Here is a 224697-nt window from a genome sequence, read left to right as displayed (position 1 = left end):
CGCATCTGGTTCGCATCGGCATCGCCGGAAAAGATGAAAGGCTCGGTGGAGCGCCACGTGAAGGTCATGCACGCGATCGAAGCGGCGGATGCTGCCGGTGCTTCCGCGTCCATGTCGCAGCTGATGGATTATTTGGCTGAGGGTTAGGCAGCATCAACTTTGCCGAGCCGTCAAAGAAAAGGAGGTGCACCGCTGGATGCACCTCCTTTTCAGATCAGATCGATTGCTCGGCGTGTCAGCCGACGAAGGCGCGCTCGATGACGAATTCGGCCGGCTTGTTGTTGGCGCCTTCCGTCAGACCGGCCGCTTCGAGGATTTCCTTGGTATCCTTCAGCATGGCGGTCGAGCCGCAGATCATGCCGCGGTCGATCGCCGGGTCGAGCGGCGGCAGGCCGAGATCGGCGAAGAACTTGCCGTTCGTCATCAGGTCGGTGATCCGGCCCCTGAAGGGATAATCCTCGCGCGTCACGGTCGCATAGTGGCGCAGCTTGTCACCGACGATCTCGTTCAAGAACTCGTGGTTGCGGATTTCCTCGACGAGATCGAAGCCGTATTTCAGCTCGGCCACGTCGCGGCAGGTATGGGTGAGGATGACTTCCTCGAATTTCTCGTAGGTTTCCGGGTCGCGGATCAGGCTCGCGAAGGGCGCAATGCCCGTACCGGTCGAGAACATGTAGAGCCTCCGGCCGGGCACGAGCGCGTCGAGCACCAGCGTGCCCGTAGGCTTCTTGCGCATCAGCACCTGGTCACCCGGCTTGATCGTCTGCAGATGCGACGTCAGCGGACCGTCCGGCACCTTGATCGAGAAGAACTCCAGTTCCTCGTCCCAGGCGGGGCTCGCGATCGAATAGGCACGATAGACGGGCTTGTCGCCGACCATCAGGCCGATCATCGCGAACTCGCCGGAGCGGAAGCGAAACTCCTGCGGACGCGTCATGCGGAAGCGGAAGAGCCGGTCCGTGTAATGCTCGACGCTGGTCACCGTCTCGGCGAATACACCCGCCGGTACCTGTACAGCGAAATCTTCCTTTTTTGCCGGCGCATTCATTGTTGCTTCAGTCCTGTAATGGTGAGGCTTTTTATCAACTACGAGCGGATATTCCAAGCCTTGGCAAATTGAAAGGAATTCCCTTCCAAATATAGGCTCTTTCTGGGATTTCGGCTTGCTTCACACTGTCGCGGGCCGCGTTTTTTAAGAGACGCGACGCCAGCTGTAGGATTTGGCGTCTGCCGACGGTTTTGCCGTCGGCTGGTAATGATTGGCGATACCCGGCAGGCGCCCTTCCGAGAGCCTCTTGATCGCCGTTGCATTGGTGACCGCGAAACTGTCGATGCCACAACGCAGCATTAGCGGGATCTGGTCGATCAGCACGTCGCCGACGGCGCGGACTTCGCCTTCGAAGCCCAGCCGGCTGCGCAGCAGCGAAGCGTGGCTGAAAGCGCGGCCGTCATTGAAGGCCGGGAAGGCCAGCGCCACCAGGGCGATCTGGCTGAGGTGGGGCGCCAGACGCGTCACGTCGTCCGCAGGAGCGACCAGGACACCCAGGCCCGACGCGCCGGCCGCCGCCTGTTCCAGGAAGGCGTCGAGGCCGAGGACTGCCTTCTCGTTCGAGCCGGCCTTCGTCTCTTCGGTTTCGACGACCCAGGGATCATCGTTCAAGAAGCCGCTCTCATTCCAGATTTTCGTCATCTTCTCAAATCCTTGTGCGGCTTCGCTCACGCGGCTTCCTGGGCGCCGCCGCCGTAAAGGGCATCCTTGAAAGGCTGCGGCCCGACGCGGCGATAGGCTTCAAGGAAGGTTTCCGACTTGTCGCGGCGGAGGCCGAGATAGGTGTCGACGATCGTCTCCACCGCATCCGTCACCTTCTCCGGCTCGAAGCCGCGGCCGATGATCTCGCCGATCGAGGTGTTCTCGTCGCCGGAGCCGCCAAGCGTGATCTGATAGAGTTCCGCGCCCTTCTTCTCTACGCCGAGCAGGCCGATATGGCCGACATGATGGTGGCCGCAGGCATTGATGCAGCCGGAAATCTTGATCTTCAGCTCGCCGATTTCGGCCTGCCGCTCGGTCGAACCGAAGCGGCTGGAAATCTCCTGCGCGACCGGGATCGAGCGCGCATTGGCGAGCGCGCAGTAGTCGAGGCCGGGACAGGCAATGATATCGGTGATCAGCCCCGCATTGGCGGTGGCGAGACCGGCGGCGACCAGCGCCCGATAGACCGGCTCCAGATCGGCGAGCGCCACATGCGGTAGGATCAGGTTCTGCTCATGGCTGACGCGGATTTCATCGAAGGCGTATTCCTCGGCGATGTCGGCCACCACTTCCATCTGGCTGTCGGTCGCATCGCCCGGAATGCCACCGATCGGCTTCAGCGAAATCGTCACCATGCCGTAGTCCGGATGCTTGTGCGGCTGGACGTTCTGATGGACCCACTGAGCGAAAGCCCCATCGGCCTTCTTCCAGCGAGCGAGGTTTTCCCAGCCTTCGGCCCGGTTCGGCAGTGCAGGCGGCGCAAAATAGGAGGCGATCGCCTGGATGTCGGCGTCGGGCAGCTTCAGTTCGGTGTCCTTGAGGCTGGCGAACTCGACCTCGACCTGACGCGCCAGTTCCTCCGCGCCGGTCTCGTGCACGAGGATCTTGATGCGCGCCTTGTACTTGTTGTCGCGGCGGCCATAGAGGTTGTAAACGCGCATGATCGCCGTCGTATAGGAAAGCAGATCCTCTTCCGGCAGGAAGTCGCGGATCTTCTTGGCGATCATCGGGGTGCGGCCCTGGCCGCCGCCGACATAGACGGCAAAGCCGAGCTTGCCGTTCTCATCCTTCTTCAGATGCAGGCCGATGTCATGAACCTGGATCGCGGCGCGATCGCGCTCGGCGCCGGTAACGGCGATCTTGAACTTGCGCGGCAGGAACGAGAATTCCGGATGGACGCTCGACCATTGGCGAAGAATCTCCGCATAGGGGCGCGGGTCGGCAACTTCGTCGGCCGCGGCACCGGCGAAATGATCCGCCGTGACGTTGCGAATGCAGTTGCCGGAAGTCTGCAGCGCGTGCATTTCGACGCTCGCCAAGTCCTTGAGGATGTCCGGCGTGTCGGAAAGGCGCGGCCAGTTGTACTGGATGTTCTGGCGCGTGGTGAAATGCCCGTAGCCGCGGTCGTATTTGCGCGCGATATGGGCGAGCATGCGCATCTGACGGCTCGACAGCGTCCCATAGGGGATGGCGACGCGAAGCATATAGGCGTGAAGCTGCAGATAGACGCCGTTCATCAGGCGCAGCGGCTTGAAGGCATCCTCGGCCAATTCACCGGACAGCCGCCGCTGGACCTGATCGCGGAACTGCTCGACGCGTGCGGAAACGAAGGCGTGGTCGAATTCGTCGTAACGGTACATGAAAGCTCAGGTCCTCAGGCAGCAAAATTCTTGGGGCCGGAAAGCCCGTGATAACCGGCGGCATAGGAAATTGACGGGCCCTCGGCCCGGATCCGCTCGCGCATGCGCAGCGGCCGGAGTATGCCGTCGACCTCTTCCACGTCAACGACATTGACGTCGACGACCTTGTTGTCGGCGAAGGCGGTCTTGCCGGTCGCCTCGAGGGCGGCGACAGCCTCGGCGTGGCGGGCGACAAAAGCATCCTGCAGCGACTCCCCCCAGTTGCCGGAGGCGTCGAGCCAGACGGAGATCCCGTCCGCCAAGCGATTTGCCGTCAAAACCTTGCTCACCATCACGTCGTCCTCAATTCAAAATGTGTTCGGCGCGATGCGCGCCAGAAGCGCTCGGCCCGGCGCCCTTGCGCCGGCCGGCAGCGAGCGGCTCCGACCGGTCGAAACGCGCGCCGGCGACCGCGTCGCCGATGATCACCATGACCGGGCCGTCGAGTTCCGTGCGGTTCTCGAGATCCGGCAGCTCCCGGAGGATGCCGTGCAGCAGGCGCCGCTCGGGGCGGCTAGCATTCTCGATGACGGCGACGGTCGTTTCCGCCGGCAGCCCCGCCTGCATCAGCCGGCCCGCCACCGAAGCGGCGACCGAGCGGCCCATATAGACCGCAATCGTCGCGCCGGAAACGGCAAGCCGCGCCCAGTCGGGAAGCACGTCACCAGCTAGATCATGGCCGGTGGTGAAGACCAGCGACGATGCAACGCCGCGAAGTGTCAGCGGCAGCTCGAAATCCGCTGCGGCGGCAAAGGCCGACGTGATGCCGGGGACGATCTCATAGCTGACGCCAGCCTCGCGCATTGCGGCCATCTCTTCGCCGGCCCGGCCGAAGATTAGCGGATCGCCGGATTTCAGCCGCACGACGCGCTTGCCCTCCTTGGCGAGCTTCACGAGCAGATGATTGATCTCGTCCTGCGACTTGGTGTGGCAGCCCTTGCGCTTGCCGACCGAAAGCCGCTCGGCATCGCGGCGGCCCATGTCGACGATCGCCTGCGGCACCAGGGCATCATAGACGATGGCGTCCGCTTCCATCATCACCCGCTGCGCCCTCAGCGTCAGCAGATCCTCGGCACCCGGACCGGCGCCGACCAGCCAGACATGGCCGGAAACACGCTCGGTCGCGTCGAGCAGCCGGGAGGCCTCGCGGCGGGCGGAAGCGAGATCGCCGAGCGCGACATGATCCGCCACCGGACCTGAGAAGAACCGCCGCCAGAAGACGCGCCGCGCCACGCCGCGCGGGATGAGGCGATCGACCGCCTCGCGGTAGCTCGCGGCTAGCGTCGCCACGATCCCAAGCGAGGGCGACAGCAACTGGTCGATCTGGGCGCGAATCATCTGCGCCAGAACGGGCCCTGCCCCTTCCGTGCCGATGGCGATGGCGACGGGGGCACGGTTGACCAGCGCCGGCGTCAGGAAATCGCAATAGTCGGGCTGGTCGACGGCATTGGCCGGGACCTTGCGCTCGCGTGCCGCGGTCACGATCACCCGGTCGGCAGCCGCATCGCCGGTCGCCGCAAAGACCAGTGCGGCGCCTTCGACCTGATGATCGGCAAAGGCTTCGCGAACCGTCTCGATCCCCTTGTCCTCCAGGAAAGCCGCAAAAGCCGGCTCCGGATGATCCGCATAGGCGAGGATACGCGCCTCGGTGTTCAAAAGCAGCCGAACCTTGGCGAAGGCCTCGTCCCCATTGCCGAATACCGCCACGCTCTTCTGAGCGACGCGGAAAAATGCCGGGAAAACGGATAATTGCTGCGACATATCGAGGGGACGGCTCCTTCTACAGGCTGCGGCGAATATCCCTCATAGCCGCAGACAATTGAAGAAACAGAAATTTCTATGGCTTTCCGGCCACGTATTGTTTTGCTCGGTAGCCAATCTTTTTGAGCAAATATCTCCGGAGGATGATTGCGAACCACAGCGGCGCCGCCATTGCGCCGACCGCCGAACCTCCGTTAAATGCCCGCAGACATTTCCCGGGGAGTGCCAGGATGAAGACATCCGAACTGGCCGAGCGGCTGCTGGCGGTCATCGAAAACGACATACTCCCGCTGACGGAGAAGGGGGTGGCGGCCGGCAACAAGGTGTTCGGTGCGGCGATCCTGCGCAAGGCCGATTTCTCGCTCGTGCTGGCCGAGACCAACAACGAGACCGAAAATCCGCTGTGGCATGGCGAGGTCCATACGCTGAAGCGCTTCTACGAGATGGCGGAGAAGCCCGACACGCGCGAGCTCATCTTCTTGTCAACGCACGAGCCCTGCTCCATGTGCCTCTCGGCAATCACCTGGGCCGGCTTCGACAATTTCTACTACTTCTTCAGCCACGAGGATTCGCGCGACAGCTTCTCGATTCCGCACGACCTGAAGATCCTCAAGGAAGTCTTCCGGCTTGAACCGGGCGGCTACGCCCGGGAAAATGCCTTCTGGAAGTCGGCCTCGATCGCGGCCCTCATGCGGGATGTCGATCCAGAGACGACAAAGAGGCTCGCGGCACAGGATGCTCGGATCCGCGAGCGCTACAATCGCCTGTCGGCCGCCTATCAGGCGGACAAAGACAACAACGCCATACCGCTGAACTGAGTCCAATGGAACCTTCTCGCGATATTCAACGCCTCATCGACATCATGGCAGCACTTCGCGACCCGAAGACCGGCTGCCCGTGGGACATCGTCCAGACCTTCGAGACGATCAAGCCCTACACGATCGAGGAAGCCTACGAGGTCGCCGACGCGATCGAGCGCCGCGACATGGACGATCTTTGCGACGAGCTCGGAGACCTGCTGCTGCAGGTGGTCTATCACGCGCAAATGGCGGAAGAGGTCGGCGACTTCTCCTTCGGCGACGTAGTGGAAGCCGTCACCCGCAAGATGATCCGCCGCCATCCGCATGTCTTTGCACGGTCGGATGCCGATACGCCAAAGGCGGTCAAGCTGCAATGGGACGAGATCAAACAGGCCGAGAAGGCGGATCGGCGCGCGCGCCGGATGCGGCGCGGCCTGCCGCTGGAAGAGAAGTCCGGCCATCTCGGTTCAGTGCAGCGCAGCTTTCCGGCACTCGTTGAGGCGCTCAAGCTTCAGGAGCGCGCAGCCAAGGTGGGTTTCGACTGGTCGGAGCCGGCACCGATTCTCGACAAGGTCGAGGAGGAAATCGGCGAGCTGCGCCAGGCGCTGAAGGATGGCGACCGACGAAAGATTGCGGACGAACTCGGCGACCTGATCTTCGCACTGGTCAACATCGGCCGCCATATTGGTACCGATCCTGAAATGGCGCTGCGCGGCACGAACACGAAATTCCGGCGCCGGTTCAGCCATATCGAGCAGGAACTGCATGCCTGCGGCGAGACGCTGGATGCCGCATCGCTGGAGCGGATGGAAGAACTCTGGCAGGCGGCAAAGGCGATTGAGAGGCAATTGACGTAGCGGCATGCCGTGAGGTCAAGCTTCCCAATCTTCCGCAACTGGCTTGGGCCCGTTTCCTAGCCGTCTTTCAAGCTCGGCCGCCTCGGACTCTGTCAAGCGCAGGTCAAGGCTGATCCTTCCGTCTTCGAGATCGTCGCGGCCATCGACGATCGCGTGCTCATAGATCCAGGGCAAGAGCTGCAACTGGTCCAATCCCAAGGCGACAGTGCACTCGGTCAGCACGCCTGAAAGACGACGGCCGATTTCAGCGAGCAGATCGTCGACACCTTCGCCGGTGATCGCCGAAACGGCGACGGTGTTGTCGGTGCCCGCCGCTTTGTTCACCAGTGCCTCGCGCACCTCCGGCTCGAGCCTGTCGATCTTGTTCCAGACCTCGACGATGCGCTCGGAGCCTTCCTTCTCGTCGATGCCGAGATCGGCCAGGATACGCAGCACATCGCCTGCCTGCGCTTGATTGTCCGGGTCCGAGAGATCGCGGACATGCAGAATGAGGTCTGCCTCGAGTACTTCTTCCAACGTCGCGCGGAAGGCGGCGACGAGGTGCGTCGGCAGGTCCGAGATGAAACCGACGGTATCGGACAGAATGACCATTCGGCCATGCGGCAGCTTCAGCCGCCGCAGCGTCGGATCTAGCGTCGCAAAGAGCATGTCTTCGGCCAGCACGCCCGCGCCGGTCATCCGGTTGAAGAGCGTCGACTTGCCTGCATTGGTGTAGCCGACCAGCGCCACGATCGGGTGCGGTACCTTCTTGCGCTTCGAACGATGCAACTGACGCGTCCGGCGCACCTGCTCCAGCTCGCGCTCCAGCCGCACGATCCTTTCCTGCAGCAGCCGACGGTCGGCTTCGATCTGCGTTTCGCCCGGACCGCCCATGAAGCCCGCGCCCCCGCGCTGGCGCTCAAGGTGGGTCCAGCTTCGAACCAGCCTGCCCTTCTGGTAGTTCAGATGGGCGAGATCGACCTGAAGCGTGCCCTCCTTGGTGGAGGCGCGCCGGCCAAAAATTTCGAGAATGAGCCCGGTCCGGTCGATGACCTTGGCGTTCCATTCCTTCTCGAGATTGCGCTGCTGCACCGGCGTCAGCGGGTGATCGACGATAACGAGGCCCGCATCCTTCTCGTTGAGGATATGGCCGATCTCCTCGATCTTGCCGCTGCCGAGCAGGGTGCCGGGCTTCGGTTGCGCCACGGGAACGATCGTGCCGTGCACGACATCGAGATCGATGGCGAGCGCAAGCCCCGTGGCCTCTTCAAGCCGGCTCTCGTCCGAGCGCGTGCTGACCGCTGCCACATCAGCGGCCGGCTTGCCCGTCTTCTTCAAGACCGGCACGACGACGACGGCGCGCATGTCGTCGCGGCGCTTCTCAAGCTCCGGTATGATCGACGACGGCGATTTCGAATTGCGTTTGGTAATGGTCCTCAGGTCCCGTCAGGATGCCACTTCCTCATTCTCGAACATCTGCAGAGGCTGGCCCGGCATGATGGTCGAGATGGCGTGCTTGTAGACGAGTTGAGAATGGCCGTCACGGCGCAACAGGACGCAGAAATTGTCAAAAGATGTCACAACACCCGTCAGTTTCACGCCATTGATAAGGAAAATGGTCAAGGAAATTTTTTGCTTGCGAACCGTATTAAGAAAAAGATCCTGCAAGTTTTGAGAACGTTCCGCCATCGCGCCGCTTCTTTCTTATTTGCCGGCTTTGGCGCCGGTGCATTTTGTCAAATTTGCGATCAGACGTGTCACAGAAGCCTTCCCCCGACACCTCTTGAAGTTTGGTATCAAATCGCCGTCTTTTCCGCAACGTCGAAAAAGGCTTCACGAATATTCTGTGCTATGCTTCCCGGATGGCCGTTGCCGATCGGCTTTCCATCGATCGATACGACCGGAAAGCAGATGCTCGTGGCAGCGGTGACGAACACTTCCCGTGCGGCAAGCATTTCCTCGACAGAGAAGGCCTTCTCCTCGATCTTCAGGCCGAGCGGCTTTGCCACGTCCATCAGTGTCGTACGCGTGATGCCGCGCAGGATGCCGTGCTCGGCCGGGCGCGTGCGCAGCGTCCCCTTGCCGTCGACGATCCAGACATTCGTCGCCGCCCCTTCCTTGACCGTGCCGTCCGCGTCGACGAAAATCGCCTCTTGCGCGCCGACTTCCTTCGCCCTTTGGCGAGCGAGGACGTTCGGAAGCAGGCCGACCGTCTTGATGTCCACCCGGTCCCAGCGGTTTTCCGGCACCGTAATCGCGGCAATGCCTTCGGCATTCTTCCTGGCGATCGCGGCGGCATCGGTGCGCTTAGCCGTGACGACGACAGAGGGTGGCGTGCCCTTGGCCGGGAACACATGATCGCGCCGGGCGACGCCCCGCGTCACCTGAAGATAGAAGAGCCCGTTGAGGACGCGGTTGCGCCGCAGCACCTCGCGAATGACCTGGATCAGCGCAGCCCGGCTCATCGGCCAGTCCATCCTGAGTTCACTCAGCGACCGGTCGAGGCGGTCGAGGTGACGGCTGAGATCGACAATGAAGCCGTGCCGCACCTCACAGACCTCGTAGACGCCATCGGCAAACTGGAAGCCGCGGTCCTCCACATGGATCGCGGCTTCGGAATGCGGGATATAGGCGCCGTTCACATAGGCGGTTCTTGGCATGGAGCTTCGCGGCCTCAGACGCCCAGCGACTTCAGCTTGCGATGCAGCGCCGAGCGCTCCATGCCGACGAATTCCGCCGTGCGGGAGATGTTTCCGCCGAAGCGGTTGATCTGGGCGATCAGATAATCCCGTTCGAACATTTCGCGCGCCTCGCGCAGCGGCAGGGTCATGATGTGCTGGTCGCCCTTGGCGGAAATCTTCGGCAGCGTGTCGCCCACCTCGTTCGGCAGCATGTCGGCACTGATCGGCGTATCCGGGCCGTCGCTGCGGGCGAGGATCATCAGGCGTTCGATGTTGTTGCGCAACTGGCGGATATTGCCCGGCCAGTCATGCGCCTGGAGCACGGCAAGCGCATCCTCGCCGATCTTGCGCGGCCGGATGCCGGCATGTTCGCTCACCTGGCGCATGAACATGTCGACAAGGAAAGGAATATCCTCGCGCCGCTCGGCGAGCGCCGGAACGCGGACGGGAATAACGGCAAGCCGGTGATAAAGGTCCTCCCGGAAGAGGCCCTCGGCGATCATGTTCTCAAGATTGTAGGCGGTCGAGGAAATGATACGCACGTCCACCTTGACGCGTTTCGAGCCGCCGACGCGCTCGAACTGCTGATCGACGAGCACGCGCAGGATCTTGTTCTGCGTCTCGCGCGGCATTTCGCCGACCTCGTCGAGATAGAGGATGCCGCCATGGGCCTCCTCGAGCGCGCCGGTGCGACGCGGCTGACCCGCGGTGCCCTCGGTGCCGAAAAGCGCGATTTCCATGCGGTCCGGCGTGATCGCGGCCGCATTCAAGGCGACGAAAGGACCGGTGGAACGCGTCGACTTGCGATGGATCATGCGCGCCACCAGTTCCTTGCCGGAACCGGAGGGTCCTTGGATCATGATGCGGCTGTTGGTCGGGGCGACCTTCTCGATCGTCTGGCGCAGCTGCGACACCGCGACCGAAGTGCCGATGAGCTCCACCGGATCGCCCGACCGCTTCTTGAGTTCCGACACTTCGCGCTTGAGCTTGGAATTCTCGAGCGCCCGCTCGGCAATCAGGATCAGCCGATCGGCCTTGAACGGCTTCTCGATGAAGTCGTAAGCGCCGCGCTTGATCGCGGAAACAGCCGTCTCGATGTTGCCGTGGCCGGAAATCATCACCACCGGCAGGTCCGGATGACGGCTCTTGATCTCGTCCAGCAGCGCCAGCCCGTCCAGCCGGCTGCCTTGCATCCAGATGTCCAGGAAGATGAGCCGCGGCACGCGGTCGTTGATCGCCGCAAGCGCGCTGTCGCTGTCGAAGGCCGTCCGCGTCTCGTGGCCTTCGTCCGACAGGATGCCCGAGACGATCTCGCGGATATCTTCCTCATCATCCACAACCAGAATATCAGCCGCCATTGGTATTACCCTTATCCTTCACAGTCTCATCGCCCCCGGTTTCGCCGGCGGGCGGCAGGATCACGCGGATCATCGCCCCGACACCGCCGTCGAAATCCGCCGGTGCATCGTGCAATTCCAATTGTCCGCCGTGGTCCTCGATGATTTTCTTGACGATAGCGAGACCCAGCCCCGTGCCTTTCTCTCGCATCGTCATGTATGGCTCCAAAATCCGGTGCCGGTTTTCGGTGGGGAGCCCCTTGCCGTTGTCGACAACGTCGACGACGAAGCGCCCGGTCGCGTCGTCGCGACGGGAGCGAACCAAGATCGTCGGCGCACCGCGCGCCGCCTCGGCCGGGACCGCCTCGATCGCCTCAACCGCATTCTTGACGACATTGCCAAAGGCCTGGCCGAGCATGCGCCCGTCGAACTGGCCCTCGAGCGCCTCGTCGCCGAAGTCGCGGATGAAGGTGATGTGGTTGTTGCCCATTTCGCGCAGGAAGACGGCGTCCTTGAGGATCGAGCGCAGGTCCGACTTTTCCTTCGTCGGTTTCGGCATGCGCGCGAAGGCTGAGAACTCGTCGACCATCCGGCCGATGTCTTCCACCTGGCGCACGATCGTATCGGTGCACTGGTCGAATACGGCCTTGTCCTGCTGGTCGATCTGCCTGCCGTAGCGCCGTTTGAGGCGTTCGGCGGAAAGCTGGATGGGCGTCAGCGGATTCTTGATCTCATGGGCGATACGCCGTGCCACGTCCGCCCAGGCGGTCGAGCGCTGGGCAATGACCAGATCGGTGATGTCGTCGATCGTGATGACGTAGGAGCCTTGCGAGCCCTCGCCCTCTTCCCGGGTCACCTGAACGTTCAGCGTGCGCTCGGTTCCGCCGCGCATGATGTTGATCTGTTTACGGTAGTCGTTGCGATAGCGGCTTTCCGCCTCGACCAGCACCTCCTCGATCTCCGGCGCCACCTCGCGAAGGCTGGCGCCGAGCAGTCCCGGAGCCGATTTCCGCAGGAATTCCTCCGACGAGGGATTGGCGATCGTGATGCGCCGGTCCCGGCCGACGCCGATCACGGCCGCGGTGACGCCGGAAAGCACGGCCTCGATGAAGCGGCGGCGCTGATCGACCTCGTCCTTGGCGACCAGGATCTGGTCCTGCTGCGTCCGGATCTCGCTGACCATCTTGTTGAAGGTGCGCGAGAGATTGCCGACGTCGCCGTCGACGGCACGCACCGGCACGACCACGTCGAGATTGCCGGAGGCGACGCTGTCGGCCGCGCCGATCAGTTGCCGAATCGGCCGGACGATGCGGTCGGCAACGGCTATTGCCGTCCAGATCGCCGCCAGAAGCACGATCAGCGCGAAGCCGATGTAAAGGACACCGAAGGCGATCTGCAACGAGGTGCGTCCCGCCTCAAGCGCCTTGTACTCGGCGGTGTTCTCCTCCATCAGCCGCATGGAGCGCATGACTTCGGGATCGACGTTGCGAAGCGTATAGAGGTAGATGCCGGGGAAATTCTCCAGCGGAACGACCGCTCCGACGAGATTGGTGACGCCGGGGGGGATAAGCGTCGGCTGGCCCGCGACGGTGCTCTTCAACGCGTCCTGCGGGATGGCAGGCAAGGGCCGTTCGGTCGAGATATTGGCCTGGAGGATGGCGCTGCCGTCGGCGCGAACGAGGAAGGCGCCGAGCATGCCGCGCCCCCTCGCCTGACGCGTCATCAGTTCGGTGAAGCCGGTGCGGTCGAGGGCGTAAAGCTGCCGGTTGCGCTCGAGGTCGTTGGCCATCGAGACCGTCTGGCCTTGAAGGTAGCTGGCATTCTCCAGGACATAGGCCTGGGCGACGTTCAGCGAGGAGCGCACGATCGCCTGGGTGCGCAGCGAGAACCAGCGGTCGAGGCCGACATCGAGGGTGATGCTGGCGAAAATCGCGACGAGGATGGCCGGCGTGATCGCGACGATCGAAAACAGAGCAACGATGCGCACATGCAGCCGCGCCGCCGCCCTCCCCTTGCTGCGGGCGCGAAGCAGCCTGATGATCTCGCGGGCGATCAGATAGATCAGGCCGACGACGAAGACGCCGTTGACGCCGGCGCAGGCAATGACGATGTTCCGTTCCGGCCTGACGGGGGTGAGGCCGAGAAGGACGAGCAGGGACAGGGTGGCGCAGACCAGAGCCCCGGTGGCCAGCATCAGGCCCGGGAACGCGAAGGAGGCCCGCGGATCCTGGGCAGCCGCAACACCCTCCTCCGTGCCCAATGGCAAGGCCATGCCATCCACCATAAAAAACTTCCCCCAAAACCGGCGCCCCGAAGACACCGGCACCCGCCTGCAATCCGGACCAGGATATTGAATGCCCTAGCCCGGACGGACGACGGCACATGCCGCGTCACGCGAGCCGCCATTGCCCGAGTCAGATCGAATCGGCCGCCCCGTGAGCCTTCAAGCAACGCATTGTGGCGAAAATGCAACGGTGTTGCAAAGCAGTCAAGCGGTGCGTGAGCTCCGATAGACGGAGACGCCCAGTTCGCGGATCTTCTTGCGCAGCGTGTTTCGGTTGAGTCCGAGGAGATCGGCTGCCTTGATCTGGTTGCCGCGTGTCGCCGTCAGGGCCGCGAGGATCAAGGGATACTCCATTTCCGCAAGCACCCGGTCGTAAAGGCCCGTCGGCGGCAACGCCTCGCCGAAGCTTGCGAAATACTGCCGCATGTTCTCCTCGACCGCCTGCGAGATCGACATCGAGCCGGGACGCGCGACGGCCTTGTCGATCGGGCTGTCCGGCACCTCCGATCGCAGCTCGTTTTCGATGATCTCGCGGGTGATCACATCCTGTGGATAAAGTGCGGTGAGGCGCCGCACGAGGTTCTCGAGCTCGCGAACGTTGCCGGGCCAGGGATGCGCCTTCATCAGTTCCAGCGCTTCCTGGTCGAAGCGCTTGACGTCGAGCCCCTCCTTTTCGGCCTGCTGGACGAAATGCCGAACGAGATCGGGAATATCCTCGGCACGATCGCGAAGCGGCGGCAGACGCAGCGGCACGACGTTCAGGCGATAGTAGAGGTCCTCGCGGAAAAGACCCTGGTTGATCGACTGCTTCAGGTCCTTGTTCGTCGCCGCGACGATGCGCACGTCGGAGCGGATCGGAGTGCGCCCGCCGACGGTCGTGTATTCGCCCTGCTGCAGCACGCGCAGCAGCCGCGTCTGCGCATCCATCGGCATGTCGCCGATTTCGTCGAGGAAAAGCGTACCGCCCTCGGCCTGTTCGAAGCGGCCGGTGGAGCGCGTCTGGGCGCCGGTGAACGCCCCTTTTTCATGACCGAACAGTTCCGATTCGATGAGGTCGCGGGGGATCGCGGCCATATTGATGGCGACGAAGGGCCCGTTCCTGCGCTTGCCGTAATCGTGCAGGGCGCGCGCGACCAGCTCCTTTCCGGTTCCCGATTCGCCAGTAATCATCAGCGTCAGATCGGTCTGCATCAGCCGGGCAAGGACGCGGTAGATTTCCTGCATGGCGGCGGAGCGGCCGACGAGCGGCATGCCGTCCTGCGAATCGTCATCCAGCTTGGAGGGGCGGCGTTTCGGCTCGGCCAGCGCCCGGCCGATGATGCCGATCAGCTCGGTCAGGTCGAAGGGTTTCGGCAGATAATCATAGGCGCCCTTCTCCGACGCCTTGATGGCGGTCATGAACGTGTTCTGCGCACTCATCACCAGAACCGGCAGGTCGGGTCGCGCCTTCTTGATCCGCGGCAGGAGATCGAAGGCATTCTCGTCCGGCATCACCACGTCGGTAACCACCAGGTCGCCGTCGCCGGCGGCGATCCAGCGCCAGAGCGTCGCGGCGTTGGAGGTGATGCGCACGTCGTATCCGGCACGGCTGAGCGCCTGGTTGAGCACGGTGCGAATGGCTGCGTCGTCATCCGCGACGAGGATCGTGGCGCCGGTCATGCAATGCTTCCTTTTGTAGTCGGAGTTACGTCATCCGCCGCCCGTCCCTTGGAGGCCGGCATCAGGACGCGAAAGGTCGTGCGGCTGTGCTGGCTGTCGCATTCGACGATGCCGCCATGGCCGCCGATGATCTTGGCCACCAGCGCCAGCCCGAGACCGGAGCCGTTCGTCTTCGTCGTGATGAACGGATCGAAGAGATGCGGCAGCAGGTCCGAGGGCACGCCCGGTCCGTTGTCGTGGACACAGAACTCCAGCGGCAGCGAGATCTTTTCCCGCGTTCCCGCCACCGAGAGCCGGATGCCGGGCCGATAGGCCGTCGTGAGCATGATTTCGCCTTCCGGCCGGTCGCCGATCGCCTCCGCGGCGTTCTTGACCAGGTTGAGGAACACCTGGACGAGCTGGTCGCGGTTGGCATAGACGGGCGGGAGCGATGGGTCGTAGTTTTCGGAGATCTTGATGGCGCGGGCAAAGCCCGCCTTGGCGATCGCCTTCACGTGGTCGAGCACCGAGTGGATGTTGAGCGGCACGCGATCGACCGGGCGCTCGTCAGAAAACACCTCCATGCGGTCGACAAGCGAGACGATGCGGTCGGTCTCGTCGCAGATCAGCCGCGTCAGCGCCCGGTCTTCGTCGTTCACAGAGGTTTCAAGGAGCTGCGCCGCGCCCCTGATGCCGGACAGCGGGTTCTTGATCTCATGGGCGAGCATCGAGGCAAGCCCCGTGACGGAGCGCGCGGCTGCCCGATGGGTCAGCTGCCGATCGATCTTGTCGGCCATCGAGCGCTCCTGGAAGACGATGACCACGGATCCCGGCTGCGACAGCACCGGCGCCACGTAAAGATCGACGAGCTTGTCGGCGCCAAGCCGCGGCGAGCTCAGGTCCACCCGGTACTCGTTGACCGGAGCGCGCCTTTCGCGCACCTGGTCGATCAGCGTCAGAAGCGGGCTGCCGAAGGGAATGAAGGCGCTGATATCGTGGCGGGCGAGATGGTTGGCGCTCGCCCCGAAGAAGGACTCCGCCTCCCAATTGGCGAAGGCGACATGGCCGTTTTCGTCGACGAGAATGACCGGGTTCTGTATGGCGTTCAGCACCGCCATCGAGAGGTCGTTCGCGGCCTCTGCTGGTTCCGGGACCATTGCCTTTTCGGTCATGCCGCAATCTCTCCCCTCGCCGGCTCCAAGCCGGAGCAAGCAATCGCGGCCGCGACCCGATCGCTCACAAGTTTCACATCCTTCGCCGTCAGGATTTCGGCCTTTTGCGCTGCCGGAAGCTCCGGCGCGAAACGCTCGAGATACCAGCCAACATGCTTGCGAGCATGACGAAGACCGATCTCCGCCCCGTAGAAGTCGAGCATCATCGCGTAGTGCTCGACAAACGTTTCCGCTATTCGCGTGGCATGCGGTTCATCTGCGGCACCGGCCAGCACGCCCGCATGCCACGGCCGGCCCTGGCAGGAGCGGCCGACCATGACGGCGTCGGCACCGGAGCGGCGCAGGATCTCCGTGGCATCGGCGATCGTATCGACATCGCCATTGGCGATTAGCGGCACGGAAATCGCCTCGCGAACCGCGCGGATCGCATTCCAATCCGCCCTGCCGGTATAGAATTGCATGCGGGTGCGGCCATGAATGGTGATCGCCTGGACGCCCGCCGCCTCGGCCCGGCGGGCGATCAGCGGCGCGTTAATCGAATTCTCGTCCCAGCCGAGCCGCATCTTCAGCGTTACCGGCACGCGGACGGCCTTGACGGTCGCCTCGATCAGCGACAAGGCATGGTCCGGATCGCGCATCAGCGCCGAACCGGAATAGCCGCCTGTCACCTTCTTTGCCGGACACCCCATATTGATGTCGACGATGTCGGCACCGTTGGCCTCGACAATCTTGGCGGCCTCCGCCATCCAGTGGGCTTCGCGCCCGGCCAACTGGACGATGTGGGGCTCAATGCCGGAATTCTTCAGTCGCGCCCAGGACTCGGCCGCATTGGCGACCAGTTCACGGCTTGCCACCATTTCGGTCACGACGAAACCGGCACCGAAGCGCCAGGCGAGCATACGAAAGGGCAAATCCGTCACCCCTGACATCGGAGCGAGCGCCACCCGATTGCGGATTTCAATTTTCCCGATCCGGAGTGACGATGACAGGGCCGGCAGTGGCAAATGCATATCTTTCGGGCACATGAATATCTTGCACTATTTTTAGACAGTATTGTTCGACTTGCCAAGCGATTTCCACACGCCCGACAAAATTCCTCGAAGCGCGTCGGCGCACTTCAAATCCGCATTTTCAGGCATGCCGATCACCTGAAAACCGCCGCACAGTCGGACTGCAGGGGACAGATGGCTGGCAATCACAGGACCTTCGCGGTACATGACGGCGTAGATTGGCGAATTGCGGGACCCCATACAGAAGATGCAGCCGGAAGAACAGTTCTCCTGTGGTGTTGTTGTCGTCGCGGCCGGCCGCGGCGAGCGCGCCGGTCAATCGGCGGACGGACCGAAGCAGTATCGCAGGATCGGCAATCGCCCCGTTATCGCCCATACACTTGACGTTTTCGCGACATGGCCGAGCACCGGGCCGATGGTCGTCGTTATCCACCCCGACGATGAGGCGCTTCTCGCCGCGGCGCTCGGGCGCATGGGCGACTCGCTGGCCGTGTCGGTGGTTCACGGCGGCGCGACGCGTCAGCTCTCGGTTCTCGCCGGCCTCGAGGCGCTCGCCAAGGCCGGAGTCAAGCACGCAATGATCCACGACGCCGTGCGCCCATTCATCGACCATGCCCTGCTCGACCGCTGCCGGGCGGCGCTCGAAGGCGGCGCCGCGGCGGTCGTTCCGGCAGTTGCCGTCGCCGATACGCTGAAACGGGCGACCGGCGGCCGCGTCGAGGAGACGGTGCCGCGGACCGGCCTCTACGCGGCGCAAACGCCGCAATGTTTCCGTCTCGAGGCGATCCTCGCCGCCCATCGCGCCGCAAGCGCCAGCGGCCGCAGCGATTTTACCGACGACGCATCTATTGCGGAATGGGCCGGCATCCCGGTGGTCCTCGTCGAGGGAGCGCCGGATAATGTCAAGCTCACGCTTCAAAGGGATATATCGATGGCCGATGAACGGCTGAACCGGCATGCAATTCCCGACGTCCGCACCGGCAACGGCTACGACGTGCACCAGCTCGTCGAGGGCGACGGCGTCACGCTTTGCGGCGTGTTCATTCCGCATGACCGCAAGCTCTCCGGTCATTCCGACGCGGATGTCGCCTTGCACGCCTTGACCGACGCGCTGCTCGCCACCTGCGGCGCCGGCGACATCGGCGACCACTTCCCGCCTTCGGATCCGCAGTGGAAGGGTGCCCCCTCGCGTATCTTCCTGGAGCACGCCGCCCGGATCGTGCGCGAGCACGGCGGAGTGATCACAAACGCGGACGTTTCGCTGATCGCGGAAGCCCCGAAGGTCGGCCCCCACCGCCAGCAGATGCGCGAAAACCTTGCCGCCATGCTCGGCATCGCGCTCGACCGCTGCTCGGTGAAGGCGACGACCAACGAGAAGCTCGGCTTCGTCGGACGCCAGGAGGGTATCGCCGCAATCGCCACCGTAACGGTCGTCTATGTGCCGGAGAACAAAGCCTGATGTGGCCGGCCGACATCGAACAGGCGGCGCGCGACATTATTGCCGATTTCACCGCGCGCGGGCTGAAGATCGCCACCGCCGAATCCTGCACAGGCGGATTAATCGCCGCGGCGCTGACCGAGATTGCCGGCTCGTCCGCCGTCGTCGACCGCGGCTTCGTCACCTATTCTAACGAGGCGAAAATCGACATGCTCGGCGTCGATGCTGCGACGCTCGCGGCCAACGGGGCGGTCTCTCACGAAACGGCTGCGGAAATGGTCCGCGGCGCCATCGCCCACTCCCGCGCCGATCTCGCGGTGGCGGTGACGGGCATTGCAGGCCCAAGGGGCGGCTCGGCGGAGAAGCCTGTCGGGCTCGTTCACCTCGCGGCTGCAACGCGGTCGTGCAATATCCTCCACCGAGAGATGCGCTACGGCGCGATCGGCCGCAATGCGGTGCGGCTCGCGACGGTGAAGACGGCGCTCGATCTTCTCAGGGAGATCGCTCAGGTGCCGTAGACCGCGTCGGCGCGTTTCTCGAAGGCTTCCGAGAACATGCGGAAGGCGCGATCGAACATCGAGCCCATCAGGGCGCCGAGGATGCGGCTCTTGAACTCGTAGTCGATATAGAAGTGGACGATCGACTCTCTCTCGTTCACCGGTTCGAAGCGCCAGACATTGTCGAGATACTTGAACGGCCCCTCGATGTAGTTGACGTCGATCAGCCGCTCGGCCGGCTTCAGCAGAACCTGAGTCGTAAAGGTCTCGCGGATGGCCTTGTAGCCAACCGTCATGTCGGCCAGCAGCAACGCCTTGCCGTCGCGCTCCTTACGCGATCGCACGCTCAGCGCCTCGCAGAGCGGCAGGAATTCCGGATAGCGCTCGACATCGGCGACGAGGTTGAACATCTGTTCCGCCGAGTGCTTTACGACATGGTTGGTTTCGAAATGCGGCATAGTTTGGAGTTAAGGCCGAGCCGAGAGAAGATCAAGGAGTTGGCGCATTTGTGCCCGGCTTCTTATCTGGAGAACGGGCACTGCGTGCTCATGGAGCCCGGCTTCGACGATGGGGGCGAATTTGCGTTCGAAGGTCCAGATGTAGCGAACGAATTCCAAACTCAATCGCTCGGGGCAGCCGTCGGCCATTTCCGGCCGCGCCTGGCCTCGCCATTTCAACCAGCGGCGCACCGCCCCCCACAGACAAAGCAGGCGCGGCATACGCACCCAAAGAACGACCTCCGTGCGCGGCATCCTTAGATCGAAGCTCGAAGGGTTTGTTCCGTCCATAATCCATCGCGGCTGATCGACCTTGGCGGCGATCATTGCCCGCTGTTCCGCGCGTGGGCGCGAGTTCCAGCCGGGCAGCCAGAAGAATTCGCGGTCCATGGAGATGAAGGGTAGATCGAAGCGGGTGGAAAGCCACCGCGCGAGAGTGGTTTTGCCGCCACCGGAGCAGCCGATCACGAGAATCCGCCTCGCCTGCGCGAGATGGCCCGCTGCCTCGGCAATATCTGTCAGATCCTGTGCCATGCCGTCTCCACAAAAGGAAAGCCGCGACATCGGAACGCCGCGGCTATTGATCCCGTATCGGCGGCCGGCGAAGAGCTACTCCGCCCCGAGCTTCTTCTCGCGCGCCGCCTTCAGCCGTGCGAAATCGTCGCCGGCATGGTGCGAGGAGCGGGTCAGCGGGCTCGACGCCACCATCAGGAAGCCCTTGGTATAGGCGACCGTCTCGTAGGACTTGAACTCCTCGGGGGTGACGAACTTCTCGACCTTGTGATGCTTGCGGGTCGGCTGCAGGTACTGGCCGATCGTCAGGAAATCGACGTCGGCGGTGCGCAGGTCGTCCATCAGTTGCAGCACCTCGTTCCGCTCCTCGCCGAGACCGACCATGATGCCGGACTTGGTGAACATCGTCGGATCGAGTTCCTTCACCCGCTGCAGGAGACGGATCGAATGGAAGTAGCGGGCGCCCGGGCGCACCGTGAGGTAGTTGCCCGGCACGGTCTCGAGATTGTGGTTGAAGACGTCGGGCTTGGCGGCGACCACCCGCTCCAGCGCACCTGGCTTCTTGAGGAAGTCGGGCGTCAGGATTTCGATCGTCGTCGTGGGCGAGGCCTCGCGGATCGCAAAGATCACCTTCTCGAAATGCTCGGCGCCGCCGTCCTCCAGGTCGTCACGGTCGACCGAGGTGATGACGACATGGCTCAAGCCCATCTGCTTGACGGCCTTGGCGACGTTGGCGGGCTCTTCGAGGTCGAGGGCGTTCGGCTTGCCGGTCGCCACGTTGCAGAAGGCGCAGGCGCGCGTGCAGATCTCGCCCATGATCATGAAGGTGGCGTGCTTCTTGTCCCAACATTCGCCGATGTTCGGGCAGCCGGCCTCCTCGCAGACGGTGACGAGCTTGTTGCTCTTCACGATCGAGCGGGTCTCCTGGTAACCCTTCGAGGTCGGCGCCTTCACGCGAATCCAGTCCGGCTTGCGCAGCACTTCCGTATCCGGGCGGTGCGCCTTTTCCGGATGGCGAATGCGCTGAGCCCGATCCGAGACCGCGTCGAAAACCGTTACCATGTTTCTTCCTTCGTCTTATCGAGCATGCGGCCAGAAGCCGTCGGCGATTTCGATCTATATAAACAGCCGGACATGAAAAGTCAGGCCACCATTTGCATGGCAGCCCGACCGCGATTGAATGGCGAATGGACTTCTATCCTCGAACGGCGCGGCCCGCGGCGATCAGCAGGCAGGCGCCGATGAAGCCGACGACCAGATAGGCGATCCAGCCCGTATAGGCCATGCCGAATGCCGCCAGGATGAAGTTCAAGACGACCGCGCCGATGATGCCGAGGATGATGTTCATGAACAGGCCCATCTGGCTGTTCATGAATTTCTCCGCCAGCCAGCCGGCCAGCCCACCGATGATGATCGCTGCCAAAATGCCCACGCCATTGACGCTCATGACGACCTCCGCGCACTGAAGATGCTACGCAATCAATGCGTGAGCATACCGCAAGTTCCGAACGGTCGCACGTCATCAGGCGTTCAGGACTTTTCCGTAGGCGTCGAGCACGCTTTCCTTCATCATTTCGGAGAGCGTCGGATGCGGGAAGATCGTGTGCATCAGCTCTTCCTCGGTCGTCTCCAGATTCATGGCAACGACGAAGCCCTGGATGAGCTCGGTGACTTCCGCGCCCACCATGTGCGCGCCGAGGAGCTCGCCGGTCTTCTTGTCGAAGATCGTCTTGATCAGGCCCTGGTCTTCGCCAAGCGCTATCGCCTTGCCGTTGGCGCCGAAGCTGTAGCGGCCGACGCGAATGTCGCGGCCGAGCTCCTTCGCCCTCGCCTCGGTGAGGCCGACGGAAGCGACCTGCGGGTCGCAATAGGTGCAGCCCGGGACCTTGCCCTTGTCGAGCGCATGGACGCCCGGGACGCCGGCGATCTTCTCGACGCAGATGACGCCCTCATGCTCGGCCTTGTGCGCCAGCATCGGCGGACCGGCAACATCGCCGATCGCATAAATGCCGGGGACATTCGTCTTGCCATAACCGTCGGTGACGATGCAGCCGCGGCTGGTCTCGATGCGCAGCGCCTCGAGGCCGAGGTTCTCGATGTTGCCCTGAACGCCGACGGCCGAGATCAGACGGTCCGCCTTGATCGGCGTGACCTTGCCGTCCTTCGTCTCGACATGGGCCGTGACATCGTTGGCGCCCTTTTCGACCTTCGTCACCTTGGCGTCGGTGAAGATCTTCATGCCGCGCTTTTCGAGCTGCTTGCGGGCAAAGGCGGAAATCTCGGCATCCTCGACCGGCATGACCTGCGGCAGGAGTTCGACGACCGTGACGTCGACGCCCATGGAAAGGTAGAAGCTGGCAAATTCGATGCCAATCGCGCCGGAGCCCATGACCACCATGGTTTTCGGCAGCTCCTCGGGCTTCATCGCCTCGAAATAGGTCCAGATCAGCTTGCCGTCCGGCTCGATGCCGGGCAGCGCCCGCGGCCGGGCGCCGGTCGCGATGATGATGTGCTTCGCCGTATAGGTGCCCTCGCCCTTGACACCCTTCGGCACCGGGTTCTGCGGCTGGACGGCCGGCTTCGACGGCGCGCCGACGACGATCTCGCCAGGCTTCGTCAGCTTCGCCTCGCCCCAGATCACGTCGATCTTGTTCTTCTTCATGAGGAAGGCGACGCCGCCGTTCAGCCGCGCCGAGACGCCGCGCGATCGGGCCACGACATCCTTGACGTTGGCGGTGATCTTGCCTTCGAGCGTCAGGCCGTAGTTCTTGGCGTGGTTGGCATGGTCGAGGATCTCGGCGGAGCGCAGCAGCGCCTTGGTGGGGATGCAGCCCCAGTTGAGGCAGATGCCGCCCAGGTGCTCGCGTTCGACGATCGCCGTCTTCAAGCCCAGCTGCGCCGAGCGGATGGCGGTGACATAGCCGCCCGGGCCCGAACCGATAACGATGACGTCGTAATTCTCAGCCATGTGTTTCCTACCTTTGTTTCAAGCGACCTTGCGGGTGAAGAGCACCCAATCATGTTTCCTGCTGTCTTCGAAAGGCGGCACGGCTTCGCCGCGCGCCCTCTCTTCGAAGCCGTTCACCCTGTAGAGCGACTGCGCCTTGTCGTTGTGGCCCTCGGTGATCAGGCTTACAGGCGCTTTGCCAGCTCGGCGAAATTCGTTCTCGAGCAGCGCCCGGCCGATCCCCTTTCCGCGATGCGCCCTGTAGACGCCAAGGCTGTCGACAAACCAGTGACCGACCACCTCTCTCTGCAGCGCCAGCAAGGGCGCAAGGACAGGATGCCTCGGCTCGATCTCTGCAATCGACGCGTCGATAGCGTAGGAGACCGAAGCGCCGACGATCTCGTCTCCGAGGACCGCAACGACCGCATCGCTCCACGTTCCCAAACCCTCGTCCTGCCGGAGCCGGTTTCGGCCGTGTTCGAAGGCCGTCTCCGCCGACCGGGCCAGGACACCGCCGTACCACAGCCACGAAGCAAAGCCATGCGAGGCGATATCGACGAGGATCGCCAGTTCCGCCGCCTCGCTTCGCATAGCGGGCCTGAGGGTTGCGCCAGCCGCCATCGTCAAAGCCCGAGCAACATCCGGACGACCGGCTCCACGCCGCGGCCGATCGCACGGGTATTCTCGGCGTCGAGATGAACCCCATCGAGCGGCGTCGTCCGAGCGACCGAGCCGGCGTCGAAGAAGCCGCAATCGAGTTCGTCGGCGAGATCGCGATAGAGCGAGGCCAGCATCGCCGACTGCTCGACGCCGCCGGCAAACATCGCCGCGAAGTCGCTGTCGGCGGTTTCGCAAAGCGGTGGCGGCGAGACGATCAGGATATCCGGGCCCTCCTCCGTCTCCGTCGGCCAGTCATGCTTGCGAACCAGATTGACCAGGCGCTCGACACCCTTGACGGCGCCGAAGGCGGTGCCGTGAATGATTGGCTTCATGTCGTTCGAACCGAGCATGAAGACGACAAGATCGAGCGGTGCGTGGCTGTGCAGCACGGTCGGAAGGACACGCGCGCCGTTACGGTCGCAATCGGCGAGATGATCGTCATAGGCTGTGGTGCGGCCGTTCAGCCCCTCGGCGATGACGTTGACGCCGGAACCCAGCGCCTTCTGCAGCACGCTCGGCCAACGATCCTCCAGCGCATGCCGACCCGGACCCTCCGCATCATAGCCCCAGGTCAGACTGTCACCATAGCAAAGGACTGTCTTCATCTGCCTACTCGCATGTGATGCATGTCGCCCAAAAGTGTGCAGCGGTTGAGGCAATGACACGCACAAGACGTCAGGAAAGGAAGGACCGGCGGAAGCGCCGGTCCGGATCGCATCAGACGAGCATGCCCATCGGGTTTTCGATGTAGCGCTTGAAGGCGCCGAGCAGTTCGGCACCAAGAGCGCCATCGACGCAGCGATGGTCGGTCGAGAGCGTGACGGTCATCATGTTGGCGACGACCATCTCCTTGTTCTTGACGATCACCCGCTCCTCGCCGGCGCCGACCGCGAGGATCGTCGCGTGCGGCGGGTTGACGACGGCTGCGAAGTCCTTGACGCCCATCATGCCCATGTTGGAGACGGCGGTCGTACCGCCCTGATATTCTTCCGGCTTCAGCTTGCGCTCTTTCGCGCGCTTGCCGAGATCCTTCATCTCGTTGGAGATGGCCGAAAGGCTCTTCAACTCTGCCTGGCGGACGATCGGCGTAATCAGGCCGCCCGGAATGGACACGGCAACGCCCACATCGGCGTGCTTGTGCTTGACCATGTTCGTATCGGTCCAGGAAACGTTCGCATCCGGAACGTCGCGCAGCGCCAGCGCCAGCGCCTTGATCACCATGTCGTTGACCGAGAGCTTGTAGACTGGCTTGCCATCCTTCTCCGGTGCTGCCGCGTTAAGCTGGGCACGCAGTGCCAAGAGAGCATCGAGCTGGCAATCGAGGGAAACGTAGAAGTGCGGGATCGTCTGCTTCGATTCCTGCAGGCGCTTGGCAATCGTCTTGCGCATGCCGTCATGCGGGACGAGCTCGTAGGAGCCCGGCTCGAAGAGCTTGAGGACGGCGTCTTCCGACATGCCCTTGGCAAGCGGTGCCGCGGCCGGCGCTTGCCCGGCTGCCGGCGCCGCGGCCGGCTTGGCGGTGCCGCCGGAAACTGCGGTTTCGACATCCTTCTTGACGACGCGGCCATAGGGACCGGAACCGGCAATGGCCGAGAGATCGATGCCCGCTTCCTTGGCGAGGCGGCGGGCGAGCGGCGACGAGAAGACGCGCTTTGCATCACCGGCCGCCGGTGCCGGCGCAGTCGATGCGGCCGGAGCCGCAGGCGCTGCGGCCGGTGCCGGTGCAGCGGCAGGTGCTGCCGGAGCCGGTGCTTCCGCCTTGGCGGCGGAGGCCGGCGCGGCCGCGCCATTACCGCCCTTGGCCGCCGTTGCGACATCCTCGCCGTCCGCGGCCAGAACCGCGATCAACGCATTGACCTTGACGCCTTCGGTGCCGGCCGGAACGACGATCTTGGCGACGGTGCCTTCATCGACGGCTTCGACTTCCATGGTCGCCTTGTCGGTCTCGATCTCGGCGATGACGTCGCCGGACTTGACCTTGTCGCCTTCCTTGACGAGCCACTTGGCGAGATTGCCTTCTTCCATCGTCGGAGAGAGGGCAGGCATTGTGATGTTGATTGGCATCGAACGTCCCTCTCTTATTTGTAGCAGACGGCTTTCACCGCATCGACGACCTCGGCGACGTTTGGCAGAGCAAGCTTCTCCAGGTTGGCCGCGTAAGGCATCGGCACGTCCTTGCCGGCGATCGTCAGGATTGGCGCATCGAGATAGTCGAACGCCTGCTGCATGACGCGGGTGGCGATCTCGGTGCCGACGGAGGACTGCGGGTAGCCTTCCTCGACGGTGACGAGGCGACCGGTCTTCTTGACCGATTCGATGACCGTCGGCAGGTCCATCGGGCGGATGGTCCGAAGGTCGATGACTTCGACATCGATGCCCAGCGCCTCGAGCTCGGCGGCGGCCTTGACCGCATAGGTCATGCCGATGCCGAAGGAGACGATCGTCGCATCCCTGCCGACGCGGTGAATGCGAGCCTTGCCGATCGGCAGAACGAAATCTTCGAGCTTCGGTACTTCGAAGGACTGGCCGTAGAGGATTTCGTTTTCGAGGAAGATCACCGGGTTCGGGTCGCGGATCGCGGCCTTGAGCAGGCCCTTCGCATCCGCCGCCGTATAGGGCATGACGACCTTCAGGCCCGGAATATGGCTGTACCAGGCGGCATAGCACTGCGAGTGCTGCGCGGCCACGCGGGCTGCCGCACCGCTCGGGCCGCGGAAGACGATCGGCGCGCCCATCTGGCCGCCGGACATGTAGAGCGTCTTGGCGGCCGAGTTGATGATGTGGTCAATCGCCTGCATGGCGAAGTTGAAGGTCATAAACTCGACGATCGGACGCAGGCCGGTCATCGCCGCACCGACGCCGATGCCGGCAAAACCATGTTCGGTGATCGGCGTATCGACGACCCGGCGGGGGCCGAATTCCTGCAGCAACCCTTGCGTGATCTTGTAGGCGCCCTGGTATTCGGCAACCTCCTCGCCCATGACGAAGACGTCGTCATTGGCGCGCATTTCCTCCGCCATTGCATCGCGCAGCGCTTCGCGGACGGTGATCGTCACCATCTCGGTGCCGGCCGGAATGGCGGGATCGGACGGGACTTCCGCCTTCGGCTGGGCCGCTACGGGCGCCGCGGCCGGCGCCGGAGCTTCTGCCGCTGCCGGCTTCGGCGCTTCCGTCTTGCCGCTGGCAATATCGCCGGCGCCCTCGCCGTCCTGAAGCAGCACGGCGATCGGCGTATTGACCTTTACGCCTTCGGTGCCGGCGGCGATCAAGAGCTTGCCGATCGTGCCTTCGTCGACGGCTTCGACTTCCATCGTCGCCTTGTCGGTTTCGATCTCGGCGATGACGTCACCGGAGGCAACCTTGTCGCCCTCGTTCTTCAGCCACTTGGAGAGCGTGCCTTCCTCCATCGTCGGGGAAAGGGCAGGCATAAGAATTTCTACTGGCATATTCGTCCCTCCCCGGATCAAAGCAGGATGTCGGTATAGAGCTCGGACACATCCGGCTCCGGATCAGACTGGGCAAAATCCGCGCTGTCCGCAACGATGTCGCGAACCTCCTTGTCGATCTGCTTCAGTTCGTCCTCGCTCGCCCAGCCCTTTTCGACAAGGCGGGCCTTCACCTGCTCGATCGGATCATGCTCCGAGCGCATCTTCTGCACTTCGTCCTTCGAGCGGTATTTCGCCGGGTCGGACATGGAGTGGCCGCGGTAGCGGTAGGTCAGCATTTCGAGGATGATCGGCCCCTTGCCGGAGCGGCAATGTTCGACAGCGTCGTCGGCTGCCGCCTTGACCGCGCGCACGTCCATGCCGTCGACCTGATAGCCCGGGATGCCGAAGGAAGCGCCGCGCTGCGAGAAATCGGTCTGTGCCGAGGCGCGCGACACGGAGGTGCCCATCGCATAGCGATTGTTCTCGACGATGTAGATCACCGGCAGCTTCCAGAGCGCTGCCATGTTGAAGCTTTCGTAGACCTGGCCCTGGTTGGCGGCGCCGTCACCGAAATAGGCGAGGCTGACATTGTCGTTGCCGCGATACCGATTGGCGAAGGCAAGGCCGGTGCCGAGCGATACCTGCGCGCCGACGATGCCGTGGCCGCCGTAGAAGTGCTTCTCCTTGGAGAACATGTGCATCGAGCCGCCCTTCCCCTTGGAAAGACCGCCGCGGCGACCGGTAAGCTCGGCCATCACGCCGCGGGCGCTCATGCCGCAGGCGAGCATATGGCCGTGATCGCGGTAACCGGTGATGACCTGGTCGCCCTCTTTCAGCGCCAGCTGCATGCCGACGACGACGGCTTCCTGGCCGATATAAAGGTGACAGAAGCCGCCGATGAAGCCCATGCCGTAAAGCTGGCCGGCCTTCTCCTCGAAACGCCGGATCAGCAGCATTTCGCGATAGGCCTTCAGTTCATCTTCCTTGGAGAATTCGGCGATCGTGCCGCTGGTGAAGTCCTTCTTGGCCGGCTTGGCGGCGGCCTTGCGGCTGGAGACGGACGCGGTTTTTCGCGGAGCCATTCATTCCTCCCAATGGTTAGCCTTTGGTGGGCTACCATAGGCAAAGAAGCGCGCCGCAGCAATGCCATATTTGCATGGCTATCATTCAAGGCAAATAGCTGAATTTAAACGTTTATTTGTGATTAACCGAATTTCAGTTAATTCGCTGGGCGATGAAAAATGACGATCTCGTCGCTACGCGACATATTGAGCGCGAGGCGAGCCTTCTCATCCAGCATGTCTCTTTCCAACGAACCGTCACTCATCAGCTCGACCTCCTTTTCCAGGATTTGCCGCCTTTGAGTGAGCTCGTCGAGCCGTGCCTGCCGCTCGGCGATCTGGCGGTCGAACTCCTCCGTCGCCCTTAAGCCGTAACCGCCATGGATCGAATGATAGCCGAAGTAGGAAAGAAAGGCGACTGCGATCACCGGCACTACCAGCCGCCCCAGTCTCCGCTTCTTGTGATGCCGTGTCCACATCGTCGATGCCCTGCTACGCAATACCAAGGCAGACTAGCGCCGATTGATTAACCGACCGTTGACCATGAATGGCAGGGAAAAGGAAACCCGCCGGCCGTGAGGCAGGCGGGTTTGGAATATTGCGGGTTGTCGGCAGGCATTTTGGCTTAATTTGCCCTCACCTCAGTCCCCTCTCCCCGCACGCGGGGAGAGGGGACTGACGTGGCACCCGCGAGTCCCTTCTCCCCGCGAGCGGGGAGAAGGTGCCGCTAGGCGGATGAGGGGCAGCCGCTGCGCCGCTTAGCCAATAATCACCCCCGCAGGATCGACCGACCCGCGTAGGCCGCCTGCAGGCCGAGCTGTTCCTCGATGCGGATCAGCTGATTGTACTTGGCAAGCCGGTCGGAACGGGCGAGCGAACCGGTCTTGATCTGACCGCAATTGGTGGCAACCGCCAGATCGGCGATCGTCGAATCCTCGGTTTCGCCGGAACGGTGCGACATGACGGCGGTGTAGCGGGCCTTGTGGGCCGTCTCGACGGCATCGAGCGTCTCGGAAAGCGAGCCGATCTGGTTGACCTTGACGAGGATCGAGTTGGCGACGCCCATCTTGATGCCGTCGCGCAGCCGCGCGGAGTTGGTGACGAAGAGGTCGTCGCCGACGAGCTGGCACTTGTTGCCGATGAGGTCGGTCAGCGCCTTCCAGCCGTCCCAGTCGTCTTCGGCCATGCCGTCCTCGATCGAGATGATCGGATACTTGGCGGCAAGCTCTGCGAGGTATTCGGCCATGGCACCCGGCTCCAGCGTCCGGCCCTCGCCTTCGAGCACGTATTTGCCGTCCTTGAAGAACTCCGTCGAGGCGCAGTCGAGCGCGACATACATGTCCTCACCCGGCTTGTAGCCGGCTTTCTCGATCGACTTCATGATGAAGTCGAGGGCCGCAGGCGCGGAAGCCAAGCCCGGCGCGAAGCCGCCTTCGTCGCCGACATTGGTGTTATGGCCTTCGGCGGCGAGCTGCTTCTTCAGCGTGTGGAAGACTTCCGAACCCATGCGGACGGCATCCTTCAGCGTTTCGGCGCCCACCGGCATGATCATGAATTCCTGGAAGTCGATCGGGTTGTCGGCATGCGCGCCGCCGTTGATGATGTTCATCATCGGCACCGGCAGGAGATGTGCGTTCGGGCCGCCGACGTAACGGTAGAGCGGCAGGCCCGCCGCTTCCGCCGCAGCCTTGGCGACGGCGAGCGACACGCCGAGAATGGCGTTGGCGCCGAGGCGCGACTTGTTCGACGTGCCGTCGAGCTCGATCATCGTCTTGTCGATCTGGATCTGGTTCTCGGCATCGAGACCGCCGATCGCCTCGAAGATCTCGCCGTTGACGGCGTCGACGGCTCGCTCTACGCCCTTGCCGAGATAGCGGGTGCCGCCGTCGCGCAGCTCGACCGCTTCATGCGCGCCGGTCGAAGCGCCCGAGGGAACGGCGGCGCGGCCGAAGCTGCCGTCCTCGAGATGAACATCGACCTCGACGGTCGGGTTGCCGCGGCTGTCGAGGATCTCTCGGCCGATGATGTCGATGATCGCAGTCATGATCTCTTCCCTGCTTGTGGACGTTGGTGATGGTCGGCCTGTCTTAATGGATGGCCCTGAAATTACAATGGCGCTGGGCGCCGGGAGCACGGGGTGCCGTCGTGCGTCATGAGAATTTCACGCGCGGCGCGGCACCTGCTCTTTCAAGTCTTGGCGATGGCATCGAAGGCGAGCAGTTTCTCGAGGAGCCGCGGCATGTCCTTGAGCGGCACCATGTTCGGGCCATCGGAGGGAGCGTTATCCGGATCCTCATGCGTCTCGATGAAGACGCCGGCAACGCCGACGGCAACGGCGGCGCGTGCCAGGGTCTCGACGAACTCCCGCTGGCCGCCTGAGGAGCCGCCCTGCCCACCGGGCTGCTGCACCGAATGGGTGGCGTCGAACACGACCGGGGCCCCGAGCGCCGCCATGATCGGCAGCGAGCGCATGTCGGAAACGAGCGTGTTGTAGCCGAAGGATGCGCCACGCTCGCAGAGAAGGACGTTCGGGTTGCCGCTCATCGTGAATTTGGCGAGCACGTTCTTCATGTCCCAGGGCGCCAGGAACTGGCCCTTCTTGACGTTGATGGCGCGCCCGGTCTTGGCGGCCGCTACGAGAAGATCGGTCTGACGCGACAAGAAGGCCGGGATCTGCAGAATGTCGACGGTCTCGGCGACCGCGGCGCACTGCTCTTCCGTGTGGATGTCGGTCAGCACCGGGAAGCCGAATTCACGCTTGAGGTCGGCAAAGATTTCCATCGCCTTTTCAATGCCGATGCCGCGCTTGCCGGAGAGCGAGGTGCGGTTCGCCTTGTCGAAGGACGACTTGTAGACGAGGCCGAGACCGAGCGACTTGCAGAGTTCGACCAGCCTGCCGGCGATCATGAAGGCATGCTCGCGGCTTTCCATCTGACAGGGGCCGGCGATCAGCGTCAGCCGCTCCTGTTGGGAGAACACCACCTGGCCGGCACCCTCGCCGACGACGACCCTTGCATTCGTTTCCATCATCATACTCCAAATGCGAAAATCACCCCCTGCCCCGGCGCTTCCGGGACAACGAGGCGTCCGCCCATTTCTGAAAATTCAATGTCGTTCTGCGCAAACAGCGCGCGCGTCGCTTCGAGATCGGCGACGCGGAACACCACGGCACGGCCGCGCAAGCCGCGGTCGGTCGCACTGACGGAGCGGCCATAGAAGGCCTCCATCCCTGCAGGGTTCAAGACCGACAGTTTGACGCTGCCGGCCTGGATGTCCATGCCGAAGGAATGGGCCGAGACCTCGCGCTCGTCGACCGCTTCCTGCAGCAGATATTGGAAATCCGTCGGATTGGGTTCGGAAAGAACAACCTCGCCGATGCCGGTCACGCCGTTCTCGTGATTGGTGAGCGCGCCGTCGACAGGCAGGGCGCGGATCCGCTGGCAACTGAACAGGAAGAAGTCGGGCGCGCGCAGGTCGGCGGCAAATGCCAGGCGGAAGGAGCCGAGCGCCTCGCGTCCGTCCGGCAGGCGCATGGGCCGCGAGAATTCCAGCATCTCGCCGCCGGAGATGCCGCAGGACCTATAGCGGATGTGGTCGGTGGCGGCATCGGGCGTCCCGAGCACGACCGCCGAGAGACCCTCGGGCCCTTGCCGGAAACGGAACGCCTGATCGCGCGCCACAAAGGCGTTGCCTCCAAGCGCGGCGGCCTCGCACTCTTCACGCGAGGCGATGGCGAGCGGCTCGATGTATGTATCGCCGGGGAAGAAGACACAGGCGTTCTCGGTGCCGAAGGGATGGCGCGCATCTCCTGCCACGGTGAAGCCGAGATCGCCGAGGCGCCGCCTCGCCTGCCCGAGTTCCGCCACCGGCAGCACGAGATGATCGAGCGGGCGGGCGGTGCGGGTAGGCAGGTTCATGGCGATTTCCCTGGTGACCGGTTTGCCGCTGTTTGCAACTTTTGACCGATGATTGCAAGCGGCAGCGGGACAGGCGTCGAATGCAGCCACCTCACGCAAGCATGCGAGGCGCCAATAGGCGCACGGCCGGCCTTGGGGACCGGCCGCGAAATCGGGACATGCGGGGTGAAGGCTACACTAGCCGCGACTGTTCGAGCGCTGCCTCGATGAAGCTCGCAAACAGAGGATGCGGATCAAGTGGCCGGGACTTCAGCTCCGGATGGTACTGAACGCCGATGAACCAGGGATGATCCGGATATTCTACCGTCTCCGGCAGCACGCCGTCCGGTGACATGCCGGAGAACACGAGGCCGCAGGATTCCAGTCGCTCCTTGTAGTCGACATTGACCTCGTAGCGATGGCGATGGCGCTCGGAGATATCCGGAGATCCATAGATCCCGGCGATCTTCGTATCGGGCTTGAGGGCTGCACGGTAGGCACCGAGGCGCATGGTGCCGCCGAGATCGCCGGAGGCCGAGCGCTTCTCGAGCGCGTTGCCCTTCACCCATTCGGTCATCAGACCGACGACTGGCTCCTTGGTGGGGCCGAATTCGGTCGAGGATGCCTTGTCGATGCCGGCGAGATTGCGGGCGGCCTCGACCACGGCCATCTGCATGCCGAAGCAGATGCCGAAATAGGGCACCTTACGTTCGCGGGCAAAGCGCGCCGCGTTGATCTTGCCCTCCGAACCGCGTTCGCCGAAGCCGCCGGGAACCAGAATGCCGTGGACCTTCTCGAGATAGGGCGCCGGATCCTCCTTCTCGAAGACCTCGGACTCGATCCATTCGAGCTTGACCTTGACGCGATTGGCGATGCCGCCGTGATAGAGCGCCTCGATCAGCGACTTATAGGCATCCTTAAGGCCGGTATATTTGCCGACGATCGCGATCGTCACTTCGCCTTCCGGCGTGCGGATCCGGTGCGCCACATTCTCCCAGGCTTCCATGCGCGGCTTCGGCGCCGGCTCGATGCCGAAGGCGGCGAGCACTTCGTTGTCGAGGCCTTCCTTATGATAGGCGATCGGCACGTCGTAGATCGACGCCACGTCGAGCGCCTGGATGACTGCCGATTGCCGCACATTGCAGAAGAGCGACAGCTTGCGGCGCTCCGCTTCCGGGATCTCCCGATCGGCGCGAACGAGCAGAATGTCGGGGTGGATACCGAGCGCCTGCAACTCCTTGACCGAGTGCTGGGTCGGCTTGGTCTTGAGCTCGCCCGCCGCCGGAATATAGGGCATCAGCGTCAGGTGGACATAGACGGCGGTGCCGCGCGGCAGGTCGTTGCCGAGCTGGCGGATCGCCTCCATGAAGGGCATTGCCTCGATGTCGCCGACGGTGCCGCCGATTTCGCAGATGACAAAGTCGTAGTCTTCGTTGCCTTCGGTGACGAAGTTCTTGATCTCGTTGGTGACGTGCGGGATCACCTGAACCGTCGCCCCGAGATAGTCGCCGCGCCGTTCCTTGTCGATGATGTTCTTATAGATCCGGCCCGTGGTAATGTTGTCGGTCTTCGTCGCCGAGCGGCCGGTGAAACGCTCGTAGTGGCCGAGATCGAGGTCGGTTTCGGCCCCATCGTCGGTGACGAACACCTCGCCATGCTGCGTCGGGCTCATCGTGCCGGGATCGACATTGAGATACGGGTCGAGCTTGCGCAGCCTCACGCGGTAGCCACGCGCCTGCAGCAGCGCTCCGAGAGCGGCCGCAGCGATGCCTTTTCCGAGGGAGGAGACCACGCCGCCAGTGATGAATACATATCGCGCCATGGGAGTCACCGGATACCTTTTCACAAACGATTCCGCCACCGAAAAAATTCGTCTTCCCGAATTTTTCCGTTTCTCGGTGCGGCAGATTTCACACAAAACAAAACCGGCGGATGAAACATCCGCCGGCGGGTTCTTCTGAACTTCGGCCTTACTGGCCGCTCGGAACTTGCGATCCGGTATTGCCGTTGGCGCCGGGGGCCGGAGCCGGGGCGGCCGGCTGAGCAGCCGGAGTGGCGGGCCGGGCCGCGCCTTCTGCCGGAACCGCGTTGTTGGCGCCATTGCCGTTCGCCGGAGCCCCAGTGTTGCCGCCGGCTGGCGCCGTCTGGCCGCCGCCGAGCGAATCCAGCACGCCGCCGCTCGAGCTCGTGCCCGGAATACGCTCGAGAATATCGGTCGCCTGCGGCTCGTAGCGCGCCAGGATGCCCATCGCCAGCGCCAGAGCGAAGAACAGGAAGGCGAGGACCGCAGTCGTGCGGGTCAGCGCATTGGCCGTGCCGCGGGCGGACATGAAGCCCGAACCGCCGCCTATGCCGAGACCGCCACCTTCGGAGCGCTGAATGAGGACGACGCCGATCAGGGCGACGACGACCATGAGATAAACGACGAGGAGTACGGTCTGCATCAGCTTCCAGTCCTGCCCTCTTCGGGGCATTCGAATCGAACGATCGCGGCCACATCAGGGGCCGCGCCAAATTTCGCGCCTCTTTATACCAAGCCGCCGGCTATTCCAAGCCCCTGCCCGCCGTACGCGGCGGTCAGGCAGTCAATTCTTCATAGGCCCCGTAGATGGCGAGGAAGTCTTCCGCTTTCAAGCTGGCGCCGCCGATCAGCGCACCGTCGACATTGGCGACGCCCATCAATTCCTTGGCATTGGAAGGCTTGACGGAGCCGCCATAGAGGATGCGCATTTTGCCGCCCTCGGAACCGAAGCGGGAGACAAGCTCGGCACGCATGAAGGCATGCGCCTCTTCCACGTCTCCGACGGTCGGCGTCAAACCGGTGCCGATCGCCCAGACCGGCTCATAGGCGATCACCGTGCTCTCCGCCGTCGCGCCATTCGGCAGGCTGCCGGCGAGCTGGCGCTTCAGGACGTCGAGCGTCTTGCCGCCTTTGCGTTCCTCTCCCGTCTCGCCAATGCAGACGATGGCGACGAGGCCCGCCGCATGCGCGGCTTCGGTCTTCGCCCTTACCACTGCGTCGGTTTCGGCGTGATCGGTGCGGCGTTCGGAATGACCGACGATCACATGGGTGCCGAAGCAGTCGGCGATCATCTCGGCAGAAACATCGCCGGTGTGGGCGCCCGATTGCTTCTGGTGGCAGTTCTGCGCGCCGATCATCAGCGGGCTGTCGTCGCAAAGCGCAGTCGCAACGTAAAGCAGCGTCGCCGGCGGGCAGATCAACGTCTCGACCCTGGCGGAAAGCTCGCCCTTGACGCCCTCGGCCATAGCCTTGATCTGGTCCAGCGATGCACGCGTACCATTCATCTTCCAGTTGCCGGCAACGAGCGGGCGAATGTCAGGCGTCATCAGTTCTTCCTCCGGGATCAAAGCCTCTCGGGCAAGCGGCCTAGCAAATCGGTTAGGCAAATGAAAGCACCTCGCCGCAGATTCCGGCGCCATCCGGCCAATAGGTGCTGCGCGTATGAACGATCCCGGAGCGAACTTTGGACTGGAGCATTTCGAATAAAACGAAGCCTTGGGGCGTCTCACGTCAACGGCAGACAGCTGGTCAAGTCACCCAATGCTGCGCAACCGCGAGAACGGCTTCGGAACGGTAACGATCGTGCTGCACTGGACGATCGCGCTGCTCATCCTCGGCCTGATGTTCGTCGGCTTCGCCATGCGGCGAATCGAGCTCGATCCGGCGCTGCAGTTCTCGCTTTACCAATGGCACAAGTCGCTCGGCTTCACTGCCTTGGGGCTCGCGCTCTTGAGAGCCCTCTGGTGGCTGGCAGAGCGGACCCCGCAGCCCGTTCCGGGCCTCCATCCGTTTGAATATGCCGCGGCGCGCCAAACGCACAGGATACTGATCCTCCTTGGGGTCATCGTGCCGCTGGCCGGCTGGGCCGTCGCCTCCGCCTCGACACTGAACATGCCGAGCTTCTACTTCAACATCATCGTCATACCGCATCTACCGCTGCCGCACTCGGAAAGCGCCGAGGCGTTCTGGGCCCGCACTCACGCATTGCTCGCCTATGTCATGCTCGTTTTGGTGGCCATCCACGCTGTGGCGGCGCTCTATCATCAGTTCGTCCGAGGCGACGACGTGTTGATCCGCATGCTGCGCTCCGCCTCCAGCAGGAGCGATGCGGGGCCAGTCCAGGGTGGAGAAACCAACAGGCCCCTTGCGGGGAGGAATGATCCATGAGCGCTCATCGCCATCTCGCCCTGACTGCAGCCTTCGCGTTGATCGCTGCTGCTCTACCGGCCAACGCACAGGCGCCGTCGCTCGCGGATGCGGCCGGAAGCTACAGCATCTCCAACTCCTCGCGCATCCATTTCAGCATCGGGCAGACGGGCGGCGGCGGAATCGCCGGCAACTTCGCAAAGTTCTCCGGCAAGTTTCGGATAGATGGCGGCAACGTCTCGCGTTCGTCGGTCGAGTTCACGCTCTTTCCGGAGAGCGTCAGGGCCAGGGAGCGCCGCATCGAGAATTTCCTGCGGTCGAGCGCGGTCTTCGACACGGCCAATTTTCAGACCGTGACCTTCCGCTCCACAAACGTCACCCAGACCGGCCCCGGTAGCGCGACGGTAGAGGGTGCACTGACGGCGCGTGGCAAGACGCGCAAGGAACGCTTCGCCGTCACCCTGATCGACTGGGACAAGCGCTCGATTTCCTTCACCATCCGCGGCAGCATCCGCCGCTCACCCTACGGCATGGACGTCGGCACCCCCATTTATTCCAACGTGGTCGAGTTCGACATGAACATTAAGGGAGTGAGGCGTTGACCGTCGTCAGCCCTTGAAAGCAAGCGCCGTGCGCCTCCAGAAATCCGAAACGATAGCCGGATCTCGCAGCGCTTCGAGTTTTTGCCAGGACGGGAAGGAGGCCTCGAAAACCGCGGGGCTCATGCGGAAATCCGCGCTCGGATTCACCGCCCCGCCGACTTCGACGGCAATGCGGTCCAAAGCGTCGAACAGTTTTACGGTCGCTTCGCCTTGATAGGCGAAGTCCAAGGTCAGTGCGAAACCCGGCCGAGGAAAGGAAAGCAAGCCTCGCCCTTCGGCGTCCCCGAAACGGTGCACCGCAGTCAGGAAGGAGGCGTGGCCGTGTTCGCGCGCGGTCTTCAAGAGGCGAAGCGTCGTCTCCTCGGCATTCTCGGCCGGATAGACGCTTTGGTGCCGACAAGGACCCAGCGGCCCGTAGAGCCGGTGCCAGGCACCGAGCCGGTCAAGCGGATGGAAATAGGACGTCCATTTTACCGTCGAGACCATTTCACCGGGCGCTTCGCTGCGAAAGCGATATTCGTTAAGGGCCTTCACCGTCAGGGAATTCAGCGGATTGAACGGCGGGGACAGGGGCAGCGAAGGCTTTGGTCCCTTGGGGATGTCCGGATATTCGCAGGATGCGTCGGCGTGATCGGCAGCCCAGAGCACGCCCCTGCCCGTCCGCCGGCCGCCGGCCATTTGATCAATCCAGGCGACGGAATATTCATGCTCTTCGCCGACACGGTCCACCAGTGCGAAATAGTCCTCGAGACATTCGAAGCGAATGGTGTGCTGTTGGACATGCGGCGAAGGCACTTTCATCAGCCGCAGTTCGGCATCGAGGATCAGTCCAGTCAGGCCCATGCCGCCGATCGTGGCGGCAAAGAGCTCGGCGTTCTCCTCGGCGGAACAGACCAGACGTTCGCCGTCCGAGCGCAGCAGCGTCAGGCGCCGGACATGATTGCCGAAGGCGCCGCGGGCATGATGGTTTTTGCCATGAACGTCATTGGCGATGGCGCCGCCGACCGTGACGAGACCCGACCCCGGTGTCACCGGCAGGAAGAAGCGATGCGGTATGACCTTGACGAGAATGTCGCGCAGCGTGGCGCCGGCCTCGCAGGTCATCACCCCGGTCCCCGGATCGAAGGCGAGGATGCGGCCGTGCCTGGCGCCGTCGATCAACGTTCCTCGATCATTACGGCAGACATCGCCATAGCTCAGGCCGTTGCCGAAGGGCAGATAGGCCAGGGGCGCGCCCGTACCGAGCCGATCCTCGTAGTCGTCCGGCGAGATGGCGCCTTGGGGATGCTCCTGCAGCCAACGCCAGCTTTCAACCTTGTTCATGCGGAATTTCCATTAACGACCGCGAGCATTCGGCTAACGCTCAAGAATCCAGTTCAGCGCATCCCGCCAGTCGGTCATGCGCACCGGTGTCCCATGCGAACCGGTCTCAAACAGCACGAAGCGAGCGGGATAGTCCTTGCTCTTCAGCGAGCGATATAGCGCAACCTGCGCCTCGGCGGCATAGACGCTGTCATTGCTGCCATGGCTGAAGAACATCGGCAGCCTTGCCTTGTAGGCGGCACTCTCCTGAAACGCTGGGTCCGCGACCCCGCCCATCACCATCATGCCGCTCAATACCGCGGTCGCCTGCTGATCGCGCGATATGCCCCAGCAGATGAAACTGCCCATGGAAGCGCAGGCCAAGACGACCGGCCGGTTGCCGGATCGCTCGGCGGCAAAGTGGATCAGCGCCGCAATATCAGCCACGCCTGCCGCATCGAAGGAGCGCACGCTTGGCGCATAATAAGTACCGCCATTGTTGACCGCCAGATTTTTCAGCCGGTTGAAATTACCGCCGAAGGAGAAGTCGTTGGCGCCGAGGCGGCGGTCGCCGCCGCGCCCGTGAATGAAGATTACCGTGAAGGCTGCCCCACGATTCCCGCCGACGCGCGTGACGTCGAGAGAACGGCTGTCGAGGTCGAGCGTCTCGTTGGCCTGGGAACTCTTGACGCCGAGCGATAAATAGGCCCGCTTGACGCGCCGCTCCGGAATCTGATCGCGACCGTTGATATCCCTGATCTCCTGGTAGTCGATAACGCGGAAATCGCCGCCATCCTCCTCCCGCAGGATTCCGGGATAGCCGAACAATGCATCCTTGTAGGGCTGCAACGGTTTCGCCTCGGCGGCGAGGACAACGCTTGAAAGGAGCAGCGCGGCAATCAGGCACCGGACGGAGAAAACAATTGTGGACATAGACACCCGACGGGCTCCCTGGTTCGGCTCATGCCTTGCCATCGGCACCTTCGCGACGCAACACTCAAGCCGCAATTCACCGCATTGTCGGGCCTTCACATCCGCAAATTCGCCTTTTGTTCGCGCTTTCAGCAAGACTCTGGCAGAATTCCGGTGATTCGGACGCCAGGGGATGGCGACGGCGACGCGGTCTTGCTATTGCCTTGCCGATAGAGACGACAGGAACGATCTAACCACTCCATGGACGACAGCAGCGACCTCTTTTCCGCCATGCCCTTGCAGCCGAAGCCGGCCGATGCCGGCGCGCCGCGCAAGCCGACGGCGCCTGCCGCCGGCAACGATGTAGCGCGGCCCGCACCGAAGAGCAGCGATGGCAGCGATTACGACGCTTCGGCAATCGAGGTCCTCGAGGGGCTGGAACCGGTACGCCGGCGGCCGGGCATGTATATCGGCGGAACGGACGAAAAGGCACTGCACCACCTCTTTGCCGAGGTGATCGACAACTCGATGGACGAGGCGGTCGCCGGCCACGCCAACTTCATCGAAGTCAACCTCGATGCAGAAGGCTTCCTGACGGTGACCGACAACGGCCGCGGCATTCCGGTCGAAAACCACCCGAAATTCCCTAACAAGTCGACCCTCGAAGTGGTCATGACGGTGCTGCATGCCGGCGGCAAGTTCGACGGCAAGGCTTACGAGACTTCGGGCGGCCTGCATGGCGTCGGTGTTTCGGTGGTCAATGCGCTGTCGGACTCGCTCGAGGTCGAGGTGGCGCGCAACCGCAAACTCTACCGGCAGCGCTTCTCCCGCGGCATTCCGCAGGGCGGACTCGAAGAGCTCGGCGAAGTGCACAATCGCCGGGGCACCAAGGTCCGCTTCCATCCGGACCCGCAGATTTTCGGCCCGCATGCCCGCTTCGAGCCGGCGCGGCTCTTCCGCATGGCCCGCTCCAAGGCCTATCTCTTCGGCGGCGTCGAGATCCGCTGGTCCTGCGACCCATCGCTGTTGCCGGAAGGCTCGGAGACCCCGGACAGGGCAGTGTTCCACTTCCCCGGCGGTCTCAAGGACTATCTCGCGGCGACGCTCGGCAAGGAATTCACCGTCACCCGCGAGATCTTTGCCGGCAAGTCTGAAAAGGCGGGCGGCCACGGCTCGCTCGAATGGGCGGTTACCTGGTATGGCGGCGACCAGCAAATCCACTCCTACTGCAACACGATCCCGACGCCCGAAGGCGGCACGCACGAGGCGGGGCTGCGCATCGCGCTGACCAAGGGCCTGAAGAACTACGCCGAACTCACCCAGAACAAGCGGGCCGCGATCGTCACGACCGACGACGTGATGATCTCGGCAGCAGGGATGCTCTCGGTCTTCATCCGGGAGCCGGAATTCGTTGGGCAGACGAAGGACAAGCTGGCGACCGTCGAAGCCCAGCGCATCGTCGAAAATGCGCTCCGCGACCCCTTCGACCACTACCTTGCCGACAATCCGGCGGAAGCCGCAAAGCTTCTCGACTGGGTCATCGAGCGGGCCGAAGAACGCGTCCGCCGGCGCAAGGAAAAGGAAGTCAACCGCAAGACCGCGGTGCGCAAGCTGCGCCTTCCCGGCAAGCTCGCCGACTGCGCGCAGAACACGGCGGAAGGCGCAGAGCTCTTCATCGTCGAGGGTGACTCGGCCGGCGGCTCGGCCAAGCAGGCGCGCAATCGCGCCAACCAGGCGATCCTGCCCTTGCGCGGCAAGATCCTCAACGTCGCCAGCGCCGGCCGCGAGAAGCTCGGCGCCAACCAGCAGATCACCGATCTCGTCCAGGCGCTCGGCTGCGGCACGCGGTCGAAGTACCGCGAAGAGGACCTCCGCTACGAGCGCGTCATCATCATGACCGACGCGGACGTCGACGGCGCCCACATCGCCTCGCTGCTGATCACCTTCTTCTATCAGGAGATGCCGGAGCTTATCCGCAGCGGCCACCTCTATCTCGCGGTGCCGCCGCTCTACCGCTTGAGCCAGGGTTCGAAGACGCTCTATGCCCGCGACGACGCGCATCGCGAAGAACTGATGCGCACCGAATTCAACGGCCGCGGCAAGGTCGAGATCGGCCGGTTCAAGGGTTTGGGCGAGATGCTGCCGGCGCAGCTCAAGGAAACGACCATGGATCCGGCCAACCGGACCCTGCTCAAGGTCGAGATCGACGACGTCGATTTCGAGGGCACGCGCGAGGCCGTCGACAACCTGATGGGCACAAAGGCCGACGCCCGCTTCCGCTTCATCCAGGAGCGCGCCGTGTTCGCGGAGAATCTGGATATTTGAGGCGCTTGCCGGTCATTGGCGCAATGCATAGATGCCCCTCACCCTCGCCCTCTCCCCGCGCGAGGAGACTGCGCGGCATCGCCCCTTCTCCCCGCCTGCGGGGAGGGGTCGCGGCAGCGGGATGAGGCGCAACAGCCGCTCCCGCTCAAGTCGTCGTCTGCCCCACGCTTTTCTCCATGAACAGGCTAAGCGGATCGGGCAGATAGCTGCCGAAGGGCGGCCGCTCGACGTAACCGAATGATCTGTAGAGGCCGATCGCCTCCGGCTGGTAGATGCCGGTCTCCAGTCGAATCGTTGAGAGGCCCAGTTTTTCCGCCTTCGCTTCCAGCGCAGCGAGAAGCCGTTTGCCGACTTTCAGCCCCCTCGCCTCCGGATCGACGAACATCCGCTTGATCTCGGCCGTCCCGTCGCCGGCGTCCACGAGCGCGCAGCAGCCAACGATCGTGCCGTTGGATCGTGCGACAAGGAAGGACACCGACGGCTTTTCCAGGATCGAGACGTCGACCAGATGGTTGCTTTCAGCCGGATAAAGCGATGCCGCGTAGGCATCGGAGAGTTCGAGCAGGCGGACAATGGCCGGCTGGCGCGGTGGTTCCTCGGCGATGGTGATGGGGGTCATTTCAAGCCTCAACGCGGATCCTATCGATCCGTTTGATCGATGCGACGAAACTAACGGCAATGACGAACGGCGCCAATACGTCAAACGGCGCAGGAAGAGCTGCAATCAATCCGGGTGACGGGACGAAACAATTTGTTTTGTGGGGCGGCGATTTTGCCCTACTTCGGAAACAATCGAAGCTCCATAAGATAGGGGGCAACAGGCATCTGAACGGACCCAAGACATGAAAGCCGCCCTGATCGTCATGACCATTCTCGGTTGCGATGACAATGTCACGCAGTGCCACTACATCTCGACGGTGAACGGCAGCTGGCCGTCGATCGCTCAATGCGACACGGAATCGCAAAAGGAACTGCCGAAGTTTTCTAACAGGAGCTATCCGGTCGTCGTTGCCGTTTGCGAAACCTCGGGATCGGACATGACGGCGTCCACCGAACCTGCTCCCAAGATCGCCCCGCAGACCGATGCAGCGACACAGCAGGCGGCAATGCCCCCGGCGACGCCAGAGGAAAAGCCGGGCCTGCCGAAGCGCGCCCTGACATGGCTGAGCGGCGCAGTGCCGGATCGCCAAAAGCTGCAGGCGATCGTCAGCGCCCCGGTGCATTACATGGAAGACGGCTATTCCTGGGTGGCGCGCCGGTTCGGCAACTGAGACGCCGATCAGGCCGCCTGCCGCGCGGCAAGCAAGGCATAGTCCCGGGCGACTTGCCGTTGCTTGGCAAAGCCCAGTCGCTCCACGAGTTCGGCGACGGAGGCCGATGTGGAGCACGGGTTCCGGCGAAGACGTTCAAGGAGAGCGGCAAGCGATGCCGGCGCGCCCTCGCTTGTCTGGGCCTGCCAGTGGAGGACGGCTTGCGCGAAGGCTTCGCTGACGTCGCGCCCCAGCCCCGCGCTCTCGAAGAGAGCGCGGATCGAATGGACGCGCCCCCCAGAAAGGATCGAGCGCACGCGCTTTTCGGCAAGGCCGGAAAGATCCGCCATGGCCAGGACGAAGAAGTCCGTGGCGCCGCTGCAGAGGGCGCTCATCAGAAAGGCTGGGGTCAAGCGCCCAGTCTCGCGCAAATGGGCAACCATTTGCGACAGGTCGTCCGGCGACGCGATTGCCGTCATCGCGAGCGCCGTAGCGTCGCATGCCTCTCTCGTGACCCGCGCCACGCGCGCCGGGCCGATGACCGCCTGGACGAACCCGGACGCCGCGAGTGCCGCACCGATCTTCTCGGCGAGCGCATGCCGCGCGTCGCTCGGCAGGTCGGCACGGGCCAGCAACCGGTCGCGTACCGCTGCAACATGCCCGAGCCGGCAGGCGATCCTTCTGAGAGAACCCTGCAGGAGCATGGCGCCGCTATTCTCGAGGAGAATGGTAACCTCCTCCTCGTCGCCGATCTCCGCAATCGCCGCAGCAACGGAACAAGACACCGCCCCACGCGCCGCGATCAGCGCCCGCGTCTCCGCCGTGCCGCGCGCGGCAAGATCGACGAGATCCGCATCGGTAAGCACCGGCGAACGCGCGATTGCCGCGAAGGCGATTTCGGGCTGATCCTCCGCGAGCGCCCTGACGATGGCTCGCGGCGCCGATGGGCAATCGGCGAGCGCCTCGACCAGCGCCAATCGCACCTTCGGCGAAGGATCGTCCAACAGGAAGGTCATCGCCATTTCCGCGGCATGCCGATCGAGGCCGTTCATCTCGGCTTGAGCATAGGATCGCCCGAGCGCATTGGCAGCGCGTGCGCGGTCGCTGGTTCTCGCCGTTTCCACCCAGCGAAGAAATGCTTGTATGATCACCTATGCCCCACTAGACACCCGACAGCCCCAATGTCCGAATATTAGCGGTCAAAGGTTTAAGATTGGTTCACCATGTCCGTTAACCGCGCGCAAACCATGAAACCTCTTCTGTACCTCGCAGCCGGCGAACAGTTCCCCGCGGAAAAGCTGCTGCAGGCCGTTGAAGCGATCGTCGTCGATGCGTGGGCACTGCAAGGCGCGGCAAGCCTGCGGCGACCAGACAGGGGGCAAGCGCCCTGCCTCCTTCTGGCGCGGACCGGGCCGGCGGAAACGATCGACGAGGAGGGTCTTGCGAGCCTCCTTCCCGATGTCGACGGCATCGTGGTGATGGCATGCCGAGGACCGGCCGATATCCAGAAGCTCGACGTGATGCTGAAGGTCGCCGAGGCGATCGCAGGCGTACCCCAGGGTCGAACGGCGCTGCTTGCGGAATATGCCACGGTTGCCGAAAGCGTGCTCTCGCCCCACTCGATGGCGGGCGTTTCTCCGCGCCTCTCCGCATTGGTCTTCGACGCCTCGGCGCTCGCGGCAGCATGCCGCTGCCAGCGCGTCACCGGGACAGGCGATGCGCCGGCCGTTATCCGGGCCGGGCGCGCCGCAGCTGTGCTGCGGGCCAGCGAGGCCGGCATCGCTGCCTATGAGATGCTGCCCGCCGATGCCCTGGACAAGGCGGCGGTGCGGCGGCTTTGGACAAACAGTCTCGATAACGGCTTCTCGGCCGTCGCCGCCGGCTCGCTGGAGCAACTCGAGCTTCTCGCCGACGCAGGCGCTTCGGACGAAATCTAGCGAAACGGCCGCGTCATCTCGAAGACGTCGCCGCCATCGCAATAATCCATGTAGCCGAGGCGTGCGAGCGGCTTGACCGTGGTCACATCGAAGCGTCCGTCGCGAATGGCCTCGTCGCGGATATGAATGCCGACGACCGCGCCGATGACGACATAGCTGTCGGATTCCACGCCATCGAGACCCTTCGGCTGGAACATCTCCGTCATCCGGCACTCGAGCGCCGCAAAGGCCTCACCGACGAAGGGCGCCCTGACGAGCGTTCCCTCGACCGGCGTCAATCCGGCGATCTCGAACTCGCTCTCGCCGTGCGGCGCTGCCAACGAGGTCCTGTTGACGGCCTCGCTCAGGTTGCGGCTGGCAAAGCTTGCCGTGAACTCGCCGGTCGCTTCGATATTGCGCACGGAATCCTTATAGCCGCTCGAGGAAAACATCACGAGCTTCGGCCGGTCGCTGATCGCATTGAAGAAGGAATAGGGCGCGAGGTTCAGCGAACCGTCCATGGCGCATGTACCGATCCAGCCGATCGGCCTCGGCGACACGATCGCCTTGAAGGGGTCGTGCGGCAAGCCATGCCGGTTCGTGGCCGTTTCGTAAAACATCAGGCCTCTTCCCCGACCCAGGTGACGATCTCGGCGAGCTCCGGCCGCGGCCGCTCGGTCGGCGGTACCAAGGCCGTGCCGATGTGAATGAACCCGGCGATCCTTTCGCCGGGTGCGACACCGAGCAGAGGATAGGCTTTCTCGTCAAAGGCGTACCATTCGGTCAGCCAGTTGGATGCATAGCCGAGCGCGTTCGCCGCCATCAAGAGATTGAGGCACACGGCGCCGGCCGACATCATCTGCTCCCATTCGGGGATCTTGAAATGCGGCGCGGCCTTGCTGACCACAGCAATCACCACCGGGGCGCGGGTCAGCCGCGTCTCCTCCACCTTCATCAGCTCTTCAGAGAGATCCGGCTTGGCGGCTAGCGCCATCCTCTTCAACTCGCCGCTGATCCGCGCCCTCTCCTCGCCGCGATAGACGATGAAGCGCCAAGGCGCCAGCTTGCCGTGGTCCGGTACGCGGGTGGCGAGCCTCAGCATTTCCTCCACCTCGGCCTTGCCGGGCCCCGGCCGCCCCATCTGAAAGGCCGGAATGGACCTGCGCGAGGCGAGATAGTCGACGAGCTTAATTTCGGTTTTCATATCGAGCGAATTCCACTAACTTGCCGCCGGATCGACAGCCACGAAAATGCCATACCGGCGTCTCAAGTGGAGTCACCCAGTCAGGAAGTCAACTGCCCTCATGCGCATCCGCACTCGTATTTTGCTGAGAACCGCCTTGGCGACCATGCTCGCCGGTTCTGCTGCGGAGCGGACGGTTGCGCAGGACGCCACCGATGCCTTCAAGAGCTTTCCGTCGATCTCCGGCAGCCGGAAGATGCCGAAGCTCACGAGTTTCAATCCGCTCGTCAGCGACCCTACCCAGAACGGCGAACTGAAGGACGTGAAACTCGAGGCCCTGCTGACGAGCGACGGCCAGCCGGTGGAGTCAGGCCTGAGTTGGCGGGTCTTCAGCCCGATCCCCGGAGGCGACGGCAAGCTCCCGCTGCTGGCCACTTCCGAAGGCGGCTCCACGGCCTTCAATCTCGTGCCCGGCGAATATTTCGTCAATGTCGCCTTCGGTCGCGCGGCAGCCACCCGCAAGATTCGCGTGCCCGAGCAAGGCGAATTGGACAAGCAGGTGCTGGTGCTGGATGCCGGCGGCGTCATGCTGAACGCCGTCTCCGGCAGCGATGTGCGTATTCCACCGAACGAGCTCAGCTTTTCGATCTTCTCATCCGACGTGAAGGAGGATGGCGAACGCGCCCTTATCGTCGCCGACGTGAAGCCGAACACGGTGGTCCGGCTCGGCGCCGGCACGTATCACGTGGTCTCCGACTATGGCGCGGTCAATGCGGTGATCCGCGCCGACATCCAGGTGGAAGCCGGCAAACTGACCGAAGCAACGATCCAGCACCGCGCCGCGAAGCTGACATTGAAGCTCGTCTCGGAACCCGGCGGCGAGGCGATCGCCGACACCGCCTGGTCGATCCTGACGTCCTCGGGCGACGTCGTCAGCGAAAGCGTCGGCGCGTTTCCGACGCTCGTGCTTGCCGAGGGCAGCTATACGGCCGTGGCGCGCAACAAGGACAAGATCTACCAACGCGACTTTGCCGTGAAAGCCGGCGTGAATACCGATGTGGAAGTGCTGCTGGACGGCAGCAGCGCTCCCGGCGAGACCGCCAATGCCGACGCGCTCGACTGATGTCACCGCCTTGGCCTGAGGCAGCGTCAAGCGATCACGATAGGGAAGGCTCAGGCCGCCGAGGTCTCACCCAGCAGTTTGTCGGAAATGTCGCGGCAGCCGAAGTCGTCGAGAGCGAACTTTATGCCGGAGCACTTCGGCTTTCGGATGGCGGCACGCGCCTTCAGGCGCGTGCCCACCGCAGTTCGAAACACCGCTCAATCGGCGCTCAGGCAGCCCGGGCGCTCCGTTCGGCCTTGCGCTTGAGGTCGGGCGCCATGGCTTCGCTCGAGAGCGCAGCGACCGCCTCGTCCAGAGACATTGCCGTCTGCGCCTGGGAGCCGAGCCGACGGATGTTGACCGAACGTTCCTCCGCCTCGCGCTTGCCGCAGACGACGATCACCGGAACCTTCGTCACCGAGTGCTCGCGTACCTTGTAATTGATCTTCTCGTTGCGGAAGTCGGTTTCGACGGTAAGCCCGGCCTCGCGCAGCCGCGCCGCGACTTCCCGGCCGTAATCGTCGGCGTCCGAGGTGATGGTGGCGACCACCACCTGCAGCGGCGAGATCCACAGCGGCATATGGCCGGCATAGTTTTCGAGCAGGATGCCGAGGAACCGCTCCATCGAACCGCAGATGGCGCGATGGATCATCACCGGCTGGCGCTTCTCCGAATCCTTATCGATGTAGAAGGCACCGAAACGCTCCGGCAGGTTGAAGTCGACCTGAGTCGTTCCGCACTGCCATTCGCGGCCGATCGCGTCCCGCAGCGTGTATTCGAATTTCGGCCCATAAAAGGCGCCCTCGCCCGGCAAGATGCCGGTCTTGATGCGGCCCCCGGATTGCGCCTCGATCGTCTTCAGCACCTCAGTCATCACCGCCTCGGCACGGTCCCAGAGCGCGTCGGAGCCGACGCGCTTGTCCGGCCGCGTCGAAAGCTTGACGACGATCTCCTCGAAGCCGAAGTCTTCATAGACCGAGAGGATCAGATCGTTGATCTTCAGGCATTCGGCCGCCATCTGCTCGTCGGTGCAGAAGATGTGCGCGTCGTCCTGCGTGAAGCCGCGCACACGCATCAGTCCGTGCAGCGCGCCGGACGGCTCGTAGCGATGCACGGCGCCGAATTCGGCCATGCGGACAGGCAGTTCGCGGTAAGACTTCAGACCATGCTTGAAGATCTGGATATGGCCGGGGCAGTTCATCGGCTTCAACGCGAAGACCCGATCGTCGTCCGTCTCGTCGCCGGCGACCGTCACCTTGAACATGTTGTCGCGGTACCAGCCCCAGTGGCCGGAGGTCTCCCAGAGTGACTTGTCGAGAACCTGGGGCGCGTTGACTTCCTGGTAGTCGATCTCGAGCCTGCGGCGCATATAGGCGACGAGGCTCTGGAATATGCGCCAGCCCTTGCCATGCCAGAAGACGACGCCCGGTCCTTCTTCCTGGAAATGGAACAGGTCCATCTCGCGGCCGAGGCGGCGATGGTCGCGCTTCTCGGCTTCGGCGAGCACGTGCAGGTACTGATCCAGTTCCTCCTGCGTGTGCCAGGCCGTGCCGTAAATGCGGGTCAGCATCGGATTGTTGCTGTCGCCACGCCAATAGGCGCCTGCCACCTTCATCAGCTTGAAGGCCGTGCCGATCTGGCCCGTCGAGGCCATGTGCGGGCCACGGCAGAGGTCGAACCAGTCGCCCTGGTAGTAGATCTTCAGATCCTGGCCTTCCGGGATCGCGTCGACGAGCTCGACCTTGTAGCTCTCGCCCTTGGCGGCGAAGACCTCCTTTGCCTTCTCACGCGACCAGACCTCCTTGGTGAAGGGATTGTTGCGTGCGATGATCTCCTTCATCTTCTTCTCGATGACCGGCAGGTCATCGGGCGTGAAGGGCTCGTTCTTGGCGAAGTCGTAGTAGAAGCCGTTGTCGATGACGGGACCGATCGTCACCTGCGTTCCCGGCCACAATTCCTGCACGGCCTCGGCCATCACATGGGCCGCGTCGTGGCGGATCAGTTCGAGCGCGCGCCTGTCTTCCCGCGTGACGATCTCGATCTTGCCGTCGGCGACTTTATCGGAAAGGTCGCGCAGGTCGCCGTCGAGAGCGATGGCGACAGCCTTCTTGGCCAGCGACTTCGAGATCGACTCGGCGACATCGCGGCCGGTCGTGCCCGCGGCAAACTCACGGACGGAACCATCAGGAAATGTAAGGGAAACGGACATCGTGATCTCCTATCCAGTCCCGCCAACGAATGCGGGTGGTATGGTTGCCGGCGGGGCCGGTGAATTGACGCGGGCCTGATAAAGGTTTTTGGCCGTTGAGTAAAGGCGCGGCGGCCCGTCAACCGGCAAGTATCCTGCGCAAACCCTTGACAGTGTTCCAGTTTCGCCACGTGCCGATGCCAAGCCGTTTCGTCGTCGAGGCGCCGAGCAGTCTCGACTCGCTCGCCTTGCCGCTGAAGTCCGCCCAGAGATCGCCACCGACGACGGCGACACGTTCGCCTCTCGTACAATAGCTCCGAAGTCCGTCGAATGCGTCCGGCCGAAGCGGAGAGCGCATGACGCGAATATGGACTCGAGCCGGATCCTCCTCGCCCGCCGCAAGGAACGGATTGCCGGCGGCAAGCCTCAGCCAGTCATCGGCCGAACGCGCGATGATGTCCACGTGTCGGTCGAACGTCTGGAGGAATGCCTTTTCAAGCGCCGATTCGATCTCTGCTAGCGGCTGTTCCGGAGCCTCGAAGATGAGATTGCCGGTGGCGACGAGGGTGCGCGGCAAGCGATAGCCGAGCCGCTCCGCCATCTGGCGAAGATCCGCCATCACGACACGCCGGCCCCCGCCCAGTATGATGCTGTGGAGCAGCGCGACATAGCTTGTCATTTCCCCTCCGAATCACGCCCTCCAGAAATCGACGGCCCCCTGCGGCAGCCGCGCGAGCACCCGATCGAGCTTTGCTTCGTCAACGTCTCGCCGAAGGGCCGCGGCGACGTCCGCGATGGCCGAATCCGGCGAGACATTGTGATCGCCGCGGAAAGCCTGCACCTCACGGGTCATCGCGAGCCGACCGGAGAAAGGCACGGTCGGCTCCTCGAGATCCCAATCCGTAACGAAGATCGCCCGCAGCACCGGCGGCAGGACGCTGGCGAAGAGCAGCGCCTCGGAAATGTCGAGGCGGCGTCGAAAGGCCTGAAGCACCGCCTGCACCATCGTATAGGCCTGATTGGTCGTCTGCAGGCCGGCCGTGTCGCGCGCGTCGAGGATGAAGCGATCAAAATCGGCGGACGCCTGCCGGTACTCCATCGGGATCGTCATGGCGATCACGCATCCTTTCGCCAGCGCTGCCACAAGCGCCACGGCGCATACCAGCGCTGGCGCGGCGCAAGCCTCTCCGGCACCGGATCGAAGCCGTGCGTTCCGCCGGGCCCGCAGCGCAGGACGCGAAACAGCGTCAGCCAGCCGCCGGCCCAGAGACCGTGCCGGGCTATCGCCTCATAGCCATATTCCGAACAGGTGGGCAGATGCCGGCAGGAATTGCCGATGAAGCTCGATAGCGTCAGCTGATAGGTGCGGATGGCCGCCATGCCGAAGAGACGGCCAGGAGTCTTGCGAATCGGCCCCGACCAGTTGCGGCCGGCGATGACTCTTCGGCTACTTCGAAGAAGGCGGTAGGACTGCGGCTTTCCGCACATCGTTTATACTGCGGTTGCGAGGCGCTTGGCCTCAATCTGGCCGATCGCATCGACAACCGCGTCAAAGGTCAGCATCGTCGAGGCATGGCGCGCCTTGTAGTCGCGAACGGGCAGCAGAAAGCGCATGTCCTCGAAGCGGCCGCAAGGCCCCTCTCCGTCCGCCTTCAGCATGGCCAGCATGTCCTCACGCGCCCGGCGGATTTCCGCGGTATGCGCGCCAACGACATGGCGGGCCATGATCGAGGACGATGCCTGTCCCAGGGCGCAGGCCTTCACATCATGGGCGAAGTCCGTGACGACATCCCCATCCATCTTCAGCCAGATTCTGACTTTCGACCCGCAAAGCTTCGAATGTGCCGCAGCTTCCGCATCGGCATCGGCGAGCATTCCGACCCTCGGAATGTTGCCGGCAAATTCGAGAATCCTGCTGTTGTAAATGTCATCCATCATTTGACGCGATCCGGCTGATTTTTCGCGGTTTTGAGTGATCGGCGCATGATTTTCTCCGGTACAGGGGAAAAAAGCACGGCGCGCTCGCCTGGGCCTCTTTCATCCATGTGGCGCCATACTATATGCTATGTCGTGTTGGGGCGACAGTTCCGCAAGAGGATAAGTGTCGCCTGTTGTTTGGGAAACCGTGCCGGACGGTCCAGTGCACTGCTAAGCCAGGACCCGAAAGCCCCGGAGCCCGCCAACGGAACCCAAGCCTGCAGGGTTAGGCGAATGGCCAATGGCGAGTTGTCCGAAAGATAAAACGTCAGCGATTCCGCTCGCGCATCAAGAGGCCATATGGACGCCATAGTAAAGAATTTCCCCGTGCTCGATGACACCAGTGGTCGTCCGACGCAGAAAGAAGCCGAGGAAGCCGTTCGCGTACTGCTGCGCTGGGCCGGCGAAGACCCGACCCGGGAGGGCCTGAAGGACACGCCCGCGCGTGTCGTCAAATCCTATCGGGAAATCTTTGGCGGGTACGACCTGGTTGCCGAAGACGTGCTTGGACGCACCTTCGAGGAGGTTTCGGGCTACGACGATATCGTGCTTGAGAAGGACATTCCGTTCTATTCGCATTGCGAACACCACATGGTGCCGATCATCGGCAAGGCACATGTCGCCTATCTGCCAAGCGGCCGCGTCCTCGGCTTGTCGAAGATCGCCCGTGTCGTCGACATCTATGCGCGCCGCCTGCAGACGCAGGAGTCGATGACGGCGCAAATCGCCAAAGCGATCGACGAGACGCTCGCTCCGCGCGGCGTCGCCGTGCTGATCGAGGCGGAGCATCTGTGCATGGCGATGCGCGGCATCAAGAAGCAGGGCGCGACGACGCTGACGACCACCTTTACCGGTGCCTTCAAGACGGAGCCGGCCGAGCAGGCCCGCTTCATGACCATGTTGAGGGGCTTCAAGTAAGCTCCAGCAAGGCGCTTTCGCGATGACGCTGACTTTTGCTGCTCCCTCGAACGACAAGGCCGAGCTTGAGATTGGCTCGGCCTTCACGCCCCGCTTCGACGAGAAGGGCCTGGTCACCGCTGTAGTGACCGACGCCCGCGACGGCGAATTGCTGATGGTCGCGCATATGAATGCCGAGGCACTGGCGCTGACGATCGAAACCGGTATTGCCCACTATTTCAGCCGCTCGCGCAACAGCCTGTGGAAGAAGGGCGAGAGTTCCGGCAACGTGCAGGCCGTCCAGGAAATCAGGACCGATTGCGATCAGGACGCCGTCTGGCTGAAGGTTACCGTTGCAGGCCATGACGCCACCTGTCACACGGGACGCCGCTCCTGCTTCTACCGCACGGTTGGGGTCGAGGGCGGTGAGCCGAAAGTAACCATTTCGGATGAACGCAGATACTTTGATCCGAAGCTTGTCTACGCCGAAAAATAGCGCCTGGCTGAAATCATCTGGATTTTCCTGGGGCACCCCCATGTTATATTCATACTTTAGAAACTAAACGGGCGCTTAATCATTTATCATACAATCGGTTCCTGCGGTAACTGCGGCGTTCCGAGCTGTGTTGCAGATTGTATCCAATGTTTACTGGGCCAGCCGCATTGGCGACAGGTTCGGTGCTAAATTTCAATTCTGGTGCCAGTCTTTCAGCCATGAATGTGACAAGGCCGACACCACGCCGGCTTGGCAGGGGTCTCCTACAAGACGCGCGCTTCAGATTAATCGGTTCGGCGGTGTTGGAGGTGCCGGATGTTGAACTGGACGTTCACGCGCAATACTCAAATAGCCGACCTGTCCGGCCCCAATGGCACATCGCTGACGACCACACCTTCTGAACCCGTCCCACTCTCGGCGAAGCCGAAGATCGCCATAGCACTTGGCGGCGGCGCGGCGCGCGGCTGGGCCCATATCGGCGTCTTGAGAGCGCTCGACGAAGAGGGTGTCGAGGTCGGCATGATCGCGGGCACGTCGATCGGCGCGCTTGTCGGTGGCTGCTATCTCTCCGGCAAGCTTGACGAGCTCGAAGACTTCGCCCGTTCCCTCACCGTCCGCCGCATCGCCAGCCTGCTCGATTTCGCCATCGGCGGCGGTGGCCTGTTCGGTGGCCTGCGGCTCACCAAGCGCATGCAGGAGCACCTCGAGAACATCAGCATCGAGGATCTCGACCGTCCCTTCATCGCTGTCGCCACGGAAGTCCACAGCGGTCACGAGGTGTGGCTGGAAAAGGGATCGCTGATCACCTCGATACGCGCTTCATATGCGCTGCCGGGGATTTTTGAACCGATCCATGCGAATGGGCGCACCCTCATCGACGGCGCCCTCGTCAATCCCGTTCCCGTCTCCGTTTGCCGCGCCTACGAGCAGCAACTCGTCGTCGCCGTCAACCTCAACTACGATCTCTACGGCCGTTCCGCCGTCGTCAAGCACAACGCCGGCATGGAAGCCCCCGACGCTCCCGCCAAGCCGGGCAGTGCCTATTCGGCGCGTCTCGGCATGACGAGCGTCATGGTTCAGGCCTTCAACATCATCCAGGACCGCATATCGCGCGCACGCCTGGCCGGTGACCCGCCGGATCTGGCGCTCCATCCCAAGCTCAACGATATCGGACTGTCGGAGTTTCACCGCGCCGGCGAAGCGATCGAACGCGGTTACCTGGAGGCGAAAGCCAAGCTTGCCGAGATCAAGCGAATGCAGGAAGCGCTTACCCGATAGCTGATAACCAGGCGCATCCCAAAACCCGTCAGTGCTTTGAGACGCTCCCGCAGCCTGTTTCGCGCGCCCTTAAGGACGCGCGAAGGAGGTGACCCTCTCGCCTCTAGCCGGCGATGTATGCCTTGATTTCTTCGGTCTCCCGCTCGATGGCGCGAATATGGTATTTCACCACGTCGCCGATCGATATGATACCCGCCAGGCGGCCCTCGCTTTCGACCGGGAGATGGCGCGCGCGGAATTTGCTCATCATCTCCATCAGGCTCTGCACCGTCATTTCCTCGCCGCAGCAATAGACGTTCTGCCACATGACCGATGAGACCGGTTTGTCGAGACAGCCGGCACCATATTTGGCAATGGAGGCGACGACGTCGCGTTCGGTGAGAATGCCGACGATATGATCATCGACATCGACGATGACCACGGCACCGATATGATTGTCATGGAGCAATGTCGCCGCCTGCTGCACCGTCACCTGAGGCGTCACGGTTACGACGCTGCGGCCCTTTTCATTGAGAATTGCTTTGACTGACATGCACACATCTCCCGTTGCGACAAATACCGGGCTCGCGGGAAGAGGTTCTCGCCGTATCAGCTGCTACGCACGCATCCCGAGTGGGGATGCTTTACGGACAGTCGGCCGCAGGAACCCGACCCGGTAAGGCGCTCGTGCCACCACACGAACCGCACCCACCCGGTCATTTCAGCGGCCGCCTAACGTTAGGTGATCGGCGACCGTGGTGAATGGTGCGTCAGGGCTCCAATGAAATCAAGCCTTCGCGCGACGTCCTTCACTCTCTTCCGGGCGAAGAGCATCACGATGGTCCTGAATATGAAACAATCCTTCATCGTGCTGCGATGGAGGATGCGGCACTCCATCGACTCACTTGCGCGGATCGAACAGGCCGAACAGAAGGAAGCCGAAGAGAAAGCCGCCGATATGCGCCTCCCAGGCGACGCTTCCCGCGCCTCCCATGGAGAAGAGGCCGAGCCCGATCAGGAAGTTGGTCAGGAACCATATCCCGGTGAACACCAATACTGACCGGTTTCCCAGCGTTTCCGTGAGCGAAAGCCGGCGGTTGAGATGGGCGAATTGGCGGCTGATGCGGCCGCTCGGCGAAAAGACGAAGCGCGCCGCCGCTCCCATGAAACCGGAGACAACGCCTGAGGCACCGACAACCACCGCCATCTCGCCCCAATGGAAGACGACGTGCAGGGCGACGGCCGCTGCAGCCGAGAGACACCAGAAGAGGGCGAGCCGCGCGACGCCGATGCGCCGCACCACCGGCGCGCCGAACGCAACCATCCAGAAGACATTGAAAATCAGATGCTCCCAACTGCCGTGGAGAAAGGAATAGGTAACGGGAGACCACAGCCAGACGAGACCCTGCTCGCCGAGCGGGATCGTGTAGCGCGCCGGCAGAAAAGCAAAGTTGAGAATGACTTCCTGGTCCAGCGTCTCCGGCAGAACATAGGTTCTGATCGCGTGGATCGCCACGAGGAACAGGAGAACGAAGTTCAGGCCCTGCGGAAGATTGAAGGCGGGTTCCCGGCTGCGGCTTACCGTGCTTTCGCCATCGACCGGTGTCGCCGGCTGATCCTGTTCCATCACTCTCTTCCTGCTCACGCGCCTATGACGGCCGTGTCTCCGTCGTCCGGCAGTACCGACGACACGCGAAGGGATAAGCAAACAAAAAAAGGCCGTCCAGTAAAAACTGAACGGCCGTCGAGCCCAAATTCCGGTGCTCCAGTCGATGTGCCGAAGGCAACCCTTCGTGAAGTGATGGGGAGGAAATGCCAGCCGGCAGCCCCGCCAGCAAGGGAAACCGACCGTTAACCTTAATTTCGGCGTGGCACGGAAATCGCTCCGTCCATTTCAGAACCGAGCGAGAGGCGGCCACCTGTATCACTCCGGTACAGCCGCCCACCCATTCAGGGCCATCTAATCAGGGAGTGTATCGCCCCTATGCACAGCAGAACGACAATGGAGCTGTTCCAGTATTGGAATGCAGTCCGCGGCAATCGCGACCTTCCGCGCCGGGACGAAATCGATCCGGCGCATATCCGTTCGCTGCTGCCCGATCTTTTCATTCTTCAAAGGCAGGCAAGCCGTGACGTTCGCTTTCGTCTTGCGGGGACTGGAGTCTGCGCGCTGTTCGGCCGAGAATTGCGCGACGGGCAATTCGGCGACCTCTGGCTCGACTCGGAAGCGGACGGAACCGCCCGTATTGCCGAAGAGGTGATGACGCAAATGACGCCCATGCTGCTCTATGCCCGCGGCGCCACGGGGGCCGGTGACGAACTCGACGTTGAACTGCTGCTTGCGCCCCTCGCATCGTCCGACGGTACGAACGACCGTCTGCTCGGCGCGCTCTCTCCCCTCGCCCGCCCGGTCTGGCTGCATATGACGCCGCTCACGCATCTTGTCTCAACCGGCCTCAGCCTTCCCGATGCTTCCCCAAACCTGCCGCTCGATCCCGCCTATCGGCAACCGGCGACGACAAAATCAAACGTTGCAGGATGGATCGGACGCAACAATCGCAAGGTGTCGCATTTGCGCATCCTTGACGGCGGCAGGCGTGACTGACGAGGCATGAAACCAACCCTGCGGCGAACCTTCTATTAACCGGCCACGCCTATACTTCCGCGTGCAAGCATATGTCGATCGCAGAGTGACCATGTTCTCGTTTCAGCACGCCCAAAATAGCGGCCCGAGGCCACACCAGGAGAACGCCTTTCAGCGTGTTTCGGTAAATCTTGCGGGGCGGCTGATGCTTGCCAATCGTGACGAATATGAATGCACCGCGGTCGACATGTCGCCGGGGGACGTGCTTTTCGCGACCGCGGCGCGGCCGCGCACCGGTGAGCGCATCATCGCCTATATCGATCACGTCGGCCGCCTCGAAGGCACCGTATCGAGACTCGGCGAGGATGCCTTCGTCATCCAGTTGAACGCCACCGAGCGCAAGCGCGAGAAGCTCGCCGCGCAGCTCACCTGGATTGCCAACAAGCACGAACTGGGACTGCCGGAGGATCGGCGCCACGACCGGCTTGCGCCGCGCAAGACGGTCACCGAGCTCACCGTCGACACCGGTGAGAAATATGCCTGCCGCATCATCGACCTTTCGCTCTCGGGTGCGGCGGTCGACATCGACGTCCGCCCCGCCATAGGAACGGCGGTCAAGCTCGGCCACGGCATGAAGGGCAGGATCGTGCGCCATTTCCAGGAGGGCGTGGCGATCGAGTTTTCCGGGATCCAGGCGCGCGAGGCGCTGACCGAATTCCTCTAGCGTATCGGCCCGAAAATCGGACCCGATTTTCGGAAAGCACGATGCGTAGCTTCAAAGATTTCCAGCGTCCTTTGCGCGTCCTGAAGGGACGCACGGCGCCGTAAGGCCAAGACACAGCGCGCCAAAGCGCTAGACTTCGCCGACATCCCGAAGCTGCTCAGCGCCGAGCCAAGGTCTCGCCTTGCCTGCGTACTCCGCCACCGGTTGCTGCCATGGGCGCTCGCCCGTGGACCTCCGCTTCGATCCTTTAGAAATTGCCACTGACGCACCTAAGCTGAGGCGGAAATATTCTTTGGATAATTGTCAGTTACGACAAGTCTGCCGCTGATTAACTCTATAGCTATCATCTCGCCTATCCCCTCGCGCGGATGGCTGAATGGTGCGCACCGGCCGCACCTCTCCGCCAAGCCGCCTCAAGGATCAAAAGCCCCGGTTTTTCAACCACATGCCAAGTGCCCAGGGTTTACTCGGGGAAAAACTCGATAAAAATTTAGCAGTATTTTATTCTTATTCAACTCGAATTCTATTCTTCTTTTATTCTTATACTATTCTTATTTGTACTTGTTTTTACCTCGGATATTCGCCGGCGATAAAAAGCCTTGTGCCATTGTCGAACCACAACGGGGAGACAAACATGCACAAGATAATCGCCAAGACGTTCGCCGCTGCGGCGCTGATAACAGGCTTTCTGGCAGGGCCTGCCCTTGCCCTTCCGGCAAACATGAGCGTGGGCGGCTCGACCAACCCGCCCGTGGGCCACTACGAGTTCTGCAAGAGCCATTCCTCCGAATGTTCGCCGACAGGTCCCGACCGCGGCCCGGCCGTGCTGACGCGCGAAGGGTGGAAGAAAATCCTCGAGGTCAATTACGAGGTGAATCAGGCGATTACGCCGCTGACCGACATGGAGATCAATGGCGTGGAAGAGAAGTGGTCCTATCCGGATGTCGTCGGCGATTGCGAGGACTACGTGCTCCTGAAGCGCCGCAAGCTGATCGAAAGCGGCTTTTCTCCCGCCGATCTCTTGATCACGGTCGTGCTGCAGCCGAACGGCGACGGCCATGCTGTGCTCACGGTGCGTACCGATCGAGGCGATTTCATCCTCGACAACATGCGCAGCAAGGTCCTGCTGTGGTCCGAGACCGAATACACCTTCCTGAAGCGCCAATCCTCGGAGAATGCCGGACGGTGGGTGAAACTGCAGGATGGCCGCGCGGTTGCCGTGGGCACGATCCGTACCGAGTAGTCCGGCCGCAATCGGCCGCCATCATGAATGCGACACGGGCTTGGGTCAGCGTCCCCGTCTAGACCAAGCCCCGCGGGGCCGGTTCCGTTTGTCCCCGGAACCGGCCCTCTTTTATTGCGCGAGACGCAGCACGCGCTTCATCGAAAATTAACCATGCTGCGCGAGCGTCAGGAAGCGACCACCGCCGGAGTCGGCAAGACGAAGGATGGAGGGCGTGCATCTCCAAACGGCCACGCCATCGCCACGGACGGCGCCTCTCGTGAACAAGCCCTTGAGTCCCCAACCGGAACTTGCCCCGCTTCTTTCGCCACGCCTCGCCTACAAGGCCACCGCGGCCGTCGGGCTTCTGGCGGCGCTCGTGCTGGCCATTTCCGTGTCGACGCCGTGGCTCGGCGAGAAGCTGGCGCGCGCCGGACATACCTCCAGCCGCGAAAGCTTCGATATCTTCATCGGACAGGATCATCTGCGTCTGCCGGCAAATGTCATCCGCTTCGACAGCCAACGGGCAACAGGAATCGTCGAGCAGGTCGACCTCTATCTCACATGGCCGGCGCTCGAGGGCTACAGCGACGAGACCCGTCAGGTGTTCAACGATGTCGACCGGCCGGAAAGGCTGATCTTCCTGCAGATCGCACAAAGCACCATGTCACGCGATATGTCGGGGCGGTTCGAGCCGATCTATAGGCACGTCCTGGAGGAGACCGCTCAGCCCGCCCCGGCGGGCCTCACCAGATACGACGCCAAGCCGAGTTCCAGCTATGCCGGCGAGGCCTTTTTCACCGCCACTCGAACTGGACGCCCGCCCTTTGTCCTGCGCTGCCTCCTGCCGCAAAACCCCGCGACCTCGACGAGCGCCGATTGCCAGCGCGACTTTCATGCGGGCAAGGATCTCAGCATTCTCTACCGTTTCTCGGCAAAGTTGCTGCCGGAATGGCAGGCAATCGATGCTTCGATGGAAAGTTTCATCCGAGACCGACTCGTGCCGTGAATTTGTCAAAGAGTCGTGGTCGAGGCAGCCTGCTCGCCAATGCGGCCAGCGGTGCCATAGCCGAACAAGACAACCTGCCCCGGAAACCAATCATTCATCATAAACCGATTGGTAACGCTATCCCGATACTGTCTCGGGAACGGTCGTATCCGGAGACGTCGTCCGGACGACACCCATGACATAAGAATGAAGAGCAACGCAGTGTCTCGATCCGTTTTTTTTGATCTCGCCAAACGTCCGCTCGGCGGCTTCGCAAAAGTGGTAGGACGGCTCGTCCTCGCTGGCGTCGTCGCCAGTTTGGCCCTCTCGGCGCCGGCATTCGCCAATCCGAAATATGCCGGCATCGTCGTCGACGCGAAGACCGGCAAGGTGCTCTATGGCGAGGATGCGGATCAGCTGCGCTATCCGGCCTCGCTCACCAAGATGATGACGCTGTACCTGACCTTCGAGGCGCTCGAGGCCGGCCGGATCAGCAAATCCACTCCGGTGCCCTTCTCCAAGAAGGCATCGGCGGAGCCGCCCTCGAAGCTCGGCGTCCGCGCCGGCAAATCGATCACTGTCGAACAGGCGATCCTTTCGCTGGTCACGCGATCGGCCAACGACGCGGCGACGGCTCTTGGCGAGCTCCTCGGCGGATCGGAACAGCGCTTCGCCCGCATGATGACGAACAAGGCGCGCGCCCTCGGCATGACGCGTACGACCTATCGCAACGCCAACGGTCTGCCGAACGCGGAACAGAAGACCACGGCGCGCGATCAGGCCCGGCTCGGTCTCGCCCTGCGCCAGCATTTCCCGCAATATTACGATTACTTTTCGACCCGCAGCTTCCGCTTTGGCAAGCAGACCATCGGCAACCACAACCGCCTCCTCGGCAATGTGCGGGGCGTCGACGGCATCAAGACCGGCTATACGCGCGCTTCCGGTTTCAACCTGGTAACTTCCGCCCAAGTCGATGGCCGCAGTATCGTCGCCGTGGTCATGGGCGGAACCTCCGGCGGCTCTCGCGACGCGCAGATGCGCAAGCTGGTCGCCAAGTACATGCCGGCCGCCTCCCGCCGCGGCAACGGCAACCTGATCGCCGAAGCGCCGGCCGCACCGGTCGAGAGCGTTACGGAAACGGCCGTCGCCGAGGCCGAAGTGCAAGCCGTCGCGGCAGCTGCATCGGTCGCCGCCGCTTCGGACCTGCCGAACACCGGTCCGGTACCGGATTTCCGTTACGGCAGCGAAAGCGCCGGCAGCGTCGAAATGGCCTATGCAGCCGAGAAGCCCGCTTCCGACAATCCGGTCCTCGCGGCCAAGGTTGCGCCGAACACGCTCGACGCCCAAAGCGCGAAGCTCACCCACCAGGCAGCCGTCTCCGCCGACGTCGATACGCAGATCACCAATTCGGTCGCCAAGGCAGAGGCTTCGGCCGGCGCAGAGGCAAGGATGCAAGCCGACATCCAGCCGCAGGGCTGGGTCATTCAGATCGGTGCCACGGCCGACAAGGCACAAGCCATGACCCTCCTTGACAATGCCAAGGAAAAAGGCGGCAAGGTGCTGCGGGATGCAACACCGTTCACCGTCGCATTCGGCGACGGTTCGGCACAGGTCTACCGGGCACGCTTCGGTGGTTTCGATGACCAGAACAAGGCAATCAACGCCTGCAAGATCTTGAAGAAGAAGGGCTTCGCCTGCTGGGCCAGCCAGCAGTGACAGACACGGCCGGATGTTTTTCCGGCCGATCTCCTCGGAAATTGTTTAGCGTAACGAGGTTTGTCATGGCAGTGAACGAGAATGTCCCCGGCATCCCTGCGATACCGGGAAGTAAGGGAAAGCCCGTGCGCACCGGTCTGCATCCGCTGCACGAGGCGGCCATGCGCATAGCCGATGCCGGTCTCAACCGCTCCAAAGGGAAAACGCGTGATCTGGTGGCCATGCTGCTGACGCATGGCGCCCGCGCCTGGCGCTCGACCCAGCCGCGTGCGGGAATACACCTGCACGTCACCGCAGCCGGTCACCGGCATCCCTTGCGAATCCGGATCGGCTGACACTTAGACAGCGCTTTGATTGCGGGCGCCGCCTGTTACAAGAGGCCGAGTTCCGCCAGTTCACGGCGCAATTCGAGCGGCATTTCGCCGCCGTCCGAGGAAAGCGACGCCAGATCGCGCGGGGCCTCCTTCTGCTCCAGATAACGCCAGCCTTGGAAAGCGCGGCGCGGCTGAAGCTCGGTTTCGATCACTTGCGCCCCGAGGAGAAGATTGCAGCGGCCAACGCCCTCGCCGTCGGTGAAGGTCTCGATGCCGATCAGCGGCTGGCGTGCCTGTACATATCCCTTGATCACCCAGTAGAGCGAACCTCCGGCGAGAAGGTCCTCTGTGCGCTTCGGCACCATCCGGGTCGTATGGAAGGAGTGCGGCTCCTGCCCCGCGGCGACGGCCGCGAGAGCCTTGCGGGCGACCCACTCGCGCAAGTCTTCGACGGATTCTGCGCCGACGCAGAGCTTTATGAGATGCAAAGCCATGGCAATGCTTGAACACCCGTCCGCGGCTCGTGGTCAAGCGGATTGAGCCGTTTCGTCCACAAAAGACGCTTCGGCCTCAGCACTCGACGACGTTTACCGCAAGACCGCCGGTTGAGGTTTCCTTGTACTTGTCGTTCATATCGACGCCGGTCTGCCGCATCGTCTCTATGCAGGCGTCGAGCGGCACGAAATGCTTGCCGTCGCCCTTGAGCGCCAGCGACGCGGCGGTCACCGCCTTCACCGCGCCGAGCGCATTGCGCTCGATACACGGCACTTGAACGAGGCCGGCAACCGGGTCGCAGGTCATGCCGAGATGGTGCTCCAGGGCAATCTCGGCCGCATTCTCGACCTGCTCCGGCGTGCCGCCCATCACGGCCGCCAGTCCCGCCGCCGCCATGGCAGAAGCCGACCCGACCTCGCCCTGACAGCCGACCTCGGCACCGGAGATCGAGGCGTTGTGCTTGATGATGCCGCCGACCGCGGCCGCCGTGAGCAGGTAGTCGCGAATGCCCGCCTGGTCCGCATCCTCATGGAAATGCAGGTAATAGCGGATGGTCGCCGGCACGACGCCGGCCGCACCATTCGTCGGCGAGGTGACCACCCGACCGCCGGCGGCATTCTCCTCGTTGACGGCCATCGCATAGACGCTCAGCCAATCATTGGCGAGCAGCGGGTTGGTCTTGTTGGAGCGCCATTCCTCCTGCAACTTGTCGTGAATTGCCCGGGCCCGCCGGCGGACCTTCAGGCCACCCGGCATGATCCCTTCCTGGCTGAGGCCGCGATCGATGCAGGCGCTCATCGCCGACCAGACGCGGTCGAGGCCGGCATCGAGTTCGTCCCGCGACATCGAACATTCCTCGTTCGCCCGTTTCATCTGGGCAATCGTCAGTCCGGAGCGCGCCGCCATATCGAGCATCTGCTGGGCAGTCGCGAAGGGATAGGGGATTTTGGTGCCGGTTGGCTTGTTCTTGGTCGCCCGCATCGCTTCGAGCTCCGTGTCGGTGACCACGAAACCGCCGCCGATCGAATAATAGATCCGCTTCAGCAGCAGCCGGCCGTCACGGTCGAAGGCGGTGAATGCCATGCCGTTGGCGTGGCCCGGCAGCGGCACTTTCTTATCGAAAACCAAGTCGGTCTTCGGCTGAAACAGATAGGCAGGATGGCCGGGCGGAGTGATGCGGCCCGTCCGATCCACCTCGTCGATAATGGCATCCATCCGGTCGGGGTCGACCAGATCGGGCCGCTCGCCCATCAGCCCCAAGATCACCGCCCTCCCCGTCCCGTGCCCGATGCCCGTATGGGCTAGCGAACCATGCAGGCTGACCTTGATGGCGGCGACGGCAGCATGCGACGGCCGCGGCCATTCGTCCGACAGGATAAGATCGAGGAAGCGGTTCGCGGCCGACATGGGTCCCATCGTATGCGAACTCGAGGGACCGATACCGATCTTGAAAACGTCGAAGACGGAAAGAAACATGAAATTGCCTGCCCCAGCGCCTGACAGAGCACCCCGCCTGTGCGGGCCAAAACCCTGTAATGATTGGATCGATACCGTCTCGAATCTTTCCGAAAGCGGCCCGATCGTCCTTATATATAGGGCGAAAGCCTAAGCGATCCTATGCCAATCGGTCAGGCGACCGACCGACATCGGATTTTGCCCGTGCGACATCGCCGAGCCCGCTGAGTGCGCCGCAGCGATCTTGCATTTTCGAACGGTCGTGCCAAAAGACCTGCATGACAATCGAAGATTACATCGCGCTTTCAATCTTCATCCTGCTATGGGGCAGTTTCAATTGGGCGACCGATGGAAGACGCAATTTCAAGCGCGTCAGCCTGACCCGCCTGATGAACGAGAACAGGGCGCGGTGGATCCGCAATTCTCTCAATCGCGACCTGAAGATGATCGACACGCAGATCATCGCAGGCCTGCAGGCCGGTACCGCCTTCTTTGCCTCGACGACCATTTTCGCGCTCGGCGGCTGCTTTGCGCTGCTCGGGGCGACCGAGCAGGTGCAGATGATCTTCAACGACCTGCCGCAGATTTTTCGCGGCGGCCGGGCCGGGTTCGAACTGAAGGTCGGCGGCCTGACGTGCCTCTTCGGTTACTCCTTCTTCAAGTTCGGCTGGTCCTACCGGCTGTTCAACTACTGCTCCATCCTGATGGGCGGTATCCCGATGACGGCCGATATGTCGCGCGACCGTCGAATAGCAGAACAGGCGGCCGAGCGCGCCATAAGAATGAACATCCTCGCCGGCAAGCATTTCAATGCCGGGTTGAGGGCGATCTTCCTATCGATCGGCTATCTCGGCTGGTTCATCAGTCCCTATGTCTTCATCGTACTGACGTGCCTCGTGATTTTCGTGCTGACGCGCAGGCAGTTCTTCTCCGAAGCACGCGATGCCTTGCTCGCCGACACGCAATAGATCGCCCTCACTCGCGCCTGCGAAGCGACGATCGACGCTGGACAAAGACGAGAATCGGTCTTCTTCTCAGCATAATCGCGACGCGTCTGCGATCTGCCGAACGCCTCCTTTCTCAACGGAACGGCAACGCCATGCCTGAGACTTCTGCGACGACCATCGACGAAACACCCGCCGAACAGCCGGAGGTGATGCGGAGGGGCCGAATTGATCTCCTCGATGCGCTGCGCGGGCTGGCGCTCGTCGCCATGGCGATCTACCACTTCACTTGGGATCTGGAATTCTTCGGCTATGTGGCGGCGGGCACGGCGGGCACGGGCGGCTGGAGGCTGTTTGCCAGGCTGATCGCCAGCAGCTTCCTGTTTCTCGCCGGCTACAGCCTGGTGCTCGGCCACAGTCCGAAATTCCGCGCGCGCCCGTTTCTTAAGCGTTTCGCCAAAATCGCCGGGGCGGCGGCGCTGATCAGCATTGCCACCTTTTTCGCCATTCCCCAGTCCTTCATCTTTTTCGGCATTCTCCATGCGATCGCGGCGGCAAGCCTCGTAGGCATTCTCTTCCTGCGGCTCCCGGCGCCGGCCTCGTTCCTCGCCGCCGCTGCCGCCTTCGCCGCGCCGCTCTATCTGCGCTCGGCCTTCTTCGACGCGCCGGCGCTCTGGTGGGTCGGGCTGTCCGAAACGATCCCGCGCTCCAATGATTACGTTCCGCTTCTGCCGTGGCTGGCCCCCTTTCTCATCGGGCTCGGCACGGCGAAGCTGTTCCACGCAATGCTCATCGCCCGATGGCGGACCGCGAAAAGCGACAAGGGCAACGGCAAGCTGTGGATCAAGCCGCTCGCCATTGCCGGGCGCCACAGTCTGGCCATATACCTCATCCACCAGCCGCTGCTCATCGGGCTCGTCTACGCCTATTCTCTCGTCGCCCCTGCCCCCGTCCCGGATCCGGCACAGGCCTATCGGCTGAGCTGCGAGCAGGCCTGCAGCCGTGACGGATCGGGCATCTCGTGCAGCGTCTTTTGCGGCTGCACGCTCGACCAATTGAAAGAGCAGAACCTGTTCGAGGATCTAAACCAGGGGAAGATCGACTTGCGAACGGATGAACGCATTGCGCGAATCGCATCTCAATGCACAATGGAAGCGCAGTCGGGGGACTAGGACATGAACGCCTATCGTGCCAAGCCGCTGAGTTTTCCATGGCCACCGCTAATTTACGGCGCGGCAGCCCTGGCCGCGGTGGCGGTCGGCCGTGTTTTCCCCATTCCGGTCGCCCACGGGCATGGCTGGCTTCCTTGGCTGGCGGGCTGCGCCCTGATCCTGCTTGCGGCCTTGCTCGATCTCTGGGCCGTCAAGGCCCTCCTCGAACGCCGCACTGCCGTGCTTCCCCACCGCTGTGCAACCTGCCTCGTCACCGGCGGACCTTTCCGCTTCACCCGCAATCCGATCTATCTCGGCTATACCTTTGCGATGGTCGGCCTCGGCCTGATCACCCTCAATCCCTGGTTCTTCGTGCTGGGAATCGTGGCCGTCGCCCTGACGACGCTGGTCGCCGTACGCAACGAGGAGCGGCACCTGCTCTCGCGTTTCGGCTTCGAATTCGAACGCTATTGCCGCCACACGACACGGTGGATCTGAACGGCGGAACGAAAAAAGGCGGCTCGCGGCCACCTTTCGAAAGATTGCAAAACCGTCTGCGCGTTTCCTACGTCCCGACCCCGATTTCGGCGAGACGCGTCAGGCAGGATTCCTCCACATTGTCGAGTTCGGCAAGCGTATCGTCGATATCCTTGCGCTTCTGCCGTAGCTCCTCGCGCTTCTCCTCGACGCGCTTCATCAGGAGCTGCAATTGGCCCATCTCGCCGGGCGGATCCTTGTAGATCTGAATGATCTCGCGGATCTCGGCGATCGTGAAGCCGATGCGCCGGCCGCGCAGAATTTCCTTGATCAGATGCCGATCGGCTGGGCGAAACAGGCGCGTGCGTCCGCGGCGTTCCGGATGGATGAGGCCCTCATCCTCGTAGAAACGCAGCGTCCGGGTGGAGATACCGAATTCCCGCGTCAATTCCGTAATGCTATAGTACTTGTTCACGCCCGCCATTCCATCAAACTACAGACCCACTATCATTGACTTTGACGTAAAAGTCAAACGGGCTCACGTGACGTGGAACCACCAGGTGGCGATCCCGAGGAAGCTGAAGAAGCCGGTGATGTCCGTGACGGCCGTGACGAAGACGGCGGAGGAGACCGCCGGGTCGGCACCGGATTTGTCGAGGAGCAGCGGGATCAGGATTCCGGCCAGCGCCGCGGCCATCATGTTGATCAACATGGCCGTTGCAATGATGCCGCCGATATGGACGTCCTGAAACCAGAATCCCGCGACAAGGCCGATGAAGCTGCCGAAGATCATGCCATTCAACAGGCCGACGCCCGCCTCGCGGCGGATGATCCTGGGCGCGTTGTGGATGTCGAGGCCGCGCGTGGCGAGCGCGCGCACTGTGACCGTCATCGTCTGCGAGCCGGCATTGCCACCCATGCCGGCGACGATCGGCATGAGGATCGCAAGTGCGACGATCTGCTGGATCGTGGCATCGAAGAGGCCGATCACCGAGGCGGAGATGCAGGCGGTCATGGAATTGACGAACAGCCAGGGGACGCGCGAACGCGACGCCTCCGCGACGGAGTCCGACAGTTCCTCGTCGCCGACGCCGGAAAGGCGCAGCAGGTCCTCCTCGGCTTCCTCCTGGATGACGTCGACGACGTCGTCGATCGTCAGCACCCCGACCAGCCGTCCGTTGTCGTCGACGACGGCCGCCGACAGGAGGTCGTACTGCTCGAAAAGCTGGGCCGCCTCCTCCTGGTCCATTTCCGCCGGGACCGAGTGACTGGTGTCGCGCATGATGGCATCGATCTTCACCGATCGCTTGGTGCGCAACACCCGGTCCAGATCGACGGTGCCGAGCAGCTTGAAGGTCGGGTCGATCACGAAGATCTGCGTGAAACTCTCGGGCAGATCGTCGTCTTCGCGCATGTAGTCGATCGTCTGGCCAACCGTCCAAAAGGGCGGCACGGCCACGAATTCGGTCTGCATGCGGCGGCCGGCGGTGCTTTCCGGATAGTCGAGCGAACGCCGCAAACGGACGCGCTCGGTGAAGGGCAGCTTGGCAAGGATCTCCTCCTGATCCTCCTGATCGAGATCCTCGAGGATGTAGACCGCGTCGTCGGAATCCATCTCGCCGATCGCTTCGGCGATCTGCTCGTTCGGCAGGTGCTCGACGATATCGAGGCGGATCGCCTCGTCGACCTCGGTCAGCGCGGCAAGGTCGAACTCCTTTCCGAGCAAGGAAACAAGCGCCAGGCGCTGTTCCGCCTGGATCGCCTCGAGCAGATCGCCCAATTCCGACGCGTGGAGGCCGGCGACGTGCTTGCGGAGATAGATCGTGTCGCGATCAGCGATCGCGGCACCGACATGCATCAGGAAATCCGAACGGACCGAACCGTCGTCGGCATAGATGTCCGAACCCTCAAAGGCAGCGAGTTCTTCGGAACCGCGGTCGTCGTCGCCTGTATCGCTCATGGACCCGCCTCCAGAAGTACACGCCGCCTGAACCTGCGCTATGGACAGCCCATTGCCCCTAGCGCAAAGCTCCGCCAAGGTCCACACGTTGACGCGGGGCCGCGGACCTTTTCTCCAAGCTGTTGCAAATGCACATGAAAAAAGTGAAACGAGTAAGGCTGCCGGCTCCGACGCAGAACGAGGCAGTCATTCACGCAAGAGAGCATCCGCATGGCACTTCGACCTATCATCCGGTTTCCACATCCGACGCTCGGGATCAGCGCCGAAATCGTCACCCGTTTCGACGATGACCTTCACGCCCTCGTCGACGATCTCACCGAGACGATGCGCGCGGCTCCCGGAATCGGCATCACCGCCCCGCATATCGGCGTCCTCACACGGGTGACGGTGATTGAGCTGGACCGCCAGACGGGTCCGCGTTGCTTCGTCAATCCTGAGATCGTCTGGCACTCGGAAGCCACGGCGCGCCACAGCGAGGGCAGCGTCTCGATGCCCGGCATTTCCGAGGACGTGGAGCGGCCGATGAGCGTTCGCGTCCGTTACCAGACGATGGCGGGCGAGACGCGCGAGGAGGAGGCCAGCGGCCTGATGGCCGTCTGCCTGCAGCACGAGATCGACCAGCTCGACGGCATCTTCTGGCTCCGTCGGCTGTCGAGGCTGAAGCGGGATCGCGCGGTGAAGCGGTTCGAGAAACTGCGCTGAGATCTGGCCGCGCCCTGCGGTTGCGCGAAAGCCTACGCTTCAATAGGGTCGCTCACGCCGGAAACCTGCCCTATCCCGCAAATCGGAAACAAGAGCCGAAACGACAGCGAAATTGAAACCGAAGGACATGCGATGAAATATCTGCGTCTCACCCTCCTCTGCGCCGCGGCGCTTGCAGGCTGCACCGCCACGCCCGATCTCGAGCCGCTCCCCGGAAGCCTCACCTATGGGGAGTCGGCCTCGTCGCGGAAGACCCAGGCGGCACCGGGCACGAAGATCCAGAACCGGTTCCTGCACGAGGGCAGAACGGTTTACGAGACCTACGAGGTCCAGCCCGACCACACCTACAAGCTCATCCGCCGCAGCGTGGTCGATTCCCTCGGCGACTGATCCTCTCGGAACATTGCGATGCCAAGCCCGTTCTCCAGGGACAAAACCAAGGAGAGATGCCATGGCTAAATATCTCGATGAACGCGGCGATCCGACAAGTGCTACGCACGACCCCGAGAGAAAGAGATTTTCGGCTGCGGAGGCAAAGCAGGGCCGCAGCGGCACGGCGATATTGGCAGTACTCCTCGGCGGGCTCCTGCTAGCCTTCGTCGCCTGGGGTGCGGTCGCAATCTGGGGCGAAGCCATCGACAGCGATCAGACGGCGGAAACGGAACAGATGCAGCCCGGACCTTCCACCGAGCAAACGGGCAGCGTCAATCAGGATCAGTCCACGCCGGCGATACCGGCGCCAACCGACCGGGACCCGACCGCGCAAACCGGGACCGGCGGAGAAGTGCAGCAAGTCGCGCCCGACGGCACCGAGAAGTGACCGCAGATCGGCCGGCATTCGCGACGATCTCATCCAAGATCGTCGCGAATGCGCTTTTCGGGCAACGCGTCGGCTAATCTTCCTCTATATCCGCTGTCGAGCACTCGTAGAGCGTCTCGCCGGTTTCGGCCTCGACGCCGGCGAGGCTGACCTCATAACCCCACAGATGGCGAACATGCCGCAGGGTCGCATCGCGGCTGGACTCCTCGAGAAGGATGCCGTTCTTGACATTGTGCTGCAGCCGGAGGTGGCGATCACCCAGAAGGTCGACGTCCATGACCTGAATGTCCGGCTGGTTGGCGCCAATGTCGTAGCTTCGCGCAAGCGCCGCCCGGATTGCCTCGTAACCGCGCTCGTTGTGGATCGAGGCGACCTCGCAATACTTCTCGTCCGCCTCGTCCGACAGCAGGAACAGCCTGAATTTGCGGATCAGCGCCGGGCTCAGATATTGCAGGATGAAGGACTCGTCGCGGTGGTTTGCCCAGGCATCCAGCAGCGTCTCGCGCCAGTTGCCGCTGCCTGCGATGTCGGGAAACCAGTCGCGGTCTTCGGACGTCGGATCGACGCAGATCCGCTCGATGTCCTGCATCATGGCGAAGCCGAGCGCATAGGGGTTGATCCCGGGAAAGCGCGGATCGTCGAAGGAGGGCTGGAAGACGACATTGGTGTGGCTCTGGAGGATCTCCAGCATCGCGCCTTCGGTTATTCTCCCCTGGTCGAAGAGAGTGTTCATGATCGTGTAGTGAACAAAGGTCGCGCATCCCTCGTTCATCACCTTGGTCTGCCGCTGCGGATAGAAATACTGGGCGATGACGCGGACGATCCGCAGGATTTCGCGCTGCCACGGTTCGAGAATCAGGCTGGTCTTCTCGAGAAAGTAGAGCAAATTCTCATCCGGCAGGTTGAGCGCCTTCTTGCGCTCCGAAACGTCCCGCTCGACGGCGTCCGGATCACTGCTCTCGCTTGTCGTCGGCAGCGTCCGCCACAGGTCGCTATAGGTCTGCTCCTCGTATTCCAGCCTTTCGCGCATCCGCTCCCGCTCCTTTTCGGAAGACAGCCTCGGCGGCCGGCGGTAGCGGAAGACGCCCTGATCCATGAGCGCATGGGCGGAGTCGAGGATGGCCTCCACGGCGGTGGTTCCGTAGCGCTCCTCGCATTTGGTGATGTATTTCTTGGCGAACTCCATGTAGCTCAGTATGGCGCTGGCATCGGTCCATTGCCGGAACAGGTAATTGTTCTTGAAGAAATGGTTGTGGCCAAAGGCCGCGTGCGCCGTCACCAGGGCCTGCATGGCCATGGTGTTTTCTTCCATCAGGTAGGTGATGCAGGGATTGGAGTTGATCACCAGCTCATAGGCAAGGCCGCGCCTGCCCCTGCGATAAAGGTGGTCCTCGAAGACGAAGCGCTTTCCGAAGGACCAGTGCTGGTACATCAGCGGCATGCCGACGGAAGAATAGGCGTCGAGCATCTGTTCGGAAGAGATGATCTCGAGTTGGTTCGGATAAACGTCGAGCCCAAGATCATCGAGCGCGACGGTCTCGATCGCATCGTAGGTGCGCGAAAGCGTCTCGAAATTCCAGTCGGAGCCCTGAAACAGCAGGTTTGAAGCCGCACCCTTTTTTGGCATCCCGGTCGCCTCTCCCTAACGCGCTTGCACAGCCGGCTGTTTGCCGAAGAGTTTCCGGAAGACGGGATAAATGTCCGCTGGCTTGGCGATGCGGGTCATCTGGAAATTCGGCCATTCGCCATCGACCGTGCGATAGGCGCGCCAGAGCGAGGTGCCGTTGTCGGTGGTGCCGAAAATCTCCGTCTCGCGCTCGTCGATGATCTCGACATAGGCGTAATACTGGCAGAGCCGCATTAATTCATCGTGCAGCAGCGACGCGCACCGCTCCGAGTCGCCCGAGATGTTCTCGCCGTCCGAAGCCTGCGCGGCATAGATGTTCCATTCGCGGGCCGGATAGCGCTCTCGAATCACCCGGAGCATCTCCTCGAGCGCCGTCGAGACAATCGTGCCGCCGCTCTGCTTGCTGTAGAAGAAGGTGTTCTCATCCACCTCGCCCGCCTCGTCCGTGTGGCGAATGAAGACGATGTCGATCCTGTCGTAGCGCCGCTTCAGGAAAAGGTGCAGCAGCACGAAGAAGCGCTTCGCAAGGTCCTTCTCGCGTTCGCCCATGGAAGCGGAAACATCCATAAGGCAGAACATCACGGCGCTGGCATTCGGCAGCGGCTGCGGCTCGAAGCGGTTGAAGCGGATGTCGACCGGATCGACATAGGGAATGCGCCGGCGCCGGCGCTCCAGCTTTTCCAGCGCCTCACGCAGTTCCCCGAGGCGCTGCTGGTCTTTCGTACTTGCCTTCGGCTCCGCCTCCAACCTGGCGATCTCCGCCGCGATCGCCTCCATTTCCTTTCGCCCCGGCCGGTGCAGGGCGATGCGGCGGCCGAAGCTGTTGCGCATCGTACGGCCGACGTTGATATTCGTGGGGGAACCGGTCGCGGCAAAACCCGCCCGGCGGCGCTTGAAGGCGACGGACTCCTTGAGGTTGAGCTTCACCATGTCGGGAAGTTCCAGGTCCTCGAAGAAGAGATCGAGCACCTCCTCGCGCGACAGGACGAATTGAAATTCGTCCTCGCTCCGCCCGGTTCCGGCGCCGGCGCCGGTGGCACCGCCGCCGGAAGCCCGCTTCGGCAGACGATCGCCCGCCGCGAACTCTCGATTGCCGGGCAGGACATATTTCCTTTCGCCGGTATCGCCGGCCGGCTGGAAGGTCGGCTCGCTGACGCCGCGGGCGGGCATCGAAACGTTGTGGTCAGCATCGACGTCGGCGATCTTGCCCGACTTGACCTGTTCCTTGATGGCCCGCTTCAGTTCCTCGCGCGCGCGCTTCAGGAAGCGCTGCCTGTTACCGAGACTCTTGTCCTTCGGGTTAAGGCGGCGGTCGATAAAGTTCGGCATATGCTGCCCCCTGCTAACCGCACCTCAGCCCGCCTTGTTGACGCGCATGTACCAGTCGACCAATCGACGCACCTGCCGTTCGGTGTAGCCGCGCTCCTTCATGCGCTGGACGAATTCGGCATGCTGCTTCTCGGTCGCGCTGTCCTTCTTGGAACCGAAGCTGATCACCGGCAGCAGGTCCTCGACCTGACCGAACATGCGCTTCTCGATGACTTCCCTGAGCTTTTCGTAGCTCGTCCAGGACGGGTTGCGCCCATGATTCTTGGCGCGGGCCCGCAGGGTGAACTTGACGACCTCGTTGCGGAAGTCCTTCGGGTTGGCAATGCCCGCCGGCTTTTCGATCTGCGACAGCTCGCTGTCGAGGATCTTGCGGTTGAGGATCTGCCCCGTGTCGGGGTCCTTGAAGTCCTGGTCCTCGAGCCATGCGTCGGCATAGGCGATGTAGCGGTCGAAGAGGTTCTGGCCGTATTCGCTGTAAGATTCCAGATAGGCTTTCTGGATTTCATGGCCGATGAACTCGGCATAGCGGCTGGCGAGTTCCGACTTGATGAAGTCGAGATAGGCCGCTTCCGTTTCCTTCGCGAACTGCTCGCGCTTGATGGCCTGTTCCATGATGTACATCAGGTGGACGGGATCGGCCGAGACTTCCTTCGTATCGTAGTTGAAGGTTTCCGACAGGACCTTGAAGGCGAAGCGCGTGCTGACACCGGTCATGGCTTCGTCGACGCCGGCGGCATCGCGATATTCCTGGACCGAGCGCGCCTTCGGATCGACATCCTTGAGGTTCTCGCCGTCATAGACACGCATCTTCGTGTAGAGCGACGAGTTCTCATGGGGGACGAGCCGGGTGGAAACCGTGAAGCGGCTCAGGATCTCCAGCACCTCGGGCGCGCACGGATTGTTGAAGAGCTCGCTCTCGCGGAGAAGCTTCTCATAGATCATCTTCTCTTCGGTGACGCGCAGGCAATAGGGAACCTTGACCACCAGAATGCGGTCGAGGAACGCCTCGTTGTTGCGATTGTTCTTGAACTGCAGCCACTCCGATTCGTTGGAGTGCGCCAGGATCGTGCCCTGATAGGGGAAGGCACCGAAGTTTTCCGTGCCGTTGTAGCTGCCCTCCTGGGTCGCCGTCAGCAGCGGGTGCAGGACCTTGATCGGGGCCTTGAACATCTCCACGAATTCCAGCAGGCCCTGCGTGGTGCGGTTGAGGCCGCCGCTATAGGAATAGGCATCCGGGTCCGCCTGGCTGTAATTTTCCAGCTGCCGGATGTCGACCTTACCGACCAGCGAGGAGACGTCCTGGTTGTTCTCGTCGCCGGGCTCTGTCTTGGCGATGCCGATCTGACGCAGGCGCGAGGGGGTCAGCTTGACGACGCTGAATTTCGATATGTCGCCGCCGACCTCGTCGAGCCGCTTTGAGGCCCAGGGCGAAATCAGGCCGGTCAGCCGTCGCCTTGCGATACCGTATTTGTCCTCGAGCAGGTCGGCCATGCGCTCGGGGTGAAACAGGCCCAGGGGCGACTCGAAGACCGGGCTGATCTTGCCGTCGACCATGAGCGTATAGATCGGCCGCTGCTCCATGAGCTTCTTCAGCCGCTCCGCAAGCGACGACTTACCGCCGCCGACCGGACCGAGCAGGTAGAGAATCTGCTTGCGCTCCTCGAGACCCTGGGCAGCGTAGCGGAAGTAACCGACGATCCGCTCGATCGTGTCTTCCATGCCGAAGAAATCGGAGAAGGCCGGATAAATTTTGATGGTTCGGTTGGCGAAGATTCGGCCGAGACGCTCGTCAGCACTGGTATCGACGAGAACCGGCTCTCCAATGGCATCCACCATCCGCTCCTGCGCGGTGGCATACATGCTCTTGTCGTCGCGACATGCGAGGAGATATTCCTGTAGACTTATCTCTTCTTGCGCTGCACTCGAATAGATCTCCGAAAAGAGGTCGAAGACGTCAGATTCACTCCTTTGCATCGTGCTCTCCCGCGGCAAGCCGCTTGGTTGAACCGGGATCGCTGCCAATCGGCTATTGCTTCAAGTGAACGGTTTCCTGACTTCAAAGTTCCTTCTTAACCGGCACTACAAGCGGATGCCGAAGCAGCAGCTCACGACGACATCCGCACATCAGTTCGGGACCGATCGATCGGCGCCTTAATCCAAGGATCGAGGACGCCATTCCGCAAGACTCGTCGCTCTGTCACCCCATCATGCCGGCGCTTCTCGCGAATCCGTCATGACAATAAGAGCATAACCAAAACCCGGCCTTTCGCCGACTTTTTTTTTAGGATTTCACGAATTTAGCGGTAAACAATGTTGTGTAGGGACGGTGACATCGTGAGTAGCCTAGCCGGGCGCTGTCTAACGATTCCGGGAGGGAAACGACGCCCGGAGGGAGCAGTGCGCGCCGCGGCGATTTGGCAACCGAGCCTGTCGATCGCCTCCGGCGGCGAATACCTGAAAAATAAAAACCCCGTTCAACCATCAGGTTACGGGGCCTTCTTAATCTTGATGGTGCGGTCGAGAAGACTCGAACTTCCACGGGTTGCCCCACAGCGACCTCAACGCTGCGCGTCTACCAATTCCGCCACGACCGCATCGTGGTAGGTGCCGATTGCGTCGGCGGGGCTGCATGTAGCAAAAGGATTCAGGGTGCACAAGGGTAAGACGACAGAAATTTGACGGGAAACGGAACTATTTCCCCGCCCCCTCCGCGAAGCACTGGAAACGCTGGACTCTTGCCGCGCGCGGCCCCATGTACAGGCCGGAAAAAATTACCAAACGGGCTTTCCCATGCAGCGTGAAAATCTCAGCCAGACCATGTTTGCGGTGCCGGAATCGCCGCCGGTGCGCTGGCGCATCGCTCCCTCCCTCGTCGACTATCCACAGGCAGTCGAGACGATGGAGCGGGAGGCGGCCGCGATAGCGGACGGCACGGCCGACGAACTGGTCTGGTTGGTCGAGCACCCGCCCCTCTACACTGCCGGGACAAGTGCGAATGACACCGACTTGGTAACGCCCGGACGCTTCCCCGTATTTGCAACCGGTCGCGGCGGCGAATACACCTATCACGGCCCGGGTCAGCGGGTCGTCTATGTGATGCTCGACCTGAAGCGCCGCCGCCAGGACGTGCGCGGTTTCGTCGCCGCCCTTGAAAGCGTCGTCATCGGGACGCTCGATTCGATGAACGTCAAGGGTGAGCGCCGGGAGGATCGTGTCGGCGTCTGGGTTCGCCGGCCGGAAAAGCCGCCGCTTCCCGACGGGTCGATGGCCGAGGACAAGATCGCCGCCATCGGCATCCGGCTGCGCAGGTGGGTAAGCTTCCACGGCTTCTCGCTGAACGTCGATCCCGATCTCGACCATTTCGACGGCATCGTACCCTGCGGCATTCGCGACTATGGCGTGACCAGCCTCGTCGATCTGGGTCTTCCGGTTATGATGCCCGACGTGGACATACGGATCAGGAAGGCCTTCGAGGCGGTTTTCGGACCGACCCGCAGCGATAACCAATAACCGAACTCCTGTTAATCGGGCTTCCGTCCTTCTCTCTCGCGCCAGATGATGAAAAGCCCGGAGCCGACGATGACGGCAATGCCGAGCCATCTGGACGGCGTCGGAAAATCACCGAACACAAGATATCCGAGCGCCGTCGCCGAAACGATCTCGAAATAGTGGAACGGCGCCAGCAGCGACAGCGGCGCCAGGCGGAAGGCCTTCACGACGAGCAGATGGCCGTAGCCCGAAATCGTGCCGAGAGCGATCACGAGTATCCAGCCGAGACCCGATCGCGGCAGCGCCGGCTCGAAATCGACTCCACCCATGCCATTGCCGACCGCGATGACCGCCACCATGAAGAGCGCCCCGCCGATTCCGGCGGTCGTCTGCATGGCGAGCGGCGAATCGGCGCTGCCGACCGCCCGGTTGAGGAAGAGGTAACAGGCGAACAGGAAGGCGCAGACCATCGGCAGCAGCGCGGTCGGGCCGAAGACGGCGAAACTCGGCTGGATGACGATCATCGCACCGCCGAAGCCGACGGCGATCGCGGTCCATCGCCGCCAGCCGACCCTCTCGCGCAGGATCAGTGCTGACAGACAGGTGAGGATGAAGGGCTCGACGAAATAGATCGCGAAGGCATCGGCAAGCGGCATGTATTTCACGGATACGAAGAACAGCAGGGCGGCCGAAGCAAGCAGCACGCCGCGCAAAAGGTTCGGCCAAAGCCGCTTCGGATAGATCGCCCGCAGCCCGCCCGCCGTCAGCAGCAGCGGCACGACCGAGACGAGCTGAAAGAAGAAGCGGTAGAAGGTCACCTGCCCCGGCGACATGCCCTCGTAAACCGCCATGTACTTCGCGATGGCATCCATGCAGGGCAGGACGAGCATGGCGAACAGCATGATCGTCACGCCTTGCGTCACCGCGCTGCGCGGAGCGGCGGCCGTTTGTGCGAATCCGTTCAAGGGCGATTCCAGTTCGATGCTGAAGGTCGGACCTGAGCCTAACCTGTTTCATCGCGGTTTCAACGCCCGGCAGCGGAGAATCGCCAGGCCCGGAACGAGCCGCATTTGGCTGTGTTTATGCCGCTCCGAGGTGCTCCGCCCGGGAAGGAATACCGATAAGCTCGGCCCAGCTTCGCCCCGCAGGCATTCCGTCACCGTGCGGGCGGTAGAGATGTCAGGTGAAGAGGAGAGCGAACCATGCGCTTATCCACCGAAACCGTGATCGCGCGCCTGCGCCAAACAGGAGACGGCGACACGCTGGGCGGCCGTATCTGGAGAGCGCGCGACGCGGCAAGGCTTTCGATCAAGGAACTGGCAAGCAGGCTCGGCGTGCGCAGCGAAACGATATCCGCCTGGGAGCGCGATCGTGCCGAGCCCCGCACAAACCGGCTCTTCATGCTCGCCTCCATCCTCGGCGTCACGCCAGCCTGGCTGATTGCCGGGATCGGCCGTGCCCCTGACGACGGGCCGTCTCATTCGCATGCCGCGCTTCGCGAGCAACTCGAGCTCGTCAAAAGGCTCCACGAGCAAACGGGCGAAGCGATCGCGGCGCTCGAGAGCGAACTGGAACGGATCGAGGAAAATTTCCGATAGGTCATGTATTTTCAGCTTACGCGCATCGCCTGCCGTTGTATTGACGATTGCAGGACGATCGCCGAACAGTTGCGGAAATTCGAGGGAGAAGAAAAATGGACGTACGCGCCGCTGTAGCCGTTCAGGCCGGCAAGCCGCTGGAAATCATGACGGTTCAGCTCGAGGGCCCGAAGGCCGGCGAGGTGCTGATCGAGGTCAAGGCCACCGGCATCTGCCACACCGACGATTTCACCCTCTCGGGTGCCGACCCGGAAGGGCTGTTCCCGGCGATCCTCGGCCATGAGGGTGCCGGCATCGTCGTCGATGTCGGCCCCGGCGTCACGAGCGTGAAGAAGGGCGACCATGTCATTCCGCTCTATACGCCGGAATGCCGCGCCTGCCCCTCCTGCCTCAGCCGCAAGACCAATCTCTGCACCGCCATCCGCGCCACCCAGGGCCAAGGCGTCATGCCGGACGGCACATCGCGCTTCTCGATCGGCAAGGACAAGATCCACCACTATATGGGCTGCTCGACCTTCGCCAACTTCACCGTGCTGCCGGAGATCGCGCTCGCCAAGGTCAATCCGGACGCTCCGTTCGACAAGATCTGCTATATCGGCTGCGGCGTCACCACCGGCATCGGCGCGGTGGTCAACACGGCACGAGTGGAGATGGGCTCGACCGCGATCGTCTTCGGTCTCGGCGGCATCGGTTTGAACGTCATCCAGGGACTTCGGCTTGCCGGCGCCGACATGATCATCGGCGTCGATCTGAACAACGACAAGAAGGCCTGGGGCGAGAAGTTCGGCATGACCCACTTCGTCAACCCGACCGAGATCGACGGCGACATCGTCGCCCATCTGGTCAACATGACGAAGCGCGGCGCCGACCAGATCGGCGGCGCCGACTACACCTTCGACTGCACCGGCAATGTGAAGGTGATGCGCCAGGCGCTGGAGGCCTCGCATCGCGGCTGGGGCAAGTCGGTGGTGATCGGCGTCGCCGGCGCCGGCCAGGAGATTTCCACCCGGCCGTTCCAGCTGGTCACCGGCCGCCAATGGATGGGCACCGCCTTCGGCGGCGCCCGCGGCCGCACCGACGTGCCGAAGATCGTCGACTGGTACATGGAGGGCAAGATCGAGATCGACCCGATGATCACCCACACCATGCCGCTCGACGAGATCAACAAGGGCTTCGAGCTGATGCATTCGGGCGAGAGCATCCGTTCGGTCGTGCTCTACTGAGTTTACATCAAGAATCAGGCAAGCGCCGGAATCACTTGAAATCCGGCGCTTCCGCGGCTGCAGCGAATCGCAATCATGATCTATGTCGATGCCGATGCCTGCCCAGTGAAGGCGGAAATCCTCAAGGTGGCAGAACGCCACGGCTTCGAAGTTACCCTCGTCGCCAATTCGGGCCTGCGGCCCTCGCGTGACCTGATGGTGCACAACGTCATCGTGTCGGCCGGCTTCGACGCCGCGGACAATTGGATCGCCGAGCACGCGGGCGAAGGCGACATCGTCATCACCGCCGACGTTCCGCTTGCCGGGCGCTGCGTCACCGCGGGCGCGCTCGTCACCGGCCCTACCGGCCGCGTCTTCGACAAGACGAACATCGGCATGGCATCCGCGATGCGCGATCTTGGTGCGCACCTGCGGGAGACGGGCGAAAGCAAGGGCTATAACGCCTCTTTCAGCGCACGAGACCGCTCGGCCTTTCTCGAAACTCTTGACCGGCTCTGCCGTCGCGTCAAAAGGTGAGGCGCGGAACGGCAGCGTGAGTGGCGAATGACATCAAATCGGCTGAGACACTGGCCATTTTACCTGGCGCTTGCCGGTGCCCTTGTCAGTGCGCCGCTTGGGCATGCTTTATTTCGCGAAGAGGCGATCGAGATCGCCGCCATCGCCTTCTTCTGCATCTATTTGACGATAACGGCCTTCCGCCTGCCGAAACTCACCGGAAGCTATCTCGAGGCGAATGCGCGCGACACGGGCGAACCGGAGCCGATCATCTTTCTTGTGACGCTCCTGGCCGCCGCAGTCTCGCTGGTCGCGCTGTTCGTCGCGCTCAATCGCGCCGATGACGGCGGCGCAGCCGAACTGATCCTTGCCTTCGCCTCGGTCACGCTTGGATGGGCTACCATTCACACGATGGCGGCGCTGCATTACGCGCATCTTTACTGGCTCGCGAACCGCCGCGCCGATGGCGGCGATCCGGCGTCGCGCGGGCTTGCCTTTCCGGAGACGAACGCGCCGGGCGGCTATGACTTCCTCTATTTCGCCTTCGTCATCGGAATGACCGCGCAGACCTCCGACGTCGCCATCACGACGACGGCGATGCGGCGCGTCAACCTAATGCATGCGATTGTTTCGTTCTTCTTCAACACGGTGCTCGTCGCAGCCGCGGTCAATGCCGCGGTGCAGCTTGCCGGCGGCACGCCATGACTACACGGAGAATTCGATGAAAATCATCTCGCAGAATACCGCCTTCGGCGGCATGCAGGGCGTCTTCGCCCATGACTCCAAGGCCTGCAAGGGCAAAATGACCTTTGCCGTCTATGTGCCGCCGCAGGCGACCAGCGAACCGCGCCCGGTTCTTTGGTATCTCTCCGGCCTCACCTGCACCCATGCCAATGTCATGGAAAAGGGGGAATATCGCCGCCTGGCCTCGGAGCTCGGTCTGATCGTCGTTTGTCCGGATACCAGCCCGCGCGGTGCCGACGTCGCCGACGAGTTGACGAACTGGCAGATGGGCAAGGGCGCCGGCTTCTATCTCGATGCGACGCAAGCGCCCTGGGCCGAGCACTATCAGATGTACAGCTACATCACCGAGGAACTGCCGGCCCTGATCCGCGAGCAGTTTCGCGCCGACATGGACCGGCAAGGCATCTTCGGCCATTCGATGGGCGGCCATGGCGCGATGACCATCGCGCTCAAGAACCCCGAGCGCTTCAGGAGCTGCTCGGCCTTCGCCCCGATCGTCGCCCCCTCTTCCGCCGACTGGTCCGTCGGCGCCTTCGAGAAATATCTCGGCTCGGACAAAGCCGTCTGGCGAAAATACGACGCCTGCGCTCTCGTCGAGGACGGGGCGCGCTTCCCGGAATTCCTCATCGACCAGGGTAAGGCCGACGGCTTCCTCGAAAACGGTCTGAGGCCTTGGCTCTTCGAGGAGGCGGTCAACGGCACCGGCATCGGCCTCACGCTTCGCATGCACGAGCGCTACGACCACTCCTATTATTTCATCTCGACCTTCATGGACGATCATCTGAGGTGGCACGCCGAAAGGCTCGGCTGAGCGCCGTCATGACGCCGGCTGGAATCGCGGCTGGCCGGCAGACTCGATCACCCGTACGCTCGAATCCGCAAGGCCGTGATGGCCTTCGGTGTCGATAACGAGGTGCCAGTGCGCGGTCTCGGGAATCGTCATCCGCAGAGGCGATTTCCGCGCTACGCCGCCGAAGAACTGATGCTTCAGCGTTTCCTTGTAGCGCGTGAAATTGACGTCGGTCATCAGGCGAACATTGGCAACGGCCGACAGGGTGATCTCGACCCGCGTCCCGGCGCGCTGGGCCTTGAGATCATAGTGCGTGAAGTTCAGGGCTTGCTTCGCCATCACAATCGACCGGACCTATATGAGACATCGCTACGACAGTAGCGGCGGGCGCTTAATGAATGGTGTCGTGTTCTCTCGCCGGACTGGCCCTGACGACCGCAATGGTCTAGAGCCTTTGCTTGAAACACTGGAAGCGGATCGCGGCAGATGGCAGGCATAGAACACAGACAGGTGGACGGTGACGAGGCGGGCATGCGCCTCGACCGCTGGTTCAAGGTGCATTATCCGGGCTTGGGCTTCGGTCCGTTGCAGAAGCTGCTTCGTTCCGGCCAGATCCGCGTTGACGGCGCGCGGGCAAAATCCGACACGCGCGTACAGCCTGGCCAGACGATCCGCGTTCCGCCGCTTGGCGTCGATGCGAAGGTTACCAAATCGGGCCCGATCGGCGGGCGGGACCTGCGCCATTCCTCGGACGGAGAGCTGCTGTCGCGCATGGTGCTGCACGAGGACGCCAAGGTCATCGTGCTCAACAAGCCGGCGGGCTTGGCAGTCCAGGGCGGTTCCGGCGTCAGCCGGCATATCGACAAGATGCTCGAGGCCTGGACGAACCAGAAGGGCGAAAAGCCGCGCCTCGTCCATCGGCTGGACCGGGACACGTCCGGCGTGCTCGTCATTGCCCGGACGCGCGGTGCGGCACAGCAGCTGACGGCCGCTTTTCGTGAGCGCGACACCAGGAAGATCTACTGGTCCCTGGTCAAGGGCGTTCCGCGCAAGCGCGAGGACCGCGTCTCCACCTGGCTCGTCAAGGAACAGACGCCGGACGGCGATCGTATGCGGATCGCCAAGCATGGCGACGAAGGCGCCGACCACGCTATTTCCTACTATCGGATTATCGAGCAGGCCGGCCAGAACCTCGCCTGGCTGGAAATGGAACCCTATACCGGCCGCACGCATCAGCTGCGCGTCCACGCCGCCCATATCGGCCATCCCATCATCGGCGACCCGAAATATTTCGAAGCTGACATCAACTGGACCTTCCCCGGCGGCATCCAGAACCGGCTACACCTGCATGCCCGCTTTATCGACATCCCGCATCCGAATGGCGGACGCCTGAAGATCACGGCGCCCTTGCCGCCGCATATGGTGCAGAGCTGGAACTTGCTCGGCCTCGACGAGAACGCCGCCGGCGAGGACGATTGATGAAGCTGGTGCTCTTCGATTGCGACGGAACGCTGGTCGACAGCGCCGGCCTCATCCATGAGGTCATGAGCCGCACCTTCGAGGCCTTCGATCTTCCCCGGCCGGAGGCCTTGGCGACGCGCGCAATCATCGGGCTGACGCTCGACATCGCCATCGCCCGGTTGCTGGGCCAGGATCACATCGACCCGCGCGCCGCCGCGATGACGACCCATTACAAGGGCATCTTCAGCTCGGTGCGCGGCGAACGGATCCATCAGGAAGCGTTGTTTCCCGGGATTGCCGAGATGGTGCAAGCCTTGGCCGCCCGCGAGCAGCTGTTGATCGGCGCAGTCACCGGAAAGTCGCGGCGAGGGCTCCAGCACATTGCCGCCACCCACGGCTTCGACAAGCTTTTCTTCGTCTCGCGAACGGCGGACGATTGCCCGTCGAAGCCACATCCGGCAATGGTGATGGAATGCTGTGCCGAGGCGGGCGTCGATCCGAAGGATACGATTGTCATCGGCGATGCGATCTACGATATGCAGATGGCGAAGGCGGCCGGGGCCGCCGCCCTCGGTGTTTCCTGGGGCTATGCCAGCGTTCCGGCGCTGATCGAGGCGGGCGCCGACCACATCGCCCGGGTACCGGCAGACATCATCGAATGGATGGAATTGAACCATGCCTGATATTCGCGACGAATTGAGCGGAGCGCTCAGCCACGAGGATCCGGTGCGCCGCGCCCAGATCCAGATGCAGAAGCCGCTTGCCAAACGTTTCTACAAGTCGGTCGGCGTCGCCGCGGCCGAGGGCGGCGGGCACGCGGTATTGCTCGACGGGCGATCCGTCCGCACGCCGGCAAAGCGGCCGCTCGCCGTCCCGACGGCGAAGCTCGCCGAACTGCTCGCCGTCGAATGGGATGCACAGGCGGAGATCATCGACCCTTCGGCCATGCCGCTGACCCGCATCGTCAACACCGCCATCGACGGCGTGGCGGTCGACCAGCGCGCAGTCTTCGACGATATCGTACGGTTCGCCGGCACCGACCTTCTCTGCTATCGCGCCGACAGCCCGACAGGACTTGTGGAACGGCAGAACGCCGTTTGGAACCCCGTTCTCGATTGGGCCGCCCATTCGCTCGGCGCACGCTTCATCCTTGCCGAGGGCGTCATTCATCAGGATCAGCCGCACGAGGCGATTTCCGCCTATGCGGAAGGCTTGCGCGCCTTCGCAACGCCGCTCGGCCTCGCCTGCCTGCACACGATCACCACGTTGACCGGATCGGCACTGCTTGCGCTTGCCTTCGGCATGGGCCGGCTCTCGGCAGAAGAGGCCTGGAGCGCCGCCCATGTCGACGAGGATTGGCAGATCGAGCACTGGGGCACCGACGAAGAGGCCTTCCAACGGCGCGAGAACCGCTGGCAGGAAATGCAGGCGGCGACTGCGGTGCTCGACACGTTGAAATAGGGGGCAAGGCGCCTGGCATTACGGCAGGCGTCTTACGGTGGATCAGGCCGCCAGCTTCAGGCCGGCGATGCCGGCGACGATCAGGCCGATGCAGCCGAGGCGTACGACGGTCATCGGCTCGGCGAAGAGGACGATGCCGAGCACCACCGTGCCGATCGTGCCGATGCCGGTCCAGACCGCGTAAGCCGTGCCGAGCGGCAGTGTGCGAACGGCAATTCCAAGCAGGACGACGCTCAGGATCATCGAACCGACCGTCAGCACGGTCGGCGTCAGACGGGTAAATCCGTCGGTGTATTTGAGGCCGATTGCCCAGCCGATTTCGAGAAGTCCGGCGAGAAGCAGAGTGAACCAGGCCATGTCAGGCTCCTTCATCTGGAGCGAGGCCGTCCCCGCGGGTGTTCGGGTCGATCAGGATCGCGCCCGTGCAGCCGTCTGCAACTTGGATCTCTGTGCCACAAAGCGGTGAGGGCAGCAAGCGGCTGGCCGGCAAAACTGCTCTGCGCCGACGGCACGGCTCGTCATGAGTTCCGGTCGCGGCGCAGTTTCGCCCACCATTCGAGCCGCTTGCGGATGTCCCGTTCGAAGCCCCTCTCCGGAGGATCATAGAAGATCCTGCGCCCCATTTTCTCGGGGAAATAGTCCTGGCCGGAAAAGGCATCCGGTTCGTCATGATCGTAACGGTAGCCCTCGCCGTAGCCCTCCCCCTTCATGAGCTTGGTCGGGGCGTTGAGAATATGCTTCGGCGGCAGCAGCGAGCCGTTTTCCTTGGCGGCGCGCATCGCCCCTTTGTAGGCCGTGTAGAGGGCGTTCGATTTCGGCGCGGTGGCGACATAGACGCAGGCTTGCGCCAGCGCCAGTTCCCCTTCGGGCGAACCGAGATAGTCATAGGCATCCTTGGCGGCGTTGCAGATCACCAGCGCCTGCGGATCGGCAAGGCCGATATCCTCGACAGCCATGCGCACCAGCCGCCTGCCGATATACAAAGGATCCTCGCCCGCATCGAACATCCGGCAGAGGTAATAGAGCGCCGCATCCGGATCGGATCCGCGAACCGACTTGTGGAGCGCCGAAATCAGATTGTAGTGGCCGTCCTGGCCCTTGTCGTAAACCGGCGCGCGGCGCTGGACGATTTCCCGCAACGCTTCGGCGTCGAATATCTCGTCCTTGCGCGCCGCCCGCCACACCTCCTCGGCCAGCGTCAGCACGGCCCGGCCGTCACCATCCGCCATGCGGATCAGGCTCGCCCGGGCGTCCTCGTCGAGCGGCAACGGCCTACCTTCCGTTTGCTCCGCCCGCTTCAGGAGTTCCTCGAGGCTCGCCTCGTCATGCGGCTTAAACGTCAGCACCCGCGCCCGCGACAGGAGCGCGGCGTTGAGTTCGAATGACGGATTCTCCGTGGTGGCGCCGACCAGAATGACGGTCCCGTCTTCCATCACCGGTAGGAAACTGTCCTGCTGGGCGCGGTTGAAGCGATGGATCTCATCGACGAAGAGCAAGGTCTGGCGTCCCGACATGCGTCGGGCGCGCGCCGACTCGAAAACCTTCTTCAGGTCGGCGACGCCGGAAAAGATCGCCGAGATCTGCTCGAAGGCGAGACCGGCCTCTCCCGAAAGCAGCCGGGCGACGGTGGTCTTCCCGGTGCCCGGCGGTCCCCAGAAGATCATCGAACCGAGCGAGCCAGAGGCGATCATCCGCGTCAGGGCGCCGTCCGCCCCCGTCAAGTGCTCCTGCCCGGTCACTTCGGCGAGCGTGCGCGGCCGCAGCCGATCGGCCAGCGGTCTTGCCGAGGCCATCTCCGGCGGTTCAACGGGGGAAAAGAGGTCGCTCATCGGAAGAACTGTCTGATAAGCTGGCCGTCGCGCTCGATCTCAACGCGCCAGAACGAGGCATCTTCGGCAACGACGCTTTCCAGCGTTTTCGAGTTGTCGATCGGCGTTCCATTGACGGAGCGTACGATATCTTTCGGCTCGAGGCCAATGCGCGCCGCCGGCGAGCCGCGGTTGACCTCGGTCACGACGACCCCCTTGAGCGACGTCGGCATGCGCAGCTCATCCGCAAGGCGCGGCGAAAGATTGGCGACGACGGCGCCGGCAAAGGGGTTCCGCCCCTCGATCAGCCGTTCGTCGCGCGGCGCGGTTTCCGGCGCCTGCTCCAGCTTCAGGGTGATGTCGTGCGCCTCGCCGTGTTCGCTCACTGTCACGCGCGCTTCATGGCCGATGCCGACGGTCGTCAAACGGTAGCCGAGGGCATCCGGATGCTCCACCGAAATACCGTTTACAGCCGTCACCACCTGCCCCGGCTTCATGCCGGCATTTGCCGCCGGTCCGTCCGGCTGGACGGCAGCCACCAGGGCGCCGCGGGCACGATCGAGTCCGAGCGCCTCGGCGACATCGGAGGTAACCGGCTCGAAAGTCGCGCCGACGAAGGGACGGACGAAGGAACCGCCGCCGCCCTCCGCGGAGGCGACGAAGACCTTGACCAGATTTGCGGGGATGGCGAACCCCACGCCGTTCGATCCCCCGCCCCGCGAAAAGATCGCGGTGTTGATGCCGATCAGCTCACCCTTCATGTTGATCAGTCCACCGCCAGAGTTGCCCGGATTGATCGCCGCGTCGGTCTGGATGAAGAAACCGAAATCTCCGTTGGAGATCTGGTTGCGGGCAAGCGCCGAAACGATGCCGCTCGTCACCGTCTGCCCGACCCCGAACGGATTGCCCATCGCCAGCACGAGGTCGCCGACCTCCACTGCGTCCGAATCACCGATCGGGATGACGTCAAAAGGACCATCTGCTTCGATCTTGAGGACCGCGAGGTCGAGTCGGTCGTCCTTGAGGACGATCTTGCACGGATACTCACGCCCGTCGGCGAGCGCCACCTTGATGTCGTCGGCCCCCTCGATGACGTGATTGTTGGTAACGACGATGCCGTCGCGGCGGACGATTACGCCGGAGCCGAGCGACGATTGCTTCTCCGTGCGGTTCGGCATGCGCTGGCCGAAAAACTCCTCGAAGAATGGATCGATCGATCGCCGCTCGACGACCCGCTCGGCATAGACATTCACCACGGCATTCGCGGTCTGCTTGACCAGCGGCGCGAAGGAGAGCTGCATTTCCGTGTGGGATTGGGGGACGGTCCTGGCGTCCTGCGCTACGGCCGGTGTCGACATGGCAATCGCAAAAACAAGAGCCGGCAGGGCTCGACGGCCAAAAATCATGAAGCATTCTCCCTTTCATTGCCGCTAGTTCAGATAGGATTTCGCAACAAAAAAGGCAAACGCGAGGCTGCCGCTCGATGATGACGCACGCTCGCGATTTCAACCGCTTTTTCAGACTTTTTCCCGCGGCCTTGCCATGAAATCATCGCGGCGCTTTTCCCGCTCACGCGCCGTGCACGAAAACGTGGTCTCCCCCATCTTTTCCGGTGATCGAATCTCTGGTCATCTGGCCGAGATCAGCTTTCAATCCCTGTCGAGGAAGCACCATGCCCGCCTACCGCCCGCCGCGGATCGCCGCGTCCGAAATCACCCCGGAGCCCTTCTTCCTCGATCGCCGCCGCTTTCTCGCCGCTGCAGGTGGCCTCGTTCTCGGCGGGGCCGGCCTGGCCGAGGCGGCAGAGCTCAAGGCTTCGAGCAGTCGTTACAAGGTCGAGGAGGCCTTAACGCCCGAAAAGGACGTGACCTCCTACAATAATTTCTATGAGTTCGGCACGGGAAAGGGCGACCCCGCCGCCAATTCGGGCGGCTTCAAGCCGGCACCCTGGCGGGTGAAGGTCGACGGCCTCGTCGGCAAGCCGCGGGAGTTCGGCCTCGAAGAACTGCTGGCCCTTCCGCTTGAAGAGCGTACCTACCGAATGCGCTGCGTCGAAGCCTGGTCGATGGTGATCCCCTGGGTCGGCTTTCCGCTGGCAAGTCTCCTCGACAAGGTCGAACCGCTCGGCAGCGCGAAGTACGTTGCATTCGAAACGGTGGTGCGGCCTGAGGAGATGCCCGGCCAATCCGGTTACTTCCAGCCGCTGCCCTGGCCCTATCGCGAGGGCTTGCGGCTCGATGAAGCACGCCACCCTCTGACAATTCTCTCCGTCGGCCTTTATGGCAAGACGCTGCCGAACCAGAACGGCGCGCCAATACGGCTGGTGGTCCCGTGGAAATACGGTTTCAAGGGAATCAAGTCGATCGTCCGCATTTCGCTTTCCGAAACGCCGCCGCCTTGCACCTGGAACCTTGCCGCACCGGATGAGTACGGCTTCTATGCCAATGTGAACCCGGCGGTCGATCACCCGCGCTGGAGCCAGGCAACGGAAAACCGGATCGGCGAAGGCGGCTTCTTCGGCTCCAATCGCCGCGACACCCTCCCCTATAACGGCTATGCCGACGACGTCGCGGGCCTGTATTCCGGCATGGATCTCAGGGTAAACTTCTGACCATGGCCTTCGTACCCGCCTTGCCCAAGCGCTTTCACGGCCCCTCGGTCTGGGCGCTCTACGCGCTGGGCCTCATTCCCGCGGCATGGGCATTCCATCTCGGCGCAACCGGCAGGTTACCTGGCAATGCCGTCAAGGAATTCGAGCACCTGCTTGGCCTGTGGGCGCTGCGTTTCCTTGTGGCGACGCTGACGATCACACCGCTTCGCGATCTCTTCGGCCTCAACTGGCTAAGATACCGCCGCGCCCTCGGCCTGCTCGCCTTCTATTACGTGCTGATGCACTTCACCGCCTACATGCTGCTCGACCAGATGCTGCGCATCCCGGCCATCGTCGCCGACATCGCCCGCCGCCCCTTCATAACCATCGGCATGGCGGCCCTGGTCATGCTGATCCCCTTGGCGCTCACCTCGAACAATTGGTCGATCCGCAAGCTCGGCCAGCGGTGGAACAAGCTTCACCGGCTCGCCTATGTGATCGCCGCGGCCGGCGCGCTGCATTTCGCCATGGCCGTCAAGGTCGTAGGGCCGGAGCAAGTGCTCTACATCGTCCTCGTCACGCTCTTGCTCGCCTGGCGGGCGGTGCGAACGCCGTTCCTGCGGTGGAAACGGCAACGGACGGCAGGGACACGACCTCACCCTGCAACGCAAAAAGCGGCCGGGTGAAATCTCACCCGGCCGCCTCAGATCGTTTGGGAAGCTACCTTTATCAGGCTGCTTCTGCTGCTTCCGCTTCGGCGGCGACGCGAGCGCGATCCTTGGCGCCCTTGGCATCGACATCGCGGTCAACGAATTCGATGACGGCGAGCGGAGCATTGTCGCCCTGGCGGAAGCCCGCCTTCATGATGCGCAGGTAGCCGCCGTTGCGGGTGGCGTAGCGCGATGCGATCGCGTCGAACAGCTTCGCGACGACAGCAACGTCGCGGATCTGCGAGATCGCCTGACGGCGGGCATGCAGGTCGCCGCGCTTGCCGAGCGTGACGAGCTTCTCGACGATCGGGCGGATTTCCTTGGCCTTCGGCAGGGTCGTGACGATCTGCTCGTGCTCGATCAGCGACGCTGCCATGTTGGCGAACATCGCCTTGCGGTGGCTGGCGGTTCTATTCAGCTTGCGGCCGGCTTTACCGTGGCGCATGGCTATTCTCCTTCACTTGCAGGCATCCGCCCGCAGTCTAAATGGTTAATACTGGTCTTCGTAACGCTTGGCGAGATCTTCGATGTTCTCCGGCGGCCAGGACGGCACTTCCATGCCGAGATGCAGGCCCATGGAAGCGAGAACTTCCTTGATCTCGTTGAGCGACTTGCGACCAAAGTTCGGCGTCCGGAGCATTTCCGCTTCGGTCTTCTGAATGAGGTCGCCGATATAGACGATGTTGTCGTTCTTCAGGCAGTTGGCCGAACGGACGGAGAGTTCCAGTTCGTCGACCTTCTTGAGAAGCGCCGGGTTGAAGGCGAGCTCGGTGACTGCTTCTTCCTCGGCTTCCTTCTGCGGCTCGTCGAAGTTGACGAAGACCGACAGCTGGTCCTGAAGAATGCGGGCGGCAAAGGCGATCGCGTCCTCGCCGGTGACGGAGCCGTCGGTCTCGATCGACATCGTCAGCTTGTCATAGTCGAGAACCTGACCTTCGCGGGTGTTCTCAACCTTGTAGGACACTTTCTTGACCGGCGAATAGAGGCTGTCGACCGGGATGAGACCGATCGGCGCATCTTCCGAACGGTTACGCTCAGCCGGCACGTAGCCCTTGCCATTGTTGACGGTGAATTCCATGCGGATTTCGGCGCCCTCGTCGAGGGTGCAGATCACATGGTTCGGGTTGAGGATCTCGATGTCGCCAACCGTCTGGATGTCACCGGCCGTCACGACGCCCGGGCCCTGCTTGCGCACGACCATGCGCTTGGAATCGTCGCCATCCATCTTGATGGCGATTTCCTTGATGTTGAGCACGATGTCCGTCACATCCTCCCGGACGCCCGGGATGGAGGAGAACTCGTGCAGCACGCCGTCGATCTGCACCGCGGTGACTGCCGCACCGCGCAGCGACGACAAAAGCACGCGACGAAGCGCGTTGCCGAGGGTCAGACCGAAGCCGCGCTCAAGCGGTTCCGCCACCAGCGTTGCCTTGGTGCGGCCGGAGGAGGTGAAATCCACCTTGTTCGGCTTGATCAGTTCCTGCCAATTTTTCTGGATCATGTTTTCTGCCTTCCGTTCGTTGCCACCATCCAATCGTGGCAACCGAGCCCCGAAGACCGGGAGAACGCATCCGCGTCCTCACCGGAATCTTGAATACAAATGATCAGACGCGGCGCTTCTTGCGCGGACGGCAGCCATTGTGCGGGATCGGCGTCACGTCGCGGATCGACGTGATCATGAAGCCCGCGGCCTGCAGCGCGCGAAGGGCAGATTCACGGCCGGAACCCGGTCCGCAAACTTCCACTTCCAGCGACTTCATGCCGTGTTCCTGAGCCTTCTTGGCGCAGTCTTCGGCGGCGATCTGAGCGGCAAACGGGGTCGACTTGCGCGAACCCTTGAAGCCCTTCGCACCGGCGGACGACCAGGCGATTGCATTGCCCTGCGCGTCGGTGATGGTGATCATCGTGTTGTTGAACGACGAATTGACGTGCGCGACGCCAGACGTGATGTTCTTGCGCTCGCGGCGGCGAACGCGGGTGGCTTCCTTGGCCATAGGATCCCTTTCTTAGATCTCTGCACCGCCGTAATTCCAGCGGCTCCACCGGGAAAAGGATTGGTCGTCCCCTGCCCTGCAACTTCGATTTTCACAGAACCGGCACGCCGGCTCCGCATACGTTTTCGCCGAACCGAGCGGTCCGGCACAGGTCGGACAAATCGCCCTTCCCAAACTGCAAAAGGAGGCCGGCGCGGACGCCAGCCTCCCGCTTTCCCTTTTCGGGAAATTACTTCTTCTTGCCGGCGATCGCCTTTGCCGGACCCTTGCGGGTACGGGCATTGGTGTGCGTACGCTGGCCGCGCACCGGCAGGCCGCGACGATGACGCAGGCCGCGGTAGCAGCCAAGGTCCATCAGGCGCTTGATGTTCATCGCCGTTTCGCGACGCAGGTCACCCTCGACCTGGTAATCGCGGTCGATGGTCTCACGGATCTGAAGGACTTCGGCGTCCGTCAGCTGGTGCACGCGGCGGTCAGCCGGGATGCCGACCTTCTCGGTGATCTCCTTCGCGAATTTCGGTCCGATCCCATGAATATAGGTCAGCGCGATGACGACGCGCTTTGCCGTCGGGATGTTGACGCCAGCGATACGTGCCACGTCTATTCTCCTTGCGTTCCAGTTGCCATCCGGCAATAGGTGCTTCGTTACGCGACCTCGAAGAGCCGCACGTTAATTGAGGTTCGAGACACGTCAAAAACGACCGTACCCGGACTTCCTTGTTTTGAAGACCGCGCCGATCGCTTCGCATGTCGCGAGTTGACGCTGTCTTTGGAGGAATCACCCGGAAAAGTCAACTCCCCGGCGCTTCCATTTTGGCAAAGGCGCAGCCTATGCCAGAATCTTGTCGATCTCGGCGGTGACCGCTCTCACGTCCGCCATCCCGTCCACGGTCTTCAACTGACCGGTGCGGGCATAATGGTCCGAAAGCGGAGCCGTCTTTTCCCGGTATTCCGTCAGCCGCTTTTTGAAGGCCTCGGGATTGTCGTCGGAGCGCACCGTGCCACCGGCGGCAACGGTTTCCGCCACGCGATTCTCCATGCGCCGGACAAGGGCTGCCTCGTCGACCTTCAACTCGATGACCGCATCCAGTTTCAGGCCTTTGCTCTCAAGCATCCGGTCGAGCGCAATCGCCTGCGGAACCGTGCGCGGATAGCCGTCGAGGATGAAGCCCTTGGCGCAGTCCGCAGCGTCGATGCGGTCGGAGACGATTTCATTGACGATCTCATCGGAGACCAGCTGGCCGGCATCCATGACCGCTTTCGCGCGCTTGCCGACCTCGGTCGCCTGGGCAACGGCGGCCCGGAGCATGTCCCCTGTGGAAAGCTGCGGGATGCCGTATTTCTCCGTCAGAAGCTTGGCCTGCGTACCCTTGCCAGCGCCCGGCGGTCCCAAAAAAATAAGTCTCATCGTCCCCTCTTTCCTCCGCGCAGCTTCGACTTCTTGATCAGCCCCTCATACTGCTGGGCAATGAGGTGACCCTGGATCTGTGCTACCGTATCAAGGGTGACGCTGACAACAATCAAAAGCGACGTACCACCAAGGTAGAACGGCACACCAGTCTGCGAAATGAGGATTTCGGGCAGAATGCAGACGAAAATCAGGTAAATCGCACCGACTACAGTGATACGTGTCAGCACGTAGTCGATGTATTCGGCCGTGCGCTCACCGGGGCGAATCCCCGGAATGAAGCCACCGTGCTTCTTCAGGTTATCGGCTGTGTCCTTCGGATTGAAGACGATCGCGGTGTAGAAGAAAGCGAAGAAGGCAATCATCGCGCCGTAGAAGAACATGTAGAGCGGCTGGCCGTGCGCCAGCGCCCCGACGATGGCGGTCGCCCAGCCGGGCAGCGTCGCGGCATTGGCGAAGCCGGCAAGCGTTGCGGGCAGCAGCAGCAGCGACGAGGCGAAGATCGCCGGGATGACGCCCGAGGTGTTGAGCTTCAGCGGCAGGTGGGACGTGTCGCCCTGGAACATGCGGTTGCCGACCTGGCGCTTCGGATACTGGATCAGCAAGCGGCGCTGGGCGCGCTCGACGAAGACGATTAGGGCAATGACCGCAACCACCATGACGATGATCGCCAGGATCAGCGGCGTCGAGAGGGCGCCGGTGCGGCCGAGCTCAAGGGTTCCGGCAAGCGCCGTCGGCAGATGGGCGACGATGCCGGCGAAGATGATCAGCGAAATGCCGTTGCCGATGCCGCGCGAAGTGATCTGCTCGCCGAGCCACATCAGGAACATCGTGCCACCGAGCAGCGAAATCACCGTCGAAATCCGGAAGAACCAGCCCGGATCGTTGACGAGGCCGCTACCGCTCTCGAGACCCACGGCAATGCCGTAGGCCTGCAAGGCGCCGAGCAGCACCGTGCCGTAGCGGGTATACTGGTTGATGACCTTGCGGCCCTGCTCGCCTTCCTTCTTCAACTGTTCGAGCGCCGGGACGACCGAGGTCATCAGCTGCACGATGATCGAAGCGGAGATATAGGGCATGATGCCGAGCGCGAAGATCGCCATGCGCTCCACTGCACCGCCCGAGAACATGTTGAAGAGGCCGAGGATGCCGCCGGCCTGGCCCTGGAAGGCCTGGGCGAACGCGGCCGGGTTGAGGCCGGGCAGCGGGATATAGGTGCCAAGACGGTAAACCAGAAGCGCACCGAGGGTGAACCAGAGCCGTTTCTTCAGATCTTCCGCCTTCGCGAAAGTCGAAAAATTCAGGTTCGAGGCGAGCTGTTCCGCTGCAGAAGCCATGCAATTCTCCGCGTACCAAGTCTCGGAAACAGCGGGAGAAACCCGGTCAGTTCCGGCAAGAGTAAGTCTTCGTCGATGAAAACCGGGCGCGAGGCGATTGTCGCTGCAATCGGATGCCTCACCGTGGTTTCCGTTGTGTCCCTTTCGCGGCAAGTGATTCGCCGCCCTCGGACGTGAGGCTCACATATGGGAGCAAAACCGCCCGGCGTGAAGCACCCCGGGCGGTTCATCAGTCATATTATTCCGCAGCGGCGGCTGCCAGCAGCTTCACCGAGCCGCCGGCCTTTTCGATCTTCTCGACGGCCGGCTTGGAAGCGCCTGCGACTTCGAGCGAAATCTTCGCCTTCAGCTCGCCGTCGGCGAGGACACGAACGCCATCCTTCTCGCGACGGATGACGCCGGCCGCCTTCAGGGCAGCCGCATCGACGATCTTCGAGGCGTCGAGCTTTTTGGCATCGATTGCCGTCTGGATACGGCCGAGCGACACGACAACAAACTCCGAAGCGAAGATGTTGTTGAAGCCGCGCTTCGGCAGACGGCGGTAGATGGGCATCTGACCGCCTTCGAAGCCGTTGATCGCCACGCCGGAACGGGCCTTCTGGCCCTTCACGCCGCGGCCGGCGGTCTTGCCGGAACCGGAGCCGATACCGCGGCCAAGACGCTTGCGGCTCTTGGTTGCGCCTTCGTTGTCTTTGATTTCATTCAGTTTCATATCTCGATCCCCCTCACTTCTCGTCGACGACGCGAACGAGGTGCTGGACGGCCCGGATCATGCCGCGAACGGCCGGAGTGTCCTCCAGCGTGCGAACCCGGTGCATCTTGTTGAGGCCCAGACCGATGAGCGTCTGACGCTGTACGGCGGGACGGCGGATGGGGCTACCAATCTGCTCGACGGTAACCGTCTTCTTGGCAACTTCTTTCTTAGCCATCTGTCAGCTCCCTTATTCTTCGGAAGCAGCGCCGGCGGCAACGCGACGGGCCTGGAGCGCGGCGTACTTCATGCCGCGCTGTGCCGCGATGTCCTTCGGGTGCATCTGGTTCTTGAGCGCGTCGAAGGTGGCGCGAACCATGTTGTAGGGGTTCGACGAACCGGTCGACTTGGCAACGACGTCGTGAACGCCGAGCGTTTCGAAGACGGCGCGCATCGGGCCACCGGCTATGATACCGGTACCGGGCTTGGCCGAGCGCAGCAGCACCTTGCCGGCGCCGTGGCGGCCGTTAACGTCGTGATGCAGCGTGCGGCCGCCGCGCAGCGGTACGAAGATCAGGTCGCGCTTGGCGGCTTCCGTCGCCTTGCGGATGGCCTCCGGCACTTCGCGTGCCTTGCCATGGCCGAAGCCGACGCGGCCCTTCTGGTCGCCAACGACGACGAGAGCGGCGAAACCGAAACGACGACCGCCCTTCACCACCTTGGCGACGCGGTTGATTGCGACGAGCTTATCGACAAATTCGCTGTCGCGCTCTTCGCGGTTCTGGCGATCTTCGCGAGAACCTCTTCTTTCTTGTGCCATTGTCCTCTTCCTTTTTCTTTTCCGGGTGCAATCGGCAGATTGACGAAAGTCGCCTCGGACGAGCCGAAGCGACCGGGTAATTGCGAGGCGGATCCGCCCGGACATCTCTGCCCGGGCGGCGAACCTTAGAAGTTCAGGCCGCCTTCGCGAGCTGCCTCGGCCAGCGCCTTGACGCGGCCGTGGTAGATGAAGGCGCCGCGATCAAAGACAACGTCCTTGACGCCTGCCTTGGAAGCGCGTTCGGCAAGGAGCTTGCCGACGGCTGCAGCTGCCGCCGTGTCGGCGCCGGTCTTCAATGACGACTTGAGATCTGCCTCGAGGGTCGAGGCAGCGGCAAGCGTCTTGCCGGCAACGTCATCGATGATCTGCGCATAGATGTTCTTCGACGAGCGATGAACCGACAGGCGCGGGCGGCCATTGGCGACCGCCTTGATTTGACGGCGCACGCGGCTGGCGCGACGCACAAGAGTATCTTTCCTGCTAGCCATTTCGCGTGATCCTTACTTCTTCTTGCCTTCTTTGCGGACGATCCGCTCTTCGGCATACTTGACACCCTTGCCCTTGTAGGGCTCGGGGCCGCGGTATTCGCGGATTTCCGCGGCTACCTGGCCGACCTGCTGCTTGTTGATGCCCGAAACGACGATTTCCGTCGGCTTCGGCACAGCGATCGTGATGCCTTCCGGCGCCTGGTAGACGACGTCATGGCTGAAGCCGAGCGCCAGCTGCAGGTTCCTGCCCTGCATCGACGCGCGGTAGCCAACGCCGTTGATTTCGAGCTTGCGCTCGTAACCGTCCTTTACGCCCTTGAAGATGTTCTCGATCATCGTGCGGGACATGCCCCACTTTGCACGAGCATCCTTGGTTTCATTGAGCGGCTGAACGACAACCGCATTGTTTTCGAGCTTCACCGAAACTTCGTCGTTTGCGACGAAGAACAGTTCGCCCTTCGGGCCCTTTGCCGTTACCTTCTGGCCATCGACGTTAGCCGTGACGCCTGCCGGAACCTGAACGGGCTTCTTACCGATACGAGACATTGTTATACCTGTCTGTTCGCTATGGAGATCCTGCCCGGTCTTAGAAGACCGAGCAAAGAATCTCGCCACCAACATTCTGTTCGCGTGCCTGGTGATCGGCCATCACGCCCTTCGGTGTCGAAAGGATGGTGATGCCGAGGCCGTTCGCGACCTGCGGAATGGACTTGACCGAGACATAAACCCGGCGGCCCGGCTTGGAGACGCGCGAGATCTCACGGATCACGGAGGCGCCTTCGTAGTATTTCAGTTCGATGTTCAGCTCGGCCTTGCCGTTGCCAAACTCGACTTCAGAATATCCGCGGATATAGCCTTCGGCCTGAAGGACATCCAGAACGCGCGCGCGAAGCTTGGAAGCCGGCGTGGACACGCTCGACTTGCGGCGAGCGGCGCCGTTGCGGATACGGGTGAGCATATCGCCCAAAGGATCAGTCATTGCCATGTACCCGTCTCCTTACCAGCTCGACTTGACGATGCCCGGCACCTTGCCGAGATTGCCCAGTTCGCGAAGCGCGATACGCGACATGCGAAGCTTGCGATAGTAGGCGCGCGGACGGCCGGTCACTTCGCAACGGTTGCGGATGCGGGTCTTCGACCCATCCCGGGGCAGTTCTGCCAGCTTGAGGGTGGCCTTGAACCGCTCTTCGATCGACAAAGACTGGTTCATGATGATTGCCTTGAGGGCCGCACGCTTCGCGGCTTGTCCGGCAACCAGTTTGCGGCGGCGCTTGTTCTTTTCAACTGCGCTCGTTTTCGCCATAACAGTTATCCTTCTTTACGCTTGTCGTTACGGATTACTGACGGAACGGGAAGTTGAACTCTGCAAGCAGAGCGCGCGCTTCGTCGTCGTTAGTTGCCGTCGTGCAAACGATGATGTCCATGCCCCACATCTGATCAACCTTGTCGTAGTTGATCTCAGGGAACACAATGTGCTCCTTGACGCCCATGGCGAAGTTGCCACGACCATCGAAGGACTTCGGATTGAGACCGCGGAAGTCGCGAACACGCGGAAGAGCGATGTTCACGAGACGATCCAGGAACTCATACATCCGAACGCCGCGCAGGGTAACCTTGGCACCAATCGGCATGCCTTCGCGCAGCTTGAAGCCAGCGATGGAGTTGCGAGCGCGGGTGATCACCGGCTTCTGGCCGGCAATCGCAGCGAGGTCGGCAGCAGCAACGGACGGCTTCTTGGAATCGCCGGTCGCTTCGCCAACACCCATGTTGATGACGATCTTGTCGAGACGCGGGATCTGCATTTCGTTGGCGTAGGAGAACTTCTCCTGCATCGCCTTGCGGATGCGCTCCACATATTCCTTCTTGAGCCGCGGCTCATAAGCGGTCTTAGCCATCGATCACTTCTCCCGAACGCTTGGCCACGCGGACCTTCTTGTCACCATCGATCTTGAAACCGACGCGGGTCGGCTTGCCGTCCTTCGGATCGGCGACCGCGATGTTCGAAAGGTGGATCGGGGCTTCCTTGTTGATGATGCCGGCTTCCTGGCTCTGGGTCTGGCGCTGGTGACGCTTCACCATATTGACGCCACGCACGACAGCCTTGTCTTCCTTCGGCATGACCTGGATGACTTCGCCGGAACGGCCCTTGTCCTTACCGGTGAGTACGACGACCTTGTCGCCTTTGCGAATCTTTTGCATCTCTCAACGCTCCCTTAGAGTACTTCCGGAGCCAGCGAGATGATCTTCATGTGGTTCTTGGCGCGAAGTTCGCGCGGAACCGGTCCGAAGATACGGGTGCCGATCGGCTCTTTCTTGTTATCGATAAGAACGGCTGCGTTGGTGTCGAAGCGGATGACGCTGCCATCCGGACGGCGGATGTCCTTCGCGGTGCGAACGACAACTGCCTTCATGACATCACCCTTCTTCACGCGGCCGCGCGGAATGGCTTCCTTGATCGAAACGACGATGATGTCGCCGATCGACGCGTATTTGCGCTTGGAGCCGCCCAGCACCTTGATGCACATGACACGACGTGCGCCGGAATTATCCGCCACCTCGAGGTTTGTTTGCATCTGAATCATGTCAGGTCGCCTTCTTGTTGTTACCAGGCCGGTTGGGTCGAAACCCCCTCGCCCGGCTTATTGTGCTTATCTCAAAGCAAAAGAACGCCCGAACTCGAGCGTTCCTCTGCTTCAATTGCGTGCTTCATACAGATATTTGCCTGGGACGCAAGGGTCTGACGGGCAAAACCTGCAGAAATCAAGCCTGGGCGGAGACGACCGTCCAGCGCTTGTCCTTCGAAATCGGCGCGCATTCCTCGATGGAAACGACGTCACCGACCTTGTACTGGTTGTTCTCGTCGTGAGCCTTGTACTTCTTGGAACGACGAACGGTCTTCTGGAGGATCGGGTGCGCAAAGCGGCGCTCGACCCTGACGACGACGGTCTTGTCGTTCTTGTCGCTGACGACGGTGCCCTGCAGAATGCGTTTCGGCATTTTTTGTGGTCCTTAGGCCTTGGCTTCTGCCGCCTTCTGGCGGGCAATGGTTTTGATGCGTGCGATGTCCTTGCGGACTTCGTCAATACGCGAAGACTTCTCGAGCTGGCCGGTAGCCTTCTGGAAGCGCAGGTTGAACTGCTCCTTCTTCAGCTTGGCGAGCTCTTCCTTGAGCTGATCGGCGCTCAGAGCGCGAACATCTGCGGCTTTCATGAGCTTCACTCCTTACTCTGCGATACGCTGCACGAAGCGCGTCTTGACAGAGAGCTTGGCAGCGCCAAGACGAAGTGCCTCACGGGCGAGTTCTTCGTTGACACCATCGATCTCGAACATCATACGGCCGGGCTTGACCTTGCATGCCCAGTATTCAACCGAACCCTTACCCTTACCCATGCGGACTTCGGTCGGCTTGGCGGTGACCGGCACGTCCGGGAACACGCGGATCCAGACCCGGCCGGCGCGCTTCATGTGGCGGGTGATCGCGCGGCGGGCCGCTTCGATCTCGCGCGCATTGACGCGGTTCGGCTCCTGAGCCTTGAGGCCGAATTCGCCGAAGGCAAGATCAGAACCGCCCTTGGCTACGCCCTTGATGCGGCCCTTGAACTGCTTGCGATACTTCGTACGCTTTGGCTGCAACATTTTTTTACTTCTCCGATATTGGCTGCCACGCGCGAATGTTACGCGTTTTCACGACGACGGTCGCGACCGCCACCGCCCTGGTTGTCACTCTCGCTTGCACGGCGCTCGGAAGCCATCGGATCGTGCTCGAGGATTTCACCCTTGAAGATCCAGACCTTGACGCCGCAGATACCGAAAGCGGTTTCGGCTTCTGCCGTGCCGTAGTCGATGTCGGCGCGCAGCGTGTGCAGCGGAACGCGGCCTTCGCGATACCATTCGGTACGAGCGATTTCCGCCCCGCCGAGGCGGCCGGCGCAGGTGATCTTGATGCCTTCGGCGCCGAGGCGCATCGCCGACTGAACGGCGCGCTTCATCGCGCGGCGGAAAGCCACGCGGCGCTCGAGCTGCTGGGCGATCGATTGGGCGACCAGCGTTGCGTCGACTTCGGGCTTCCGCACTTCGACGATGTTGAGGTGCGTTTCCGAATTGGTCATCTCGGAAAGCTTCTTGCGCAGCTTTTCGATGTCGGCGCCCTTCTTGCCGATGATCAGACCCGGACGAGCCGAGTGGATCGTCACGCGGCACTTCTTGTGCGGACGCTCGATCACGACCTTGGCGATACCGGCGGCCTTCAGCTCTTCCATGAGATAGGCGCGGATCTTCAGGTCTTCGTGCAGGAGCTGGCCGTATTCGGCGTTGTCCGCGAACCAACGGCTGTCCCAGGTCCGGTTGATGCCGAGACGGAAACCGATCGGATTAATCTTCTGGCCCATTATGCGGCCTCCCCTTTGGCTTCCACTTCACGAACAACGATCGTCAAGTGCGAGAACGGCTTTTCGACGCGCGATGCACGACCGCGACCACGGGCGTGGAAGCGCTTCATCACGATCGACTTGCCAACGTAAGCTTCCGCGACGATGAGCGAATCAACGTCGAGGTCGTGGTTGTTCTCGGCATTCGCGATCGCGGATTCAAGCGTCTTCTTGACGGTGCCTGCGATGCGCTTGCGGGAGAATTCGAGTTCGGCCAGAGCGCGGTCGACCTTCTTGCCGCGGATCAGCGCGGCAACGAGGTTGAGCTTCTGGGGGCTGACGCGGATCGTGCGCGCAATGGCCTGCGCCTCATTATCCTTCAGCCGGCGTTCGGCTTTTGCCTTGCCCATTGTTACTTCCTCTTTGCCTTCTTGTCCGCACCATGACCGTAGTAGGTCCGGGTCGGAGAGAATTCACCAAACTTGTGTCCGACCATGTCTTCGTTGACGCTGACCGGGACGTGCTTGCTGCCGTTGTAGACGCCGAAGGTAAGGCCGACAAACTGCGGAAGGATCGTGGAGCGGCGGCTCCAAATCTTGATCACTTCGTTACGACCGCCTTCGCGGACCTTCTCAGCCTTCTTGAGAAGATAGCCGTCAACGAACGGACCTTTCCATACTGAACGAGTCATTCGAGACTTCCTCTCTTACTTCTTCTTCTGGTGCCGCGAGCGCATGATGAACTTGTCGGTCGACTTGTTGGAGCGCGTACGCTTGCCCTTCGTGGGCTTGCCCCACGGGGTAACCGGGTGACGGCCACCCGAGGTACGGCCTTCACCACCGCCGTGCGGGTGGTCAACCGGGTTCATGACGACGCCGCGTACGTGCGGGCGCTTGCCGCGCCAACGCGAACGGCCAGCCTTACCGTCATTGATGTTGCCGTGATCGGGGTTCGATACAGCACCGATCGATGCAAGGCAAGAGCCGTGCACCAGGCGCTGTTCGCCCGAGTTCAGGCGAAGGATCGCCATGCCCTGGTCGCGGCCGACGAGCTGCGCGTAGGTTCCGGCGGAGCGGGCGATCTGACCGCCCTTGCCCGGCTTCATTTCCACATTGTGGATGATGGAGCCGACCGGAATGAACTGCAGCGGCATGGTGTTGCCGGGCTTGACGTCGACAGCCTTGTCCGAAGCGATGACCTTGTCGCCGGCGGCAAGACGCTGCGGCGCCAGGATATAGGCCTGTTCGCCGTCGGCGTAGTTGACGAGCGCGATGAAGGCGGTGCGGTTCGGGTCGTATTCCAGACGCTCGACCGTGCCCTCGACGTCGAACTTGCGACGCTTAAAGTCGACAAGGCGGTAGGACCGCTTGTGACCGCCGCCCTGGAAGCGGACGGTGATGCGGCCCAGGTTGTTGCGACCGCCCTTGGAGGACAGGCCCTCGGTCAGCGCCTTGACCGGCTTGCCCTTGTAGAGGCCGGCGCGGTCCACGATGACCAGCTGGCGCTGGCTCGGCGTCGTCGGATTGAAACTTTTCAATGCCATTTTCTTGTTCCCTTTTGGGTTTTTACCCTAATGGGCCTATCCGTTAGAGACCGGTCGAGACGTCGATGGACTGACCTTCGGCGAGCGTGATGATCGCCTTCTTGACGTCCTTCTGCTTTCCGGCGAAACCGCGGAAGCGCTTCAGCTTACCCTTGCGGACGAGCGTGTTGACGGCCGTGACCTTGACGCCGAACAGGGCTTCGACTGCAGCCTTGATCTCAGGCTTCGAAGCGCCCTTGGCGACGTTGAAGACGACCTGGTTCTGTTCGGAAACCAGCGTCGACTTTTCGGTGATCGAGGGAGACACGATCACGTCGTAGTGGCGAAGATCCGTCATTTGAACCGCTCCTCCAGAGCTTCCACAGCAGCCTTGGAAAGCACCAGCTTGCCACGGCGCAGAATGTCGTAAACGTTGATGCCCTGGACCGGCAGAACGTCCACATTCGGGATGTTCTGGGCTGCGAGCTTGAAGTTGTTCTCGATCTCGGCGCCGCCGATGATCAGAGCGTTGGTCAGGCCAAGCGAGGCGAATGCGCCGGCGAGCGCCTTCGTCTTTGCTTCGTTGGCGACGAGATCGTCGAGGACGATGATCTCTTCTGCCTTGAGCTTGGCCGACAGCGCGTGGCGCAGGCCGAGCGCCCGGACCTTCTTCGGCAGGTCGTGCTCATGGCTGCGCACGACCGGGCCGTGAGCCTTGCCACCGCCGCGGAACTGCGGAGCACGTGCGGAGTGGTGGCGGGCGCGGCCCGTACCCTTCTGCTTGTACATCTTGGCGCCGGTGCGCGCGACTTCGGCGCGGCCCTTGGCCTTGTGCGTGCCCTGCTGGCGCTTGGCGAGCTGCCAGCGGACGACGCGGGCGATGATGTCTTCACGGGGTTCGAGGCCGAAAATGGCGTCAGAAAGGGAAACCTTTCCCGCGTCCTTGCCCTCGAGGGTTTTGACGGTGAGATCCATTATTCGGCTCCCTTACTTCTGTTCTGCGGCGCGCACAGCGGCCGGGCGCGGTGCGCCTTCCGGAGTGCCCGACTTGATTGCGTCGCGAACGACGATCCATGCGCCCTTGGAGCCGGGGACGGCGCCCTTGACCAGGATCAGGCCGCGATCTTCGTCGGTCGATACGACTTCGAGGTTCTGCGTGGTGACGCGCGTCTGGCCCATGTGACCAGCCATGCGCTTGCCCTTCCAGACGCGGCCCGGATCCTGGTTGGAACCGGTCGAACCATGCGAGCGGTGCGATACCGATACACCGTGCGTGGCGCGCAGACCGCCGAAGTTATGACGCTTGATGGCGCCGGCGAAACCCTTACCGATCGTGGTACCGGTGACGTCGACCAGCTGCCCAGCGACGAAATGGCCGGCCGTCAGTTCGGCGCCAATGTCGATCAGGTTGTCAGCGGTGACGCGGAATTCGACGAGCTTCGCCTTCGGCTCGACGCTCGCAGCGGCGAAATGGCCGCGCAGAGCCTTCGTCGTGTTCTTCACCTTGGAACGGCCGGCACCCAGCTGAACTGCGGTATAGCCGTTCTTTTCTTCGGTGCGGTGGGCCACTACCTGGCAGTTCTCCAGCCGCAAAACTGTTACCGGGATATGCTCGCCGGCGTCGTTGTAGACGCGGGTCATTCCCACTTTCTGTGCAATCACACCTGAACGCATCGGTTCACGCCTCTTGTTAAGGGTTCCCGTCCGGTGCATCCGCACCTTCCGGTTTCCTGTTCCTGGAAGCCGTTGGAGAAACTCCACGTACCTTCCTTGTTATTTCGGCTTGCGCCGGGATTCTTAAAGCTTGATCTCGACGTCGACGCCGGCGGCCAGATCGAGCTTCATCAGCGCATCAACCGTCTGCGGGGTCGGATCAACGATATCGAGAAGACGCTTGTGCGTGCGCATCTCGAACTGTTCGCGGCTCTTCTTGTCGACGTGCGGCGACCGGTTGACCGTGAATTTCTCAATCCGGGTCGGAAGCGGCACGGGCCCGCGCACACTCGCACCGGTGCGCTTGGCCGTCGACACGATTTCGCGCGTGGAGGCATCGAGGATCCGGTGATCAAACGCCTTGAGGCGGATGCGGATATTCTGGCCGTTCATTCGACTTGTCCTTGCTCGTGTTTCCCGTGTGCCTTTCGACGGCACACACTCAAACTTCTGAATTCGTTCGCTTAGCCGCTTCTTTCAAAAATCGCAGGGACACGGGCGACCATGTCCCTGCCGAAACGGCTCAAGCCGTTTTGTCGTTACTCGACGATGGAGGCGACGATGCCGGCGCCGACGGTGCGGCCGCCTTCACGGATAGCGAAGCGCAGCTTCTCTTCCATGGCGATCGGCACGATCAGCTCGACGTCGACCGTCACGTTGTCGCCCGGCATCACCATTTCCGTGCCTTCCGGCAGCGTCACGATGCCCGTCACGTCCGTCGTGCGGAAGTAGAACTGCGGGCGGTAGTTGGTGAAGAACGGCGTATGACGGCCGCCTTCTTCCTTCGTCAGGATGTAGGCTTCGGCCTTGAACTTGCGGTGCGGCTTGACCGAACCCGGCTTGCACAGAACCTGACCGCGCTCGACGCCGTTGCGGTCGACACCGCGCAGCAGCGCGCCGATGTTGTCGCCGGCCTGGCCCTGGTCGAGCAGCTTGCGGAACATTTCAACGCCCGTGCAGGTCGTCTTCGTCGTCGGACGGATGCCGACGATCTCGATTTCCTCACCGACCTTGACGATGCCGCGCTCGACGCGGCCGGTCACGACCGTGCCGCGGCCGGAGATCGAGAACACGTCTTCGATCGGCATCAGGAACGGCTGGTCGATCGGACGCTCCGGCGTCGGGATGTAGGCGTCGACAGCAGCCATCAGCTCGCGGATCGCGTCTTCGCCGATCTTCTTGTCGGAGTCTTCGAGAGCGGCAAGCGCCGAACCCTTGATGATCGGAATGTCGTCGCCCGGGAATTCGTAGGACGACAAGAGTTCGCGCACTTCCAGCTCGACGAGCTCGAGAAGCTCGGCGTCGTCGACCTGGTCGACCTTGTTCAGGAACACGACGATCGCCGGAACGCCGACCTGGCGGGCGAGCAGGATGTGCTCGCGGGTCTGCGGCATCGGGCCGTCGGCGGCGGACACAACCAGGATCGCGCCGTCCATCTGCGCCGCACCGGTGATCATGTTCTTGACGTAGTCGGCGTGGCCGGGGCAGTCGACGTGCGCATAGTGGCGGGCCGGCGTCTCGTATTCGACGTGCGCCGTCGAAATGGTGATGCCACGCGCCTTCTCTTCCGGCGCAGCGTCGATCTGGTCATACGCCTTGAATTCGCCGAAGTACTTGGTGATCGCTGCAGTCAGCGACGTCTTGCCATGGTCAACGTGGCCAATCGTGCCGATGTTGACGTGCGGCTTGTTGCGCTCGAATTTGCTCTTTGCCATTTTCGGCTCTCCGTTTCTTGTCCCTTAGAGGGGAAATCTTTTCATTCTGTTTCAGCGCGGGCGTATTGCGGTCACTTCTGGCCGGAATACTTCGCCTGGATTTCCTGCGCGACGTTCGACGGAACCGGCGCGTAGTGATCGAACAGCATCGTGTACTGAGCGCGGCCCTGCGACATCGAGCGCAGGTTGTCGACGTACTTGAACATGTTCGCGAGCGGTACATGGGCATTGATCACCACGGCGACGCCGCGCGATTCCTGACCTTGGATCTGGCCACGGCGAGAGTTCAGGTCGCCGATTACGTCGCCGACGTAATCTTCGGGCGTCACGACCTCGACCTTCATGATCGGCTCGAGGAGCTGAGCACCGGCCTTCTTCGCAGCCTCACGGAAGCAGGCACGCGAAGCGATTTCGAACGCCAGGACCGACGAGTCGACATCGTGGAACGCGCCGTCGATGAGGGTCGCCTTGACGCCGAGCATCGGGAAGCCGGCAAGCGGGCCCGACGACAGGACGCTTTCGATGCCCTTCTGAACGCCCGGGATGTATTCCTTCGGAACCGCACCGCCGACGATCTTGGATTCGAAGACGAAGTCCTCGCCCTCCGGGTTCGGTTCGAAGACGAGCTTGACGCGAGCGAACTGGCCGGTACCACCGGACTGCTTCTTGTGCGTGTAGTCTTCTTCGTGCTGACGCGTGATGGTTTCGCGGTAGGCAACCTGCGGAGCACCGACCGATGCTTCGACCTTGAACTCGCGACGCATGCGGTCGACGATGATGTCGAGGTGAAGCTCGCCCATGCCGGCAATGATCGTCTGGCCGGATTCCTCGTCGGTCTTGACGCGGAAGGACGGGTCTTCGGCAGCCAGGCGGTTGAGAGCGAGGCCCATCTTTTCCTGGTCGCCCTTGGTCTTCGGCTCGATGGCGATCTGGATGACCGGCTCCGGGAATTCCATGCGCTCGAGGATAACCGGCTTCAGCGGATCGCAGAGCGTGTCGCCGGTGGTGGTTTCCTTGAGGCCAGCGAGAGCAACGATGTCGCCGGCAAAGGCTTCTTCGATGTCTTCACGCGAGTTGGAGTGCATCTGCAGCATGCGGCCGACGCGCTCGCGCTTTTCCTTGACCGTGTTCATCACCGACGTGCCCTTTTCGAGCTTGCCGGAATAGATGCGGGCAAAGGTAAGCGAACCGACGAAGGGGTCGTTCATGATCTTGAAGGCCAGCATCGACAGCGGCTCGTTGTCGTCGGCCTTACGGGTGATTTCGCCCTCGGTCTTGACGTCGATGCCCTTGATCGCGGGAATGTCGATGGGCGACGGCAAGTAGTCGACGACGGCGTCGAGCAGCGGCTGAACGCCCTTGTTCTTGAAGGCCGTGCCGCAGAACATCGGATGGAACTTCACGTCGATGGTGCCGCGGCGAACCAGTTCACGGATCTTGTCGTTGTCCGGATAGGTGCCCTCCAGATAGGCTTCCATAGCCGCTTCGTCGATCTCGACAACCGTCTCGATCAGCTTCTCGCGGTATTCTTCAGCCTTTTCCTTCATGTCGGCCGGGATTTCGACGACGTCCCACTGGGCGCCGAGCGATTCGTCGCGCCAGACGAGGGCGTTCATTTCGATCAGGTCGACAACACCCTTGAATTCGCTTTCGGCGCCGATCGGCAGCTGCATGACAACAGCGGTCGCGCCGAGACGGGTCTTGATCATCTCGACGGAGCGGTAGAAGTCAGCGCCGGTCTTGTCCATCTTGTTGCAGAAGATCATGCGCGGAACATGGTACTTCTCGGCCTGACGCCAGACGGTCTCCGTCTGCGGCTCGACGCCGGCGTTGGCATCGAGAAGCGCAATGGCGCCGTCGAGAACGCGCAGCGAGCGCTCGACTTCGATGGTGAAGTCGACGTGGCCGGGAGTGTCGATGATGTTGAAGCGGCGCATCTTGCCGTCACGGCCCTTCCAGAAGGTCGTGGTGGCTGCAGACGTGATCGTAATGCCGCGCTCCTGCTCCTGCTCCATCCAGTCCATCGTTGCGGCGCCGTCATGGACTTCGCCGATCTTGTGGGACTTGCCGGTGTAGTAAAGGATACGCTCGGTCGTCGTCGTCTTGCCGGCGTCGATATGCGCCATGATACCGAAATTTCGGTAGTCTTCGATTTTATATTCGCGAGCCATGGGTGACTGCCTTTCGAGACGTGTTGCCGTTACCAGCGGTAGTGCGAGAACGCACGGTTGGCATCGGCCATCTTGTGCGTGTCTTCGCGCTTCTTGACGGCGCTGCCACGGTTGTTTGCTGCGTCCATGAGTTCGCCGCAGAGGCGATCGACCATGGTCGTTTCGTTGCGCTTGCGTGCGGCCGCGATCAGCCAGCGGATGGCGAGGGCCTGGCGACGCTCCGGACGTACATCGACCGGCACCTGATAGGTAGCACCACCGACGCGGCGCGAACGCACTTCAACATGCGGAGCAATGTTGTCGAGAGCCGAATGGAACACGGCGATCGGCTCCTGCTTCAGCTTCGACTGCACCGCTTCGAAGGCACCATAGACGATGCTTTCTGCAACGGACTTCTTGCCGTCCAACATGATTGCGTTCATAAATTTCGTGACGACCAGATCACCGAACTTCGGATCCGGGTTGATCTCACGCTTTTCTGCTCTATGGCGTCGGGACATACTTTTCGTCTCTCAACTTTTTATCTGGTGACCAGCGAAATGGCGCCGGTTGCGATGTTATTTCGGACGCTTGGCGCCGTACTTCGAACGACGCTGCTTGCGGTTCTTCACACCCTGCGTATCGAGAACGCCGCGGATGATGTGGTAACGAACACCCGGAAGGTCCTTCACGCGGCCGCCGCGGATCATAACCACGGAGTGCTCCTGAAGATTGTGGCCTTCCCCGGGAATGTAGCCGATCACCTCGAAGCCGTTCGTCAGGCGGATCTTTGCAACCTTACGCAGAGCCGAGTTCGGCTTCTTCGGGGTCGTCGTGTAGACGCGGGTGCAAACGCCGCGCTTCTGCGGGTTTTCCTGCAGAGCAGGAACCTTGTTGCGCTTTACCTGTGCCTGACGCGGCTTGCGGATCAGCTGGTTTACGGTAGGCATGTAACCATCCCTTGCAAAAACTTGTCTCGTTACCCTCTCGGGCGGATCGGTACCGAACGCCTATGAAATGCGCAAAACGAGGGCCGATCCGCCTTTTCGCAGATGGCCCCGACAAAAGCAGAGGACGCGCTATCTCGCGCGTCTTGCGTGCAGCATTGTGTCTTCAGCGTGCGTTTGAACCTTGTTTGAGGCGAACTCCAGAACGCGACGTTCCGAACCAGCCAGCCTCACATGGGCTCTGATGCGGCGGGGTGTACTGATTTCAGGTCGATCCGTCAAGGGCAATTAACAAATATTCTCGCTCTTGCAGCCCTGATATGCCTGAAAAACAAGGCTTTGCGGCGCGCATCCCGCTTCCCGGGCAGGTCCGTGGCGCATTGAACATCGCCTTGGTCTCTGTCGTTAAAGAATCGGTAACACCAATCGGCGTTTCCACGAACCGTGAGTCAGCCCGATTCTCCAGACGTCTTGCAGCCCGGCGAAATTCGGCTTCTCAAGAAGAAGGCTCTCTCCTATTTCTTTCGCGGGGCGGGGAAACCGGGTTAAGGTTACCCGCAATCCGAACGAGGACCTTCCGATGCCCATCATGCCCGACAACGACAATTCACCCGAAGAGCCGCTGGTCTTCGTCATCATCGGCCGCGCCTACGAGAACGATCGCGACGAAGCGGGCGTGGAAATTCACGTGATGCTCCGGGCGCCGGATGACGACACCGCCGTGCGGGAAGCGCTGAATGCGCTTGCGGAGGAAGGATTCTTCCAGGCGGATCTCGATCAGATCGGCACGCTTACCGACATTCCCGACGAGGAGCCGCATGCGTCCGCCTACCAGGGCGCGCTCGAGGGCGAGGTGTCGATCATCCGCTTCGGCTGACCGAATTCCGACGAGGTGAGACGAGAAAGCCGCCCGGGACCTGGTCCGGGCGGCTTTGAATTTGGGGAAGAGAGAGGGTGGCACGCACCCTCTCCTTTCCGATCATTCGGCCGCAGCGTTTTCGTTCGCCATGTCGGCGAGCATCGGCGTCGCCGCATCGGCGCCCGTACCCTTGCGGCGCTCTTCGAGGATCAACTCGTCGCGCGCCGTGGCGATGCGGCGGATCTGCGTCATCGTGCCACCGGTGCCGGCCGGGATGAGGCGACCGACAATGACGTTTTCCTTGAGGCCCTGCAGGCTGTCCGTCTTGCCGGCAACCGCCGCTTCCGTGAGCACCTTAGTGGTCTCCTGGAACGACGCGGCCGAGATGAAGGACGGCGTCTGCAGCGATGCCTTGGTGATGCCGAGCAGCACCGGCTCGCCGAAGGCCGGCTTCTTGCCTTCGGCAAGCAGCGCGTCGTTGACGTCCTCGAGCTCGATGCGGTCGACATTGTCGCCGACGATGTAGCTCGAGTCACCGGCGTCGGTGATTTCGACCTTCTGCAGCATCTGCCGGACGATCACCTCGATGTGCTTGTCGTTAATGACAACGCCCTGCAGGCGATAGACTTCCTGGATCTCGTTGACGAGGTAGGAGGCAAGCGCTTCCACGCCCTTGATCGCCAGGATGTCGTGCGGCGCCGGGTTGCCGTCGAGGATGTAGTCGCCCTTTTCGATGTAGTCGCCATCCTGAAGATGGAAGGGCTTGCCCTTCGGGATCAGGTACTCGACCGGCTCGACACCGTCTTCGGCCGGCTCGATCAGCACGCGACGCTTGTTCTTGTAGTCGCGGCCGAAGCGAACCGTGCCATCGATCTCGGCGATGATGGCGTGATCCTTCGGACGGCGTGCCTCGAAGAGCTCGGCAACGCGCGGCAGACCACCGGTGATGTCCTTGGTCTTGGCGCTTTCGAGCGGCGAACGGGCGAGAACGTCACCCTGGCTGACCTTCTGGCCCGGCTCGACCGAGAGGATCGCATCGACCGACAGCATGAAGCGGGCTTCGCCGCCGCGGGCGAGCTTGGCAATGCTGCCGTTCTTGTCCTTGATGACGATCGCCGGCTTCAGGTCCGTGCCGCGCGGCGTCGAACGCCAGTCGATAACCTGGCGCTTGGTGATGCCGGTCGATTCGTCCGTCGATTCCAGAACCGAGATGCCATCGACGACGTCTTCGAAGTGAACGGTACCTTCCACTTCCGTCATCATCGGACGGGTGTAGGGGTCCCACTCGGCGAAACGCTGGCCGCGCTTCACCTTGTCGCCGTCGTCGACGAAGATCTTCGAACCGTAGGCAACGCGCTGCGAGGAGCGCTCGACACCGCGTTCGTCGAGGATCTGGATCGCCATGTTGCGGCCCATGGCGACGAGGACGCCATCGGAATTGCGCAGCATGTTGCGGTTCTTGATCTGGACCGTGCCTTCGTAGGACGCTTCAAGGAACGACTGGTCGACCACGGTCGCCGTACCGCCGAGGTGGAAGGTACGCATGGTCAGCTGCGTGCCCGGCTCACCGATCGACTGCGCCGCAATGACACCGACCGCTTCACCCATGTTGACGGGCGTACCGCGGGCGAGGTCACGGCCGTAGCAGACGCCGCAGACGCCGGTCTGGATCTCGCAGGTCAGCGCCGAGCGAATGCGGACGGACTGAATGCCGGCCTTCTCGATCGTGGCAACATCGGCCTCGAGGATCATCTTGCCGGCATCGACGATGCGTTCGCCGGTAACCGGGTTGTCGATGTTGTCGAGCGCCGTACGGCCGAGGATACGCTGGCCGAGCGAGGCGACGACCTGGCCGGCATCGACGATCGCCGTCATGGTCAGGCCCTTGTCGGTGCCGCAATCGACATGCGTGACGATGCAGTCCTGCGCGACGTCGACGAGACGGCGGGTCAGGTAACCGGAGTTCGCGGTCTTCAAGGCGGTGTCCGCCAGGCCCTTACGGGCACCGTGCGTCGAGTTGAAGTACTCGTTCACGGTCAGGCCTTCCTTGAAGTTCGAGATGATCGGCGTTTCGATGATCTCGCCCGACGGCTTGGCCATGAGGCCGCGCATGCCGCCCAGCTGGCGCATCTGGTTCGGAGAACCACGAGCACCCGAGTGCGACATCATGTAGATCGAGTTCATCGGCTTCTGGCGACCATTGTCGTCAAACTCAACCGCCTTGATGCGCGCCATCATCTCTTCGGCGACCTTTTCGGTTGCCTTGCCCCAGGCGTCGACGACCTTGTTGTACTTCTCGCCCTGGGTGATCAGGCCGTCATTGTACTGCTGCTCGTATTCCTTCACGAGCGCTTCGGTGTCGCCGACAATCTTCACCTTGGTGTCCGGGATCACCATGTCGTCCTTGCCGAACGAAATGCCGGCGCGGCAGGCATGGGCGAAGCCGAGCTGCATGATCCGGTCGCAGAAGATCACCGTGTCCTTCTGGCCGCAATGGCGATAGACCGTGTCGATCATCTTCGAGATGTTCTTCTTGGTCATCTCCTGGTTGCAGATCTCGAACGGAATGTTCGGGTTCTTCGGCAGGAGCTCGCCGATGATCATGCGACCGGGCGTCGTTTCATAGATCTTCGAGACCGGGTTGCCCTCGGCGTCGACGGTCTTGTAGCGGCCGCGGATCTTGGCGTGCAGCGTGACGGCCTTGGTTTCCAGCGCATGGTGCAGTTCGCCCATGTCGGAGAAGGCCATGCCTTCACCCGGCTCGTTCTGGTTCAGGATCGACAGATAGTAGAGGCCGAGAACCATGTCCTGCGACGGAACAATGATCGGTGCGCCGTTTGCCGGATGCAGGATGTTGTTCGTCGACATCATCAGCACGCGGGCTTCAAGCTGGGCTTCGAGCGACAGCGGCACGTGAACGGCCATCTGGTCGCCGTCGAAGTCGGCGTTGAAGGCGGTGCAGACGAGCGGGTGCAGCTGGATCGCCTTGCCTTCGACCAGGATCGGCTCGAAGGCCTGGATGCCCAGGCGGTGCAGCGTCGGCGCACGGTTCAGCAGAACCGGATGCTCGCGGATGACCTCGTCGAGAATATCCCAGACTTCCGGCTTTTCCTTTTCCACCAGCTTCTTCGCCTGCTTGACGGTCGAGGAGAAGCCCTTGGCGTCGAGGCGGGCGTAGATGAACGGCTTGAAGAGTTCGAGCGCCATCTTCTTCGGAAGACCGCACTGGTGCAGCTTGAGCTCCGGACCGGTCACGATGACCGAACGGCCGGAATAGTCGACGCGCTTGCCAAGCAGGTTCTGGCGGAAGCGGCCCTGCTTGCCCTTCAGCATGTCGGAGAGCGACTTCAGCGGACGCTTGTTGGCACCGGTGATGACGCGGCCGCGACGGCCGTTGTCGAACAGGGCATCGACGGATTCCTGCAGCATGCGCTTTTCGTTGCGGATGATGATGCCCGGTGCGCGCAGTTCGATCAGCCGCTTCAGACGGTTGTTGCGGTTGATGACGCGACGGTAGAGATCGTTGAGATCCGACGTCGCGAAACGGCCGCCGTCGAGCGGCACGAGCGGACGCAGGTCCGGCGGGATCACCGGAACGACCTTCATGATCATCCACTCCGGACGGTTGCCGGACTCCATGAAGTTCTCGACGATCTTCAGCCGCTTCATCAGCTTTTTCTGCTTCAGATCCGAGCTCGTCTCGGCCATTTCGGCGCGCAGATCACCGGCGATCTTCTCGAGATTCATCGAAGCGAGCATCTCGTAGATCGCTTCGGCGCCGATCATCGCGGTGAACTGGTCTTCGCCGAACTCGTCGACCGCGATCATGTACTCTTCTTCGCTGAGGAGCTGGTTCTCCTTCAGCGACGTCAGGCCAGGTTCGGTGACGATGTAGTTTTCGAAATAGAGGACGCGCTCGATATCCTTCAGGGTCATGTCGAGCAACGTCGCGATGCGGCTCGGCAGCGACTTCAGGAACCAGATATGGGCAACGGGCGCGGCGAGCTCGATATGGCCCATGCGCTCGCGGCGAACGCGCGACAGCGTCACTTCGACGCCGCACTTTTCGCAGATGATGCCCTTGTACTTCATGCGCTTGTACTTGCCGCACAGGCACTCGTAGTCCTTGATCGGACCGAAGATGCGCGCGCAGAACAGACCGTCGCGCTCGGGCTTGAAGGTGCGGTAGTTGATCGTCTCCGGCTTCTTGATCTCACCGTAAGACCAGGAAAGAATCTTCTCCGGCGACGCGATCGAAATCCGGATGGAATCGAAGGTCTGTGCAGGCACCTGCGGATTGAAAAGATTCATGACCTCTTGGTTCATGCCTGTCTCCTTTGCGGGCTTTACGCCCTGAGCTTGGCGAGGGTGCCGGCAAATCCCGGGCGCCGGCCCCTGCCCCATAAACAGCTAAAACCGCATCGGGTGCGGCCCTGTTCCTGCCGCGGGCAAGCGAGCGCCCGGCGGCGGAAACGGTGCGCGCCGCTTTGCGGCACGCACCGGATATCACTTACTCCGCCGCGTCCGGCAGCTGCGCCGCGGTGCCGAGATCCTCAACCTTCGAGTTTTCCAACTCAACGGAGAGGCCGAGCGAGCGCATTTCCTTGACGAGAACGTTGAAGCTCTCCGGAATGCCCGCCTCGAACGTATCGTCGCCTCGGACGATCGCCTCGTAGACCTTGGTACGGCCGGCCACGTCGTCCGACTTGACCGTCAGCATTTCCTGCAGCGTGTAGGCGGCGCCGTAGGCTTCGAGCGCCCAAACCTCCATTTCGCCGAAGCGCTGGCCGCCGAACTGCGCCTTGCCGCCCAGCGGCTGCTGGGTAACGAGCGAGTACGGACCGATCGAACGGGCGTGGATCTTGTCGTCCACCAGGTGGTTGAGCTTCAGCATGTAGATGTAGCCAACTGTGACCTGGCGGTCGAAGGCCTCGCCGGTACGACCGTCATAGAGCGTCGACTGACCGGTCACCTTCAGGCCGGCCTTGTTCAACATCTCGTTGACGTCGGCCTCGACCGCGCCGTCGAAGACCGGCGTTGCAATCGACACGCCGCGGCGGGTCTGCTCGGCCAGCCGGACGATCGACTCGTCGTCGTACTGCTTGATCGGCTCGCCCTTCGGACCGGCGCCCATGACGTCGTCGATCGTCTGGCGCAACGGCTTGATGTCGCCACTCTCGTGATAGGCCTCGAGCATTGCGCCGATCTTCTTGCCCATGCCGGCGCAAGCCCAGCCCAGATGCGTCTCGAGGATCTGGCCGACGTTCATGCGCGACGGCACGCCGAGCGGGTTCAGTACCACGTCGACATGCGTGCCATCTTCGAGGAACGGCATGTCCTCGATCGGCACGATCCGCGACACGACACCCTTGTTGCCGTGACGGCCGGCCATCTTGTCGCCCGGTTGGATCTTGCGCTTCACGGCGACGAAGACCTTGACCATCTTCATGACGCCCGGAGGCATTTCGTCGCCGCGCTGGACCTTTTCGACCTTGTCCATGAAGCGCTGTTCGAGGCGCGATTTGGATTCGTCGTACTGGGCGCGAAGCGCTTCGATCTCGCCCTGAGCCTTCTCGTCCTCGACGGCGAACATCCACCACTGCGAGCGCGGATATTCGCTGATGACGGCGTTCGAAAGCTCGGTGCCCTTCCTGAAGCCCTTCGGGCCGGCAACGGCAACATGGCCGCGCAGCATGTCGATCAGGCGTGCATAGACGTTGCGGTCGAGGATCGCCTGCTCGTCGTCGCGGTCCTTGGCGAGGCGTTCGATCTCCTCGCGCTCGATCGCCATCGCGCGCTCGTCCTTCTCGACCCCGTGCCGGTTGAAGACGCGAACTTCGACAACCGTGCCGAAGGTGCCGGGCGGCATGCGCATCGACGTATCACGGACGTCCGAGGCCTTTTCGCCGAAGATGGCGCGCAGAAGCTTTTCTTCCGGCGTCATCGGGCTTTCGCCCTTCGGCGTGATCTTGCCGACCAGGATGTCGCCCGGCTGAACTTCGGCGCCGATATAGACGATGCCGGCTTCGTCCAGGTTCTTCAGCGCTTCTTCCGATACGTTCGGAATGTCGCGCGTGATTTCTTCCGGACCGAGCTTGGTGTCGCGGGCCATGACTTCGAATTCCTCGATATGAATCGAGGTGAAGACGTCATCGCGCACGATCCGCTCGGAGAGCAGGATCGAGTCTTCGTAGTTGTAGCCGTTCCAGGGCATGAAGGCGACGAGCGCATTGCGGCCGAGCGCCAGATCTCCGAGATCGGTCGACGGGCCGTCGGCGATGATGTCGCCCTTGTTGACCAGGTCGCCGACGGTGACAAGCGGACGCTGGTTCACGCAGGTGTTCTGGTTGGAACGCTGGAACTTCTGCAGCCGGTAGATATCGACGCCCGACTTCGACGGATCGAGGTCTTCGGTGGCGCGGATAACGATACGCGTCGCATCGACCTGGTCGACGACGCCGCCACGGCGGGCGGCGATCGCCGCGCCCGAGTCGCGGGCAACGACCGGCTCCATGCCGGTGCCGACGAAGGGTGCCTCGGCTCTCAGCAGCGGAACCGCCTGACGCTGCATGTTCGAGCCCATCAGCGCGCGGTTGGCGTCGTCGTTCTCAAGGAACGGGATGAGCGCCGCGGCGACCGAAACGAGCTGTTTCGGCGAAACGTCCATCAGGTTGATGTTGTCGCGCGGCGCCAGCATGACTTCGCCGGCGTGACGGCAGACGACGAACTCTTCCGCGAAGGAATTGTCGTCGTTCAGGACCGAGTTGGCCTGGGCGACGTGATACTTTGCCTCTTCCATCGCCGAAAGGTAGACCACGTCCCCGGTCACCTTGCCATCGACGATCTTGCGGTACGGACTCTCGATGAAGCCGTACTTGTTGACGCGGGCAAAAGTCGCGAGCGAGTTGATCAGACCGATGTTCGGGCCTTCCGGCGTCTCGATCGGGCAAATGCGGCCGTAATGGGTCGGATGCACGTCGCGGACTTCGAAGCCGGCGCGCTCGCGGGTCAGACCACCCGGGCCAAGAGCCGAAAGGCGGCGCTTGTGGGTGATTTCCGAGAGCGGGTTCACCTGGTCCATGAACTGCGACAGCTGCGAGGAGCCGAAGAACTCGCGAACGGCGGCAGCGGCCGGCTTCGCGTTGATCAGGTCCTGCGGCATGACGGTGTCGATCTCGATCGAGGACATGCGCTCCTTGATCGCGCGCTCCATGCGCAGGAGACCCAGGCGATACTGGTTCTCCATCAGCTCGCCGACCGAGCGGACGCGGCGGTTGCCGAGGTTGTCGATGTCGTCGATCTCGCCCTTACCGTCACGCAGTTCGACCAGCATCTTGACGACCGCGAGGATGTCTTCCTTGCGCAGCGTGCGGACCGTGTCCGGCACGTCGAGGTCGAGACGCATGTTCATCTTCACGCGGCCCACGGCCGAGAGGTCGTAGCGCTCGGCATCGAAGAACAGCGCGTTGAACATGGCTTCGGCCGAATCCATGGTCGGCGGCTCGCCCGGACGCATGACGCGATAGATGTCAAACAGCGCGTCCTGCCGGTTCTCGTTCTTGTCGGCGGTCAGCGTGTTGCGGATATAGGCACCGACATTGATGTGGTCGATGTCGAGGACCGGAATCTCGTCGAACCCGGCCGCCAGGATGACGGGAAGCGTCTTCTCGTCGATCTCGTCGCCGGCTTCCAGGTAGATTTCGCCGGTTTCGACGTTGACGACGTCTTCGGCGAGGTAGTTGCCGTAAAGGTCGTCATCGGTCGCCTTGAGCGCCTTCAGCCCCTTGTCCTGCAATTGACGCAGCAAGCGCGGCGTCAGCTTCTTGCCGGCCTCGACGACGACTTCGCCGCTGTCGGCGTCGATCATGTCGGCAAGCGCCTTCTGGCCCTTGAGCGCATCCGGCTGGAACGGCACGCGCCAGCCATCGCCGTCGCGCTGGTAGAGCGACTTCGTATAGAAGGTGTCGAGGATTTCCTCGCCGTCCATGCCGAGTGCCATCAGCAGCGACGTCACCGGAATCTTGCGGCGGCGGTCGATGCGGGCATGGACGATGTCCTTGGCGTCAAACTCGATGTCGAGCCAGGAACCGCGGTACGGAATGACGCGTGCGGCGAAGAGCAGTTTGCCGGACGAATGGCTCTTGCCCTTGTCATGGTCGAAGAAGACGCCCGGCGACCGGTGCATCTGCGAAACGATGACGCGCTCGGTCCCGTTGACGATGAAGGTACCGTTGTCCGTCATGAGCGGCATGTCGCCCATGTAGACGTTCTGTTCCTTGATGTCCTTGATCGACTTCGCGCCGGTATCCTCGTCGATATCGAACACGATCAGGCGCAGGGTCACCTTGAGCGGTGCCGCATAGGTCAGGTCGCGCTGGCGGCATTCCTCGACGTCGAACTTCGGCGGTTCGAATTCGTAGGACACGAATTCGAGCATCGAAGCGCCCGAAAAATCCTTGATCGGAAATACCGACTTGAAAACAGCTTGAAGTCCCTCGTCGGGACGCCCGCCTGCGGGCTCTTCGACCATGAGGAACTGGTCGTAGGACGCCTTCTGGACCTCGATGAGGTTCGGCATCTCTGCGACTTCGGGGATCTTTCCAAAAAACTTGCGTACGCGCCTACGACCGTTGAACGAAAGGGTCTGAGCCATCGTCGCTCCTTGTCAATCTTGCATCCGGGCCTGCAACGGACGGGAACCGATGGCCAGTCGATCCCGTCGATCAAATGAGTCGTTCAATCTCGTCAAGCTTTCGAAAGACGCCAGCACGGATTGCTGTGCTGTCCTTCAATCGCGACCATCCTCTTGAAGAACCCATTACCCAAAAGCCGTTTTCGACAGGCTTTTGGGTAATATGTTCCAAAAACGGTCAAAGAGAGGCGGCCCAAAGGGCCCCCTCCCTTCGCATGTCGTCGAATTACTTGACGTCAACCTTGGCGCCAGCGTCTTCGAGCTTCTTCTTGAGGTCGGCAGCTTCAGCCTTGGAAACTGCTTCCTTGACAGCCTTCGGAGCGCCTTCGACCAGGTCCTTGGCTTCCTTGAGGCCGAGGCCGGTGATGGCGCGGACTTCCTTGATGACGTTGATCTTGTTCGCGCCGGCATCCGTCAGGATGACGTCGAACTCGGTCTTCTCTTCTTCTGCAGCGGCAGCAGCGCCGCCAGCAGCACCGCCGACGGCAGCAACGGCTACCGGAGCAGCGGCGGAAACGCCCCACTTTTCTTCGAGCAGCTTGGAAAGCTCAGCAGCTTCCAGGACGGTCAGCGAGGAGAGGTCTTCAACGATCTTTGCGAGATCAGCCATTTTACTTTTCCTTTTGTTCGGTTCGAACTGGTTTTGATTACAACAGCGAAATTCCGCCTCAGGCGGCTTCGTCCTTCTTGGCATAGGCCGAGAACACGCGGGCAAGCTGGCTTGCCGGTGCTGCGACAACCGTCGCGACGCGGGTTGCCGGGGCATTGAGAAGGCCCAGCAGCTTCGCGCGCAGCTCGTCCAGCGAAGGCAGGGTCGCGAGCGACTTGACTGCTTCCGGGTTGAGCGTGGTTGTCCCCATGGCGCCGCCCAGGACAACGAGCTTGTCGTTGGTCTTGGCGAAATCCATGACGACCTTCGGAGCCGTTACGGGATCGGCGCTGTAAGCGATCAGCGTCTGTCCCTTGAAGAGATTGGTCATCCCTTCAGACTCCGTGCCCTGAAGAGCGATCTTGGCCAGGCGGTTTTTCGCGACTTTGACGGTGCCGCCAGCAGCGCGCATCTTCGAACGGAAGTCGTTCATCTGCGCAACTGTGACACCAGCATAGTGGGCCACGACAACCGAACCGGAAGCCTTGAAGACTTCGTTCAGCTCCGTGACGAATTCGCGTTTTTCCGCTCTTTCCACTGTCTGTCTCCAGTTGACAGGGTTGCTCATCGCAGCCCTGCCGGGTTTGCCTTTGTCACCCGGGATCATGCTCGATCCCAAGCAACGCTTAAGGATCCTGTCCCTTGGCGTTCCCGGATAGCCGGGTCTGACACAAGGCAAGCGAGGTTCGAACCGAATTTCGACGCCTGCGGCGTCACTTGAAATCCAGATCTTACCCGTCTCATGCGGGCAATGGTGATTAAGGTAGAACCACCCGCAATCTCGGACAGGAATTCCGGGCCGGAAGCCCGGATATTTCCGGCCCCGAAAGGCCGGAAATTCGGTTTCGGGCCGAAGCCCGTGATTCCGTTAGGCGACGCTGAGCGTTGCCGGATCGATCTTGAGGCCGGGACCCATCGTCGAGGAGATCGCCACGCGCTTGACGTAGTTACCCTTCGCGCCGGTCGGCTTCGCCTTGATCACCGCGTCTGCGAAGGCGCGGATGTTCTCTTCCAGCGCCTTGGCATCGAAGGATGCCTTGCCGACGCCGGCGTGAACGATACCAGCCTTTTCGACGCGGAACTCGACGGCGCCGCCCTTCGAAGCCTTGACGGCCGCAGCGACGTCCATGGTGACGGTTCCGACCTTCGGGTTCGGCATCATGCCGCGCGGACCGAGAACCTTGCCGAGACGGCCGACGAGCGGCATCATGTCGGGGGTCGCGATGCAGCGATCGAAGTCGATCTTGCCGCCCTGAACGATTTCGACGAGGTCTTCCGCGCCGACGATGTCGGCGCCGGCAGCCTTGGCCTCCTCGGCCTTCGCACCACGTGCGAACACGGCGACACGAACCGAGCGGCCGGTGCCGTTCGGCAGGTTGACGACGCCGCGGACCATCTGGTCGGCATGGCGAGGGTCGACGCCGAGGTTCATCGCCACTTCGATCGTCTCGTCGAACTTGGCGGTCGCACGCTCCTTGACGAGCGTCACGGCTTCGGTGAGGCCGTAGACCTTCGCCGGATCAATGCCCTCGCGGGACTTCTGTACACGCTTTGCAATCTTCGCCATGGTCTTAGCCCGTCACTTCCAGGCCCATGGAGCGGGCGGAGCCCTCGACCATTGCCATTGCGCCTTCGATATCGGCCGCGTTGAGGTCCTTCATCTTGGCCTCGGCGATCGTGCGGATCTGAGCCTTCGAGATCGAGCCGGCCTTCGCCTTACCCGGGGTCTTCGAACCGGACTGGATCTTCGCTTCGCGCTTCAGGAAGTAGCTGACCGGCGGCTGCTTCATGACGAAGGTGAAGGACTTGTCCTGGTAATAGGTGATGACGACCGGAATCGGCATACCCTTTTCCATTTCCTGCGTGGCGGCGTTGAACGCCTTGCAGAATTCCATGATGTTAATGCCGCGCTGACCAAGCGCAGGACCGATCGGCGGCGACGGGTTCGCCGAGCCGGCCTTGACCTGCAGCTTGAGCTGGCCTGCAACTTTCTTAGCCATTTCTCTCTGCCTCTCTTTGCCCCACCCGGCAAACCGGAAGCGGGAACTGTTCAGCCGGTTGCCCGGCTCCTTGCCGGTCGGTTGACCGGCGGCTGCGGTTGCGTGGTGCGGATAGACCGGTCTGGCTAAGACCGGCTCCCTCCCACGCGCATGCGGATCACTCCGCCGGAGCAGGCCGACATGTCAGCCTGCCCATTCTCATAAGCTTGCGTTCTTTCAGACCTTCTCGACCTGGCCGTATTCCAGCTCGACCGGCGTGGCGCGGCCGAAGATCGACACCTCGACCTTCAGGCGCGAGCGCTCCTCGTCGACATCCTGCACGATGCCGTTGAAGGAGGCGAATGGCCCATCCGACACGCGGACCTGCTCGCCGATTTCAAACGAGACCGAAGGCTTCGGACGCTCGACGCCATCCTGGACCTGACCGAGGATCCGATCCGCCTCATGGTCCGGGATCGGCACCGGCTTGCTGTCGGTGCCAAGAAAACCGGTGACCTTCGGCGTGTTCTTGATGAGGTGGTAAGCCTCGTCCGTCAAATTCGCCCGCACGAGAACGTAGCCCGGGAAGAACTTCCGCTCGGAATCGACCTTGCGGCCGCGACGGACCTCAACGACTTTCTCGGTCGGAACGAGAATCTTCTCAAACAGATGCGAGAGACCCTTCTGCCTCGCCTTCTCCTCGATCGATTCGGCGACCTTCTTCTCGAAATTTGAATAGGCGTGAACGATGTACCAGCGCGCAGCCATCTAACCCTCCACCCAAATCAAGCGCCAACGTTGAGGATCAGGCTCATCAGCCAACCCATCAACTGGTCCGCACCAAAGAAGAAGGCGGCGGCAAAAGAGACCATGACGAAGACCATCAGCGTCGAGATCGTCGTCTCGCGCCGCGAAGGCCAAGTCACTTTTGACGTTTCGGAGCGTACTTGCTGCAGAAACGTGAACGGATTCGTTTTGGATGCCATAAAATGCTCACGCCATTACGGCGCGTAAAGCCGATGTGTCAGCCCCACGCACCGCGTGTCTGTTTGGACCCTACATAAAGACCGATTCCAAAAACCACAAGAGCCGATCGGTCTTTTTTGTGAATATATGAACGGCCGCGCCGCCCGTCCCGCACATTCTGGCCGAAGTCAAACAACAGGGCAAGAAGGAGGGAAAATGGCAGGGGCAGAGGGGCTCGAACCCCCGACCTGCGGTTTTGGAGACCGCCGCTCTACCAACTGAGCTATACCCCTAGACGAGACACACAACCGTGACCGGCTGCATCCTCGAGACTGCGGCTTCTTATTCAGTTTGCCGGATGCTTTCAAGCGCATTTGCAACAAAAGAGCAAAAAGTGCCAAGAAAAGTTTCTCATGGCCGTAGGCTACCCCAGCGCGCAGCCGCTACGTGCCAGGCTGCACATATTTCCGCCAATCATGCTCCTCCTTGAAGCCGAGGACCTCGCGGATCTTTCGGTTCGACAGAAGCCCCTCGAACTCGCCGATCTCTCTGGTGAAGGGCACGTTCGGATAGAACTGCCTGGCGAGCTCGCGGGTCGGCGTGTTGGCCGACACGGTGTCGTTGCAGGCGTTGAAGACCGCGAAGCCGAGCCCGTCCTTTTCGATGCAAAGCTTGACGATCTGCCCCAGGTCGCGCGCATCGATATAGCTCCAGGCAATCCGCTTGCGGATCTCCGGATGCGCGAAAAAGTGGGGAAAGCGTTCGTATTCGTGCGGCTCGATCACGTTGCCGATGCGCAGTGCATAGATATCGAAGCCGGACCGCTCCGCAAAGGCGCGGGCGGTCTTTTCGTTTACCACTTTGGAGAGCCCGTAGGAATCCATCGGATCGACGTCGTAGTCCTCCTCCAGCGGAAAGCTGTGGAAGTCGCGATGCCCCTCGGCAAAGCAGACCCCGTAGGTGGTCTCGCTCGACGCGACGATGATCTTGCGGATGCCGAGCTTCACCGCCGCCTCGATGACGTTGTAGGTGCCCATCACATTGACCCGGAAGGTCTCGTTGTCCGGCTTGATGAGGATGCGTGGAATGGCCGCGAAGTGGACCACGGCATCGAAGGGTTGCGGCCCCCTGCCCTGATCCGCGCGGCTCTGTTCCCCCCTGGCCTGTTCCATGTCGGGAAAATCCCGATGCATCGACAGCGCGTTGAACATCTGGCCGCTGTCGGTGATGTCGGCGATCAGGTTGGTGACGCCGGGGCTGTCGAGCGGAACAAGGTCGACATTGTGCACTTCATAGCCGGCTTCGACGAGATAGGGCACGGCATGCCGGCCGGCCTTACCGGCGCCACCGGTAAAGAGAATCCGCTTCTTCACGATCTGCTCCTCCGCCTCTGACGACGCAGGAGCCTGCCACTCCGGCGAGACACATTCAAGTTGCGACGGCGGCGAACAGCAGAAACAAAGGACCCCGCGGTTGCCCGCGGGGTCCTTGAAAACCGGCAAAAGCCCGAATTACTCGACGATGCCGGCGCCGCGTGCAAATCGCGCTTGCGCGCCATTTGCACCTTCCTTGCTGCCTCGGCAGCTCACGGCATCGCCTTTCCGACCGTTACTCGACGATGGAGGCGACGATGCCGGCGCCGCGTGCAAATCGCGCTTGCGCACCATTTGCACCTTCCTTGCCGCCGTCGGCAGCTTACGGCATCGCCTTTCCGATCGTTACTCGACGATGGAGGCGACGATGCCGGCGCCGACGGTGCGGCCGCCTTCACGGATAGCGAAGCGCAGCTTCTCTTCCATGGCGATCGGCACGATCAGCTCGACGTCGACCGTCACGTTGTCGCCCGGCATCACCATTTCCGTGCCTTCCGGCAGCGTCACGATGCCCGTCACGTCCGTCGTGCGGAAGTAGAACTGCGGGCGGTAGTTGGTGAAGAACGGCGTATGACGGCCGCCTTCTTCCTTCGTCAGGATGTAGGCTTCGGCCTTGAACTTGCGGTGCGGCTTGACCGAACCCGGCTTGCACAGAACCTGACCGCGCTCGACGCCGTTGCGGTCGACACCGCGCAGCAGCGCGCCGATGTTGTCGCCGGCCTGGCCCTGGTCGAGCAGCTTGCGGAACATTTCAACGCCCGTGCAGGTCGTCTTCGTCGTCGGACGGATGCCGACGATCTCGATTTCCTCACCGACCTTGACGATGCCGCGCTCGACGCGGCCGGTCACGACCGTGCCGCGGCCGGAGATCGAGAACACGTCTTCGATCGGCATCAGGAACGGCTGGTCGATCGGACGCTCCGGCGTCGGGATGTAGGCGTCGACCGCAGCCATCAGCTCGCGGATCGCGTCTTCGCCGATCTTCTTGTCGGAGTCTTCGAGAGCGGCAAGCGCCGAACCCTTGATGATCGGAATGTCGTCGCCCGGGAATTCGTAGGACGACAAGAGTTCGCGCACTTCCAGCTCGACGAGCTCGAGAAGCTCGGCGTCGTCGACCTGGTCGACCTTGTTCAGGAACACGACGATCGCCGGAACGCCGACCTGGCGGGCGAGCAGGATGTGCTCGCGGGTCTGCGGCATCGGGCCGTCGGCGGCGGACACAACCAGGATCGCGCCGTCCATCTGCGCCGCACCGGTGATCATGTTCTTGACGTAGTCGGCGTGGCCGGGGCAGTCGACGTGCGCATAGTGGCGGGCCGGCGTCTCGTATTCGACGTGCGCCGTCGAAATGGTGATGCCACGCGCCTTCTCTTCCGGCGCAGCGTCGATCTGGTCATACGCCTTGAATTCGCCGAAGTACTTGGTGATCGCTGCAGTCAGCGACGTCTTGCCATGGTCAACGTGGCCAATCGTGCCGATGTTGACGTGCGGCTTGTTGCGCTCGAATTTGCTCTTTGCCATGGGTACGCTTCCTGTGGTCAAATACGATGGATCAGCCGGCGAGGCCGGTTTGTGCAGCCGTTTAAGGGTTTCGCGGCATTTGCGCAAGACTTAATTGCGTCCGCCCGGACGGCAAGGTCCCGGCCTCTTCTAAACATCGGAAAGAAGACGCGCCGCGCGAGACCGGATAAACTTCCCAAATCGAAAAAGCCCGATAAATCAACGCTATGTGATGCTTTTCTCAAGTGGCACACTTACGTCCAATGCGACCAAGTTTCTGGCCCACGACGGTGACCGACATGTCGACCTCGCTCAGGTCGCGCAGCGCGCTCGGCAGAAGATCAACTCTCGAAGGAGGTATTGCGCCTGCAGGTGACTCGTCGTCCGCCGTCCCGGCGATTAATCGTGGAAATTGTGACACCTGCAACCCGCGTGGCCACAAGCCAGTTCACTGATCGGGAGCTTTTTCGAAAGTCCCGCCAATGGCGCGGTCAAGATGGGTGTAGCCGCCATCGGGGAACAGCCACTGCCCCGTCATATGGCTGGCGCGGCTCGACAACAGGAACGCACAAGTGTCGGCGATTTCGCGTGCCGTCGTCATGCGGTGGCCCAACGGAATGCGGCGTACGATTTGTTGGAGTGTTGCTTCGCCGTCAGGCAAGGTATCCAGCCAGCGCCTGTAGAGCGGTGTCATTACCTCCGCGACGACGATGGCATTTACGCGGACCTGGTCAGGCAGAAATTCGACAGCCCATTCGCGGGTAAGCCCGAGTTGGGCGGCTTTGGCGGCAACGTAGGCCGAGGTGCCGCCCTGACCGGTCAAGGCTGTCTTGGAACTGATGTTGACAATGGCGCCGTGCGTTGCCCGCAGATCGTCCCTGAGCGCGTGGACCATCGTATAGTAATGGACGAGATTTTGGTTCAGGCTTTCGCGAAAGGCAGCCGGGCCCCGGTCAATGCCGACCCCATCATTCGCGCCGGCATTGTTGACGAGGCCGTAGACAGTACCGTGTCGAGACCGCACGGTCTCGATCGCAGACCGGCAGGCATCATCATTGGAGAGTTCTGCCTGCACAAAATCTGCACCGGTCCGGCTAAGCCAATCCGGATCAGGCGACCGCCGGGCGACAATGACCGGCCGCGCGCCTTCCTCAGAAAGAACCTCCGTTATACCGGCACCGATACCCGAGCCGCCACCGGTTACCACGACGACCTTGCCTTGCAGATGGAGATCCATCATGCGCCTCTGAAACGGTAGTTTTCGAGACTCTCCGGCTTCATCTCGATCGAGAAACCGGGGGCCTGCGGCGGCATGTAGGCAGCGCCGCGGACGACACATGGATTGATGAAGTGCTCGTGAAGATGATCGACAAACTCGATCACCCGTCCCTCCCGTGTTCCGGCGATGCAGAGGTAATCGATCATGGACATGTGCTGCACATACTCGCAAAGGCCGACGCCACCCGCATGGGGGCAAACCTTCAGGCCGTATTTGGCTGCCATCAGCATCACGGCCAGGACTTCGTTCAGCCCGCCCAGACGGCAACTGTCGATCTGCACCACATCGATAGCGCCCCGCATGATGAACTGCTTGAACAGGATGCGGTTCTGGCACATCTCGCCGGTCGCAACCTGCACGGGGGAAACGCCCTCCCGTATCATGCGATGGCCCTCCACATCATCAGGGCTTGTCGGTTCTTCGATGAACCAAGGGTTAACGAAGGCAAGCTTCTTCACCCAGTCAATCGCCTGGTCGACTTCCCAGACCTGATTGGCGTCGATCATCAGATTGACGTCCGGCCCGACCTCGTCGCGCGCGATGGTAAGGCGGCGAATGTCGTCCTCGATATCGCGGCCGACCTTCATCTTGACGTGGCGGAAGCCCGCATCAACCGCCTCACGGCACAGGCGGCGCAGCTTGGCGTCGTCATAACCGAGCCAACCGGCTGAAGTCGTATAACAGGGATAGCCCTCCGCCTTCAGGATGGCGGTGCGCTCTTGCTTTTCCCGAGCCTGCTCCGTCAGGAAGCTGAGCGCCCATTCCGGCGTAATGCAATCGGTGAGGTAACGGAAATCGATGCAGCGAACGAGCTCCTCAGGCGACATATCCGCAACCAGCCGCCAGACCGGCTTGCCCTCGATTTTCGCCCAAAGGTCCCAGGCCGCATTCACGACCGCGCCCGTTGCGAGATGGATGGCTCCCTTGTCGGGGCCAATCCAGCGAAGCTGGCTATCGGACGTTACATGCCGCCAAAAGCGCCCCATGTCCTGCGCGATCCAGTTCATGTCGAGGCCAACGACCAGCGGACGCAGTGCTTCGATGGCCGCCACGCAAATCTCGTTGCCGCGGCCGATAGTAAAGGTGAGACCGTGGCCTTCGTGCGGACCGTCCGTCTCCAGGACCACATACGCGGCAGAATAGTCTGGATCGGGGTTCATCGCGTCAGACCCATCCAGGTGCTGGCTTGTCGGGAAGCGCACGTCGACGGTGCGAAGACCAGTAATCTTCATGTCTTGATAACCTTCTGCGTTTGCTCGCCTAGTCCTTCGATGCCGAGCCGAATCGTCTCGCCGCCCTTCAGGAAGACAGGGGGAATCTGACCGAGCCCGACGCCGGGCGGCGTCCCGCTGGAAATCACGTCGCCGGGCTGCAGGGATAGGAAGCGTGTGAGATAGCTGATGATATGGGCCACGCCGAATATCATCGTCGCGGTCGAGCCGTTCTGGTAGCGATGGCCGTCGACCTCCAGCCACATTTTCAGATTGCCGACATCGGGGACTTCGTCCGGCGTCACCAGCCAGGGGCCGATCGGGCCGAACGTGTCGCAGCCCTTGCCCTTGTCCCAGGTGCCGCCGCGCTCGATCTGCCATTCGCGCTCGGATACGTCGTTGACGACGCAATAGCCGGCAACATGCGACAGCGCATCCGCCTCCTCGATATAGCGGCCACCCTTGCCGATAACGATGCCGAGTTCCACTTCCCAGTCGGTCTTGACCGAGCCGCGCGGGATTTCGACGTCGTCGTTCGGGCCGCAGATAGCGCTGGTCCATTTGTTGAAGACCACCGGCTCCTTGGGGATCTCGGCGCCGGTTTCGGCGGCGTGGTCGGCATAGTTGAGGCCGATGCAGATGAACTTGCCGACGCGGCCGACGCAGGGCCCGATTCGGGGATTCCCTTCGACCAGGGGCAAGCTGGAGACATCGAGTGCCGCTAGTCGGCTGAGGTTCTCCGGCAACAACACGTCGCCAGCAATGTCGGCTGCATACCCGGAGATATCACGGATACGACCATCGTGGTCGAGGAGACCGGGCTTTTCCCGCCCGACGGGGCCATAGCGAAGAAGTTTCATTTTGCCGTCTCGATAGAGGACCCGGAGAGTTTGGTCTCCGGGTTGGATGGTGTGATCAATCGTAGAGGACTGCGGAGATTTCCGGGTCGTCGATATTGGTCTTGTCATACCAGTAGAAGCCGGTATCGATGTTCTTCTCGACCTTCTCACCCTTGGAAGCAGCGACGGCGGCCTTGACCGTCTCGTAGCCGATACCCACCGGGTTCTGAGTGATCGCGCCTGCCATCAAGCCCTCGCGGATTGCATCCTTCTGCGCCTTGCCGGAATCGTAGCCGATGATCACGATCTTGGCGCCGGATTCCTTCACGCCGTTGACCACGCCGACCGCCGAGCCCTCGTTCGTGCCGAAGATGCCCTTGATATCGGGATTGGCTGTCAGGATCGCCTTGGTGATCTCCGTCGATTTCAAATGGTCGCCGCCGCCGTACTCGATCGCAACGATCTCGATGTTAGGATGCGCTTCCTTCATCCGGTTGACAAAGCCGTCGCGACGATCAACACCGGTGCGCGAGGTCTGGTCGTGGGCGACAACGGCGACTTTGCCGGCATCGCCGATCAGTTCGGCGAGCGTGTCGGCTGCGAGCGCCGCTGCGGCGACGTTGTTAGTCGATGCCGTCGCAACGGGGATATCGCTGTCAACGCCGGAATCGAAGGCGATGACCGGAATGTTGGCCTCCTTCGCCTGCTTCAGCAGCGGAATTGCCGCCTGGCTGTCGAGGGCGGCGAAGCCGATGGCCGCCGGCTTCTTGGCGAGGGCGGCTGCCAGCATGTCGATCTGCTTGTCAACCTGGCTTTCGTTGTCCGGCCCCTCGAACGTTACCTCGACGCCGAATTCGGCTCCCGCCTGGTCGGCGCCAGCCTTAACGGCCTGCCAGAACTGGTGTTGGAAGCCCTTGGAAATAAGCGGCACATAGAGCTTGTCCTGTGCGCTTGCCCCTGTCGCTGCACCGAGCAGCGAAATTGCTGCAACTGCACTCAGTAGAGTCCGTCTCGTGAACATGTTTCCTCCTTGTGTTCACTACTGCATGAAATTTTCGACCGTGGGAAATCAGCGGCCTCGTTGCCGGCTATTTCCGCTCGCGCCGGCGCATCTGGTCTGCATAAACGGCGACGATGATGATCACGCCGGTCACGACCGTCTGCCATTCCGGCGCGACCGACAGGACGCGCAAGCCGTTGGTGAGCACCGACATGATCAGTGCGCCGATCAGCGTGCCCACGATCGTGCCGCGCCCGCCCGACAGGCTGGTGCCGCCGATCACCACCGCCGCAATGGCTTCCAGCTCGTAGCCGAGGCCGAGCGCCGGCTGGGCGGAATTCAGGCGGCTGGCAATGAGAAGGCCGGCAATGCCGCAGACGGCGCCCGAGAGCGTGTAGATCGCGATCTTCCAGAAATCGGTGTTGACGCCGGACAGCCGCACCGCCTCTTCGTTCGAACCGAGCGCGAAAGTGTAGCGGCCGAGCACGGTGCGCCCCAGCATCCAGGCGGCGGCACCGGCCACGATGAAAAGCATTAAGACACCGTTCGGCACCGGGAAGGCCGGGATCACCTCGCCGATCAGCGAGCCCTGCGCGATGGTGGTGAAGCCGGGCGTATCGTTGAAATAGATCGGCTTGGTGCCGGTAACGATCAGCGACAGGCCCTTCAACACCAGCATCATGCCGAGCGTGGCGATGAAGGGCGGAATGCGCATACGCGCCACCAGGCTGCCGGACACCAGCCCGCAGGCCGCCCCCGTGCCGACCGCCGCCAGCACGCCGAGCGGCAGCGGCAGGCCGCCCCAGGTCAGCACTACGCCGGTCATGACGGCGCAGAAGGTCATTAGCGTACCGATCGACAGGTCGATGCCGCCGGTAATGATGATCAGCGTCACACCGACCGCCAGCACGCCATTGACGGAGGTCGCCTGCAGGATGGCCATGATGTTGGACACCTGGAAGAAATTCGGGCTCGCCAAGGAGAAGCCGATGACCAGAACGATCAGGCTGGCAAAGGCCAGGAGTTTCTGTTGGGCGCTGCCGCGCCCGCTTGCCTTTTCACCCATGATTAGAGCGTCCCCTCATGCTGCGGTCTTGCCGTTGTGTTGCCAATTCCATGATCTTCTCCTGCTCCGCACCGCCCGGCAGGATGCCTGTCAAGCGTCCCTCACACATGACGGCGATACGATGGGAAAGGCGCAGCACTTCCGGCAGCTCGCTGGAAATAACGATGATCGCCTTGCCGGCGCTGGCCAGCTCGTTGAGAAGACGATAGATTTCGGCCTTGGCGCCGACGTCGATGCCGCGGGTCGGCTCGTCGAAGATCAGCACATCGCAATCCCGCAACAGCCATTTGGCGATGACTACCTTCTGCTGGTTGCCACCCGACAAGAGCCGCACCTCCTGCCGGTCGCCCGGCGTACGGATGTTCAGCTTGGCGATGTACTCCGCGGCGATGGACCCAAGCGCCGGCTCGTCGATCCGGCCGATGGCGTCGGCATAACGCGGCAGGCTCGCCATGGCGATGTTGGCGCGTACATCCATGCCGAGCGCGAGACCGAAATGCTTGCGATCTTCCGAGAGATAGCCGATGCCGGCGCGCACCGCGTCGGCGGGACTGGTGATCCGAACCGGCTTACCCTGCACGAAAATCTCGCCCGCTTCGATCGGCTCGGCGCCAAAAATGGCTCGGGCAAGCTCGGTTCGCCCGGCGCCCATCAGCCCGGCAAAGCCGAGGATCTCGCCCTTCTTCAGGTCAAAGCTGATATCCTTCAGCTCCTTGCCGCGCCGGATGCCGCGCACCTCCAGCGCCGTTTCTGCGGCGGAGAGATCGGGGATGACGACCGTCTCGTCCTTCAGTTCGCGCCCGACCATCATCGAGATGATCTTGGAGATCGGCGTTTCCTCAGCCTGGACCGTGCCGACACGGGCACCGTCGCGCATCACGGTCACACGGTCGGAGATGCGTTTGATCTCGTCCATCTTGTGACTGATGTATATGATGCCGACGCCCTCGTCCTTGAGGCGGCGGATGATGGTGAAGAGTTCGCTGATCTCCGCATCGTTGAGCGCGGCCGTCGGCTCGTCCATAATCAAAACGCGCGACCGATAGCTCAGCGCCTTTGCGATCTCTACCATCTGCTGGCGGGCGATGGTGAGGCCCGCGACCGGCGTGCGCGGATCCATGCGGATGTTCATGCCGGCGAAGATGGCGGCGGTATCCGCATTCAGCTTCGCCTCGTCAAGCCGTCCCAAGGAAAGGCGCGGCTCCCGGCCGATCCAGATGTTCTGGGCGACGGTGAGGTCGTGCATCAACGCCAGTTCCTGATGAATGATGCCGATGCCGAGATCCTGTGCCGTCTTGGGAGTTCGAATGGACACTTCCTGGGCGTCCACGAGCACGCGACCGCTGTCTGGTTGATAGATACCGGACAGCACCTTCATCAATGTCGACTTACCCGCGCCGTTCTCGCCCATCAGCGCGTGGACCTCGGCGGGCCGAAGTTCGAAATCGACGGATTTTAACGCGTGTACGCCCGGGAAACTCTTGTCGATCCCCTCCATCCGCACCAGCTCGCTCATGACGCCGCTCCTCCCGCGCGCTTAGATGGTCACGCCGCCGTCCACCAGCATGGCCTGTCCTGAAACGAACCGGCTTTCATCGGACAGCAGGAAAACAACCAAGGGGACGACGTCATCGACCGTCGCCAGGCGGCCCATGGGCTGGCGCGCGATAAAGTCTTTCTCGGCCTGCTCCGGATCGGCAGCTGAAGCGATACGTCCGCGCAGCGAGGGCGTGTCGACCGTGCCCGGGCAGATGGCATTGCAACGAATGCCTTGCTTGACGAAATCCGCGGCAATCGCCTTGGTCAGACCGATGACCGCCGCCTTGCTGGCACCATAGGCTGTCCGATTGGCAAAACCCTTTATCGAGGAAGCCATCGAGGCCATATTCAGGATCGAAGCGGTTCCGGTGTTGGCCGCCCGATCGAGCATCCCGGGCAGGCAAGCACGCGTAAGACGCATCATCGCCGTGACGTTCAGATCGAAGGCAAAGGCCCAGTCATCGTCGGCGATATCGAGAAGCGTTCCGTTGTGCACGACCCCGGCGCAATTGAAGAGGCCATCGACAGGACCTACTTGCGCCGCAACGGCTTCGACAGCCTGCCGGTCAGTGACGTCCAGCAGCAATGTCTCGACCCCGTCCAGCCCTTCGAGTGCCGCCCCGTTGATATCGGTTGCAATCACCCGCGCGCCTTCGTCACGGCATGCGAGAACACTTGCCCTGCCTATGCCCTGACCGCCTGCCGTGACGAGAATGGTCTTGTCCTTCAGACGCATAATTCCCCCCGTGCGCCAAAGTTCGTATATAAAATAATGTTTCACATACGAACGGCTTTGACAAGTCGATGCCGATATTCTTTTTTTGTAGACATCGCTATGAGTCCGGGTCTGGAGGGCGTGAATGGCAACGAAACCGCAAAAACCCGTATTGGCGGAAGGATTGGATCAGGACGAGAAATACCGCGCACCCGCGCTCGACAAGGGCTTGGATATCCTCGAGATATTGGCCAATCAAAGCGGCGGCATGACCCGGACCGAGATCGTGCGGGAAATGGGACTGAGCCCATCGCAGATCTTTCGCATGCTTGAGCGTCTGGTCGCGAGGGGGTACGTAGCCCGGTCGGAGGGTGGCGACCGCTACTCCCTGTCCATGAAGATGTTCCTTCTAGCCAATCGATACCCTCCATATCGACGACTGGTCGCCAGTGCGCAGCCTTTGATGGACGACTTTGCGCGCCAAACGGACCAATCCTGCCATCTCGTGATCCCGGAGTTCGGAACCGGTCTCATCGTCGCTCAGGCAAGCCCCACGTCTCATTGGGAGTTTCGCGCCAGGGTTGGCAGTCAGCTCGAACTTTTTACGACGGGTTCGGGCATAACGTTGATTGCATTCCAAGCCCCCGAACGCTTGGACGAAACACTCAAACAGTGGGGGGTGGCTTCGCCTAAGCTGTTGCAGGGGGCAACGGGCGATGAAATCGACGCGGTCCGTCGACAGGGTTACCGCATTGGCGCTTCCGGCCAACTTGTTGGCGTAACTGATATAAGCGCTCCGATCCTCGGCCCACATGGGGATGCAACATCGGTCGTCACATGTGCATTCATCGAGCACGTTGACGACAAACGAGCACAGAAGCTTGATGAAGCATTGGCACGGTTGCTTACCCTGACAGAAGCCCTAAGCCTGCACTGAGAGCCAACCAACTTGTAGCTCACTTCATTGGCTCGCCGAAGATGAATTTATCGTCGGCTCAGCGGCAGTTCGTTACGCGGAGGCTAGTCACTGCTTCTGAGGCGGCAAAGAGGCTGGAGCGGGTAGCGGGAATCGAACCCGCGTATTCAGCTTGGAAGGCTGCTGCTCTACCATTGAGCTATACCCGCGGGCCTTCGATCCTGAAGCAGAATGGTGGAGGGAGTTGGATTTGAACCAACGTAGGCTGAGCCAACGGATTTACAGTCCGTCCCCTTTAACCACTCGGGCATCCCTCCATTATTCTGTCGGGATCAATCGACCAAGCTTTTGAGATCGTGGAAGAAGCGGCGCCGTTTCGTGCCGCCTTTCGATCTGCGCCGGGTATATGGCCGCCCGCATTCCTCCTGTCAACAGAGCGAAACGGAAAATTTCAGAAATTCTCCACAGACACCGGCGGCCGCACTATCCGAAACCATTTCCAAGACCGAACGAACCTCACTATAAGACGCGCATGAGCAAGGACAAGAGCGGCGACAAGAGCGCCAAGGACAGCCACTACGCCACTCTGCGGCGCGCGCATCGCGACGCCCGCCGCGAGCGCGGCGAGATTCCGACACCCCGCCCGGACAAGCGCCGGAAGATGCCGGCCGACTGGAAGCCGCCGGCGCTGGCGCCAGAGCAGGTGCTTCTCTATGGGCTGCACACGGTCCGCGCCGCCCTCGACAATCCGGAGCGCACGGTCATCCGCCTCAGCGTGACGCAGAATGCGGCGGCGAGGCTGGAACTCGGCGAGCCTTCGTCACTCCCCTTCCCAGTCGAAATCGTAACGCCGCAGGATCTCGATCGGGTCCTCGGGCCGGATGCCATCCACCAGGGCGTCATGCTGGAGACGCGGCCGCTGCCGCACCGCAAGCTCGAGGCGCTCAGCGAATGTTCGTTGATCCTCCTGCTCGACCAGGTGACCGATCCGCACAATGTCGGCGCCATCATGCGCTCGGCGGTGGCGTTCGAAGCCGGCGCGCTGATCACCACCATGCGCCATAGCCCGACCGAATCAGGCGTGCTCGCAAAATCGGCCTCCGGGGCGCTGGAACTCATTCCCTATATCCAGATAACCAATCTCGCCGATACGATTGAAGAACTGCACAATCTGGGCTTCCAGACGATCGGTCTTGATTCGGAGGGTCCGCAACCGCTGGAGGATACCTTCTCTGGCGAGAAGATCGCCCTGGTGGTTGGATCGGAAGGCAAGGGGCTGCGGCAGAAGACGCGGCAGACCGTTGCGGCGCTGGCCCGACTCGATATGCCCGGCGCCATCAAGTCGCTCAATGTCTCGAACGCCGCGGCGATCGCGATGTATGCAGCAAGGCAGCACCTCAAGGCTTGAGACGGCCGATGCCGGTCAAAGCACCGGCACGGCGCTTAAGGTCATGTGCGCCGTCGGACAGCCGTCACGCACCTTCTTCCAGGTCGTGACGTTGAGGTTCATTTCGCAGCGCGCCATGTAGGAGATGCCGCCGACCCGGATGCATGTCATCTGGCCGAGTTCGTATTTCGTCCCGTCGCGATTGCGACAGGTACAGCGCCGGTCCGGCGGCGACGCAGCCGCACTCTCGGCGACCATGGCGGCAGCCGCCAGCGACAGGGCCAGAACCTGCAGAACGACCAGGCTTCTCATCTCGCTAGAATACCGCAAATCCGGCCCGATCAGAAACGAAGAATGCCGGCCGCTTGCGCGACCGGCATTCTTCCGCAACAGACCGGCACTTTTGGTGAGCGGGATGCGGGCGAAAAACCACGAACAGTTTTCCTCATCTCACTCCGGCGCCGGCCGAATTCAATCTTAGCTCGCCAGGCGCAGAACGTTGCCTTCCGCGATGGTCTTTTCAGCTTCGGCAATGGCGAACTGCTTCTGGTCGGCACCGAGGTTCAGGCCCTCGGCGCGGACGAACTCAACGTCGGTGATGCCGAAGAAGCCGAAAACGGTCCGCAGATAGCTTTCCTGGTGATCCATCGCCGAAGCCGGGCCGGCAGAATAGTGTCCGCCGCGCGTGGAGGCGACAATCACCTTCTTGCCCTTGGCGAGACCCTCCGGGCCCGCCTCGGTGTAACGGAATGTCTTGCCAGCGACGGCCAGGCGGTCGATCCAGGCCTTCAGCTGGCTCGGGATCGAGAAGTTGTACATCGGCGCACCGACGACGATCGTGTCAGCGGCAAGGAATTCGTCGAGCATCTGGCGGCCAGTCCGAATATCGGAGGCGAGCGCCGGATCGACTTCACCGAGGTCGGCAGGCGCCATGATCTGTGCGCCGGTCAGATGCTGGAGGCGCTCGGAGACGAGATCGCGATAGGTGACTTTCGCGTCGGGCCGGTCTGCCTTGATCTGCGAGACGATCGCCGCCGTCAGACGACGGGAAACCGAATGTTCTCCGAGAATGCCGGAGTCGATATGAAGGACGTTCATGGGAGGCACCTTTGTTTTTAGTTGCGGTGCACAACATATGATTTGAAAACAATCGCTGGATAAGACGGCGAATAATTGACATTCCGTTTCCTGAGGGAAACAATCGGAGCGTTCCGGCGCGGGAAAATCAGACTCCGTCGGAACGATTACATTGGATTCCCAGAGCGGATGCGCGCGCGACGCCCGCTCTGGTGGAGGCTAGCATGCAGGACCTGAACGATATCGCCCTCTTCGCCGCCGTCGTGAAGAACAACGGCTTCAGCGCCGCCGCGCGTTATTTGAACATTCCCAAATCCAAGCTCAGCAAGCATGTGGCGCGGCTGGAAGATCAACTGGGCGTGCGGCTTCTCGAGCGCTCGACGCGCAAGCTGCGCGTGACGGAAATCGGCCGCGTTTTCTATGAACACGCCCAGGGGCTGCTCGACGGCGTAGCGGCCGCGGAAGCCGAGGTCGCCGCCGTGCGCGGCGAGCCGACGGGCGTTGTGCGGCTTGGCTGCCCCCTCGGCTTCGCACCGATGCTGGCCGACATTCTGCCGGGCTTCCATCGGCGCTACCCGGGCGTCCGACTGCTCATCACCGCCACGAATCGACGTCTCGATCTCATCGAGGAGCGTTTCGACGTGGCGCTTCGCGCGCGCGACCAGCTCGATACGGACAGCCACCTGATCGTGCGCAAGTTCGGCGAGGTCCGCTCGCGGCTGGCCGCCAGCCCGACGCTTCTTGCGCGAATCGGAGAAGTCACCACCACCAATCTTGCCGAAATGCCGACGCTTTCCATGAACGAGCAACACGCAAGCGACGTGTGGCGCCTCTATCACGCGAACGGCGGATCGATCGAGATCGCCCACCGACCGGTGATCGGCTGCAGCGATTTCGTCATCCTCGAACGCGCCGCGATCGAAGGAATGGGGATCGCGCTTTTGCCGGACCACATCTGCGAGCGCGCCTTCCGAACCGGCGTTCTCGTCCCCGTCCTGCCTGAGTGGGGCTCCGGCAACGTCGTGGTCCATCTCGTCTTTCCGTCCCGCCAGGGCGTGCTGCCGGCGACGCGCGCGCTGATCGACTATCTGGCAGAGAACCTGATCAAGGCGATGCAGCGTTGCCGCGAGATCGACCCGAGACCGGCGCAGTCCTTCGATATTTGAGGAAATTTGAGTCGCCGATCAGTGTGGGGAGGTGTGGTAGCTTCGAAAAGCTTCAAAAATGGTGCCCCCAGAGAGACTCGAACTCCCGACCTACTGATTACAAATCAGCCGCTCTACCAACTGAGCTATAAGGGCACTTTTCGATCACGGGAGTTACCATATTCCTTTCTTGTGTAAAGCAAAAATGCGGCTCCCCTCAAAATTTCGGGTGCACTCGCCGCATGGTCGTGCCAGAAAAACAGGCATGGCGTCGATCGCCGCGCCGGGCGCAACGACAAACGGACTGAATGCATGACCCAGTTCAGCACACTCGCCTTCATCGCCTCGACGGCCGAAGAAGCGCAGAAGGCGGCAAAGGAACTCAAGGAGATTTACGGCGACCACGACCCGGAGGAGGCGGACGTGATCGTCGCGCTCGGCGGCGATGGTTTCATGCTGCACACGCTGCACAAGACGATGAATACCGGCAAGCGCGTCTACGGCATGAATCGCGGCTCGGTCGGCTTCCTGATGAACCGCTACAGCACCGATGATCTGCGCGAACGCATCGCCAGCGCCGTCGACAACGCCTTCCACCCCTTGGAAATGCGGACCCTCGACGCCAACGGCAACGAATTCACCGCGCTGGCGATCAACGAGGTCTATCTCTTCCGCCAGTCCTATCAGGCGGCAAAGCTCAAGGTCCTCGTCGACGGCAAGGTGCGGCTCGATGAACTGACCTGCGACGGGCTGCTGCTCGCAACACCGGCGGGATCGACTGCGTATAACCTGTCCGCCCACGGGCCGATCCTGCCGCTCGAGGCCCCGCTTCTCGCCTTGACCCCGGTCAGTCCCTTCCGGCCGCGGCGCTGGCGCGGCGCGCTGCTTCCCAACCGCGTTACCGTCCAGATCGAGATTCTCGAGGCCGAGAAGCGGCCGGTCAACGCCGTCGCGGATCACCAGGAGGTCAAGTCGGTCGTTCGGGTCACGATCGCCGAATCGGAGAAGCTGACGGCCCGCATCCTGTCCGATCCGGATCATTCCTGGTCCGACCGCATCCTGGCCGAGCAGTTCTCCAATTGAATCACAAGCGGAACGTCATGGTATTCTGCGGTCAGCGGTTATTGTTCCGCGCCGCGCACGAAGGAATCTTGAGGATGCGCAACCCCCTTGTGATCGCGCTTTGCTTCCTGTTGTCCGCGGGCGCTCTGCGGGCGCAGGACGGCGGCATCCTCCCCTCGAACGTCACTTTCGTCACAAGCACCGGCTATTGGGAGGATGGTGCCGGCGTAGCGCCGGCCGGCGATCCAGAAGGCGTTGCGCAACGGGCCGCGCAGCGTGGCTACTACAAGCTGATTGCCGTGCGGCAGAGTGACGGCACCGCGCGCATCCATCTCCAGCAGATCGCCTCGACGCCGGCCGGCCCGGAAGTCGTCTCGTCCGCCGAGCTCGAGGAGTTCACGGCGATGAAGTCCTTTGTCACCGACATTCGACCCGAGACCTCGACGGGCATCACGCGGCAGCCGGGAATGTTCGCGACCGTCTATCTGAAGACCGACCCTTCCGCCACCGAACCGGAATCGTGGACGGTGCTGATAGACGAAGTCGGGGACATCAAGATCGAGCGCGCGACCAACTGACGCCGACAAAAGAATACGGCCGGGGAGCACCCGGCCGTTTGTCGCAGTTCCTGTTCTGCGCGTTCAGCCCAAATCCTCGACGACCGCGTCCGCACCGCCGCTGACGCGGTGGGCAAGTGCGGCCTCCATAAACTCGTTGAGCTCGCCGTCGAGCACGTCGCCGGGGCTCGTGCTTTCGACGCCCGTCCGCAGGTCCTTCACCAGCTGATAGGGCTGCAGGACATAGGAGCGGATCTGGTGACCCCAGCCGATATCGGTCTTTGAAGCGGCTTCGGCATTGGCCGCTTCCTCGCGCTTCTTGAGCTCGGCTTCATAGAGCCGGGCGCGCAGCATGTCCCAGGCCTTGGCGCGGTTCTTGTGCTGCGAACGCTCCTGTTGGCACTGCACGACGATGCCGCTCGGCATATGCGTGATGCGCACGGCCGAGTCGGTCGTGTTGACGTGCTGGCCGCCGGCGCCCGACGAACGGTAGGTGTCGATGCGGCAATCGCTTTCGTTGATGTCGATCTGGATCGAATCGTCGACGACCGGATAGACCCAGATGGACGAAAACGAGGTGTGACGGCGCGCATTGCTGTCATAGGGCGAGATGCGGACGAGCCGATGGACACCCGATTCGGTCTTCAGCCAGCCATAGGCGTTGTGGCCCTTGACGAGGAGCGTCGCCGACTTGATGCCGGCCTCTTCGCCGTCCTGGATTTCCAAGAGTTCCACCTTGTAACCTTGCCGCTCGGCCCAGCGCGAATACATGCGCAGCAGCATGTTGGCCCAGTCCTGACTTTCGGTGCCGCCGGCGCCCGAATGGACTTCGAGATAGGTGTCGTTCTGGTCCGCCTCGCCCGAAAGCATGGCCTCGACCTGCTTCTTCGCAGTCTCGTTGCGCAGCTGACGGAGTGCGTCCTCGGCCTCGCTGACGATGGCCGAATCGCCCTCCTCTTCGCCGAGTTCGATCAGCTCGATATTGTCGCTCAGCTGCTGCTCGAAACGGCGCAGGCCGGTAATGCTGTCGTCGAGCTGCTGGCGCTCGCGCATCAGCTTCTGCGCCTCGGCGGCATCGTTCCAGAGCGACGGATCTTCCGCCTTGTTGTTCAACCAGTCCAGTCGTCTTATCGCCTGCTCCCAGTCAAAGATGCCTCCTCAGCAGGCTTATGGCCTGCTTGATTTCGTCGACGATGTTCTCGATTTCGCTGCGCATGGTCCCGCTTCTTGGTGTGGCTTCGAAAAATGTGAGGGTCAAATAGCGACGCCCGCCGCCGATGTAAAGGCGACGGGCATCCGGATCGAGGGCAAGGCTCAGAAGAGGCCGTTGGAGCCGGAGGTCACGGCCTGGTTGGCCTGCGGGGAGTTCTTCAGGATCTCCTCCGGCGGCGCATATTCGTCGAGGTCGCCGATGACCGAGAAGGTTTCGGCCGGACCGGTGCCCGGCTTGAAGGCTTCGATGATCGTGTCCGGCTCGCCTTCGACCGCCGCCATGCCGGTCTTGCGGTTGACCGGGATGAGGTTCATGCCCTCCGGAACCACGAACTTGCCCGGCTGCGTCCCCTTGACCGCCTCCTGCATGAAGGCGTTGAAGATCGGTGCCGACAGACTGCCGCCCGTCGCGCCGCGACCCAGCGGCGCCGGATCGTCGAAGCCCAGATAGAGGCCGGCGACGAGGTCGGGCGTATAGCCGACGAACCAGGCATCCTTCTCGTCGTTGGTCGTGCCGGTCTTGCCGGCGACCGGACGGTCCAGCTTGATCTTGCCCGCCGCCGTACCCCGGGTGATGACGCCCTCCATCATCGAAGTGATCTGGTAGGACGTCATCGGATCGAGCACCTGCAGGCGGTTGTCGGTCAACACGGGCTCTTCCTGCTCGGTCCAATTGTCGGCGTTGCAGTTGTCGCAGGTGCGGTCCTCGTGACGGAAGATCGTCTTGCCGTAGCGGTCCTGGATGCGGTCGATCAGCGACGGCTTGATCTGCTTGCCGCCATTGGCGATGACCGCATAGGCCGACACCATGCGCAGCACGGTCGTCTCGCCGGAGCCGAGCGACATGGAAAGCAGCGGCGGCATCTTGTCGTAGATGCCGAAGCGCTCGGCATATTCGGCGACGAGGTTCATGCCCATGTCGTTGGCAAGCCGCACCGTCATGAGATTGCGCGACTTTTCGATGCCGAGGCGCAGCGTCGATGGACCGGCAGAGCCGCCGCCGTAGTTTTCCGGGCGCCAGACCTGGCCGCCGGCGACGATTTCGATCGGCGCATCGAGAATGACCGAGGCGGGCGTGTAGCCGCTGTCGAGAGCTGCCGCATAGACGAAGGGCTTGAAGGAGGAACCGGGCTGGCGCATCGCCTGGGTGGCGCGGTTGAACTCCGACTGGCCATAGGAGAAGCCGCCGACCATCGCCAGAACGCGGCCGGTATGCGGATCCATCGCGACCAGCCCGCCCTGCACCTTGGGCGGCTGGCGAAGGCGATACTCGCCTTTTTGCTCGAGCGGCTCGACATAGACGACATCGCCTGGACCGACGACGCCCTCCGGGGACTTTGCCGCCTTGCGCTGGCCGCCTGCGGCGCGGTAGGCCCATTGCATGTTCTCTGCGGAAATGTGCCCGGTGACCCGTTCGGCGACGATCTTCCCCGAGGCTTCCTTGTCCGGCTGGATGCCGATCTCGGCCCCTTCGCTGTCGACGGCGAGCACGACGGCGAGTTTCCATTCCGGCATGTCGTTCAATGTCGGGATCTTGCTCAGAGGCTCCCCCCAGTCGCCGCCGATCTCGATCGTCTTGACCGGCCCGTGAAAGCCGCGGCGCTCGTCATAGCCCAAGAGCCCGTCCTGCAGCGCCTTGCGCGCGATGATCTGCAGATGCGGATCGAGCGACGTGCGAACCGACAGCCCGCCCTCGTAAAGAGCATTGTCGCCATATTTCTGAATGATCTGCCGGCGCACCTCTTCGGCGAAGTAGTCCGAAGCGAAAAGATGGGCACCGCCACGGCGCGGCGTCACGCCGAGCTCCTGCTTCTTCGCCTCCTCGCCGTCTGCCTTGGTCACATAGCCGTTCTCGACCATGCGATCGATCACCCAGTTGCGGCGCTCGATCGCCGCCTCGGTCTTGCGGAACGGGTGATAGTTGGCCGGTCCCTTCGGCAGCGCAGCAAGATAGGCGGCCTCGGCGACGGTCAGTTCCGTGACCGACTTGTCGAAATAGGTGAGCGACGCGCCGGCGACGCCGTAGGAATTCAGGCCGAAGAAGATCTCGTTCAGATAAAGTTCGAGAATGCGATCCTTGGTGTAGGCCTGCTCGATGCGGAAGGAGAGGATCGCCTCCTTGATCTTGCGGTCGATCGTCTGGTCGGCGGTCAGCAGGAAGTTCTTCGCCACCTGCTGAGTGATCGTCGAGGCTCCGACCGGGCGGCGGCCCGAGCCGAAGTTCTGGATGTTGACGGCAATGGCGCGCGCCAAGCCGGTGATGTCCACGCCCGGATGCTTGTAGAAGTTCTTGTCCTCGGCGGAGATGAAGGCTGCCTTGACGCGATCCGGTATCGCCTGGATCGGCAGATAGAGGCGGCGCTCGCGCGCATATTCGGCAATCAGCGCACCGTTTCCGGCGTGAAAGCGGGTCGTGACCGGCGGCGCGTACTTGGCGAGCACCTCATAGTCGGGCAGATCCTTGGTGATCGCGCCGAGATAGATCGCGACGGCTGCGGCGACCCCGAGCAGCAAAAACGCACCAATGCCGAAAAAATATCCTATCAGTCTGATCATCAGCCAGATACCGGTACCTTATTGTCCCATCGCCGGGTCGCCATTCGAAGGACCCACTGTCGCAAGCCAAGCGGCCGCGCCAACCGCTTTCGTCGGAAATCGGCCGGCACGACAGCTACACGCTTCGCGGGTTCCCTCATATGGCGAGGAAACTCAAGCTTCAACATCGTTTCCCAACAAATTGGGATGCCCTTCCCCCAAAGGCCTGGATTGTGAGTAAAATAGGGCTGGTGGTCGTTTATACCGTGCGCATCTCGCTGAAAAGCATATCGCTGTTACGCCGGCGACACAAATCACATCCCTCCCGTCGCTGCCTTCGGAAGGCTTCACCCGCCGTTCGCAACCGCCGTCTGGCGATAGCGCCCGACGGCGACGGCCAGCAGCTCCGACACTTTCTTGCGCCATGCCGGATCGAGCAATTGCTTCTCGTCCTCCTTGTTCGACAGGAAGCCGAGTTCGAGCAGGATCGACGGGACGTCCGGCGCCTGCAGGACGCGGAAGCCGGCATGGCGGTGGGGATTGTTGATCAGCTTGATCTGCCCTTCGAAGGATGAGACGACGCTGCGCGCCAAGTTGACTGAAAATGCCTGGGTTTCGCGGCGGGTGAGATCGATCAGGATGTCCGCGACCTCCGCCGGCTCGCTTTCGAGCGGAATGCCGGCGATCTCGTCGGAAAGGTTTTCGCGGGCCGCCAGGTCGGCCGCGAGGTGGTCGGAGGCCTTGTCTGAGATGGTATAGACCGTGGCGCCGCGGATATCCTTCTGCCTCAGCGTGTCGGCGTGGACGGATATGAACAGGTTGGCACTCCTCTGCCGGGCCATCTGGACACGCTGCGGCAAGGACAGAAACTCGTCGCCGGCCCGCGTCAGAAAGGCCTCTATGCCGGGCTCGCGGTTGAGCGTCGCCACAAGATCGCGCGCAAAGGCGAGCGTAACGTGCTTCTCCTCCGTCTTGGTGACGCTGCCGATGGCGCCGGTGTCGATGCCGCCGTGCCCGGCATCGACGGCAACCACGAAGGCGCCCGGAGCTTTCGCCGGCGCGGGGGCGGGACGGTCGGTCTTGGCGGTGCGCGCCGTTCCCGTCCATTGCTGGTCGCCGAGGAGCTTGTCGAAGCGGGCCTTGTCGATCTTCTCGGCATCGATGATCAGGCGGAAGCCCTTGCCGTCTTCCTCCGGCTTCACTTCCGCGTGGGTGACCTCGGTCGGCCCTTTGGCGGAGAGCACCAGCCGCGAAGCCCCTGCCCCCATTCCGCCATAGCGGATGGCATCGAAGAGACCGCGTGGCTCGAGGCTCTCCGGCTTCAGGCCGAAGGATGTCTCCGGCAGGTCGACGATGACGCGAACCGGATTTGCGACGTAGTGAATGGAGAATTCGGGATTGCGATCGAATTCGATCACGATCCGCGTCCGCGCGTCGTCGCCGGCTACCCGCGCCCCGTAAGCCAGCAAGGGGGCGGCATCATCGGCCGCACCGGCAACAGCGGGCAACAGGATGGACATCGCCGCAAAGAGGACGGCAAACACGGGTGCGACGCGACGCGACAGCCTCTTTGAATGCGGCAAATGCCGCTCTGTTGCGGAACGCTTCACCCGGGCTCCCCCATCGTCATTCGAAATCCGGCTCAGGGCCTCAGGAACCGCCACCGTCACTGTCCACCAATGAACCCTCATGGTTAACCAAACCTTGCCGCGGCGCCACCCAAGGTGACGAATGCGGACCGGTTCGAAACCGATGCAATGGTTCCTGAACACAAGATTTCACCCGGGCAAGCGAATCGATCAATATTGTGGCGGCAAAGGCTTTTCCCTTGCCAATGTGACATAGAAACCATAAAAGCGTCACAAGGAGAAAGTGTTGACGGGATAGAATCGTCGGCCGGGCAGCCGGAGCTTCGAGAAGCTTGGCGCCAGGGAAGTGATCGAGCCGGAACAGCCGGTTGCAACCGTATCATGCTTCCGCGGCCGCAGGTGTTCATCCGCCGTCGCTGCATTTCCTCTCGTACACTGGATCGCAGTTTCCGGCGGTGGCCGGAGTTCTTGATGGTGATTTTCACCGACTGCCCGCAAGCGGGCGTATTCATCGGACCTCCCCTCGAGGTCCAGGACATTGGCATTCTTGTTTGGTCTTTGATGTGACTCAGCAGCATCGGTCAGGAGTAAAGAGGCCCCGGGACGAGATCGTTCCGGCTGCCGTCTGGCTGCTGCACCATCACCTGCGCCAAACAGGACCTTTCACATCCGGCGCAGCTTCCGACGAGTTCGACAGCCTTCCAAGCGAAGTGCCTCTGTCTGCCGTTGCCCTGCGCCGAGGAGCAGAGCTTAGATGGCAGAGAAAATGCTTATCGATGCGTCTCACTCAGAGGAGACGCGCGTCGTTGTCGTTCGCGGGAACCGCATAGAAGAATTCGATTTCGAATCGGAACATAAGAAGCAAATCCGCGGCAATATCTATCTGGCCAAGGTGACCAGAGTGGAGCCGTCGCTGCAGGCGGCCTTCGTCGATTATGGCGGCAATCGCCACGGCTTCCTGGCCTTCGCCGAAATTCACCCCGACTACTATCAGATCCCCCTCGCCGACCGTCAGGCGCTGTTGAAGGCGGAAGCCGAAGAGGCCCGCCGCGAGGACGACGTCGAGCCGGTCGAGACCGCAGACGAGCAAACCGTCGCGCCGACAAGGGACGAGGCTCCGGCTGAAGAAGCCGCCGCGGCCGAACCGGAAACGGAAGTCAAGGCAGAGGCGGAGAAGCCGAAGGCCAAGCCGAAGCGCACGCGCCGGGCGAAAGCCAAGGCCAGCGAACAAAAGGAAGAGGCGCAGGGCGACGCCGAGGCGAGTGATGAGGGCAGCAGCGGCGAAATGGCCGCGATGGTCGACGTCGACTCGATCTCCGAGGACGTCGATGCGCGCCGCCGCCGCGACGATGATGACGACGATGACGACGGCCATGACGGCGAGAAGGAAATCATCGAGTCTGTCGGCGCAGAAGATGCGATGGAAGAGGTTCCGGACCGGCAGGTCCGCAAGCCGCGAAAGCAGTACCGCATCCAGGAAGTGATCAAGCGCCGGCAGATCCTGCTCGTCCAGGTCGCGAAGGAAGAACGCGGCAACAAGGGCGCGGCGCTCACCACCTATCTTTCGCTCGCGGGCCGCTATTCGGTGCTGATGCCGAACACGGCGCGCGGCGGCGGCATCTCCCGCAAGATCACCAACTTGCAGGACCGCAAGCGCCTCAAGGAAATCGCCCGCGGTCTCGACGTGCCGCAGGGCATGGGCGTGATCCTGCGCACCGCTGGCGCCAACCGCACCAAGGTCGAGGTCAAACGCGACTTCGAATATCTGATGCGGCTGTGGGAGAACGTCCGCACGCTGACCTTGAACTCCACCGCCCCCTGCCTCGTCTATGAGGAAGGCAGCCTGATCAAGCGTTCGATCCGCGACCTCTACAACAAGGATATCAGCGAGATCATCGTCTCCGGCGAAGAGGGCTACAAGGAAGCCAAGAGCTTCATGAAGATGCTGATGCCGAGCCACGCGAAGGTCGTGCAGCCCTATCGCGACGTGCATCCGATCTTCTCGCGTTCCGGCATCGAAGCCCAGCTCGACCGCATGCTGCAGCCGCAGGTGACGCTGAAGTCGGGCGGCTATATCATCATCAACCAGACCGAGGCGCTTGTCTCGATCGACGTGAACTCCGGTCGCTCGACCCGCGAGCATTCGATCGAGGATACCGCGCTGCAGACCAACCTGGAGGCGGCCGAGGAAGTCGCGCGCCAACTGCGTCTTCGCGACCTTGCCGGCCTGGTGGTCATCGACTTCATCGACATGGAAGAAAAGCGCAACAACCGCGCCGTCGAGAAGAAGCTTAAGGACTGCCTGAAGAACGACCGGGCGCGCATCCAGGTCGGCCGCATCTCGCATTTCGGCCTGCTTGAAATGTCGCGCCAGCGCATCCGCGCCTCGGTGCTCGAAAGCACGATGCAGTCCTGCCCGCATTGCAACGGCACGGGCCACGTTCGCTCGCAGTCTTCCGTCGCGCTGCATGTGCTGCGCGGTATCGAGGAACATCTGCTAAAGAACACCACGCACGACATCGCGGTCCGCACGATCCCGGAAATCGCGCTCTACCTTCTCAATCAGAAGCGCGGCACGATCACCGACTATGAGCGGCGCTTCGGCGTCTCGATCATCATCGAGGCGGACGCGCATGTCGGCGCCCAGCACTTCGCGATCGACAGAGGCGATCCGGTCGAGAATCCGGTGAAGATCGAGCAGCTTCTGCATTTCGAGCCGGAGCCGGAAGAAGAAGAAGAAGAAGAAGACATCGTCATCGAGGAGGATCTGGACGAGGAGGAAGCGGAAGAGACCGCGGCCGAGCGTCCGGGACAGCCGAAGGCGCAGGCCTCCGACGACCAGGGCGGCCGCAAGCGCAAGCGCCGTCGCCGGCGGCGCGGCAAGGGTGCCGGCCACGGACCGGAATCGGTCGCGGCGGAAGCCGGAGACGCGCTTGATGGCGCGGCTGACGAAGGCGACGAGTCCGAGGACGAAGGCGAGGTCCAGGATGCCTTGACGGCAGACGGGGATCAGAAGCGCAAGCGTCGCCGTCGCGGCAAGCGGGGCGGCCGCCGCAACCGGCCAGAAGCCGAAGGTGAGGCCGCTCTTGCTGCAGAGTCCGATGACGAGCCGGCCGATGCCGAAGAGGCAGCGGACGCCAACGACGCCGATGCAGCTGCCGCCGCGGCCGTCGAACAGGTCGTGAATGCGGCGTCTGTCAAGGCCGAGACTCCCGCTGCCGAAGCCAAGCCGGCGAAACCGAAGCGCAGCCGCAAGAAAGCCGTGGCCGCCGAGGCACCGGCGGAAAATGCCGACACGGCGGCCGAACAGGCTGTCGAAGCGCAGCCGGATGAAACCGGTCCTGCTCAAGTCGAGGAAGCGGTTGCAGACCTGGAGGCCGGCAAGCCCGCACGGACGACGATTGCTTCCGAGCCCGTGGTCACATCGAATGTGGCCAAGGCCGACAGCAGCGAAGAAGAGGCAGCCAAGCCGAAAAAAGGCGGCTGGTGGCAGCGCCGCGGCTTCTTCTGAGAAAGCATAGGCTTACCAAGCAAAAGGCCCGGAACATTCCGGGTCTTTTTTGTTACTACATGCCTCCTTAAATCGACCTCGATTTAGGGAGGCATGCAGTAATTCAAAGTGCTACAGGGACCTTTGCGCGTCTGATAAGACGCGCGGCGCTGTAGTAGCGGTCGACGCGCCCGACCCGAAGGCGGTTATTTCAACCAATGCGCAATGCGGTCCATCGCTTCGGCCATTTCGGCGGGCGCGCCGGCATAGGAAAAACGCATGCTGCGATGCCCTTCGAGCGGATCGAAATCGAAGCCGGGCGTGGCGGCGACATTGATCTCGGCGAGCATGCGACGGGCGAAGGCCATGCTGTCGTTGGTGAAGCGGCTGACGTCGACATAGGCATAGAAGGCGCCGTCCATCGGTGAAGCGATCGAAAAGCCCATCTCCGGCAAACGCGTCAGCAGGAGGTCGCGATTGGCGGCATAGGCCCGCTTGTAACCATCCAATTCCTCATGCGCGCCGAGGGCGGCCTCCGCGGCAACCTGGGAGAGCTCCGGCGGCGAAATATAGAGGCTCTGGGCAATGCGCTCGAAGACACGCACCTGAGCCTCCGGCAGCACCATCCAGCCGATGCGCCAGCCGGTCATACAATAATATTTCGAAAACGAATTGATGACGACCGCATCGTCGGCGATCTCGAGGACCGAGGTCTCCTCGCCGGCAAAGGTCAGCCCGTGATAGATCTCGTCGGAGATGAAAGCGATCGATCGGGCGCGGCAATAGTCGGCGAGCGCCTTGAGACGCTCCCTTCCCGTGACTGTGCCGGTCGGGTTTGCAGGGCTGGCAAGAAGCACCCCCTTCAGAGGCTTGCCGGCCTGCGCCGCCGCCCGCTCCAGGCTTTCGGGCGTGAGCGTAAACCCTGTATCGGCGTTGGCTTCGATCTCGACCACGCTCAGGCCGAGCGCGGCCATGATATTGCGGTAGGCAGGATACCCGGGCCGCGCGATGGCGACGCAATCGCCCGGATCGAAGAGAGCCAGGAAGGCCAGATTGAAGCCCGCGGAGGAGCCGGTGGTGATCGCAACCCGCTGCGGATCAAGCGCGATGCCGTGGCGGCTCTGATAGTGGGCGGCGATTGCCCGCTTCAGCGAGAGGGTCCCGAGGGCGTCGGTATAGCCGAGGCGGCCGTGCTCCAGCGCCCGCCGCGCCGCCTCCAGCGCGGCCTTTGGGGCGGGATGGGCCGGCTGGCCGACCGCCATCGAGATGACGGGATGGCCGGCATCGCGGCGACGCGTCGCTTCCGCCAATACATCCATGGCATGGAACGGTTCGACGGCGCTGCGTTTCGACATCTGTGCCAATGGCTGACCCTCGCAAGTTGACTGGACGCCCGCCCTTTGCCCGATCGCTGCACGCTTCACAAGTATGGGAGCGCCGCAATTCGGCAGATTTTGCCGTTTCGTTTCGCGCCCGCGCACCCTATGCTCGCTTTCGACGGCAGGCTCGCTATCGTCGTTGTCTATGAAGATGCGTTGACGCGGCAGTGCGAAATGGGCGACAGACAGGTACGAGAAGACAACGAGGGAATGATGACGCTCAGGAAGAAGATGATTGCCGCCGGAGCGCTGATCGCGCTTGCAGCCGGCATTGCCCTGCCCCAATCCGCGGCGGCGCTCGATGCAAAGCAGAAGGAAGAGATCGGCGCCTTCATCAAGGAATATCTCATCGCCAATCCGGAAATCATGCTGGAAGTGCAGGAAGCCCTGTCCGCCAAGCAGCGCGCCAAGCAGCAGGAAGCTTCGCAAGCGGCGATCGCCAAGAACGAAAAGGCGATCTTTAATTCCGCCTACGACGTTACGCTCGGTAACCCCAAGGGCGACATCACCATCGTCGAATTCTTCGACTATAATTGCGGCTACTGCAAACGGGCGCTGTCGGACATGGACGAGATCATCGCCAACGACAAGAATGTCCGTTTTGTCTTGAAGGAACTCCCGATTCTCGGCCCCGACTCGCTTGCCGCGCACAAGGTCAGCGCCGCCTTCCGCTCGATCGCGCCGGAGAAATACGGCGACTTCCACCGCGCCCTGCTCGGCGCCGAGGAGCGGGCGACGGAGGAAACGGCGATCGCCGTTGCCGCCAAGCTCGGCGTTACCGAAGAGCAATTGCGCGACAAAATGGAAGACGATCCGAATGACGCCGCGGTGCGCGAAGCCTACATGCTCGCCAACGATCTCGGCATCACCGGCACCCCCTCCTACGTCATCGGCAACGAGGCGGTTTACGGCGCCGTCGGCGCCGCCGAAATCACCGGGAAGGTCGCCAACATGCGCGAGTGCGGCAAGACCACCTGCTGACAGCCGAAGCGGAACGCGTCACGTCGTTCAGCCTTTCCCATCCGCCTATGACTTGTGGACAAATCCCCCGGGAGACCGGGGGGCTTTCCCTCGCCGAACCATCGGTCTATAGGTAACCCTCCCATCATCGGACCGGAATCCCTTATGCCCTCGACGATTTTTGTGCTGAACGGCCCAAACCTGAATGCCCTCGGCAAGCGCGAACCAGGCATCTACGGCGGCCAGACCCTGGCCGATATCGAGGCGATGTGCAAAGCGGAGGGGAAGCTCCTGGGCTTCGACGTCGATTTCCGCCAATCCAACATCGAAGGCGTGCTGGTCGACTGGCTGCACGAGGCCGGCGAAAAGGCCGCCGGCGTCGCCATCAATCCGGCCGCCTACGGGCACACGTCGATTGCCATGCACGATGCCATTCGTGCCATCACCGTCCCCGTCGTCGAATTGCATCTTTCCAACATTCATGCGCGCGAGGAATTCCGCCACAAGTCGATGATTGCGCCGGCCGTCAAGGGCGTGATCTGCGGCTTCGGCGCGCAGAGTTACATTCTGGCGCTGCATGCGCTAAAGAACCTGACAAACACGTCGAAATAAGAAGTACACGAGGCTCATATCCCATGGCTGACAAGAAACCCGGTATCGATCAGGCGCTGATCCGCGATCTCGCCAATATCCTCAAGGATACCGACCTGACCGAGATCGAAGTGGAACAGGACGATCTGCGCATCCGCGTCTCGCGAAACGGCACGCCTGTCGCCATGCCCATGGCGGCAATGCCCAGCTATCAGCTCCCGGCGGCCGTTGCCGCTGCACCCGCGTCGATGGCTGCGCCCGTCGCAGCAGAAGGCGGCCACAATGCCAAGAATGCGGTAACCGCGCCAATGGTCGGCACGGCCTATCTCGCTCCCGCTCCCGGCGCCCGCCCGTTCATCGAAGTCGGCGCGACCGTCAAGGAAGGCCAGACGATCCTGATCATCGAGGCGATGAAGACGATGAACCAGATTCCGGCGCCGCGCTCGGGCAAGGTGACGGAAATTCTCGTGCAGGATGCCGCCCCCGTCGAATTTGGCGAACCCCTGATCGTGATCGAATAAGGCGCGTTGGCGATGATCTCGAAAATCCTCATTGCCAATCGCGGCGAAATCGCGCTCCGCGTGCTGCGCGCCTGCAAGGAGCTCGGCATCGCGACCGTCGCCGTGCATTCGACTGCAGACAGCGACGCCATGCACGTGCGGCTCGCAGACGAGAGCGTCTGCATCGGGCCGCCGCCGTCGCGCGAGAGCTATCTGAACATCCATCAGATCGTCGCCGCCTGCGAGATCACCGGCGCGGATGCGGTGCATCCCGGTTACGGCTTTCTTTCTGAGAATGCCAAGTTCGCGGATATCCTCGAAGCGCACGGCATCACCTTCATCGGCCCGACGGCGGAGCACATCCGGCTGATGGGCGACAAGATCACCGCCAAGAAGACGGCGGAAGAGCTCGGAATCCCGGTCGTTCCCGGCTCCGACGGCGAGGTGAAGCCGGAGAACGCGCTGAAAGTCGCCCGCGAGATCGGCTTTCCGGTCCTGATCAAGGCGACCGCCGGCGGCGGCGGGCGCGGCATGAAGGTCGCCAGAACCGAGGAAGACCTCGAGCACGCCGTCGCAACGGCACGTTCCGAGGCCGCAGCCGCCTTCGGCAATGACGCGGTCTATATGGAGAAGTTTCTCGGAAAGCCGCGCCATATCGAGATCCAGATCGTCGGCGACGGCGAAGGCAATGCGATCCATCTCGGCGAACGCGACTGCTCGCTGCAGCGCCGCCACCAGAAGGTCTGGGAAGAAGCCAACTCCCCGGCGCTCAACGTCGAGCAGCGCATGAAGATCGGCCAGGTCTGCGCCGACGCAATGAAGAAGATGAAGTATCGCGGCGCCGGCACGATCGAGTTTCTCTACGAGGACGGCGAGTTCTATTTCATCGAAATGAACACGCGCTTGCAGGTCGAGCATCCGATCACCGAAGCGATCACCGGCATCGACCTGGTGCATGAGCAGATCCGCGTGGCATCGGGCGCCGGCCTTTCGGTCAAGCAGGAAGACGTCGTCTTCTCCGGCCACGCCATCGAATGCCGCATCAATGCCGAGGATCCGCGCACCTTCGTTCCCTCCCCGGGTACGATCACGCATTTCCACGCGCCCGGCGGTCTCGGGGTGCGGGTCGACAGCGGCGCCTACCAGGGCTACCGCATCCCACCCTATTATGACAGCCTGATCGGCAAGCTGATCGTCCACGGCCGGACCCGCGTCGAATGCATGATGCGTCTGCGCCGCGTGCTCGACGAGTTTGTCATCGACGGAATAAAGACGACGTTGCCGCTTTTCCAAGACCTGATAAACAATCAGGATATCGCCAACGGTGATTACGATATTCACTGGCTGGAGCATCATCTGGCCGCAACGTCCGCATAGGGTACGAGATTGAAAGGACCGCGCAGCAAACAACCGGAAATCACCCCGGACATGTTGTTGCGCGCCTATTCCATCGGCCTGTTTCCAATGGCCGATTCGGCAGACGATCCGGAGCTCTTCTGGGTCGAGCCGGAGATTCGCGGCGTCATCCCGCTGGATCGGTTTCACATCTCTCACAGTCTCGCCAAGCGAATCCGCAAGCGGCCCTTCGATATCCGCTTCGATACGGCTTTCGAATCGGTCGTCGAGGGATGCGCGCAGCCCGCGCCGGGTCGGCCGACCACGTGGATCAACGACAAGATCCGTTCCCTCTACGCGGCATTGCACCGCATGGGCTACGCCCATAGCGTCGAAGCCTGGGAGGGCGACAGGCTCGTTGGCGGCCTCTACGGTGTCTCGCTCGGGGCGGCCTTCTTCGGCGAGAGCATGTTCTCGCTACGCACCGACGCTTCGAAAATCTGCCTTGTCCATCTTGTCGAGAGGCTTCGCGCAAAGCACTTCCAGCTGCTCGACACCCAGTTTACCACCGACCATTTGAAATCCTTCGGCGCTGTGGACGTGCCGAAGGCCGAATATGACCTGCTGCTCGCCCGGGCTATCGCCTCGCCGAATCTCGAATTTTAGTCAACACGGCGGAGCAGGCGTCTTTCAGGCAAACCGACGCCCTCAGCATGCATTTGGGTAGAAGGGCGCCCTACTGCTTCGCCGCTGTATCCGGCGGAGGAACGTCGGAGTTTGGCTTGCAGGACTGGAGCCACACGTCATAGACGGGGTGCTCGACGGCGTTGAGGCCCGGGCTGTCGGCAAACATCCAGCCGGTGAAGATGCGGCGGATCTTTCGGTCGAGCGTGATCTCGTCGACATCTACGAAAGTGGTGGTCTTCGGTGCCTCCGTCTCGTCGCGGCTGTAGCAGACATGCGGGGTCACCTGCAGAGCGCCAAACTGCACCGTCTCGCCGATATAGACGTCGAAGGTGGTGATGCGGCCGGTGATCTTGTCGATGCCGGAAAAGACCGCGACGGCGTTCGAGAGGCGCGCGGCGCGCGCCGGCTCGACGGCGGAAATCAACGGCAGGGCCAGAAGAAATGCAAGGCCGATGCTTCGGGCCGTCCGGCCGATCAAATTCCGCAGACAGAAACCTGCCATTCCCGCCAATCCCCTGCGATACTGTTTTTCCTGGATAGCCCTCAGGCGCTAAACCGAAAATGTGGCTGCGCCGTGATCAATGCTCGAGAGTCGAGATCGGGGCGGCGGCCCGATTGCGACTAGGAGCGCGGTGTCCAGGCGTCGTAGTCGCCGGTCACGCGCGGGCGCAGGCCTGCATTGGCGAGCGAACCCTTCGGCCGATAGGCGTTGGGCGTGCCGGTCGGGTTCGGGCGGTGCGGCTGCTGCCATTCGCGTGCGGCGTATTTTTCGTCGGCGGGCGAAATGTCGGTGCGATGATGCATCCAGCCGTGCCAGCCTGGAGGAATGGCAGAGGCCTCGGCCGGGCCGTTATAGATCACCCAGCGCCGCGTGCGGCCCTCGGAATCCGTGCCGCCCTGATAGTAGACATTGCCGAACTCGTCTTCACCGACACGCTGGCCATGCCGCCAGGTATGGAAGCGCGTACCGATCGTCTGTCCGTTCCACCAGGTGAAAATCTGCAGCAGGAGCTTCATAGGCATTCGTCCCTTGCCGGCCGATCGAAGGGGCGGCCGGATATCCAAATCGCGTCCCCGCTTATGCCGTGCCACTCATGCCTTGTCCAGTGGCCTTGTCCAGTGATTCCACCGGCCCGGCGGTCATTTCACCGGCATATTGAAGCCGAAATGGCTGCGCTCGAAACCAAGGCGTTCATAGAAGCGATGGGCGTCGACTCGCGACGCGTTGGACGTCAGCCGCACTTTCGCGGCACCCTTTTCCCGCGCCTCGGCAATGGCGTGGCGGACCATCCGTTCACCGATACCACGGCCGCGCATATCTTCCCTGGTCTGCACGGCCTCGATCACCAGGCTGGAACTGCCGCGCCCGGGAAGCGATATCGAGAGTGCCGTCTGGAAAGTCCCGACGACCTCGCCACCGACGCAGGCGACGTAGAGCGCCTGGTGCGTCGAGGCCTTGATCCGCTCGAAAGCGGCCAGATAATCGGCAAAGGCTTCGGCGTCGATCGTGTCGCCGTGACCGCCAAGGGTGTCATTTGCAAACAGGGCAATGATCGCCGGCAGGTCTTCGCGTTCAGCTTTGCGAATCTCTGATTCCATGACCGTGCTACCCCGACATGCAGATGTTCAGATGGCGCATCAAACATGGTGAGGCGACAGCGTTGTGACAGCGCATGTGGAGCGCCGGGCACCCGGCAGATCAGGAAAGGCGCTTCTCAAGAACCAGCGCTGGCACACCGGAGTCGTCCTCTCCGCAGTTGGCCGTCTTTCCGACGTCCGAGAAGCCATGCGCCCGATAAAAGGCGAGCGCCTTCAGGTTCTCCGGCTCGACCTCCAGCCGCATGCGCTCGGCATCCGGAAAACAGGTTTCGAGTTCGGCGAACATGTCGCCGCCGATGCCCTGCCGCTGGTATTTCGGCAGGACGTAGAGCTGATGAAGAATGGCGGTCTTTGCAAGCGTCTCCGACATCGCCGCGAAGCCCATGCCGGCGATCTCCTTGCCATTGTCCGCAACGACGAATTCCCCATTCTTGTGTCGCAGCCGAGCCCTCAGGGCATCAAGCGAGTGCCACTTGGCCGTCAGTTCGTTAACCTTGTCGACGCCATAGAGGCTGTCATAGGTCGCATGCCAAGTCTCGACAAGCAGAGCGCGCACCTTCTCGAGGTCGCGCTCGCTCGCCGTGCGGACGAAGAACATCGTCACTCTTCGATGCCGAGCTTGGACTTGACGAGAGCCTGCACGGCCTGCGGGTTGGCCTTGCCGCCGGTCGCCTTCATCACCTGGCCGACGAACCAGCCGGCCAGCGACGGCTTCGCCTTGGCCTTCTCCACCTGGTCCGGGTTGGCGGCGATGATTTCATCAACCGCCTTCTCGATGGCGCCGGTGTCGGTAACCTGCTTCATGCCGCGGCTCTCGACGATTTCGGCCGGGTCGCCACCCTCGTTCCAGAGAATCTCGAAGAGATCCTTGGCGAGCTTGCCGGAGATCGTCCGCGCCTTGATGAGATCGATGATGCCGCCGAGCTGGGCCGGCGAAACCGGAGTCTCTTCAATGGCTTTGCCGGCTTTGTTCAAGGCGCCCAACAGGTCGTTGATCACCCAGTTGGCGGCAATCTTGCCGTCGCGCCCTTCGGCCACTGCCTCGAAGTAGTCGGCGATCGCCTTTTCCGAGACGAGAACCGAGGCATCATAGACCGACAGCCCGAGGTCGCGTACGAAACGTTCCTTCTTGTCGTCCGGCAGCTCCGGCAGATCGGCCTCGAGCGCCTCCACAAAGGCATCGTCGAACTCGAGCGGCAACAGATCCGGATCGGGGAAATAGCGGTAATCGTGCGCATCCTCCTTGGAGCGCATTGAGCGGGTCTCGCCCTTGTTCGGGTCGAAGAGCCGCGTCTCCTGGTCGATCGTGCCGCCATCCTCGAGAATCGCGATCTGGCGACGGGCCTCGTACTCGATCGCCTGGCCGACGAAGCGGATGGAGTTGACGTTCTTGATCTCGCAGCGCGTGCCGAACGCCTCGCCCGGGCGGCGCACCGAGACGTTGACATCGGCGCGCATGGAGCCCTCGTCCATGTTGCCGTCACAGGTGCCGAGATAGCGCACGATCGAGCGCAGCTTGGTGAGATAGGCCTTGGCCTCGTCCGACGAGCGCAGGTCCGGCTTCGAGACGATCTCCATCAGCGCCACGCCGGAGCGGTTGAGATCGACATAGGACATGGAGGGATGCTGGTCGTGCATCGACTTTCCGGCATCCTGTTCCAGGTGCAAGCGCTCGATGCCGATCTCGACATCCTCGAACTGGCCTTGGCGGTCCGGACCGATCGAAATCGTGATCTTGCCTTCGCCGACGATCGGATCCTTGTACTGCGAGATCTGGTAGCCCTGCGGCAGGTCCGGATAGAAATAGTTCTTCCGGTCGAAGATCGAGCGGTGGTTGATCTTGGCTTTCAGCCCAAGTCCGGTGCGTACGGCCTGCTTGACGCATTCCTCGTTGATCACCGGCAGCATGCCGGGCATGGCCGCATCGACGAGCGAGACATTGGCATTGGGCGCGCTTCCGAACTCGGTCGACGCTCCGGAGAACAGCTTCGAATTGCTCAGCACCTGAGCATGAACCTCCATGCCGATGATGACCTCCCAGTCGCCGGTGGCGCCGGGGATGAAGCGTTTCGGATCGGGAGTGCGGACGTCGACGATGCTCATCTCATGCTCTTCTTTGAAGCCTGAATTTTGACGTTTCTCGGTAGAGCAATTGGTTCAGCGGTGCAAGGCTTGTGAGGCGCGCTACGGCCAAGCGCACCCGCCCGCACTGATCTCAACGCCGCCGGTCCTTGCAACCTTGACGTTATTGCGGTCGTCTTTTAGAAGATACCTGTCCGAACGGAGTCTTTATGTTCCTTCAGTCTGAGTCCCGGTAAGGGCCCTGCCCGCATTCATCACGAACTGCGCGCACGGGCCGGAAACGCGAACCCCACCCATCTCACGATCGGCGGACCGTTTTCCTGCGTTCTGAAGAACGCCATTCCGGAACACTCAAGACATGGACATTTCGCGCGCCGAACAGCGCATTCTTCACCATTTGGCCCAGGGCGGCCGCATTGAAATCAGGCGGGAAGGCAAGACGATCGCCGAGATCCGCTGCTTCACACGCGACGGCTGGGTCTATCCCGGCGTCAGCCTCGAGCTCTTTCGCAAGCTGAAACGCAAGAGGGCGATCAAGTCGTCGTGCGGAAGGCCCTATCGCATTACCGAACGCGGGCTCTATTTGGTCCGCTCCGAACTCGACAACCGGTGACCCCTACTGCTGTGTCCTCAAAATCGACCTCGGTTTAAGGACAAAGACGTGCAGCAATCCAAAGTGCTACAGCGCCTTTGCGCGTCTGATAAGACGCGAGGCGCTGTAGGCATGTAACCATCCGGTTGCAAACCGGAGATGACAGTCATGTCCGGTTTGGCTCCTGCCGTCGCCTATAATTGCTTGGAGAGACCGATGAATTCCATGTCGCGGTCGAGCTTCTGCGAATAGGCGGTCGACAGCCACTTTACCCGGTAGCCAGCGCTTTGGAAGAAGGCGACCGCGGACGCGTTCTGCGCATGCGTCCTGGCGTTTGCGACATCAAATCCTTCAGCCACCATGCGCTGCTCCATGTCGGCCAGCAGCGCTTTGCCGAGACTCCTTCCCTGCGCGCCGGGGTCGATCCAGAGATCGGAGATCGTGCTGTCGAGATCCTCGCGGGCGGCCCAGCCGCAGATACGGTTCTCTTCCTCGATCAGGAGAACGGAAAGCCAGTGCTTCGCGAGGAAATCGACAAAGGCGCGCTCAGCTGCCACGCGCATTGCTGCGGCATCGGCCAGTCCCGCAATCGCCTTTGCCCAAGCCCTGATCCCGATCGCCGCAAGGAGACCGGTCTCGTTCTGGCGAGCGTGACGGATGACGATCATGCGGCAGAGCCCCTTCCCGCCTGCATTACATCATTTCCGGCGCCGCTTGACTATTGCCGGCGGAAGCTGGCGCCAGTTACCACCACTTTGCCGGCGTGAAGCGGCCGGCGGCCTGTTCGATGACATGGGCCGTCTTGAACAGCGTTTCTTCGTCGAAAGGCTTGCCGATCAATTGCAGGCCGAGCGGCAGTCCCTTGTGATCGAGCCCGCCGGGGACGGCAATGCCCGGCAATCCGGCCATGTTGACCGTTACCGTGAAGATGTCGTTCAGGTACATCTTGACCGGATCGGACGCGAGATCCTCATCGGCGATGCCGAAGGCTGAAGACGGCGTGGCCGGGGTGAGGATCGCATCGACGCCTGCCTGGAAAGCAAGCTCGAAGTCGCGCTTAATCAGGGTGCGGACCTTCTGAGCGCGCAGATAATAGGCGTCGTAGTAGCCCGCCGACAGCACATAGGTGCCGATCATGATGCGGCGTTTGACCTCGCGACCGAAGCCGGCGGCGCGCGTCTTCTCATACATGTCGACGATGTCCTTGCCGTCGACACGCAAGCCATAGCGCACACCGTCGTAGCGCGCCAAGTTGGACGACGCTTCGGCCGGTGCAACGATGTAATAGGCGGGCAGCGCGTATTTCGTATGCGGCAGCGTGATATCGACGATCTCGGCACCGGCTTCCTTCAGCCAGGCGATGCCCTGCTGCCAGAGCGACTCGATGTCCTCGGGCATACCGTCGACGCGGTATTCCTTCGGAATGCCGATCTTCATGCCCTTAATCGACTGGCCGATCGACGCCTCGTAGTCCGGAACCGGAAGGTCGACGGAGGTCGTGTCCTTGGGATCGACGCTCGCCATCGACTTCAGAAGGATCGCCGCATCGCGCACGTCGCGGGCGATCGGACCGGCCTGGTCGAGCGAGGAGGCGAAGGCGACGATGCCCCAGCGCGAGCAGCGGCCATAGGTCGGCTTGATGCCGACGGTGCCGGTGAAGGCCGCCGGCTGGCGAATGGAACCGCCGGTGTCGGTTGCCGTCGCGCCTGCGCAGAGTTGGGCCGCAACTGCAGCCGCGGAACCGCCGGAGGAGCCGCCAGGCACGAGATCCATGTTCGATCCCTTGGCGCGCCACGGGTTCTTGACCGCACCGTAATAGGAGGTCTCGTTGGACGAGCCCATGGCGAACTCGTCCATGTTCAGCTTGCCGAGCATGACTGCGCCATCGTTCCAGAGATTCTGGGTAACGGTCGACTCATAGCGCGGCTTGAAGCCGTCGAGGATGTGGCTGCTGGCCTGGGTGTGCACGCCTTCGGTACCGAAGAGGTCCTTGATGCCGAGCGGGATGCCTTCGAGAGCACCGGCATTGCCGGCGGCGATACGGGCATCGGAAGCCTTGGCCATCTCGCGCGCCTTTTCCGGCGTCACGGTGACATAGGCGTTGATCGTCTCATTGGCTGCCTCGATCGCTGCGATATAGGCATCGGTCAATTCGACCGCGGTGATTTCCTTTGCGGAAAGCTTGGTGCGGGCTTCGGCGATCGTGAGGCGGGTCAGGTCGGTCATGGTGCAATCGAACTTTCGAATCTGGACGCGGGCGGCGGGAAGCGGCTCTTACTCGACCACTTTGGGAACGAGGAAGAAGTTGCGATCCGAATTCGGCGCATTGGCCACGATGTCGGCGGCCTTGCCGCCGTCGGCGACAATGTCGTCCCGCTTCTTCATCTCCATAGGCGTCACCGATGTCATCGGCTCGACGCCATCGACGTCCACTTCGGAAAGCTGCTCGACGAAGCCGAGGATGCCGTTGAGCTCGCCGGTCATCCGTTCGGCTTCCTCGTCACTGACGGCGATGCGGGCGAGGCGCGCGACACGCTTCACGGTGGCAAGGTCAACGGACATGGTCGTCTCCGGTATCTCAAAGTTTCCCCCGCTATAAAGGCGAGTTGCACAACGTGCAACTGCGGCAAACGTCGGCGAGCCGGCCCCTGCGCTTCGCGCTCTCCTTCGTCAGGCGGTGACCACGCCTCCGACCTCGGGCGTCGCGACCAGGGTCGAGGTGCCGTCCATGCCGGTGACGAAGGTCTCCGGCGTCTGATCGATGATCGGAAACGAGCCATAGTGGCAGGGAATGGCGGTGTTGAATTCGAAATAGCGTTGGCAGGCGAGCGCCGCCACCGCACCGCCCATGGTGAAGCGGTCGCCGATCGGCACGATGCCGATATCCGGCTCGTGCAACTCTTGGATCAGAGCCATGTCGGAGAAAATGTCCGTGTCTCCCATGTGATAGAGCGTCGGCTCGTCATCAAAATGGAGGACAAGGCCATTCGCATTGCCGAGGCAATGCGAAACGCCATCCTCGGTAATCTGCGCCGAGGAATGCAAGGCATTGACAAAGGTGGCCGAGAAGGCGCCGAGCCGGATCGTGCCGCCAGTATTGCCGGGCTCCATCTTCGAAATGCCATGCCGTCCGAGCCACATGCACAGGTCGAAGTTGGCGACGACGGTGGCGCCGGTCTCCTTGGCGATCGCCACCGTGTCGCCGACGTGGTCGCCATGCCCGTGCGTCAGCAGGATATGGGTCAGCCCGGCGGTCGCCGTCCGGCGTTCGCTGTCGCGGAACGCCGGATTGCCGGTGAAGAACGGATCGATCAGGATCTTCGCCCTCGCGGTTTCGATGTGAAAGGCGGAATGGCCCAGCCATTTGATCTTCATGACGTTCTCCCTGAAATCATGGCGGCTTCGAAGCAAGCCATAAAGGTCATCGATTTATCTGCCGGACAAGCATATGGATCAGACCAGCGAAGCGAAAAGATCGAATCGGCCAAACCCATGACAATTCTCACCATCGAAGAACTCGCCGGCCGGCTGCCGCCACATCAGGCGATCGCCGGTCTCGATCTCGGCACCAAGACGATCGGCCTCTCCGTATCCGATCTCGGACGGCGCTTTGCAACGCCGCGCGAGGTGATTCGGCGCATCAAGTTCGGCGTCGATGCGCAAGCGCTGCTGGCGATCGCGGAAAAAGAAAAGGTCGGCGCCTTTGTCATCGGCCTGCCGGTTAACATGGACGGAACGGAAGGGCCGCGCTGCCAGGCGACGCGCGCCTTCGTGCGCAATATGGGCGAGAAGACCGATATTCCCTTCGTGCTCTGGGACGAACGGCTTTCGACGGTCGCGGCCGAGCGGGTGCTGATCGAAATGGACGTGTCGCGCAGGAAACGCGCCGAGCGCATCGACTCGGCCGCCGCCTCCTTCATCCTTCAGGGGGCGCTCGACAGATTGGCATCCCTCGGCAGGGCGGATAGCTCGGCCGGCTGAGATGTCGCGCCGCCGAAGCGGGCGCGTAGCCAGGTTGCAATTTGCCGGTGCTTGCGCAGCGCGACGAGGCCGAAAAGGACGATTGTATCGACAACCATTGCCCGCGCAACGAGCGGCGGAATGCTCTCCGGCGGGATACCTAGGATGTGGCCGTAGATGCGGAAGACGAGGTCATGCGCCTCGCGCGTCAGCATGAAGATGCCGAAGCTCATGTCGTAATAGGAGAGCGAGTACCAGCCGGTCAGCAGGATCACCGGGCCGCCCCAGAAGACCATGAGCCACTTCATGCGTCGCCCCTCCCCTCGGCCCAGCCGCTGAGCACCGGGTAGATGGCGCGGTCGGCAAGGACAAAGGCGACCAGCCCGGCGGCGAGCGTCGCTATGTCGAGCGCCAGCGCAGCGAAAAACATCATCATGATGATCATCAAGCCAGTTCTCACCGAACCGCTCCATTCCGAACGTCATTGAACTGACGCCAGTATCTCCGCCATCGCCGGTTCTCTGCAACGTAAACCATCTGTTAAGGTTAATATTCACAAGCCGAGCCGGCTTGCGGCACTCACCCGGCCGGCTTTAATAGATAGAGAGAAGGCGCGCCAATTTCCTTGCCCCGCCCACCTGACCCCTCCACCTGCATGAGCCGCGATGACCGCCATTTTCGAAAGCATCCTGCCCGTCTTTCTGCTCGTATTGCTGGGCGTCTGGCTCCGCCGTTCGCGGCTCATCGATCAGGGGCTCTGGGTGGGGCTCGAGCAGTTCGGCTACTACTTTCTCTTTCCCGCGCTGCTCTTTTCGACCCTGGCGAAGGCGGATTTCACGGGAATGAGGGCCGACGCGACGGCCGTCGCGGCAATTGGCAGCGTCACGCTGATGTCGATCGCTGTCCTGCTTGCCTGGCCCCTCCTGCGCAATAACGGCATTTCCGGCGCTACCTTCACCTCGATCTTCCAGACTGCGACGCGTTGGAATGCCTTCATAGCGCTCGCCATCGCTGAAAAGCTCTATGGCGCACTTGGACTGAGTCTGACCGCTCTGGTGATGGCGCTGATCATCATCCCGATCAACTTCTACAATGTCGCCGTGCTCGTCTGGTTCGGCGGCGGCAGCCGCGGTATCGGCCTGTTTTTCCTGCGGATCGTCACCAACCCACTCATCATCGCATCGGCACTCGGCATCCTATGCAATCTTGCGGGGATCGAGGTCTATTCGCCGGCCATGCGGACGATCGACATGCTGGCGAGCGCCTCGCTCAGCCTGGGCCTGATTCTGGTGGGCGCCGGATTGAAGATCGCCGACGCCCTGAAGCCAAGCGCACCCGCCGTCCTGGCGGTCGCACTGAAACTGATCGTCATGCCGATCTTCATGGTTGCCGGAAGCGCACTCCTCGGCATCGACGGCGATGCCCTGGTGATCATCGGCCTCGGCGCTGCCGTACCGACGGCCATGAACGGCTATATTCTCGCCAAACAGATGGGGGGAGACGCGGAGCTCTACGCCGCCGTCGCCACGATACAGACGGCCCTGTCGTTCTTCACGATACCGCTTGTCCTTTTCGTCACCGGCTACGCCGCGGCGGGATAGAGAAGATCGAGCACATAGGCGGAGTCGAAGCGGGAATCGAGCATGCCGTAGGTCGCGCGCCAACCGGCGGCCAATCGCGACTCCAGGAAGGCATCGGCGATGCGGCCGGCACCCAACCGATAGAGCTCGGCGGCGGCGGCCGCCAGCGCCAGCTGTTCGACCAGCATGCGCGCCGCGCCTTCGTCGCGCTCGCAAAGCGACATGGCGGCGCGCAGCACGTCGATCGTCTTGGGGCCGGAGGGTCCGAGATCGCGGCTGAAGACGGCGAACAACTGCTCGAAGAGCTCCTTGCGGCGACCGAGCACGCGCAAAACGTCGAGCGCCATGACGTTTCCGGAACCCTCCCAGATCGCATTGACCGGCGCTTCGCGATAGTGCCGGGCAAGCGCCCGCTCTTCCACGTAGCCATTGCCGCCGAGGCACTCCATCGCCTCGTAGATCAAGGCGGGGGCGATCTTGCAGCACCAGTATTTCGCGACGGGCGTCATGATCCGGGCGTAGGCCGCGTCCTCGGCGCTGCTGTGCGCATTGTCGAAGGCTTCGGCGAGGCGGAACGACAGCGCGCTTGCGGCGGCGACGTCGAGCGCCATGTCGGCGAGAACCCGCGTCATCATCGGCTGGCTGACGAGCGTCTTGCCGAAGACCTTGCGGCCGCGGGTATGGTGCACGGCCTCGGCGAGCGAGGCTCGCATCATCCCGGCCGAAGCGAGCGCGCAATCGAGCCTGGTCAGCGTCACCATGTCGAGGATCGTGCGAATGCCGGCATCCGGCGTGCCGAGCAGGAAGCCGAAAGTGTCCGAGAATTCGACCTCCGACGAGGCATTGGAACGGTTGCCGAGCTTGTCCTTGAGGCGCTGGAAGCGCAACCCGTTGGCGGCGCCGTCCTCGAGCAGCCGCGGCACCAGGAAACAGCCGAGCCCCTCGCGGGTCTGCGCCAGCATGACGAAGGCGTCGCTCATCGGCGCCGACATAAACCATTTGTGGCCGTTCAGACGGTAGATCCCCTCGCCGACCCGTTCGGCGGTCGAGGTATTGGCGCGCACATCCGTGCCGCCCTGCTTCTCTGTCATGCCCATGCCGATCGTCACCGCGGACTTCTGCATCCAGGGCCGGTTGGTCGAGTCGTATTTGCGCGACAGGATCTTCGGCGCCCACTCCTTCTGGACAGCCGGCGAGGCGGTGATCGCGGCGACGGAAGCGCTGGTCATCGTCAGCGGGCAGAGATGGCCGCATTCGAGCTGCGCCGTCAAATAGAAGCGCAGCGCCCTCACCTTGTGCGACCGACCGCGCTCGTCCGGCAGATTCTCCCAGGCGGAAGAGTGCAATCCGGTTGTCATCGACCGGCGCATCAGCGCATGCCAGGCCGGGTGGAACTCGACGACATCGAGACGTTCGCCGCGCGGCCCGTGGGTCTTGAGCTTCGGCACGCCGTCATTCGCCATGCGCGCCAGTTCCTGCGCCTCGGGCGTGGTCACATAGCGGCCGAGCGCGTCGAACTCGTCACGAAGCGTCTTCGACATGCTTGACGTGATGTCGACCACTAGGGGGTCGGAACGGTAGGCATTGATACCGGACCAGGGCTTCGGCTGGTTCAGTTCGGCGAGTTTCTGTTCGGTCCGGTTCATCTGATTCATGAGGCCGGTTCTAGCGCAAGTTTCGCGGGTACGAAACAGGCCCGCGGACAAGAACCATGGCCGCCGCTCGTTTTCTTCGGAAGCCCCTGTGCGTCGCTTGCCGCGCCACTTGCCGTGCCAAGGGCCACGTTCTATAGAGCGAGCCAAATTCCAGCATGCAAGGGCGGCTCATGATCACTTTCCCGCATCGCCACCTGCTTGGCATCAAGGGGCTGACGGAACAGGACATCACGCTCCTCCTCGATCGCGCCGACGAAGCCGTGAAGATCTCCCGGCAGCGGGAGAAGAAAACGTCTTCGCTCCGCGGGCTGACGCAGATCAATCTCTTCTTCGAAGCATCGACCCGCACGCAATCGTCCTTCGAACTGGCCGGCAAGCGGCTTGGCGCAGACGTCATGAACATGTCGGTCGGCAACTCCTCGGTGAAGAAGGGCGAGACGCTGATCGACACGGCGATGACGCTGAACGCGATGCATCCGGACGTGCTGGTCGTTCGCCACTCGTCGGCCGGCGCCGCGGCACTGCTTGCGCAGAAGGTCTCCTGCTCGGTCGTCAACGCCGGCGACGGCCAGCACGAGCATCCGACCCAGGCGCTGCTCGACGCGCTGACGATCCGCCGCGCCAAGGGGAAGCTGTCGCGGATCATCGTGGCGATCTGCGGCGACGTCCTGCATTCGCGCGTCGCCCGCTCGAACATCCTGCTGCTCAATCAGATGGGGGCGCGCGTTCGCGTCGTCGCCCCGGCGACTCTGCTCCCCGCCGGCATCGAGCAGATGGGTGTCGAGGTCTATCGATCCATGGCGGAAGGCCTCAAGGATGCGGACGTCGTCATGATGCTGCGGCTCCAGCGCGAGCGCATGGCCGGTTCCTTCGTGCCGTCGGTGCGGGAGTATTTCCACTATTACGGGCTGGACGCGGAAAAGCTGAAGGCGGCGAAGGACGATGCGCTCGTCATGCACCCTGGCCCGATGAACCGGGGCGTCGAGATTGCGTCGGAGATCGCCGACGGACCGCAAAGCGTCATCGAACAGCAGGTCGAGATGGGCGTTGCCGTGCGCATGGCCGTCATGGAAACGCTTCTTCTCTCTCAGAACCAGGGCCCTCGCCTATGACCAGACCGCTTGTTCTCGAGAACCTGCGCATCATCGATCCCTCGCGAAACCTCGACGAGGTCGGCACGATCGTCGTCGGCAACGACGGACGGATCCTTGCGGCCGGCAAGGACGCCCTGAACCAGGGCGTCCCGGCGGGCGCCTTCGTCAAGGATTGTGCCGGCCTCGTCGCCGTGCCCGGCCTCGTCGATGCCCGCGTCTTCGTCGGAGAACCGGGCAGCGAATATCGCGAAACGATCGAGTCGGCCGCGCGTGCGGCAGCGACCGGCGGCGTCACGTCCTTTATCTCCATGCCCGACACCAATCCGGTGATCGACGAGATCGCCCTCGTCGAGTTCGTGCAGAAGACCGCCCGCGACAAGGCGCTCGTCAACGTCTATCCGGCCGCCGCCCTGACGAAGGAGCTGCTCGGCGTGGAAATGAGCGAGCTCGGGCTGCTCCGCGATGCGGGTGCGGTCTGCTTCACCAACGGCCGGCAGCCTGTCCACGACACGCTCGTGCTTCGCCGCGCCATGACCTATGCGCGTGAATTCGGCGCCGTCGTCGCGCTCGAGACCCGCGACAAATACCTCGGCGCCAACGGCGTGATGAACGAAGGCCTGCTCGCGAGCTGGCTCGGGCTGCCGGGCATTCCGCGCGAGGCCGAGATCATCCCGCTCGAGCGCGATTTGCGCGTCGCGGCACTGACGAAGGCCGCCTATCACGCCGCCGAGATCTCCGTCCCCGAATCGACGGATGCCGTGCATGCGGCACGAGAACGCGGGGCGAATGTCACCTGCGGCATCTCGATCAATCACCTGACGCTGAACGAGAATGATATCGGCGAATACCGGACCTTCTTCAAGCTGACCCCGCCACTGCGCGGCGAAGACGACAGGGTTGCCATGGTCGAGGCGCTTGCCGCCGGCAAGATCGACATCATCGTGTCGTCGCACGACCCGCAGGGCGCCGATACCAAGCGGCTGCCCTTCGCGGATGCGGCCGACGGCGCGATCGGATTGGAAACCCTGGCGGCGGCCGCACTTCGGCTCCACCACAGCGGCCAGGTTCCGCTGATACGGCTTATCGATGCGCTCTCGACGCGTCCTGCCGCGATCTTCGGCCTGGACGCCGGCACGCTGAAACCCGGCGCGAAGGCGGATATAGCCATCCTCGATCTCGACGAACCCTGGATCCTCTACGAAAAGGAGCTGGTTTCCCGCTCCAAGAACACGCCATTCGAAAATGCACGCTTTACCGGCCGGGTCGTGCAGACCTATGTTGCCGGCAAGCTCGTCCATTCATTGTGAGCCGAAGCATTTAGGGGGGAGGAACCGGTGGATCTGTTTTCCTGGCAGCTGGGGCTGCCCGCAACACTTCTCTGCCTCGCCTTCGGATATCTGCTCGGCTCCATCCCCTTCGGCCTGATCCTCACCCGCATGGCGGGGCTCGGCGACGTGCGCAAGATCGGCTCCGGCAATATCGGCGCGACGAATGTCCTGAGAACCGGCAACAAGAAACTGGCCGGGGCCACGCTCTTGCTCGATGCGCTGAAGGGAACGGCAGCGGCCGCGGTCGCGTCTCTGTGGGGTGTCGAAGCCGGCATCGCCGCTGGCCTCGCCGCCTTTCTCGGCCATCTCTTTCCGGTCTGGCTCTCCTTCAAGGGCGGCAAGGGCGTCGCCACCTATATCGGGATCCTGCTCGGCCTTGCGCCTCTGATGGTTCCCGCGTTTGCCGCGATCTGGCTCGTCTCGGCCAAGATCACCCGATACTCCTCACTGTCGGCTCTGGTTGCCACCGCGATCATGCCGATTGCACTCTACGCCACCGGATACGGGAAGATCGCCCTGCTCTTCGCCTTGATGACGGTCATCACCTGGATCAAGCACCGCGCCAACATACAGCGGCTCTTGAGCGGTACGGAAAGCCGGATCGGAGAAAAGGGATAATGCCGGCCGGCATCGCTCGACGTAACGGAACCGCGCTGACGGAGCGGCAGAGAATCGCATGGCTGCGGCTGATCCGCAGCGATAATGTCGGTCCGGCGACCTTTCGGGACCTCGTCAACCACTTCGGCTCCGCGGAGGCGGCGCTCGAGGCGCTGCCGGAACTGTCGCGGCGCGGCGGCTCGGATCGACAGTTCCGCATCGCCTCGGTGGCAGACGCGGAGCGCGAGCTCGAGGCGGCGCATCGGTTCGGCGCGGTATTTGTCGGTATCGGCGAGCCGGACTATCCGCCGGCGCTCAAGGAAATCGACGCCGCTCCGCCGCTTCTTGCGATGAAGGGCAACCTCCAGGCGGCAAGCCGCCCCTCGCTCGGCATCGTCGGCTCGCGCAATGCCTCGGTCAGCGGCGCGAAATTCGCAGCGATGATCGCGCGCGACGCCGGTGCCGCGGGCTATGTCATTACTTCCGGCCTCGCCCGCGGCATCGACCAACCCTATCCGCCCGAAAATGTCGGCCTCCTGCAGCAGATCACCGCGGAAGCGGGCTTGGCGATCAGCGAAATGCCCTTCGGCTGGGAGCCGCGCGCCCGCGATTTTCCAAGACGAAATCGCCTGGTGGCCGGCATCAGCCTCGGCGTCGCAATTGTTGAAGCCGCCAGCCGTTCGGGCTCGCTCATCACCGCCCGCTATGCGGCCGATTTCGGCCGGCTCGTCTTTGCCGTACCGGGCTCACCGCTCGATCCGCGTTGTCACGGCACGAACGATCTCCTGAAACAGGGCGCGATCGTCACCACCTCCGCCGCCGACGTTCTGGAGGGATTGGCGCCGCTCAGCCGCGACGATCTATTCTCGCGGCTGAGCGCCCGGGAGCCGGTGCCTGAACATGCGCCCGCCGTGCCGCCCACGATGCCTTCGCCCGGAGGAGGCGGCCGCGCCCTTGTCGTCGAAGCGCTCGGTCCGACGCCGGTCGAGATCGACGACATCATCCGCCACACCGGCCTTTCCGCCTCCGAGGTGCACCTCGTGCTTCTCGAGCTCGATCTTGCCGGCCAGCTCAGCCGCCACGGCGGCAATCTCGTATCCCTCGCGCCACCGCAATAGGCGGCAAACGCAGCTCTACACGCGGAAGTCGCAAAACGAACCACCGGAAGTTGCGGAAAATCGAATGTTGCGGTTTGGTTGCGGTTCGCTATTTTCGATAAACCCCTTGACCGCGCCCGAATCCCTGTCCATTTCGTGGCCACCATAAAGGCCGCGCAACACCTGCGCCTTGCCAGAAGAGATTGTCTCAGAGAATGACGATGAATGTTGTAGTGGTGGAGTCGCCTTCCAAGGCCAAGACGATCAACAAGTATCTCGGCCCCGGCTACAAGGTACTTGCTTCGTTCGGCCATGTGCGGGATCTGCCGGCCAAGGATGGATCGGTTCGGCCGGACGAAGATTTCGAAATGTCGTGGGAAGTCGACGGCGCCTCCGCCAAGCGGATGAAGGACATTGCCGACGCCGTGAAGTCGTCGGACGGGCTGTTTCTCGCAACCGACCCGGATCGCGAGGGTGAGGCGATCTCCTGGCACGTGCTCGATCTCCTCAAGAAAAAGAAGGTGATCGGCGACAAGCCGGTCAAGCGCGTCGTCTTCAATGCCATCACCAAAAAGGCGGTGCTCGATGCGATGGCGGACCCGCGCGACATCGATATCTCGCTGGTCGACGCCTATCTCGCCCGCCGCGCGCTCGACTACCTCGTCGGCTTCAATCTTTCCCCGGTTCTCTGGCGCAAGCTGCCCGGCGCGCGCTCGGCCGGCCGCGTGCAATCGGTGGCGCTGCGGCTCGTCTGCGACCGCGAGGCGGAGATCGAACGCTTCGTCACGGAGGAATACTGGAATATCGCGGCGCTCTTGAAGACGCCGCGCGGCGACGAGTTCGAAGCGCGGCTCGTCTCGGCGGAGGGCAAGCGGCTGCAGGCGAAGTCGATCGGCAACGGCGAGGAGGCCAATCGGCTGAAGGCGCTGCTCGACGGCGCGAGTTATGTGGTCGAGAGCGTCGAGGCGAAGCCGGTCAAGCGCAATCCCGGTCCGCCCTTCACCACCTCGACATTGCAGCAGGCCGCTTCCTCCAAGCTCGGCTTCTCGGCGTCGCGCACCATGCAGGTGGCGCAGAAGCTCTACGAAGGCGTCGATGTCGGCGGCGAGACGGTCGGTCTCATCACCTATATGCGTACCGACGGCGTACAGATGGCGCCGGAGGCGATCGATGCAGCGCGTCGGGCGATCGGCGGCCAGTTCGGGCCCCGTTACCTGCCGGAAAAGCCGCGCTTCTATTCCACCAAGGCGAAGAACGCTCAGGAAGCCCACGAAGCGATCCGGCCGACCGACTTCAACCGCACGCCAGATCAGGTCCGCCGCTTCCTCGACGGCGACATGCTGAAGCTCTACGATCTGATCTGGAAGCGCGGCATCGCCAGCCAGATGGCCTCCGCTGAGATCGAACGGACGACGGCCGAGATCGCGGCCGACAATGGCGGCAGGAAAGCCGGCCTCCGGGCCACCGGCTCGGTCATCCGCTTCGACGGCTTCATCGCTGCCTATACCGACATGAAGGAAGACGGCGAGCAGGCGGACGACGGCGATGAGGATGGCCGGCTGCCCGAGATCAATGCGCGCGAAAACCTCGCCAAGCAGAAAATCAACGCCACCCAGCACTTCACCGAACCGCCGCCGCGCTATTCGGAAGCGACGCTGATCAAGAAGATGGAAGAACTCGGCATCGGGCGGCCCTCTACCTATGCCGCGACGATCAGCACGCTTGTCGACCGCGACTATGTGACGATCGACAAGCGCAAGCTGTTGCCGCAGGCCAAGGGCCGGCTGGTCACCGCCTTCCTCGAGAGCTTCTTTACCCGCTATGTCGAGTACGACTTCACCGCGTCGCTTGAGGAGAAGCTCGATCAGATTTCCGCCGGCGAGCTCAACTGGAAAGACGTGCTGCGCGAGTTCTGGAAGGATTTCTTCTCGCAGATCGAGGATACCAAGGAACTGCGTGTCACCAATGTGCTCGATGCGCTCAATGAGGAGCTGGCGCCGCTCGTTTTCCCGAATCGCGAAGACGGCGGCGACCCGCGGACCTGCCAGGTCTGCGGCACCGGCAAGCTCTCCCTGAAGCTCGGCAAATACGGCGCCTTCGTCGGCTGCTCCAACTATCCGGAGTGCAATTATACGCGCCAGCTTTCGTCGGAAAGCAACGGCGAGGCGGAAGCCTCCGTGTCGAACGAGCCGCAGAGCCTCGGCAAGGACCCGCACACCGGCGAGGAAATCACGCTGCGCAGCGGCCGCTTCGGACCCTATGTCCAGCGGGGCGACGGCAAGGAGGCCAAGCGCGCAAGCCTTCCCAAGGGCTGGACGCCGGCGACGATCGACCACGAGAAGGCGCTTGCCCTTCTCTCGCTGCCGCGCGACATCGGCAAGCATCCGGAGACCGGCAAGATGATCTCGACCGGGATCGGCCGCTACGGCCCGTTCGTGCTGCATGACGGCACCTATGCCAATCTGGAGTCTGTCGAGGACGTCTTCTCGATCGGCCTCAATCGGGCCGTTTCTGCACTCGCCGACAAGCAGTCGAAGGCTGCAGAAGGCGGCCGCGGGCGCACCGCCGCCGCTCTCAAGGAACTCGGGGAACATCCCGACGGCGGGGCGATTACGGTACGCGACGGTCGCTTCGGCCCCTATGTCAACTGGGGCAAGGTGAACGCAACCCTGCCGAAGGGCAAGGATCCGCAATCGGTGAGCGTCGAAGAGGCGCTCGCACTGATCGCCGAACGCGCGGCGAAAAGCGGCGTGTCGAAGGGCAAGTCGGCCCGGGGCCGATCCGCGGCCGCGGCAACGAAGAGCACGGCGACGAAAACCGGAAAACCCAAGACCGCTGCAAAGGCGAAGAGCAAGACGGCCGCGAAGGCCAAGAAGGACTGACCTTGAGCAGAATTCCGCGCGATCCGACCGAACGGCCCGCAAGAGGCGCCGGCAAGAAGCAGTTGCGCGCGGCCCAGGCGGCGCCCGCCCAAAAGGAAACGATCATCCACGGCGCCGTTCCGTCACGCGACATGCTGATGCGCTTCATCGCCGAAAACCCGCAGCAGGCCTCGAAGCGGGAGATCGCCAAGGCCTTCGGCCTTAAGGGGGAAGCTCGCGTCGAACTCAAGGCGCTGCTGCGCTCGCTGGAAGAGGACGGGCTGGTCGAGAAGAAGCGCAAGTCGCTCGTTCGCCCCGGCGCCCTGCCGCCGGTGACCGTGCTCGACATCACGATCCGCGATATCGACGGCGAATTGATCGGCCGGCCGGCCGAATGGCTCGACGACGACGGCGTCGCGCCGGCCGTCCTCATCCGGCAGTCTGCCGTCGGCAAGGCGAAGGGCAAGATACCCGTCGCCGGTCTCGGCGACCGGGTGCTTGCCAAGATCTTCCCGGCCAAGGAGCGCGGCGGGCCGGCCTACACGGCGCGCATCATCAAGGTCCTCGACAAGCGCAAGGATGCCGTGCTCGGCGTTTTCCGCGCTACACCGGGCGGCGGCGGACGGCTGCTGCCGATCGACAAGCGGGGCGAGGAAGTCCTCGTCGATCCGGAATTCACCGGCGAGGCCAAGGACGGCGACCTCGTCGAAGTGCATCTCGCCCGCCTCGGCCGCTACGGCCTGCCGCGTGCACAGGTGCAGAACATCATCGGCTCCGTCGCTTCCGAAAAGGCGATCTCGATGATTGCCATCCATGCGCATGGCATTCCTCACATTTTTCCGGAGCGTGTGCTGCAGGAGGCCGATGCGGCAGAGGCCGCCACAATGGCGCATCGCGAGGATTGGCGCTCGCTGCCGCTCGTCACCATCGACCCGGCCGATGCCAAGGACCACGACGACGCCGTCCATGCCGAACCGGACCCCTCGCCCGACAATCCCGGCGGCGTCATCGTCACGGTCGCGATCGCCGATGTCTCCTGGTACGTCCGGCCGAAATCGGTTCTCGATCTCGAAGCGTTGAAACGCGGCAATTCCGTCTATTTCCCCGATCGCGTCGTGCCGATGCTGCCCGAGCGAATCTCCAACGATCTCTGCTCCTTGAAGGAAGGCGTCGATCGCCCGGCGCTCGCCGTCAGGATGCGCTTCTCCAAGGAGGGCCGTAAGGCGGGGCATACGTTCCACCGCATCATGATGCGCAGCGCCGCCAAGCTTTCCTATCAACAGGCCCAGGCCGCCATCGACGGCGCGCCGGACGAAAAGACCGGGCCGATCCTGGAACCGATCCTGAAGCCGCTATGGGAAGGCTACCGCATTCTCAGCCGCGGGCGGGAACGGCGCCAGCCGCTCGAGCTCGACATGCCCGAACGCAAGATCATCCTGAAGCCGGATGGGACCGTCGACCGGGTCTTCGTGCCGGAGCGGCTCGACGCCCACAGGCTGATCGAGGAAATGATGATCCAGGCCAACGTCGCCGCCGCGGAGACGCTGGAACAGAAACGCCAGGCACTGATCTACCGCGTCCATGACCAGCCGTCGCTCGCCAAGCAGGAAAGCCTGCGCGAGTTCCTGGCGACGCTCGACATCTCGCTCTCCAAAGGCGGCAATATGCGCGCCAACCATTTCAACGGCGTACTCGCCCGGGCCGACGGCAAACCCTACGAGACGATGGTCAACGAGATGGTGCTGAGGTCGCAAAGCCAGGCGATCTACAGTCCGGAGAACATCGGCCATTTCGGCCTTAATCTGATGCGCTATGCTCATTTCACCTCGCCGATTCGGCGCTATGCCGACCTAGTGGTGCATCGGGCGCTGGTGAGCGCGCTCGGGCTTGGCGAGGGCGGCTTGACACACCAGGAAGAGGGCGTGCTCGACGATATCGCAGCGGAAATCTCCACCTTTGAGCGGCGCGCGATGGCGGCCGAACGCGATACGGTCGACCGGCTGATCGCCCATCACTTGAGCGGACGCGTCGGCGAGGAGTTCGACGGGCGCGTTTCGGGCGTCACCAAGGCGGGACTATTTGTCACCCTTCCCGCCTATGGTGCGGATGGGTTCATCCCTATATCTACGCTCGGACGCGACTACTTCATCTATGACGAAGCGCATCAGGCCCTTTCCGGCGAAAAAACCGGACTTGGCTATCGGCTCGGCGATCCGGTCCGCGTCAAGCTCGCAGAAGCCGTGCCGCTCGCCGGCGCGCTCCGCTTCGAGATGCTGAGCGAAGGGCGAAAGATGCCGACGGCAATGCGCTCCTTTCACAAGTCCGGCCGCCGCGATCGCATGAACGCAGGCAAGCGGCCGGGAACGCGACCGCCGCGCGGCAGGCGCTGATCTTCAGCGGCCGGAGCGGTCCTCGTTCGATTAGGATTGGGCATGAAGGCAATGGCAACGGACAAGCTCCAACTGGGCGGGGAGCAGCGGGAGGAGCGGCCCGTCGGCCGCTCGATGAAGCGCGGCTTTCTCGGGAAGTGCCCCGCCTGCGGCCAGGGCCGACTGTTTCAAAGCTTCGTCAAATCGGTGGATGCCTGCGCCGTCTGCCGCGAGCGAATGGACCATCACCGTGCCGACGACTTTCCGCCCTATATCGTCGTGACGATCGTCGGCCATGTGGTGCTCGGCGGCTATATGATGACCGATCTCGTCCTTCCGCTCACCACCTGGCAGCACCTGGCGCTCTGGGCGCCGGTGACGCTCGTCAGCGCACTCGCTTTGATGCAGCCGGTCAAGGGCGCGGTCATCGGCCTGCAATGGGCTCTCAAGATGCACGGCTTCGGCGGTCACGAAGACCGGCCGGAAGACATCCTGCCGCCGCGGGATCCCTCGGCATGAAGCCTAATCGGAGCAGCGGCCCGCCGCAGCCACAGCCGGGCGCGGCCAAGCATCCGCCGCTCCGACCGCGGGACGCGGCGTCGATCATGCTCCTCGACCGCTCCAACAAGGGCGTGCGTGTCCTGATGGGCAAGCGCCACAGCGCCCATGCCTTCATGCCCGACCTCTATGTCTTTCCCGGTGGCCGCCGCGATCCGACGGACCATCGGCTGGGATTTTCCGGCGATCTGAAGCCGACAGTGCTCAGCGCGCTGAAGGCAAGCGAAGGGCGCCCGATCCCCGAGGGACGCGCCCGGGCGCTGGCGCTCGCGGCCGCGCGAGAACTCTTCGAAGAGGCGGGAGTATGTCTCGGCCGGCAACACAGCCCGTCGGGTGCTCCCCTTCCCTTTCTTCCCGATCTCACAAACTTGCGCTATATGGCGCGGGCCATCACGCCGCCGGGACAAGCGCGGCGGTTCGACACGCGCTTCTTTGCAGTCTTCGCGGATGAGGCCGAAATCGAGCCGTCTGCTATCCTGGACAGCCGGGAGCTTCAGGATTTGCAGTGGATCGACGTCAACGACTTCTCGTCTCTCCAAGTGCCGGAGATCACCGCAATCATCCTCGCGGATCTGAGAGCCGGGCTTGAGGCGGATTCCTCGCTTCCTCATGACCGAGCAATCCCGTTCTACTTCACGCGCCGCGGGCGCTTTCTTCGCACGCTTCTCTAGGGATCCTGCCGAATGTCGAAGCCGCAGTCCGGCACATCCGCGCCGGTTGACGAAATTCACTGGCCTTCGCTGATCGCTGCGCTTGCGTCGATCACCGCCGTCGGCATTGCGATGGGTCTTGGCCTTCCGCTGCTCAGCATCATCATGGAAAAGCGCGGCATCGCACCGACGCTGAACGGGTTGAATGCTGCAATGGCCGGCCTCGCATCGATGGCCGCCGCTCCGTTCACAATGAAATTCGCCCATCGTCACGGCGTTGCGCCGACCATGCTGCTGGCGATCGTTTTCGCGGCGGCAAGCGCGCTCGGCTTCTACTACGTCAGCAATTTCTGGCTCTGGTTTCCGCTTCGAATCGTGTTTCACGGTGCAATTACTGTTCTCTTCATTCTCTCGGAATTCTGGATCAATGCCACTGCGCCGCCCAACAGGCGCGGCTTCGTGCTCGGCATCTACGGCACGGTGCTCTCGCTTGGCTTCGCCAGCGGCCCCCTGCTCTTTTCTATGCTGGGGAGCGAGGGCGTGCTGCCCTTCGCCGTCGGCGCGGTGGTCATCCTGCTCTCGGCAATTCCGATCTTTCTCGCGCGCAACGAAAGCCCGGCCCTCGACGAGAAGCCGAAACGCCATTTCATGCGTTACGTCTTCCTCGTGCCGACGGCCACCGCCGCCGTCTTCATCTTCGGCGCGGTGGAATATGGTGGCCTTTCGCTCTTCCCTATCTTCGGGACACGCGCCGGCTTTACCGAATCGCAGGCGGCTCTGCTCCTGACCGTCATGGGCATCGGCAATTTCATCTTTCAGATTCCGCTCGGCATGCTGTCCGACCGCGTGAAGGATCGCCGTACGATCCTGTCGGCACTGACCTTGATCGGCTTCGTGGGCGCATTGTTTCTGCCGATGCTGGTCGAAAACTGGTTTCTCATGGCACTTGTGCTTCTGTTCTGGGGAGGGTGCGTCTCGGGCCTCTACACGGTCGGACTCAGCCATCTAGGCGCCCGACTCCAGGGGGCCGACCTCGCGGCCGCCAACGCAGCCTTCGTGTTCTCTTACGCCGTCGGCACGGTAGCGGGCCCGCAAGTGATCGGCGCCGCAATGGATGTCACCGGCAACGACGGGTTTGCCTGGGCCATTGCCGGCTTCTTCGGGCTTTATGTCGTGCTTTCGCTCGCCCGCATGGTTTTGAATCCAAAACGGCCTTGACTTTTCGGCCGCGATTTGTAGTTTCGCGCCAACCTTGACCGTGGCCCGCAACCGGTTGTCCACGGCTTTCATCTTTCTATAAAGGCAGGACGACCATGGCGAAAGCTACCACCATCAAGATCAAGCTGCTGTCGACGGCCGACACGGGTTTCTTCTACGTCACGACCAAGAACAGCCGCACGATGACGGAAAAGATGACGAAGACGAAGTACGATCCGGTCGTCAAGAAGCACGTCGAATTCAAGGAAACGAAGATCAAGTAAGATCGCGTTTCGGTTCGACCGATGAGCGCCGGCCGCAAGGTTCGGCGCTTTTTCTTTGGCTGCAGCCGATGGCGAAGTTCTTCGCTTGAACAGCGTCCGACAGCACGCGCGACGCCTTGCGATCGGCAACGAAAAACGCCGCCTCAGTCCGAAGCGGCGTTTTGAAAGGGGGTCGGCTGGCTCCGACTGCGGCACGAGGAATCCGCGGATGTCGGAAACCAGCCGACCGACCCCACGACCCAGGAGATGCGGCGGACCTGAGCATCATGGGGTAACCGATCGATCGTGGAAGTCACACTTCCTTAATATCAGCATTGCTTGAAAATAAAAAAAAATCAACGAATTCTTAATCGCCGGAGCGCGTTGCTCGGCGTTTGGTTAATTCTGTCTCGTCTTCGGACAAATCCGAACCGACCGCTCTTTGGAAATGCTTGCCCCAGCATCAGCGATGCGGCAAAAGATACAACTTATAAGTAAGATGGCAAGCTGAGTTTGGGCGTATGCTTCGCTCTCCCATACGCCCAATGGCGAAGTCCGTGACGGCCGGCGAGCGCCGCTTGCCAATTCGGCTTACGCGGCCGCCGCCACGACCCGGTTGCGCCCGTTGTTCTTGGCCTGGTACAGCGCCGTATCGGCGCGCTTCAGCAGGGCTTCGGGCGTATCGTCCCGGGGCCGCAGCGTGGCGATGCCCAGGGACGCCGTGACGCTGAGGATCGTTTCGCCCTGTGAAATCCCGAAGGCGCGTCCCTCAACCATCAAGCGAAGCCGCTCCGCGACGATCGCGGCCATCTCGGGCGTCGTGTCCGGCATCACGATGACGAACTCCTCGCCGCCGAACCGGCAGGCGAGATCGGCGCCGCGAACCGTCGCACGGACGCGGTTGGCAAATTCGCGCAGAACTTCGTCGCCCGCATCGTGCCCATAGGTGTCGTTCACCAGCTTGAAGCGGTCGATATCGGTGATGCAGATCGAAAGCGGCCGGCCGCGCGCGCTCGCCCGATCGATCAGGAGCTTCAGATGGCTGTCGAGGTAACGGCGATTGTGAAGGCCGGTGAGATCATCTGTGATCGCCAATTCGATGGTTTGCTGGACGCTGGCGCGCAGCCGGTCATTGCAGTGCTTGCGGCGGATCTGCGTCAGGGAGCGCGCCACCAGCTCGTTGGGATCGACCGGCCGCATGATGTAGTCCGTTACCCCGAGTTCCAGGGCGCGGACGACCATCTCTTCGCTCCCCTGCTCGGTGACGAGCAGGATCGGTATGAAGCGCGTCCTCTCGAGAGAGCGCAATTGCGAGCAGAGACGCAGCGGATCGTAGTCGTCGAAGTTGGCATTGACGATCGCGAGATCGAAGCTGTTCTCCGCAGCCTCGAAAAGGGCGGCCTGGGGGTCGGAGATCACCGAAACGTCGGCGATCGGCTTCAAGGCGCGCAGCAGCCGCTCCTGCGAGGAGGCCCGACCGTCGACAAGGAGCACGTTGCCGGGCTCGTCGGGCCGGTCGGCGCGGGCAAGTTCCTGCAGGCCGATCGTCTGCGCCGTCTGCGCCCTGAGGCGCAATTCGTCGCTGACATTCTTGAGCCGCACCAGGCTTTTCACCCGGGACATCAGCTGCAGATCGTTGACCGGCTTGGTGAGGAAATCGTCTGCACCGGCCTTGAGGCCCCGGACCCGATCGGAGGGTTGGTCAAGCGCCGTCACCATGACCACGGGAATATGGGCGGTGCGGCCGTTTTCCTTCAGTCTCGCGCAAACCTCGAAGCCGTCCATGTCCGGCATCATGATGTCGAGGAGGATAAGGTCGACCGGCGTATTCTCGCAAATTGCCAATGCGGAGCGTCCGTCGCCGGCGGTCAAGACATCGAAATACTCGGCGACGAGGCGCGCCTCCAGAAGCTTTACGTTGGCTGGTACGTCATCGACGACGAGGATGCGAGCAGTCATATCGTCTTTCCCGGCAATCAGGCATCGCCCAGATATGTCTTGATTGTTTCAATGAATTTCGGAACGGAAATCGGTTTGGACACATAGGCTTCACATCCGCCCTGTCGAATACGCTCCTCGTCGCCCTTCATGGCGAAGGCGGTTACGGCGATGACCGGAATGACGTGGAGCTCGTCGTCCTCCTTCAGCCATTTCGTCACTTCGAGGCCGGAAACCTCCGGCAGTTGAATGTCCATGAGGATGAGGTCGGGCCGGTGCTTGCGCGCTAGTTCGAGCGCTTCCATGCCGTTGCGCGTCTGGATCGTCTGATAGCCAGAAGCCTCAATCAGGTCGCGGAAGAGCTTCATGTTCAGCTCGTTATCCTCAACAATCATCACCTGTTTGGGCATGTCGATCCCTTGCTGTCTGTCGCCGCCTTGCAAGTCCCTTGGAGAGATATAAGCTTCACGAACGGTGACTCGACCCACTTTCTCGGTCGCAAGACTAACGATATTTGGTTGAAAAAGAGGTAACTCCGAGCGCCATATGAGAAGAGATTCAAGAACATGAAGAGCGCTGACGAAACGGCGATCGCGATCCTCGGCTGGCTCGCCAACGAACCGGAACTGCTGTCGCGTTTCCTGGCGCTGACCGGCACCGACCCTGTGTCGCTGCGCAAAGCCGTGGGGGACCCGGCCTTCATGGGCGGGGTCGTCGCCTTTCTGATGGACCACGAGCCGACGCTCATCGCCTTCTGTGCGGCGACTGGGACCGCTCCCGAAGACGTCGTCTGGGCGCACCAGGCATTTTCCGGCCCGGCGCACTTCGAGGATTGAGCATGCCTACCTTCGCCGCTCCTGGCGACGTGCCTCTTAAGCCACGGCCGCTGATCGTCACCGACGTCGACGAGGTCGTGCTCGAATTCCTGACTCCGTTCATCGCATTCCTGGAGGCCCGCGAGCACGTTTTGCTCCCGCGCTCCTTTCGCCTTGCCGGCAACATCATCGACCGGCGGAGCGGCGAACCAGTCAGCGAAGCGACGGCGGAAGCGCTGCTCGAAGCCTTCTACACCGCCCAGGATCAATGGCAGACGCCGGCCGCGTTGGCCGTCGAGACGCTCACGGCACTTTCGGAAGAGGCCGACATCGTCTTCCTGACGGCGATGCCGCCGCGCCATGCGCCGCTGCGCACTGCCCTGCTCGACGCCCTCGGCCTTCCCTATCCGCTGATTGCCTCCGAGGAGCCGAAGGGACCGCTCGTCAAGCACCTGCACGGGGAGCGCCGCCTTCCGCTCGTCTTCATCGACGACATCCTGCGCAACCTCCATTCCGTGCAGGAGCACGCGCCCTCCTCCTTCCTCATCAATCTGATGGCGAACGCGGAGTTTCGCGCACTCGCCCCGACGCCGGCCGCCGGCATCCAGGTTGCCGCCGATTGGGGCGTAGCGGCAGGGCTGATCCGCGCCCACTGGGGCGCGACGACGGGCGGCTGAAGCAAGCCGGGGCGGCGCTCCACAGGCCGGCAGACTTTCCGGACGCATCGTCATTGCCTAAAGTCCAGTCGCATCAGCGGCCTGCCGTCCTTGCGGCAGGCGACCGTCTCGAAGCCGGCCGCATCGAAAATCGCCGTCGAGCCGATATAGAGACCCACCGATTTCGGCCGCTTCGTGTGACCGATCGGACAGGCATCGAGGTAGTGCGCGCCGCTCGCCCGCGCATGGTCAATCGCCGCAGAGAGCATATGGTGGCTAAGTCCCTTGCCGCGCAGCGGCGAGGCAAGGAAGAAGCAGCTCACCGCCCAGACGCTTGCGTCCTCGGCCTCGCGTTCTTCCAACGGCCGCGAACACGTTCGCGGCGAATTGAATTGCGGCACATCCTGACGAGGGCCGACCTGGATCCAGGCGACCGGCCTTCCCTCGCAATAGCCGAGGATGCCCGGCGGCGGGCCGGCTTCGATGCGCTCGCGGATATACGCCTTGCGGTCATCGGCCGACATGGTGCCGCGGATCTTGTAGGGCAGGCGCAGGGCAAACGCACCAGCAGCCGCAATAGGCCCCCTTCGGCCCGAAGAGCGTCTCGAAATCTGGCCAGAGATCCCGTGTCACCGGCGCAAATTGCAGGGCGATATCCACCATGGCCTCCGATCGCCGCCTTGAGACTCACTAGCGTAGAGCGTAAAGTCACCGCGTTCAACATTTGTTCCTCCATGACCAGCGCTGCCCCGTTTTCCGGCTTCTGCCGAGACTGCCTCAAGGAACTGGCTGCGCCGGTGCGACGGTGTCTGGCCTGCGGCAGCCCGCGGCTTCTCAGCCATGCCGAACTCTATCGGTTGACCTTGGCGCATATCGATTGCGACGCCTTCTATGCCTCGATCGAGAAGCGCGACAAGCCGGAGCTTGCCGACAAGCCGGTGATCATCGGCGGCGGCAAGCGCGGAGTTGTCTCGACAGCCTGCTACATCGCCCGCATTCACGGCGTCCGCTCGGCTATGCCGATGTTCAAGGCGCTCGAAGCCTGTCCGCAAGCCGTGGTCATCAAGCCCAACATGGAAAAGTACTCGCAGGTCGGGCGCGAAGTCAGGGCAATGATGCTCGAGCTGACACCGCTCGTGCAGCCGCTCTCGATCGACGAGGCGTTCCTGGACCTGAACGGCACCGAGCGGCTGCATCACCATCCCCCTGCCCGCACGCTGGCGCGCTTCGCGAAACGCGTCGAAGAGGAAGTCGGCATCACCGTCTCGGTCGGACTTTCCTACTGCAAGTTCCTCGCAAAGGTCGCCTCCGATCTGCAGAAGCCGCGCGGATTCTCCGTCATCGGCCAGGCCGAGGCGGTCGATTTCCTCAAGGAGCGCCCGGTCACGCTGATCTGGGGCGTCGGCAAGGCCTTTGCCGCGACGCTGGAGCGTGACGGAATCCGCACCATCGGCCAGTTGCAGACGATGGACGAAGCGGACCTGATGCGCCGCTATGGCTCGATGGGCCAAAGGCTATACCGCCTGTCGCGCGGTCAGGACGAGCGCACCGTCGAGATCGACGGCGAGGCGAAGAGCGTCTCCTCGGAGACGACATTCAACGACGACCTGTCGCGCCCGGACGAGCTCGTTTCGCATCTCAGGCGGCTGAGCGAGCAGGTGGCGCTGCGGCTGCGCAAGTCGGAGCTTGCCGGCCAAACGGTTGTCCTGAAACTCAAGACCGCGGATTTCAAGCTCCGCACCCGCAACCGGCGGCTCGAAAGTCCGACCCGGCTGGCCGACCGCATCTTTCGGGTCGGCCTCCAGCTGCTCGAAAGAGAGGTCGACGGTACGAAATACCGACTGATCGGCATCGGCGTCAGCGACCTCACCCATCCCGATCTCGCCGATCCGCCGGATCTCGTCGATCCTCTGGCGACCAGACGCGCTGCGGCCGAGGAGGCGATCAACAAGCTGCGCGACAAGTTCGGCAAGGCCAGCGTCGAAACGGGCTATACGTTCGGCCAACGCCGACGCGACCAATAGCGCGTAAACCCTCTGCCCCTCGGCGACGGCGCGGCTTCCTGTGTTTCAATTCGTTAAATCTTGATCCGTATCCTTGCTCGACAGATTTCGGCGCGCCCGCTCGACCCAGGCGTGCATGAAAAGGGCCGCATGGAAGCGCTGCATCGGTATTGCGCTTCAGGTCGGATGAGGGTTTGTATTGCGTATCACTCTCGGAATGGCACTTGCCGTTCTCATCGTGTCGGCGCCGTCGGCGCTTGTGGCCGGCACCAAGGCGCCGCTGCAGATCGTCGTCTCGAGGCAGCAGCAGTCGCTCGTCGTCTATGACGGCGACACCGTCGTCGCGACGTCCAATGTTTCGACGGGCAAGCGCGGCCACACGACGCCGACGGGCATCTTTTCGATTCTCGAAAAGCGCCGCCATCACAGGTCCAACATCTATTCGAATGCACCGATGCCGTTCATGCAGCGGCTCACCTGGTCCGGTATCGCCTTGCATGGGTCGAACCATGTGCCGGACTATCCCGCCTCGCATGGCTGCGTGCGCCTGCCGAGCAAATTCGCCGTCGGCTTGTTCAAGATGACAGAACGCGGCATGCACGTGGTGATCTCCGATCGCCAGGTGACGCCCGCCGAAATTTCGAGCGTGATGCTGTTCCAGCCGAGAGAGGCGCGCCCGCCGCAGCCGCCGATGTCGGACGTGCCGCTGCGGCCCGCCATCAGCCATTTCGACGGGAGTTCCGTCGAAGTCGCCATGACGGAAAGCAACCCCTTGCCGGTGCTGGAGCACGATCAGCCGCCAATTCGCATTCTGATCACCCGGCGTGGCGACCGGGAGACGATGCGCGATCTGCAGGTGCTGCTGACGATGCTCGGCTACGACGCGGGTGAGCCGGATGGCCGCAGCGGCCCCATGACGCTTGCGGCGATCCGCTCGTTCCAGACGGCAGAGGGGCTGCCGGTGGACGGAAAAGCGACCCCGGAACTGATCGGGGCGGTCTATCGCAAGGCCGGCAGGGACATGCCGGCGAACGGTATTCTGCGCGTACGCCGCGCGTTTGAACCGCTCTTCGAGGCGGACGTAAGGATAGAGAGACCCGAACTGGCGCTCGGCACGCATTTTCTGCAGTACCAGGATACAGACGCAGCAACCGGCGAGGGCAAGTGGTTCGGCATGTCGCTCGACAACGCGCTCTCAAAGGCCGCGAAACAACGGCTGGGCATCACGGTGGACGCCGACCGCATGGAATACAACGGCCTTCAGCGGAGCCTGAGCCGCCTCACAATGTCCGTGGACGTGCGCCGGCGCATAGCAAGCCTCCTTGCCGACGGATCGTCGCTGTCGGTTTCCGACACGGACACCGGGCTGGAGACCGGCGAAGGGACCGATTTCATCACCATTACTCGCGCTCCGTAAGCGGTCGCTGACGCTTGCGGCCGGTGCCTATACCAACTCGACGTCCACGACACCCGGCGCGGAGCGAAGGGCCGCAGCGATTTCCGGCGAGATCCGGTATCTCTCGCTGAGCTCGACCTCGATCTCCCGCTGACCGTTGTCCTTGATGACGATGAAGGAGACGAGGCCGTCGCCCTTGGCGTTGAGGTGCGAGGCGATGGAGCGTAAGGGGCCGGAGTCCCGCACATAGACGCGCAGCGCCTTCTGCATTTGCAGCGATTCCTCTTCGAGCGACCGCAGCGTCCGGATGCGAAGGCCGACGCCTTCCGGCCGCTCCTCCGCGTCTACCGTCATCACCAGCGACTTGCCGGGTTCCAGCAGGTCCCGATACTGGTGCAGCATTTCGGAAAACAGCACCGCCTCGAACTGGCCCGACGCATCGGAGAAGGCGACGATGCCCATCTTGTTGCCGGTACGCGTCTTGCGCTCCTGCTTCGACGTCACGGTGCCGGCAAGGCGGCCCGCGGTCGCCCCTTTCTTCACGGCGGCGGAAAAATCCGCGAATGTCTGCACCCGCATCTTCGCCAGGAGATTGTTGTAGGTATCGAGCGGATGGGCGGAAAGGTAGAAGCCGAGCACCTGGAACTCGCGGTGCAGCTTCTCCGAGGCAAGCCAGGGCGTGTAGGCCGGCAGAGCGATCTTTTCGGGACCCGTCGCAGCGCCCGCGCCGAACATGTCGCTCTGGCCGCTGAGCTTGTTTTCCTGGGCGCGCTGCGCAAAGCCGAGAATCCGGTCGAGGCCGCCGATGAGCTCGGCCCGGTCGTAACCGAAGCAGTCGAAAGCACCGGCGGCGATCAGGCTTTCAAAGACGCGCCGGTTCAGAAGTTTCGGGTCGATCCGGAGGCAGAAATCCTCGAGGCTCGCGAAGGGACGGTCGCCGCGAACGGCAACGATGTGGTCGACGGCGGATTCACCGACGCCCTTGATGGCAGCCAGCGAGTAATAGATCCGGTTGTCGCCGGTCTCGAAAGGACGGAACGAGCTCTGCACCGAGGGGGCGATAACCTGAATTCCGAGGCGCATCGCGTCCTGGCGGAAGTCGTTGATCTTCTCAGTGTTCGACATGTCGAGCGTCATCGACGCCGCGAGGAACTCGACCGGATAATGCGCCTTCATATAGGCGGTCTGGTAGGAGACTATGGCGTAGGCGGCCGCATGCGACTTGTTGAAGCCGTAATTGGCGAATTTGGCGAGCAGATCGAAGATCAGGTCCGCCTGCGGCTTCGACACGCCATTGCCGACCGCGCCCTCGACGAAGCGGGCGCGCTGCTTGTCCATCTCCTCCTTGATTTTCTTGCCCATGGCGCGGCGCAAGAGATCGGCCTCGCCGAGTGAATAGCCCGACAGCACCTGGGCGATCTGCATCACCTGCTCCTGGTAGACGATAACGCCTTGCGTTTCCTTGAGCAGGTAATCGATTTTCGGATGAATCGATTCGATCTCTTCCTCGCCATGCTTGCGGGCGTTGTAGACCGGGATGTTTTCCATCGGACCGGGACGGTAGAGCGCCACCAGCGCGATGATGTCCTCGATGCAGTCCGGCCGCATGCCGATCAGCGCTTTGCGCATGCCGGCACTTTCCACCTGGAACACGCCGACCGTCTCGCCGCGGGACAGAATCTCGTAGGTCTTGGGATCGTCGAGCGGAATGCTCGCCAGATCGACCTGAATACCGCGCTTGGCGACGAAGTCGACCGCCGTCTTCAGCACGGTTAGGGTCTTCAGTCCGAGGAAGTCGAATTTGACGAGGCCTGCCTGCTCGACCCATTTCATGTTGAACTGGGTGACCGGCATGTCGGAGCGCGGATCGCGGTACATCGGCACCAGTTGCGACAGCGGACGGTCGCCGATGACGATGCCCGCCGCATGGGTCGAGGCGTGGCGGTAGAGACCCTCGATCTTCTGCGCGATATCGAGCAGCCGGCCGACGACCGGTTCCTTTTCCGCCTCCTCCTTAAGGCGCGGCTCCTCCTGGATCGCCTTCGACAGCGGCGTCGGGTTTGCCGGATTGTTCGGCACCAGCTTGCAGATTTTGTCGACCTGGCCGTAGGGCATTTCGAGCACGCGGCCGACGTCGCGCAGCGCCGCACGCGCCTGCAGCGATCCGAAGGTGATGATCTGCGCCACCTGCTCGCGGCCGTATTTCTGCTGCACGTAGCGGATCACCTCTTCGCGGCGGTCCTGGCAGAAGTCGATGTCGAAGTCCGGCATCGAGACGCGCTCGGGATTGAGGAAGCGCTCGAAGAGGAGCGAGAAGCGCATCGGATCGACGTCGGTGATCGTCAGCGCATAGGCGACCAGCGAGCCGGCGCCCGAGCCGCGGCCCGGACCGACGGGGATGTCGTGCTGCTTCGCCCATTTGATGAAGTCGGCAACGATCAGGAAATAACCCGGAAACTTCATGCGCTCGATGACGCCGAGTTCGAAGGCCAGGCGCTCGCGATAGTCTTCTTCCTTGTAGCCCAGCGCCATGCCGAGCTTGGCGAGCCGCTTCTCCAGCCCCTCCTCCGCCTGGCGGCGAAGCTCGGCGGACTCGGCGCGCTCGGCCTCGACGGGATCGTCCGAGGCACCGGTGAAGCGCGGCAGGATCGGCCCGCGGGTCTTCAGCATGAAGGAGCAGCGCCGCGCGATCTCCACGGTGTTTTCCAGCGCTTCCGGAAGATCGGCGAAAAGCGCTGCCATCTCCTTGCGGCTCTTGAGATAGTGATCCGACGTCAGCCGGAAGCGGCGGTCGTCAGAGACGACGGCATTGTGGGCAACGGCCATCAACGCGTCATGCGCATCATAGTCGGCCGGCGACGGGAAAAAGGCCTCGTTCGTCGCCACGAGCGGAATGTCGTAGCGATAGGCGAGCTCGACCAGCCGGCTCTCATGACGTCGATCATAGCTGCCGTGCCGTTGCAGTTCGATATAGAGGCGATTGCCGAACAGCTCGACCAGCGCCTTGAGGCGCCCCTCGGCAAGAGCGGCCGAACCGGCCTTCAGCGCCAGATCGACAGGGCCGCTGCCGGCGCCCGTCAGCGCGATCAGACCATCGGTGCCGCCCGCCGCGAGCCAGGAGCGCGTCACCCGCGCCGCCTGATGACCTTCGCCTTCGAGATAGGCGCGGCTGACCAGGTCGACGAGACGGACATAGCCTGCGTCGGTCGCGGCAATCAGGACGATCGAAGGCAGCTTGGCGAGCTGCTGCGCGTGACCGCGCCGCTCCCCCTCCGCCTCGTCCTCCATGTCGATGGAGAGCTGGCAGCCGATGATCGGTTGCAATCCCTCGTCCGCCGCCTTCTGGGAAAATTCCAGCGCCGCGAAAAGGTTGTTCGTGTCGGCGATGCCGATGGCCGGCTGATCGTCGGCCACCGCCTTGGCGATGATCTTCTTCAGCGGCAGCGCGCCTTCGAGCAGCGAATATGCCGAGTGCACGCGCAGGTGAACGAATTGCGGATTCGCGTCCGCCATGCTCTGCCCAATGCTATCCTCGCCTGCCATTGCCGCACTCCGATTCCTGTTCGGTGCGAGGATATCCTGTTTCCCGCCGCGACTGTCCAGTCTTCCGGCCCTGTCGGGGATGTTTTTGCCAGGGCCGCAGAGCGGAGGACCGTGGGAAAGGGTGGAGCGGTCACATGCCGAGTGCGATCACCGAGATGCTGGCGATGAAAAGGGTCATCGAGGCGAAGGCAGCGAGATCACGGACGAAATCAGTCATAACATGGCTCCTTTCGGCTATTGTTCTTTTTTTGTTCTATTTTTGTTCAATAGTCAAGCAAGCACGCATGAAACGCCCGTTATTCACCGGCTATGGTTAATGCAACCAAGGCGATCAGCTTTCCACGCGACTGGCAAAACGCCAGGCCGACCGAATCGACGAATAGGGTGGCGTCCAAACGCAAGGCCTTGGGGCGATCTGCCGCCAAAAGGCTGCGGTGCGGAGACATTTGTTCACTATTTGTTCTTTACACGCGCCTCCTCTTGAGGCATCCTCAATCCAATACCAGGGGAACGCCCATGATCAACATCGACGAACTCACAGACTTCATCGTCGAAGCTAAGGCTAAAACCTATGTCAGTGATGGCGCCAGGCTGCCGGCGTGCCGGACAGGCTCCCACGATATTGGCCATCAGCGCGGGGCCTGGCGTTATCTCGACAGCTACTTCGGCGGCAGCGACTTCGCCGGTCAGGAAGCGGTCTGGCACGACGGCAAGCCGTGCTGGGCGATGAATTATTTCGGCCGGATCGTCCGACCGGAACTGATCGATGCGCGACGGGCCGGCGCCGTCATCAAGGCGGCGCTGCAGACGATGTATCACGAGAAGCGCCACTTCCTCGGCGGCATGGAATATCAGCACGCCTATGGTTGCTATATCGACAGCAGCCGCGGCGGGACCGACCACTTTTCCGGACGCGAGACCATATTCGTCGATGGCGAAGAGGCCTATGAGCTCGATTATCGCGGCGGACTGATCGTGCCGTGAGCTTCCTTCCGGCCTATCGAAGTTCGATGACCTTGCCGTCCTCGATCGTCACGCAACGATCCATAAGAGCAGCAAGTTCGTGATTGTGGGTGGCGATCAGCGCCGCTAGGCCTGACTGACGCGCAAGGGCTTCCATCGCCTCGAAGACATAGCCAGCCGTCTCGGGGTCGAGGTTGCCGGTCGGCTCGTCGGCCAGCAGGATGAGCGGCGCGTTGGCGACCGCCCGGGCGATCGCCACACGTTGCTGCTCGCCGCCAGAAAGTTCGGCCGGCCGGTGTGCAGCCCGGTGTCCGATCCGCATGTAGTCCAGCAGTGCCCTCGCCCTCTCGGCCGCCTCCGCCTTGGACAAGCCGGCGATCAGTTGCGGCATCATGATGTTCTCGAGCGCTGAGAATTCCGGCAGCAAGTGGTGAAACTGATAGACAAAGCCGATCTCGTTGCGGCGGATCGCCGTGCGCCGGTCGTCGCTGAGGCCGTTGCATGGGATGCCGTTGACGATCACGTCTCCTTCGTCCGGATGTTCGAGCAGCCCGGCGAGGTGAAGCAGGGTCGACTTCCCGGTGCCCGAGGGCGCGACGAGCGCAATCGTCTCGCCGCTCCGCAGCGTCAGGTCGGCACCCTTGAGGATCGGCAGGTAGGTATCCCCCTCGCCATAGTGCCGCTCGACGCCGGAGAGCTGCAGTGCCACGCGCGCATTCATCTACGTTCTTGTCCTTATTCGTACCGCAGGGCCTGCACCGGATCGAGGCGCGAGGCGCGCCAGGCCGGGAAGATCGTCGCCAGGAAGGAGAGCGCCAGCGCCATGATGACGACGGAGATGGTCTCGTCGGCATTCATGTCGGCCGGCAGCTGGCTGAGGAAGTAGAGCTCCGGATCGAAGAGCGTCGTGCCGGAGACCCAGGAGAAGAACTGGCGGATCGACTCGATGTTGAGGCAGACGACCACGCCGAGAATGACGCCGGCGATCGTTCCGGTAACGCCGATCGCCGCCCCCGTCATGAAGAAGATGCGCATCACCGAGCCGGAGGTCGCACCCATCGTGCGCAGAATGGCGATGTCGCTGCCCTTGTCCTTCACCAGCATGATCAGGCCGGAAACGATATTGAGCGCGGCGACGAGCACGATCAGCGTCAGGATCATGAACATCACGTTGCGCTCGACCTCGAGCGCCGAGAAGAAGGTTCTGTTGCGGTCCCGCCAGTCTGTCAGGTAGACCTGCCGTCCGGCGGCGTCCTCGATCGGCTTGCGCAAGGCGTCGACGGCGTCCGGCTGCTCGACGAAAAGCTCAATCGACTGGACGAGGCCCTCGGCATTGAAATAGAGCTGCGCTTCCTCTAGCGGCATGAAGACGATCGTCGCGTCATATTCCGACATGCCCATCTCGAAGATCGCCGAAACGGTATAGGCCTTGACGCGGGGATTCATGCCGAGGGGCGTGACGTCGCCGTTCGGCGAGGTGAGCGTAATCGTTCCGCCGACGCGAATTCCCAACTGTTCGGCCATGCGCGAGCCGATGGCAACGCCGGCACCCGAGGCAAAGCCGACGAGGTCGCCGGATTGGATGTGCTCCGAGATCGATTTGAGCTTCGCGAGGTCTTCCGCCCGGATGCCGCGAACCAGGGCGCCAGTCGAGGCGTCGCCAACGCCCTGCGCGAGCACCTGCCCCTCGACCAGGGGGATCGCCATCGTCACCCCTGGAACGGCCGAGAATTTGGTGGCGAGCTCGGCATAGTTGGTGAGCGGCCCGTCGAGCGGCTGGACGATCACATGGCCGTTCATGCCGAGAATGCGCGATATCAGCTCGGTGCGGAAACCGTTCATCACTGCCATGACGATGATCAGCGTCGCCACGCCGAGCATGATGCCGATAAAGGAAAAGCCGGCTATGACGGAAATGAAGGCTTCCTTGCGGCGCGAGCGCAGATAGCGCCAGGCGACCATGCGCTCGAAGGCGGAGAAGGGACGACTGGACCTTATGCCGGATGGCGCGGCAACCTGCACTTGCTCTTCCGTCGCCGCGGTCATCGTCGTCCTTGCCTCTATCTGTTCGCAACCAGCTTGTTGATTGCGGCTTCCACCGTCATCGTCTCGCGCGCGCCGGTCTTGCGGTCCTTCACCTCGACCTCGCCATTGGCGACCGAGCGCGGCCCGACGATGATCTGCACGGGAACGCCGATAAGATCGGCGGTCGCGAACTTAGCGCCGGCGCGGTCGTCCGTGTCGTCCAGAAGGACGTCGAATCCCGCCTTGCCGAGGTCGGAGTAGAGCGTGCCGCAGGCCGCATCGCAAGCGGCGTCGCCCGCTTTCATGTTGATGACGACCGCGTCGAACGGAGCCACCGATTTCGGCCAGATGATGCCGTTCTCGTCATGCGAGGCTTCGATGATCGCCGGCACCAGGCGTGTCGGGCCGATGCCATAGGAGCCCATGTGCACGGTGTGCTCCTTGCCGTCGGGTCCAAGCACCTTGGCACCCATCGCCTCCGAATATTTCGTGCCGAAATAGAAGATGTGACCGACCTCGATGCCGCGCGCCGACAGCCGGTCGCCCTCGGAAATAGCGTTGAAGGCGGCCTCGTCGTGCATTTCCGAGGTGGCGGCATAACGCGAAGTCCACTTGTCGAAGATCGCCTTCAGCCCGCCGACGTCATCGAAATTCGTCTCCTTGCCCGGAATGTCGAAGCCGAGGAAATCCTTGTGGCAGAACACCTCGGACTCGCCTGTATCGGCAAGAATGATGAATTCATGGCTGAGGTTGCCGCCGATCGGGCCGGTGTCCGCGCGCATCGGAATGGCGCGCAGGCCCATGCGGTCGAAGGTCCGCAGATAGGCGGCGAACATCTTGTTATAGGCATGCTCCGCGCCCTCTCGATCGAGGTCGAAGGAGTAGGCATCCTTCATCAGGAACTCGCGCGAGCGCATGGTGCCGAAGCGCGGACGGATCTCGTCGCGGAACTTCAACTGGATGTGGTAGAGATTGAGAGGCAGGTTCCGATAGGACTTCACATAGGAGCGGAAGATGTCGGTAATCATCTCCTCGTTCGTCGGCCCGTAGAGCATCGGCCGATCCTGCCGGTCCTTGATGCGCAGCATCTCCTTGCCGTAGGCATCGTAGCGGCCGCTCTCCTGCCAGAGCTCCGCCGATTGCAAAGTCGGCATCAGGAGCTCGACCGCGCCGGACCGGTTCTGTTCCTCGCGAATAATCGCATTGACCTTGTCGAGCACGCGCTTGCCGAGCGGCAGCCAGCTATAGATGCCGGCCGACTGCTGGCGGATCATGCCGGTCCTCAGCATCAGGCGATGGGAAACGATCTCCGCTTCCTTCGGGTTTTCCTTCAGAATGGGCATGAAATAGCGGGACAGGCGCATGACGGGTTCCGGAACTGGTGGCTCTCGCACTATCGGTGGATTCGGGCGAAATGACGTTGTGCTGCGGCAGCCGCCCTCGCCCTCCAACAGGCGGAGGTGGCGATTGCCGTTTGAAATCGGGCTCTTGATTTCCCATCGGCGCGGCCACGGGAACTTCCGAGTTTAGCGTTCATAGCCGCTTCGCGCGCGGAAGAAAACCCTGCTAGATCGGGAAGAAAGCCACACCGAAAATGACGCTGCGGCGGAAACGCTCTCTCAGACCTGCGTCAAAAGAGCACGGTAGTAACAGGACAAGGCCCATTTCTGTCAATCGGATTTTTTTGCCAAACTGTAGCAAAAATGCAAAAAAAGCTGGTGACATAGCCCAATGTTTGAGCTAGTTTCGGCTCACAAAACAGGCAAGAAGACCAAATTCTTGCCGAATTTCGCGGTCAAGTCTTGGGAGGATAAGATCTTAGGCGCGCTCGTTCGCTGCCGCCGGCAACGGTTCAAAGATCACGCGAAACTTGAAAACAAGGCTTTGGCCTTGTTTTTTTTTGCTATTTACCCGCCAATGAAAACGAAGCAGCGGGCAAATATGTCGATTTGACGACTGTCAAGGGCTGCGCCTGAGCTCGAAGTGCGTAACGGCTGCTGCAACGTCTCCATGAAAGTGCGGCACGTTTCTTGCGTGCGGCCGATCGAGCGCCCTCGCCTCAGCCTCTCGGACCTATGAAGCCGAATATCGCATCGAGGTCGTATTCGAGCTTCACGGAAAGCACATACCAGCCCAGATGGATCAAGCCGGCGATTACCGTCGTGATCAGCACCACCCGCAGGCCACGAAAGCGGGCGGGAGCGCTCTCGACGCTGCCGGGCACGACCTCATTCTCCTCGGCCTGGGTCCTCACCCCGAACGGCAGCACGGTAAAAAGCGTCAGCCACCAGATGATGAAATAGACGGCAAAGATCGAAAAGGCGGACATCCAGGTTCCCTGATGGAAGGCTTACAGCGCCGGGCGTCTCATCGGACGCGCAAAGGTCGCTGTAGCACTTGAATCGTTGCATGTCTTTTCCTTAAATCGAGGTCGATGTAAGGAGACATGCAGATGGGCAACGCCCATTGGCAGCAGCCTTGCTGCCATACCGTCTTGATTGCGCCGATCGCAAGCGGCTGTCGAAGCGATTTCTGCGAGGCAACGCCTTATAGCGCCTTTGCTGTGGATCGCGCAAACCGCTTCGCCGCACCCGACTGTCACACCTCTTCGAGTTCGATCAACGTGCCGTGGAAATCCTTCGGATGCAGGAAAAGGACCGGCTTGCCGTGGGCTCCGATCTTCGGATTGCCGTCGCCCAGCACACGTGCCCCCGCCTGCCGCAGCCGGTCGCGCGCCGCAAGAATGTCCTCCACCTCGTAGCAGATGTGGTGCATGCCACCGGCCGGATTCTTCTCGAGAAAGGCGGCAATCGGCGACTGATCGCCGAGCGGCTCCAGCAGTTCGACCTTGGTGTTGGGGACCGTGACGAAAACGACCGTCACGCCATGTTCGGGCAAAGCCTGCGGCTCGGTGACCGTTGCTCCGAGGGTGGCACGATAGTTTTCGGCCGCAGACGCAAGGTCCGGTACGGCGATCGCCACGTGATTCACTCTGCCGAGCATCGAACCTCCTCCCCTTCAGCGCCGTGCGGGCTCCGACCGGTTTACACCGGCCCGCCGGTCGGGCCAATCAGACTTTGGTGACAAAGACCGTGACGATCGGCTTCTTGCCCCAGATCTGGTTGGCCGTGCTGCGCACCGCCCGCCGGACCGCTTCCTGCAGCATCGCCAGATCCTTGCGCTTGGCGCGCGGGATGCTTTCCACCGCCCCGAGCACGGCGTCATAGAGCACGTCGTCCATGTCGTCGCCCTCGTCGTCGAACTGCGGAAGCCCGATCGGCACGACGTCCGGGTCGCCGAGGAAGTCGTAACGGTTGTCGAGCACGACGTTGACCGAGACGTGGCCGGCAAAGGAGAGCTTGCGCCGTTCCCCAATGCCCATTTCGTCGAAATCGCCGATCAGCGTGCCGTCCTTGTAGATGCGGCCGTGCGGTGCCTCATCGATGACCTCGGCGGGACCGGGCGCCAGGCGCAGCATTTCGCCGTTGCGCAGCCGCGGGACGCTGGTGATGCCCGAGTTGAGCGCAAGCTCGGCATGCGCCGTCAGATGCGCCGCCTCGCCATGCACCGGCACGACGATCTGGGGCTTCACCCATTGATACATCTGCTGCAGTTCGTTACGGCGCGGATGGCCGGACACATGCACCAGCGCCTCGCTGTCGGTGATGATGTGGATGCCCTGCTCGATCAGGCCGTTCTTGATGTCGTTGATCGCCTTTTCGTTGCCGGGGATGGTGCGCGACGAAAAGACGATCGTGTCGCCGGCCGAAAACGCCACATTGCGCATTTCGTCCCGAGAGATCTTGGCAAGTGCAGCGCGCGGCTCGCCCTGGCTCCCGGTGAGAATGACGACCACTTTGTCGCGCGGGATATAGCCGAACTCGTCCTCGGCCAGGAACGGCTTCAGCCCCTCCATGATGCCGAGGTCCTTTGCGACGTCGACGACGCGCTTCATCGAACTGCCGAGCAGGAGCACTTCGCGGCCTGCGGCCTCCGCGGCTTCGGCGACCGAGCGGATGCGGCCGACATTCGACGAAAAGGTGGTGATGCCGACGCGACCCTCGGCATTGGCGATGATCTTCGCCAGGCTCTCCGATACCTCGCGCTCGGACGGCGAAACGCCGTCGCGCAGCGCATTGGTCGAGTCGCAGACGAGCGCCAACACGCCCTCTTCGCCGATCTGACGAAAACGCGCTTCGTTGGTGATCGGGCCGAGCGATGGCTCCAGGTCGATCTTCCAGTCGCCCGTATGCACGACGGCGCCGAGCGGCGTGCGGATGACCAGCGACATCGGCTCGGGAATGGAATGGTTGACGCCGACGGCCTCGATGCTGAAGGGGCCAACATTGATGCGGTCGCCCGCCTTAAAGACGGTCACCGGTATTTCGCCGCGGCTCTTTTCGAAGTCGCGCTTCGCCTCGAGCATGCCGGCCGTGAACGGCGAGGCATAGACCGGGACGTTCAGCCCCGGCCAGAGATCGTTCAGGGCGCCGTAGTGGTCCTCGTGGGCGTGGGTAATGATGATCGCCTTGAGATTGCGGCGCTCCTCGGCGAGGAAGGAAATGTCGGGCAGGACGAGTTCCACGCCGGGCAGTTCCGGACCGGGAAAGGTCACGCCACAATCGACCATGATCCATTGGCGGCTGCCGGGGCTGCCATAGCCGTAAAGGCCGAGATTCATACCGATCTCGCCAACGCCGCCGAGCGGCAAGAACACCAATTCTTCTTCCTGCGCCATTTTGCGCTGCGCCTCTATTCTTGTTTATCCGAGAAACACGTCGCCGGCGGCGATTGCCAGCGGCGCACCGGAGCCCGTGTCGAGCAGCAGCCGGCCGTCTTCGTCGATACCGACGAAGCGGCCGCCGAGCGAACGGTCCGGCAGGTTAACGGTGATGGCCTCGCCAATGCCCTTCGCGGCGGCCTTCCACTGATCGATGATCGCGGCAATGCCGGCGCCTCTATCCCAAATGGAAAGCGCCTCAGCCATTGTCACGAACAGGTGAGCGAATAGTTCCTCGGCCGAGATCGTGGCGCCCTCGCGCCGAAGCGAGGTGACCGGGTAGAGCCCCGTCTCCGGCATGACCGCTACGTTGACGCCGCAGCCGATCACCAGAGCGTGGCGGCCATCCGGAAGCGCTTCGCCCTCGAGCAGGATCCCGCAGGTCTTCCGGCCATCGATCAAGATGTCGTTCGGCCACTTGATCGCCACTTCCGGCGAACCCGAAGGCATGACCCTGCGAATGGCCCGATGCACCGCAACGGCTGCAGCGAGCGGCAGGGAATGCAGGTGCTTAACCGGCGCCGGATCGATGAGCAGCAAGGATGCGTAAAGATTGCCGGGCTCGGAAAACCACTCGCGGCCGCGTCGACCGCGGCCGCCGGTCTGGCGCGCCGCGGTGATCCAGAGATTGCCCGGATCACCCTCTCGCGCCCGCGCCAGGCATTCGCTGTTCGTCGAGACAGTTTCGGCAAGCGCTATGTGCCGGAATTCATCGGGCGAAATCCGGCCGCTGCCCTGCCCGCCGGTCAAAAGAATGTCCGCGCCGCCGCCTCGGCGGCATTACCGAGCAGGCCGCCGATCAGCACATAGCCGAGCACGAAAAGGCCGGAAAGGCCATAGACCAAACGCAGTTCGCCCGACGTGCGGGCAAATTCGCCCTTGGCCTCGTCGAACCACATGACCTTGATGACGCGCAGGTAATAGTAAGCGCCGACGACGGATGCGAGGACGCCAATGATCGCCAGACCATAGAGCTGGGCTTCGATCGCGGCAACGAACACGAAATATTTCGCGAAGAAGCCGGCAAGCGGCGGGATCCCGGCAAGCGAGAACATCAGGATCGTCAGCACCGTCGCCATGAACGGATTGGTCTGCGACAGGCCGGCGAGGTCATCGATGCCTTCGACATGCTCGCCATCCCGGCGGCGCATGGCGAGAATGCAGGCGAAGGTGCCGAGCGTCATCACCATGTAGATCAGCATGTAGAGGATGACGCCGCGCACGCCGGCCATGGACCCGGCGGCAAGACCGACGAGCGCATAGCCCATGTGGCCGATCGAGGAATAGGCCATCAGCCGCTTGATGTTGCGCTGGCCGATCGCCGCAAAGGAGCCGAGCAGCATCGAAGCGATCGAGATGAAGACGACGATCTGCCGCCAGTCGGCGACGACCGGCTCGAAGGCCTCGATGACAATGCGGACGAGCATCGCCATGGCCGCAACCTTCGGCGCGGCGGCAAAGAAGGCCGTCACCGGCGTCGGTGCGCCTTCATAGACGTCCGGCGTCCACATATGGAACGGAACCGCGGAGATCTTGAAGGCAAGGCCGGCAAGGATGAAGACCAGGCCGAAGACCAGGCCGAGCGAGCGGCCTTCCGCGGTAAGCGCCGCGGCAATCTCGTCGAAACCGGTATGGCCGGTGAAGCCATAGACGAGCGACATGCCGTAGAGCAGCATGCCCGAGGACAAGGCGCCGAGAACGAAATATTTGAGGCCCGCTTCGGTGGACCGCACGCTGTCGCGATTGATCGCGGCCACGACGTAGAGCGCCAGCGACTGCAGCTCCAGCGACAGATAGAGCGAGATCAGGTCATTGGCCGAGATCATCAGCAACATGCCGAGGGTTGCGAGCAGCAGCAGCACCGGAAACTCGAAGCGGTCGATCTGCGCGGCGCGCGCCTGACCGATGGTCATCACCATGACGGTGACCGAGCCGATCAGCGCCAGAACCTTCATGAATTTCGCGAAGGGATCCGAAAGGAAGGCGCCGCCATAGGCCTCGCCGTCGCCGGTGTTCAGAACGAGCCACAGCCCGGCAATGGCGAGCACCGCGATGGAGAGACTGGTCACGACGGGGGTCGCGCGCTCGCTCGAATAGACGCCGACCATCAGCAGCACCAGCGCGCCGACCGCCAGGATCAGCTCGGGAACTGAGAGTTGCAGGCTTGCAAAAAGGGTTTCAGCAGTCATGTCCAATCACGTCCTGTGGTCAGTGCACCGAAAGCGCAACGTCTTGCGCTGCCTGCAGGGCTGCGGCGTAGTTGTTGACGAGCAGATCCACGGAGGCCGCCGTCGCATCGAAGACCGGCGCCGGATAGACACCGAAGAAGATCGTAAGGATCACCAGCGGATAAAGGATGACCTTCTCGCGCGTCGACAGGTCGAGCATCGCCTTGAGGCTATCCTTCTCCAGCGCGCCGAAGATCACCCGGCGATAGAGCCAGAGGGCATAGGCGGCCGACAGGATAACGCCGCTGGTCGCAAAGAGGGCAACCCAGGTATTGGCGCGGAAGGCGCCGACCAGCGTCAGGACTTCGCCGACGAAGCCCGAGGTGCCCGGAAGACCGACATTGGCCATGGTGAACACCATGAAGGCCACGGCATATTTCGGCATGTTGTTGACGAGACCGCCATAGGCCGAGATTTCGCGCGTGTGCAGCCGGTCGTAGACGACGCCGACGCAAAGGAAGAGCGCGCCCGAGACGATGCCATGCGAGAGCATCTGGAAGATCGCGCCCTGAACACCCTGGACATTCGCAGCAAAGGTCCCCATCGTCACGTAACCCATGTGGGCAACGGAGGAATAGGCGATCAGCTTCTTGATGTCGCTCTGCATCATAGCCACCAGCGAGGTGTAGATGATCGCAACGATCGAGAGCGTATAGACGAGCGGCGCGAAATAATCGGACGCCAGCGGGAACATCGGCAGCGAGAAGCGCAGGAAGCCGTAGCCGCCGAGCTTCAGGAGAATGCCGGCCAGGATGACGGAGCCCGCCGTCGGCGCCTGGACGTGCGCGTCGGGAAGCCAGGTATGGACCGGCCACATCGGCATCTTCACCGCGAAGGACGCAAAGAAGGCAAGCCACAGCCAGGTCTGCATCTGGCGCGGGAAATTGTACTTGAGCAGTTCGGTGATGTCGGTCGTGCCGGCCTGCCAATACATCGCCATGATGGCGAGTAGCATCAGAACCGAGCCGAGCAGCGTGTAAAGGAAGAACTTGTAGCTCGCATAGACGCGGTCCCTGCCGCCCCAGACGCCGATGATGATGAACATCGGGATGAGGCCCGCCTCGAAGAAGACGTAGAAGAGCACGATGTCGAGCGAGACGAAGACGCCGAGCATCAGCGTTTCCAGGATCAGAAACGCGATCATGTATTCCTTCAGGCGCTTCTCGATCGTGACCCAGCTCGCCAGCACGCAGAACGGCATCAGAAATGCCGTCAGCGGCAGGAACAGCACCGAAATACCATCTATGCCGAGATGGTAGGATATGCCGGTGCCGAGCCACTCATGCTTCTCGACCATTTGGAAGCCGGGATTCGACGGATCGAACTGATACCAGACATAGAGCGACAGGCCGAAAACCACGATCGTGGTCATGAGCGAGATGTTCAGGATGTTGCGGCGGCCGGCGGCGCTGTCTTCCCGCATCAGCGGGAGAAGCAGGGCGCCGACCAGCGGCAGGAAGGTGACCGCGGAAAGTACGGGCCAATCGGTCATCAGAAGGAACTCCCGAGCATCATCCAGGTAACGAGCGCCGCAATGCCGATCAGCATGACGAACGCGTAGTGATAGAGGTATCCGGTCTGCAGCCGGACGACGCGATCGGTCACGTCGAGAACGCGCGCCGCCACCCCGTTCGGCCCGAAGCCGTCGATGACGCGACCGTCACCCTCCTTCCAGAGGAAGGTACCGAGACGCTTGGCGGTGCGGACGAAGAGGAAATCGTAGAGCTCGTCGAAATACCACTTGTTGAGCAGGAACTGGTAGAGACCGCGATGCTGCCGGGCGAGGTACTTCGGCGTTTCCGGCGAACGGATATACATGTACCAGGCGGTAAACAGGCCGAGCGCCATGGCAACGAACGGGCTCCATTTCACCCACAGCGGAACGTGGTGATACTCCTCGAGGATTTCGTTCTCGGCCGACGTGAAGAGCGCGCCCTGCCAGAATTCGGCGTAGTGATGGCCGAAGAAATAATCGTGGAACAGGAAGCCGGCGACGAGCGCACCGAGCGCTAGGATATAGAGCGGCACCAGCATGACCTGGGGCGACTCGTGGACGTGATGCATGACCTCGTGCGACGCGCGCGGCGTGCCGTGGAAGGTCATGAAGGTGAGGCGCCAGGAATAGAAGCTGGTGAACAGAGCGGCGATCACCAAAAGCGCAAAGGCGATACCGGAAACGACGCTGTGCGACGCGAAGGTGGATTCGATGATCGCATCCTTCGAGAAGAAGCCTGCCGTGCCGATGACCGTGCCGGGAATACCGACGCCGGTCAGCGCGATCGTGCCGATGAACATCATCCAGTAGGTGACGGGGATATGGGTGCGCAGGCCGCCCATGTAGCGCATGTCCTGCTCACCATCGACGGCGTGGATCACCGAACCGGCGCCAAGGAACAGCAGCGCCTTGAAGAAGGCGTGCGTGAACAGGTGGAAGATCGCCGCGCCGTAAGCGCCGACGCCGAGCGCCACGAACATGTAGCCGAGCTGCGAACAGGTCGAATAGGCGATGACTCGCTTGATGTCGTTCTGAACCAGACCGACGGTCGCGGCGAAGAAGGCAGTGATCGCACCGATCAGCGTGACGACAGTCAACGCATCCGGCGACAGTTCAAAGAGCGGCGACATGCGGGCGACGAGGAAAACGCCGGCGGTCACCATTGTCGCGGCATGGATGAGGGCCGAAACCGGCGTCGGGCCTTCCATGGCATCCGGCAGCCAGGTGTGCAGCAGGAACTGCGCCGACTTACCCATCGCGCCCATGAAGAGCAGCAGGCAGGTTGCGGTCAGCGCATCGGCCTTGTCGAGATGCATGCCGAAGAGCGTGATAACCGCCTCCCCTGCCACTGCGCCTTCAGCCGGAATGTAGCTCTGGGCGGCGGCGAAGACCGTTTCGAGATTGATCGAGCCGAAGAGGACGAAGACACAGAAGATGCCGAGCGAGAAGCCGAAGTCGCCGACGCGGTTGACGATGAAGGCCTTGATCGCCGCGGCATTGGCCGAGGGTTTCTTGTACCAGAAGCCGATCAGCAGGTACGACGCGAGGCCCACGCCTTCCCAGCCGAAGAACATCTGCAGCAGGTTGTCCGACGTGATCAGCATCAGCATCGCGAAGGTGAAGAGCGACAGGTAGCCGAAGAAGCGCGGACGATGCGGATCGTGGTGCATGTAGCCGATCGAATAGATGTGCACCAGGGTCGAGACCGTGTTGACGACCACGAACATGACGGCGGTCAACGTGTCGACGCGGAAGGCCCATTCGACGTCGAAGCTGCCCGACTGGATCCAATGGAGCACCGAGACCTTGATCATCTCCTCGTGGCCGAGTGCGACGTCGAAGAAAACAAACCAGGAGAGCGCCAGCGCAATCAGCATCAGGCCGCTGGTCACATATTCGGATGCCTTGGCACCGATCTGCGTACCGAGCAGGCCGGCGATCAGAAAGCCGATCAGAGGCAGAAAGACGATAGCCTTGATAATGGTGTCCATGGCCCTGTCAGCCCTTCATCATGTTGACGTCTTCGACGGCGATCGAGCCGCGATTGCGATAGAAGACGACGAGAATTGCAAGCCCGATGGCCGCTTCGGCGGCCGCGACGGTCAGAATGAACAGCGCGAAGACCTGGCCCGTAATGTCCTTGAGAACCCACGAGAAGGCGACCATGTTGATGTTGACCGCGAGCAGGATTAGCTCGACCGACATCAGGATGATGATGACGTTCTTCCGGTTGAGGAAGATGCCGAAGACGCCGAGCGTGAACAGAATGGCGCTGACGGTGAGATAGTGGGAGATTCCGATTTCCATATGTCCGATCCCTCGACCTCGCGTCCCGATTAAAGGCCCTGCCCCGGCTTGACCGTGACCACCTCGACGGCGGTCTCGGGCGAGCGGGCAACCTGGCGCGGAATGCTCTGGCGCTTGATATTTTCACGATGACGCAGGGTGAGCACGATGGCGCCGATCATGGCGACGAGCAGCACGAGCCCGGCGATCTGGAAGAAATAGATGTAATGGGTGTAGAGCACGTCCCCGAGTGCCGCCGTGTTGGTCCGCTCGGTAGCCGCCGGGATCGGCATGGAAATGCCCTTGGCGATCTCCGGCGAGAAGGTCGAACCGCCAACGACGATGATCAATTCGGCGGCGAGGATCAGACCGATCAGCGCACCGACCGGCGCGTATTCCAGCACGCCCGCCCGCAGTTCGGCGAAGTCGATGTCGAGCATCATGACCACGAAAAGGAAGAGAACCGCGACAGCGCCGACATAGACCACCAGCAGGATCATCGCCAGGAACTCGGCGCCCGTCAGCAGGAAGAGGCCGGCCGCATTGAAGAAGGTCAGGATCAGGAACAGAACCGAATAGACCGGGTTCTTGGCCGCGATGACCATGAATGCTGACGCCACCGCGATGAAGGCGAAGAGATAGAAAAAAAGAGCCTGCAGACCCATGATCGGTGCCTTTTTCGTCTTGCTCGGCGTGAAGGCCGACCGCCCTCACTCCATGAGGCAAAGCCGGACGTCTGTCCGGCCAGTGCCAAAACCGTTCCGCATGTGCCCCTTGCGAGCGGCGCGATGCGGCGTTTACGCAAATGGCCTCAGCGGTAGGGCGAGTCCATTGCAATGTTGCGCGCGATTTCCCGCTCCCACCGGTCGCCGTTGGCGAGCAGCTTTTCCTTGTCGTAATAGAGCTCTTCGCGCGTCTCAGTGGCGAATTCGAAGTTAGGCCCTTCGACGATGGCATCGACCGGACAGGCTTCCTGGCAGAAGCCGCAATAGATGCACTTCACCATGTCGATGTCGTAGCGCACCGTGCGGCGGGTGCCGTCGTTGCGGCGCGGGCCGGCCTCGATGGTGATGGCCTGGGCAGGACAGATCGCCTCGCAGAGCTTGCAGGCGATGCAGCGTTCTTCGCCGTTCGGATAGCGGCGCAGCGCATGCTCGCCGCGGAAGCGCGGGCTGACCGGGCCCTTTTCAAAGGGATAGTTCACGGTCGCCTTCGGCCGGAAGAAATACCGCATCGACAGCAGGAATGCGCCGACGAATTCCTTGAGGAACAGCGAGCTGACGGCTTGCGAAAGACCGGCCATCATTTACCTCCAAATTTGCCGGCCTGGGAGGGGCCGGCGGTATGCAGCGAAGCGCGGGCGGGCATCATGCCCATCCCATGAGCTTCAGAACGAATGCGACGATGACGACCATCGCCAGCGACAGCGGCAGGAAGACCTTCCAGCCGAGACGCATCAGCTGGTCGTAGCGGTAGCGCGGGACGAAAGCCTTGACCATCGCGAACATGAAGAACACGAGCGAGGCCTTCAGCACGAACCAGATGATGCCCGGCACCCAGTTCAGGATCCAGATATCGACCGGCGGCAGCCAACCGCCGAGGAACAGGATCGTCGTCAGCGCGCACATCAGGCAGATCGCAGCGTATTCGCCGAGCATGAACATCATGTACGGGGTGGAGCCGTATTCGACCATGAAGCCGGCGACGAGTTCGGACTCGGCTTCGGGCAGGTCGAAGGGCGGACGGTTCGTCTCGGCGAGCGCCGAGATGAAGAACACGATGAACATCGGGAACAGCGACAGCCAGTGCCAGTCGAGGAAGGAGGCCGGCAGGCCGATCATCGTTCCAAGGCCGTCCGACTGCGCATTGACGATGTCCGTCAGGTTGAGCGAACCGACGCAGAGCAGCACCGTGACAATGACAAAGCCGATCGAGACTTCATAGGACACCATCTGCGCGGCGGAGCGCAGCGCGCCGAGGAAGGGATATTTCGAGTTCGACGCCCAGCCGCCCATGATGATGCCATAAACCTCGAGCGAAGATATGGCAAAGACGAAGAGGATGCCGACATTGATGTTCGCGATCACCCAGCCCGCATTGAGCGGAATGACGGCCCAGGCGGCAAGCGCCAGCGTCACCGAGACGAGCGGCGCGAGCAGGAAGATCGTCTTGTTGGCGCCGGCCGGAATGACCGGCTCCTTGAAGACGAATTTCAAAAGGTCGGCAAAGGACTGGAAAAGTCCCCAGGGGCCCACCACGTTAGGACCGCGGCGAAGCTGCACGGCGGCCCAGATCTTGCGGTCGGCGAGCAGGATATAGGCGATGAAGACCAGCAGCGCGACCAGAAGCAGCAGCGACTGGCCGATCATGATGGCCGTGGGCCAGACGTAGCTCGAAATGAAAGCGTCCATGATGCTCTATTCCCTCGCGCTCATTCCGCGGCAGCTTTGAAATTGTTGCGCGCCAAGGCCGAGCATTCGGCCATGACGGCGGATGCGCGCGCTATCGGGTTCGTCAAATAGAAGTCTTTGACCGGAGACGCAAACATGGATTTGCCCATCTCACCGGCTTTTTGCGCAAGTGCGGCAATTTCGTCGCTGCTTCCTGCGGCGATGCTGTCGACCTCTGCGAAATGCGGATGAGCCGCGTAGAGCTTGGCACGCAATTCCCCAAGCGAATCAAACGGCAGCCTGCGGCCGAGCACGTCGGAAAGGGCGCGGATGATCGCCCAGTCCTCGCGCGCGTCTCCCGGTGCAAAGCCGGCGCGGTTGCCGACCTGGACGCGGCCTTCGGTGTTGACCCAGGTGCCGGACTTCTCCGTATAGGCGGCGCCGGGAAGGATGACATCCGCCGCATGCGCGCCATTGTCGCCGTGCGAGCCGATATAGACCGTGAAGCCCTTACGCGCCGAAAGATCGATCTCGTCGGCGCCGAGCAGGAACAGCACCTCTGCGCTGCCGGCCATCTGCGCTGCCGAAATGCCGCCCTTGCCGGGAACGAAACCGAGGTCCAGACCGCCGACGCGTGATGCCGCCGTGTGCAGGACGGCAAGGCCGTTCCATTCTCCGCCGGCCGCACCGACCGCGACGGCAAGCTTTGCGGCATTGGCGAGAACGGCAGAACCGCCCTCCCCTGCAAGCGCACCCTGGCCGACGATGATCAGCGGCCGCTCGGCATTCTTGAGCGTCTCGAAGAACTTGCCCTTGCCGGAAACGAGCTCAGCGAGCGTCTCCGTGCCGGCGCCGAGATACTCATAGTCGTAACGCAGTTCACCCCGCTCGCCGATCACCGCGATCGGGAACTTGCCCATGCGATAGCGCTTGCGGATGCGCGCATTGAGAACCGAAGCCTCGAAGCGCGGGTTGGAGCCGATGACGAGCAGCGCGTCGGCGCTCTCGATTCCCTGGATCGTCGGATTGAACAGGTAGCTTGCGCGGCCGAGCGACGGATCGAGGGCTGCGCCGTCTTGGCGGCAGTCGACGCTCTCAGAGCCCAGCGAAGTGATGAGCTCCTTCAGGGCGTACATCTCCTCGACGGAGGCGAGGTCGCCGGCAATCGCACCGATCTTGTCGCCCGAGGTCTTAGCGACGGCAGCCTTGATCGCCTGGAAGGCCTCGCGCCAGGTCGCGGCCTGCAGACGGCCGTCCCTTCTCACATAGGGCCGGTCGAGACGCTGCGTCTTCAGCCCGTCCCAGATGAAGCGGCTCTTGTCGGAAATCCACTCTTCGTTGATCTCCTCGTTGACGCGCGGCATGATGCGCATCACCTCGCGGCCGCGGGTGTCGACGCGGATCGCCGAGCCGACCGCATCCATGACGTCGATCGATTCGGTCTTGTTGAGCTCCCACGGACGCGCCGTGAAGGCGAAGGGCTTCGAGGTCAGCGCGCCGACCGGGCACAGATCGACGACGTTGCCCTGCAGTTCGGAAGTCATCGCCTGTTCGAGATAGGTGGTAATTTCGGCATCTTCGCCGCGGCCGATCAGCCCGAGTTCGGCGATGCCCGCCACTTCCGTCGTGAAGCGGACGCAGCGCGTGCAGTGAATGCAGCGGTTCATCACCGTCTTGACGAGCGGACCGATATACTTGTCTTCGACGGCGCGCTTGTTTTCCTGATAGCGCGAACTGTCGATGCCGAAGGCCATCGCCTGGTCCTGCAGGTCGCATTCGCCGCCCTGGTCGCAGATCGGGCAGTCGAGCGGATGGTTGATCAGCAGGAATTCCATGACGCCTTCGCGGGCCTTCTTGACCATCGGCGTCGTCGTGAAGACTTCGGGCGCCTCGCCATTCGGGCCGGGGCGCAGATCGCGCACGCCCATGGCGCAGGAGGCGGCCGGCTTCGGCGGCCCGCCCTTCACCTCGATCAGACACATGCGGCAATTGCCGGCAACCGAAAGCCGCTCATGGAAACAGAAGCGCGGAACCTCGGCGCCGGCCTCTTCGCACGCCTGAAGCAGCGTGAAATGATCCGGGACCTCGATCTCTTTTCCGTCGACTTTCAGCTTTGCCATCTTCGTACTCAATCCTGTCTTCCGTCCGGCTGCCTTCTGCGGCGCCGGACAATTCCTTCACGGCTCTTCCGGTATGGTAACGACCGGGCGGCCGTCACGTTATCTCTTGCCGATCAGCGTCTTTGCCTGCCCGATCCAATCGTCCCGCAGGATGCGGCCATCGAGCGCGAACTCGGCATCGAGCCGCGCGACATCCGCCTCGCTCAGAGCCGCGATGTCGGCGAACCGACGAAGGCCGTGGCCATTCAGCACCTGTTCGAGCTTCGGGCCGATCCCGGAAATTTGCTTGAGATCGTCGGCGACGCCGCCCTTCGGCTTCGCTGCGACGGGCTTCCTGGCGGCGCGCGCCTTGGGCTTGGCGACGGCAGCCGGTGCGGGCCGAGCCTCGCGGGCAGCCGGAGCTGGCTTGGACTCGCGGGCGACCGGAGCCGGACGGTCCTCGCTGGCCGCCGGCGCCGGCGAAGCCCGCTGCGTTACAGGCTCGGGCTTTTCGACGGTCGGTGCCGGTCCGGCAATCTCCGCCGGTTCGGCCACGCCGGCGCTCTTCTGCAGAGCGCTTGCAGCCCCCTGCATGGCGCCGAACATGACGCCTGCGAAGTGGCTCGACAGGCCGAAGCCGAGCGCCGTCGCCGCCGCTACGGCAGCCACGGGATTGGCCATCAGCGGAACGGCCGGCATGGTCTTCATCCATTCGGCCATGCCGAACGGATCGGCCGAGCCGGCGCCCAAGGGCCGCACAAAAGGAATGACTGCCGCCTTCATGCCCTGTCCTTCATTGCGCGTCCCGGCCATCGCTCGTTACTCCGCTGCTTCCAATACGGCGCCGTGCGACGTTGCATTGCGCGTATATTCGTCGATCCGCTTTTCCATTTCCGGACGGAAATGCTTGATTAGGCCCTGGATCGGCCAGGCGGCCGCGTCGCCAAGCGCACAGATCGTGTGGCCTTCGACCTGCTTCGTCACGTCGAAGAGCATGTCGATCTCGCGCTTCTGGGCGCGGCCCTGCACCATGCGCTCCATGACGCGCATCATCCAACCGGTGCCTTCGCGGCAGGGCGTGCACTGGCCGCAGCTCTCGTGCTTGTAGAAGGCGGAAAGCCGCCAGATCGCCTTGATGATGTCGGTCGACTTGTCCATGACGATGACGGCCGCCGTTCCGAGGCCTGAGCCAAGCTCGCGCAGGCCGTCATAGTCCATGATGGCGTCCTTCATCTGCGCGCCGGGCACGCAGGGAACCGACGAGCCGCCGGGGATGACGGCGAGCAGATTGTCCCAGCCGCCGCGGATGCCGCCGCAGTGCTTGTCGACCAGCTCGTGGAACGGGATCGACATGGCGTCCTCGACCGTGCAGGGACGGTTGACGTGGCCGGAGACCGAATAGAGCTTGGTGCCATGGTTGTTCGGGCGGCCGAAACTCGTGTACCAGCCGGCGCCGCGCCGGAGGATGGTCGGCGTGACTGCGATCGATTCGACGTTGTTAACGGTCGTCGGGCAGCCATAGAGGCCCATATTCGCCGGGAACGGCGGCTTCAGGCGCGGCTGGCCCTTCTTGCCCTCGAGGCTCTCGAGCAGCGCCGTTTCCTCGCCGCAGATATAGGCGCCGGCGCCGTGATGGACGAAGACGTCGATATCGTAGCCGAGCTTGTTGTTCTTGCCGAGCAGGCCGTATTCGTAGCATTCGTCGATCGCGGCCTGCAGCGCCTCGCGTTCGCGGATGAACTCGCCGCGCACGTAGATGTAGGCGGTGTGCGCGCCCATAGCGAAGCTTGCCACGACGCAGCCCTCGATCAGCGTATGCGGATCGTGGCGCATGATGTCGCGGTCCTTGCAGGTACCGGGCTCCGACTCGTCGGCATTGACGACGAGGTAATGCGGCCGGCCGTCGCTTTCCTTCGGCATGAAGGACCATTTGAGGCCGGTCGGGAAGCCTGCGCCGCCGCGGCCGCGCAGGCCCGAGGCCTTCACCTCGTTGATAATCCAGTCGCGACCTTTCTCGAGCAGCTCCTTGGTGCCGTCCCAGTGGCCGCGCGCCATCGCGCCCTTGAGCGACCTGTCCTTGAGGCCGTAGATATTGGTAAAGATGCGATCTTCATCTCTCAGCATGGGTCACCTCTTTACCGCGGCTTCTTCGCCGGCTTGGACTTGTCGACCGTCTCGCCTTCGGCCTTGGCGTTCTTCGCCGCCGCTTTCCTCGCGGTCGCCGGGGTCTTCAGCGCCGGATTGGTGACGTCTGCGGCGGTCTCCGGTTTGGCGGCGTTCGACGGCGGCACACTTACCGCTTCTTCAGCCTTCGCCTTGCTGGCGCGGGCCGGCGCCTTGGTCTTTTCAGGCGCTTCCACGAGCTGCAATGTCGTCAGCCCGCCGGCCGGTGCGGAAAAGATGCGGTCGATCTGGGGGCCGGGCTCGATTTCGGCACCCTTGCCTGCGTCGAAGCCGTCGATGATTTCCTCGAGCCGCTCGGGCGTCAGGTCCTCGTAAGAGTCCTTGAAGATCATCACCATCGGCGCGTTGACGCAGGCGCCCTGACATTCGACCTCTTCCCAGGAGAGCGTGCCGCTCCTGTTCAGCGTGAAGGGCTCGGCGGCGATCTTCTTCTTGCACACCTTGATGAGGTCTTCCGCACCGCGCAGCATGCAGGGCGTCGTGCCGCAGACCTGCACATGGGCGCGCGATCCGACCGGCTTCAACTGGAACTGCGTGTAGAAGGTCGCCACTTCGAGGGCGCGGATATAGGCCATGCCGAGCATGTCGGCGATCGACTCGATGGCCGCCCTCGTCACCCAGCCGTCCTGTTCCTGGGCGCGCATCAGCAGCGGAATGATCGCCGATTGCTCGCGGCCCTTAGGATATTTGTTGATCGTTGCCTCGGCCCAGGCCGCGTTCTCCTTGCTGAATGCAAAGCTCGCTGGCTGGACAGTGTCTTCGGCTAGTCGACGAACGGACATTCTAGTGGACACCTTATCAATTAATCGAACCGCACCGCGATTTCGTCAGCGTGACGAATTCGCAGGCATAGGCGGACTGGTCTTTCTGCATGAACACGATGTAGCGCGTGCCGTTGGCGACGGCTGCCTTGATCTCGTATCCCTTCGACAGGAGCGCGGCCATGGAGCCGCCATGCAGCCCGGAGGAGGACGTGCTGGCGACATCCTCCTGAGCGACGGCGGCAGGGCTCAGCGCGAGAAACCCGAGAACGGCAAGCGGCGCCAGACGCATCAGCGATCCACCTCGCCGAACACGATATCGAGGGAGCCCAGCACGGCCGAAACATCGGCGAGCTGGTGTCCGCGACAGAGGAAATCCATCGCCTGCAGATGCGCATAGCCCGGCGCACGGATCTTGCAGCGATAGGGCTTGTTGGTGCCGTCGGAGACCAGATAGACACCGAACTCGCCCTTCGGCGCCTCGACCGCGGCATAAACGTCGCCGGCCGGCACGTGATAGCCCTCGGTATAGAGCTTGAAGTGGTGGATCAGCGCCTCCATCGAGCGCTTCATCTCGCCGCGCTTTGGCGGCACGATCTTGCCGTCGAGCGAAGAAACCGGTCCGACCTTAGCGTCGCCGAGCAGGCGATCGACGCATTGCCGCATGATCCGCGCCGACTGGCGCATTTCGATCATCCGGATCAGGTAGCGGTCGTAGCAGTCGCCGTTCTTGCCGATCGGGATGTCGAACTCCATGTCGGAGTAGCACTCATAGGGCTGCGCGCGGCGCAGATCCCAGGCGGCACCCGAACCGCGCACCATGACGCCCGAGAAGCCCCAGGCCCAGGCGTCCTCGAGCTTGACGACGCCGATATCGACGTTGCGCTGCTTGAAGATGCGGTTGCCGGTCAGAAGCTCGTCGATGTCGTCGACCGTCTTCAAGAACGGATCGATCCACTTGCCGATATCGTCGACCAGTTCATGCGGCAGATCCTGGTGGACACCGCCTGGACGGAAATAGGCCGAGTGCATGCGCGCGCCGCAGGCCCGCTCATAGAACACCATCAGCTTCTCGCGCTCCTCGAAGCCCCAGAGCGGCGGCGTCAACGCACCGACGTCCATGGCCTGGGTGGTGACGTTGAGGAGATGCGAGAGGATGCGGCCGATTTCCGAGTAGAGGACACGGATAAGCTGGCCGCGGATCGGCACTTCGGTGCCCGTCAGCCTTTCAACGGCAAGCGCGAAGGCGTGCTCCTGGTTCATCGGCGCGACATAGTCGAGCCGGTCGAAATAGGGCACCGCCTGCAGATAGGTCTTCGCCTCGATCAGCTTCTCGGTGCCGCGGTGCAAGAGGCCGATATGCGGATCGACGCGCTCGACGATTTCGCCGTCAAGCTCCAGCACGAGGCGCAGAACGCCGTGCGCGGCCGGATGCTGCGGACCGAAGTTGATGTTGAAGTTCCGGACGTTGTGTTCGGTCATACCGATTGCTCCAGGCCGGACGGGATCCCCTCGGGATCGCCGCGGGCCGACTTATCTCACCGTGCCTTCGCCTTTTCATCGCCGGGCAGCACGTATTCCGTGCCTTCCCAGGGCGAAAGGAAATCGAAGTTGCGGAATTCCTGTCTCAGTTCGACGGGTTCATAGACCACCCGCTTAACTTCATCGTCGTAGCGAACCTCGACGAAGCCGGTCAGCGGGAAGTCCTTGCGCAGCGGATAACCTTCGAAGCCGTAGTCGGTGAGGATACGGCGCAGATCCGGGTGGCCGGTGAAGAGAATGCCGTACATGTCGTAGGCTTCACGCTCGAACCAGTCGGCGCCAGGGTAGACGGAGGTTGCCGACGGCACGGGCTCGCCGTCGCCGGTCGCGACCTTGACGCGGACGCGCAGGTTCTGGCGCGGCGACAGCAGGTGGTAGACGACATCGAAACGATCCGGCCGCTGCGGATAGTCGACGCCGCAGACATCGATAAAGCTCACAAAGCCGCATCGCGGATCGTCGCGCAGGAAGGTCAGGAGTTCGATGACGTTGTCGGCCGTCGCCGTCAGCGTCAACTCGCCATATTTCATCGCCGCGTCGGCAATCAGCGATCCGCGTGCTTCCCGAAGATAGGTCGCAAGCTCGTTCAGGGCTTCACTCATTGAAAAGAACCCCCTGCCTTAGCGCTCGATGGTGCCGGTCCGGCGGATCTTCTTCTGCAGCAGAAGCACGCCATAGAGCAGCGCTTCTGCCGTGGGAGGACAGCCTGGCACGTAGATATCGACGGGCACGACGCGGTCGCAGCCGCGCACCACCGAATAGGAATAGTGATAATAGCCGCCGCCATTGGCGCAGGAGCCCATCGAGATGACGTAGCGCGGCTCGGGCATCTGGTCGTAGACCTTGCGCAGCGCCGGCGCCATCTTGTTGGTCAGCGTGCCGGCGACGATCATGACGTCGGACTGGCGCGGCGAGGCGCGCGGCGCGAAGCCGAAGCGTTCGGCATCGTAGCGCGGCATCGACATCTGCATCATTTCGACGGCGCAGCAGGCGAGACCGAAGGTCATCCACATCAGCGAACCGGTGCGCGCCCAGTTGATCAGCTCGTCGGTCGAGGTGACGAGGAAGCCCTTGTCGGCGAGCTCGTTGTTGATCTCGCCGAAGAATGCGTCATTGCTGCCGATCGGCTTGCCGGTCGCGGGATCGATGATGCCCTTCGGCTGCGGCGCAATGAGCGTGGTGCCGGATGCTAGTTCCATTCCAGCGCTCCCTTTTTCCATTCATAGATAAAGCCGACCGTCAGGACCAGGAGGAAGACCATCATCGACCAGAAGCCGAACCAGCCCATCGCCTTGAACGAAACCGCCCAGGGGAAGAGGAAGGCGACTTCCAGGTCGAAGATGATGAAGAGGATCGACACAAGATAGAAGCGGATGTCGAACTTCATGCGGGCGTCGTCGAACGCATTGAAGCCGCACTCATAGGCCGAGAGCTTTTCCGAATCGGGCGCCTTGAAGGCAACTGCGAAGGGAGCGATCAGGAGTGCGAGACCGATCACAAGAGCGATTCCAATGAAAATCGCGATCGGAACATAGGAACCGAGAAGTTCTGTCATTGTTATCCGTCCCTGCCTGCGAAGCGCCTTGGGAGAAGCGCTCGAACAACGAATGCCGCAGGCCGAAAATCATGTTGCAACGCCAGAGTGGTTAGCGCAGGCCGCGCCCATGCGCAAGCCTCGACGAGGCATTTAAACCGGTTCGCGGCACAGGTTTGAACGGCACTTTCTCACAGTTGACACAGTGGAACACGGAATCCTGGGAACCGGTCGCCCCTCCCCGCAAGAGCCATGCCGAGACCGCATTGCGGCAATGCAAAAACGGCCGACTGACACTGAAGCATGGTGTGAGGAGAAATGGCGCGAGTGACGGGGCTCGAACCCGCGACCTCCGGCGTGACAGGCCGGCACTCTAACCGACTGAGCTACACCCGCGCATCATGGCCATGGCAGGCCATTATCTCACCATCGGCACTCCTTGAGGATGCCGATGCACCAGAAGAAGAGTGGCGCGAGTGACGGGGCTCGAACCCGCGACCTCCGGCGTGACAGGCCGGCACTCTAACCGACTGAGCTACACCCGCTTCTCTTGACTGGCCGGGGCGCTCGCGCACCCCTTTATCAAAGCGGCCCTGCCGTTTCGATGAGCGGCTAACTAAGCGGTTCGCCCTGGGGTGTCAAGCGTGTTTGAAGACAAATCCGTGACGGAGAGAATTTTGACCCACAGGCTGCCCAAATGAGAAAATCCGCATAGGGCGGGACGGTCGAAGCCCCCTCTCTCGCTACCCGGACGCCGCGACGTCGCTACCGTCGGCGCCGCCCCCCTCTCCTGTCCACAGCGCCGGCAGCGCCCGATCCCGCGCTCGCCGACCCGCTCGCAAAAAAATCAAAAAAATCGATCGAATGCTCTTGCGGTTTTTGCCGGTTGCGCATAGATCACGCCCACCGACGCGGCGGACAGCGGTCCGGCACGCGAAAGGGCGATTAGCTCAGTTGGTAGAGCGCCTCGTTTACACCGAGGATGTCGGGAGTTCGAGTCTCTCATCGCCCACCATTATCCAAAGCATTAGCAATTCACCGTAAGTGGCTACGATCGTTGCCATTCGGCTCATCACCCCCCGCGAGACTGCTCGTCCGTCACATGCTCCAGCCAATCGACGACCTTGCCGTCGAGCGCCTCCTGAATGGCGATATGGGTCATTCCCGTGTCGGCGGCGGCGCCGTGCCAGTGTTTTTCGCCCGGCGGGAACCAGACGACGTCGCCGGCGCGGATTTCGCGGAGTTCGCCGCCCCAGCTTTGCGCAAGGCCGCGGCCGGCGGTGACGATGAGCGTCTGGCCGAGCGGGTGGGTGTGCCAGGCGGTGCGGGCGCCGGGCTCGAAGGTGACCGTCGCTCCTCTTACCCGGGCCGGCGCGGGTGCCTCGAAGGCCGGGTCGATGCGTACGGATCCCTGAAAATAGTCGGACGGTCCGCGCGACGAGGGTCTCGAGCCACACTCAAAGATTTCCATTCGAACCTCCTCTTGGCATACGCGTGAAATCACGTCGCGCACCATGCGGGCGCAATCGGAAGCACCTTAGCGTTTTTCCGCCCAGTCGCTACAGCCTGTGAAGTCTTACCCCGGGGCAGGCGCTGCGGGCGATGTCGCAAAGGTGCTCGTGGTGCGTCAGATAGATCACCTGGCCGACGCGGGCCATCTCCGCCATCAGATCGAAGGCGCGGCCAGCGCGGTTGTCGTCGAACGTTTCCATGATGTCGTCTGCGATGAAGGGCAGCGTCTCGCGGGCCGCGGCGACCTCGTGGTAGCCGGCCATTCTCAAGGCAAGGTAGAGCTGGAAGCGGGTGCCTTTCGAGAGGTCGCCGGCGAGCTTCGAGCCGCCCGCCGCCGTGTTGGCGATCAGGAATTCCTGCCCCTTTTCCGCCTGGGTCGAAAGCCCGGCATATTCGCCGCCGCTGATATGCGAAAAGGTCCGCGAGGCGCGTTGCATCATGGCACTGCGATGGCGCTCGCGAAACAGCCTCAGCGCGTGTTCGGCGGCAACGACGCCGGCCTTGAGCCGCAGATAGCCGACCGCCTTGTGCTCGATCTCGAGCAGGATGGTTCGCTGCTTCTGCTCGAGTTCGGCCACCCGGTCGCCACCCTCGATCTCGGCAAGCGCCCTTTCCTTGTTTCTGACTTCCGCGTGCAACTCGCTGACGTCGCGATCGATGACGTCGATCGCTTCCTCCAGCCGGGTGAGTTCAAGCCTGAGCTCGGGCTCGTCCACGCCAGCGAGGATGGATTCGGCTTCTCCGGTCGTGGCAGTGCCGAGCCGGGTCAACAGATCCTGTTCAAGCTCGGCGCATCTCAGCCGTTGCCGCTCCTGCTCGCGAACGGCCTCCAGGCGAAGTCCGGCCTCCTCCAACGTTTCGCATCCGAAGAAGTCGAACATCACCTGCTTCATCGCCAGGTGCTGCCGCTCCTCGCTGCGCAGCAGCCGAAGCGCCTCCTCTAGACGTTCGATGCTGCCCAAGGCTTCGAGGCGGCGCTCTTCCTGGCGCTGTGCGGCGGCGATGCGGTCGCGCAGCGACGCATAAAGCGCGAGCGGATCGCCCTGCTCTCCGGCGTCGTGGGCGAGATCCACGATCGCCTCGGCAAAGCTCGCCTGGTCTTTCCGCATGCCGGCAATGCGATGGTCGAGCTCGCCCTTCTTCTGCATGAGCTTGTCGAAGTCCTGCAGGACCGCGAGCACCGGGCCGATTTCGTGCGGAGCCGGCCGGTCGGCGCGGCCGGCAAGCCAGGTCGCGGCGAGCGCCTCCGCCCACGCCTCTTCCCAGCGGATCATGGCGGCCTCGGCGGCGGCGAGAACCGTCTCCCGGTTTTCCATAGCTTCCGTGGCGCGGTGAAGCTGTGCCACTGCCGTGCTGTGGGCCGCCGATGCCGCTTGCGCGCGGGAGACGACCCGTTCCGCAACAACGAGGAGCTCGTCAAAGCTGTCCGGCAGGTGGTCCGCCGCGCCCAGGCGCTCCAATTCTCCCCGCAATGCGCGTGCCGCCGTCTGTTCTTCCGACGCGGCCCGGTCTTTCGCCTGGTGCGCGGGGCGCAGCTCGGCGCGAAGCGCCAGCGCCGCGGCTCGCGCGGCAAGCCAAGCCTCCAGCTGCGATATTTGCCTGACGTTGGGTAAGCCGCTTGCACTTGCGGCAGCGGCCACCGTTTTGTGCAGCCGCTGGCCCTCTTCGGAGAGCGCCTCCCGCTGTGCTTCGAGCGCCTGCAGTCGCGCGCGCCTTTCGGAAATCGCCAAAGTGAGGCCGCGCATCTCAGCCAGCCGCTCGGCATGGGCGAGGCGCAGCGCCGCGGCGGCATCGTCCTCCCGCAATGCCGCCTCGAAGGCGCTTGCCGTCCGCTTGTCGAGGCTGGTGCGATGCACTTGCCAGGCGAGGTCCCGGCGCCGGCGCAGCTCGCCTGCGGTCGCATCGTCCACTGCAGCGCCGTCTGCAGCGAGTGCGGCAAGCCGCGCCTCGTCTGCCGCCTGGCGCGCGCGCTCGTCGCCGATCCGGTCGTCGAGCCGCAGCCGCCGCTCCGAAAGAGCGGATTCCTCCGCTTTCCACATGGCGACCACGCCGGGCGCGGGAACGGGCAGCGTCGCCAGTTCATCCGCATCGCCGGCGAACGGCCGCAAGCCGTCCATGGCATCGGCAAGCGCCGCCGCCAGCCGGTCGACCTCCCTGGTCGCGGCCTGCTGGCGCAAAAGGCAATCGCTCTGCCGCAGCACATGCAGCCGTTCGGCCAGAATGCCCGTATCGGCGACACCGTTGCCGAGCCGCTCCGCATCGCGTTCGGTCTGAGCACGATCGCGTCTGGCGCTGTCGAGCTCCCCGCGCGCCGACGCCAGCTTCTCCGCGAGGCCCGCGTGCTGGCGAACCAGTTCCTGCAGCCGGGCAGCGCGGGCAGTCGGCAGCACCAGCGAAACGGGATCGGCATTGTCCGCCTCGCCGAGACGGATGAGGCAGGCACGAATCTCGGCGGAGACCCTTGCCAATTCGTCGAGGCGCGACGGCATATCGCGGGCGGCCGTCTGGTAGCGGGCGTCGAGTGCCGATTCGCGCAACGCCTCGAAGCGTCCCGCGAGCGCAAGCGCCTCTTCGTCCCGCGGCAGATCCTCGAGCTCCGCCCGGCGCTGCGCCAGTTCCTCGTCCAGTTGCCGGAGCCGGGTAGCGATTTCGACCTCCCGGCGGCGGAGGGCCGGCAGATCGTTCCACCATTCCTGCGGCGGCACCGGCAAGGCCTGCCTGCCGGCAAGCTCTTCCCGTGCAAGGTTGAGCCTTGCAAGGAGCGGCAGGGATTCGAGCTCGGCGCGCAGCCGATCCCGGCGCACGCGCAGTTCGGCGCGCTGTCGCGCTGCTGCATCGTGGCGGTCGCGGGCTTTCGTCAGCGTCTTGCGAAGTTCGGCATATTCGCGCGCGTTGACGTCCACTGCTTTGCGCTGGGATTTCAGGGCATCGAGCTCCGCCTTCAGCTCCGCAAGCTGATGCTTGCGCGCCTGGGGGCGAAAGAAGGCGTCCGCTTCGGTGCGCAGATTGGCAAGCACCGCACTGCTGTCCGGCAGACCCGAACTTGCCGAGAAGAGCAGCGACCCGAGTTCGCCTTCGCTCTTTAGGATGGCTTCCCCGCCTTCCTCGATGCTGTCGTCGTCGAGCGAGAACATCATGCGGTAGGTATCCCGGTCGATCGATCCGAGCGCCGAGGAGAAGAGGTTGTCCGGCAGCGGCTGCTCGTCGGGACCGACAAGGCTGTTGGCGTTCCGCTTGATCCTATAGGCGTGATGTCTCTTGCCGCCAGCCTCGACAACGCCGCCGATCCGCATTGTCTGGTAGGGATGCAGGAAGCCGTAGGGGCTCATGCGTTCGATGCCGAAGAGCAGGTCGAGGAAGCCCGAGAACAGGGTCGATTTGCCCGCCTCGTTCGGGCCGTAGATCAAGTGGAAATCTGGCTCTCCCCGCTGGGCAGTGCCGAAATCGAGGCTTCGTTCAGTGAACTTGCCGTAGCGGACGAGATCCAGCTGTTGCAGCCGCATCAGTCGATGCCCTCGACGAGGCTGCGGCCATGGAGATGCGACAGGACATCGGCGCTACCTGAAAGCGCGGCATTCTCCACCAGCTTGTCGAGCATGCCCTCGTCCCCGGCAAGCAGATGCCGCAGTTCGACAGGCAGATGCGGCAGCAGCTCCTCGGCGACGGCGCGCATGTCGGCGCGGTAGGCGAAGGCCGACAACACTTCGGTCTCGACGAGTGCCGTCAGTTCGCCGATCGGATCGGCAGCGATAGGCCCTGCATGCTTGCTGCAATTTGCAAACTGGGTCTCGATCTTCTCGACCCAGCATCGGCCGAGCCCGGCGGCGATATTCGCCAGCTCTCCCTGCAGCAGGTCGAAATCCCGCCGCAGCCGCCAGGAAAGCGGCGTCGTACCGTTCAGCGTGATCCGCAGGATGAGATCGGCTTCCGGCAGACCCTTTCGAATCAGACCGAGCTGCCGGCCGGCGACCTCCAGCATGTCGCGCCAGTCCGCCGTCCCGGTCAGGTCGATCGACACGCGCTCGAACACAGCCGCACCCACCGCCCGCTCTTCCAGCGTCACCTCACCGTCGTGGTCGATCGTGACAAGGGTGACGCCCTTCACGCCCGATTCGTTGATATCCCGGCCCTGCGGCATGCCCGACATGACGATGCATGGTTTGACGCCGTGGACCTGCCGCTGGTGCACGTGTCCGAGAGCCCAATAGTCATAGCCATGCCGCTCCAGATCGGCGACGCTGCAGGGCGCATAGGGGTCGTGCCCCGCCGAGCCGGCGAGGCTCGTGTGCAGCATGCCGATGTTGATGGCATCCGCGATGGGAGGCTGGAAATGCGGCAGCAGGCTTTCCGGCGCGTGCGGGTCGGCAAAGCTCATGCCGTGAATGTGAACGGCTCTGCCGTTTTCCAGAGTCTTGGCGAGCACCGGCTTGCCGCGGCCGCTGAAGACATGCACCGACGCCGGCAGCGTCAGCTCGCGCGTCACCTGCGACTGGGCATCATGGTTGCCGCGGATGATGAAGGTGCGGATGCCCGCCTCGTCGAGACGGCGCAGCTCACCGGCGAGGAAGAGCGCCGTGTTCATCGACGTCTGATTGCCGTCATAGAGATCGCCGGCGATCAGCAGCGCGTCGACGCTTTCGGCGATGCAGAGATCGACGATACGCACGAGGGCATTGCGGGTGGCACCCCGCACGATCCCGGCGAGCTCCTCGTTGCGGAGCGCCAGGCTGCGCAAGGGCGAATCGAGATGGAGATCTGCGGTATGGATAAATCGGAAAGGCATGACCGACCATGGCCGGCCCTGCCCCTGCCGTCAACGACGCGGGCTGACGGGGCCCAACTGAGTTGTGGGCAACGTCGCGCAGCCGTCCGAGAGCGCCGCTTCAGCATCCGCCGGGCTCGCCGATTAGCGGTTTTGTAACGCCTTGCTCGGTAGTTTTCGCGATGGAAACGCATTGAGCATTTTCAGCACCGGAATGATTCCTGCTTCTGCATCCGCTCCGTCATGACGATCAAGAGCCGGAACAGTTCACCCCAAGTTTCGCGGACGCTATTCCGGAGTTGTCCATGTCCCGCCTGAAGATTTCGCATACGCTGATCGGTCTTTTCGTAGTGGTCGTCGCCATCGTCGCAGCGCTTGCCCTCTCCTCGATGAACAGCATCCGCATGCTGAACGAGCGGAACAACGAACTCGCCGCCAGCTGGCTGCCGCGCGTCTCGCTGGCCCGGGCGCTGGAGACTCAGCTTTCGGACACCCGGATGGCCTTCGCCCGGCACCTGATCTCGCTCACTCCGTTCGAGAAGAAACGGGCGGAAAAGGTGATCGGCGAAACTGTCGCAGGCTTCGGCAAGCTTTCGGAAGACTATGCGGTCCTTGCGACATCGGATGCCGACAAGGAGGCGCTCGCAAAGGTGCATGCGACCTACCAGGCCTATCTGTCGGACGCCGATGCCATGCTGAAATATTCCAACAACCTCGAGAACATGAAGGCCCAGAGCGTCTTCAAAGTCGAGATGGCGGCAGCCGAAAAGAAGGTCGATGCGGCGATCGACGACGTGCTTGCCGCAAATCTTGCCGGCACCGGCGCCGCCGTCGCCGCCAGTGCCGCAACGCACAAGGAAGCCATGACCACCGAAACCGCGGTCATCGCTTTCGCTGCCCTCGTCATTCTGGGCGCGGTCGCCTACGCCATACGCGGCGTCGCACGTCCGATCCGGATCATCACGGCGTCGATGGCGAAGCTTGCCGGGGGCGATACGGCAAGCGGCATCCCCTATGGCGGCCGGAAGGACGAGATCGGTGAAATGGCCCGCGCCGTCGAAATTTTTCGGCAGGCTGCAATCACCAACCAGAAGCTCGAGGAGGAAGCCCGTATCCAGCGCGCCGCATCCGAGAGCGAACGCCAGAGAGTGACCGAGGAGGCCGAAGCGGCGGCGCAGCGGCGTCTCGAAGAAGCGACGGCCGGGCTTGCAAGCGGACTGCGGCGGCTGGCCGGCGGCGACCTCGCCTTCCAGCTCGACGAGGCTTTTGCGCCCGATTTCGAGCCCCTTCGGCACGACCTGAACCAGGCGGTCGCCCAGCTTGCCGACACGCTCTCCGCCGTCGCGACGAGTTCGAGCAGCATCGACGGCGGCGCCCGTGAGGTGAGCCACAGTGCCGACGACCTGTCGCGACGGACCGAACAACAGGCGGCATCGCTCGAGGAGACCGCCGCCGCGCTCGACCAGATCACCGTCAATGTCTCCAACTCCTCGAAGCGCACCAACGAGGCCCGCGCCGTGGCGAGCCAGGCGAACGAGAGTGCACGCAAGTCCGGCGCGATCGTCTCCGGCGCCGTCGACGCGATGGGGCGAATCGAGCATTCCTCCAGCCAGATCTCCAACATCATCGGTGTCATCGACGAGATCGCCTTCCAGACCAACCTTTTGGCGCTCAATGCCGGGGTGGAAGCGGCACGCGCCGGCGAAGCCGGCAAGGGCTTTGCCGTCGTTGCACAGGAGGTGCGAGAGCTCGCCCAGCGCTCGGCCAAGGCGGCCAAGGAGATCAAGGAACTGATCCGCAATTCGGCGAACGAGGTCGAAAGCGGCGTCCGGCTCGTGCGCGAAACGGGCGAAGCCCTGCGCACCATCGAGAGCCTTATCGTTACGATCAACGAACATATGGACGCGATCGCCGTTTCGGCCCAGGAGCAGTCCGCAGGGCTTTCCGAAGTCAACATGGCGGTCAATCAGATGGATCAGGTGACGCAGCAGAACGCCGCGATGGTCGAGGAAGCCAATGCGGCCAGCGCGACCCTGGCACAGGAGGCGGGTCGTCTGCGCGAATTGATCGATCGGTTCACTCTCGCCGACGCGGACCGCGCCGGCGCTTGGGCGTCGCGGCCACGCCACGCCGCTTAACAGCAGGGACAGCAGTTCTTCGCCTCGGAAAGATCAACGGCTCTCGGATTCGGGGGCCGTTTCTTTTCAAAGGACGTCGACCGTAAGAATCAGGAGGTTTTTGTCGACAAATACCGCGGCCGTCACTAAATATAGTCTAACTGCCATTTGACATGGCACCTCACCATATCGCAACGGCTTTCATGAAGAACACATTCGAAGTCTCCGACAAACTGTTCGAACTCTACCATCGCGTCCATCGCCTGGTGAACGAGTCGATGACCGAGGAAGGTGTGTCACTTGCCCGAAGCAAGTTCCTGTTCTTCCTGAGCAAGCTCGGCCCGTGCCGCTCGACCGACATCGCCTGCGCGTTGAACTTCGCCCCCAGGACCGTGACGGAGGCGATCGACGGGCTGGAGCGCGATCGCCTGGTGATGCGCAAGCCCGATCCGGACGATCGCCGCGCCAAGATCGTCTCGATTACCGAGACGGGCCGTGCCGTCCTCCAGGCGGCGGAACATCCGCGCAAGCAGCTTATCGAGGAAATCTTCTCGGCGCTCGACGACGAGCAGCTCGATCAGCTCTACGACATCGTCAGCAGGCTCGTCGACAAGACCGACGAGATCCGCAAGCGCAAGGAAGCGAAGGAAGAGGCAGACATCGCTGCCGCGCGGTAACCCCGCAGGCACAACCGAACTTGGTACAAAGGAAGAGGCCGGGACGTCATGCCCCGGCCTCTTCCGTTTTCTCCTGGCCCGACGCTTACATCGCGTTGATTGCGCCGATGGAGAAGAACAGGGTCTCGCCGGACGCGTCGTCGACGCCGTCATTGTCGGTAACGACATAGCCGTTTCCAGCGGCGTCGACCGTGAAGCCCTCCACCTTGTCGACTACATAGCCGTTCAGCGACTTCAGGTCAGGAATGAGGTCGCGCACCTCTTCCTTTTTGACGGCCGGCAGTTCGCCGCCGAGCGCAGCGGGCTTCAGCTCGGTGAGCGCCACACGATAGAGCTTCTTGAGCTTCGCGGCTTCGCCGATCAGATTGTCGCGCTCGATCAGATAGGCATAGTCGCCGTGGACGGAGATCTCCGAAAGACCGACCCAGCCGGCTTCGGACTTGTCGAGCGGATAGCGCACTGCGCCCCACTCTTTCGTCGCCGGCTTGTAGGCGACGAGCTTGACGAAGCCCTTCTCGTCGTCCTTCCACTCGCGCTGGACCGCCATCCAGAGCGTGAGGCCGTCGCCTTCGCCGACCGCGGTGATTCCTTCGAAGCCGGAGCGGATTTCGTTGGCGCGCAGCTCCGCCGGAAGAGCGATCTCCTGTTTGATTTCGCCCTTCTTGTTCACGTGAAGGAGTGCGTGGCTGTAAAGCTTGTCCGAGTCGCCTTCCGACGCCAGCCAGAAGCCGCCTTCGCCATCATTGGCAATGCCTTCAATATCGAGCTTTTGCGCGGCTGCGCCATCGCGGGTGATCGGCAGTGCCTCGGTGATCACCGCCGGCTTCTGCGTCGCGTCGATCGCAAAAATCGTCGGCTGCGACGAAAGAACGGAGTCGTTCACCGCCCGCAGGAAGCCCGGCTTGTCGCCGACGGCCGCCAGGCCGGAAAGGGCGCCGAACCCGATCGGCAGACCGTCCTTCTCGGCGGAGCGAATCTGCGGGTAGATGGCCTCCCCCTCGCCGCGCGCGTAAATCATCACATGCGCCCGCGCGCCGCCGTCCTCGACGAGATCGACCTCGTTGGCGGTGGCGAACAGATTGCGGCCGGGAATGGCGACCGCGCCCTCGGGCGAAACCCCGGACGGCAGCAGCTGCAGCAGTTGCGGCTCGGCACCGGTGTCCTTGTAGACGCCGACGATCGAGGCGCGCTCGGAAAGCACGAAGAACAGCTTGTCGTCGCCGTACTGCGCCGTTTCCATGCCTTCCGGCTCGATGCCCTTCGCCGAAGAGCGCTTTTCCGGGTAGTGGCCGACGGCAGCGATGGCGTGCTCCAGGCTTGCACCGGACTCGAACAGCACCTTGCCGGTGACGTCGAAGATCGTGAAGCCGCGCGAGCCGCCTTCGTAGTCGCCCTCATTGGCGACGACCAGACGGTTGTCGTCGAGCCACTTCACGGCATCCGGCTCGCGCTTGACGCCGGTCAGATCGCTCGCAAACGAAATGGCGCCGTCACGCTTCGCGTCAACATTCTTGAGGTCCGCCGTACCGGCGGAAAAATGCGCCCTCACGGCCGCTGATTTGCCGTCGATGATCACGATGTGATTGTTTTCCTGCAGCGTCAGCGCAATCTCGGCCTTGCCGTTGAACGCGACGAATTCCGGCTCCGGATCGTCGCCGGCGACTTCGGCAAGGCCGGTGAGCGTCACATGCTTGATCGTCGCGCAATCGGCAACGCCGTCCTTCAGCGACAGGATCACGAGATCGCCGGCCGGCAGCTGCGGGATCTCACCGTCGTTGACGTCCTCGTCGCGCTCGTTCTCGATGGCGATCGCCGCCAGCGTCCGGTCCTTGTTGACGGTGACGGAATCCGGCTGGCCACCGAGATCGCAGGTGGCGTCGATCTTTTTCGTCGCGACATCGACGACGGCAAGCAGGCCGGAGGTCTTGGTGAAACTTTCACGGGTGTTGACGGCGACCAGCGCCTTCGGGCCGGCGACAGCGACCGACGTCGGCTCGCCCTCGAAGGAAACGATGCCGCCGGCCTTCGGCGCGCGGGCGTCGGTGATATCGATGAAGCCGATACGCTTGCCGGGGCTGTCCGTATAGATGAGCGTGTTGCCGTCCTCGCTGGCGGCAATGATTTCCGCTGAGGTCGGTGCCTTTTGGTCGGCGCCTTCGGGCAAGTTGCCGGCGACCGCAAAGGATGCAATGCGGTTAAAGACCTGTTCGGCCTGAGCGGCCGGCGCCGTCGATGCGGCGAGTGCCGCCGCCAAGGCGGCTGTGATGGAAAAAGCCCTCATTTATCCCTCCTGTCGCGGCGCGCGCCCGGAGATCAGGCCTTCCGACACCGCGTTCGCGTCCGGAGTCGCAATTCGTCCACCTCCGGATGGGAGGCTTGTGCAACCGTCCTGTAACAGCCCGATGACAGCGGAGGTTAAATGAAAAGAGGCCCGGATCGACCGGGCCCCAATCAACCTGCCGGCGATCCTGGAAGGAAGGCGGCAGATGGAACATGAACTTGCTTGCGGCCTCTTTGGCGTCGCCGCCGACCCGGACCGCGCGGCATCTCGAGGCCCTTTCGGACCTCGACACGTCCGATTAGTTGACGGCGTCCTTCAGGCCCTTACCGGCCGTGAACTTCGGCACGTTGCGTGCCGGGATGTCAACTTCCGCACCCGTCGACGGGTTGCGGCCCTTGCTCGCTTCGCGGCGGGTCACGGAGAAGTTGCCGAAGCCGACGAGACGAATGTCGCCGCCGTTCTTCAGTTCACCCTGAATGGTCTCAAACACTGCATCAACAGCGGAAGACGCATCGGCCTTGGAAAGACCGGCCTTCTCGGCAACGGCAGACACGAGCTCATTTTTGTTCATGTTTCCACCCCTTTCATATTGGTTCGAAACGACTGTCTTCTTAAGCCGCGGCCGCTTGCGCACAGCCACGTCTTGCCATTCCCAATTGCGCCGAATCCCTTGAAATGCAAGGCTTAGAGGGTGCTTTTACAACAGAAAAGACCGGCAAATGGCCGGTCTTTTCCGTTTTTTTGGCAAAGGGCGCAACGGGGACACAGTCCCTCCCCTATTTGCGCGTCCTCAGTGGGCGATCGAGGTGCCCGCCTCGTCCTGCGAATCGACCGGCGAAATGGTGCCGGCATGGCTTGCCGGGTCCCATTCAATCGGCTCGGGACGCCGCGTCAATGCGTGCTCGAGCACCTCGCCCATCCGCGAAACCGGGATGATTTCGAGGCTGTTCTTCACATTGTCCGGGATCTCCGCAAGATCCTTGGCGTTCTCTTCAGGGATCAGCACCTTCTTGATGCCGCCACGCAGAGCCGCCAACAGCTTCTCCTTCAAGCCGCCGATCGGCAGGACACGGCCGCGCAGGGTGATCTCGCCGGTCATCGCCACATCCTTGGAGATCGGAATGCCGGTCATCACCGAAACAATTGCCGTCGCCATGGCGACGCCCGCCGACGGGCCATCCTTCGGCGTTGCACCTTCCGGCACGTGCACGTGGATGTCGCGCTTGTCGAAGAGCGGCGGCTCAATGCCGAAATCGATCGCACGCGATCGGACATAGGAGGCCGCCGCGGAAATCGATTCCTTCATGACGTCGCGCAGGTTGCCGGTGACCGTCATGCGGCCCTTGCCCGGCATCATCACGCCTTCGATCGTCAGCAATTCACCGCCCACCTCGGTCCAGGCAAGACCCGTGACAACGCCCACCTGGTCGTCGCGTTCGGCTTCGCCATGGCGGAAGCGCGGCACGCCGAGATAGTCGGGGACGTTCTCGGCCGTCACTTCGACCTTCTTGGTCTTGCCCTTTAGGATCTCGGTCACGGCCTTGCGCGCAAGCTTCATCAGCTCACGCTCGAAGTTGCGAACGCCCGCCTCGCGCGTGTAGGTCTGGATCACCGCCATAAGCGCGCCGTCGGTCACGGAGAACTCGTTCGGCTGCAGCGCATGATCGCGAATCGCCTTCGGCAGCAGGTGCCGCTTGGCGATTTCCAGCTTTTCCTCTTCCGTGTAGCCGGCGATGCGGATCACTTCCATGCGGTCCATCAGCGGCGCCGGAATGTTCAGCGTGTTCGCCGTGGTGATGAACATCACGTTCGAGAGGTCGTACTCGACCTCGAGATAGTGATCCATGAAGGTCGAGTTCTGTTCCGGATCGAGCACTTCGAGAAGCGCCGAGGACGGATCGCCGCGGAAGTCCTGGCCCATCTTGTCGATCTCGTCGAGCAGGAACAGCGGATTGGACCGCTTGGCCTTCTTCATCGACTGCACGACCTTGCCGGGCATGGAGCCGATATAGGTGCGGCGGTGGCCACGGATCTCGGCCTCGTCACGCACGCCGCCGAGCGCCATGCGGATATATTCGCGGCCGGTCGCCTTGGCGATAGACTTGGCGAGCGAGGTCTTGCCGACGCCCGGAGGGCCGACGAGGCACAGGATCGGGCCCCTGATCTTCGCGGAACGGGCCTGCACGGCGAGATACTCGACGATACGCTCCTTGACCTTGTCGAGACCGAAGTGATCGGCGTCCAGCACCTTTTCGGCGTGGTTGAGGTCCGTCTTGATCTTCGACTTCTTGCCCCAGGGCAGGCCCAGGAGCCAATCCAGATAATTGCGCACGACGGTCGCTTCGGCCGACATCGGGCTCATCTGGCGCAGCTTCTTCAGCTCCGCATCGGCCTTTTCGCGCGCTTCCTTGGAGAGCTTCGTCTTAGCGATACGCTCCTCGATTTCGGCCATCTCGTCGCGGCCGTCTTCGCTGTCGCCGAGCTCCTTCTGGATCGCCTTCATCTGTTCGTTGAGGTAGTACTCGCGCTGTGTCTTCTCCATCTGGCGCTTAACGCGCGAACGGATGCGCTTTTCCACCTGCAGAACCGAGATCTCGCCTTCCATGAAGCCGAGCGCCTTTTCAAGGCGCATCTTCACGCTGGTCGTCTCGAGCATTTCCTGCTTCTCGACGATCTTGATCGACAGGTGAGAGGCAACCGTGTCGGCGAGCTTGGAATAGTCGTCGATCTGGCTGGCGACGCCGACGACTTCCGGCGAAATCTTCTTGTTCAGCTTCACGTAGCTCTCGAATTCGGACACGACCGAGCGGCTCAGCGCCTCGATCTCGACCGGGTCCTCTTCCGGCTCGCGCAACACATGGGCGACCGCTTCGTAGAAGTCGTCGCGGGAGGTGTAGCGATCGATCTCCGCCCGTGCACGCCCCTCGACGAGAACCTTGACGGTGCCATCGGGGAGCTTCAGGAGCTGCAGCACGTTGGCGATCGTTCCGACGCGGTAGATCGCGGAGGGTTCCGGATCGTCATCCGTCGCATTGATCTGGGTCGCCAGCATGATCTGCTTGTCGGTGCCCATGACCTCTTCAAGCGCCCGGATGGACTTCTCGCGGCCGACGAATAGCGGCACGATCATATGCGGGAAGACCACAATGTCGCGCAACGGCAGAACCGGATAGGTCGCGCTTTCGGCCGGAGACGTTTTGTTCGTCATGTCTTTTCCTTTCCGTCCCGATTTCGGGCCCGTTCCCGGGAGCCTCAGCGGCACTCCCGGCTGTCAAATTTCCTTCACGAAAGTGGAGTGCAACAGGGGCCATTTCAAGGCCGGGCGCAATCTCCGCCTCCGTGGACAATTCTTGTTTTCTACGCTGAGAGGCTGATGCCGGCCTTACGTGGCCCCCCGACTCCGGCACCCAAACGCGTTCATTGAATCGTCGTATCATCGCGTTGTTGCGGAGGTTTCGCAATATTCTATTCGATTGACCCCAATCATTTTGGGGCGAAATTGCGAAGGGCTCGATCCGTCCTCATGAACGCCGCGGATGAGAAATGGCCGGGCCGGCGGCTTCACATCTTCGCGAGCAGCAAAAACCTGCCGGCGCGCACAAAAAAGCCCGCACTAGGCGGGCTCTCCCTGCACCGTAGAGTGCTACTGC

225 protein-coding genes, 8 tRNA genes and 2 pseudogenes (1 of these 235 cut by a window edge) are annotated in these 224697 nt (G+C 62.5%); 72 read left to right on the top strand and 163 right to left on the bottom strand.

The genetic code is table 11. The features are described from left to right. A protein-coding gene (locus NXT3_RS07820; protein ID WP_097526838.1) for a GntR family transcriptional regulator crosses the window boundary here: on the top strand, positions 1–147 show its 3' end. The gene continues 471 nt to the left of window position 1, outside the view; only the last 147 of its 618 coding nucleotides appear in the window; its start codon lies off the left edge, out of view; its stop codon occupies positions 145–147. An 88-nt stretch (positions 148–235) separates the two neighbouring features. Here NXT3_RS07820 and NXT3_RS07815 read toward each other — a convergent pair whose 3' ends face one another. The 5 genes from NXT3_RS07815 to cysG all read right to left on the bottom strand — a co-directional run bounded on the left by NXT3_RS07815 (position 236) and on the right by cysG (position 5190). Next, a complete protein-coding gene (locus tag NXT3_RS07815; RefSeq protein WP_097526839.1) occupies positions 236–1048 on the bottom strand; it encodes a ferredoxin--NADP reductase in 813 nt (270 codons plus the stop codon). A 144-nt stretch (positions 1049–1192) separates the two neighbouring features. Beyond that, positions 1193–1690: a DUF934 domain-containing protein gene (locus NXT3_RS07810; protein ID WP_037423258.1), complete on the bottom strand. Its 498-nt coding sequence runs from the start codon at positions 1688–1690 to the stop codon at positions 1193–1195. Positions 1691–1716: 26 nt separating this feature from the next. Further along, on the bottom strand, positions 1717–3390 hold the full coding sequence (locus NXT3_RS07805) for a nitrite/sulfite reductase (protein ID WP_037423083.1): 1674 nt from the start codon (positions 3388–3390) through the stop codon (positions 1717–1719). A 14-nt stretch (positions 3391–3404) separates the two neighbouring features. After that, positions 3405–3722 carry a DUF2849 domain-containing protein gene (locus tag NXT3_RS07800; protein WP_037423085.1) on the bottom strand — a complete coding sequence of 106 codons (318 nt, stop codon included), beginning with the start codon at positions 3720–3722 and terminating at the stop codon, positions 3405–3407. A 10-nt stretch (positions 3723–3732) separates the two neighbouring features. After that, positions 3733–5190 (bottom strand): siroheme synthase CysG, encoded by a 1458-nt coding sequence (gene cysG / locus NXT3_RS07795; protein WP_104839053.1) that lies wholly within the window; start codon positions 5188–5190, stop codon positions 3733–3735. Positions 5191–5420: 230 nt separating this feature from the next. On the opposite strand from cysG, the gene NXT3_RS07790 reads away from it, so the two are divergent. Further along, positions 5421–6008, top strand: a complete 588-nt coding sequence (locus NXT3_RS07790; RefSeq protein WP_037423089.1) for a deaminase — start codon at positions 5421–5423, stop codon at positions 6006–6008. A 5-nt stretch (positions 6009–6013) separates the two neighbouring features. Further along, positions 6014–6847, top strand: coding sequence for a nucleoside triphosphate pyrophosphohydrolase (gene mazG, locus NXT3_RS07785; RefSeq protein WP_104839052.1), 834 nt, complete (start codon positions 6014–6016; stop codon positions 6845–6847). 15 nt (positions 6848–6862) lie between these two features. Here mazG and hflX read toward each other — a convergent pair whose 3' ends face one another. From hflX to dusB, 8 genes are all read right to left on the bottom strand, one after another. Further along, a complete protein-coding gene (gene hflX / locus NXT3_RS07780; protein WP_037423093.1) occupies positions 6863–8191 on the bottom strand; it encodes a GTPase HflX in 1329 nt (442 codons plus the stop codon). A gap of 81 nt (positions 8192–8272) precedes the next feature. After that, positions 8273–8515, bottom strand: coding sequence for an RNA chaperone Hfq (gene hfq, locus NXT3_RS07775; RefSeq protein ID WP_037423095.1), 243 nt, complete (start codon positions 8513–8515; stop codon positions 8273–8275). Positions 8516–8622: 107 nt separating this feature from the next. After that, positions 8623–9486, bottom strand: a complete 864-nt coding sequence (locus NXT3_RS07770; protein ID WP_104839051.1) for a D-amino-acid transaminase — start codon at positions 9484–9486, stop codon at positions 8623–8625. A 14-nt stretch (positions 9487–9500) separates the two neighbouring features. Next, the gene (gene ntrX, locus NXT3_RS07765; protein WP_037383220.1) at positions 9501–10865 is read right to left on the bottom strand and encodes a two-component system response regulator NtrX; all 1365 of its coding nucleotides are present in this window, start codon (positions 10863–10865) and stop codon (positions 9501–9503) included. After that, positions 10855–13170, bottom strand: coding sequence for a sensor histidine kinase NtrY-like (locus tag NXT3_RS07760; protein WP_423827992.1), 2316 nt, complete (start codon positions 13168–13170; stop codon positions 10855–10857). Before NXT3_RS07760 ends, ntrX begins: the two co-directional genes overlap by 11 nt. A 162-nt stretch (positions 13171–13332) precedes the next feature. After that, positions 13333–14787: a nitrogen regulation protein NR(I) gene (ntrC, locus tag NXT3_RS07755; RefSeq protein ID WP_097526844.1), complete on the bottom strand. Its 1455-nt coding sequence runs from the start codon at positions 14785–14787 to the stop codon at positions 13333–13335. Then, positions 14784–15938, bottom strand: a complete 1155-nt coding sequence (locus NXT3_RS07750; protein ID WP_097526845.1) for a two-component system sensor histidine kinase NtrB — start codon at positions 15936–15938, stop codon at positions 14784–14786. Before NXT3_RS07750 ends, ntrC begins: the two co-directional genes overlap by 4 nt. After that, entirely contained in the window at positions 15935–16963 is a 1029-nt protein-coding gene (dusB, locus tag NXT3_RS07745; RefSeq protein WP_097526846.1) for a tRNA dihydrouridine synthase DusB, read from the bottom strand. Before dusB ends, NXT3_RS07750 begins: the two co-directional genes overlap by 4 nt. Positions 16964–17195: 232 nt before the next feature. Here dusB and NXT3_RS07735 point away from each other — a divergent pair, with 232 nt between their 5' ends. Together NXT3_RS07735 and NXT3_RS07730 are read left to right on the top strand one after the other, a co-directional pair. Next, the gene (locus NXT3_RS07735) at positions 17196–18407 is read left to right on the top strand and encodes a bifunctional 2-C-methyl-D-erythritol 4-phosphate cytidylyltransferase/2-C-methyl-D-erythritol 2,4-cyclodiphosphate synthase (RefSeq protein ID WP_104839049.1); all 1212 of its coding nucleotides are present in this window, start codon (positions 17196–17198) and stop codon (positions 18405–18407) included. Beyond that, positions 18407–18904, top strand: coding sequence for a CinA family protein (locus NXT3_RS07730; RefSeq protein ID WP_104839048.1), 498 nt, complete (start codon positions 18407–18409; stop codon positions 18902–18904). The genes NXT3_RS07735 and NXT3_RS07730 overlap by 1 nt, the downstream gene beginning before the upstream one ends. On the opposite strand, the gene NXT3_RS07725 is transcribed toward NXT3_RS07730, so the two are convergent. From NXT3_RS07725 to NXT3_RS07655, 15 genes are all read right to left on the bottom strand, one after another. Beyond that, positions 18892–19341, bottom strand: coding sequence for a type II toxin-antitoxin system RatA family toxin (locus NXT3_RS07725; protein WP_037423117.1), 450 nt, complete (start codon positions 19339–19341; stop codon positions 18892–18894). The genes NXT3_RS07730 and NXT3_RS07725 overlap by 13 nt on opposite strands. A 9-nt stretch (positions 19342–19350) precedes the next feature. After that, complete coding sequence (locus tag NXT3_RS07720; RefSeq protein ID WP_104839047.1) at positions 19351–19914, bottom strand: P-loop NTPase family protein; 564 nt, start codon at positions 19912–19914, stop codon at positions 19351–19353. Between the two features lie 75 nt (positions 19915–19989). Continuing rightward, on the bottom strand, positions 19990–20955 hold the full coding sequence (gene lipA / locus NXT3_RS07715) for a lipoyl synthase (RefSeq protein WP_097526852.1): 966 nt from the start codon (positions 20953–20955) through the stop codon (positions 19990–19992). Between the two features lie 133 nt (positions 20956–21088). Then, entirely contained in the window at positions 21089–21340 is a 252-nt protein-coding gene (locus tag NXT3_RS07710; protein ID WP_037383196.1) for a GlsB/YeaQ/YmgE family stress response membrane protein, read from the bottom strand. A 75-nt stretch (positions 21341–21415) separates the two neighbouring features. Then, positions 21416–22861 (bottom strand): dihydrolipoyl dehydrogenase, encoded by a 1446-nt coding sequence (gene lpdA, locus NXT3_RS07705; RefSeq protein ID WP_037423130.1) that lies wholly within the window; start codon positions 22859–22861, stop codon positions 21416–21418. An 18-nt stretch (positions 22862–22879) separates the two neighbouring features. Beyond that, the gene (locus NXT3_RS07700) at positions 22880–23461 is read right to left on the bottom strand and encodes a GNAT family N-acetyltransferase (protein ID WP_104839046.1); all 582 of its coding nucleotides are present in this window, start codon (positions 23459–23461) and stop codon (positions 22880–22882) included. A 2-nt stretch (positions 23462–23463) separates the two neighbouring features. Continuing rightward, entirely contained in the window at positions 23464–24105 is a 642-nt protein-coding gene (locus tag NXT3_RS07695) for an SGNH/GDSL hydrolase family protein (protein ID WP_037423135.1), read from the bottom strand. A 112-nt stretch (positions 24106–24217) separates the two neighbouring features. Then, positions 24218–25564 (bottom strand): pyruvate dehydrogenase complex dihydrolipoamide acetyltransferase, encoded by a 1347-nt coding sequence (locus NXT3_RS07690; RefSeq protein WP_097526854.1) that lies wholly within the window; start codon positions 25562–25564, stop codon positions 24218–24220. Between the two features lie 14 nt (positions 25565–25578). Next, the gene (locus NXT3_RS07685; protein ID WP_104839045.1) at positions 25579–26946 is read right to left on the bottom strand and encodes a pyruvate dehydrogenase complex E1 component subunit beta; all 1368 of its coding nucleotides are present in this window, start codon (positions 26944–26946) and stop codon (positions 25579–25581) included. 17 nt (positions 26947–26963) lie between these two features. Further along, positions 26964–28010 (bottom strand): pyruvate dehydrogenase (acetyl-transferring) E1 component subunit alpha, encoded by a 1047-nt coding sequence (gene pdhA, locus NXT3_RS07680; protein ID WP_037423144.1) that lies wholly within the window; start codon positions 28008–28010, stop codon positions 26964–26966. 137 nt (positions 28011–28147) lie between these two features. Beyond that, on the bottom strand, positions 28148–28468 hold the full coding sequence (locus NXT3_RS07675) for an FtsB family cell division protein (protein ID WP_097526856.1): 321 nt from the start codon (positions 28466–28468) through the stop codon (positions 28148–28150). Between the two features lie 290 nt (positions 28469–28758). After that, entirely contained in the window at positions 28759–30033 is a 1275-nt protein-coding gene (gene eno / locus NXT3_RS07670) for a phosphopyruvate hydratase (protein ID WP_037423149.1), read from the bottom strand. 143 nt (positions 30034–30176) lie between these two features. Then, entirely contained in the window at positions 30177–31019 is an 843-nt protein-coding gene (kdsA, locus tag NXT3_RS07665; RefSeq protein WP_176536522.1) for a 3-deoxy-8-phosphooctulonate synthase, read from the bottom strand. Then, the gene (locus NXT3_RS07660; RefSeq protein WP_037423152.1) at positions 31019–31906 is read right to left on the bottom strand and encodes a VOC family protein; all 888 of its coding nucleotides are present in this window, start codon (positions 31904–31906) and stop codon (positions 31019–31021) included. Before NXT3_RS07660 ends, kdsA begins: the two co-directional genes overlap by 1 nt. A gap of 172 nt (positions 31907–32078) precedes the next feature. Continuing rightward, the gene (locus NXT3_RS07655) at positions 32079–33716 is read right to left on the bottom strand and encodes a CTP synthase (RefSeq protein ID WP_162109154.1); all 1638 of its coding nucleotides are present in this window, start codon (positions 33714–33716) and stop codon (positions 32079–32081) included. On the opposite strand from NXT3_RS07655, the gene NXT3_RS31920 reads away from it, so the two are divergent. Next, a complete protein-coding gene (locus tag NXT3_RS31920; protein WP_162109152.1) occupies positions 33688–33846 on the top strand; it encodes a hypothetical protein in 159 nt (52 codons plus the stop codon). The genes NXT3_RS07655 and NXT3_RS31920 overlap by 29 nt on opposite strands. 9 nt (positions 33847–33855) lie before the next feature. On the opposite strand, the gene secG is transcribed toward NXT3_RS31920, so the two are convergent. Together secG and tpiA are read right to left on the bottom strand one after the other, a co-directional pair. Beyond that, on the bottom strand, positions 33856–34329 hold the full coding sequence (secG, locus tag NXT3_RS07650; protein WP_104839044.1) for a preprotein translocase subunit SecG: 474 nt from the start codon (positions 34327–34329) through the stop codon (positions 33856–33858). A gap of 133 nt (positions 34330–34462) precedes the next feature. Next, complete coding sequence (gene tpiA / locus NXT3_RS07645) at positions 34463–35233, bottom strand: triose-phosphate isomerase (protein WP_104839043.1); 771 nt, start codon at positions 35231–35233, stop codon at positions 34463–34465. 214 nt (positions 35234–35447) lie between these two features. On the opposite strand from tpiA, the gene NXT3_RS07640 reads away from it, so the two are divergent. Then, positions 35448–36074, top strand: a complete 627-nt coding sequence (locus tag NXT3_RS07640) for a cytochrome b (RefSeq protein ID WP_104839042.1) — start codon at positions 35448–35450, stop codon at positions 36072–36074. After that, positions 36071–36655: a YceI family protein gene (locus NXT3_RS07635; RefSeq protein WP_037423164.1), complete on the top strand. Its 585-nt coding sequence runs from the start codon at positions 36071–36073 to the stop codon at positions 36653–36655. Before NXT3_RS07640 ends, NXT3_RS07635 begins: the two co-directional genes overlap by 4 nt. A gap of 6 nt (positions 36656–36661) precedes the next feature. Here NXT3_RS07635 and NXT3_RS07630 read toward each other — a convergent pair whose 3' ends face one another. After that, the gene (locus tag NXT3_RS07630) at positions 36662–37978 is read right to left on the bottom strand and encodes an FAD-binding oxidoreductase (RefSeq protein WP_097526858.1); all 1317 of its coding nucleotides are present in this window, start codon (positions 37976–37978) and stop codon (positions 36662–36664) included. A gap of 33 nt (positions 37979–38011) precedes the next feature. Continuing rightward, the gene (locus tag NXT3_RS07625; RefSeq protein ID WP_097526859.1) at positions 38012–38932 is read right to left on the bottom strand and encodes an alpha/beta hydrolase; all 921 of its coding nucleotides are present in this window, start codon (positions 38930–38932) and stop codon (positions 38012–38014) included. Between the two features lie 198 nt (positions 38933–39130). Between NXT3_RS07625 and parE the strand changes: the two genes are divergently transcribed. Continuing rightward, positions 39131–41194, top strand: coding sequence for a DNA topoisomerase IV subunit B (parE, locus tag NXT3_RS07620; protein ID WP_037423167.1), 2064 nt, complete (start codon positions 39131–39133; stop codon positions 41192–41194). A gap of 145 nt (positions 41195–41339) precedes the next feature. Here the strand turns inward: parE and NXT3_RS07615 are convergent, their stop codons facing one another. Further along, the gene (locus NXT3_RS07615; RefSeq protein WP_104839041.1) at positions 41340–41813 is read right to left on the bottom strand and encodes a GNAT family N-acetyltransferase; all 474 of its coding nucleotides are present in this window, start codon (positions 41811–41813) and stop codon (positions 41340–41342) included. 223 nt (positions 41814–42036) lie between these two features. Here NXT3_RS07615 and NXT3_RS07610 point away from each other — a divergent pair, with 223 nt between their 5' ends. After that, on the top strand, positions 42037–42465 hold the full coding sequence (locus tag NXT3_RS07610; RefSeq protein WP_037423173.1) for a hypothetical protein: 429 nt from the start codon (positions 42037–42039) through the stop codon (positions 42463–42465). Between the two features lie 8 nt (positions 42466–42473). Here the strand turns inward: NXT3_RS07610 and NXT3_RS07605 are convergent, their stop codons facing one another. Beyond that, positions 42474–43595: a DUF2336 domain-containing protein gene (locus NXT3_RS07605; protein WP_104839040.1), complete on the bottom strand. Its 1122-nt coding sequence runs from the start codon at positions 43593–43595 to the stop codon at positions 42474–42476. Positions 43596–43667: 72 nt separating this feature from the next. On the opposite strand from NXT3_RS07605, the gene NXT3_RS07600 reads away from it, so the two are divergent. Beyond that, entirely contained in the window at positions 43668–44381 is a 714-nt protein-coding gene (locus NXT3_RS07600) for an aldolase/citrate lyase/malate synthase family protein (protein ID WP_037423177.1), read from the top strand. On the opposite strand, the gene NXT3_RS07595 is transcribed toward NXT3_RS07600, so the two are convergent. After that, on the bottom strand, positions 44378–44980 hold the full coding sequence (locus tag NXT3_RS07595; protein WP_037423180.1) for a flavin reductase family protein: 603 nt from the start codon (positions 44978–44980) through the stop codon (positions 44378–44380). The two genes, NXT3_RS07600 and NXT3_RS07595, sit on opposite strands and share 4 nt — an antisense overlap. Continuing rightward, a complete protein-coding gene (locus tag NXT3_RS07590) occupies positions 44980–45564 on the bottom strand; it encodes a nitroreductase family protein (RefSeq protein ID WP_104839039.1) in 585 nt (194 codons plus the stop codon). Before NXT3_RS07590 ends, NXT3_RS07595 begins: the two co-directional genes overlap by 1 nt. 100 nt (positions 45565–45664) lie before the next feature. On the opposite strand from NXT3_RS07590, the gene NXT3_RS07585 reads away from it, so the two are divergent. Then, on the top strand, positions 45665–46666 hold the full coding sequence (locus NXT3_RS07585) for an RgsD C-terminal domain-containing protein (RefSeq protein ID WP_037423185.1): 1002 nt from the start codon (positions 45665–45667) through the stop codon (positions 46664–46666). A 50-nt stretch (positions 46667–46716) separates the two neighbouring features. Here NXT3_RS07585 and NXT3_RS32900 read toward each other — a convergent pair whose 3' ends face one another. The 6 genes from NXT3_RS32900 to NXT3_RS07560 all read right to left on the bottom strand — a co-directional run bounded on the left by NXT3_RS32900 (position 46717) and on the right by NXT3_RS07560 (position 50771). After that, positions 46717–46845, bottom strand: coding sequence for a hypothetical protein (locus tag NXT3_RS32900; RefSeq protein WP_272939859.1), 129 nt, complete (start codon positions 46843–46845; stop codon positions 46717–46719). Positions 46846–46874: 29 nt separating this feature from the next. Then, positions 46875–48860 carry a threonine--tRNA ligase gene (thrS, locus tag NXT3_RS07580; protein ID WP_104839038.1) on the bottom strand — a complete coding sequence of 662 codons (1986 nt, stop codon included), beginning with the start codon at positions 48858–48860 and terminating at the stop codon, positions 46875–46877. A 112-nt stretch (positions 48861–48972) separates the two neighbouring features. Beyond that, positions 48973–49512 (bottom strand): DUF1697 domain-containing protein, encoded by a 540-nt coding sequence (locus NXT3_RS07575; RefSeq protein WP_104839037.1) that lies wholly within the window; start codon positions 49510–49512, stop codon positions 48973–48975. A 12-nt stretch (positions 49513–49524) separates the two neighbouring features. After that, positions 49525–49944, bottom strand: a complete 420-nt coding sequence (locus NXT3_RS07570; RefSeq protein WP_234828083.1) for a DUF2267 domain-containing protein — start codon at positions 49942–49944, stop codon at positions 49525–49527. Positions 49945–49949: 5 nt separating this feature from the next. Beyond that, positions 49950–50321: a membrane protein insertion efficiency factor YidD gene (gene yidD / locus NXT3_RS07565; protein ID WP_104839036.1), complete on the bottom strand. Its 372-nt coding sequence runs from the start codon at positions 50319–50321 to the stop codon at positions 49950–49952. Positions 50322–50324: 3 nt separating this feature from the next. After that, entirely contained in the window at positions 50325–50771 is a 447-nt protein-coding gene (locus NXT3_RS07560; protein WP_083854205.1) for an iron-sulfur cluster assembly scaffold protein, read from the bottom strand. A 339-nt stretch (positions 50772–51110) separates the two neighbouring features. Between NXT3_RS07560 and folE the strand changes: the two genes are divergently transcribed. The 3 genes from folE to NXT3_RS07545 all read left to right on the top strand — a co-directional run bounded on the left by folE (position 51111) and on the right by NXT3_RS07545 (position 53481). After that, positions 51111–51728: a GTP cyclohydrolase I FolE gene (folE, locus tag NXT3_RS07555; protein WP_037423197.1), complete on the top strand. Its 618-nt coding sequence runs from the start codon at positions 51111–51113 to the stop codon at positions 51726–51728. Between the two features lie 22 nt (positions 51729–51750). Beyond that, positions 51751–52203 (top strand): phosphoribosyl-AMP cyclohydrolase, encoded by a 453-nt coding sequence (hisI, locus tag NXT3_RS07550; protein WP_037383125.1) that lies wholly within the window; start codon positions 51751–51753, stop codon positions 52201–52203. Between the two features lie 315 nt (positions 52204–52518). Then, entirely contained in the window at positions 52519–53481 is a 963-nt protein-coding gene (locus NXT3_RS07545; RefSeq protein WP_104839035.1) for a patatin-like phospholipase family protein, read from the top strand. 103 nt (positions 53482–53584) lie between these two features. On the opposite strand, the gene NXT3_RS07540 is transcribed toward NXT3_RS07545, so the two are convergent. Next, positions 53585–54013, bottom strand: a complete 429-nt coding sequence (locus tag NXT3_RS07540; RefSeq protein ID WP_037423202.1) for a CBS domain-containing protein — start codon at positions 54011–54013, stop codon at positions 53585–53587. A 348-nt stretch (positions 54014–54361) separates the two neighbouring features. Further along, positions 54362–55087 carry a rhomboid family intramembrane serine protease gene (locus NXT3_RS07535; RefSeq protein ID WP_037423205.1) on the bottom strand — a complete coding sequence of 242 codons (726 nt, stop codon included), beginning with the start codon at positions 55085–55087 and terminating at the stop codon, positions 54362–54364. A gap of 375 nt (positions 55088–55462) precedes the next feature. On the opposite strand from NXT3_RS07535, the gene NXT3_RS07525 reads away from it, so the two are divergent. The 6 genes from NXT3_RS07525 to NXT3_RS07500 all read left to right on the top strand — a co-directional run bounded on the left by NXT3_RS07525 (position 55463) and on the right by NXT3_RS07500 (position 61029). Further along, a complete protein-coding gene (locus NXT3_RS07525; RefSeq protein WP_234828082.1) occupies positions 55463–56065 on the top strand; it encodes a PAS domain-containing protein in 603 nt (200 codons plus the stop codon). Positions 56066–56156: 91 nt separating this feature from the next. After that, positions 56157–56768, top strand: coding sequence for a PilZ domain-containing protein (locus tag NXT3_RS07520; protein WP_037423208.1), 612 nt, complete (start codon positions 56157–56159; stop codon positions 56766–56768). Between the two features lie 634 nt (positions 56769–57402). Then, positions 57403–58011, top strand: coding sequence for a transglutaminase-like cysteine peptidase (locus NXT3_RS07515; RefSeq protein WP_037423211.1), 609 nt, complete (start codon positions 57403–57405; stop codon positions 58009–58011). 259 nt (positions 58012–58270) lie between these two features. Beyond that, positions 58271–58999, top strand: a complete 729-nt coding sequence (locus NXT3_RS07510) for a hypothetical protein (protein ID WP_097526891.1) — start codon at positions 58271–58273, stop codon at positions 58997–58999. Positions 59000–59179: 180 nt separating this feature from the next. After that, entirely contained in the window at positions 59180–60694 is a 1515-nt protein-coding gene (locus NXT3_RS07505; protein ID WP_199773344.1) for a D-alanyl-D-alanine carboxypeptidase, read from the top strand. A 65-nt stretch (positions 60695–60759) separates the two neighbouring features. Next, the gene (locus tag NXT3_RS07500) at positions 60760–61029 is read left to right on the top strand and encodes a hypothetical protein (protein ID WP_104839033.1); all 270 of its coding nucleotides are present in this window, start codon (positions 60760–60762) and stop codon (positions 61027–61029) included. Between the two features lie 35 nt (positions 61030–61064). Here the strand turns inward: NXT3_RS07500 and NXT3_RS07495 are convergent, their stop codons facing one another. Continuing rightward, positions 61065–61502 (bottom strand): DUF1489 family protein, encoded by a 438-nt coding sequence (locus NXT3_RS07495; RefSeq protein ID WP_037423217.1) that lies wholly within the window; start codon positions 61500–61502, stop codon positions 61065–61067. Between the two features lie 76 nt (positions 61503–61578). Then, the gene (locus tag NXT3_RS07490) at positions 61579–62979 is read right to left on the bottom strand and encodes an L-serine ammonia-lyase (RefSeq protein WP_037423220.1); all 1401 of its coding nucleotides are present in this window, start codon (positions 62977–62979) and stop codon (positions 61579–61581) included. A 257-nt stretch (positions 62980–63236) separates the two neighbouring features. On the opposite strand from NXT3_RS07490, the gene NXT3_RS07485 reads away from it, so the two are divergent. The 3 genes from NXT3_RS07485 (at position 63237) to NXT3_RS07475 (ending at position 65551) form a co-directional block, all read left to right on the top strand. Further along, entirely contained in the window at positions 63237–63926 is a 690-nt protein-coding gene (locus NXT3_RS07485) for a DUF599 domain-containing protein (protein ID WP_037423223.1), read from the top strand. Positions 63927–64057: 131 nt separating this feature from the next. Further along, positions 64058–65074, top strand: a complete 1017-nt coding sequence (locus NXT3_RS07480; protein ID WP_104839032.1) for a heparan-alpha-glucosaminide N-acetyltransferase — start codon at positions 64058–64060, stop codon at positions 65072–65074. Between the two features lie 3 nt (positions 65075–65077). Beyond that, positions 65078–65551, top strand: coding sequence for a methyltransferase family protein (locus NXT3_RS07475; protein ID WP_037423229.1), 474 nt, complete (start codon positions 65078–65080; stop codon positions 65549–65551). 67 nt (positions 65552–65618) lie between these two features. Here the strand turns inward: NXT3_RS07475 and NXT3_RS07470 are convergent, their stop codons facing one another. Together NXT3_RS07470 and mgtE are read right to left on the bottom strand one after the other, a co-directional pair. Next, positions 65619–66014, bottom strand: coding sequence for a MerR family transcriptional regulator (locus NXT3_RS07470; protein ID WP_037423231.1), 396 nt, complete (start codon positions 66012–66014; stop codon positions 65619–65621). A 54-nt stretch (positions 66015–66068) separates the two neighbouring features. Next, a complete protein-coding gene (gene mgtE, locus NXT3_RS07465) occupies positions 66069–67490 on the bottom strand; it encodes a magnesium transporter (RefSeq protein ID WP_037423233.1) in 1422 nt (473 codons plus the stop codon). 210 nt (positions 67491–67700) lie between these two features. On the opposite strand from mgtE, the gene NXT3_RS07460 reads away from it, so the two are divergent. From NXT3_RS07460 to NXT3_RS07450, 3 genes are all read left to right on the top strand, one after another. After that, positions 67701–68192: a peptide deformylase gene (locus tag NXT3_RS07460; RefSeq protein WP_037423236.1), complete on the top strand. Its 492-nt coding sequence runs from the start codon at positions 67701–67703 to the stop codon at positions 68190–68192. 132 nt (positions 68193–68324) lie between these two features. Continuing rightward, complete coding sequence (locus tag NXT3_RS07455) at positions 68325–68582, top strand: hypothetical protein (RefSeq protein ID WP_037423239.1); 258 nt, start codon at positions 68325–68327, stop codon at positions 68580–68582. Positions 68583–68643: 61 nt separating this feature from the next. Next, on the top strand, positions 68644–69012 hold the full coding sequence (locus NXT3_RS07450; protein ID WP_037423242.1) for a hypothetical protein: 369 nt from the start codon (positions 68644–68646) through the stop codon (positions 69010–69012). Between the two features lie 73 nt (positions 69013–69085). Here the strand turns inward: NXT3_RS07450 and NXT3_RS07445 are convergent, their stop codons facing one another. The 4 genes from NXT3_RS07445 to NXT3_RS07430 all read right to left on the bottom strand — a co-directional run bounded on the left by NXT3_RS07445 (position 69086) and on the right by NXT3_RS07430 (position 74562). After that, entirely contained in the window at positions 69086–70639 is a 1554-nt protein-coding gene (locus NXT3_RS07445) for a SpoVR family protein (RefSeq protein ID WP_037423245.1), read from the bottom strand. A 15-nt stretch (positions 70640–70654) separates the two neighbouring features. Next, the gene (locus tag NXT3_RS07440) at positions 70655–71968 is read right to left on the bottom strand and encodes a YeaH/YhbH family protein (RefSeq protein WP_097538539.1); all 1314 of its coding nucleotides are present in this window, start codon (positions 71966–71968) and stop codon (positions 70655–70657) included. 24 nt (positions 71969–71992) lie between these two features. Continuing rightward, entirely contained in the window at positions 71993–73942 is a 1950-nt protein-coding gene (locus NXT3_RS07435; protein WP_037383083.1) for a PrkA family serine protein kinase, read from the bottom strand. Positions 73943–74477: 535 nt separating this feature from the next. After that, positions 74478–74562: transfer RNA gene (locus NXT3_RS07430), tRNA-Leu, on the bottom strand. 196 nt (positions 74563–74758) lie between these two features. On the opposite strand from NXT3_RS07430, the gene lipB reads away from it, so the two are divergent. Then, on the top strand, positions 74759–75478 hold the full coding sequence (gene lipB / locus NXT3_RS07425) for a lipoyl(octanoyl) transferase LipB (RefSeq protein WP_104839031.1): 720 nt from the start codon (positions 74759–74761) through the stop codon (positions 75476–75478). A gap of 11 nt (positions 75479–75489) precedes the next feature. On the opposite strand, the gene NXT3_RS07420 is transcribed toward lipB, so the two are convergent. Beyond that, positions 75490–76359, bottom strand: a complete 870-nt coding sequence (locus NXT3_RS07420; RefSeq protein WP_104839030.1) for a DMT family transporter — start codon at positions 76357–76359, stop codon at positions 75490–75492. 300 nt (positions 76360–76659) lie between these two features. On the opposite strand from NXT3_RS07420, the gene NXT3_RS07410 reads away from it, so the two are divergent. The 5 genes from NXT3_RS07410 (at position 76660) to fghA (ending at position 80328) form a co-directional block, all read left to right on the top strand. Continuing rightward, a complete protein-coding gene (locus NXT3_RS07410) occupies positions 76660–77055 on the top strand; it encodes a helix-turn-helix domain-containing protein (protein WP_037423255.1) in 396 nt (131 codons plus the stop codon). Between the two features lie 95 nt (positions 77056–77150). Beyond that, the gene (locus NXT3_RS07405) at positions 77151–78278 is read left to right on the top strand and encodes an S-(hydroxymethyl)glutathione dehydrogenase/class III alcohol dehydrogenase (RefSeq protein WP_104839029.1); all 1128 of its coding nucleotides are present in this window, start codon (positions 77151–77153) and stop codon (positions 78276–78278) included. A gap of 75 nt (positions 78279–78353) precedes the next feature. Further along, on the top strand, positions 78354–78794 hold the full coding sequence (locus NXT3_RS07400) for a YaiI/YqxD family protein (RefSeq protein ID WP_097527991.1): 441 nt from the start codon (positions 78354–78356) through the stop codon (positions 78792–78794). Positions 78795–78821: 27 nt separating this feature from the next. After that, positions 78822–79478, top strand: coding sequence for a DUF1345 domain-containing protein (locus NXT3_RS07395; RefSeq protein ID WP_097540696.1), 657 nt, complete (start codon positions 78822–78824; stop codon positions 79476–79478). 16 nt (positions 79479–79494) lie between these two features. Beyond that, positions 79495–80328, top strand: coding sequence for an S-formylglutathione hydrolase (gene fghA / locus NXT3_RS07390; RefSeq protein ID WP_104839028.1), 834 nt, complete (start codon positions 79495–79497; stop codon positions 80326–80328). Between the two features lie 6 nt (positions 80329–80334). On the opposite strand, the gene NXT3_RS07385 is transcribed toward fghA, so the two are convergent. Beyond that, on the bottom strand, positions 80335–80646 hold the full coding sequence (locus NXT3_RS07385; protein WP_097527989.1) for a DUF1883 domain-containing protein: 312 nt from the start codon (positions 80644–80646) through the stop codon (positions 80335–80337). 147 nt (positions 80647–80793) lie between these two features. On the opposite strand from NXT3_RS07385, the gene NXT3_RS07380 reads away from it, so the two are divergent. The 3 genes from NXT3_RS07380 to NXT3_RS07370 are packed head-to-tail and all read left to right on the top strand — an operon-like array spanning position 80794 to position 83229. Next, positions 80794–81786, top strand: a complete 993-nt coding sequence (locus tag NXT3_RS07380; protein WP_037426937.1) for an RluA family pseudouridine synthase — start codon at positions 80794–80796, stop codon at positions 81784–81786. Beyond that, positions 81786–82451 carry an HAD-IA family hydrolase gene (locus tag NXT3_RS07375; RefSeq protein WP_097527988.1) on the top strand — a complete coding sequence of 222 codons (666 nt, stop codon included), beginning with the start codon at positions 81786–81788 and terminating at the stop codon, positions 82449–82451. The genes NXT3_RS07380 and NXT3_RS07375 overlap by 1 nt, the downstream gene beginning before the upstream one ends. Then, positions 82444–83229 carry an ATP12 family chaperone protein gene (locus NXT3_RS07370; protein ID WP_097527987.1) on the top strand — a complete coding sequence of 262 codons (786 nt, stop codon included), beginning with the start codon at positions 82444–82446 and terminating at the stop codon, positions 83227–83229. The genes NXT3_RS07375 and NXT3_RS07370 overlap by 8 nt, the downstream gene beginning before the upstream one ends. A 42-nt stretch (positions 83230–83271) precedes the next feature. Here NXT3_RS07370 and sugE read toward each other — a convergent pair whose 3' ends face one another. The 3 genes from sugE to NXT3_RS07355 form a co-directional block, all read right to left on the bottom strand. Beyond that, positions 83272–83586, bottom strand: a complete 315-nt coding sequence (gene sugE, locus NXT3_RS07365) for a quaternary ammonium compound efflux SMR transporter SugE (RefSeq protein ID WP_097527986.1) — start codon at positions 83584–83586, stop codon at positions 83272–83274. A 161-nt stretch (positions 83587–83747) separates the two neighbouring features. Continuing rightward, entirely contained in the window at positions 83748–85058 is a 1311-nt protein-coding gene (locus tag NXT3_RS07360) for a replication-associated recombination protein A (protein WP_037426926.1), read from the bottom strand. Next, a complete protein-coding gene (locus NXT3_RS07355) occupies positions 85055–86443 on the bottom strand; it encodes a DegQ family serine endoprotease (RefSeq protein WP_097527985.1) in 1389 nt (462 codons plus the stop codon). The genes NXT3_RS07360 and NXT3_RS07355 overlap by 4 nt, the downstream gene beginning before the upstream one ends. 266 nt (positions 86444–86709) lie before the next feature. Here NXT3_RS07355 and msrP point away from each other — a divergent pair, with 266 nt between their 5' ends. Further along, entirely contained in the window at positions 86710–87648 is a 939-nt protein-coding gene (msrP, locus tag NXT3_RS07350; RefSeq protein WP_097527984.1) for a protein-methionine-sulfoxide reductase catalytic subunit MsrP, read from the top strand. A 2-nt stretch (positions 87649–87650) separates the two neighbouring features. Further along, positions 87651–88313, top strand: a complete 663-nt coding sequence (gene msrQ / locus NXT3_RS07345; RefSeq protein ID WP_097527983.1) for a protein-methionine-sulfoxide reductase heme-binding subunit MsrQ — start codon at positions 87651–87653, stop codon at positions 88311–88313. Between the two features lie 43 nt (positions 88314–88356). On the opposite strand, the gene rplQ is transcribed toward msrQ, so the two are convergent. The 31 genes from rplQ to rpsL all read right to left on the bottom strand — a co-directional run bounded on the left by rplQ (position 88357) and on the right by rpsL (position 107492). Further along, a complete protein-coding gene (gene rplQ / locus NXT3_RS07340; RefSeq protein WP_097527982.1) occupies positions 88357–88782 on the bottom strand; it encodes a 50S ribosomal protein L17 in 426 nt (141 codons plus the stop codon). A 45-nt stretch (positions 88783–88827) separates the two neighbouring features. Continuing rightward, positions 88828–89838 carry a DNA-directed RNA polymerase subunit alpha gene (locus NXT3_RS07335; RefSeq protein WP_012707773.1) on the bottom strand — a complete coding sequence of 337 codons (1011 nt, stop codon included), beginning with the start codon at positions 89836–89838 and terminating at the stop codon, positions 88828–88830. A gap of 103 nt (positions 89839–89941) precedes the next feature. Next, positions 89942–90331, bottom strand: a complete 390-nt coding sequence (gene rpsK / locus NXT3_RS07330; RefSeq protein ID WP_003536496.1) for a 30S ribosomal protein S11 — start codon at positions 90329–90331, stop codon at positions 89942–89944. A gap of 229 nt (positions 90332–90560) precedes the next feature. Beyond that, complete coding sequence (gene rpsM / locus NXT3_RS07325; RefSeq protein ID WP_026617375.1) at positions 90561–90929, bottom strand: 30S ribosomal protein S13; 369 nt, start codon at positions 90927–90929, stop codon at positions 90561–90563. 231 nt (positions 90930–91160) lie between these two features. Then, positions 91161–91739, bottom strand: coding sequence for an adenylate kinase (locus NXT3_RS07320; protein ID WP_104839027.1), 579 nt, complete (start codon positions 91737–91739; stop codon positions 91161–91163). Then, complete coding sequence (gene secY, locus NXT3_RS07315; protein WP_037426908.1) at positions 91736–93076, bottom strand: preprotein translocase subunit SecY; 1341 nt, start codon at positions 93074–93076, stop codon at positions 91736–91738. The genes NXT3_RS07320 and secY overlap by 4 nt, the downstream gene beginning before the upstream one ends. 238 nt (positions 93077–93314) lie before the next feature. Continuing rightward, positions 93315–93788 (bottom strand): 50S ribosomal protein L15, encoded by a 474-nt coding sequence (rplO, locus tag NXT3_RS07310; protein ID WP_037426907.1) that lies wholly within the window; start codon positions 93786–93788, stop codon positions 93315–93317. Between the two features lie 13 nt (positions 93789–93801). Beyond that, on the bottom strand, positions 93802–94005 hold the full coding sequence (gene rpmD, locus NXT3_RS07305) for a 50S ribosomal protein L30 (protein ID WP_026617379.1): 204 nt from the start codon (positions 94003–94005) through the stop codon (positions 93802–93804). Positions 94006–94017: 12 nt separating this feature from the next. Then, entirely contained in the window at positions 94018–94587 is a 570-nt protein-coding gene (rpsE, locus tag NXT3_RS07300) for a 30S ribosomal protein S5 (RefSeq protein ID WP_104839026.1), read from the bottom strand. A 125-nt stretch (positions 94588–94712) separates the two neighbouring features. After that, positions 94713–95075, bottom strand: coding sequence for a 50S ribosomal protein L18 (rplR, locus tag NXT3_RS07295; RefSeq protein ID WP_018239495.1), 363 nt, complete (start codon positions 95073–95075; stop codon positions 94713–94715). Between the two features lie 12 nt (positions 95076–95087). Further along, positions 95088–95621: a 50S ribosomal protein L6 gene (gene rplF, locus NXT3_RS07290; protein WP_104839025.1), complete on the bottom strand. Its 534-nt coding sequence runs from the start codon at positions 95619–95621 to the stop codon at positions 95088–95090. A 40-nt stretch (positions 95622–95661) separates the two neighbouring features. Further along, positions 95662–96060, bottom strand: coding sequence for a 30S ribosomal protein S8 (rpsH, locus tag NXT3_RS07285; RefSeq protein WP_037426899.1), 399 nt, complete (start codon positions 96058–96060; stop codon positions 95662–95664). A 12-nt stretch (positions 96061–96072) separates the two neighbouring features. Next, complete coding sequence (gene rpsN / locus NXT3_RS07280; protein WP_012707764.1) at positions 96073–96378, bottom strand: 30S ribosomal protein S14; 306 nt, start codon at positions 96376–96378, stop codon at positions 96073–96075. A gap of 34 nt (positions 96379–96412) precedes the next feature. Continuing rightward, positions 96413–96970, bottom strand: a complete 558-nt coding sequence (rplE, locus tag NXT3_RS07275; RefSeq protein ID WP_018239492.1) for a 50S ribosomal protein L5 — start codon at positions 96968–96970, stop codon at positions 96413–96415. Further along, positions 96963–97274 (bottom strand): 50S ribosomal protein L24, encoded by a 312-nt coding sequence (rplX, locus tag NXT3_RS07270; RefSeq protein ID WP_018239491.1) that lies wholly within the window; start codon positions 97272–97274, stop codon positions 96963–96965. The genes rplE and rplX overlap by 8 nt, the downstream gene beginning before the upstream one ends. A gap of 14 nt (positions 97275–97288) precedes the next feature. Then, positions 97289–97657: a 50S ribosomal protein L14 gene (gene rplN, locus NXT3_RS07265; RefSeq protein ID WP_037426895.1), complete on the bottom strand. Its 369-nt coding sequence runs from the start codon at positions 97655–97657 to the stop codon at positions 97289–97291. A gap of 178 nt (positions 97658–97835) precedes the next feature. Further along, positions 97836–98072, bottom strand: coding sequence for a 30S ribosomal protein S17 (gene rpsQ / locus NXT3_RS07260; RefSeq protein WP_018239490.1), 237 nt, complete (start codon positions 98070–98072; stop codon positions 97836–97838). 12 nt (positions 98073–98084) lie between these two features. Continuing rightward, positions 98085–98285 carry a 50S ribosomal protein L29 gene (gene rpmC, locus NXT3_RS07255; protein WP_011975176.1) on the bottom strand — a complete coding sequence of 67 codons (201 nt, stop codon included), beginning with the start codon at positions 98283–98285 and terminating at the stop codon, positions 98085–98087. Between the two features lie 12 nt (positions 98286–98297). Continuing rightward, complete coding sequence (gene rplP / locus NXT3_RS07250) at positions 98298–98711, bottom strand: 50S ribosomal protein L16 (protein WP_003536531.1); 414 nt, start codon at positions 98709–98711, stop codon at positions 98298–98300. A 38-nt stretch (positions 98712–98749) separates the two neighbouring features. Beyond that, the gene (rpsC, locus tag NXT3_RS07245; RefSeq protein ID WP_037426884.1) at positions 98750–99463 is read right to left on the bottom strand and encodes a 30S ribosomal protein S3; all 714 of its coding nucleotides are present in this window, start codon (positions 99461–99463) and stop codon (positions 98750–98752) included. Beyond that, positions 99463–99852 carry a 50S ribosomal protein L22 gene (gene rplV, locus NXT3_RS07240; RefSeq protein ID WP_012707758.1) on the bottom strand — a complete coding sequence of 130 codons (390 nt, stop codon included), beginning with the start codon at positions 99850–99852 and terminating at the stop codon, positions 99463–99465. Before rplV ends, rpsC begins: the two co-directional genes overlap by 1 nt. A 2-nt stretch (positions 99853–99854) precedes the next feature. Then, complete coding sequence (rpsS, locus tag NXT3_RS07235) at positions 99855–100133, bottom strand: 30S ribosomal protein S19 (RefSeq protein ID WP_018239488.1); 279 nt, start codon at positions 100131–100133, stop codon at positions 99855–99857. Positions 100134–100148: 15 nt separating this feature from the next. Further along, entirely contained in the window at positions 100149–100985 is an 837-nt protein-coding gene (gene rplB, locus NXT3_RS07230; protein WP_018239487.1) for a 50S ribosomal protein L2, read from the bottom strand. A gap of 43 nt (positions 100986–101028) precedes the next feature. Then, positions 101029–101322 (bottom strand): 50S ribosomal protein L23, encoded by a 294-nt coding sequence (locus NXT3_RS07225; protein ID WP_012707756.1) that lies wholly within the window; start codon positions 101320–101322, stop codon positions 101029–101031. Beyond that, on the bottom strand, positions 101319–101939 hold the full coding sequence (gene rplD, locus NXT3_RS07220) for a 50S ribosomal protein L4 (protein ID WP_037383029.1): 621 nt from the start codon (positions 101937–101939) through the stop codon (positions 101319–101321). Before rplD ends, NXT3_RS07225 begins: the two co-directional genes overlap by 4 nt. A 12-nt stretch (positions 101940–101951) precedes the next feature. After that, complete coding sequence (rplC, locus tag NXT3_RS07215) at positions 101952–102638, bottom strand: 50S ribosomal protein L3 (RefSeq protein WP_037383028.1); 687 nt, start codon at positions 102636–102638, stop codon at positions 101952–101954. A 123-nt stretch (positions 102639–102761) separates the two neighbouring features. Next, positions 102762–103070 carry a 30S ribosomal protein S10 gene (rpsJ, locus tag NXT3_RS07210; RefSeq protein ID WP_003507767.1) on the bottom strand — a complete coding sequence of 103 codons (309 nt, stop codon included), beginning with the start codon at positions 103068–103070 and terminating at the stop codon, positions 102762–102764. A 146-nt stretch (positions 103071–103216) separates the two neighbouring features. Continuing rightward, a complete protein-coding gene (tuf, locus tag NXT3_RS07205; protein ID WP_095677935.1) occupies positions 103217–104392 on the bottom strand; it encodes an elongation factor Tu in 1176 nt (391 codons plus the stop codon). Between the two features lie 71 nt (positions 104393–104463). Next, complete coding sequence (gene fusA, locus NXT3_RS07200; RefSeq protein WP_037427200.1) at positions 104464–106563, bottom strand: elongation factor G; 2100 nt, start codon at positions 106561–106563, stop codon at positions 104464–104466. A gap of 29 nt (positions 106564–106592) precedes the next feature. Continuing rightward, entirely contained in the window at positions 106593–107063 is a 471-nt protein-coding gene (gene rpsG, locus NXT3_RS07195; RefSeq protein ID WP_026612436.1) for a 30S ribosomal protein S7, read from the bottom strand. A gap of 57 nt (positions 107064–107120) precedes the next feature. Continuing rightward, positions 107121–107492 (bottom strand): 30S ribosomal protein S12, encoded by a 372-nt coding sequence (gene rpsL / locus NXT3_RS07190; RefSeq protein ID WP_003507760.1) that lies wholly within the window; start codon positions 107490–107492, stop codon positions 107121–107123. A 577-nt stretch (positions 107493–108069) separates the two neighbouring features. Here rpsL and NXT3_RS07185 point away from each other — a divergent pair. Beyond that, positions 108070–108366 (top strand): hypothetical protein, encoded by a 297-nt coding sequence (locus NXT3_RS07185; RefSeq protein WP_037427197.1) that lies wholly within the window; start codon positions 108070–108072, stop codon positions 108364–108366. A gap of 102 nt (positions 108367–108468) precedes the next feature. Here NXT3_RS07185 and rpoC read toward each other — a convergent pair whose 3' ends face one another. From rpoC to NXT3_RS07095, 19 genes and pseudogenes are all read right to left on the bottom strand, one after another. Then, complete coding sequence (gene rpoC, locus NXT3_RS07180) at positions 108469–112674, bottom strand: DNA-directed RNA polymerase subunit beta' (protein ID WP_037427195.1); 4206 nt, start codon at positions 112672–112674, stop codon at positions 108469–108471. Between the two features lie 184 nt (positions 112675–112858). Then, positions 112859–117001, bottom strand: coding sequence for a DNA-directed RNA polymerase subunit beta (gene rpoB / locus NXT3_RS07175; protein ID WP_104839024.1), 4143 nt, complete (start codon positions 116999–117001; stop codon positions 112859–112861). Positions 117002–117266: 265 nt separating this feature from the next. Further along, entirely contained in the window at positions 117267–117650 is a 384-nt protein-coding gene (gene rplL, locus NXT3_RS07170) for a 50S ribosomal protein L7/L12 (RefSeq protein ID WP_037382910.1), read from the bottom strand. 58 nt (positions 117651–117708) lie between these two features. Beyond that, on the bottom strand, positions 117709–118227 hold the full coding sequence (rplJ, locus tag NXT3_RS07165; RefSeq protein ID WP_037427189.1) for a 50S ribosomal protein L10: 519 nt from the start codon (positions 118225–118227) through the stop codon (positions 117709–117711). A 330-nt stretch (positions 118228–118557) separates the two neighbouring features. After that, on the bottom strand, positions 118558–119256 hold the full coding sequence (gene rplA / locus NXT3_RS07160; protein ID WP_097540698.1) for a 50S ribosomal protein L1: 699 nt from the start codon (positions 119254–119256) through the stop codon (positions 118558–118560). A gap of 4 nt (positions 119257–119260) precedes the next feature. Beyond that, positions 119261–119689: a 50S ribosomal protein L11 gene (gene rplK, locus NXT3_RS07155; protein ID WP_034858872.1), complete on the bottom strand. Its 429-nt coding sequence runs from the start codon at positions 119687–119689 to the stop codon at positions 119261–119263. A gap of 216 nt (positions 119690–119905) precedes the next feature. After that, positions 119906–120436 (bottom strand): transcription termination/antitermination protein NusG, encoded by a 531-nt coding sequence (gene nusG, locus NXT3_RS07150; protein WP_018239477.1) that lies wholly within the window; start codon positions 120434–120436, stop codon positions 119906–119908. Between the two features lie 17 nt (positions 120437–120453). Next, positions 120454–120654 carry a preprotein translocase subunit SecE gene (gene secE / locus NXT3_RS07145; RefSeq protein ID WP_012707741.1) on the bottom strand — a complete coding sequence of 67 codons (201 nt, stop codon included), beginning with the start codon at positions 120652–120654 and terminating at the stop codon, positions 120454–120456. A 197-nt stretch (positions 120655–120851) separates the two neighbouring features. Continuing rightward, a tRNA-Trp gene (locus tag NXT3_RS07140) sits at positions 120852–120927 on the bottom strand. A 150-nt stretch (positions 120928–121077) separates the two neighbouring features. After that, the gene (locus NXT3_RS07135) at positions 121078–122007 is read right to left on the bottom strand and encodes an NAD-dependent epimerase/dehydratase family protein (RefSeq protein WP_097528046.1); all 930 of its coding nucleotides are present in this window, start codon (positions 122005–122007) and stop codon (positions 121078–121080) included. Between the two features lie 345 nt (positions 122008–122352). Then, positions 122353–123528, bottom strand: coding sequence for an elongation factor Tu (gene tuf, locus NXT3_RS07130; protein WP_095677935.1), 1176 nt, complete (start codon positions 123526–123528; stop codon positions 122353–122355). 250 nt (positions 123529–123778) lie between these two features. Continuing rightward, positions 123779–123907, bottom strand: a pseudogene (locus NXT3_RS33220) (alpha-hydroxy-acid oxidizing protein); the annotation flags it as partial. A gap of 48 nt (positions 123908–123955) precedes the next feature. Beyond that, on the bottom strand, positions 123956–124744 hold the full coding sequence (locus NXT3_RS07125) for an L-fucose dehydrogenase (RefSeq protein ID WP_104839023.1): 789 nt from the start codon (positions 124742–124744) through the stop codon (positions 123956–123958). After that, positions 124744–126018 carry an L-fuconate dehydratase gene (locus tag NXT3_RS07120; RefSeq protein WP_104839022.1) on the bottom strand — a complete coding sequence of 425 codons (1275 nt, stop codon included), beginning with the start codon at positions 126016–126018 and terminating at the stop codon, positions 124744–124746. The genes NXT3_RS07125 and NXT3_RS07120 overlap by 1 nt, the downstream gene beginning before the upstream one ends. Then, the gene (locus tag NXT3_RS07115) at positions 126015–126857 is read right to left on the bottom strand and encodes an ureidoglycolate lyase (protein ID WP_097526395.1); all 843 of its coding nucleotides are present in this window, start codon (positions 126855–126857) and stop codon (positions 126015–126017) included. Before NXT3_RS07115 ends, NXT3_RS07120 begins: the two co-directional genes overlap by 4 nt. 55 nt (positions 126858–126912) lie before the next feature. Continuing rightward, the gene (locus tag NXT3_RS07110; protein WP_037414239.1) at positions 126913–127857 is read right to left on the bottom strand and encodes an ABC transporter substrate-binding protein; all 945 of its coding nucleotides are present in this window, start codon (positions 127855–127857) and stop codon (positions 126913–126915) included. 67 nt (positions 127858–127924) lie between these two features. After that, positions 127925–128902 (bottom strand): ABC transporter permease, encoded by a 978-nt coding sequence (locus NXT3_RS07105; RefSeq protein WP_095677934.1) that lies wholly within the window; start codon positions 128900–128902, stop codon positions 127925–127927. Further along, positions 128895–130418, bottom strand: a complete 1524-nt coding sequence (locus tag NXT3_RS07100; protein WP_104839021.1) for a sugar ABC transporter ATP-binding protein — start codon at positions 130416–130418, stop codon at positions 128895–128897. Before NXT3_RS07100 ends, NXT3_RS07105 begins: the two co-directional genes overlap by 8 nt. A 21-nt stretch (positions 130419–130439) precedes the next feature. Next, positions 130440–131177: an SDR family oxidoreductase gene (locus tag NXT3_RS07095; protein WP_037414233.1), complete on the bottom strand. Its 738-nt coding sequence runs from the start codon at positions 131175–131177 to the stop codon at positions 130440–130442. Between the two features lie 124 nt (positions 131178–131301). Between NXT3_RS07095 and NXT3_RS07090 the strand changes: the two genes are divergently transcribed. Further along, on the top strand, positions 131302–132093 hold the full coding sequence (locus NXT3_RS07090) for an IclR family transcriptional regulator (protein ID WP_104839020.1): 792 nt from the start codon (positions 131302–131304) through the stop codon (positions 132091–132093). 114 nt (positions 132094–132207) lie between these two features. Here the strand turns inward: NXT3_RS07090 and NXT3_RS07085 are convergent. Continuing rightward, positions 132208–132281: transfer RNA gene (locus tag NXT3_RS07085), tRNA-Gly, on the bottom strand. 23 nt (positions 132282–132304) lie between these two features. After that, positions 132305–132389, bottom strand: a tRNA-Tyr gene (locus NXT3_RS07080). A 215-nt stretch (positions 132390–132604) separates the two neighbouring features. Here NXT3_RS07080 and NXT3_RS07075 point away from each other — a divergent pair. Further along, complete coding sequence (locus NXT3_RS07075) at positions 132605–133480, top strand: TrmH family RNA methyltransferase (RefSeq protein ID WP_097526398.1); 876 nt, start codon at positions 132605–132607, stop codon at positions 133478–133480. A 15-nt stretch (positions 133481–133495) separates the two neighbouring features. On the opposite strand, the gene NXT3_RS07070 is transcribed toward NXT3_RS07075, so the two are convergent. Continuing rightward, positions 133496–133771 (bottom strand): hypothetical protein, encoded by a 276-nt coding sequence (locus NXT3_RS07070; RefSeq protein ID WP_037414259.1) that lies wholly within the window; start codon positions 133769–133771, stop codon positions 133496–133498. Between the two features lie 165 nt (positions 133772–133936). Continuing rightward, complete coding sequence (locus NXT3_RS07065) at positions 133937–134557, bottom strand: FMN-dependent NADH-azoreductase (RefSeq protein WP_097526399.1); 621 nt, start codon at positions 134555–134557, stop codon at positions 133937–133939. 203 nt (positions 134558–134760) lie between these two features. On the opposite strand from NXT3_RS07065, the gene NXT3_RS07060 reads away from it, so the two are divergent. Beyond that, complete coding sequence (locus NXT3_RS07060; RefSeq protein ID WP_037414227.1) at positions 134761–135702, top strand: LysR family transcriptional regulator; 942 nt, start codon at positions 134761–134763, stop codon at positions 135700–135702. 59 nt (positions 135703–135761) lie between these two features. On the opposite strand, the gene NXT3_RS07055 is transcribed toward NXT3_RS07060, so the two are convergent. Continuing rightward, positions 135762–135837, bottom strand: a tRNA-Thr gene (locus NXT3_RS07055). A 156-nt stretch (positions 135838–135993) separates the two neighbouring features. Here NXT3_RS07055 and NXT3_RS07050 point away from each other — a divergent pair. Continuing rightward, the gene (locus tag NXT3_RS07050; RefSeq protein ID WP_037414225.1) at positions 135994–136764 is read left to right on the top strand and encodes an NAD kinase; all 771 of its coding nucleotides are present in this window, start codon (positions 135994–135996) and stop codon (positions 136762–136764) included. 74 nt (positions 136765–136838) lie between these two features. Continuing rightward, complete coding sequence (locus tag NXT3_RS07045; RefSeq protein WP_037414223.1) at positions 136839–137321, top strand: hypothetical protein; 483 nt, start codon at positions 136839–136841, stop codon at positions 137319–137321. A gap of 63 nt (positions 137322–137384) precedes the next feature. Here the strand turns inward: NXT3_RS07045 and prfB are convergent. From prfB to NXT3_RS07030, 3 genes are all read right to left on the bottom strand, one after another. Next, positions 137385–138516 (bottom strand): peptide chain release factor 2 gene (prfB, locus tag NXT3_RS07040; protein WP_097539469.1). Its coding sequence is split into 2 segments (ribosomal slippage): positions 137385–138446 and positions 138448–138516, totalling 1131 coding nucleotides; the frame shifts between segments, so codons are not numbered across the junction. Positions 138517–138614: 98 nt separating this feature from the next. Further along, positions 138615–141068 carry a penicillin-binding protein 1A gene (locus NXT3_RS07035; RefSeq protein ID WP_097526401.1) on the bottom strand — a complete coding sequence of 818 codons (2454 nt, stop codon included), beginning with the start codon at positions 141066–141068 and terminating at the stop codon, positions 138615–138617. A gap of 326 nt (positions 141069–141394) precedes the next feature. Beyond that, complete coding sequence (locus NXT3_RS07030) at positions 141395–142567, bottom strand: N-acetylmuramoyl-L-alanine amidase (protein ID WP_050988172.1); 1173 nt, start codon at positions 142565–142567, stop codon at positions 141395–141397. An 823-nt stretch (positions 142568–143390) separates the two neighbouring features. Here NXT3_RS07030 and NXT3_RS07020 point away from each other — a divergent pair. Beyond that, complete coding sequence (locus NXT3_RS07020) at positions 143391–146147, top strand: Rne/Rng family ribonuclease (protein WP_199773332.1); 2757 nt, start codon at positions 143391–143393, stop codon at positions 146145–146147. Between the two features lie 185 nt (positions 146148–146332). On the opposite strand, the gene NXT3_RS07015 is transcribed toward NXT3_RS07020, so the two are convergent. Then, on the bottom strand, positions 146333–147490 hold the full coding sequence (locus tag NXT3_RS07015) for a pyridoxal phosphate-dependent aminotransferase (protein WP_083853864.1): 1158 nt from the start codon (positions 147488–147490) through the stop codon (positions 146333–146335). 228 nt (positions 147491–147718) lie between these two features. Between NXT3_RS07015 and NXT3_RS07010 the strand changes: the two genes are divergently transcribed. From NXT3_RS07010 to aat, 5 genes are all read left to right on the top strand, one after another. Next, positions 147719–148486 (top strand): DsbA family protein, encoded by a 768-nt coding sequence (locus NXT3_RS07010; RefSeq protein ID WP_097539498.1) that lies wholly within the window; start codon positions 147719–147721, stop codon positions 148484–148486. 144 nt (positions 148487–148630) lie between these two features. Continuing rightward, positions 148631–149077 (top strand): type II 3-dehydroquinate dehydratase, encoded by a 447-nt coding sequence (aroQ, locus tag NXT3_RS07005; RefSeq protein WP_037414211.1) that lies wholly within the window; start codon positions 148631–148633, stop codon positions 149075–149077. Between the two features lie 23 nt (positions 149078–149100). After that, positions 149101–149577 (top strand): acetyl-CoA carboxylase biotin carboxyl carrier protein, encoded by a 477-nt coding sequence (accB, locus tag NXT3_RS07000; protein ID WP_104839018.1) that lies wholly within the window; start codon positions 149101–149103, stop codon positions 149575–149577. Positions 149578–149589: 12 nt separating this feature from the next. After that, positions 149590–150933: an acetyl-CoA carboxylase biotin carboxylase subunit gene (gene accC, locus NXT3_RS06995; protein ID WP_037383004.1), complete on the top strand. Its 1344-nt coding sequence runs from the start codon at positions 149590–149592 to the stop codon at positions 150931–150933. Between the two features lie 9 nt (positions 150934–150942). Continuing rightward, positions 150943–151557 carry a leucyl/phenylalanyl-tRNA--protein transferase gene (aat, locus tag NXT3_RS06990; protein ID WP_037414207.1) on the top strand — a complete coding sequence of 205 codons (615 nt, stop codon included), beginning with the start codon at positions 150943–150945 and terminating at the stop codon, positions 151555–151557. Between the two features lie 70 nt (positions 151558–151627). Here the strand turns inward: aat and NXT3_RS06985 are convergent, their stop codons facing one another. The 5 genes from NXT3_RS06985 to gatB all read right to left on the bottom strand — a co-directional run bounded on the left by NXT3_RS06985 (position 151628) and on the right by gatB (position 155280). After that, entirely contained in the window at positions 151628–152080 is a 453-nt protein-coding gene (locus tag NXT3_RS06985; RefSeq protein WP_104839017.1) for a DUF2155 domain-containing protein, read from the bottom strand. Between the two features lie 119 nt (positions 152081–152199). After that, on the bottom strand, positions 152200–152595 hold the full coding sequence (locus NXT3_RS06980) for an NADH:ubiquinone oxidoreductase subunit NDUFA12 (RefSeq protein WP_037414202.1): 396 nt from the start codon (positions 152593–152595) through the stop codon (positions 152200–152202). Between the two features lie 123 nt (positions 152596–152718). Continuing rightward, a complete protein-coding gene (locus NXT3_RS06975; protein ID WP_104839016.1) occupies positions 152719–153177 on the bottom strand; it encodes a GNAT family N-acetyltransferase in 459 nt (152 codons plus the stop codon). 100 nt (positions 153178–153277) lie between these two features. Continuing rightward, on the bottom strand, positions 153278–153775 hold the full coding sequence (locus tag NXT3_RS06970) for a GNAT family N-acetyltransferase (RefSeq protein WP_104839015.1): 498 nt from the start codon (positions 153773–153775) through the stop codon (positions 153278–153280). A gap of 2 nt (positions 153776–153777) precedes the next feature. After that, positions 153778–155280 carry an Asp-tRNA(Asn)/Glu-tRNA(Gln) amidotransferase subunit GatB gene (gene gatB / locus NXT3_RS06965; RefSeq protein WP_104839014.1) on the bottom strand — a complete coding sequence of 501 codons (1503 nt, stop codon included), beginning with the start codon at positions 155278–155280 and terminating at the stop codon, positions 153778–153780. 337 nt (positions 155281–155617) lie between these two features. On the opposite strand from gatB, the gene NXT3_RS06960 reads away from it, so the two are divergent. Next, positions 155618–155872 carry a YjhX family toxin gene (locus NXT3_RS06960; protein ID WP_037414193.1) on the top strand — a complete coding sequence of 85 codons (255 nt, stop codon included), beginning with the start codon at positions 155618–155620 and terminating at the stop codon, positions 155870–155872. Between the two features lie 173 nt (positions 155873–156045). Here NXT3_RS06960 and NXT3_RS06955 read toward each other — a convergent pair whose 3' ends face one another. The 4 genes from NXT3_RS06955 to NXT3_RS06940 all read right to left on the bottom strand — a co-directional run bounded on the left by NXT3_RS06955 (position 156046) and on the right by NXT3_RS06940 (position 159226). Beyond that, positions 156046–156519: a GNAT family N-acetyltransferase gene (locus NXT3_RS06955; protein ID WP_097526406.1), complete on the bottom strand. Its 474-nt coding sequence runs from the start codon at positions 156517–156519 to the stop codon at positions 156046–156048. A 76-nt stretch (positions 156520–156595) separates the two neighbouring features. After that, entirely contained in the window at positions 156596–158077 is a 1482-nt protein-coding gene (gene gatA / locus NXT3_RS06950; RefSeq protein WP_104839013.1) for an Asp-tRNA(Asn)/Glu-tRNA(Gln) amidotransferase subunit GatA, read from the bottom strand. A gap of 48 nt (positions 158078–158125) precedes the next feature. Then, the gene (gatC, locus tag NXT3_RS06945) at positions 158126–158413 is read right to left on the bottom strand and encodes an Asp-tRNA(Asn)/Glu-tRNA(Gln) amidotransferase subunit GatC (protein ID WP_037414187.1); all 288 of its coding nucleotides are present in this window, start codon (positions 158411–158413) and stop codon (positions 158126–158128) included. Between the two features lie 108 nt (positions 158414–158521). Then, entirely contained in the window at positions 158522–159226 is a 705-nt protein-coding gene (locus tag NXT3_RS06940) for a metal-dependent hydrolase (protein WP_037414185.1), read from the bottom strand. Between the two features lie 117 nt (positions 159227–159343). Between NXT3_RS06940 and ruvX the strand changes: the two genes are divergently transcribed. Further along, positions 159344–159832, top strand: a complete 489-nt coding sequence (gene ruvX / locus NXT3_RS06935; RefSeq protein WP_037414255.1) for a Holliday junction resolvase RuvX — start codon at positions 159344–159346, stop codon at positions 159830–159832. Here the strand turns inward: ruvX and NXT3_RS31915 are convergent. Next, positions 159775–160119, bottom strand: coding sequence for a DUF6105 family protein (locus tag NXT3_RS31915; RefSeq protein WP_199773331.1), 345 nt, complete (start codon positions 160117–160119; stop codon positions 159775–159777). The genes ruvX and NXT3_RS31915 overlap by 58 nt on opposite strands. Further along, the gene (locus NXT3_RS31910) at positions 160116–160271 is read right to left on the bottom strand and encodes a hypothetical protein (protein ID WP_176536593.1); all 156 of its coding nucleotides are present in this window, start codon (positions 160269–160271) and stop codon (positions 160116–160118) included. The genes NXT3_RS31915 and NXT3_RS31910 overlap by 4 nt, the downstream gene beginning before the upstream one ends. Before the next feature lie 205 nt (positions 160272–160476). On the opposite strand from NXT3_RS31910, the gene NXT3_RS06925 reads away from it, so the two are divergent. After that, entirely contained in the window at positions 160477–161412 is a 936-nt protein-coding gene (locus tag NXT3_RS06925) for an AEC family transporter (protein ID WP_104839011.1), read from the top strand. Here the strand turns inward: NXT3_RS06925 and NXT3_RS06920 are convergent. Further along, positions 161394–163046, bottom strand: a complete 1653-nt coding sequence (locus NXT3_RS06920) for an acyl-CoA dehydrogenase family protein (protein ID WP_037414179.1) — start codon at positions 163044–163046, stop codon at positions 161394–161396. The two genes, NXT3_RS06925 and NXT3_RS06920, sit on opposite strands and share 19 nt — an antisense overlap. 170 nt (positions 163047–163216) lie before the next feature. On the opposite strand from NXT3_RS06920, the gene NXT3_RS06915 reads away from it, so the two are divergent. The 10 genes from NXT3_RS06915 (at position 163217) to rpmG (ending at position 175081) form a co-directional block, all read left to right on the top strand. After that, positions 163217–164158, top strand: coding sequence for an aspartate carbamoyltransferase catalytic subunit (locus NXT3_RS06915; RefSeq protein ID WP_037414178.1), 942 nt, complete (start codon positions 163217–163219; stop codon positions 164156–164158). After that, complete coding sequence (locus NXT3_RS06910) at positions 164155–165447, top strand: dihydroorotase (protein WP_104839010.1); 1293 nt, start codon at positions 164155–164157, stop codon at positions 165445–165447. The genes NXT3_RS06915 and NXT3_RS06910 overlap by 4 nt, the downstream gene beginning before the upstream one ends. Before the next feature lie 27 nt (positions 165448–165474). Beyond that, positions 165475–166086, top strand: coding sequence for a glycerol-3-phosphate 1-O-acyltransferase PlsY (gene plsY, locus NXT3_RS06905; protein ID WP_097539457.1), 612 nt, complete (start codon positions 165475–165477; stop codon positions 166084–166086). Next, positions 166086–167183 carry a DNA-processing protein DprA gene (locus NXT3_RS06900; RefSeq protein WP_104839009.1) on the top strand — a complete coding sequence of 366 codons (1098 nt, stop codon included), beginning with the start codon at positions 166086–166088 and terminating at the stop codon, positions 167181–167183. Before plsY ends, NXT3_RS06900 begins: the two co-directional genes overlap by 1 nt. Positions 167184–167383: 200 nt before the next feature. Further along, complete coding sequence (topA, locus tag NXT3_RS06895) at positions 167384–170044, top strand: type I DNA topoisomerase (protein ID WP_097526553.1); 2661 nt, start codon at positions 167384–167386, stop codon at positions 170042–170044. Positions 170045–170046: 2 nt separating this feature from the next. After that, the gene (gene rnr, locus NXT3_RS06890; RefSeq protein WP_097526414.1) at positions 170047–172413 is read left to right on the top strand and encodes a ribonuclease R; all 2367 of its coding nucleotides are present in this window, start codon (positions 170047–170049) and stop codon (positions 172411–172413) included. A 42-nt stretch (positions 172414–172455) separates the two neighbouring features. Further along, positions 172456–172911 (top strand): DUF983 domain-containing protein, encoded by a 456-nt coding sequence (locus NXT3_RS06885; RefSeq protein WP_097526415.1) that lies wholly within the window; start codon positions 172456–172458, stop codon positions 172909–172911. Positions 172912–172997: 86 nt separating this feature from the next. Further along, the gene (locus NXT3_RS06880) at positions 172998–173621 is read left to right on the top strand and encodes an NUDIX hydrolase (RefSeq protein WP_234828110.1); all 624 of its coding nucleotides are present in this window, start codon (positions 172998–173000) and stop codon (positions 173619–173621) included. Between the two features lie 12 nt (positions 173622–173633). Then, positions 173634–174818 (top strand): MFS transporter, encoded by a 1185-nt coding sequence (locus NXT3_RS06875; protein ID WP_104839007.1) that lies wholly within the window; start codon positions 173634–173636, stop codon positions 174816–174818. Positions 174819–174913: 95 nt separating this feature from the next. Continuing rightward, positions 174914–175081, top strand: a complete 168-nt coding sequence (gene rpmG, locus NXT3_RS06870; protein ID WP_034795357.1) for a 50S ribosomal protein L33 — start codon at positions 174914–174916, stop codon at positions 175079–175081. Between the two features lie 570 nt (positions 175082–175651). On the opposite strand, the gene NXT3_RS06865 is transcribed toward rpmG, so the two are convergent. Both NXT3_RS06865 and NXT3_RS06860 read right to left on the bottom strand, forming a co-directional pair. After that, positions 175652–177019 carry a PleD family two-component system response regulator gene (locus NXT3_RS06865; RefSeq protein WP_037414165.1) on the bottom strand — a complete coding sequence of 456 codons (1368 nt, stop codon included), beginning with the start codon at positions 177017–177019 and terminating at the stop codon, positions 175652–175654. 17 nt (positions 177020–177036) lie between these two features. Beyond that, positions 177037–177408 (bottom strand): response regulator, encoded by a 372-nt coding sequence (locus NXT3_RS06860; protein ID WP_037382972.1) that lies wholly within the window; start codon positions 177406–177408, stop codon positions 177037–177039. A gap of 156 nt (positions 177409–177564) precedes the next feature. On the opposite strand from NXT3_RS06860, the gene NXT3_RS06855 reads away from it, so the two are divergent. Together NXT3_RS06855 and NXT3_RS06850 are read left to right on the top strand one after the other, a co-directional pair. Continuing rightward, positions 177565–177834 carry a DUF3572 domain-containing protein gene (locus tag NXT3_RS06855; protein ID WP_037414160.1) on the top strand — a complete coding sequence of 90 codons (270 nt, stop codon included), beginning with the start codon at positions 177565–177567 and terminating at the stop codon, positions 177832–177834. Positions 177835–177836: 2 nt separating this feature from the next. Beyond that, complete coding sequence (locus tag NXT3_RS06850; protein WP_037414158.1) at positions 177837–178490, top strand: hypothetical protein; 654 nt, start codon at positions 177837–177839, stop codon at positions 178488–178490. Positions 178491–178540: 50 nt separating this feature from the next. Here the strand turns inward: NXT3_RS06850 and NXT3_RS06845 are convergent. Further along, positions 178541–179129 (bottom strand): annotated as a pseudogene (locus NXT3_RS06845) (GNAT family N-acetyltransferase). 74 nt (positions 179130–179203) lie between these two features. Between NXT3_RS06845 and NXT3_RS06840 the strand changes: the two are divergent. Beyond that, a complete protein-coding gene (locus NXT3_RS06840; protein WP_104839006.1) occupies positions 179204–180493 on the top strand; it encodes a DNA polymerase IV in 1290 nt (429 codons plus the stop codon). Between the two features lie 178 nt (positions 180494–180671). Then, on the top strand, positions 180672–181889 hold the full coding sequence (locus NXT3_RS06835; protein ID WP_104839005.1) for a L,D-transpeptidase family protein: 1218 nt from the start codon (positions 180672–180674) through the stop codon (positions 181887–181889). Between the two features lie 27 nt (positions 181890–181916). Here the strand turns inward: NXT3_RS06835 and dnaE are convergent, their stop codons facing one another. After that, positions 181917–185411, bottom strand: a complete 3495-nt coding sequence (gene dnaE, locus NXT3_RS06830) for a DNA polymerase III subunit alpha (RefSeq protein WP_104839004.1) — start codon at positions 185409–185411, stop codon at positions 181917–181919. A 516-nt stretch (positions 185412–185927) separates the two neighbouring features. Here dnaE and NXT3_RS06825 point away from each other — a divergent pair. Continuing rightward, positions 185928–186395 carry a DUF5680 domain-containing protein gene (locus NXT3_RS06825; protein ID WP_037414245.1) on the top strand — a complete coding sequence of 156 codons (468 nt, stop codon included), beginning with the start codon at positions 185928–185930 and terminating at the stop codon, positions 186393–186395. 13 nt (positions 186396–186408) lie between these two features. Here NXT3_RS06825 and NXT3_RS06820 read toward each other — a convergent pair whose 3' ends face one another. The 3 genes from NXT3_RS06820 to proS are packed head-to-tail and all read right to left on the bottom strand — an operon-like array spanning position 186409 to position 189763. Next, positions 186409–187095 carry an ABC transporter ATP-binding protein gene (locus NXT3_RS06820; RefSeq protein WP_097526421.1) on the bottom strand — a complete coding sequence of 229 codons (687 nt, stop codon included), beginning with the start codon at positions 187093–187095 and terminating at the stop codon, positions 186409–186411. Positions 187096–187109: 14 nt separating this feature from the next. Beyond that, on the bottom strand, positions 187110–188420 hold the full coding sequence (locus NXT3_RS06815) for a lipoprotein-releasing ABC transporter permease subunit (protein ID WP_037414151.1): 1311 nt from the start codon (positions 188418–188420) through the stop codon (positions 187110–187112). Positions 188421–188434: 14 nt separating this feature from the next. Then, entirely contained in the window at positions 188435–189763 is a 1329-nt protein-coding gene (gene proS / locus NXT3_RS06810) for a proline--tRNA ligase (protein ID WP_037414149.1), read from the bottom strand. A gap of 367 nt (positions 189764–190130) precedes the next feature. Here proS and NXT3_RS06805 point away from each other — a divergent pair, with 367 nt between their 5' ends. Continuing rightward, positions 190131–190352: a hypothetical protein gene (locus NXT3_RS06805; RefSeq protein WP_037414148.1), complete on the top strand. Its 222-nt coding sequence runs from the start codon at positions 190131–190133 to the stop codon at positions 190350–190352. Between the two features lie 106 nt (positions 190353–190458). On the opposite strand, the gene NXT3_RS06800 is transcribed toward NXT3_RS06805, so the two are convergent. From NXT3_RS06800 to NXT3_RS06695, 22 genes are all read right to left on the bottom strand, one after another. Further along, positions 190459–190728 (bottom strand): DUF1467 family protein, encoded by a 270-nt coding sequence (locus tag NXT3_RS06800; protein ID WP_104839003.1) that lies wholly within the window; start codon positions 190726–190728, stop codon positions 190459–190461. A 269-nt stretch (positions 190729–190997) separates the two neighbouring features. Continuing rightward, positions 190998–191402, bottom strand: a complete 405-nt coding sequence (gene mce / locus NXT3_RS06795) for a methylmalonyl-CoA epimerase (protein ID WP_104839002.1) — start codon at positions 191400–191402, stop codon at positions 190998–191000. 67 nt (positions 191403–191469) lie between these two features. Beyond that, the gene (locus tag NXT3_RS06790; protein ID WP_104839001.1) at positions 191470–193137 is read right to left on the bottom strand and encodes a ribonuclease J; all 1668 of its coding nucleotides are present in this window, start codon (positions 193135–193137) and stop codon (positions 191470–191472) included. Between the two features lie 24 nt (positions 193138–193161). Further along, positions 193162–193929 (bottom strand): biotin--[acetyl-CoA-carboxylase] ligase, encoded by a 768-nt coding sequence (locus NXT3_RS06785; RefSeq protein ID WP_104839000.1) that lies wholly within the window; start codon positions 193927–193929, stop codon positions 193162–193164. After that, positions 193926–195368: an NADH-quinone oxidoreductase subunit NuoN gene (nuoN, locus tag NXT3_RS06780; protein ID WP_104838999.1), complete on the bottom strand. Its 1443-nt coding sequence runs from the start codon at positions 195366–195368 to the stop codon at positions 193926–193928. Before nuoN ends, NXT3_RS06785 begins: the two co-directional genes overlap by 4 nt. A 19-nt stretch (positions 195369–195387) precedes the next feature. Continuing rightward, complete coding sequence (locus NXT3_RS06775; protein ID WP_104838998.1) at positions 195388–196899, bottom strand: NADH-quinone oxidoreductase subunit M; 1512 nt, start codon at positions 196897–196899, stop codon at positions 195388–195390. Then, a complete protein-coding gene (gene nuoL, locus NXT3_RS06770) occupies positions 196899–198893 on the bottom strand; it encodes an NADH-quinone oxidoreductase subunit L (RefSeq protein WP_104838997.1) in 1995 nt (664 codons plus the stop codon). Before nuoL ends, NXT3_RS06775 begins: the two co-directional genes overlap by 1 nt. Before the next feature lie 7 nt (positions 198894–198900). Next, positions 198901–199209, bottom strand: a complete 309-nt coding sequence (gene nuoK, locus NXT3_RS06765; protein ID WP_037414132.1) for an NADH-quinone oxidoreductase subunit NuoK — start codon at positions 199207–199209, stop codon at positions 198901–198903. Between the two features lie 29 nt (positions 199210–199238). Then, positions 199239–199853 carry an NADH-quinone oxidoreductase subunit J gene (locus NXT3_RS06760; RefSeq protein WP_037414129.1) on the bottom strand — a complete coding sequence of 205 codons (615 nt, stop codon included), beginning with the start codon at positions 199851–199853 and terminating at the stop codon, positions 199239–199241. A 146-nt stretch (positions 199854–199999) separates the two neighbouring features. Further along, complete coding sequence (gene nuoI, locus NXT3_RS06755) at positions 200000–200491, bottom strand: NADH-quinone oxidoreductase subunit NuoI (protein WP_037414127.1); 492 nt, start codon at positions 200489–200491, stop codon at positions 200000–200002. Between the two features lie 64 nt (positions 200492–200555). Next, positions 200556–201599 carry an NADH-quinone oxidoreductase subunit NuoH gene (gene nuoH / locus NXT3_RS06750; RefSeq protein ID WP_037414126.1) on the bottom strand — a complete coding sequence of 348 codons (1044 nt, stop codon included), beginning with the start codon at positions 201597–201599 and terminating at the stop codon, positions 200556–200558. Between the two features lie 20 nt (positions 201600–201619). Next, positions 201620–203698 carry an NADH-quinone oxidoreductase subunit NuoG gene (gene nuoG, locus NXT3_RS06745; protein ID WP_097526429.1) on the bottom strand — a complete coding sequence of 693 codons (2079 nt, stop codon included), beginning with the start codon at positions 203696–203698 and terminating at the stop codon, positions 201620–201622. Between the two features lie 99 nt (positions 203699–203797). Next, on the bottom strand, positions 203798–204490 hold the full coding sequence (locus NXT3_RS06740) for a helix-hairpin-helix domain-containing protein (RefSeq protein WP_199773330.1): 693 nt from the start codon (positions 204488–204490) through the stop codon (positions 203798–203800). A gap of 6 nt (positions 204491–204496) precedes the next feature. Continuing rightward, on the bottom strand, positions 204497–205801 hold the full coding sequence (nuoF, locus tag NXT3_RS06735) for an NADH-quinone oxidoreductase subunit NuoF (RefSeq protein WP_097526430.1): 1305 nt from the start codon (positions 205799–205801) through the stop codon (positions 204497–204499). Positions 205802–205812: 11 nt separating this feature from the next. Further along, complete coding sequence (nuoE, locus tag NXT3_RS06730; protein WP_097526431.1) at positions 205813–206643, bottom strand: NADH-quinone oxidoreductase subunit NuoE; 831 nt, start codon at positions 206641–206643, stop codon at positions 205813–205815. Positions 206644–206659: 16 nt separating this feature from the next. Next, positions 206660–206914, bottom strand: coding sequence for a hypothetical protein (locus tag NXT3_RS06725; protein WP_037389051.1), 255 nt, complete (start codon positions 206912–206914; stop codon positions 206660–206662). After that, positions 206914–208104 (bottom strand): NADH-quinone oxidoreductase subunit D, encoded by a 1191-nt coding sequence (locus NXT3_RS06720; protein WP_037414108.1) that lies wholly within the window; start codon positions 208102–208104, stop codon positions 206914–206916. The genes NXT3_RS06725 and NXT3_RS06720 overlap by 1 nt, the downstream gene beginning before the upstream one ends. 56 nt (positions 208105–208160) lie before the next feature. Further along, positions 208161–208766: an NADH-quinone oxidoreductase subunit C gene (locus NXT3_RS06715; RefSeq protein ID WP_097526432.1), complete on the bottom strand. Its 606-nt coding sequence runs from the start codon at positions 208764–208766 to the stop codon at positions 208161–208163. 18 nt (positions 208767–208784) lie between these two features. Further along, positions 208785–209363 carry a NuoB/complex I 20 kDa subunit family protein gene (locus NXT3_RS06710; protein WP_037414105.1) on the bottom strand — a complete coding sequence of 193 codons (579 nt, stop codon included), beginning with the start codon at positions 209361–209363 and terminating at the stop codon, positions 208785–208787. Next, positions 209354–209719, bottom strand: coding sequence for an NADH-quinone oxidoreductase subunit A (locus tag NXT3_RS06705; RefSeq protein WP_037389059.1), 366 nt, complete (start codon positions 209717–209719; stop codon positions 209354–209356). Before NXT3_RS06705 ends, NXT3_RS06710 begins: the two co-directional genes overlap by 10 nt. 298 nt (positions 209720–210017) lie before the next feature. Beyond that, a tRNA-Asp gene (locus NXT3_RS06700) sits at positions 210018–210094 on the bottom strand. A gap of 72 nt (positions 210095–210166) precedes the next feature. Further along, positions 210167–210243 (bottom strand) — tRNA-Asp (locus tag NXT3_RS06695). A 394-nt stretch (positions 210244–210637) separates the two neighbouring features. On the opposite strand from NXT3_RS06695, the gene NXT3_RS06690 reads away from it, so the two are divergent. Beyond that, positions 210638–210713 (top strand) — tRNA-Val (locus tag NXT3_RS06690). Between the two features lie 57 nt (positions 210714–210770). Here NXT3_RS06690 and NXT3_RS06685 read toward each other — a convergent pair. From NXT3_RS06685 to NXT3_RS06675, 3 genes are all read right to left on the bottom strand, one after another. Further along, on the bottom strand, positions 210771–211169 hold the full coding sequence (locus tag NXT3_RS06685) for a (R)-mandelonitrile lyase (protein WP_037414104.1): 399 nt from the start codon (positions 211167–211169) through the stop codon (positions 210771–210773). Between the two features lie 88 nt (positions 211170–211257). Then, on the bottom strand, positions 211258–214713 hold the full coding sequence (locus NXT3_RS06680) for an ATP-binding protein (RefSeq protein ID WP_104838996.1): 3456 nt from the start codon (positions 214711–214713) through the stop codon (positions 211258–211260). Beyond that, the gene (locus NXT3_RS06675; protein WP_097526434.1) at positions 214713–215993 is read right to left on the bottom strand and encodes a metallophosphoesterase family protein; all 1281 of its coding nucleotides are present in this window, start codon (positions 215991–215993) and stop codon (positions 214713–214715) included. The genes NXT3_RS06680 and NXT3_RS06675 overlap by 1 nt, the downstream gene beginning before the upstream one ends. A 284-nt stretch (positions 215994–216277) precedes the next feature. Here NXT3_RS06675 and NXT3_RS06670 point away from each other — a divergent pair, with 284 nt between their 5' ends. Continuing rightward, positions 216278–218110, top strand: a complete 1833-nt coding sequence (locus tag NXT3_RS06670) for a HAMP domain-containing methyl-accepting chemotaxis protein (RefSeq protein WP_104838995.1) — start codon at positions 216278–216280, stop codon at positions 218108–218110. 182 nt (positions 218111–218292) lie between these two features. Then, positions 218293–218766, top strand: a complete 474-nt coding sequence (locus NXT3_RS06665) for a MarR family winged helix-turn-helix transcriptional regulator (protein ID WP_037414095.1) — start codon at positions 218293–218295, stop codon at positions 218764–218766. An 85-nt stretch (positions 218767–218851) separates the two neighbouring features. Here NXT3_RS06665 and NXT3_RS06660 read toward each other — a convergent pair whose 3' ends face one another. The 3 genes from NXT3_RS06660 to lon form a co-directional block, all read right to left on the bottom strand. Next, positions 218852–221047, bottom strand: coding sequence for an esterase-like activity of phytase family protein (locus NXT3_RS06660; RefSeq protein ID WP_104838994.1), 2196 nt, complete (start codon positions 221045–221047; stop codon positions 218852–218854). Between the two features lie 298 nt (positions 221048–221345). Further along, entirely contained in the window at positions 221346–221618 is a 273-nt protein-coding gene (gene hupB / locus NXT3_RS06655; protein WP_037389073.1) for a non-specific DNA-binding protein Hbs, read from the bottom strand. Positions 221619–221837: 219 nt separating this feature from the next. Continuing rightward, a complete protein-coding gene (lon, locus tag NXT3_RS06650; protein WP_097526437.1) occupies positions 221838–224255 on the bottom strand; it encodes an endopeptidase La in 2418 nt (805 codons plus the stop codon). Positions 224256–224697 lie beyond the last annotated feature (442 nt).

This window comes from Sinorhizobium fredii (genome assembly GCF_002944405.1).
GTDB lineage: Bacteria > Pseudomonadota > Alphaproteobacteria > Rhizobiales > Rhizobiaceae > Sinorhizobium > Sinorhizobium fredii_C.
The sequence above is the reverse complement of the archived record's forward strand: the minus strand, read 5'-3'. Positions and strand labels throughout refer to the sequence as shown.

Bases quoted from the DNA above. Each gene is read 5' to 3' on its own strand.
- NXT3_RS07815 (WP_097526839.1), bottom strand. From the start codon at position 1,048: ATGAATGCGCCGGCAAAAAAGGAAGATTTCGCTGTACAGGTACCGGCG.
- NXT3_RS07810 (WP_037423258.1), bottom strand. From the start codon at position 1,690: ATGACGAAAATCTGGAATGAGAGCGGCTTCTTGAACGATGATCCCTGG.
- NXT3_RS07805 (WP_037423083.1), bottom strand. From the start codon at position 3,390: ATGTACCGTTACGACGAATTCGACCACGCCTTCGTTTCCGCACGCGTC.
- NXT3_RS07800 (WP_037423085.1), bottom strand. From the start codon at position 3,722: ATGGTGAGCAAGGTTTTGACGGCAAATCGCTTGGCGGACGGGATCTCC.
- cysG (WP_104839053.1), bottom strand. From the start codon at position 5,190: ATGTCGCAGCAATTATCCGTTTTCCCGGCATTTTTCCGCGTCGCTCAG.
- NXT3_RS07790 (WP_037423089.1), top strand. From the start codon at position 5,421: ATGAAGACATCCGAACTGGCCGAGCGGCTGCTGGCGGTCATCGAAAAC.
- mazG (WP_104839052.1), top strand. From the start codon at position 6,014: ATGGAACCTTCTCGCGATATTCAACGCCTCATCGACATCATGGCAGCA.
- hflX (WP_037423093.1), bottom strand. From the start codon at position 8,191: ATGCGCGCCGTCGTCGTCGTGCCGGTCTTGAAGAAGACGGGCAAGCCG.
- hfq (WP_037423095.1), bottom strand. From the start codon at position 8,515: ATGGCGGAACGTTCTCAAAACTTGCAGGATCTTTTTCTTAATACGGTT.
- NXT3_RS07770 (WP_104839051.1), bottom strand. From the start codon at position 9,486: ATGCCAAGAACCGCCTATGTGAACGGCGCCTATATCCCGCATTCCGAA.
- ntrX (WP_037383220.1), bottom strand. From the start codon at position 10,865: ATGGCGGCTGATATTCTGGTTGTGGATGATGAGGAAGATATCCGCGAG.
- ntrC (WP_097526844.1), bottom strand. From the start codon at position 14,787: ATGACCGGCGCCACGATCCTCGTCGCGGATGACGACGCAGCCATTCGC.
- NXT3_RS07750 (WP_097526845.1), bottom strand. From the start codon at position 15,938: ATGACCGAAAAGGCAATGGTCCCGGAACCAGCAGAGGCCGCGAACGAC.
- dusB (WP_097526846.1), bottom strand. From the start codon at position 16,963: ATGTGCCCGAAAGATATGCATTTGCCACTGCCGGCCCTGTCATCGTCA.
- NXT3_RS07735 (WP_104839049.1), top strand. From the start codon at position 17,196: ATGCAGCCGGAAGAACAGTTCTCCTGTGGTGTTGTTGTCGTCGCGGCC.
- NXT3_RS07730 (WP_104839048.1), top strand. From the start codon at position 18,407: ATGTGGCCGGCCGACATCGAACAGGCGGCGCGCGACATTATTGCCGAT.
- NXT3_RS07725 (WP_037423117.1), bottom strand. From the start codon at position 19,341: ATGCCGCATTTCGAAACCAACCATGTCGTAAAGCACTCGGCGGAACAG.
- NXT3_RS07720 (WP_104839047.1), bottom strand. From the start codon at position 19,914: ATGGCACAGGATCTGACAGATATTGCCGAGGCAGCGGGCCATCTCGCG.
- lipA (WP_097526852.1), bottom strand. From the start codon at position 20,955: ATGGTAACGGTTTTCGACGCGGTCTCGGATCGGGCTCAGCGCATTCGC.
- NXT3_RS07710 (WP_037383196.1), bottom strand. From the start codon at position 21,340: ATGAGCGTCAATGGCGTGGGCATTTTGGCAGCGATCATCATCGGTGGG.
- lpdA (WP_037423130.1), bottom strand. From the start codon at position 22,861: ATGGCTGAGAATTACGACGTCATCGTTATCGGTTCGGGCCCGGGCGGC.
- NXT3_RS07700 (WP_104839046.1), bottom strand. From the start codon at position 23,461: ATGGCGGCTGGCGCAACCCTCAGGCCCGCTATGCGAAGCGAGGCGGCG.
- NXT3_RS07695 (WP_037423135.1), bottom strand. From the start codon at position 24,105: ATGAAGACAGTCCTTTGCTATGGTGACAGTCTGACCTGGGGCTATGAT.
- NXT3_RS07690 (WP_097526854.1), bottom strand. From the start codon at position 25,564: ATGCCAATCAACATCACAATGCCTGCCCTCTCTCCGACGATGGAAGAA.
- NXT3_RS07685 (WP_104839045.1), bottom strand. From the start codon at position 26,946: ATGCCAGTAGAAATTCTTATGCCTGCCCTTTCCCCGACGATGGAGGAA.
- pdhA (WP_037423144.1), bottom strand. From the start codon at position 28,010: ATGGCTCCGCGAAAAACCGCGTCCGTCTCCAGCCGCAAGGCCGCCGCC.
- NXT3_RS07675 (WP_097526856.1), bottom strand. From the start codon at position 28,468: ATGTGGACACGGCATCACAAGAAGCGGAGACTGGGGCGGCTGGTAGTG.
- eno (WP_037423149.1), bottom strand. From the start codon at position 30,033: ATGACTGCGATCATCGACATCATCGGCCGAGAGATCCTCGACAGCCGC.
- kdsA (WP_176536522.1), bottom strand. From the start codon at position 31,019: ATGATGGAAACGAATGCAAGGGTCGTCGTCGGCGAGGGTGCCGGCCAG.
- NXT3_RS07660 (WP_037423152.1), bottom strand. From the start codon at position 31,906: ATGAACCTGCCTACCCGCACCGCCCGCCCGCTCGATCATCTCGTGCTG.
- NXT3_RS31920 (WP_162109152.1), top strand. From the start codon at position 33,688: ATGAATACATATCGCGCCATGGGAGTCACCGGATACCTTTTCACAAAC.
- secG (WP_104839044.1), bottom strand. From the start codon at position 34,329: ATGCAGACCGTACTCCTCGTCGTTTATCTCATGGTCGTCGTCGCCCTG.
- tpiA (WP_104839043.1), bottom strand. From the start codon at position 35,233: ATGACGCCTGACATTCGCCCGCTCGTTGCCGGCAACTGGAAGATGAAT.
- NXT3_RS07640 (WP_104839042.1), top strand. From the start codon at position 35,448: ATGCTGCGCAACCGCGAGAACGGCTTCGGAACGGTAACGATCGTGCTG.
- NXT3_RS07635 (WP_037423164.1), top strand. From the start codon at position 36,071: ATGAGCGCTCATCGCCATCTCGCCCTGACTGCAGCCTTCGCGTTGATC.
- NXT3_RS07630 (WP_097526858.1), bottom strand. From the start codon at position 37,978: ATGAACAAGGTTGAAAGCTGGCGTTGGCTGCAGGAGCATCCCCAAGGC.
- NXT3_RS07625 (WP_097526859.1), bottom strand. From the start codon at position 38,932: ATGGCAAGGCATGAGCCGAACCAGGGAGCCCGTCGGGTGTCTATGTCC.
- parE (WP_037423167.1), top strand. From the start codon at position 39,131: ATGGACGACAGCAGCGACCTCTTTTCCGCCATGCCCTTGCAGCCGAAG.
- NXT3_RS07615 (WP_104839041.1), bottom strand. From the start codon at position 41,813: ATGACCCCCATCACCATCGCCGAGGAACCACCGCGCCAGCCGGCCATT.
- NXT3_RS07610 (WP_037423173.1), top strand. From the start codon at position 42,037: ATGAAAGCCGCCCTGATCGTCATGACCATTCTCGGTTGCGATGACAAT.
- NXT3_RS07600 (WP_037423177.1), top strand. From the start codon at position 43,668: ATGTCCGTTAACCGCGCGCAAACCATGAAACCTCTTCTGTACCTCGCA.
- NXT3_RS07595 (WP_037423180.1), bottom strand. From the start codon at position 44,980: ATGTTTTACGAAACGGCCACGAACCGGCATGGCTTGCCGCACGACCCC.
- NXT3_RS07590 (WP_104839039.1), bottom strand. From the start codon at position 45,564: ATGAAAACCGAAATTAAGCTCGTCGACTATCTCGCCTCGCGCAGGTCC.
- NXT3_RS07585 (WP_037423185.1), top strand. From the start codon at position 45,665: ATGCGCATCCGCACTCGTATTTTGCTGAGAACCGCCTTGGCGACCATG.
- NXT3_RS07575 (WP_104839037.1), bottom strand. From the start codon at position 49,512: ATGACAAGCTATGTCGCGCTGCTCCACAGCATCATACTGGGCGGGGGC.
- NXT3_RS07570 (WP_234828083.1), bottom strand. From the start codon at position 49,944: ATGACGATCCCGATGGAGTACCGGCAGGCGTCCGCCGATTTTGATCGC.
- yidD (WP_104839036.1), bottom strand. From the start codon at position 50,321: ATGTGCGGAAAGCCGCAGTCCTACCGCCTTCTTCGAAGTAGCCGAAGA.
- NXT3_RS07560 (WP_083854205.1), bottom strand. From the start codon at position 50,771: ATGATGGATGACATTTACAACAGCAGGATTCTCGAATTTGCCGGCAAC.
- folE (WP_037423197.1), top strand. From the start codon at position 51,111: ATGGACGCCATAGTAAAGAATTTCCCCGTGCTCGATGACACCAGTGGT.
- hisI (WP_037383125.1), top strand. From the start codon at position 51,751: ATGACGCTGACTTTTGCTGCTCCCTCGAACGACAAGGCCGAGCTTGAG.
- NXT3_RS07545 (WP_104839035.1), top strand. From the start codon at position 52,519: ATGTTGAACTGGACGTTCACGCGCAATACTCAAATAGCCGACCTGTCC.
- NXT3_RS07540 (WP_037423202.1), bottom strand. From the start codon at position 54,013: ATGTCAGTCAAAGCAATTCTCAATGAAAAGGGCCGCAGCGTCGTAACC.
- NXT3_RS07535 (WP_037423205.1), bottom strand. From the start codon at position 55,087: ATGGAACAGGATCAGCCGGCGACACCGGTCGATGGCGAAAGCACGGTA.
- NXT3_RS07525 (WP_234828082.1), top strand. From the start codon at position 55,463: ATGGAGCTGTTCCAGTATTGGAATGCAGTCCGCGGCAATCGCGACCTT.
- NXT3_RS07520 (WP_037423208.1), top strand. From the start codon at position 56,157: ATGTTCTCGTTTCAGCACGCCCAAAATAGCGGCCCGAGGCCACACCAG.
- NXT3_RS07515 (WP_037423211.1), top strand. From the start codon at position 57,403: ATGCACAAGATAATCGCCAAGACGTTCGCCGCTGCGGCGCTGATAACA.
- NXT3_RS07500 (WP_104839033.1), top strand. From the start codon at position 60,760: ATGGCAGTGAACGAGAATGTCCCCGGCATCCCTGCGATACCGGGAAGT.
- NXT3_RS07495 (WP_037423217.1), bottom strand. From the start codon at position 61,502: ATGGCTTTGCATCTCATAAAGCTCTGCGTCGGCGCAGAATCCGTCGAA.
- NXT3_RS07490 (WP_037423220.1), bottom strand. From the start codon at position 62,979: ATGTTTCTTTCCGTCTTCGACGTTTTCAAGATCGGTATCGGTCCCTCG.
- NXT3_RS07485 (WP_037423223.1), top strand. From the start codon at position 63,237: ATGACAATCGAAGATTACATCGCGCTTTCAATCTTCATCCTGCTATGG.
- NXT3_RS07480 (WP_104839032.1), top strand. From the start codon at position 64,058: ATGCCTGAGACTTCTGCGACGACCATCGACGAAACACCCGCCGAACAG.
- NXT3_RS07475 (WP_037423229.1), top strand. From the start codon at position 65,078: ATGAACGCCTATCGTGCCAAGCCGCTGAGTTTTCCATGGCCACCGCTA.
- NXT3_RS07470 (WP_037423231.1), bottom strand. From the start codon at position 66,014: ATGGCGGGCGTGAACAAGTACTATAGCATTACGGAATTGACGCGGGAA.
- mgtE (WP_037423233.1), bottom strand. From the start codon at position 67,490: ATGAGCGATACAGGCGACGACGACCGCGGTTCCGAAGAACTCGCTGCC.
- NXT3_RS07460 (WP_037423236.1), top strand. From the start codon at position 67,701: ATGGCACTTCGACCTATCATCCGGTTTCCACATCCGACGCTCGGGATC.
- NXT3_RS07455 (WP_037423239.1), top strand. From the start codon at position 68,325: ATGAAATATCTGCGTCTCACCCTCCTCTGCGCCGCGGCGCTTGCAGGC.
- NXT3_RS07450 (WP_037423242.1), top strand. From the start codon at position 68,644: ATGGCTAAATATCTCGATGAACGCGGCGATCCGACAAGTGCTACGCAC.
- NXT3_RS07445 (WP_037423245.1), bottom strand. From the start codon at position 70,639: ATGCCAAAAAAGGGTGCGGCTTCAAACCTGCTGTTTCAGGGCTCCGAC.
- NXT3_RS07440 (WP_097538539.1), bottom strand. From the start codon at position 71,968: ATGCCGAACTTTATCGACCGCCGCCTTAACCCGAAGGACAAGAGTCTC.
- NXT3_RS07435 (WP_037383083.1), bottom strand. From the start codon at position 73,942: ATGCAAAGGAGTGAATCTGACGTCTTCGACCTCTTTTCGGAGATCTAT.
- lipB (WP_104839031.1), top strand. From the start codon at position 74,759: ATGCAGCGTGAAAATCTCAGCCAGACCATGTTTGCGGTGCCGGAATCG.
- NXT3_RS07420 (WP_104839030.1), bottom strand. From the start codon at position 76,359: ATGCTGTTCGCCATGCTCGTCCTGCCCTGCATGGATGCCATCGCGAAG.
- NXT3_RS07410 (WP_037423255.1), top strand. From the start codon at position 76,660: ATGCGCTTATCCACCGAAACCGTGATCGCGCGCCTGCGCCAAACAGGA.
- NXT3_RS07405 (WP_104839029.1), top strand. From the start codon at position 77,151: ATGGACGTACGCGCCGCTGTAGCCGTTCAGGCCGGCAAGCCGCTGGAA.
- NXT3_RS07400 (WP_097527991.1), top strand. From the start codon at position 78,354: ATGATCTATGTCGATGCCGATGCCTGCCCAGTGAAGGCGGAAATCCTC.
- NXT3_RS07395 (WP_097540696.1), top strand. From the start codon at position 78,822: ATGACATCAAATCGGCTGAGACACTGGCCATTTTACCTGGCGCTTGCC.
- fghA (WP_104839028.1), top strand. From the start codon at position 79,495: ATGAAAATCATCTCGCAGAATACCGCCTTCGGCGGCATGCAGGGCGTC.
- NXT3_RS07385 (WP_097527989.1), bottom strand. From the start codon at position 80,646: ATGGCGAAGCAAGCCCTGAACTTCACGCACTATGATCTCAAGGCCCAG.
- NXT3_RS07380 (WP_037426937.1), top strand. From the start codon at position 80,794: ATGGCAGGCATAGAACACAGACAGGTGGACGGTGACGAGGCGGGCATG.
- NXT3_RS07375 (WP_097527988.1), top strand. From the start codon at position 81,786: ATGAAGCTGGTGCTCTTCGATTGCGACGGAACGCTGGTCGACAGCGCC.
- NXT3_RS07370 (WP_097527987.1), top strand. From the start codon at position 82,444: ATGCCTGATATTCGCGACGAATTGAGCGGAGCGCTCAGCCACGAGGAT.
- sugE (WP_097527986.1), bottom strand. From the start codon at position 83,586: ATGGCCTGGTTCACTCTGCTTCTCGCCGGACTTCTCGAAATCGGCTGG.
- NXT3_RS07360 (WP_037426926.1), bottom strand. From the start codon at position 85,058: ATGAGCGACCTCTTTTCCCCCGTTGAACCGCCGGAGATGGCCTCGGCA.
- NXT3_RS07355 (WP_097527985.1), bottom strand. From the start codon at position 86,443: ATGATTTTTGGCCGTCGAGCCCTGCCGGCTCTTGTTTTTGCGATTGCC.
- msrP (WP_097527984.1), top strand. From the start codon at position 86,710: ATGCCCGCCTACCGCCCGCCGCGGATCGCCGCGTCCGAAATCACCCCG.
- msrQ (WP_097527983.1), top strand. From the start codon at position 87,651: ATGGCCTTCGTACCCGCCTTGCCCAAGCGCTTTCACGGCCCCTCGGTC.
- rplQ (WP_097527982.1), bottom strand. From the start codon at position 88,782: ATGCGCCACGGTAAAGCCGGCCGCAAGCTGAATAGAACCGCCAGCCAC.
- NXT3_RS07335 (WP_012707773.1), bottom strand. From the start codon at position 89,838: ATGATCCAGAAAAATTGGCAGGAACTGATCAAGCCGAACAAGGTGGAT.
- rpsK (WP_003536496.1), bottom strand. From the start codon at position 90,331: ATGGCCAAGGAAGCCACCCGCGTTCGCCGCCGCGAGCGCAAGAACATC.
- NXT3_RS07320 (WP_104839027.1), bottom strand. From the start codon at position 91,739: ATGAGACTTATTTTTTTGGGACCGCCGGGCGCTGGCAAGGGTACGCAG.
- secY (WP_037426908.1), bottom strand. From the start codon at position 93,076: ATGGCTTCTGCAGCGGAACAGCTCGCCTCGAACCTGAATTTTTCGACT.
- rplO (WP_037426907.1), bottom strand. From the start codon at position 93,788: ATGAAACTGAATGAAATCAAAGACAACGAAGGCGCAACCAAGAGCCGC.
- rpmD (WP_026617379.1), bottom strand. From the start codon at position 94,005: ATGGCTAAGAAAGAAGTTGCCAAGAAGACGGTTACCGTCGAGCAGATT.
- rpsE (WP_104839026.1), bottom strand. From the start codon at position 94,587: ATGGCACAAGAAAGAAGAGGTTCTCGCGAAGATCGCCAGAACCGCGAA.
- rplR (WP_018239495.1), bottom strand. From the start codon at position 95,075: ATGGCTAGCAGGAAAGATACTCTTGTGCGTCGCGCCAGCCGCGTGCGC.
- rplF (WP_104839025.1), bottom strand. From the start codon at position 95,621: ATGTCTCGTATCGGTAAGAAGCCCGTTCAGGTTCCGGCAGGCGTCACG.
- rpsH (WP_037426899.1), bottom strand. From the start codon at position 96,060: ATGGCAATGACTGATCCTTTGGGCGATATGCTCACCCGTATCCGCAAC.
- rpsN (WP_012707764.1), bottom strand. From the start codon at position 96,378: ATGGCGAAAACGAGCGCAGTTGAAAAGAACAAGCGCCGCCGCAAACTG.
- rplE (WP_018239492.1), bottom strand. From the start codon at position 96,970: ATGGCTAAGACCGCTTATGAGCCGCGGCTCAAGAAGGAATATGTGGAG.
- rplX (WP_018239491.1), bottom strand. From the start codon at position 97,274: ATGCAAAAGATTCGCAAAGGCGACAAGGTCGTCGTACTCACCGGTAAG.
- rplN (WP_037426895.1), bottom strand. From the start codon at position 97,657: ATGATTCAGATGCAAACAAACCTCGAGGTGGCGGATAATTCCGGCGCA.
- rpsQ (WP_018239490.1), bottom strand. From the start codon at position 98,072: ATGCCGAAACGCATTCTGCAGGGCACCGTCGTCAGCGACAAGAACGAC.
- rpmC (WP_011975176.1), bottom strand. From the start codon at position 98,285: ATGAAAGCCGCAGATGTTCGCGCTCTGAGCGCCGATCAGCTCAAGGAA.
- rplP (WP_003536531.1), bottom strand. From the start codon at position 98,711: ATGTTGCAGCCAAAGCGTACGAAGTATCGCAAGCAGTTCAAGGGCCGC.
- rpsC (WP_037426884.1), bottom strand. From the start codon at position 99,463: ATGGGCCAGAAGATTAATCCGATCGGTTTCCGTCTCGGCATCAACCGG.
- rplV (WP_012707758.1), bottom strand. From the start codon at position 99,852: ATGGGCAAGGCAAAAGCCGAACGCCGGCTGAAGGATAATGAGGCGCAG.
- rpsS (WP_018239488.1), bottom strand. From the start codon at position 100,133: ATGACTCGTTCAGTATGGAAAGGTCCGTTCGTTGACGGCTATCTTCTC.
- rplB (WP_018239487.1), bottom strand. From the start codon at position 100,985: ATGGCATTGAAAAGTTTCAATCCGACGACGCCGAGCCAGCGCCAGCTG.
- NXT3_RS07225 (WP_012707756.1), bottom strand. From the start codon at position 101,322: ATGACGGATCTTCGCCACTACGACGTGATCGTGTCTCCCTCGATCACC.
- rplD (WP_037383029.1), bottom strand. From the start codon at position 101,939: ATGGATCTCACCGTCAAAACCCTCGAGGGCAAGGACGCGGGAAAGGTT.
- rplC (WP_037383028.1), bottom strand. From the start codon at position 102,638: ATGCGTTCAGGTGTGATTGCACAGAAAGTGGGAATGACCCGCGTCTAC.
- rpsJ (WP_003507767.1), bottom strand. From the start codon at position 103,070: ATGAACGGCCAGAATATCCGCATCCGCCTCAAGGCGTTTGATCACCGG.
- tuf (WP_095677935.1), bottom strand. From the start codon at position 104,392: ATGGCAAAGAGCAAATTCGAGCGCAACAAGCCGCACGTCAACATCGGC.
- fusA (WP_037427200.1), bottom strand. From the start codon at position 106,563: ATGGCTCGCGAATATAAAATCGAAGACTACCGAAATTTCGGTATCATG.
- rpsG (WP_026612436.1), bottom strand. From the start codon at position 107,063: ATGTCCCGACGCCATAGAGCAGAAAAGCGTGAGATCAACCCGGATCCG.
- rpsL (WP_003507760.1), bottom strand. From the start codon at position 107,492: ATGCCTACCGTAAACCAGCTGATCCGCAAGCCGCGTCAGGCACAGGTA.
- NXT3_RS07185 (WP_037427197.1), top strand. From the start codon at position 108,070: ATGCCCATCATGCCCGACAACGACAATTCACCCGAAGAGCCGCTGGTC.
- rpoC (WP_037427195.1), bottom strand. From the start codon at position 112,674: ATGAACCAAGAGGTCATGAATCTTTTCAATCCGCAGGTGCCTGCACAG.
- rpoB (WP_104839024.1), bottom strand. From the start codon at position 117,001: ATGGCTCAGACCCTTTCGTTCAACGGTCGTAGGCGCGTACGCAAGTTT.
- rplL (WP_037382910.1), bottom strand. From the start codon at position 117,650: ATGGCTGATCTCGCAAAGATCGTTGAAGACCTCTCCTCGCTGACCGTC.
- rplA (WP_097540698.1), bottom strand. From the start codon at position 119,256: ATGGCGAAGATTGCAAAGCGTGTACAGAAGTCCCGCGAGGGCATTGAT.
- rplK (WP_034858872.1), bottom strand. From the start codon at position 119,689: ATGGCTAAGAAAGTTGCAGGCCAGCTCAAGCTGCAGGTCAAGGCCGGC.
- nusG (WP_018239477.1), bottom strand. From the start codon at position 120,436: ATGGCTGCGCGCTGGTACATCGTTCACGCCTATTCAAATTTCGAGAAG.
- secE (WP_012707741.1), bottom strand. From the start codon at position 120,654: ATGGCATCCAAAACGAATCCGTTCACGTTTCTGCAGCAAGTACGCTCC.
- tuf (WP_095677935.1), bottom strand. From the start codon at position 123,528: ATGGCAAAGAGCAAATTCGAGCGCAACAAGCCGCACGTCAACATCGGC.
- NXT3_RS07125 (WP_104839023.1), bottom strand. From the start codon at position 124,744: ATGGATCTCCATCTGCAAGGCAAGGTCGTCGTGGTAACCGGTGGCGGC.
- NXT3_RS07120 (WP_104839022.1), bottom strand. From the start codon at position 126,018: ATGAAGATTACTGGTCTTCGCACCGTCGACGTGCGCTTCCCGACAAGC.
- NXT3_RS07115 (WP_097526395.1), bottom strand. From the start codon at position 126,857: ATGAAACTTCTTCGCTATGGCCCCGTCGGGCGGGAAAAGCCCGGTCTC.
- NXT3_RS07110 (WP_037414239.1), bottom strand. From the start codon at position 127,857: ATGTTCACGAGACGGACTCTACTGAGTGCAGTTGCAGCAATTTCGCTG.
- NXT3_RS07105 (WP_095677934.1), bottom strand. From the start codon at position 128,902: ATGGGTGAAAAGGCAAGCGGGCGCGGCAGCGCCCAACAGAAACTCCTG.
- NXT3_RS07100 (WP_104839021.1), bottom strand. From the start codon at position 130,418: ATGAGCGAGCTGGTGCGGATGGAGGGGATCGACAAGAGTTTCCCGGGC.
- NXT3_RS07095 (WP_037414233.1), bottom strand. From the start codon at position 131,177: ATGCGTCTGAAGGACAAGACCATTCTCGTCACGGCAGGCGGTCAGGGC.
- NXT3_RS07090 (WP_104839020.1), top strand. From the start codon at position 131,302: ATGGCAACGAAACCGCAAAAACCCGTATTGGCGGAAGGATTGGATCAG.
- NXT3_RS07075 (WP_097526398.1), top strand. From the start codon at position 132,605: ATGAGCAAGGACAAGAGCGGCGACAAGAGCGCCAAGGACAGCCACTAC.
- NXT3_RS07070 (WP_037414259.1), bottom strand. From the start codon at position 133,771: ATGAGAAGCCTGGTCGTTCTGCAGGTTCTGGCCCTGTCGCTGGCGGCT.
- NXT3_RS07065 (WP_097526399.1), bottom strand. From the start codon at position 134,557: ATGAACGTCCTTCATATCGACTCCGGCATTCTCGGAGAACATTCGGTT.
- NXT3_RS07060 (WP_037414227.1), top strand. From the start codon at position 134,761: ATGCAGGACCTGAACGATATCGCCCTCTTCGCCGCCGTCGTGAAGAAC.
- NXT3_RS07050 (WP_037414225.1), top strand. From the start codon at position 135,994: ATGACCCAGTTCAGCACACTCGCCTTCATCGCCTCGACGGCCGAAGAA.
- NXT3_RS07045 (WP_037414223.1), top strand. From the start codon at position 136,839: ATGCGCAACCCCCTTGTGATCGCGCTTTGCTTCCTGTTGTCCGCGGGC.
- NXT3_RS07035 (WP_097526401.1), bottom strand. From the start codon at position 141,068: ATGATCAGACTGATAGGATATTTTTTCGGCATTGGTGCGTTTTTGCTG.
- NXT3_RS07030 (WP_050988172.1), bottom strand. From the start codon at position 142,567: ATGTCCATCCTGTTGCCCGCTGTTGCCGGTGCGGCCGATGATGCCGCC.
- NXT3_RS07020 (WP_199773332.1), top strand. From the start codon at position 143,391: ATGGCAGAGAAAATGCTTATCGATGCGTCTCACTCAGAGGAGACGCGC.
- NXT3_RS07010 (WP_097539498.1), top strand. From the start codon at position 147,719: ATGACGCTCAGGAAGAAGATGATTGCCGCCGGAGCGCTGATCGCGCTT.
- aroQ (WP_037414211.1), top strand. From the start codon at position 148,631: ATGCCCTCGACGATTTTTGTGCTGAACGGCCCAAACCTGAATGCCCTC.
- accB (WP_104839018.1), top strand. From the start codon at position 149,101: ATGGCTGACAAGAAACCCGGTATCGATCAGGCGCTGATCCGCGATCTC.
- accC (WP_037383004.1), top strand. From the start codon at position 149,590: ATGATCTCGAAAATCCTCATTGCCAATCGCGGCGAAATCGCGCTCCGC.
- NXT3_RS06985 (WP_104839017.1), bottom strand. From the start codon at position 152,080: ATGGCAGGTTTCTGTCTGCGGAATTTGATCGGCCGGACGGCCCGAAGC.
- NXT3_RS06980 (WP_037414202.1), bottom strand. From the start codon at position 152,595: ATGAAGCTCCTGCTGCAGATTTTCACCTGGTGGAACGGACAGACGATC.
- NXT3_RS06975 (WP_104839016.1), bottom strand. From the start codon at position 153,177: ATGGAATCAGAGATTCGCAAAGCTGAACGCGAAGACCTGCCGGCGATC.
- NXT3_RS06970 (WP_104839015.1), bottom strand. From the start codon at position 153,775: ATGTTCTTCGTCCGCACGGCGAGCGAGCGCGACCTCGAGAAGGTGCGC.
- gatB (WP_104839014.1), bottom strand. From the start codon at position 155,280: ATGAGCATCGTCGACGTCCGCACTCCCGATCCGAAACGCTTCATCCCC.
- NXT3_RS06960 (WP_037414193.1), top strand. From the start codon at position 155,618: ATGGACATTTCGCGCGCCGAACAGCGCATTCTTCACCATTTGGCCCAG.
- NXT3_RS06955 (WP_097526406.1), bottom strand. From the start codon at position 156,519: ATGATCGTCATCCGTCACGCTCGCCAGAACGAGACCGGTCTCCTTGCG.
- gatA (WP_104839013.1), bottom strand. From the start codon at position 158,077: ATGACCGACCTGACCCGCCTCACGATCGCCGAAGCCCGCACCAAGCTT.
- gatC (WP_037414187.1), bottom strand. From the start codon at position 158,413: ATGTCCGTTGACCTTGCCACCGTGAAGCGTGTCGCGCGCCTCGCCCGC.
- NXT3_RS06940 (WP_037414185.1), bottom strand. From the start codon at position 159,226: ATGAAGATCAAATGGCTGGGCCATTCCGCCTTTCACATCGAAACCGCG.
- ruvX (WP_037414255.1), top strand. From the start codon at position 159,344: ATGACAATTCTCACCATCGAAGAACTCGCCGGCCGGCTGCCGCCACAT.
- NXT3_RS31915 (WP_199773331.1), bottom strand. From the start codon at position 160,119: ATGAAGTGGCTCATGGTCTTCTGGGGCGGCCCGGTGATCCTGCTGACC.
- NXT3_RS06925 (WP_104839011.1), top strand. From the start codon at position 160,477: ATGACCGCCATTTTCGAAAGCATCCTGCCCGTCTTTCTGCTCGTATTG.
- NXT3_RS06920 (WP_037414179.1), bottom strand. From the start codon at position 163,046: ATGAATCAGATGAACCGGACCGAACAGAAACTCGCCGAACTGAACCAG.
- NXT3_RS06915 (WP_037414178.1), top strand. From the start codon at position 163,217: ATGATCACTTTCCCGCATCGCCACCTGCTTGGCATCAAGGGGCTGACG.
- NXT3_RS06910 (WP_104839010.1), top strand. From the start codon at position 164,155: ATGACCAGACCGCTTGTTCTCGAGAACCTGCGCATCATCGATCCCTCG.
- NXT3_RS06900 (WP_104839009.1), top strand. From the start codon at position 166,086: ATGCCGGCCGGCATCGCTCGACGTAACGGAACCGCGCTGACGGAGCGG.
- topA (WP_097526553.1), top strand. From the start codon at position 167,384: ATGAATGTTGTAGTGGTGGAGTCGCCTTCCAAGGCCAAGACGATCAAC.
- NXT3_RS06885 (WP_097526415.1), top strand. From the start codon at position 172,456: ATGAAGGCAATGGCAACGGACAAGCTCCAACTGGGCGGGGAGCAGCGG.
- NXT3_RS06880 (WP_234828110.1), top strand. From the start codon at position 172,998: ATGCTCCTCGACCGCTCCAACAAGGGCGTGCGTGTCCTGATGGGCAAG.
- NXT3_RS06875 (WP_104839007.1), top strand. From the start codon at position 173,634: ATGTCGAAGCCGCAGTCCGGCACATCCGCGCCGGTTGACGAAATTCAC.
- rpmG (WP_034795357.1), top strand. From the start codon at position 174,914: ATGGCGAAAGCTACCACCATCAAGATCAAGCTGCTGTCGACGGCCGAC.
- NXT3_RS06865 (WP_037414165.1), bottom strand. From the start codon at position 177,019: ATGACTGCTCGCATCCTCGTCGTCGATGACGTACCAGCCAACGTAAAG.
- NXT3_RS06860 (WP_037382972.1), bottom strand. From the start codon at position 177,408: ATGCCCAAACAGGTGATGATTGTTGAGGATAACGAGCTGAACATGAAG.
- NXT3_RS06855 (WP_037414160.1), top strand. From the start codon at position 177,565: ATGAAGAGCGCTGACGAAACGGCGATCGCGATCCTCGGCTGGCTCGCC.
- NXT3_RS06850 (WP_037414158.1), top strand. From the start codon at position 177,837: ATGCCTACCTTCGCCGCTCCTGGCGACGTGCCTCTTAAGCCACGGCCG.
- NXT3_RS06840 (WP_104839006.1), top strand. From the start codon at position 179,204: ATGACCAGCGCTGCCCCGTTTTCCGGCTTCTGCCGAGACTGCCTCAAG.
- dnaE (WP_104839004.1), bottom strand. From the start codon at position 185,411: ATGGCAGGCGAGGATAGCATTGGGCAGAGCATGGCGGACGCGAATCCG.
- NXT3_RS06825 (WP_037414245.1), top strand. From the start codon at position 185,928: ATGATCAACATCGACGAACTCACAGACTTCATCGTCGAAGCTAAGGCT.
- NXT3_RS06820 (WP_097526421.1), bottom strand. From the start codon at position 187,095: ATGAATGCGCGCGTGGCACTGCAGCTCTCCGGCGTCGAGCGGCACTAT.
- NXT3_RS06815 (WP_037414151.1), bottom strand. From the start codon at position 188,420: ATGACCGCGGCGACGGAAGAGCAAGTGCAGGTTGCCGCGCCATCCGGC.
- proS (WP_037414149.1), bottom strand. From the start codon at position 189,763: ATGCGCCTGTCCCGCTATTTCATGCCCATTCTGAAGGAAAACCCGAAG.
- NXT3_RS06805 (WP_037414148.1), top strand. From the start codon at position 190,131: ATGTTTGAGCTAGTTTCGGCTCACAAAACAGGCAAGAAGACCAAATTC.
- NXT3_RS06800 (WP_104839003.1), bottom strand. From the start codon at position 190,728: ATGTCCGCCTTTTCGATCTTTGCCGTCTATTTCATCATCTGGTGGCTG.
- mce (WP_104839002.1), bottom strand. From the start codon at position 191,402: ATGCTCGGCAGAGTGAATCACGTGGCGATCGCCGTACCGGACCTTGCG.
- NXT3_RS06790 (WP_104839001.1), bottom strand. From the start codon at position 193,137: ATGGCGCAGGAAGAAGAATTGGTGTTCTTGCCGCTCGGCGGCGTTGGC.
- nuoN (WP_104838999.1), bottom strand. From the start codon at position 195,368: ATGACTGCTGAAACCCTTTTTGCAAGCCTGCAACTCTCAGTTCCCGAG.
- NXT3_RS06775 (WP_104838998.1), bottom strand. From the start codon at position 196,899: ATGACCGATTGGCCCGTACTTTCCGCGGTCACCTTCCTGCCGCTGGTC.
- nuoL (WP_104838997.1), bottom strand. From the start codon at position 198,893: ATGGACACCATTATCAAGGCTATCGTCTTTCTGCCTCTGATCGGCTTT.
- nuoK (WP_037414132.1), bottom strand. From the start codon at position 199,209: ATGGAAATCGGAATCTCCCACTATCTCACCGTCAGCGCCATTCTGTTC.
- NXT3_RS06760 (WP_037414129.1), bottom strand. From the start codon at position 199,853: ATGGGTCTGCAGGCTCTTTTTTTCTATCTCTTCGCCTTCATCGCGGTG.
- nuoI (WP_037414127.1), bottom strand. From the start codon at position 200,491: ATGGCCGGTCTTTCGCAAGCCGTCAGCTCGCTGTTCCTCAAGGAATTC.
- nuoH (WP_037414126.1), bottom strand. From the start codon at position 201,599: ATGGACGCTTTCATTTCGAGCTACGTCTGGCCCACGGCCATCATGATC.
- nuoG (WP_097526429.1), bottom strand. From the start codon at position 203,698: ATGGCAAAGCTGAAAGTCGACGGAAAAGAGATCGAGGTCCCGGATCAT.
- NXT3_RS06740 (WP_199773330.1), bottom strand. From the start codon at position 204,490: ATGGCCGGGACGCGCAATGAAGGACAGGGCATGAAGGCGGCAGTCATT.
- nuoF (WP_097526430.1), bottom strand. From the start codon at position 205,801: ATGCTGAGAGATGAAGATCGCATCTTTACCAATATCTACGGCCTCAAG.
- nuoE (WP_097526431.1), bottom strand. From the start codon at position 206,643: ATGTCCGTTCGTCGACTAGCCGAAGACACTGTCCAGCCAGCGAGCTTT.
- NXT3_RS06725 (WP_037389051.1), bottom strand. From the start codon at position 206,914: ATGCGTCTGGCGCCGCTTGCCGTTCTCGGGTTTCTCGCGCTGAGCCCT.
- NXT3_RS06720 (WP_037414108.1), bottom strand. From the start codon at position 208,104: ATGACCGAACACAACGTCCGGAACTTCAACATCAACTTCGGTCCGCAG.
- NXT3_RS06715 (WP_097526432.1), bottom strand. From the start codon at position 208,766: ATGAGTGAAGCCCTGAACGAGCTTGCGACCTATCTTCGGGAAGCACGC.
- NXT3_RS06710 (WP_037414105.1), bottom strand. From the start codon at position 209,363: ATGGAACTAGCATCCGGCACCACGCTCATTGCGCCGCAGCCGAAGGGC.
- NXT3_RS06705 (WP_037389059.1), bottom strand. From the start codon at position 209,719: ATGACAGAACTTCTCGGTTCCTATGTTCCGATCGCGATTTTCATTGGA.
- NXT3_RS06685 (WP_037414104.1), bottom strand. From the start codon at position 211,169: ATGGAAATCTTTGAGTGTGGCTCGAGACCCTCGTCGCGCGGACCGTCC.
- NXT3_RS06680 (WP_104838996.1), bottom strand. From the start codon at position 214,713: ATGCGGCTGCAACAGCTGGATCTCGTCCGCTACGGCAAGTTCACTGAA.
- NXT3_RS06675 (WP_097526434.1), bottom strand. From the start codon at position 215,993: ATGCCTTTCCGATTTATCCATACCGCAGATCTCCATCTCGATTCGCCC.
- NXT3_RS06670 (WP_104838995.1), top strand. From the start codon at position 216,278: ATGTCCCGCCTGAAGATTTCGCATACGCTGATCGGTCTTTTCGTAGTG.
- NXT3_RS06665 (WP_037414095.1), top strand. From the start codon at position 218,293: ATGAAGAACACATTCGAAGTCTCCGACAAACTGTTCGAACTCTACCAT.
- NXT3_RS06660 (WP_104838994.1), bottom strand. From the start codon at position 221,047: ATGAGGGCTTTTTCCATCACAGCCGCCTTGGCGGCGGCACTCGCCGCA.
- hupB (WP_037389073.1), bottom strand. From the start codon at position 221,618: ATGAACAAAAATGAGCTCGTGTCTGCCGTTGCCGAGAAGGCCGGTCTT.
- lon (WP_097526437.1), bottom strand. From the start codon at position 224,255: ATGACGAACAAAACGTCTCCGGCCGAAAGCGCGACCTATCCGGTTCTG.